General features: G+C 58.1%; 200 protein-coding genes, 3 tRNA genes, 1 pseudogene and 1 riboswitch. Of the genes and pseudogenes, 121 read left to right on the forward strand and 83 right to left on the reverse strand.

Annotated elements, in window-relative coordinates; all coding sequences use genetic code 11:
• From AC1EKG_RS07360 to AC1EKG_RS07375, 4 genes are all read left to right on the forward strand, one after another.
• Nucleotides 1-1,019: MSCRAMM family protein (locus AC1EKG_RS07360; RefSeq protein ID WP_481067796.1), on the forward strand; the 1,019-nt coding region annotated here is incomplete at its 5' end.
• A 189-nt stretch (nt 1,020-1,208) separates the two neighbouring features.
• Nucleotides 1,209-1,814 (forward strand): TetR/AcrR family transcriptional regulator, encoded by a 606-nt coding sequence (locus AC1EKG_RS07365; protein ID WP_481067797.1) that lies wholly within the window; start codon nt 1,209-1,211, stop codon nt 1,812-1,814.
• Nucleotides 1,804-4,119, forward strand: a complete 2,316-nt coding sequence (locus tag AC1EKG_RS07370) for a YhgE/Pip domain-containing protein (protein ID WP_004808195.1) — start codon at nt 1,804-1,806, stop codon at nt 4,117-4,119. Before AC1EKG_RS07365 ends, AC1EKG_RS07370 begins: the two co-directional genes overlap by 11 nt.
• Nucleotides 4,120-4,306: 187 nt before the next feature.
• The gene (locus AC1EKG_RS07375) at nt 4,307-4,567 is read left to right on the forward strand and encodes a hypothetical protein (RefSeq protein WP_004808190.1); all 261 of its coding nucleotides are present in this window, start codon (nt 4,307-4,309) and stop codon (nt 4,565-4,567) included.
• 42 nt (nt 4,568-4,609) lie between these two features.
• Here AC1EKG_RS07375 and xylB read toward each other — a convergent pair whose 3' ends face one another.
• On the reverse strand, nt 4,610-6,016 hold the full coding sequence (xylB, locus tag AC1EKG_RS07380) for a xylulokinase (RefSeq protein ID WP_004808187.1): 1,407 nt from the start codon (nt 6,014-6,016) through the stop codon (nt 4,610-4,612).
• A 241-nt stretch (nt 6,017-6,257) separates the two neighbouring features.
• Here xylB and xylA point away from each other — a divergent pair, with 241 nt between their 5' ends.
• The 6 genes from xylA to fdhD all read left to right on the forward strand — a co-directional run bounded on the left by xylA (nt 6,258) and on the right by fdhD (nt 15,328).
• Entirely contained in the window at nt 6,258-7,604 is a 1,347-nt protein-coding gene (gene xylA, locus AC1EKG_RS07385) for a xylose isomerase (protein WP_048708065.1), read from the forward strand.
• Nucleotides 7,605-7,682: 78 nt separating this feature from the next.
• The gene (locus AC1EKG_RS07390) at nt 7,683-9,035 is read left to right on the forward strand and encodes a sugar porter family MFS transporter (RefSeq protein WP_481067798.1); all 1,353 of its coding nucleotides are present in this window, start codon (nt 7,683-7,685) and stop codon (nt 9,033-9,035) included.
• An 85-nt stretch (nt 9,036-9,120) separates the two neighbouring features.
• Entirely contained in the window at nt 9,121-10,314 is a 1,194-nt protein-coding gene (locus tag AC1EKG_RS07395; RefSeq protein WP_070424957.1) for an ROK family transcriptional regulator, read from the forward strand.
• Between the two features lie 88 nt (nt 10,315-10,402).
• Nucleotides 10,403-11,851 carry an amidohydrolase family protein gene (locus AC1EKG_RS07400; RefSeq protein WP_481067821.1) on the forward strand — a complete coding sequence of 483 codons (1,449 nt, stop codon included), beginning with the start codon at nt 10,403-10,405 and terminating at the stop codon, nt 11,849-11,851.
• 262 nt (nt 11,852-12,113) lie between these two features.
• The gene (locus tag AC1EKG_RS07405; protein WP_083285964.1) at nt 12,114-14,411 is read left to right on the forward strand and encodes an FdhF/YdeP family oxidoreductase; all 2,298 of its coding nucleotides are present in this window, start codon (nt 12,114-12,116) and stop codon (nt 14,409-14,411) included.
• Nucleotides 14,411-15,328, forward strand: coding sequence for a formate dehydrogenase accessory sulfurtransferase FdhD (gene fdhD / locus AC1EKG_RS07410; protein ID WP_070424955.1), 918 nt, complete (start codon nt 14,411-14,413; stop codon nt 15,326-15,328). Before AC1EKG_RS07405 ends, fdhD begins: the two co-directional genes overlap by 1 nt.
• On the opposite strand, the gene AC1EKG_RS07415 is transcribed toward fdhD, so the two are convergent.
• The 5 genes from AC1EKG_RS07415 to AC1EKG_RS07435 all read right to left on the reverse strand — a co-directional run bounded on the left by AC1EKG_RS07415 (nt 15,329) and on the right by AC1EKG_RS07435 (nt 21,260).
• A complete protein-coding gene (locus AC1EKG_RS07415; protein ID WP_048708076.1) occupies nt 15,329-16,270 on the reverse strand; it encodes a 2-hydroxyacid dehydrogenase in 942 nt (313 codons plus the stop codon).
• Between the two features lie 46 nt (nt 16,271-16,316).
• Entirely contained in the window at nt 16,317-17,288 is a 972-nt protein-coding gene (locus AC1EKG_RS07420) for an amidohydrolase family protein (RefSeq protein ID WP_004808169.1), read from the reverse strand.
• Between the two features lie 119 nt (nt 17,289-17,407).
• Nucleotides 17,408-18,850: a mannitol dehydrogenase family protein gene (locus AC1EKG_RS07425; protein WP_278614492.1), complete on the reverse strand. Its 1,443-nt coding sequence runs from the start codon at nt 18,848-18,850 to the stop codon at nt 17,408-17,410.
• 20 nt (nt 18,851-18,870) lie between these two features.
• The gene (locus AC1EKG_RS07430) at nt 18,871-20,157 is read right to left on the reverse strand and encodes an RbtT/DalT/CsbX family MFS transporter (protein WP_481067799.1); all 1,287 of its coding nucleotides are present in this window, start codon (nt 20,155-20,157) and stop codon (nt 18,871-18,873) included.
• A 326-nt stretch (nt 20,158-20,483) separates the two neighbouring features.
• Complete coding sequence (locus AC1EKG_RS07435; RefSeq protein WP_040315415.1) at nt 20,484-21,260, reverse strand: DeoR/GlpR family DNA-binding transcription regulator; 777 nt, start codon at nt 21,258-21,260, stop codon at nt 20,484-20,486.
• Between the two features lie 108 nt (nt 21,261-21,368).
• On the opposite strand from AC1EKG_RS07435, the gene AC1EKG_RS07440 reads away from it, so the two are divergent.
• Entirely contained in the window at nt 21,369-21,911 is a 543-nt protein-coding gene (locus tag AC1EKG_RS07440) for a type II toxin-antitoxin system PemK/MazF family toxin (RefSeq protein WP_004808160.1), read from the forward strand.
• Between the two features lie 165 nt (nt 21,912-22,076).
• On the opposite strand, the gene AC1EKG_RS07445 is transcribed toward AC1EKG_RS07440, so the two are convergent.
• The 3 genes from AC1EKG_RS07445 to AC1EKG_RS07455 form a co-directional block, all read right to left on the reverse strand.
• On the reverse strand, nt 22,077-22,391 hold the full coding sequence (locus AC1EKG_RS07445; RefSeq protein WP_004808158.1) for a hypothetical protein: 315 nt from the start codon (nt 22,389-22,391) through the stop codon (nt 22,077-22,079).
• A 366-nt stretch (nt 22,392-22,757) separates the two neighbouring features.
• Nucleotides 22,758-23,516 carry a hypothetical protein gene (locus AC1EKG_RS07450; RefSeq protein ID WP_004808156.1) on the reverse strand — a complete coding sequence of 253 codons (759 nt, stop codon included), beginning with the start codon at nt 23,514-23,516 and terminating at the stop codon, nt 22,758-22,760.
• A 165-nt stretch (nt 23,517-23,681) separates the two neighbouring features.
• Entirely contained in the window at nt 23,682-23,870 is a 189-nt protein-coding gene (locus AC1EKG_RS07455) for a hypothetical protein (RefSeq protein ID WP_004808154.1), read from the reverse strand.
• 468 nt (nt 23,871-24,338) lie between these two features.
• Here AC1EKG_RS07455 and AC1EKG_RS07460 point away from each other — a divergent pair, with 468 nt between their 5' ends.
• From AC1EKG_RS07460 to AC1EKG_RS07495, 8 genes are read left to right on the forward strand one after another with little or no spacing between them, the layout of a single operon-like run.
• Complete coding sequence (locus AC1EKG_RS07460; protein WP_004808152.1) at nt 24,339-25,484, forward strand: acyl-CoA dehydrogenase family protein; 1,146 nt, start codon at nt 24,339-24,341, stop codon at nt 25,482-25,484.
• Between the two features lie 16 nt (nt 25,485-25,500).
• Entirely contained in the window at nt 25,501-26,970 is a 1,470-nt protein-coding gene (locus tag AC1EKG_RS07465; RefSeq protein WP_004808150.1) for a purine-cytosine permease family protein, read from the forward strand.
• Nucleotides 26,967-28,124: a CaiB/BaiF CoA transferase family protein gene (locus AC1EKG_RS07470; protein ID WP_048708081.1), complete on the forward strand. Its 1,158-nt coding sequence runs from the start codon at nt 26,967-26,969 to the stop codon at nt 28,122-28,124. Before AC1EKG_RS07465 ends, AC1EKG_RS07470 begins: the two co-directional genes overlap by 4 nt.
• A 15-nt stretch (nt 28,125-28,139) precedes the next feature.
• The gene (locus tag AC1EKG_RS07475) at nt 28,140-28,901 is read left to right on the forward strand and encodes an electron transfer flavoprotein subunit beta/FixA family protein (RefSeq protein WP_048708084.1); all 762 of its coding nucleotides are present in this window, start codon (nt 28,140-28,142) and stop codon (nt 28,899-28,901) included.
• A gap of 12 nt (nt 28,902-28,913) precedes the next feature.
• Nucleotides 28,914-29,789, forward strand: a complete 876-nt coding sequence (locus AC1EKG_RS07480) for an electron transfer flavoprotein subunit alpha/FixB family protein (protein ID WP_048708088.1) — start codon at nt 28,914-28,916, stop codon at nt 29,787-29,789.
• Between the two features lie 15 nt (nt 29,790-29,804).
• Entirely contained in the window at nt 29,805-31,097 is a 1,293-nt protein-coding gene (locus tag AC1EKG_RS07485) for an FAD-dependent oxidoreductase (protein ID WP_048708210.1), read from the forward strand.
• A gap of 2 nt (nt 31,098-31,099) precedes the next feature.
• Nucleotides 31,100-31,396: a ferredoxin family protein gene (locus AC1EKG_RS07490; protein WP_048708090.1), complete on the forward strand. Its 297-nt coding sequence runs from the start codon at nt 31,100-31,102 to the stop codon at nt 31,394-31,396.
• A gap of 51 nt (nt 31,397-31,447) precedes the next feature.
• A complete protein-coding gene (locus AC1EKG_RS07495) occupies nt 31,448-32,230 on the forward strand; it encodes an IclR family transcriptional regulator (RefSeq protein WP_048708093.1) in 783 nt (260 codons plus the stop codon).
• 170 nt (nt 32,231-32,400) lie between these two features.
• Here the strand turns inward: AC1EKG_RS07495 and AC1EKG_RS07500 are convergent, their stop codons facing one another.
• From AC1EKG_RS07500 to ald, 3 genes are all read right to left on the reverse strand, one after another.
• Complete coding sequence (locus tag AC1EKG_RS07500; RefSeq protein WP_481067800.1) at nt 32,401-35,883, reverse strand: bifunctional proline dehydrogenase/L-glutamate gamma-semialdehyde dehydrogenase; 3,483 nt, start codon at nt 35,881-35,883, stop codon at nt 32,401-32,403.
• A gap of 66 nt (nt 35,884-35,949) precedes the next feature.
• A complete protein-coding gene (gene putP / locus AC1EKG_RS07505; protein WP_481067801.1) occupies nt 35,950-37,524 on the reverse strand; it encodes a sodium/proline symporter PutP in 1,575 nt (524 codons plus the stop codon).
• Nucleotides 37,525-37,757: 233 nt separating this feature from the next.
• Nucleotides 37,758-38,876 (reverse strand): alanine dehydrogenase, encoded by a 1,119-nt coding sequence (gene ald, locus AC1EKG_RS07510; RefSeq protein WP_004808134.1) that lies wholly within the window; start codon nt 38,874-38,876, stop codon nt 37,758-37,760.
• Between the two features lie 239 nt (nt 38,877-39,115).
• Here ald and AC1EKG_RS07515 point away from each other — a divergent pair, with 239 nt between their 5' ends.
• Nucleotides 39,116-39,952 (forward strand): undecaprenyl-diphosphate phosphatase, encoded by an 837-nt coding sequence (locus AC1EKG_RS07515; RefSeq protein WP_040315484.1) that lies wholly within the window; start codon nt 39,116-39,118, stop codon nt 39,950-39,952.
• Nucleotides 39,953-40,014: 62 nt separating this feature from the next.
• Here the strand turns inward: AC1EKG_RS07515 and AC1EKG_RS07520 are convergent, their stop codons facing one another.
• The 7 genes from AC1EKG_RS07520 to AC1EKG_RS07550 all read right to left on the reverse strand — a co-directional run bounded on the left by AC1EKG_RS07520 (nt 40,015) and on the right by AC1EKG_RS07550 (nt 49,142).
• The gene (locus tag AC1EKG_RS07520) at nt 40,015-41,217 is read right to left on the reverse strand and encodes an amidohydrolase (protein ID WP_004808128.1); all 1,203 of its coding nucleotides are present in this window, start codon (nt 41,215-41,217) and stop codon (nt 40,015-40,017) included.
• Between the two features lie 49 nt (nt 41,218-41,266).
• Nucleotides 41,267-42,055: an HNH endonuclease family protein gene (locus AC1EKG_RS07525; RefSeq protein WP_004808124.1), complete on the reverse strand. Its 789-nt coding sequence runs from the start codon at nt 42,053-42,055 to the stop codon at nt 41,267-41,269.
• Between the two features lie 123 nt (nt 42,056-42,178).
• Nucleotides 42,179-42,862 (reverse strand): SOS response-associated peptidase, encoded by a 684-nt coding sequence (locus AC1EKG_RS07530; protein ID WP_004808122.1) that lies wholly within the window; start codon nt 42,860-42,862, stop codon nt 42,179-42,181.
• On the reverse strand, nt 42,863-43,657 hold the full coding sequence (locus AC1EKG_RS07535; protein WP_004808120.1) for a trimeric intracellular cation channel family protein: 795 nt from the start codon (nt 43,655-43,657) through the stop codon (nt 42,863-42,865).
• Between the two features lie 45 nt (nt 43,658-43,702).
• Nucleotides 43,703-44,476, reverse strand: a complete 774-nt coding sequence (locus AC1EKG_RS07540) for a FadR/GntR family transcriptional regulator (RefSeq protein ID WP_004808119.1) — start codon at nt 44,474-44,476, stop codon at nt 43,703-43,705.
• Nucleotides 44,477-44,575: 99 nt separating this feature from the next.
• Nucleotides 44,576-46,810, reverse strand: a complete 2,235-nt coding sequence (locus AC1EKG_RS07545) for a sialidase family protein (protein ID WP_004808117.1) — start codon at nt 46,808-46,810, stop codon at nt 44,576-44,578.
• A 31-nt stretch (nt 46,811-46,841) separates the two neighbouring features.
• Nucleotides 46,842-49,142: a sialidase family protein gene (locus AC1EKG_RS07550; RefSeq protein WP_231288206.1), complete on the reverse strand. Its 2,301-nt coding sequence runs from the start codon at nt 49,140-49,142 to the stop codon at nt 46,842-46,844.
• Nucleotides 49,143-49,518: 376 nt separating this feature from the next.
• On the opposite strand from AC1EKG_RS07550, the gene AC1EKG_RS07555 reads away from it, so the two are divergent.
• The 7 genes from AC1EKG_RS07555 (at nt 49,519) to AC1EKG_RS07585 (ending at nt 56,637) form a co-directional block, all read left to right on the forward strand.
• Nucleotides 49,519-51,000 carry an MFS transporter gene (locus AC1EKG_RS07555; protein WP_004808113.1) on the forward strand — a complete coding sequence of 494 codons (1,482 nt, stop codon included), beginning with the start codon at nt 49,519-49,521 and terminating at the stop codon, nt 50,998-51,000.
• Nucleotides 51,000-51,899 carry a DUF4862 family protein gene (locus AC1EKG_RS07560; RefSeq protein WP_004808111.1) on the forward strand — a complete coding sequence of 300 codons (900 nt, stop codon included), beginning with the start codon at nt 51,000-51,002 and terminating at the stop codon, nt 51,897-51,899. Before AC1EKG_RS07555 ends, AC1EKG_RS07560 begins: the two co-directional genes overlap by 1 nt.
• Nucleotides 51,896-52,816: a dihydrodipicolinate synthase family protein gene (locus tag AC1EKG_RS07565; protein WP_004808109.1), complete on the forward strand. Its 921-nt coding sequence runs from the start codon at nt 51,896-51,898 to the stop codon at nt 52,814-52,816. Before AC1EKG_RS07560 ends, AC1EKG_RS07565 begins: the two co-directional genes overlap by 4 nt.
• Entirely contained in the window at nt 52,809-53,750 is a 942-nt protein-coding gene (locus AC1EKG_RS07570) for an ROK family protein (protein WP_004808108.1), read from the forward strand. The genes AC1EKG_RS07565 and AC1EKG_RS07570 overlap by 8 nt, the downstream gene beginning before the upstream one ends.
• Nucleotides 53,734-54,414, forward strand: a complete 681-nt coding sequence (locus tag AC1EKG_RS07575; protein ID WP_004808106.1) for an N-acetylmannosamine-6-phosphate 2-epimerase — start codon at nt 53,734-53,736, stop codon at nt 54,412-54,414. Before AC1EKG_RS07570 ends, AC1EKG_RS07575 begins: the two co-directional genes overlap by 17 nt.
• Before the next feature lie 9 nt (nt 54,415-54,423).
• Nucleotides 54,424-55,197, forward strand: coding sequence for a glucosamine-6-phosphate deaminase (locus tag AC1EKG_RS07580; RefSeq protein WP_004808104.1), 774 nt, complete (start codon nt 54,424-54,426; stop codon nt 55,195-55,197).
• A gap of 75 nt (nt 55,198-55,272) precedes the next feature.
• A complete protein-coding gene (locus AC1EKG_RS07585; protein WP_004808102.1) occupies nt 55,273-56,637 on the forward strand; it encodes an MFS transporter in 1,365 nt (454 codons plus the stop codon).
• A 177-nt stretch (nt 56,638-56,814) separates the two neighbouring features.
• On the opposite strand, the gene AC1EKG_RS07590 is transcribed toward AC1EKG_RS07585, so the two are convergent.
• Entirely contained in the window at nt 56,815-57,420 is a 606-nt protein-coding gene (locus AC1EKG_RS07590) for a FadR/GntR family transcriptional regulator (protein WP_004808100.1), read from the reverse strand.
• Nucleotides 57,421-57,662: 242 nt separating this feature from the next.
• On the opposite strand from AC1EKG_RS07590, the pseudogene AC1EKG_RS07595 reads away from it, so the two are divergent.
• Nucleotides 57,663-58,437: pseudogene (locus AC1EKG_RS07595) on the forward strand (dihydrodipicolinate synthase family protein).
• A 246-nt stretch (nt 58,438-58,683) separates the two neighbouring features.
• On the opposite strand, the gene AC1EKG_RS07600 reads toward AC1EKG_RS07595, so the two are convergent.
• On the reverse strand, nt 58,684-59,262 hold the full coding sequence (locus tag AC1EKG_RS07600; protein WP_004808093.1) for a pyroglutamyl-peptidase I family protein: 579 nt from the start codon (nt 59,260-59,262) through the stop codon (nt 58,684-58,686).
• Between the two features lie 84 nt (nt 59,263-59,346).
• Here AC1EKG_RS07600 and AC1EKG_RS07605 point away from each other — a divergent pair, with 84 nt between their 5' ends.
• Nucleotides 59,347-60,102: a rhomboid family intramembrane serine protease gene (locus tag AC1EKG_RS07605; RefSeq protein WP_004808091.1), complete on the forward strand. Its 756-nt coding sequence runs from the start codon at nt 59,347-59,349 to the stop codon at nt 60,100-60,102.
• A gap of 84 nt (nt 60,103-60,186) precedes the next feature.
• Here the strand turns inward: AC1EKG_RS07605 and AC1EKG_RS07610 are convergent, their stop codons facing one another.
• The 3 genes from AC1EKG_RS07610 to AC1EKG_RS07620 form a co-directional block, all read right to left on the reverse strand.
• Complete coding sequence (locus AC1EKG_RS07610; protein ID WP_004808088.1) at nt 60,187-61,239, reverse strand: VIT1/CCC1 transporter family protein; 1,053 nt, start codon at nt 61,237-61,239, stop codon at nt 60,187-60,189.
• Between the two features lie 6 nt (nt 61,240-61,245).
• Nucleotides 61,246-61,557 (reverse strand): hypothetical protein, encoded by a 312-nt coding sequence (locus tag AC1EKG_RS07615; protein ID WP_004808086.1) that lies wholly within the window; start codon nt 61,555-61,557, stop codon nt 61,246-61,248.
• Nucleotides 61,558-61,777: 220 nt separating this feature from the next.
• Nucleotides 61,778-62,800 carry a YeiH family protein gene (locus tag AC1EKG_RS07620; RefSeq protein WP_481067802.1) on the reverse strand — a complete coding sequence of 341 codons (1,023 nt, stop codon included), beginning with the start codon at nt 62,798-62,800 and terminating at the stop codon, nt 61,778-61,780.
• A 71-nt stretch (nt 62,801-62,871) separates the two neighbouring features.
• Between AC1EKG_RS07620 and AC1EKG_RS07625 the strand changes: the two genes are divergently transcribed.
• Entirely contained in the window at nt 62,872-63,780 is a 909-nt protein-coding gene (locus AC1EKG_RS07625; protein ID WP_040315410.1) for a LysR substrate-binding domain-containing protein, read from the forward strand.
• Here the strand turns inward: AC1EKG_RS07625 and AC1EKG_RS07630 are convergent.
• The 3 genes from AC1EKG_RS07630 to AC1EKG_RS07640 form a co-directional block, all read right to left on the reverse strand.
• Nucleotides 63,701-65,068, reverse strand: coding sequence for a YibE/F family protein (locus tag AC1EKG_RS07630; protein ID WP_196793473.1), 1,368 nt, complete (start codon nt 65,066-65,068; stop codon nt 63,701-63,703). The genes AC1EKG_RS07625 and AC1EKG_RS07630 overlap by 80 nt on opposite strands.
• Nucleotides 65,069-65,242: 174 nt before the next feature.
• Entirely contained in the window at nt 65,243-67,606 is a 2,364-nt protein-coding gene (gene metE / locus AC1EKG_RS07635; RefSeq protein WP_004808079.1) for a 5-methyltetrahydropteroyltriglutamate--homocysteine S-methyltransferase, read from the reverse strand.
• A gap of 97 nt (nt 67,607-67,703) precedes the next feature.
• On the reverse strand, nt 67,704-68,753 hold the full coding sequence (locus AC1EKG_RS07640; RefSeq protein WP_070424943.1) for a methylenetetrahydrofolate reductase: 1,050 nt from the start codon (nt 68,751-68,753) through the stop codon (nt 67,704-67,706).
• 6 nt (nt 68,754-68,759) lie between these two features.
• A riboswitch (SAM riboswitch) is annotated at nt 68,760-68,843 on the reverse strand.
• Nucleotides 68,844-69,077: 234 nt separating this feature from the next.
• Between AC1EKG_RS07640 and AC1EKG_RS07645 the strand changes: the two genes are divergently transcribed.
• The 5 genes from AC1EKG_RS07645 to AC1EKG_RS07665 are packed head-to-tail and all read left to right on the forward strand — an operon-like array spanning nt 69,078 to nt 76,111.
• On the forward strand, nt 69,078-69,857 hold the full coding sequence (locus tag AC1EKG_RS07645; protein WP_040315471.1) for an alpha/beta hydrolase: 780 nt from the start codon (nt 69,078-69,080) through the stop codon (nt 69,855-69,857).
• A 16-nt stretch (nt 69,858-69,873) separates the two neighbouring features.
• Nucleotides 69,874-70,203: an antibiotic biosynthesis monooxygenase family protein gene (locus AC1EKG_RS07650; protein WP_048708112.1), complete on the forward strand. Its 330-nt coding sequence runs from the start codon at nt 69,874-69,876 to the stop codon at nt 70,201-70,203.
• A gap of 15 nt (nt 70,204-70,218) precedes the next feature.
• Nucleotides 70,219-74,631, forward strand: a complete 4,413-nt coding sequence (gene hrpA, locus AC1EKG_RS07655) for an ATP-dependent RNA helicase HrpA (RefSeq protein WP_004808069.1) — start codon at nt 70,219-70,221, stop codon at nt 74,629-74,631.
• 48 nt (nt 74,632-74,679) lie between these two features.
• Nucleotides 74,680-75,606 (forward strand): DUF1963 domain-containing protein, encoded by a 927-nt coding sequence (locus AC1EKG_RS07660; RefSeq protein ID WP_004808067.1) that lies wholly within the window; start codon nt 74,680-74,682, stop codon nt 75,604-75,606.
• Nucleotides 75,596-76,111 (forward strand): SprT-like domain-containing protein, encoded by a 516-nt coding sequence (locus AC1EKG_RS07665; protein WP_004808066.1) that lies wholly within the window; start codon nt 75,596-75,598, stop codon nt 76,109-76,111. Before AC1EKG_RS07660 ends, AC1EKG_RS07665 begins: the two co-directional genes overlap by 11 nt.
• On the opposite strand, the gene AC1EKG_RS07670 is transcribed toward AC1EKG_RS07665, so the two are convergent.
• A complete protein-coding gene (locus AC1EKG_RS07670; RefSeq protein ID WP_004808064.1) occupies nt 76,092-76,937 on the reverse strand; it encodes a hypothetical protein in 846 nt (281 codons plus the stop codon). The two genes, AC1EKG_RS07665 and AC1EKG_RS07670, sit on opposite strands and share 20 nt — an antisense overlap.
• A 206-nt stretch (nt 76,938-77,143) precedes the next feature.
• Between AC1EKG_RS07670 and AC1EKG_RS07675 the strand changes: the two genes are divergently transcribed.
• Both AC1EKG_RS07675 and AC1EKG_RS07680 read left to right on the forward strand, forming a co-directional pair.
• Nucleotides 77,144-77,809: a TetR/AcrR family transcriptional regulator gene (locus tag AC1EKG_RS07675; protein WP_004808062.1), complete on the forward strand. Its 666-nt coding sequence runs from the start codon at nt 77,144-77,146 to the stop codon at nt 77,807-77,809.
• Nucleotides 77,810-77,854: 45 nt separating this feature from the next.
• The gene (locus AC1EKG_RS07680) at nt 77,855-78,385 is read left to right on the forward strand and encodes a phosphoribosyltransferase (protein WP_004808061.1); all 531 of its coding nucleotides are present in this window, start codon (nt 77,855-77,857) and stop codon (nt 78,383-78,385) included.
• Here the strand turns inward: AC1EKG_RS07680 and AC1EKG_RS07685 are convergent.
• The 3 genes from AC1EKG_RS07685 to AC1EKG_RS07695 all read right to left on the reverse strand — a co-directional run bounded on the left by AC1EKG_RS07685 (nt 78,382) and on the right by AC1EKG_RS07695 (nt 82,234).
• Nucleotides 78,382-79,368: a ribonuclease HI gene (locus AC1EKG_RS07685; protein WP_004808059.1), complete on the reverse strand. Its 987-nt coding sequence runs from the start codon at nt 79,366-79,368 to the stop codon at nt 78,382-78,384. The genes AC1EKG_RS07680 and AC1EKG_RS07685 overlap by 4 nt on opposite strands.
• Before the next feature lie 60 nt (nt 79,369-79,428).
• On the reverse strand, nt 79,429-80,145 hold the full coding sequence (locus tag AC1EKG_RS07690; protein ID WP_048708123.1) for a hypothetical protein: 717 nt from the start codon (nt 80,143-80,145) through the stop codon (nt 79,429-79,431).
• A 235-nt stretch (nt 80,146-80,380) separates the two neighbouring features.
• The gene (locus tag AC1EKG_RS07695) at nt 80,381-82,234 is read right to left on the reverse strand and encodes a phosphoenolpyruvate carboxykinase (GTP) (protein ID WP_070424941.1); all 1,854 of its coding nucleotides are present in this window, start codon (nt 82,232-82,234) and stop codon (nt 80,381-80,383) included.
• Nucleotides 82,235-82,540: 306 nt separating this feature from the next.
• Here AC1EKG_RS07695 and AC1EKG_RS07700 point away from each other — a divergent pair, with 306 nt between their 5' ends.
• A complete protein-coding gene (locus AC1EKG_RS07700; RefSeq protein WP_239659979.1) occupies nt 82,541-84,010 on the forward strand; it encodes a catalase in 1,470 nt (489 codons plus the stop codon).
• A gap of 248 nt (nt 84,011-84,258) precedes the next feature.
• On the forward strand, nt 84,259-84,960 hold the full coding sequence (locus AC1EKG_RS07705) for a MarR family winged helix-turn-helix transcriptional regulator (RefSeq protein WP_053086216.1): 702 nt from the start codon (nt 84,259-84,261) through the stop codon (nt 84,958-84,960).
• A gap of 103 nt (nt 84,961-85,063) precedes the next feature.
• Here AC1EKG_RS07705 and AC1EKG_RS07710 read toward each other — a convergent pair whose 3' ends face one another.
• The 5 genes from AC1EKG_RS07710 to deoD all read right to left on the reverse strand — a co-directional run bounded on the left by AC1EKG_RS07710 (nt 85,064) and on the right by deoD (nt 91,127).
• Nucleotides 85,064-86,557 carry a peptide MFS transporter gene (locus tag AC1EKG_RS07710; RefSeq protein WP_070424940.1) on the reverse strand — a complete coding sequence of 498 codons (1,494 nt, stop codon included), beginning with the start codon at nt 86,555-86,557 and terminating at the stop codon, nt 85,064-85,066.
• A gap of 154 nt (nt 86,558-86,711) precedes the next feature.
• Nucleotides 86,712-88,352 (reverse strand): phospho-sugar mutase, encoded by a 1,641-nt coding sequence (locus tag AC1EKG_RS07715; RefSeq protein ID WP_070424939.1) that lies wholly within the window; start codon nt 88,350-88,352, stop codon nt 86,712-86,714.
• Nucleotides 88,352-89,002 carry a deoxyribose-phosphate aldolase gene (deoC, locus tag AC1EKG_RS07720; RefSeq protein ID WP_083285962.1) on the reverse strand — a complete coding sequence of 217 codons (651 nt, stop codon included), beginning with the start codon at nt 89,000-89,002 and terminating at the stop codon, nt 88,352-88,354. Before deoC ends, AC1EKG_RS07715 begins: the two co-directional genes overlap by 1 nt.
• Nucleotides 88,999-90,411, reverse strand: coding sequence for an MFS transporter (locus AC1EKG_RS07725; protein ID WP_070424938.1), 1,413 nt, complete (start codon nt 90,409-90,411; stop codon nt 88,999-89,001). Before AC1EKG_RS07725 ends, deoC begins: the two co-directional genes overlap by 4 nt.
• A complete protein-coding gene (gene deoD / locus AC1EKG_RS07730) occupies nt 90,408-91,127 on the reverse strand; it encodes a purine-nucleoside phosphorylase (RefSeq protein WP_070424964.1) in 720 nt (239 codons plus the stop codon). The genes AC1EKG_RS07725 and deoD overlap by 4 nt, the downstream gene beginning before the upstream one ends.
• A 210-nt stretch (nt 91,128-91,337) precedes the next feature.
• Here deoD and AC1EKG_RS07735 point away from each other — a divergent pair, with 210 nt between their 5' ends.
• The 9 genes from AC1EKG_RS07735 to AC1EKG_RS07775 all read left to right on the forward strand — a co-directional run bounded on the left by AC1EKG_RS07735 (nt 91,338) and on the right by AC1EKG_RS07775 (nt 102,121).
• Nucleotides 91,338-92,246 carry an LppM family (lipo)protein gene (locus tag AC1EKG_RS07735; RefSeq protein ID WP_141740496.1) on the forward strand — a complete coding sequence of 303 codons (909 nt, stop codon included), beginning with the start codon at nt 91,338-91,340 and terminating at the stop codon, nt 92,244-92,246.
• Nucleotides 92,247-92,382: 136 nt separating this feature from the next.
• A complete protein-coding gene (locus AC1EKG_RS07740) occupies nt 92,383-93,678 on the forward strand; it encodes an ABC transporter substrate-binding protein (protein ID WP_070424936.1) in 1,296 nt (431 codons plus the stop codon).
• Nucleotides 93,679-93,689: 11 nt separating this feature from the next.
• Nucleotides 93,690-94,754, forward strand: a complete 1,065-nt coding sequence (locus AC1EKG_RS07745) for a carbohydrate ABC transporter permease (protein WP_070424935.1) — start codon at nt 93,690-93,692, stop codon at nt 94,752-94,754.
• Nucleotides 94,751-95,596: a carbohydrate ABC transporter permease gene (locus tag AC1EKG_RS07750; RefSeq protein ID WP_070424934.1), complete on the forward strand. Its 846-nt coding sequence runs from the start codon at nt 94,751-94,753 to the stop codon at nt 95,594-95,596. The genes AC1EKG_RS07745 and AC1EKG_RS07750 overlap by 4 nt, the downstream gene beginning before the upstream one ends.
• Before the next feature lie 18 nt (nt 95,597-95,614).
• Nucleotides 95,615-97,279, forward strand: a complete 1,665-nt coding sequence (locus tag AC1EKG_RS07755) for a glycoside hydrolase family 13 protein (protein WP_481067803.1) — start codon at nt 95,615-95,617, stop codon at nt 97,277-97,279.
• A 20-nt stretch (nt 97,280-97,299) separates the two neighbouring features.
• Nucleotides 97,300-98,313: a LacI family DNA-binding transcriptional regulator gene (locus AC1EKG_RS07760; RefSeq protein WP_004808023.1), complete on the forward strand. Its 1,014-nt coding sequence runs from the start codon at nt 97,300-97,302 to the stop codon at nt 98,311-98,313.
• On the forward strand, nt 98,313-99,533 hold the full coding sequence (locus AC1EKG_RS07765) for an MFS transporter (protein ID WP_065420904.1): 1,221 nt from the start codon (nt 98,313-98,315) through the stop codon (nt 99,531-99,533). Before AC1EKG_RS07760 ends, AC1EKG_RS07765 begins: the two co-directional genes overlap by 1 nt.
• A gap of 127 nt (nt 99,534-99,660) precedes the next feature.
• The gene (locus tag AC1EKG_RS07770; protein WP_101485831.1) at nt 99,661-100,200 is read left to right on the forward strand and encodes a YagU family protein; all 540 of its coding nucleotides are present in this window, start codon (nt 99,661-99,663) and stop codon (nt 100,198-100,200) included.
• Between the two features lie 82 nt (nt 100,201-100,282).
• Nucleotides 100,283-102,121, forward strand: a complete 1,839-nt coding sequence (locus tag AC1EKG_RS07775; RefSeq protein WP_048708145.1) for a helicase HerA-like domain-containing protein — start codon at nt 100,283-100,285, stop codon at nt 102,119-102,121.
• On the opposite strand, the gene AC1EKG_RS07780 is transcribed toward AC1EKG_RS07775, so the two are convergent.
• Nucleotides 102,122-102,337, reverse strand: a complete 216-nt coding sequence (locus tag AC1EKG_RS07780) for a hypothetical protein (RefSeq protein ID WP_048708147.1) — start codon at nt 102,335-102,337, stop codon at nt 102,122-102,124.
• Nucleotides 102,338-102,499: 162 nt separating this feature from the next.
• On the opposite strand from AC1EKG_RS07780, the gene AC1EKG_RS07785 reads away from it, so the two are divergent.
• Nucleotides 102,500-102,802, forward strand: coding sequence for a hypothetical protein (locus tag AC1EKG_RS07785; RefSeq protein WP_048708150.1), 303 nt, complete (start codon nt 102,500-102,502; stop codon nt 102,800-102,802).
• On the opposite strand, the gene AC1EKG_RS07790 is transcribed toward AC1EKG_RS07785, so the two are convergent.
• The 4 genes from AC1EKG_RS07790 to AC1EKG_RS07805 form a co-directional block, all read right to left on the reverse strand.
• Nucleotides 102,803-102,964: a methionine/alanine import family NSS transporter small subunit gene (locus AC1EKG_RS07790; RefSeq protein ID WP_143484509.1), complete on the reverse strand. Its 162-nt coding sequence runs from the start codon at nt 102,962-102,964 to the stop codon at nt 102,803-102,805. It lies immediately after the preceding gene.
• Nucleotides 102,961-104,520: a sodium-dependent transporter gene (locus AC1EKG_RS07795; RefSeq protein WP_048708153.1), complete on the reverse strand. Its 1,560-nt coding sequence runs from the start codon at nt 104,518-104,520 to the stop codon at nt 102,961-102,963. Before AC1EKG_RS07795 ends, AC1EKG_RS07790 begins: the two co-directional genes overlap by 4 nt.
• A gap of 176 nt (nt 104,521-104,696) precedes the next feature.
• Nucleotides 104,697-107,039: a glycoside hydrolase family 31 protein gene (locus AC1EKG_RS07800; RefSeq protein ID WP_239181478.1), complete on the reverse strand. Its 2,343-nt coding sequence runs from the start codon at nt 107,037-107,039 to the stop codon at nt 104,697-104,699.
• A gap of 52 nt (nt 107,040-107,091) precedes the next feature.
• The gene (locus AC1EKG_RS07805) at nt 107,092-107,373 is read right to left on the reverse strand and encodes a hypothetical protein (RefSeq protein WP_239181477.1); all 282 of its coding nucleotides are present in this window, start codon (nt 107,371-107,373) and stop codon (nt 107,092-107,094) included.
• A 599-nt stretch (nt 107,374-107,972) separates the two neighbouring features.
• Here AC1EKG_RS07805 and AC1EKG_RS07810 point away from each other — a divergent pair.
• The 8 genes from AC1EKG_RS07810 (at nt 107,973) to AC1EKG_RS07845 (ending at nt 114,511) form a co-directional block, all read left to right on the forward strand.
• Nucleotides 107,973-108,239: a hypothetical protein gene (locus tag AC1EKG_RS07810; protein ID WP_239181476.1), complete on the forward strand. Its 267-nt coding sequence runs from the start codon at nt 107,973-107,975 to the stop codon at nt 108,237-108,239.
• A 292-nt stretch (nt 108,240-108,531) separates the two neighbouring features.
• Nucleotides 108,532-109,287, forward strand: coding sequence for an amino acid ABC transporter ATP-binding protein (locus AC1EKG_RS07815; RefSeq protein WP_239181475.1), 756 nt, complete (start codon nt 108,532-108,534; stop codon nt 109,285-109,287).
• Nucleotides 109,288-109,325: 38 nt separating this feature from the next.
• Nucleotides 109,326-110,333: a glutamate ABC transporter substrate-binding protein gene (locus AC1EKG_RS07820; RefSeq protein WP_481067804.1), complete on the forward strand. Its 1,008-nt coding sequence runs from the start codon at nt 109,326-109,328 to the stop codon at nt 110,331-110,333.
• A 3-nt stretch (nt 110,334-110,336) separates the two neighbouring features.
• Complete coding sequence (locus tag AC1EKG_RS07825; protein WP_239181473.1) at nt 110,337-111,047, forward strand: amino acid ABC transporter permease; 711 nt, start codon at nt 110,337-110,339, stop codon at nt 111,045-111,047.
• Nucleotides 111,044-111,853: an amino acid ABC transporter permease gene (locus AC1EKG_RS07830; RefSeq protein ID WP_239181472.1), complete on the forward strand. Its 810-nt coding sequence runs from the start codon at nt 111,044-111,046 to the stop codon at nt 111,851-111,853. The genes AC1EKG_RS07825 and AC1EKG_RS07830 overlap by 4 nt, the downstream gene beginning before the upstream one ends.
• 89 nt (nt 111,854-111,942) lie before the next feature.
• Nucleotides 111,943-112,710: a class II glutamine amidotransferase gene (locus AC1EKG_RS07835; RefSeq protein ID WP_239181471.1), complete on the forward strand. Its 768-nt coding sequence runs from the start codon at nt 111,943-111,945 to the stop codon at nt 112,708-112,710.
• Between the two features lie 374 nt (nt 112,711-113,084).
• Nucleotides 113,085-113,774, forward strand: a complete 690-nt coding sequence (locus tag AC1EKG_RS07840; protein WP_481067805.1) for an ATP-binding cassette domain-containing protein — start codon at nt 113,085-113,087, stop codon at nt 113,772-113,774.
• Nucleotides 113,771-114,511, forward strand: a complete 741-nt coding sequence (locus AC1EKG_RS07845; protein WP_239181469.1) for a hypothetical protein — start codon at nt 113,771-113,773, stop codon at nt 114,509-114,511. The genes AC1EKG_RS07840 and AC1EKG_RS07845 overlap by 4 nt, the downstream gene beginning before the upstream one ends.
• Nucleotides 114,512-114,514: 3 nt before the next feature.
• Here AC1EKG_RS07845 and AC1EKG_RS07850 read toward each other — a convergent pair whose 3' ends face one another.
• Nucleotides 114,515-115,003 (reverse strand): CYTH domain-containing protein, encoded by a 489-nt coding sequence (locus AC1EKG_RS07850; protein WP_239181468.1) that lies wholly within the window; start codon nt 115,001-115,003, stop codon nt 114,515-114,517.
• Nucleotides 115,004-115,065: 62 nt separating this feature from the next.
• Here AC1EKG_RS07850 and rlmB point away from each other — a divergent pair, with 62 nt between their 5' ends.
• From rlmB to AC1EKG_RS07870, 4 genes are all read left to right on the forward strand, one after another.
• Nucleotides 115,066-116,052, forward strand: a complete 987-nt coding sequence (gene rlmB / locus AC1EKG_RS07855; protein WP_239181467.1) for a 23S rRNA (guanosine(2251)-2'-O)-methyltransferase RlmB — start codon at nt 115,066-115,068, stop codon at nt 116,050-116,052.
• A 158-nt stretch (nt 116,053-116,210) separates the two neighbouring features.
• Nucleotides 116,211-117,494, forward strand: a complete 1,284-nt coding sequence (locus tag AC1EKG_RS07860; RefSeq protein WP_101485833.1) for an adenylosuccinate synthase — start codon at nt 116,211-116,213, stop codon at nt 117,492-117,494.
• Between the two features lie 519 nt (nt 117,495-118,013).
• A complete protein-coding gene (locus AC1EKG_RS07865) occupies nt 118,014-118,202 on the forward strand; it encodes a hypothetical protein (RefSeq protein ID WP_143484510.1) in 189 nt (62 codons plus the stop codon).
• A 153-nt stretch (nt 118,203-118,355) separates the two neighbouring features.
• Entirely contained in the window at nt 118,356-118,670 is a 315-nt protein-coding gene (locus AC1EKG_RS07870) for a type ISP restriction/modification enzyme (RefSeq protein ID WP_101485835.1), read from the forward strand.
• Nucleotides 118,671-118,700: 30 nt separating this feature from the next.
• Here AC1EKG_RS07870 and AC1EKG_RS07875 read toward each other — a convergent pair whose 3' ends face one another.
• Together AC1EKG_RS07875 and AC1EKG_RS07880 are read right to left on the reverse strand one after the other, a co-directional pair.
• Nucleotides 118,701-119,939 carry an AI-2E family transporter gene (locus AC1EKG_RS07875; RefSeq protein ID WP_239181466.1) on the reverse strand — a complete coding sequence of 413 codons (1,239 nt, stop codon included), beginning with the start codon at nt 119,937-119,939 and terminating at the stop codon, nt 118,701-118,703.
• 90 nt (nt 119,940-120,029) lie between these two features.
• On the reverse strand, nt 120,030-120,932 hold the full coding sequence (locus tag AC1EKG_RS07880; protein WP_101485837.1) for a phosphatase PAP2 family protein: 903 nt from the start codon (nt 120,930-120,932) through the stop codon (nt 120,030-120,032).
• 55 nt (nt 120,933-120,987) lie between these two features.
• On the opposite strand from AC1EKG_RS07880, the gene AC1EKG_RS07885 reads away from it, so the two are divergent.
• Nucleotides 120,988-123,462: a DEAD/DEAH box helicase gene (locus AC1EKG_RS07885; RefSeq protein ID WP_481067806.1), complete on the forward strand. Its 2,475-nt coding sequence runs from the start codon at nt 120,988-120,990 to the stop codon at nt 123,460-123,462.
• Here the strand turns inward: AC1EKG_RS07885 and AC1EKG_RS07890 are convergent.
• The 7 genes from AC1EKG_RS07890 to AC1EKG_RS07920 form a co-directional block, all read right to left on the reverse strand.
• On the reverse strand, nt 123,430-123,819 hold the full coding sequence (locus AC1EKG_RS07890; RefSeq protein WP_481067807.1) for an Rv3654c family TadE-like protein: 390 nt from the start codon (nt 123,817-123,819) through the stop codon (nt 123,430-123,432). The genes AC1EKG_RS07885 and AC1EKG_RS07890 overlap by 33 nt on opposite strands.
• Nucleotides 123,783-124,115, reverse strand: a complete 333-nt coding sequence (locus AC1EKG_RS07895; RefSeq protein ID WP_004807960.1) for a hypothetical protein — start codon at nt 124,113-124,115, stop codon at nt 123,783-123,785. Before AC1EKG_RS07895 ends, AC1EKG_RS07890 begins: the two co-directional genes overlap by 37 nt.
• Nucleotides 124,112-124,243 (reverse strand): DUF4244 domain-containing protein, encoded by a 132-nt coding sequence (locus tag AC1EKG_RS07900; RefSeq protein WP_481067808.1) that lies wholly within the window; start codon nt 124,241-124,243, stop codon nt 124,112-124,114. The genes AC1EKG_RS07895 and AC1EKG_RS07900 overlap by 4 nt, the downstream gene beginning before the upstream one ends.
• Before the next feature lie 220 nt (nt 124,244-124,463).
• Complete coding sequence (locus AC1EKG_RS07905) at nt 124,464-125,381, reverse strand: type II secretion system F family protein (protein ID WP_004807957.1); 918 nt, start codon at nt 125,379-125,381, stop codon at nt 124,464-124,466.
• Entirely contained in the window at nt 125,354-126,475 is a 1,122-nt protein-coding gene (locus tag AC1EKG_RS07910) for a TadA family conjugal transfer-associated ATPase (protein WP_004807956.1), read from the reverse strand. Before AC1EKG_RS07910 ends, AC1EKG_RS07905 begins: the two co-directional genes overlap by 28 nt.
• Complete coding sequence (locus AC1EKG_RS07915; RefSeq protein WP_040315406.1) at nt 126,462-127,211, reverse strand: CpaE/TadZ family protein; 750 nt, start codon at nt 127,209-127,211, stop codon at nt 126,462-126,464. The genes AC1EKG_RS07910 and AC1EKG_RS07915 overlap by 14 nt, the downstream gene beginning before the upstream one ends.
• Before the next feature lie 100 nt (nt 127,212-127,311).
• The gene (locus AC1EKG_RS07920) at nt 127,312-128,160 is read right to left on the reverse strand and encodes a hypothetical protein (RefSeq protein ID WP_004807952.1); all 849 of its coding nucleotides are present in this window, start codon (nt 128,158-128,160) and stop codon (nt 127,312-127,314) included.
• Between the two features lie 63 nt (nt 128,161-128,223).
• Here AC1EKG_RS07920 and AC1EKG_RS07925 point away from each other — a divergent pair, with 63 nt between their 5' ends.
• The 3 genes from AC1EKG_RS07925 (at nt 128,224) to AC1EKG_RS07935 (ending at nt 131,485) form a co-directional block, all read left to right on the forward strand.
• Complete coding sequence (locus AC1EKG_RS07925; RefSeq protein ID WP_048708174.1) at nt 128,224-129,177, forward strand: hypothetical protein; 954 nt, start codon at nt 128,224-128,226, stop codon at nt 129,175-129,177.
• 77 nt (nt 129,178-129,254) lie between these two features.
• Nucleotides 129,255-130,550, forward strand: a complete 1,296-nt coding sequence (locus AC1EKG_RS07930) for an MFS transporter (protein ID WP_070424929.1) — start codon at nt 129,255-129,257, stop codon at nt 130,548-130,550.
• Complete coding sequence (locus AC1EKG_RS07935; protein ID WP_239659968.1) at nt 130,547-131,485, forward strand: alpha/beta fold hydrolase; 939 nt, start codon at nt 130,547-130,549, stop codon at nt 131,483-131,485. Before AC1EKG_RS07930 ends, AC1EKG_RS07935 begins: the two co-directional genes overlap by 4 nt.
• Here the strand turns inward: AC1EKG_RS07935 and nth are convergent.
• The gene (gene nth, locus AC1EKG_RS07940) at nt 131,427-132,083 is read right to left on the reverse strand and encodes an endonuclease III (protein ID WP_070424928.1); all 657 of its coding nucleotides are present in this window, start codon (nt 132,081-132,083) and stop codon (nt 131,427-131,429) included. The genes AC1EKG_RS07935 and nth overlap by 59 nt on opposite strands.
• Nucleotides 132,084-132,194: 111 nt before the next feature.
• Between nth and AC1EKG_RS07945 the strand changes: the two genes are divergently transcribed.
• The gene (locus AC1EKG_RS07945; RefSeq protein WP_004807942.1) at nt 132,195-132,872 is read left to right on the forward strand and encodes a Crp/Fnr family transcriptional regulator; all 678 of its coding nucleotides are present in this window, start codon (nt 132,195-132,197) and stop codon (nt 132,870-132,872) included.
• A gap of 112 nt (nt 132,873-132,984) precedes the next feature.
• On the opposite strand, the gene AC1EKG_RS07950 is transcribed toward AC1EKG_RS07945, so the two are convergent.
• The 3 genes from AC1EKG_RS07950 to AC1EKG_RS07960 form a co-directional block, all read right to left on the reverse strand.
• Entirely contained in the window at nt 132,985-133,449 is a 465-nt protein-coding gene (locus AC1EKG_RS07950; RefSeq protein ID WP_048706667.1) for a RidA family protein, read from the reverse strand.
• Nucleotides 133,446-133,604: a Sp36 family protein gene (gene sp36, locus AC1EKG_RS07955; protein WP_004807936.1), complete on the reverse strand. Its 159-nt coding sequence runs from the start codon at nt 133,602-133,604 to the stop codon at nt 133,446-133,448. The genes AC1EKG_RS07950 and sp36 overlap by 4 nt, the downstream gene beginning before the upstream one ends.
• A gap of 72 nt (nt 133,605-133,676) precedes the next feature.
• Nucleotides 133,677-134,009, reverse strand: coding sequence for a WhiB family transcriptional regulator (locus AC1EKG_RS07960; protein WP_048706668.1), 333 nt, complete (start codon nt 134,007-134,009; stop codon nt 133,677-133,679).
• Nucleotides 134,010-134,193: 184 nt separating this feature from the next.
• On the opposite strand from AC1EKG_RS07960, the gene AC1EKG_RS07965 reads away from it, so the two are divergent.
• Nucleotides 134,194-136,461: a transglycosylase domain-containing protein gene (locus tag AC1EKG_RS07965; RefSeq protein WP_070424927.1), complete on the forward strand. Its 2,268-nt coding sequence runs from the start codon at nt 134,194-134,196 to the stop codon at nt 136,459-136,461.
• Nucleotides 136,458-137,378 (forward strand): metallophosphoesterase, encoded by a 921-nt coding sequence (locus tag AC1EKG_RS07970; RefSeq protein WP_070424926.1) that lies wholly within the window; start codon nt 136,458-136,460, stop codon nt 137,376-137,378. Before AC1EKG_RS07965 ends, AC1EKG_RS07970 begins: the two co-directional genes overlap by 4 nt.
• A gap of 119 nt (nt 137,379-137,497) precedes the next feature.
• Here AC1EKG_RS07970 and AC1EKG_RS07975 read toward each other — a convergent pair whose 3' ends face one another.
• On the reverse strand, nt 137,498-138,763 hold the full coding sequence (locus AC1EKG_RS07975) for a hypothetical protein (protein WP_070424925.1): 1,266 nt from the start codon (nt 138,761-138,763) through the stop codon (nt 137,498-137,500).
• Between the two features lie 995 nt (nt 138,764-139,758).
• Between AC1EKG_RS07975 and AC1EKG_RS07980 the strand changes: the two genes are divergently transcribed.
• Nucleotides 139,759-143,385, forward strand: coding sequence for an FIVAR domain-containing protein (locus tag AC1EKG_RS07980; RefSeq protein ID WP_070424924.1), 3,627 nt, complete (start codon nt 139,759-139,761; stop codon nt 143,383-143,385).
• Between the two features lie 364 nt (nt 143,386-143,749).
• Here the strand turns inward: AC1EKG_RS07980 and AC1EKG_RS07985 are convergent.
• From AC1EKG_RS07985 to AC1EKG_RS07995, 3 genes are all read right to left on the reverse strand, one after another.
• Nucleotides 143,750-143,823: transfer RNA gene (locus AC1EKG_RS07985), tRNA-Pro, on the reverse strand.
• Between the two features lie 67 nt (nt 143,824-143,890).
• On the reverse strand, nt 143,891-144,214 hold the full coding sequence (locus AC1EKG_RS07990) for a branched-chain amino acid transporter permease (protein ID WP_048706674.1): 324 nt from the start codon (nt 144,212-144,214) through the stop codon (nt 143,891-143,893).
• The gene (locus tag AC1EKG_RS07995) at nt 144,211-144,897 is read right to left on the reverse strand and encodes an AzlC family ABC transporter permease (RefSeq protein WP_048706675.1); all 687 of its coding nucleotides are present in this window, start codon (nt 144,895-144,897) and stop codon (nt 144,211-144,213) included. The genes AC1EKG_RS07990 and AC1EKG_RS07995 overlap by 4 nt, the downstream gene beginning before the upstream one ends.
• A gap of 305 nt (nt 144,898-145,202) precedes the next feature.
• On the opposite strand from AC1EKG_RS07995, the gene AC1EKG_RS08000 reads away from it, so the two are divergent.
• On the forward strand, nt 145,203-146,210 hold the full coding sequence (locus AC1EKG_RS08000) for a YwiC-like family protein (RefSeq protein ID WP_070424922.1): 1,008 nt from the start codon (nt 145,203-145,205) through the stop codon (nt 146,208-146,210).
• 4 nt (nt 146,211-146,214) lie between these two features.
• On the opposite strand, the gene AC1EKG_RS08005 is transcribed toward AC1EKG_RS08000, so the two are convergent.
• The 5 genes from AC1EKG_RS08005 to AC1EKG_RS08025 all read right to left on the reverse strand — a co-directional run bounded on the left by AC1EKG_RS08005 (nt 146,215) and on the right by AC1EKG_RS08025 (nt 151,481).
• Nucleotides 146,215-147,801, reverse strand: a complete 1,587-nt coding sequence (locus AC1EKG_RS08005; protein WP_481067809.1) for an alpha/beta hydrolase — start codon at nt 147,799-147,801, stop codon at nt 146,215-146,217.
• Nucleotides 147,801-148,010, reverse strand: a complete 210-nt coding sequence (locus AC1EKG_RS08010) for a hypothetical protein (protein WP_004807913.1) — start codon at nt 148,008-148,010, stop codon at nt 147,801-147,803. The genes AC1EKG_RS08005 and AC1EKG_RS08010 overlap by 1 nt, the downstream gene beginning before the upstream one ends.
• Before the next feature lie 219 nt (nt 148,011-148,229).
• Nucleotides 148,230-149,087, reverse strand: coding sequence for a hydrogen peroxide-dependent heme synthase (hemQ, locus tag AC1EKG_RS08015; protein ID WP_004807912.1), 858 nt, complete (start codon nt 149,085-149,087; stop codon nt 148,230-148,232).
• A 13-nt stretch (nt 149,088-149,100) separates the two neighbouring features.
• Nucleotides 149,101-150,162, reverse strand: coding sequence for a ferrochelatase (gene hemH / locus AC1EKG_RS08020; protein ID WP_004807910.1), 1,062 nt, complete (start codon nt 150,160-150,162; stop codon nt 149,101-149,103).
• Entirely contained in the window at nt 150,159-151,481 is a 1,323-nt protein-coding gene (locus AC1EKG_RS08025; protein ID WP_481067810.1) for a glutamyl-tRNA reductase, read from the reverse strand. The genes hemH and AC1EKG_RS08025 overlap by 4 nt, the downstream gene beginning before the upstream one ends.
• A gap of 204 nt (nt 151,482-151,685) precedes the next feature.
• Between AC1EKG_RS08025 and hemE the strand changes: the two genes are divergently transcribed.
• From hemE to AC1EKG_RS08115, 18 genes are all read left to right on the forward strand, one after another.
• Complete coding sequence (hemE, locus tag AC1EKG_RS08030) at nt 151,686-152,714, forward strand: uroporphyrinogen decarboxylase (RefSeq protein ID WP_274984142.1); 1,029 nt, start codon at nt 151,686-151,688, stop codon at nt 152,712-152,714.
• A 17-nt stretch (nt 152,715-152,731) separates the two neighbouring features.
• On the forward strand, nt 152,732-154,144 hold the full coding sequence (locus AC1EKG_RS08035) for a protoporphyrinogen/coproporphyrinogen oxidase (protein WP_004807905.1): 1,413 nt from the start codon (nt 152,732-152,734) through the stop codon (nt 154,142-154,144).
• The gene (gene hemC / locus AC1EKG_RS08040; protein ID WP_004807903.1) at nt 154,141-155,190 is read left to right on the forward strand and encodes a hydroxymethylbilane synthase; all 1,050 of its coding nucleotides are present in this window, start codon (nt 154,141-154,143) and stop codon (nt 155,188-155,190) included. The genes AC1EKG_RS08035 and hemC overlap by 4 nt, the downstream gene beginning before the upstream one ends.
• Before the next feature lies 1 nt (nt 155,191).
• Nucleotides 155,192-155,878 carry a uroporphyrinogen-III synthase gene (locus AC1EKG_RS08045; RefSeq protein ID WP_004807902.1) on the forward strand — a complete coding sequence of 229 codons (687 nt, stop codon included), beginning with the start codon at nt 155,192-155,194 and terminating at the stop codon, nt 155,876-155,878.
• 37 nt (nt 155,879-155,915) lie between these two features.
• Nucleotides 155,916-156,704 (forward strand): methylated-DNA--[protein]-cysteine S-methyltransferase, encoded by a 789-nt coding sequence (locus AC1EKG_RS08050; protein WP_004807900.1) that lies wholly within the window; start codon nt 155,916-155,918, stop codon nt 156,702-156,704.
• A 50-nt stretch (nt 156,705-156,754) separates the two neighbouring features.
• Complete coding sequence (gene hemB, locus AC1EKG_RS08055; RefSeq protein WP_004807898.1) at nt 156,755-157,732, forward strand: porphobilinogen synthase; 978 nt, start codon at nt 156,755-156,757, stop codon at nt 157,730-157,732.
• A complete protein-coding gene (locus AC1EKG_RS08060) occupies nt 157,729-158,475 on the forward strand; it encodes a class I SAM-dependent methyltransferase (protein ID WP_004807896.1) in 747 nt (248 codons plus the stop codon). The genes hemB and AC1EKG_RS08060 overlap by 4 nt, the downstream gene beginning before the upstream one ends.
• Before the next feature lie 58 nt (nt 158,476-158,533).
• A complete protein-coding gene (locus AC1EKG_RS08065) occupies nt 158,534-159,193 on the forward strand; it encodes a LuxR C-terminal-related transcriptional regulator (RefSeq protein ID WP_481067811.1) in 660 nt (219 codons plus the stop codon).
• Nucleotides 159,180-160,019 (forward strand): hypothetical protein, encoded by an 840-nt coding sequence (locus tag AC1EKG_RS08070; RefSeq protein WP_070424915.1) that lies wholly within the window; start codon nt 159,180-159,182, stop codon nt 160,017-160,019. Before AC1EKG_RS08065 ends, AC1EKG_RS08070 begins: the two co-directional genes overlap by 14 nt.
• 141 nt (nt 160,020-160,160) lie before the next feature.
• The gene (locus tag AC1EKG_RS08075; protein ID WP_141740494.1) at nt 160,161-161,507 is read left to right on the forward strand and encodes an ATP-binding protein; all 1,347 of its coding nucleotides are present in this window, start codon (nt 160,161-160,163) and stop codon (nt 161,505-161,507) included.
• A gap of 83 nt (nt 161,508-161,590) precedes the next feature.
• A complete protein-coding gene (locus AC1EKG_RS08080) occupies nt 161,591-161,908 on the forward strand; it encodes a PspC domain-containing protein (RefSeq protein WP_070424913.1) in 318 nt (105 codons plus the stop codon).
• A gap of 80 nt (nt 161,909-161,988) precedes the next feature.
• Complete coding sequence (gene hemL / locus AC1EKG_RS08085) at nt 161,989-163,383, forward strand: glutamate-1-semialdehyde 2,1-aminomutase (protein ID WP_070424912.1); 1,395 nt, start codon at nt 161,989-161,991, stop codon at nt 163,381-163,383.
• A 182-nt stretch (nt 163,384-163,565) separates the two neighbouring features.
• Nucleotides 163,566-163,889: a PadR family transcriptional regulator gene (locus tag AC1EKG_RS08090; protein WP_048706695.1), complete on the forward strand. Its 324-nt coding sequence runs from the start codon at nt 163,566-163,568 to the stop codon at nt 163,887-163,889.
• Nucleotides 163,886-164,539 carry a DUF5808 domain-containing protein gene (locus AC1EKG_RS08095; protein ID WP_048706697.1) on the forward strand — a complete coding sequence of 218 codons (654 nt, stop codon included), beginning with the start codon at nt 163,886-163,888 and terminating at the stop codon, nt 164,537-164,539. The genes AC1EKG_RS08090 and AC1EKG_RS08095 overlap by 4 nt, the downstream gene beginning before the upstream one ends.
• Nucleotides 164,536-164,889 carry a hypothetical protein gene (locus tag AC1EKG_RS08100; protein ID WP_481067812.1) on the forward strand — a complete coding sequence of 118 codons (354 nt, stop codon included), beginning with the start codon at nt 164,536-164,538 and terminating at the stop codon, nt 164,887-164,889. Before AC1EKG_RS08095 ends, AC1EKG_RS08100 begins: the two co-directional genes overlap by 4 nt.
• On the forward strand, nt 164,886-165,722 hold the full coding sequence (locus AC1EKG_RS08105; protein ID WP_048706700.1) for an ABC transporter ATP-binding protein: 837 nt from the start codon (nt 164,886-164,888) through the stop codon (nt 165,720-165,722). Before AC1EKG_RS08100 ends, AC1EKG_RS08105 begins: the two co-directional genes overlap by 4 nt.
• Entirely contained in the window at nt 165,715-166,533 is an 819-nt protein-coding gene (locus AC1EKG_RS08110; RefSeq protein ID WP_048706704.1) for a hypothetical protein, read from the forward strand. The genes AC1EKG_RS08105 and AC1EKG_RS08110 overlap by 8 nt, the downstream gene beginning before the upstream one ends.
• A gap of 128 nt (nt 166,534-166,661) precedes the next feature.
• A complete protein-coding gene (locus AC1EKG_RS08115; protein WP_141740493.1) occupies nt 166,662-167,123 on the forward strand; it encodes a hypothetical protein in 462 nt (153 codons plus the stop codon).
• A 921-nt stretch (nt 167,124-168,044) separates the two neighbouring features.
• On the opposite strand, the gene AC1EKG_RS08120 is transcribed toward AC1EKG_RS08115, so the two are convergent.
• Nucleotides 168,045-168,722 (reverse strand): hypothetical protein, encoded by a 678-nt coding sequence (locus tag AC1EKG_RS08120; RefSeq protein ID WP_160309216.1) that lies wholly within the window; start codon nt 168,720-168,722, stop codon nt 168,045-168,047.
• A gap of 17 nt (nt 168,723-168,739) precedes the next feature.
• Here AC1EKG_RS08120 and purB point away from each other — a divergent pair, with 17 nt between their 5' ends.
• The 4 genes from purB to AC1EKG_RS08140 all read left to right on the forward strand — a co-directional run bounded on the left by purB (nt 168,740) and on the right by AC1EKG_RS08140 (nt 174,921).
• Nucleotides 168,740-170,200: an adenylosuccinate lyase gene (gene purB, locus AC1EKG_RS08125; RefSeq protein WP_070424911.1), complete on the forward strand. Its 1,461-nt coding sequence runs from the start codon at nt 168,740-168,742 to the stop codon at nt 170,198-170,200.
• A gap of 17 nt (nt 170,201-170,217) precedes the next feature.
• Nucleotides 170,218-170,448 (forward strand): heavy-metal-associated domain-containing protein, encoded by a 231-nt coding sequence (locus AC1EKG_RS08130; RefSeq protein ID WP_070424910.1) that lies wholly within the window; start codon nt 170,218-170,220, stop codon nt 170,446-170,448.
• A 66-nt stretch (nt 170,449-170,514) separates the two neighbouring features.
• A complete protein-coding gene (locus tag AC1EKG_RS08135) occupies nt 170,515-172,911 on the forward strand; it encodes a heavy metal translocating P-type ATPase (protein ID WP_284599132.1) in 2,397 nt (798 codons plus the stop codon).
• 30 nt (nt 172,912-172,941) lie between these two features.
• Nucleotides 172,942-174,921, forward strand: coding sequence for a DUF6541 family protein (locus AC1EKG_RS08140; RefSeq protein WP_048706712.1), 1,980 nt, complete (start codon nt 172,942-172,944; stop codon nt 174,919-174,921).
• A gap of 8 nt (nt 174,922-174,929) precedes the next feature.
• Here the strand turns inward: AC1EKG_RS08140 and AC1EKG_RS08145 are convergent, their stop codons facing one another.
• Entirely contained in the window at nt 174,930-175,589 is a 660-nt protein-coding gene (locus AC1EKG_RS08145; protein ID WP_048706714.1) for a DedA family protein, read from the reverse strand.
• Nucleotides 175,590-175,798: 209 nt separating this feature from the next.
• Between AC1EKG_RS08145 and AC1EKG_RS08150 the strand changes: the two genes are divergently transcribed.
• Genes AC1EKG_RS08150 through trxA form a run of 5 tightly spaced genes read left to right on the forward strand, consistent with a single transcriptional unit; the run spans nt 175,799 to nt 182,992 of the window.
• On the forward strand, nt 175,799-176,305 hold the full coding sequence (locus AC1EKG_RS08150; RefSeq protein ID WP_481067813.1) for an NUDIX hydrolase: 507 nt from the start codon (nt 175,799-175,801) through the stop codon (nt 176,303-176,305).
• 2 nt (nt 176,306-176,307) lie between these two features.
• On the forward strand, nt 176,308-178,344 hold the full coding sequence (locus AC1EKG_RS08155) for a DUF6049 family protein (protein ID WP_004807861.1): 2,037 nt from the start codon (nt 176,308-176,310) through the stop codon (nt 178,342-178,344).
• Nucleotides 178,341-181,676 carry a murein biosynthesis integral membrane protein MurJ gene (gene murJ / locus AC1EKG_RS08160; RefSeq protein WP_481067814.1) on the forward strand — a complete coding sequence of 1,112 codons (3,336 nt, stop codon included), beginning with the start codon at nt 178,341-178,343 and terminating at the stop codon, nt 181,674-181,676. The genes AC1EKG_RS08155 and murJ overlap by 4 nt, the downstream gene beginning before the upstream one ends.
• Before the next feature lie 56 nt (nt 181,677-181,732).
• Nucleotides 181,733-182,662, forward strand: a complete 930-nt coding sequence (gene trxB, locus AC1EKG_RS08165; protein ID WP_004807856.1) for a thioredoxin-disulfide reductase — start codon at nt 181,733-181,735, stop codon at nt 182,660-182,662.
• Between the two features lie 9 nt (nt 182,663-182,671).
• Nucleotides 182,672-182,992, forward strand: coding sequence for a thioredoxin (trxA, locus tag AC1EKG_RS08170; protein WP_285445037.1), 321 nt, complete (start codon nt 182,672-182,674; stop codon nt 182,990-182,992).
• 44 nt (nt 182,993-183,036) lie between these two features.
• Here the strand turns inward: trxA and AC1EKG_RS08175 are convergent, their stop codons facing one another.
• Entirely contained in the window at nt 183,037-184,653 is a 1,617-nt protein-coding gene (locus AC1EKG_RS08175) for an amino acid ABC transporter ATP-binding/permease protein (RefSeq protein ID WP_481067815.1), read from the reverse strand.
• Nucleotides 184,650-186,215 carry an ATP-binding cassette domain-containing protein gene (locus AC1EKG_RS08180; RefSeq protein WP_048706446.1) on the reverse strand — a complete coding sequence of 522 codons (1,566 nt, stop codon included), beginning with the start codon at nt 186,213-186,215 and terminating at the stop codon, nt 184,650-184,652. Before AC1EKG_RS08180 ends, AC1EKG_RS08175 begins: the two co-directional genes overlap by 4 nt.
• A gap of 120 nt (nt 186,216-186,335) precedes the next feature.
• Here AC1EKG_RS08180 and AC1EKG_RS08185 point away from each other — a divergent pair, with 120 nt between their 5' ends.
• Both AC1EKG_RS08185 and AC1EKG_RS08190 read left to right on the forward strand, forming a co-directional pair.
• Nucleotides 186,336-187,613: an aminotransferase-like domain-containing protein gene (locus AC1EKG_RS08185; protein WP_004807848.1), complete on the forward strand. Its 1,278-nt coding sequence runs from the start codon at nt 186,336-186,338 to the stop codon at nt 187,611-187,613.
• Between the two features lie 2 nt (nt 187,614-187,615).
• Nucleotides 187,616-188,626 (forward strand): D-alanine--D-alanine ligase family protein, encoded by a 1,011-nt coding sequence (locus tag AC1EKG_RS08190; RefSeq protein WP_004807844.1) that lies wholly within the window; start codon nt 187,616-187,618, stop codon nt 188,624-188,626.
• Nucleotides 188,627-188,728: 102 nt separating this feature from the next.
• Here the strand turns inward: AC1EKG_RS08190 and AC1EKG_RS08195 are convergent, their stop codons facing one another.
• The 8 genes from AC1EKG_RS08195 to rpmH all read right to left on the reverse strand — a co-directional run bounded on the left by AC1EKG_RS08195 (nt 188,729) and on the right by rpmH (nt 194,416).
• The gene (locus AC1EKG_RS08195) at nt 188,729-189,814 is read right to left on the reverse strand and encodes a ParB/RepB/Spo0J family partition protein (RefSeq protein ID WP_481067816.1); all 1,086 of its coding nucleotides are present in this window, start codon (nt 189,812-189,814) and stop codon (nt 188,729-188,731) included.
• A complete protein-coding gene (locus tag AC1EKG_RS08200) occupies nt 189,811-190,716 on the reverse strand; it encodes a ParA family protein (protein ID WP_004807839.1) in 906 nt (301 codons plus the stop codon). Before AC1EKG_RS08200 ends, AC1EKG_RS08195 begins: the two co-directional genes overlap by 4 nt.
• 154 nt (nt 190,717-190,870) lie before the next feature.
• Entirely contained in the window at nt 190,871-191,545 is a 675-nt protein-coding gene (gene rsmG / locus AC1EKG_RS08205; protein WP_004807837.1) for a 16S rRNA (guanine(527)-N(7))-methyltransferase RsmG, read from the reverse strand.
• On the reverse strand, nt 191,542-192,123 hold the full coding sequence (locus AC1EKG_RS08210; protein WP_004807835.1) for a Jag family protein: 582 nt from the start codon (nt 192,121-192,123) through the stop codon (nt 191,542-191,544). Before AC1EKG_RS08210 ends, rsmG begins: the two co-directional genes overlap by 4 nt.
• A gap of 11 nt (nt 192,124-192,134) precedes the next feature.
• Nucleotides 192,135-193,541, reverse strand: coding sequence for a membrane protein insertase YidC (gene yidC / locus AC1EKG_RS08215; protein ID WP_004807833.1), 1,407 nt, complete (start codon nt 193,539-193,541; stop codon nt 192,135-192,137).
• An 8-nt stretch (nt 193,542-193,549) separates the two neighbouring features.
• Complete coding sequence (gene yidD, locus AC1EKG_RS08220) at nt 193,550-193,933, reverse strand: membrane protein insertion efficiency factor YidD (protein WP_004807831.1); 384 nt, start codon at nt 193,931-193,933, stop codon at nt 193,550-193,552.
• Entirely contained in the window at nt 193,930-194,274 is a 345-nt protein-coding gene (gene rnpA / locus AC1EKG_RS08225) for a ribonuclease P protein component (protein ID WP_040315400.1), read from the reverse strand. The genes yidD and rnpA overlap by 4 nt, the downstream gene beginning before the upstream one ends.
• A 1-nt stretch (nt 194,275) precedes the next feature.
• Nucleotides 194,276-194,416, reverse strand: coding sequence for a 50S ribosomal protein L34 (gene rpmH / locus AC1EKG_RS08230; RefSeq protein ID WP_004807827.1), 141 nt, complete (start codon nt 194,414-194,416; stop codon nt 194,276-194,278).
• 387 nt (nt 194,417-194,803) lie between these two features.
• Between rpmH and dnaA the strand changes: the two genes are divergently transcribed.
• The 11 genes from dnaA (at nt 194,804) to AC1EKG_RS08285 (ending at nt 208,641) form a co-directional block, all read left to right on the forward strand.
• On the forward strand, nt 194,804-196,252 hold the full coding sequence (dnaA, locus tag AC1EKG_RS08235; protein ID WP_004807825.1) for a chromosomal replication initiator protein DnaA: 1,449 nt from the start codon (nt 194,804-194,806) through the stop codon (nt 196,250-196,252).
• Between the two features lie 572 nt (nt 196,253-196,824).
• Nucleotides 196,825-197,955 (forward strand): DNA polymerase III subunit beta, encoded by a 1,131-nt coding sequence (dnaN, locus tag AC1EKG_RS08240; RefSeq protein ID WP_004807824.1) that lies wholly within the window; start codon nt 196,825-196,827, stop codon nt 197,953-197,955.
• Nucleotides 197,956-197,963: 8 nt separating this feature from the next.
• A complete protein-coding gene (gene recF, locus AC1EKG_RS08245) occupies nt 197,964-199,124 on the forward strand; it encodes a DNA replication/repair protein RecF (protein WP_004807822.1) in 1,161 nt (386 codons plus the stop codon).
• On the forward strand, nt 199,105-199,692 hold the full coding sequence (locus AC1EKG_RS08250; RefSeq protein ID WP_160309210.1) for a DciA family protein: 588 nt from the start codon (nt 199,105-199,107) through the stop codon (nt 199,690-199,692). The genes recF and AC1EKG_RS08250 overlap by 20 nt, the downstream gene beginning before the upstream one ends.
• A gap of 195 nt (nt 199,693-199,887) precedes the next feature.
• Nucleotides 199,888-201,915, forward strand: a complete 2,028-nt coding sequence (gene gyrB / locus AC1EKG_RS08255) for a DNA topoisomerase (ATP-hydrolyzing) subunit B (protein ID WP_004807817.1) — start codon at nt 199,888-199,890, stop codon at nt 201,913-201,915.
• A gap of 75 nt (nt 201,916-201,990) precedes the next feature.
• On the forward strand, nt 201,991-204,624 hold the full coding sequence (gyrA, locus tag AC1EKG_RS08260) for a DNA gyrase subunit A (RefSeq protein WP_048706458.1): 2,634 nt from the start codon (nt 201,991-201,993) through the stop codon (nt 204,622-204,624).
• On the forward strand, nt 204,624-205,019 hold the full coding sequence (locus AC1EKG_RS08265; RefSeq protein ID WP_004807813.1) for a DUF3566 domain-containing protein: 396 nt from the start codon (nt 204,624-204,626) through the stop codon (nt 205,017-205,019). Before gyrA ends, AC1EKG_RS08265 begins: the two co-directional genes overlap by 1 nt.
• Nucleotides 205,020-205,183: 164 nt before the next feature.
• A tRNA-Ile gene (locus AC1EKG_RS08270) sits at nt 205,184-205,257 on the forward strand.
• A 28-nt stretch (nt 205,258-205,285) separates the two neighbouring features.
• Nucleotides 205,286-205,358, forward strand: a tRNA-Ala gene (locus AC1EKG_RS08275).
• A gap of 156 nt (nt 205,359-205,514) precedes the next feature.
• Nucleotides 205,515-206,591, forward strand: a complete 1,077-nt coding sequence (locus tag AC1EKG_RS08280) for a LacI family DNA-binding transcriptional regulator (RefSeq protein WP_481067817.1) — start codon at nt 205,515-205,517, stop codon at nt 206,589-206,591.
• Nucleotides 206,592-206,766: 175 nt separating this feature from the next.
• Nucleotides 206,767-208,641, forward strand: coding sequence for a BCCT family transporter (locus AC1EKG_RS08285; protein WP_004807810.1), 1,875 nt, complete (start codon nt 206,767-206,769; stop codon nt 208,639-208,641).
• 18 nt (nt 208,642-208,659) lie between these two features.
• Here the strand turns inward: AC1EKG_RS08285 and AC1EKG_RS08290 are convergent, their stop codons facing one another.
• From AC1EKG_RS08290 to AC1EKG_RS08305, 4 genes are all read right to left on the reverse strand, one after another.
• Nucleotides 208,660-211,038 (reverse strand): ABC transporter permease, encoded by a 2,379-nt coding sequence (locus tag AC1EKG_RS08290; protein ID WP_481067818.1) that lies wholly within the window; start codon nt 211,036-211,038, stop codon nt 208,660-208,662.
• The gene (locus AC1EKG_RS08295; protein ID WP_167568381.1) at nt 211,014-211,673 is read right to left on the reverse strand and encodes an ABC transporter ATP-binding protein; all 660 of its coding nucleotides are present in this window, start codon (nt 211,671-211,673) and stop codon (nt 211,014-211,016) included. The genes AC1EKG_RS08290 and AC1EKG_RS08295 overlap by 25 nt, the downstream gene beginning before the upstream one ends.
• 587 nt (nt 211,674-212,260) lie before the next feature.
• Entirely contained in the window at nt 212,261-214,702 is a 2,442-nt protein-coding gene (locus AC1EKG_RS08300) for a bifunctional lysylphosphatidylglycerol flippase/synthetase MprF (protein ID WP_481067819.1), read from the reverse strand.
• Nucleotides 214,699-215,943, reverse strand: a complete 1,245-nt coding sequence (locus AC1EKG_RS08305) for an alpha/beta hydrolase (RefSeq protein WP_239181452.1) — start codon at nt 215,941-215,943, stop codon at nt 214,699-214,701. The genes AC1EKG_RS08300 and AC1EKG_RS08305 overlap by 4 nt, the downstream gene beginning before the upstream one ends.
• Nucleotides 215,944-216,224: 281 nt before the next feature.
• On the opposite strand from AC1EKG_RS08305, the gene AC1EKG_RS08310 reads away from it, so the two are divergent.
• The 8 genes from AC1EKG_RS08310 (at nt 216,225) to AC1EKG_RS08345 (ending at nt 222,333) form a co-directional block, all read left to right on the forward strand.
• On the forward strand, nt 216,225-218,603 hold the full coding sequence (locus AC1EKG_RS08310) for a transglycosylase domain-containing protein (protein ID WP_239181451.1): 2,379 nt from the start codon (nt 216,225-216,227) through the stop codon (nt 218,601-218,603).
• A gap of 155 nt (nt 218,604-218,758) precedes the next feature.
• On the forward strand, nt 218,759-219,046 hold the full coding sequence (gene rpsF, locus AC1EKG_RS08315; protein WP_004807794.1) for a 30S ribosomal protein S6: 288 nt from the start codon (nt 218,759-218,761) through the stop codon (nt 219,044-219,046).
• Nucleotides 219,047-219,073: 27 nt separating this feature from the next.
• A complete protein-coding gene (locus AC1EKG_RS08320; RefSeq protein ID WP_004807792.1) occupies nt 219,074-219,664 on the forward strand; it encodes a single-stranded DNA-binding protein in 591 nt (196 codons plus the stop codon).
• Nucleotides 219,665-219,748: 84 nt separating this feature from the next.
• Nucleotides 219,749-219,997, forward strand: coding sequence for a 30S ribosomal protein S18 (gene rpsR / locus AC1EKG_RS08325; RefSeq protein ID WP_004807791.1), 249 nt, complete (start codon nt 219,749-219,751; stop codon nt 219,995-219,997).
• Nucleotides 219,998-220,010: 13 nt separating this feature from the next.
• Nucleotides 220,011-220,472 carry a 50S ribosomal protein L9 gene (gene rplI, locus AC1EKG_RS08330; protein ID WP_004807789.1) on the forward strand — a complete coding sequence of 154 codons (462 nt, stop codon included), beginning with the start codon at nt 220,011-220,013 and terminating at the stop codon, nt 220,470-220,472.
• Between the two features lie 262 nt (nt 220,473-220,734).
• Nucleotides 220,735-221,664 carry an ADP-ribosylglycohydrolase family protein gene (locus tag AC1EKG_RS08335; protein WP_004807787.1) on the forward strand — a complete coding sequence of 310 codons (930 nt, stop codon included), beginning with the start codon at nt 220,735-220,737 and terminating at the stop codon, nt 221,662-221,664.
• Nucleotides 221,665-221,905: 241 nt separating this feature from the next.
• Nucleotides 221,906-222,064: a hypothetical protein gene (locus AC1EKG_RS08340; protein ID WP_155855903.1), complete on the forward strand. Its 159-nt coding sequence runs from the start codon at nt 221,906-221,908 to the stop codon at nt 222,062-222,064.
• The gene (locus AC1EKG_RS08345; protein WP_004807784.1) at nt 222,064-222,333 is read left to right on the forward strand and encodes a hypothetical protein; all 270 of its coding nucleotides are present in this window, start codon (nt 222,064-222,066) and stop codon (nt 222,331-222,333) included. The genes AC1EKG_RS08340 and AC1EKG_RS08345 overlap by 1 nt, the downstream gene beginning before the upstream one ends.
• Nucleotides 222,334-222,335: 2 nt before the next feature.
• Here AC1EKG_RS08345 and AC1EKG_RS08350 read toward each other — a convergent pair whose 3' ends face one another.
• Entirely contained in the window at nt 222,336-223,745 is a 1,410-nt protein-coding gene (locus tag AC1EKG_RS08350) for an MATE family efflux transporter (protein ID WP_004807781.1), read from the reverse strand.
• A gap of 252 nt (nt 223,746-223,997) precedes the next feature.
• On the opposite strand from AC1EKG_RS08350, the gene dnaB reads away from it, so the two are divergent.
• The 3 genes from dnaB to AC1EKG_RS08365 all read left to right on the forward strand — a co-directional run bounded on the left by dnaB (nt 223,998) and on the right by AC1EKG_RS08365 (nt 227,010).
• Nucleotides 223,998-225,335: a replicative DNA helicase gene (gene dnaB / locus AC1EKG_RS08355; protein ID WP_004807777.1), complete on the forward strand. Its 1,338-nt coding sequence runs from the start codon at nt 223,998-224,000 to the stop codon at nt 225,333-225,335.
• A gap of 302 nt (nt 225,336-225,637) precedes the next feature.
• Complete coding sequence (locus AC1EKG_RS08360) at nt 225,638-226,696, forward strand: YeeE/YedE family protein (RefSeq protein WP_004807775.1); 1,059 nt, start codon at nt 225,638-225,640, stop codon at nt 226,694-226,696.
• Nucleotides 226,697-226,710: 14 nt separating this feature from the next.
• Entirely contained in the window at nt 226,711-227,010 is a 300-nt protein-coding gene (locus tag AC1EKG_RS08365; protein WP_004807773.1) for a sulfurtransferase TusA family protein, read from the forward strand.
• Nucleotides 227,011-227,071: 61 nt separating this feature from the next.
• Here the strand turns inward: AC1EKG_RS08365 and AC1EKG_RS08370 are convergent, their stop codons facing one another.
• Together AC1EKG_RS08370 and AC1EKG_RS08375 are read right to left on the reverse strand one after the other, a co-directional pair.
• Nucleotides 227,072-228,739: a ribulokinase gene (locus tag AC1EKG_RS08370; protein ID WP_004807772.1), complete on the reverse strand. Its 1,668-nt coding sequence runs from the start codon at nt 228,737-228,739 to the stop codon at nt 227,072-227,074.
• 8 nt (nt 228,740-228,747) lie between these two features.
• Nucleotides 228,748-230,121, reverse strand: a complete 1,374-nt coding sequence (locus AC1EKG_RS08375; protein ID WP_004807770.1) for a sn-glycerol-1-phosphate dehydrogenase — start codon at nt 230,119-230,121, stop codon at nt 228,748-228,750.
• Between the last annotated feature and the right edge of the window lie 565 nt (nt 230,122-230,686).

A 230,686-nucleotide genomic window follows, 5' to 3' on the forward strand; every position in this document is an offset into this window, starting at 1 on the left:
CCGGCACCATCAAAACCAAAACCCAAAACGGCACCTACACCACCAACAACACCAACACCATCACCATGCTCGACAAGCACAAAACACACACCGTGCACTTGTCGAAAAAAGCAGTAAACGGAACCAGTGAACTAGAAGGCGCCAAACTCAAAGTCGTAGAAGGAGAAAACCCCACCGGCAAAACCATCACCGAATGGACCAGCGGTAAAACCACCAAAACCATCCAGGTAACCCCCGGAACCTACACCATGGTCGAAACCACCGCCCCAGCCGGATACGAAATCGCCGAACACATCACCTTCCAAATCGACACAACCGGCACCATCAAAACCAAAACCCAAAACGGCACCTACACCACCAACAACACCAACACCATCACCATGCTCGACAAGGTGAAACCACCGACTACACCACCAAAGCCTCCTACTGACAGGACACCGCCGCCAACCACACCAGCACACCCTGAAATCACAATTTCAAAGAAAACACTCGGAGTAGAAACAGAACTACAAGGCGCGACCCTGCGCCTTGTAGAGGGGAAATCTCCCAGCGGCGCGCAAATCGAAGAATGGGAAACCGGTTTAACTCCCCGTTCCTTCGGGCTTACCCCAGGAACGTACACGCTGATTGAAGTAAAAGCTCCCACGGGATACAAGATTGCTCGCCCAGTCACCTTCTCTGTTGAGGCCGACGGAACCGTAACACTGCAAACACGCAACAGTAGCGCCACCGCAAAACAGAAAAAGGTGACCATGATCGACGAGCCGGAGACGCCAAACACACCACCAGAAACACCAAACACACCACCAGAAACACCAAACACACCACCAGAAACACCAAACACACCACCTGCTTCACCTCGGGTATCGAAAAAGCCCGTTTCTTCGCCCCGTGTGAAGAACCTGGCTGCGGTCGAAAGTCCTTTGGCTAGGACTGGTGCGGCCGGCGGTGTGTTAGCTCTGGCTAGCGCAGCAATGCTAGGAACCGGTCTGGCGCTTCTACGACGCCGCAACCTCTAAACCCCTTATAGAAGCAAGAGCCTCGCAGCGAAATTGCTGCGAGGCTCTTGCTATCTACCGCAATGCAACAAAGTGCTGTAATTACAGGTAATTAGCTCGCACCTCTCGTTGAGGATCACAGCCAGAGTTGCTTAACACCTGTAAAATAATGCTTGCACAACCTCCTTTACACTTGTAAAGTATCTACACGTGGCTACTAAGACGAACAACGATCCACGCACTGAAAAATCCTGTGCTGCGTTACTGGACACAATCGACACGCTGCTAGAAGAAGGCATAAATCCGGACAAAATTTCCGTAACGGAATTGGTCGGCGAGGCCGGCCTCACCCGCCCCACCTTTTACCAGCACTTCCAAACAATCACTGATTTGGTCGGCGCCTCTGTGCTTCGACGCCTAGAAACCATCTTCGCAACTATTTCTAGCGAAGATGAGCTGAAACAGAACGCGACGGAAGAGGTGATTAGGGCGCTCCTCTCCTACCTTTGCAACGACGCTACCTACTGCATTACGGTGTTCAATTCTTCGGCTGCCCAACACTTGCTGAACACCTTGGTTGACTACATCGCGGACCGCCTCTACACCGTGTCGCCTGTTGGCACTAGCATCAAAGCGCTCGAAGGTATTGACACCTGGAAGTATTGCCAGTTCCTGGCTGCGGGCACAATCTGGCAGGTACAAGAATGGCTGCTAACCGAACCCTCCCCTGCCGCGGCGCAAGAAACCTATGTAAAGCAAATATCAACCTCCCTGCTCCTGGCAGGTCAGCTGAAAGAGGTCGAAAATGGCAACTGAAAATAAACTGAGCCCCCGCCGACGCAAAGTATTTACCATTGTCGTCATATTGGGGCTCGCATGCATTCCGCTAATCTATTCGTCGATTCTGACGGGGTCGTATAAGGATCCAATCGACAAACTGAACACGATCCCTGCCGCAGTGGTCAACCAGGACCAGCCCGCCCAAGGCACCTCGGGCACATTGCACGTGGGTGCCGACCTGACGCGGGAACTGTTGGAATCTGACAACGAGCAGAACCTGGGGTGGAAAGAATACTCGGCCCAGGATGCCTCCAAGAAGCTCGAAAAAGGCGACGTGTACGCAATTTTGACGATCCCCAAAGAGCTATCTGCCAACGTTGCCGCGGCGCAGGCCGACCCGAAAAACCTGAAGCCCACCACTATCACTTTCACTTCCAACGACTCGCAAAACTACATCGTGGGCAAGTTCGGCATGGCCGTAGCCGACCAGATCAAGGACAAGCTGGCCCACAAGGTCACATCCGGGTACCTAGAGAAAGTCAACCTGTCCTTCACCAACCTGCATCAGAGCCTAGGTAAGGCTTCCGAGGGCGCCGGCAAACTATCTGACGGCGCCATGAAAGCTAAAGACGGGGCTGGAAAACTAACGCTCGCCCTCGGCAAACTACAAAACGGGGCGGGCACACTAGCCGCTGGTAACCGGGCGCTTGCAAGTGGGGCAGGAACCCTGGACGAGGGCGCCGGCAAACTATCTGACGGCGCCTCTAAGTCTGCCAAGGGGGCAGGCGCGCTTGCCGCTGGTCTGAATAAGCTTGCTGGCAAGACCGGCCAGATCGACGCTGCCGGCAGTCAGCTGAATAAGGGGACTAAAGAGTTGGCCGATAAGTCTGCTCTTTTGTCGCAGAAAATCAGCCAACTAAATGAGGCCAATCAGTCCTTGGCTCAGAATATGAAGAAGCTGGCTGAAGGCTCGCACAAGGCGAGTGATGGGGCTGTTGCTCTGCAGGCAGGGGCAGCGTCCTTGCAGGCAGGGGCAGCCGAATTGAACGCGGGCCTGCAGACTATGGGGGCCAAGCTCGACGAAGCCCCAATCCTCATCCCTAAATCGATGCTGGTAGAAAAGATCGGCCCACTCCTTGACGGGGCTGCCCAGCTTTCCGCGGGTGCGCAGAAGTTAAATGAGGGCGCAACTGCCCTCGTGGGAGACGACACCACTGGTCTTACCGCGCTCGCAGCCGGGGCGGACCAAGCTTCAGCAGGAGCCCAGAAGATCGCGGCTGCCAATTCCAAGTTGGCAGAAGGTGGAGCACAACTTTCAACGGGCGCCAGCAAGGCAGCATCGGGCACTTCTCGCTTCACCAATTCACTTTCCGAGGCAACCACCGCCATCGGCAGTGCGGCAACCGGGGCAAACACGCTGGCAAACGGCACTAATCAGGTTGCCAGTGGTGCAAGCCAACTGTCGGCCAAAACCCCACAGCTAGCCGAGGGCGCTAACCGCGCCGCCGCGGGCGCAAACAAGCTAAGCTCCGGCCTCACCCAGGCAGGAAATGGCGCAACCCAGCTGGAAGACGGGACCTCCGCCCTCGCGCAGGGGAACACGCAGCTGAAGGATTCGCTGGCAAAGGGCGCCAAGAAAGTGCCAACTTACACGGAGGCGCAGGCCCGCACTAGCGCAGAAAATACTGCCGGGCCGGTAACTCTGAGTACGACCAAGACTAACGATGTGGGGCCGTTCGGCTTTGGCGTGGCCCCCTACTTCATGCCTTTGGCAATGTGGGTGGGAGCGATCGCCTTCTATCTAATGATGAGCCCGCTCAACAAGACATTGATGCGCAATAAGAATGTTTCCGCGTTGGGCGTAGGGGTTGGCTCTTTAGGCGCCACCTTGGCCATTTCTGTAGCGCAAGCATTGCTGATGCTTGCAGGAATGCACTTCATAGTTGGCCTTGAACCGGCCAATCGCGCCGCCACAGTTGGGCTGTGCGTCCTCGCCTCGTTTACGTTCGTGGTGATCAACCAGGCGCTGATTGCCGCCCTCGGCCCGTCGGGGCGCTTCATCGCACTGCTACTGATCGTGTTGCAGCTCGGCGCGGCAGGGGGCATCTACCCGGTGCAAACTGCCCCGAAACTGTTCCAGGTTATTCATGGTTGGCTACCCATCACCTACACGGTAGATGCGCTGCGCGCTGCAATCGGCGGCGGGCCCATTCCTATGGGACCGACGGGAGCTGTACTGGGCACCTACATTGCGATCTCCGTAATCGTCGTGCTGGTGGCCGCCTACTTCCGCCGCCGCGGCTACAAGCCCACCATGGAACAGGTGATGGGCCACCGCTAAGGTAAGCCCATGCGCATTATGCTTTTAGAACGTACGCGCGGCATTCTTGGAGTGCTCAGTATCCCCCTGCTCTTCCCCCTACCCCTATTGGCGGCCGTATACGTGACCCGCTGGGTGCTGGGGGGAAGACGGGGCGCTCGTAAGCCCCCTGTGGGCTAGCTACCTCGTATGTGTTTTTCTATTTATATTGCTGCTCATCGTTGGCGGCGCTATCGAAGCTGGTACAAAGAAACTCTATTCACACGAATGGACCGGCCTGGCCGTATCCTTTGTAGTTGAAATACTTATAGCTGCAGCAATCTTGCGCCTAGTGGTGGCACCGCTGCTTGCCGCGGCAATTGCCGGCCTCCTTGGCGTGAGCTTGGAGTTTGCAGTCTTTCGCGGGCTGGCTCCGCTTTGGAAACACTTAGAGGCAGAAGCCGACAAGCACAGCGCCACCAAAAGCTAGCGCATGTCTGCCGGGGGTATGCGCTAGCTTCCCGCCGCTACTTTAGAGAAGATCGCCCATAGCTTTGCGGAAAATTTCCCACGAGGGCGGCGCCTGGCCCGGGCTTACCTGCTTTATTACTTGCGGATCCCACTTGGGGCCTAGCTCAGCACCCGCGGCCAGTGCGGCCTGCCGGGCAGCCCCTTTTGCTACGTACTCGCCCGGGGCTGGTAGCGAAAGTGGGATCTGCATGATGTCAGCCAGGATCTGCAGCAGCACACTAGATTTTGCGCCGCCCCCAACTACCATCGCAGAAGAAATTTCAATTCCTCCGGCACGCACCGCCTCGAGCGTCGCCCTCATGTGGCAGGCCAAAGATTCGAAGGCGAGACGCGCAAAATTTTCCCGCGTCATCGCTTCCGGACGCAGGTTCAAAATGCGCCCTGTGGCATCGGGGAGGTTCGGGGTGCGCTCACCCACAAAGTAGGGAATCATGACCATGCCGCCGCAACCGGGTTCGCCCGCCTGGGCCAGCGCATCCAGTTCCTTATAGTCCGTCCCGAGGATCCGGCAGAAATAGTCCTGCACTAGCGAACCGTTCAGCGTGCAAGCTAGCGGCAGCCACTGCCCAGAAGCATCCATGAACCCGGTAACCCCACCAACCGCGTCGCGCACGGGATGGTCAGACCTAGCGGCCACCACCCCGGAGGTGCCCAGAGAAACCGAGGCCTCCCCGTGGGCAAGATTTAGCCCCAATGTTGCCCCCGCGTTGTCACCGCAGCCGGGCGCTACCTTGCCGCCACCAAACTCTGCACTTGCTTCTCCGACAACCTCGGCGGGGCCGGCGATGCGGGGCAGAATTATCTGGCGGGCTTCGGCCTCGCTAATGCGCAGCGCGTGCGCCAAAATGTCATACCTATAGCTGGCATCATCACAGTCCACATACCCTGTGCCAGAGGCATCCGAGCGGTCCGTCACCAGATCTTCTAGGCGGCCACTGCCCATGATCTTCCAGGTCAGCCAGTCGTGTGGCAGGCAGATCGCAGCGATGCGCCCTACGTTCTGCGGCTCATTGTCTGCAATCCACCGCAGCTTCGACACCGTAAGGGAAGCGACGGGAACAGAGCCTACGGCCTCGGCCCAAAATTCGCGCCCCTTTTCCTCGACCAATGCTGCTGCGGCCGGCGCCGCCTTCGTATCATTCCATAGCTGGGCGGGACGAATCACCTGACCGTCCGCATCAAGCAACACCATGCCGTGCTGCTGTCCCCCAACTGCCAGCGCGGCTACATCTTCCAGCCCACCCGCATCCGTCACGGCGGCCTGGAGGGCGGTAAACCATTCCCCCGGGTCCACTTCGGTTCCGCCTGGATGCGAAGCACGCCCCTGACGGACTACCTGCCCGCTGTCGGTATCGAGCACAAGCACTTTGGTGGATTGAGTAGAAGAATCGATTCCTGCTACGTACATCTTGACTCCCGCTGTTGCGTCAACTTTGGCGCCGTCGTCGTCGACTTTGTTTTATGTAATAACTATAGGCTACAAATAAGACTTTGCTACCGCAATAGCCTAATAGTGGGCATTTTACATACGTCTCTGATCTTGGGCTTTACCCCTTGCCAAGGCTGCGCCCCGCTGCTAACGTTCCTTTTGTAACGCATCATTACAAAGTCGTGAGGCAAGCCCTCCGGCTAAGTACGAGGAGGTACAAATGTCTGACCTTTGGAATTTCGAAAAGATCCCTTACGTAGGCACCGCTGACCCGAAGCAGGGCCTCGGCTTCCACTACTACCAGCCCGACAAAGTTGTAGCCGGAAAGAAGATGTCCGAATGGTGCCGCTTCGCGATTGCCTACTGGCACACGTTCAACCAACGGCTAGTCGATCCCTTCGGCGACGGCACTGCGCAGCGCCCCTACGATAAATATTCTGACCCGATGGAACTGGCGCTCGCCAAAGTAGATTACTCGTTCGAGTTCTACCAGAAGCTAGGCGCAGAGTTCTTCTGCTTCCACGACCGCGACATTGCCCCCGAGGGCGGCACGCTTCGCGAAACCAACAAGAATCTGGACAAGGTTGTTGACCGCATCGAGGCGCGACAGAAAGAAACCGGCATCAAACTGCTGTGGAACACGTGCAACCTGTTCACCAACCCCCGTTTCCAGGCAGGGGCAGCCACTTCGCCCTTCGCAGACATCTATGCTTACGCTGGTGGGCAGCTGAAGCACTCCCTAGAGATCGCGAAGCGCCTGGGCGCAGAAAACTACGTGTTCTGGGGCGGACGCGAAGGCTACGAGACCCTGTGGAACACCGACCTGAAGCGCGAGCAGGACCATATGGCCGCCTTCTTCCACGCAGCCGTAGACTACGCGAAGGAAATCGGCTTGGACGCCCAGTTCCTGATCGAGCCAAAGCCGAAGGAGCCGACCACCCACCAGTACGACTTCGACGCGGCAACCACGATCGCCTTCCTGAAGACTTACGATCTGGACAAGGATTTCAAGCTGAACCTAGAGGGCAACCACGCCAACCTGGCGGGGCACTCCTACCAGCACGAGATCCGAGTGGCACGCTCTGCCGGATTGCTCGGCTCGCTGGACGCAAACCAGGGTGACAAGCTACTGGGTTGGGACCTGGACGAATTCCCTTCCGACCTGTACGAAACCACGTCCGTGATGTGGGAAATCCTGGCCGAGGGCGGAATTGGCGCCAAGGGCGGCCTCAACTTCGATGCCAAGCCTCGCCGCTCCTCCTACACCGAACGCGACCTCTTCGCCGCCCACGTCGTAGGCATGGACTCCTTTGCTGCCGGCCTGCTGGTAGCTGCCAAGCTGCATGAAGATAGCGTAATCGAAGACCTCCTCAAGGAACGCTACGGCAGCTTCGATTCGGGAATTGGCGCCCAGGTGGAAGCCGGCAAGGCATCCCTGGCAGAGCTAGAGGAATACGCCCTCGACAAGAAGCAGTCGGAGCTCATTTCCGCGAACGAACCGGGCAACCTAGAAGCCATTAAGGCAACTATCAACAACTACATTGTCAAAGCGCTAGCTGAAGCATAGGCGCAACGGCCGGGCCTACGGGCCCGGCCACACAACTTACTGTGGCCGCGAGCGCGGCCTGACCATTGGCGGTTTCTAATGCGTAAAATCTCTATGACCTTCGTGTACCTTTTTGGGTCTTTAGGAGGTCTGCTCTTTGGCTATGACACTGGTGTCATCAGCGGAGCCATTTTGTTTATTCAAGACCAGTTGCATCTGGCGTCTTGGGGGCAGGGATGGGTTGTCAGCGCAGTACTGCTGGGAGCTGTTATTGGGGCTGCGGCTATAGGACCGCTCTCTGACAAGTATGGGCGACGCCGCCTGGTACTTCTTGCCTCTGTAATCTTCTTTGTAGGTGCGATCGGTTCAGGGCTAGCCCACTCGGTCGCTGTCCTTATAATTTCCAGGCTGATCTTGGGCCTAGGCGTGGGGACTGCTTCGGCTCTAGTTCCCACTTACCTGTCCGAAATGTCGCCGGTGTCCAAGCGTGGCTTCATCACCGGCCTCTTCCAACTGATGGTTATGACCGGGATCTTGCTGGCCTACATAACCAACTACGCCTTCGCCGGCTTCTACACCGGGTGGCGGTGGATGCTGGGCCTGGCGGCGCTTCCTGCAGCAATTCTGTTCTTCGGTGCACTAGTGCTTCCCGAATCGCCCCGCTATCTGATCAAGATTGGTAAGCGTGGGGCCGCCCACCGCGTCCTCGATTCCATGTACCGCGGGCACGAGGGCGAAATTGAAGCTAAGATTGCCGAAATTGACCAGCAAGCCGCTATTCAGCAGGGCGGGTGGAGCGAACTATTCGGAAAGACTGCCCGCCCGGCACTAATCGCCGCCCTCGGGCTGGCAATATTCCAGCAGATCATGGGCTGCAACACCGTGCTGTACTACGCTCCCACGATCTTCACCGACGTTGGCTTTGGCGTGAACGCCGCACTGCTCGCCCACATCGGGATTGGCATCTTCAACGTGATCGTGACCGTGCTGGGCATTTGGCTGATGGACAAGGTAAACCGCAAATCGATGCTAGTTGGCGGCGCGATCGGGATGGCAGTATCGCTAATCACCATGAGCGTCGGCATGCACTTCTCGGGTCGTAGCCAGCTGGCCGCCTACCTGTGTGCCATAGCACTGACCATTTACATCGCTTTCTTCTCGGCCACTTGGGGACCGGTCATGTGGGTCATGATTGGCGAAATGTTCCCGCTGAATATCTGCGGCCTAGGCAATTCCTTCGGCGCGGTGATTAACTGGGCGGCGAACTCGATCGTGTCTCTGACCTTCCCGTTCCTACTTAGCTTCTTCGGGACCGGCTACCTGTTCTTCGGATACGCGGCAGCCTGCGTGCTGGCCATTATCTTCACCCAGAAGATGGTGTTCGAGACTCGCAACCGCTCCCTTGAAGAGATTGAGGAATCTCTTCGCGCAAACGCGGCAAAAGTCGCATAATCTATCCCGAAGTAGGCCACCACCTAAGGATTTACCATTGATGGTGGCCCACTTTGGGTTTGCAGCGTGAGTAGAAAGGGCGGCAATGATGACGGTCGGGAAGAATTCCCAATCCTTGCGGCAGGAAAACCTTCGCTTGCTGCTGCAAAACATCCTTTCTTCTGGGGAGGCCCTCTCTAGGGCCACCCTGGCCAAGCAGGTAGGTCTTGCTCGTCCAACCGTTTCGAGGTTGGTCGATGAACTGGTGGATCTGGGAATTGTTAGCGAACTGGCGCCCGTCCGCAACACCGTGGGCAGGCCGGCTGCACCATTGGTTGCCCGCGCCGGCGTCCGCTGTTCGGTGGGCGTAGAGGTGAATCTGAATTACCTGGCAGTGGTAGTGCTGGATTTGGCCGGGGCAGAGCTGTTCAAAGTGTGTGATTCCTTTACTTCCCGCACCGCCTCCCCCAAGCAGGTCATAGCGAGGGCGTTCACCCTGCTTAGAGATTTCCTTCCCCCTGCAGGCATGCAGGTCGTGTCCATCTGGCTGGCTGTTCCCGGATTGGTTAGCCTAGACCGCAAAACAGTTGTCACTTCCCCCAACCTGGGATGGGAAAACGTGACCCCCAGCGATTTTGTGGAGGATGGCCCCACGGATTCAGCCGCCGGCATTAGCCCAGCCAACCTAGTCTTGGCGAACGAGGCCGACGCCTCCGCCTACACCTATATTTACTCGGCACCCGGAAGACTAAACCCGGATGCCACCTTCTTATACCTGTCCGCCAAGGTCGGCATTGGCGCCGCAATTGTGCGCGGGGGAAAAATTTTTGGCGGCCAGCATGGATGGGCCGGGGAAATAGGGCACACCTGTGTCGACTCGGCAGGGCCGGCTTGCCGCTGCGGTTCCAACGGATGCTTGGAACAGTACGCGGGCCTCGAAGCGATGGCCCGCCGGGCGGGATTGAAAGAGGACGCCTCAATTGACCAACTACTTACTGCAGCCGAGCAGGGGGACACTAAAGCCGAACACGCCCTGTGCGAGTGTGCGCGCGCCCTCGGGATAGCGGTGGCGAACGTGCTGAATCTGCTGGATTTAGACCTGGTGATCTTGGGAGGCCACCTGGCCGCGCTCCACGACCAAATCAGCAACATGTTCCTGGCAGAACTGCGCCACCGCGTCCTCTCTTCGCGCTGGGCCAGTATTTCAGTGCGCCCTTCAAAATACGGCAGATTCACTGCGGCCCGCGGCGCCGCACTCGCCGGGCTGGAAGCCTTCGTGCGTAACCCTGAGGCCTGGTAGCACCACTCCCGCATTCTCTAGCGGAAGAAAAGCGCTACCAACGCGACCATAATGGAGGGCAGAAAATACGCTTTCGTAGGGAGTTGTGATGACAAGGTTTGTGCCCGCCCCGGCAGCACTGGGACATGTACTTCTGCAGAACGTCACGGTAGTAGATCCGCGTGCCGGCAAGGCCCAGGCTGGCCAGGACGTGCTGGTAAAAGACGGCAAGATCGTAAAGGTCAGCAACCATCCCGCCGATGCCGAGGGCGCCACCATGGTTGACGCAACCGGCCTATTCGCCCTCCCCGGCTACAACGACATGCACTGTCACGCACTAAACATGCCGGACCAGGTAGCCACCCCCAACGCCCTCATGCTTACTGCGGGGGTGACCGGATACCGCTACATGTCCGGCCTGAATAAGATTTTGGATCAGCGTAAAGAGGGCACTCTGCCCACTTCGTTGGGCGCCCCCGAGGTGCTGGCGATTTCCGGGCCACTACTGACTCCTATAAGCGCAGGCAATCCCGACGCGGCCCGCAAAGCAGTGCGCGCCCAGGCTAAGCGCGGCGCCGACTTCATCAAGGTAGGCATGGTTTCGGCCAGCGTTTTCCGCGCCCTGATGGATGAGGCCAACAAGATTGGCATTCCCGTGGCGGGACATCTGCCCGAACACGTTGATCCGCGCGAGGCCGCCGACCTAGGCATGAAATGCATCGAACACATTGGCCCGGGCGCGGTCATGCTGGCGCCAGCTTCCACCGAAGAAGAGAAGGTTCGAAACACCAATTCCCCGAAGGACATCCCAGATCTACCCACGTTCAAATTCCCCTTTAGAGACGAAATTGCAGTGCGGCTGATGGACCCGATCATCACCAATCCGCGCACTATCACCAGCGAGAATGGGGCCAAGGCCATGCTCTTGGCCTACCAGTCTTTCAGCGACGAGCGCGCCGGGCAGCTCGCCGCCTACCTGAAGCAGCGCGGCACCTGGCAGTGCGCCACCCTAATCCGCCTACACACCCAGAATTTCGCCACTGATCCGGTACACGCCCGCGACCCGCGGCGCACCTACCTGCCCCAGTGGCGCCTGAAGAAGTGGGACAAGTCGGGCAAGAAGTTCGACAACTTGGGGCCCAAGATTAAGGACGCGCTGGCAATGAACTGGGAGTGCCAGAAGCGCCTGGCCGGGATTATTGCCGCCGAGGGCGTGCCCATGATCGCGGGCACTGACGCGGTAGGGGCAACCGGGATTATTGCCGGTTTGGGCTTGTTCGACGAGTTCAAGTTGTTGCGCTCTGCCGGAGTGAAGCCGCTAGAAATCCTACGGCAGGCCACCTGTTACCCCGCCGACTTCCTGGATCGGGCCGACTCGATGGGCAAGATCGCGGAAGGCTACGGGGCAAATATGGTGCTGTTGGGCTCCGATCCGCTGGCGGATTGGACCGAGGAGGATTGCGCGCTCCAGGACGTGCAGGCCGTAATGCGGGCGGGAGCCTACTGGGATCGCCCGCGCCTCGACCGAACGCTTCGCAACCTGCAGGCGAACTTCTAGGTAATATCTGTAAAGATTTTTGCGTAAATGTTGGGCCAGCTCGCCCTCGACGCCCCCTTGCCGAGGGCGGCCCCGCATTTAGTATTACCGCCCGCTAGGTATTGCCCACCTGGGTGGACACGGGTGAATAACGGCTTTTTGCTGCCCTTTTTGCGGGCGAGCGCAGCGCGACACCGGTGCTGGTGTTCGCTAGAAACTTACTGTCTTCAAAGCCATAGGATTAAGGGGTGCATTTAAACTAAATGACACTTATCCTATAGGCATGGCTCTGGAAGAAAACAACTTGATCATGGCGGACGCCGACGCCCGCGCTGACGTCGTCGACGACCCGAAAATTAAGAAACCGCACAAATCCGCAGTGGGCATCGAAGGCGCTACCCGCGGCATGTACTTTGGTGTGCGCGAATTTGGCGTCCTGAACCTGTTGGACCTGAACCGCCACAATGGCGTGAAGTGCCCGGGATGCGCGTGGCCGAACCCCAGTGCTGGCAAGGGCGGGTTCGTTGACTTTTGTGAAAATGGCGCTAAGGCTGTTGCTGAAGAATCCACTGCCCGCCGCTGTACCCCTGATTTCTTTGCAGAGCATCCATTCGCGGAACTGCGCGATCGCACCGACTACGAACTGAGCCACGAAGGCCGCCTAACCGCTCCCGTTATTAAACGTCCCGGCTCTGATCACTACGAGCCCATTACTTGGGAGGCAGCCTTCGACGCGATTGGGGACCAGCTGAAGAAGCTTGATCCGAACGAGTGTGCGTTCTACACCTCGGGTCGAACCTGCAACGAAACCGCGTACATGTTCCAGGTGTTGGCAAAGCGGCTGGGCACGAACAACCTGCCTGACTGCTCTAACATGTGTCACGAAGCTTCCGGCAAGGCCCTGATCCCCACCCTGGGGCTCGGCAAAGGGTCTGTCACCCTGGAAGACTTCGCCAACGCCGACCTGGTGATCACCCTGGGGCAGAACCCGGGCACTAACCATCCCCGCCAGCTCGGCTCCTTCGCGGCTTGCAAGGAAAATGGCGGCAAGATCGTAGTTATTAACCCGCTGCCCGAAGCTGGCCTGCGCAAGTTCCGCGACCCGCAGACCGTCAATGGGCTGATCGGCACCGGCACCCCGATCGCCGACGAGTTCTACCAAATCCGCCTAGATGGCGACCTGGCGTTCTTCCAAGCTGTAAACCAGGAGCTCATCAAGCGCGACGCCCTCGACCACGAATTCCTGGACAAGTACACCACCGGCCAGGAAGAAGTAATCGAGCACCTGAAGAACGTGGACCCCGACATGGTTCGCAAGGCCACCGGACTGCCCGACGAATCCATCCAGCGCGTAGCCGACCTGGTCGAAAAGGCCAATGGCGTCATCGTCTGCTGGGCGCTCGGGGCAACCCAGCACAAGAACTCTGTAGAAACCCTGCAGGAAATCGTCAACATGCTGCTACTTACCGGCAACATTGGCAAGCCCGGCGCCGGCACCTGCCCCGTTCGCGGCCACTCCAACGTGCAGGGCGACCGTACCATGGGCGTGTGGGAAGAGCCGCCGGAAAGCCTGTGCGCCGCCCTCGAAAAGGAATTCCAATTCCCCATCCCGCGCGAACACGGCTGGAACGTTGTCGAAACCGGCAAGGCTATTCGCGACGGCCGCTGCAAGTTCTTCATGCAGATGGGCGGTAACTTCTTGCGCGCGGCATCAGACACCGCGGTGCTGGAAAAGCACTTCCCGGAACTAGAAATGACCGTGCACGTGTCCACCAAGCTGAACCGCTCGCACATTTACCCGGGCAAAACTTCGATCATTCTGCCAACGCTGACCCGTTCGGATGCCTTCTACTACGGCAACGAACAGCAGTGCGTGACCACCGAAGACTCGATGGGGTACGTGACCGCTTCCTACGGCAAGCGGCGCGCATTGGATCACCTGCTGTCCGAAACCTACATCCTAGGCGAGATCGGCCACCGCATCGGCGGGGAAAACTGCTGGCGGCAGATGGGCCGCTCCACTAAGGAAATCCGTCGCCGCATCGAAAATACGATCCCCGGTTTCGAAAACTTCGAGCAGCGCCTCACCGAACCGAACGGGCTGATCCTGCCCAATGGGCCGCGTGAACGCAAGTTCACCACCAAGGACGGCAAGGCGCACCTGACCATCAACAACATTGAGCCGCTCGAATGCCCGCCGGGGCACGTGCTGCTGCAGACCCTGCGCTCGCACGACCAGTACAACACCACCATCTATGCGCTCTCTGACCGCTACCGTGGCATCAAGAAGGGCCGCCGCGTGGTACTGATCAACGAAGAAGACATCAAGGAACTGGGCTTCCAGCCCGGCGACGTGGTGGATCTGTACTCGGATTGGGACGGCACCACCCGGTACGCTCCCAACTTCCGCCTGGTCCCCTACAACACTCCGCGTCAGTGCGCCGCCGCGTACATGCCCGAGGCAAACGTGCTGATCGCCCTCGACAATGAATGCAAGGTGTCCCAGACGCCGGTCATGAAGTCCGTGCTGGTGTACATGAAGCCCGCAAAGAACTCCGGCGAAGGCGGCGAAAAGGAATAGTGGGTAAGGTGACTACGCGTGCCCGGCTGGTGCGCGTAGAAGGCCAGGGCGATTTTCGTACAGAAGACACCCTGGCGGTGGAAGAGCCCCTCGAGATCCGCATTGGGGGCAAGCCCTTCACCACCACCATGCGCACGCCCGGGGCCGACTACGAGCTGATTCACGGCTTCCTCTATTCCGAGGGCGTCATCCACACCGCGCAGGACATTGCTTCGATCCGCTCTTGCGATTCTGCGCGCCCGCGATCTGCCGGTCCGGTGGGGATGATGGGCCTGGCGGGTGACCCCGCAAACCGGGAGCGATTCCTGCTGGATTCTATTGGCGGCATTGGCGACCACACCGAGGCCAACTACAACGTCATGAACGTGACCTTAGCGCCCGGAGTTGAACTGCCCGAGGGCGCCTCCAGGCTTACCATGACCAGTTCAGCCTGCGGCATTTGCGGCACCTCGTCGATAGATCGGGTTATGGACAAGTGCGGGGTGGACATTGATCCCATCCGCCTCGATCCGCGCGTCGTTATCTCGCTACCCGACCGGCTGGCCGACTCGCAGCCCACGTTCAAAGCCACTGGCGCTACGCACGGGGCTGGCCTGTTCACCATGAGCGGTGAACTACTGTGCGTGCGCGAGGACGTAGGCCGCCACAACGCCGCCGACAAGGTTATTGGGTGGGCACTACAGCAGGGGCTGCTACCTGGGCGGGACCTGATCTTGGGCTTGTCCTCCAGGGCCTCCTTCGAGTTAGTGCAGAAGGCCATGATGGCCGGAATTCCCGCAGTGGTAGCGGTCTCTTCAGCTACCTCCCTGGCGGTAAATCTTGCCCACGAGGCAGGTATTGCGCTGGCTGGATTTGTGCGCGGCGATCGATTCAACCTTTACGCCGGCCAGCTTATGCCAGCCGGCGTCACTATCTAACTACAGCGGCGTTTCCGCCTTTTCTCCCGACAGTACCGCCAGAATGTTGCGGGCAGTCAGGGCACTCATCTTGTCGCGCGTCTGCCTGGTGGCCGAGCCGATGTGCGGCAGCAGCACCACATTTTCCATCTCTAACAGTTCGGGGCTGATCTTCGGTTCGTCCTCGTAAACGTCCAGGCCCGCGCCCGCGATCTGCCCTTCTTTTAGCGCCCGCACCAGCGCCTGCTCGTCCACGCATGCGCCGCGAGCGGTGTTCACCAGGTAGGCGCTCTGCTTCATCGCCTTCAACGCATCCGCGTCAATCAGGTGGCGCGTTTCTTCGGTCAGCGGGCAGTGCAAGGACACCACGTCCGAAGAAGCAATCAGCTCGTCATTGTCTACCCGGCGCACGTTGCCACCGATTCGGGACGTGTCCTTGTCCGAGTGGGCACTGTACAGAATGTTCATCCCAAAGGCGGCTCCGCGCCGAGCCATGGCCTCGCCAATCTGCCCCAACCCCACGATGCCCAAGGTGTCCCCCTGCAGGCCCATGCCCAGCATGAACGTGTGGTCGTAACGCCAGGACTTTCCCGCGCGAACTAGCCGTTCGGCCTCGCTAGTACGGCGCGTCACCTGCAACAACAACGTGAAGGCAAGGTCTGCTGTGGCCTCGTGCAATACCCCCGGCGTAGTAGTGACCGTTATGCCAGCTTTCTTCGCCGCGGCAACGTCAATGTTGTTGAAACCGGCGGCGCATTGGCCGATCACCTTCAGGTTCTTTGCCTCCTGCAGCAGCTGCGCGTCAAGCGGATCGGAAAGGGAAGACAGCAGCGCATCCGCGTCCCGGATCTGCTCGGACAATTCGGCGCGATCCATAAAATGGTCCCCGCCAACAACCTGGTGGTCTGAAAGTAGCTCTAAACCCGCAGGAAGCTGCGGTGCGGTAACAACAATTTTTCCCATGTACCCACCGTATCGCCCCCGGCGCACTTAGGCAGCGGAGAGCAGATCAGTGCCGGTACAGCTCGCAGGCGTTCTTACTTAGGATCTGTTCGCGCAGCGCCTTCGACAAGCCGCTTTCCTTTATGTAGCTGAAGGCTCGCGTGTACTTCTTCTCTTGGAAATACGGGCAGTCGGATCCGGCCAACAGCTTCTGCGGGTCGTATACCTTTGCAGCCAACTCCAACGAGGGCGCAAAAAAGTTCGCGGCGTCAAACCACATTTTCCGCAAGCTCTGGGCAGGCGATGCGGGGAAAGAGCCCCAGTCTTCGAAATTGTCCTGCAACCGCTGCGCCAAGAACGGCAGGTCGCCTCCCAAGTGCGCAATGTGGAAGCGGATGTTCGGGTATTTGCGCACGTAGTCGGCCTTCAGCAGGTGCAAGGCGGCAATGGCGTCCTCGACGGGAGCGCCGTTCACCCAGGCCAAACCCTGGTTCGCCATGGGGGCGCAGTGGGCGGACATGCCCGTGGGGTGAATGTAAAGAGGGGCGTGGCGCCTGTCCAGCTCGGCAAAAATCGGAGCAAACTGCTCGTCAGTGATCGCCATCTGCGGGTCCGGCAGCAGCGAATTGATCGCAATACCCACAAAGCCCAGTTCGTCCATGCAGTAGCCGATCTGCTGCACCGCCTTCTGTGGGTGCAAGAACGGGATTGCCCCGTAAGCCAGGAAACGGCCCGGATACTTCCTAATCAAGCCGGCATAAATGTCGTTTACCATCCGCGCGGCCTCGTCGGCCTCGTCTGCCTTATCCACCTGCGGTAACTGCGGTGTAGCCGAAAGGACCTGCACATCCACCCCGGCCTGGCCCATCATGCGAATCCGCGCAGCCATCTGCTCGTCCTCGTCGGAAGCATTCATGTCGCGGGCAATCGCCGTAGAATCCGGGTCCACCCCAATCTGTTCAAGAAAATCCAGGTACTTCGCCGGGTATACGTGCGCGTGAGTATCGATTACTTTGCCATCCAAGCTGGATACAGCCATGTTTCCTCCTTGCCTTCCCACGCTACCGCCTAGCAGTTCCGCCCGCCCGCTACCGGCCGAATAGTCGCGTTAAACAAAGAAGAGGGCGGAATAGTTCCGCCCTCTTCTTGCGTGCTTGGTTACAGCGCCCGCATTACCTCGCGCGCTCCCTTCTCGCGCAAGTCGTGCAGGGCCTGCACAAATTCGGCCTTGAACTGCTCATTTTGGGCTAGCTCCCCAAAGACGAACTGGTCCGCAATGAACGCGGTGTCATCGCCCGCGGCCTGCTTCTTGGCCGCCTCTGCCAGCTCTTTGCCATGCTGGTCGTCAATGACTACCTCGGTGCCGTCCTCGGCCTTACCTTCGCACCCCAATGCCCACGCTGCGCACATGGCCGCACCAATCTTGGTCTGGCCGCCATCCTTCAGGTTCTGGCGAACCGAAGGGAGGACGAACTTCGGCATGCGATCGGAAGCATCCTGGGCCAGGCGCGCCAACGTGTCCGCGATTGCCTCGTTGCCGAACCGTTCAAAGAGCTCATCAATGTAGGCATCCAAATCAATCCCCGGAACCGGACGCAGCGTCGGACGTGCCTCCTGCTCCAGGTAGCGGCGAGTAACTTCGGCAATGTCCTCGTCGCGGGCAGAATCGTGACCATAAGTAAGGCCAAGCAGCCGGCCCCAGTGCGCCAGCGACTGGTGGGCAGCATTCAGCAGCCGCAACTTCATCAGCTCGTACGGGACTACGTCCTCCACAAGCTGGGCGCCGACCTCTTCATAGGCAGGACGGCCGAGCGGGAACTTGTCCTCAAGCACCCACTGCACGAAAGGCTCCGCCACTACCGGCCACGCGTCATCCAGATCCAATTCATCCTTCACCATCTGCCGATCCGCATCCGTAGTAACCGGAGTAATGCGATCCACCATGCAGTTCGGGAAAGACACATTCTGGTCGATCCATTCAGCAAATTCAGGATCAGCAAGACGAGCCTGCTCCACCACGGCAGTGCGGGCAATATTGCCATTACCAGGCAGGTTGTCGCAAGACATGACCGTGAACGGGGCCAGTCCCGCCTCCTTGCGGCGGCGTAGCGCAGCCACAATGAAGCCGAAAGTGGTCTGCGGCTCCTCCGGATGTTCGGCGTCGTGTACGGCTCCCTTGGCATCGGTGCGGAACTTACCCGTCTCGTCATCGATGTTGTAGCCGCCCTCGGTAACGGTTAGCGACACGATCTTGGTGTCTTCGCTGGACATGCGCTCTACCACGGCGTTCGGATCGTCCGGAGCAAACAGATAATCGATGATTGAACCGATCACGGCCGGCTCCTTAGTGCCGTCCGGGTTCTTCAAAACCAGTGTGTACAGGTGATCCTGGCCGGCCAGGGCGTCACGCATCTTCTTGTCTCCGGGCATTACGCCCACGCCGCAGATCGCCCAGTCCTTCGCCTTGCCTTCGCGCAGCAGGCGGTCAAGGAACATGGCCTGGTGGGAACGGTGGAAGTTGCCCACCCCGAAGTGCACAATGCCGCAAGTCAGCTCGCTGCGGTCGTAGGTGGGGGCCAAATTCGAATCAGCCAGTTTCATTTTTGCTCCTTTGCTCAAGTCTACTTATTTAGGACTGTTTCGGAATTTTCTGAATTTTTCTGCCTAGACATTTCGCCTTCCGGAAGCTTCAGTCCCAGCAAAATAACGAACGACATTACATACAGGCCAGCGAGCGCGTATGCCACGGCTCCGTATCCCGCGCTGTCTACCAGCAGGGTTACCACAGCCGGACCAACAAAAGCTCCGAGCCCGGCCCCCAGGTTCAATATTGCCGAAGAAGAGGCCTTTTCGGAGCCAGCATGGGCCATGATCAGCGGCGTAGTGGGCACGTGCGCAGACAGGCCAATACCGATGGCCGCCATCCCCAGGGCAATCAACCAAAAGTTCGGACCGGCAACGTTCGGAATCAGATACAGGTAGACCAGCGAGGCCGCAGATAGCGGCGTGGCAATCCACTGGAGGGTGCGGTGCCATCCCAACTTGTCGCCGACGATCCCCCACAGCACGTCACCGGCAATAGCGACTATGCCAAAAATGGTAAATTCCAAGATCGCCTTGCCCGACTCCATGTGGTGCACCCGCTGCACGTACACCAGGTAGAAGGCCTGCATGCCGTACTGGCCGGCAAGATTGATGATCTTGACGATCCCCATAGCCCCCACCTTAGGGCGCCGCCAGGTAATAGAAAGACCCGAAAAAAGCGAGTCGACCACGGAAATATGCTTGCTCGCCCTCGCCGACGGTTGACTGCGCAAGAAATACATGGTGACCCAGCCGCCCAGGGCAGCAAGCGCCAACCCGATCCACAGGGTGGCAACCCCACCTAGGGACGGCACGAACAGGGAAGAAAGATACGACCCGATCGTCTGCATACCCAGCGAGAAGGCGAACCAAAACCAGCCTGAGGCCGACGACTGCCGTTCGGGGGCGGTCACGATCATCATCCAAGTTAGGAACCCGTAGGCCAGCATCGGGTAGCCGAAGCCACGCAGCCCGTAAATGAGCATCAACAAGGGCAGGGATTTGGACGGGATGGCCACTGTTATAAACAAGAAGTCGAACAGCAGGAACGATATGAGCCCGATCAGCATTACCTTTCGCGGACTGATTGCGTCGCACAGGGCACCCGACAGGAAGGCGGCTACCGCCACCACTATGCCGTAGCTGGTGTAGACCAGTGAAGACTGGCTGACTGTAAAACCTAGTTCGCCGTGGAAAAAGTCGGTGATCCAAACGGCTTCAATGCCGTCCCCAATCACAAAGAGGACGACGCCGAGGATCCCCAAAGTCATAGCCGTGGGGAAGTGTATTCGTTGTGCAAACGTTAGCGATTTTGTTGCGGACATCGTTGTCTTTCCATCCAAAACTTAAGCGGTCGCCGGCAACGCTAATAGTGGGGGAGGATTTAAGTCCCGACTATTTAAACATAAGCGTTTGTCATTTTGCGATCGTTTCTATTAGAAGAGGGCGGGCTTGTGCGCGTCATTTTTCATATTTGGCGGATATTTCCCCACTAAGAGCGGAGTGTGGGAGTTACAGCACCCCACCCACATTGATCGTTTTTGTGACGTTATTTGATCGGTAAGTGTTCGCCGCTAAGGCATGCCGCGGACATTGGCCTTCCACGCCTGCGCCCGTTCCTTACGGCTGTATTGGGCCGGCCTCGAAGTGGCTAAACCCGCACTACGGGCGCTCCCGGCACACGCCCGGCATCCACCGGCCGCAATTGCCTACCCGTAATCACTACCTCCACGTCCGAAGTGTTCCCGAAAGTAGCAAACAGACTGTGGCCAAACTTGGAATGGTCGGCAACCAAAATAGCCCTTTTGGCAGCGGTGAGGGCCGCCCTCTTCACCGAGGCTACGGCCGGATCTGGGGTGGACAAACTCCCCTTGCGGCTGATCCCGTTAGTACCAATAAACGCCAGATCGAATGTCATTTGCCCGATCGTCTGCAACGCCCAGTGGTCTACCACCCCACCCGTGATCGAACGCACCCGCCCTCCGGCAATAATCGCGGTGACCCCAGGTAGCAACGCTACTTTTTGGGCCGTGTCCAACGAAGTGGTAACAATCGTAAGATCGCGTGTTTGCAAGAACTGGGGAATTAGTGAAGGCAAAAATCCCTCGTCGATGAAAAGTACCTGAGCCTGGCCTGCGCGAGCAGCCGCCTCCTTCGCGATCGCTGTTTTTTCTGCAACGAAGCTTTCCTGACGATCGGCCCACGAGCGTTCAAAACTGCCCGTCTCGACTGCCCGAGCAGTACCGTAGGCGCGATGGACTTGCCCTTTTTCTTCAAGCAGCCGCAAGTCCCGGCGCACAGTTTGCGGCGACACCCCAAAACGGCCGACTAGGTCGGCAACCGCCTTGGCGCCCTCGTGCTGCAGCAACTTCAGCATTTTCGCCCGCCGCTCTGCCGACACCTGCTGATTGCGCGCAATAGAACTCATGTCCCAAAACTACCCCGACACCCGTGAACGCGATACTTTTGGGGCTGAGCGTTCGCACTCAACTCTTAGAATGGGCAGCAAGAACAAGCCGCAGGAACAGGGGAAACAATGGCAAATATTCCGTGGGGGATGGTTCGCAAGGCTACCCGCCTACTACTACAGGCTATGAACAAAGGCGGCAGTCAGGGTAAAAGCGGGGGCGTAAACAGCGGGTCTACGCAAGGCTCGCCCTCGGGAGCAAAGGCCCGCTACCTGCGTAAAGGGGCGCCACTTCCTAAATTTGACTATGCTCCCGCCCGCGACGGGGATGCCGATCCGGGCGAGGTCGTGTGGACGTGGGTCCCCTACGAAGAGGACGCCTCCCGCGGCAAGGACCGGCCCGTGCTGGTATTGGCGTATTCGGGCGGGAATGTTATCTGCGCGCAGCTGACCAGCAAAGATCACGATCGCGACGCCGCCCAGGAGGCCAGGTGGGGCCGCTACTGGATGGACATTGGCACCGGGAATTGGGATTCTAAGCGCCGCCCGTCCGAGGTGCGCTTAGACCGGCTACTCTCCGTGCCACAGGATGCCGTTCGGCGCGAGGGCGGACGCCTAAACAAGCACACCTACAGCCAAGTTGTAGCCCAAATCCAAAAAGTACAAGGCTAGCGTCCCCGCAGGTTCCAGGCGCGAAGAGCGCCCTGCAACCCTAGGTCGGAAAGTAGGGGCGCTCCCGCGCCTGCGCTTTAAAAGCCACGTTCGCACCAGGAGCACACCCCGTCATTATGCACTTATGGTCTGCACACTATTTCCAGGCACTGATTTCAGTGAAAATTAATCTAACTTCTTTTCTTTACCGGCCGCTTCGGGAGTATTGATATTATTGGCGTCGGCCTGTTTGAGCCGCTGATTCCTCTTGTTGTAGTAAGAGACCGTATACACCCAAATCACGATGGCAACAGCGTCAATTGCAAGTGCCCAAAATCCAATAATTCCGTGTGCAGCGTAGGCAAAGGTAATCGCCGCCAGGCAAAGGCAATTTGCTTTTGTCTGGGGCGTTAGCTTTCGATATCGCACAAGTAGGTAGCCGAGTGAACCAACCCCAACCGAACCGCCCACGATGAGCTCTGCGAGTATTACTCTATTCATAATTCACTTACCTTGTACAAGTCGTATACAGCCTCCGAAACCTAGTAACTCCCATATCCAATCGGCGACAACAGCCCAAGAATTATTCGCAAAAACTTTTTCTTGAGTTTGCCTGCTTCTTTCCACGACTGTGGTACAGATGGGACCGGGCAAACCACCAAAATATCATTATGCCTACCGAACCAACTACCACGAGTACCGGATGTCTCCATTTCAACGGATGGATCACTGCCAGCACCATAAGACACAAACAGTTAAACCTACTAGCCCTCGTAAGCTTCCTACCCACTACGAGCATGTAAACAAGGCACCACAAAGCTAATGATGCGCAAATAAGTACGGTAATTTTTTGAATTAAATCCATAGTTATTCGGCCTTAAAAAGATCTATACAGCTACCAAATCCTAGGAGATTCCAAAATCCTTCAGCTATTAGAGGCCAAGCAGTTTTTAAGAACTTTACATCTGCTGGGTTTTTTGAAACTTGCGGTAGATGCTTGCTCACACCATTCGGTAACTTAGCTTTCAACTGAGCTATGCCCTCTTTGACGGTAGCCTTTACTGCTTTCTCCATTCCACCCATCTTGTCGATAGCCGCAGCTATCTTCTTGGTTTTCCTGAGCTTGTTCAAAAACGATACGAGTTTAGGAACTCTACTGGCTACAGCAGCCCCACCCGTAGCCACTAGAGGCGCAATGTCAACAGCGCACTTTGCCGCCGTCGCAGCCCACCACCCAGCATCTGGATCCAGCGTTAGGGGGTACTTTGCATTCTTTGTATCAACAATCTGCCGAATACTACCGTCTCCGCGAAGCTCATAATGCGTTTTTACTTCATTGCCATCAGCATCTAACGCCCAAGGCTGCTTAACATATCCGACAGCCTGACCATTTGCGTCAGTAATGTTTAGAGCTCCGTTATTGCTCTCAGATACTGCGTATCCTTCAGGCAAATCAAGATCAAAGTCAGCGTAGGATGCGGACTCGTCTTTTAAAATGGTAACCACCTGGGCCGACATATCCTCGCTAAGCAATGAAACACTTGTAGTTTCCCCACCTGGCGAAGTGGTGGTCGCCACACCGTCTCGCACCGAACTCTGGCCGCCGTTGGCTGGCGAAAGCGACATTTTTTGTCCCTCATCTGCATAAAGCCGGACATTACCGGCGGGATCCACCCCTGACAAAGCAACCTGCCGAGGGCCGTCAACCATGTCCAAGGAAATAGAATCAGACACCCCAGTTGTGTCTAGATTGCGATCAATTTTCCCCGCAAGCCTCTCCTCAGCTACACCCTACTTACTAGCCACGAGGCCCCGCGCCGAGTAAGTACCCGCTTCAGCATCGACTTGCCCAACTGCCGTTCCTGCGGAGTCTATGGTTTCCCCATCTGCCATAGCCTGCGGAACAATCCCCAGTACCATAGCCAAAGAAAGGAGAGCTGCTACAACTACTCCTCTGAGTACAAAAACACTGCTTTTCATTACTTCACCTCTTCTTGCCCCATTGCGTAATGCACGATACCGACCCAAGCACGCACTTGCATCCGCAGGGAAAAAGTTTTCCCGCACCATTGCAGTCTTTTAATGCGCGAGCGGTACGGCCCCAGCATTATTTTTCATGAGCTTGGGAAGGTGGTGTGCGCTCTGGGTGCGGACGGGCATTTGCGCGAAGCGCAAGGGCGGGAGCGCACACCACCTTCCCAGGCGGATACACGCATTTACATAACGCACGAAGCGTATCTGCCCCCGCCACCGACCCAGAACGTGAGCGGGGTCTCTATTTTCTAGGACTAAACACCCACAAAAATTCACTAATCCCTATATCGAGACACCGCGTCCCACATTTGACACCGCAGAGCGCCTTATCCCGGAAAGTCCCGGATACCCCTCCAATAGATTTTTGCCGTAATCCAGAACCCACGGCGCGATCAACGCAGATTGGAGATTACGGTGTCATACCAACTCAATTCCGAACAGGAACTACTACGCGACTTCGTCCGCGACTTCGCTAAGACCAAGCTTGAGCCCCTTGCCGCCAAGGCAGACGAGAAGGGCGAATTCGACCAGGAGTCCTACGACGCACTCCTAGAGGCAGGCTTCGCCGCCCCCGGCATCCCCGAAGAGTACGGCGGAGACGGAATCGACTCGGTCTCCATGGCAATCGTCATGGAAGAAATCGCCCGCGTAAACGCTTCGGCCTCGACAATCCTAAGCTCCAACAAGCTGGGCATGATCCCGCTAATGCTGTACGGCACGGAAGAACAGCGCAAGACCTACCTGCCCCCTGTTGCTGCTGGCGAGGCAATGTTCGGCTACGCGCTGAGCGAGTGGAACGCCGGCTCCGATCCGGGCGCTATGACTTGCATGGCCAAGGAAGAGGGCGACGAATACGTAATCAACGGCACCAAGGCTTGGGTGACTTCCGCAGGTATCGCGAAGTACATTGTCCTGTTCGCCGTAACTGACCCCGATGACAAGCGCCACCGCATCACCGCGTTCATGCTGCACGCTGACGACGAGGGCATCTCGCTGGGCGCCCCCGAACACAAGATGGGCATCCGCGGTTCCGTAACCCGCGAAATGGTGCTGAAGGACGTGCGCATCCCCGCCTCCCGCATGTTGGGTAAGCGCGGCCACGGCCTCTCGCTCGCTCTGGGCACCTTGGACCACACCCGCATTTCGATTGCCGCCCAGTCGGTCGGCATCGCGCAGGGCGCCATCGATCAGGCAGCCGAATACGTGACCAAGCGTGAACAGTTCGGTGCTCCCCTAGCCAAGCTGCAGGGCATCCAGTTCATGCTCGCCGACATGGCTATGAAGACTGAGGCCGCCCGCCAGCTGACCTACGCTGCTGCGGACCGTTCCGGCACCCAGGCCGAGGATCTGACCTTCTTCGGCGCCAGCGCCAAGTGCTTTGCTTCCGACACTGCCATGGCAGTCACCACCGATGCTGTTCAGCTGCTAGGCGGTCTGGGCTACTCGAAGGAATCCCCGGTAGAGCGCATGATGCGCGACGCCAAGGTAACCCAGATTTACGAAGGCACCAACCAGATTCAGCGCATCGTCATCGCTCGCCAGCTACTGAAGAACTACTAATCTTCCGGGACCAAACATGGCTACTAAAGAAAGCACCTCGACGGCGCAGAAGTCCGAGAACTCCTCGATGGAGTCTCGCACTATCGAGCCCGTCCCCCGCTCTGAACGCCACGGCAAGGCCTCTAGCCAGTTCACCCTGTGGCTTGGAGCGAACCTACAAATCACCGCGATCGTCAATGGCACGCTCGGCGTCCTAGTGGGGGCAGACCCCATCTGGGCGATCATCGGCATGCTGATCGGCAACGTCCTAGCAGGAGCAGTCACCGCACTGCACTCGGCGCAAGGCCCCAAGCTAGGCCTGCCCCAGATGATATCCTCACGCGCCCAGTTCGGCGTATACGGCGCCATCTTGCCGCTAGTGCTGACCGTACTGATGTACATCGGTTTCGCCGGCACTGGCACGGTCCTGTCCGGGCAAGCTATCAACCGCATGTTCGGCATGAGCATCGAGCAGCCCGTCTTCGGCATCATCGTCTTTGGCGTAATCACCGCGATCATTGCGGTACTCGGCTACAAGTACATTCACAAGCTGGGAAGCCTAGCTTCCTGGGCAGGCCTGATCATGCTGGCCTACCTGGGAGTGCGCATGTTCACCAAGTACGACGTGTTCGCTGCCTTCCAAGGCAACCACTTCCACTTCGTCTCCTTCCTACTGTGCATCGCCCTCGGCGCTGGCTGGCAGTTGACTTTCGGCCCCTACGTGGCCGACTACTCCCGTTACCTGCCCTTCGAAACGTCCTCGTCCTCGGTATTCTGGTGGACCCTAGGCGGACTGGTTTGCGGCGCCCAGATCTCGATGATCTTCGGCGTACTGCTCGCCTCCCTGCCCACCGCTAAAGGCCAGGGCTTCATCACCAACCAGGTGGGCTTCCTAGGCACCCTGGGTGGCGGCGGCTTCATTGCGATCATCATTTACCTGGTGATCACCATTGGCAAGCTAACCGTCAACACGCTGAACGCCTACGGCGGTTGCATGACGATCATGACGACCATGTCCTCGTTTGGCTCTGACAAGCAGAAGGGCTTCAACCAGAAGGTGCGCACCGGCATCATCGTGGCGTTCATCCTGGCCTCGGTCATCTTCGCGCTTGTAGCATCCGCGGACTTCTTGGCATCGTTCAAGTCATTCATTTTGACCCTGCTGATGGCCTTCACCCCGTGGACCGCGATCAACCTGATCGACTACTACCTGATCTCTAAGGAACGAGTCGACATTCCCGCCCTCTACGATCCGAACGGTCGCTACGGCAAGTACAACGTACCCGCCCTGACCGCCTACATCGTGGGCATCCTGGCACAGATCCCGTTCCTAAACTCCGACTTCTACACCGGCCCGATGACGAAGGTGCTAGGCGGAGCTGACATTTCGTGGATCGTCGGCCTGATCGTCCCCGCGATCATCTACTGGGCTTGGGGGCGCACCGCAGTGAGCGTGCCAGAGCACACCATCTACTTCTATGACGACGAAAAGGAACCAGTGAAATGAGCGAAACTAAGGGCGTCCTCGACGGCGTCAAAGTGTTGGATCTGTCCCGCGTGCTAGCAGGCCCGTATTGCGCGGCCCAGCTGGCAGACCTGGGTGCAGACGTAGTGAAAATCGAGTCCCCTCGCGGCGATGACGCGCGCGGCCTTGGCCCGTTCAAGGACAAGGAATCCGTGTACTTCGCGATTCTGAACCGGAACAAACGGTCCGTCACCATGAACTTGAAGGACGAGGGCGACAAGGCGGCTTTCATGGACTTGGTGCGTGAAGCCGACGTCCTGATCGAAAATTACCGGCCGGGCGTAACTTCCCGTCTGGGCATCGACTGGGACACTCTCAAAGAGGTAAACCCGAAGCTGATTTACGCTTCCCTGTCCGGGTTCGGCCAGGACGGCCCGTTCGCCAAGCGCCCTGCCTACGACCTGATCGTGCAGGCCATGACCGGCATCATGGATGCCACCGGGCAAGAGGGCGGCGAGCCGACCCGCGTCGGCGAATCCCTAGGCGACGTGGTGGCCGGCATGTTCATGGGCTGGTCCGTGTGCGCGGCACTGTTCGATCGCACCCGCACCGACCAGGGCAAGCACATCGACGTGTCGATGTTCGATTCAATGCTTGCCTTGCAGGTCACCGCCGCTTCGATGCAGGCCGCAACCGGCAAGCTGCCTGGCCGCATCGGCAACCGCCACCCCGTGTCGGTACCGTTCGACACTTACCCCACCAAGGACGGCATGGTTGCTATTGCCGTTGCTAACGACATCCTGTGGGGCCGCCTGGCCACCGTTATGGGCCACGAGGACCTGGCCGAGAACCCGGATTACCTGGGCGACCAGAACAGGTCGGACAAGCTGGAGGAACTGACCGAGCTGGTCTCCTCCTGGACCAGGACCCTGACCACCGAAGAGGCTTTGCAGGCTACAGAAAAGGGCGGCATTCCCGCAGCCCCGATCTGGAACTTGACGCAGGCCCTGGAGTCGGAGCAGGTGCGCTACCGCAACACCCTGGGCAGCTTCGACCACCCGATCATTGGCTCCACCCAGTACGTGCGTTACCCCGTGCGTTTTGAAACTGAAGAGCCCGATACCGAATTCACCACCGCCCCCAGCCCCGCCCTCGGCGAATCTACCGCCGCGGACGTGCTTGAGAGCTGGAAGTAGCAAGGAGAGGAAAACATGAGCGTAGTTGTTGCATACAAGTTTGCGCCGAACCCGCAGAACGCTTCTGTAAGCGCAGATGGCGCCGTCGACTGGTCGCGCGCCAAAGAGGCAATAAGCGAATACGATCCGGTTGCTATGACCGTTGCCCGCACCATGGCAGATGCCGAGGGCGGCGAACTGGTTGGCATCACCGTCGGCTCCAAGAAGGCCAGCGCAGGCAACGCGGTAAAGACCGCTCTGGCGCGCGGACTTGACCGGGCCCTGTTGGTTTCGGACGACGAGACCGCAGAGTGGACTTCCACCAAGATTGCTTCTGCTCTGGCAGACCTTACCGGCCGCGTCGAGGGCGCGACTGCCCTGGTTACCGGTTCGGCCTCTATCGACGAGGGCGCAGGCCTGGTTCCTGCCCTGGTCGCCGGCTACTTGGGGTGGCAGTGCTTCCTCGAAGTCCGCTCGGCAGAGAAGACTGCCGCGGGCTGGAAGCTGGTCCAGGAAGTTCCCGGGGGCACCCGCACTGTCGAGGTCGAAGGCAACGTCGTGGTCTCTATTGCTGCCAATGCCGTAGAGGCGAAGACCCCGGGCATGCGCGACATCTTGGCTGCTGGCAAGAAGCCTTCTGAGGTTCTTGCCGCCTCCGATGTGAAGGCAACCGATGTTGTTGCCGAAGTTTCTGCCCGTTCCGGTGCCTCCAACCAGGATCGCGCCCACAAGCTGTTCGAGGGCGAGAACGCCGCCAGCGAGCTTGCTGATGCCCTGCGCGCAGCCGGCCTGAAGTAGTTAGGACTAATCATGAGCAACACTTTTGTAATTGCAACTAATCCGCAGGTGGCCGCCGTTTTGGAGGCTGCGGGCAAGACTGGCGACGTGACTGTCGTAGCGGTTGGCACCCCGGCTGATCCCTTCTCGGATGCCGCCAAGGTAGTCAGCGTCGATTTGGGAGAGGGCGTCCCCGCCGAAGCAGCAGCGGCCTCCGTGGCGAAGCTGATTGCCGCTGGCGATCCCGGCCTGGTCTTCGCCTCTGATGCTCCTACAGATCGCGTGCTTGCAGGCGCCGTTGCGGCCGCCCTCGACGCCCCGATCTTCCGTGGCGTCAAGGAGGTTTCCGCAGACTCGGTGACCGTGGCCCGCTTCGGTGGCATCACCGAGGAAACCCTTCCGACCTCACAGAAGCTGGTGCTCCTGCTGGACGGCGGCAAGGACGTAGCCGGAAGCGGGGCCCAGGCAGAAGCGGCGGAAGCCGAGCTGTCCCCCGCCAAGGTAGTGGCTGAAGAAACCGGTGCTGGCACCCAGGTAAATCTGGGCGCAGCAGGCAAGATTGTTGCCTGCGGGCGCGGCTTCAAGAAGGAAGAAGATCTGCAGCTGGCACGCGACCTGGCTGCGGCGGTAGGCGCGGAAGTAGCCTGCTCGCGTCCTCTAGCCGAGGGCGCCGACTGGTTCGATCGCGACCTGTACGTAGGCGTTTCGGGCGCCAAGGTGGCCCCCGACTTCTACTTCGCCCTGGGCATTTCCGGGCAGCTGCAGCACACCGCTGGCATGCAGGATTCGAAGACGGTCGTGGCGATCAACTCTGACGAGAACGCGCCGATCTTCAAACTGGCAGATTACGGCATTGTTGGCGACCTGTACGAGGTGCTGCCCGCACTGACCGAAGCACTCTCTAAGTAAATGGAAGACGGGGTCATGAACGACGTAGATTTTGAAGTAATCGTTGTTGGGGCTGGCATCGCAGGCATGACTTGTGCCTACCTGCTAGCACAGCAGGGACACGAAGTACTGCTGGTAGAACGCGGCACCGAACCGGGCACAAAGAACCTGTCCGGGGGCGTGTTCTACTGCAAGATTATGCAGGAGATTTTCCCTGATTTTCTTGAGCAGGCGCCCTATGAACGCAAGATTGCCCGCAACATCTTGTCGTTCATGACCCCCACTGCCGCCACGAACGTCGACTACTGGGACGGTCGCCTGGGTGAGGATTCGACCGCCGTCACTGTGCTGCGCGCAAAGTTCGACCCGTGGCTGGCCGAGAAGTGTGAAGAGGCCGGCGTGGTAATCATGCCCGGCATCAAGGTTGAAGAGCTGCTGCGCGAGGGCGACAAGATTGTTGGCATTAGCGCTGGCGGTGAAGAGCTGCACGCCCACGTGGTTGTTGCGGCAGACGGGGTCAACTCGTTCCTAGCCCAGAAGGCGGGCATCCGGGAAAAGGAGCCCACCGAGAACCTGGCCGTGGGCGTCAAGTCCGTGATCAAACTTGGCGAGGCCGAAGTGTCCAAACGCTTTGGGGTGCGCGACGGTGACGGCCTCGCCTACGCCATGGTTGGCGACTGCACTCAGGGCGTCGCCGGGGGCGGGTTCTTCTACACGAACACTGACTCGGTGTCTATCGGCGTGGTGTTGCGCCTGGACGACCTGGTAAAGAAGGGCAAGTCGTCCTCTGAAATTCACGACCACTTCCTGACCCACCCGGCCGTAAGCCAGTACCTTGAGGGCGGCGAGCTGATCGAATACGGCTGCCACCTGATCGCCGAGGGCGGCCAGAAGATGCAGCACGACCTAGTGCGCGACGGCCTCGTGATCGTTGGGGACGCAGCCGGTTTCACGCTAAACACGGGCTTCACTGTGCGCGGCATGGATCTGGCGGCCGGATCTGGCAAGGCGGCAGCACAGGCCATCGACAAGGCCCTTGCGGCCGGCAACTTCAGCCAGGAACAGCTGGAAGAATACACGCGCCTGGTAGACGAGTCGTTCGTGGGCAAGGACATGGCCACCTACTCGAATGCCCCGAAGTTCCTTGAAAACCCCGAAATGTACGGCGACATGGGCGAACTGGTCTCGAATGTACTGCACGGCATTTACAACCTTGACCTGTCCCCGCGAAAGAAGCTCTTGCCCACCGCCCTGGGCGCATTCAAGAAGTCGAAAATAGGCGCACTCCGCCTAGCAAAAATCGCTTTCGAAGCAGTGAGGTCCCTATAAAAATGGCAGCACTAAAAATAGGCACAGTTACCGAACGACTAGCCAAGAACTCCTACGAGGTAGACGAGGGCAACTCCCACATTGAGGTCAACCAGGAAGCCGCAAAGCGAACTGGTTTTGGCAAAGTGCTAGAGCGTGTTTGCCCAGCCCACGTGTACACCGCAAATGAAGACGGCAGCGTCGACGTGGAATACGCCGCCTGCCTAGAGTGCGGTACCTGCCTGGCGGTTGCCCCGCGGGAAGTGTTGCACTGGGTCTACCCCGAGGGCGCAATGGGCATCTCTTTCCGCGAAGGTTAGCGGAAAAACTGCAAGAGTAGATACACACCTAAATGTTGGAAGGGGGAGGCCGTGGCAACAAGTAACTCTGCTGCTAATGTGTTGCGCATCCTGAATTCGCTAGCGGGACACATCAAGCCACTGACCGCCGCGTCTTTGGCTCGCGAGCTATCCATGTCGCGGTCTACCACCTACCGCATCCTGGGCACGTTGGTCGAGTTCGGCTACGTGTCCCATGACCACGAGACCGGCCGGTTTTCGCTAGGCGTGCGCGCCTACGAACTAGCCTGGGCATACCAGCGGCAGGAACCGCTCCGCCGGATTGCGCTTACCGTGGTAGAACACATTGTTGACCAGGTCCATCAAAGCGCGCACTTCGCTGTTCTTAGCGGCAAAGACGTCATCTACGTCGTAGAACAACGCGGCTCCATGGGCCTGTCGCTGGTTACCGACGTCGGGGTACGCCTGCCCGCCGAGCTGACCGCGTCCGGGCAGGCCATGCTGGCGCAGCTGAGCGACAAGCAGGTGTCCGCCCTCTACCCTTCTAACCGGTATTTGGCTGACCGCACCGGATCCGGCCCGAAATCCGTGGTCGAGTTACAGGAGATCCTGGCGCAAACCCGTGCCCGCGGGTGGGCCCAGGAAGTAGAGAACATAACTCCCGGGTGGTCTACGGTAGCCGTTGCGGTGTTAGACAATTCCGGCTATCCCATCGGTTCGCTAGCAATGACCTACCATTCGACTGATCTACCTGAAGACAGGTTGCTGCCACTGATCAGCAAGCTAAAGCAGGCCGCTGCCGCCATTGGCTACCGGGCCGGCGCTGAGCACCAGGCTAACTCCCACGGAGCATAGCCATCCCCGCGCCGAGAGCACACCAGTTTGCCCAGGGCACACTGAACAGTTCGCATTTCGGTGTGCTTCCAACAATTCGATGTGCTTTCGACAACCCGATGTGCTTTGACCATTGCATAAAGAGGCCGCGCACCCAACTTGTGACTGCGCGGCCTCTACAACCACTCAAATTAGATTTCTACCCGATCCCCCAGCGGCGTGGGATTGCCGAAGCGGTGGTTGGTAAACGTCACGGCTTGCTCGTGGACGAACGGAAGGAGTTCCACGCGGCCGCTAACCGTAACCGGTTGCGACCAGATAGCCACGTCGGCCACCAATTCCTTGGGCAGGGTGGCAGCCACCTGCGCCGGGTCTCCGCCTAGCAGCCGCAGTCGAGCGTCATAACCGGCTTCCTTTGCCCAGGCGGGCACGCCCTCAAGGAAAGCCTCCTTACTTTCAAGGCCGAAGGGAACATGCTGGCGGCGCAAGTATTCGCGCACCTGCTCAGGGAGCTCTGCCGCCGATACGCTCACCTGCGAGCCCGCCGCCAGTCCGGCCGCGACCACGCCGAGTAGCTGCCAAGGCTCCTCGCCCTCGGCAAGGCGTACGAGGACGGGAACGGCTTCATAGCGCAGCACGTTGCGTTCCACCCCAAGGGCAGATGGGTCGTGGCCGACACCAAATTCCTTTTCGCCCCACTCTTGCGCGGAAACTGCCAGGGCCTGCACGTACTGTTCGCCCTGGTCCAAAGTGGTAGCGCTCTGGTAGGCGTCCGCCAATGCCGGGTTCGTGAGCGAGCGCTCAGTGACCTGGGAGGCGTCAACGTCTGTGCGCTCCCAATTGCCGAGGCCGAACAGGTAGGACGGCCCGCCTGCTTTAGTTCCGGCCCCAACGGCAGAGCGCTTCCACCCGCCGAAGGGCTGGCGGCGCACGATCGCCCCGGTAATTCCCCTGTTCACATACACGTTGCCGGCGCGCACGTGATCCAACCAGTAGTTAATTTCGTCTGCATCCAGGCTGTGGATGCCGGCCGTCAGGCCAAATTCGGTGGCGTTTTGCAGTTTGACCGCCTGCTCCAGGGTGTCGGCACGCATGACGCCCAGGATCGGCCCGAAGTATTCGGTCAGGTGGTATTCGCTGCCCGGCTGCACGTTGGCGCGCACGCCCGGGCTCCACAATTTGCCCGACTCGTCTAGCTGACGCGGGGTAACGGCCCAGTGTTCGCCCTGCCCCAACATGGTGAGGCCGCGCAGCAGCTTGCCGGATGCGGGCGAAACCAGCGGCCCCATCTGCGTGTCTAGCTGCCAGGGGTAGCCGACCTTCAGAGACTCGACCGCGTCGACTAGCTGGTCGTGGAAGCGCCGCGAGCGCCCGACCGACCCGACCAGGATCACGGTCGAGCAAGCGGAACATTTCTGCCCGGCATGCCCGAAGGCGGAGTTGACCACGTCGCGCACCGCCAGGTCCAGGTCGGCGTGCGGGGTAACAATAATGGAGTCCTTGCCGGAGGTTTCGGCTAGCACCTGCAGGCCGGGACGCCAGGACTTGAACAGCCTGGCGGTGTCGATGGAACCGGTCAGAATTACGCGTTCTACCAGCGGGTTTTCGATGAGGGCGCGGCCCAGCTCGCCCTCGGATAGGTCCACTAGTTTCAGCACGTCGCGAGGCACGCCCGCGTCCCACATTGCCTGCGCCAGCATGGCTCCCGTGCGGCGGGCTTCGCGGGCGGGCTTGAAAACAACGCCGGCCCCGGAAGCGAGGGCGGCCATTACGCCGCCGGTGGGGATTGCCATGGGGAAGTTCCAGGGCGGGGTTACCGCAATAACCTTCGCGGGGGTGAACTTCGCGCCGGGCAGGGAATGCAGCGTCTTGGCCTGCTCTGCGTAGTAGTGGGCAAAGTCGGCGGCCTCAGAAACTTCCACGTCGCCCTGGTCGATGGTTTTGCCTGCCTCGGAGCCGGCTACCTCGATCAGTTCGCCGCGGCGCTTAGACAGCAGCACGCCAACCTGGTGCAGGATGTCCACGCGTTCTTGCAGAGGACGGGCTGCCCATTCCTTGCCACCACGGGCCGCTTCTTCGACGACCTTCTGCAGCTGGTCTTCAGAGGTTACTGCTGCTTCCTCGATGACCAGGCATCCCTTTTCGCTATCTTTCATGGAGTCGGCGATCTGCCGGGCCCACTGCAAGTTGGCTGGCAGGGACGGGTCCGAATCTGGCGTGTTCTGGAATTGCCAGTTGCCCGCTTCGTCGGTGACGATCGCCTTGATCTCGGCTTCGCCCTCTTCTAGACGATTCTGTTTGCGGGCAGGGCCTACCGGGTCGTCAAAAGCATGGGAGAGGGCGGCGCTGAAGCGGTCTTGTTCGCGCTGCAGCAGGGCCTCGTTTTGGTCCAGTTCGAAAATGGAAGACATGAAGTTGGACGGCAGCGAGTTCTCTTCTAGCCTGCGCACCAGGTAGGCGATCGCCACATCGTATTCTTCCGGGTTGACGATGGGCACGTAGAAGAGCAGGTGGCCGACGTCCTCGGTTACGGCAGCTGCCTGCTGGGTTGCCATGCCCGCCAGCATTTCGAATTCGATCCCGTCGGTGTGCAAGATGCCGCGCTTCTTGGCCAGCTCGTAGGCAAATCCCACAGTAAACAGGTTCATGCCGGCCACGCCGATAGTCACGTTCTTCGTGTGTTCGGGACGCAGCGCCCAATCGAGGACGCGGATGTAGTTCGCGTCTGTCGTTTCTTTGTTCGGCTGGGTCACCATGTCCCACCCGTGCACGGTTGCTTCTACGCGCTCCATGGAAAGGTTGGCGCCCTTTACGACGCGCACCTTGATTGGCGAGCCACCATTCTGGACTCGCTGCGCCGCCCAAGCCTGCAGATCCTGCATGGCAGGAAGCGAATCCGGCAGGTATGCCTGCAGCACGATCCCAGCCTTCAAGTCCTTGAATTCCTCGCGGTCAAGGATCTTCTTGAACACGTCGATGGTCAGGTGCAGATCGTGGTATTCCTCCATGTCCAAGTTGATGAACTTCTTTGGAGAATAGCTGTTTGCCTTGCGGTATAGCGGCAGCAGAGCTTCAACCGCGTAATCTACGGCCTGCTGGTAGGCCCACGGGTTGTGGGGGCCGATTACGGCGGACACCTTCATGGATACGTAATCCACGTCCTCGCGTTCCAGCAGCCCCATAGTGTCGCGCAACCGCTTTTCAGCTTCCTTGTCGCCAAGGACGGCCTCGCCTAACAGGTTCATGTTCAACCGGGCGCCGCGCGCCTTCAGGCGAGCAATCGACTTTGTCAGCCCAGTACCTTTAGCGTCTAGGACCAGATCACCTACCAGGGCTTCAAATACCTTGCGAGCAGTGGGAACTGCCACCTCGGGAACTAGCGGAGCGAGCTTGCCACCCACAGCCAGTGGCGCCTTCAGATAAGCCGGCAGGAACTGTGGATCCTGGTCCGCCAAGACGCGAATCTGCTGGGCGGCGATCTTTTCGTCCTCGGGCCTGATCACGTTGTCTACGAACCCAACTGTGAAATCCAGCCCCTTCGGGTCGCGCAGCACTTCACTCAGGAGCTGCCCTGCCCGATCAACCGGATATTTCTTGGATCGTTCCAGCCAGGATTTTGCTCGCTTTTTCGCGAGTTCCCCAATTTCGGCGTAGTCAACCTCTACGTTGGACATCTTTGACCTTTCCCGTTGCAACTGCTGGCATCCTTGCCATTTACGAAGCTCTATTAGCCTACCTGTTTAGTCTATCTTTGTCTGGTTATTACCTTCCGTGTTCTGGTAGCTAATTGTGGGTCCAGCGAAGGCGCGACCGCCAAAATATTCCGCCAATTCCTGCTCCGATGCGCTGGCAAGCCGTTCGGCCAGCGCGAACTCTTCATCTATCTGGCTATTGGGCTTGTAAGTCGCCTTCGACACTGCCCAGGCGACCGCCATACAGAGGGCGAAGCCGGGGATAATTTCGTACAGGCCGCCCCACTTGAAAGTCCCCCACAGCCCGACGGTGACGGCGCCGGTAACCATGCCCGCGAGCGCGCCCGCCGTTGTCAGTTTTCGCCAATACAGTGCCAAAATCACGATCGGCCCGAAGGCTGCCCCGAAGCCGGCCCAGGCGAAGGAAACCAGGTTCAAAATCGAGTCCGTGCGCATCCAGGCAAGCCCCGCTGCCAGCAAGGAGACTGCTAGCACTGCGATTCGGCCCAGATTCACCCCGCCCATCGGGGTTAGCTTGCGTTTAGTAAGGCCGTTATAGATGTCCTCGACAATTGCCGAGGACGTGACCAGCAGCTGCGAGGACACTGTGGACATGATTGCCGCCAAGATCGCGGCCAACATAAACCCGGCAACCAGCACGGGGAAAAGATTCTGCCCCATAAGAATGAATACGGATTCGGCATCATTTTGCCCGATCTGGACCCTGCCACGCTGGTGGGCAGCAATGCCGATAATGGCGGTGCCGGACGCCCCCAGTACGGACAGGAACATCCACCCGATCCCAATGCGGCGAGCTTGCTTTGCCTCTTGCGGCGAACGGAGCGCCATAAAGCGAACTACAATGTGTGGCTGCCCAAAGTAGCCGAGCCCCCACGCCAGCGCAGATATGACGCCCACGAAGCTAGCGCCCCCGAAGGGCGAGAGGAAGTCCGGATTGGCCGTGCGCACGCCCTCGGCAACGGCTGCCGGCCCTCCAAGGGCAACGACTCCCACGATGGGCACCGCCACCAGCGCCATCAACATCATTATCCCCTGCACCAGGTCTGTCCACGACACCGCCAGGAAGCCGCCGACCAGCGTGTACAGCACAACCACTGCGGCAACAAGGACCATGCCCAGGTGGTAGTCCATCCCGAAGGCGGATTCGAAGAAGGTGCCCCCGGCGACCATGCCAGAGGACACGTAGAAGGTGAAGAATACGAAAATTATTAGGCCGGCGGCGATGCGAAGCGCGTTCGAGCGATCGTGGAGCCGATTGCCCAGGAAGGACGGTAGCGTAATAGAATTGTTCGCCACCTGCGTGTAGGAACGTAACCGCGGGGCAGTAATTTTCCAGTTCACCCATGCCCCCACTACCAGGCCAACGGCGATCCACCCCTCGACAATGCCGGAAAGATACAGCGCCCCGGGTAGCCCCATTAGTAGCCACCCAGACATGTCGGATGCGCCTGCGCTGAGGGCGGCAACTGCCGGGCCCAGCCCCCGCCCACCTAACATGTAGTCGTCTAAATTCTGCGTTCGTGTGTATGCCCAGATCCCAATGATGATCATGGCCACGAAGTAAATAATCATGGCGATTGCTTGCCCGGACGTTTGCGTCATTGCATTCCCCCATTCAGGTGCCCCATACTGCAATATACTTTACTCAGATTTTTACTTGCGGACAATGGTAGATTACTTTTTTGAAACCCACGCATTACTGTCTAGGATGTACACAGGCATGACATGGCCCCGCATCCGATTAGATGCGGGGCCATGCAGGTTCTTAGAGCCCGCTAGTTAAGGCAAGTGGCTTTACATAGTCGGCTGCAACCGTCCGGGCACCACTTCCGGCACTAGTTTTCGAGCAGCTCTTCGGGATCTACGCATTCGAGGTCGAAAGCTTCGGCTACGCCTGGGTAGGAGATCTTGCCAGCGTGGGCGTTCAGGCCGCGACGCAGGGTTGCATCGTCCTTCAGCGCCTGCTTCCACCCCTTCTTTGCGATAGCGCGAGCGTACGGTAGCGTAGCGTTGGCCAGCGCGGTAGTGGAGGTGTGAGGCACACACCCGGGCATGTTCGCCACGCAGTAGTAGGTGGCGTCGTGCACCGTGAAGATCGGATCATCGTGGGTAGTGGGGTGCGACCCCTCGAAGCAGCCGCCCTGATCAATCGCGATGTCGACCAGTACGGAACCCGGCCGCATCTTGGCTACCATCGCATCGGTTACCAGCTTCGGCGCCTTAGCACCCGGGATAAGTACGGAACCAATGACCAGGTCGGCGTCCGCCACGGCCTCTTCGACAGAGAGCGGGGTGGAGTAGGTAGTGCGGGCCCGGTTGCCCCACTGCCAGTTTGCCCACCGCAGCTTCTCTAGATCATTGTCCAGCACGGTTACGTTCGCACCCATGCCGATAGCGATCTCGGCAGCGTTACGGCCTGCCTGCCCGCAGCCAACAACTACTACGTTGGCGTTGCGCACACCTGCCACGGAGCCCATCAGCACGCCCGGTCCGCCGTGCGGCTTCTCTAGATAGTGCGCGCCAACCTGGGCAGCCAGGCGGCCTGCGACCTCGGACATGGGCACGAGCAGCGGCAGAGTGCCAGCATCGGTGCGCACAGTTTCGTACGCAATAGCGGTGGTACCCGCCTTAATAATGGCGTCGGTACACGCCTTGTCAGCAGCAAGGTGCAGGTAGGTGAACAGGATCAGCCCATCGCGCAGGCGGTGGTATTCCTCTTCGATCGGCTCCTTGACCTTCATGACCATGTCGGCGCTGGCCCACACCTGGTCGGCGTCGTCAATAATCTTTGCGCCAACCTCTTCATAGAGCGAATCGGGATAGGCGGATCCTTCACCGGCCCCCTTCTGGATTAGCACTTCGTGTCCGTCCTGAATCAGGGCGGCAGCACCGGCAGGCGTCACAGACACGCGGTATTCATTGTTTTTAACTTCTGTAGGGACACCAATACGCATAAGGCTCCTTCACCTTCCTTAGACAGAAAACAGCGTTGTTCCAACAAACAAGAATAGTTGTTTACATCACATTCTTCAGTGGTTGAGAGTATTTTCTGCTTCGGTTCCCATATTTGGCACAACTTTTTTGAGGGCGTGGCCTGTTTCGCAGCCGCGAGCGCTCGTGTCTTATGCAGCTTTGCGTATTTGTCACCTAGACTGGTCTGCGTTCGCATTTTTCTACCCTAGGAGTAGCCGTGATTTCTTGGTGGGAGTCCATCATTTTGGGGATCGTCGAGGGCGTAACCGAGTTCCTCCCCGTTTCCTCCACGGGCCATCTGACCATTGTTGAAAACCTACTCGGTCACCCAGTAAATGCTCCTACCGTCACCGCTTACACGGCTATCATCCAGGTCGGCGCCATGCTCGCCTCTATTGTCTACTTCTGGTCGGACATTGTGCGCATCGCGCGCGCCTGGTTCGCTGGTCTGGCCAATAAGCACAAGCGCAAAGCCGACTACCACCTAGGGTGGGCAATCATTGTGGGTGTGGCAGTAACCGCCGTTGTGGGGCTGCTGCTGAAAGACTTGATCGAGGGGCCGCTGCGCTCCATGTGGTTTGTGGCCGCCGGGCTAGTTTTGTGGTCGGTAGCAATGTATGTGGCCGACCGGGTACGCTTCGATCGTGGCGAAGACTCTATTACTTGGAAGGATGGCCTCCTGCTTGGCCTATTCCAGTCGATCGCCCTGATCCCCGGCGTATCGCGTTCCGGCGCAACCATTGCCGGGGCTATGTTCCTGAAGATCGACAGGGTGACGGCCACGCGCATGAGCTTCTTCCTGGGCATTCCCACCCTGATCGCCGCCGGCGGCCTGCAGGCTGTAACCAAGTTTGATCAGATTGGTGCGGCTGGCGGAGTCGGCTGGGGAGCCACCATTATCGGCACCGTAGTGTCCGGCATCGTCGCCTACCTGTCGATTGCGTGGCTGCTGAAGTTCGTTTCGTCGAATAACTTCAACTGGTTCGTGATCTACCGCGTGGCCCTTGGCATCCTGATCGCCCTCGGCCTGGTTTCCGGAGTGATCGCCGGGGTATAGCCGAATAACTCAAAACACTAATCCCGCGCCCGGCGTAACTGCACTAGGCGCGGGATTGTTGTTTACTTGCCCAAATATTCGAGGGCCGCTACCACCTGCGCCTCGGTGCCCACCTGCAAGGAGGGGCTCATGGTGGGAGCAAACTGTGGTGAGTGGTTGCCGGGCGCCGACTCCGGATCGGGGAAGCCCCCAAAGGTCCAGTAGAAGTAAGGCACGTCAAAGGCCTTGGGAATGTAGGTGAAGTCCTCGGAGGCCGTGACCTTTTCCCCGTCTGCATACCGGTCGCCAAAGTAGTCTTTGAACGCCCCGGTGATGCGGTCGAATTGTTCTTCTGGGTTGGCGGTTAGGGGGTAGCGGTTGAAGTATTCAAATTCTGGTTCGCGATCGCTGCCAGAGGCCGCGCATTCCGCCTTCACAATGCGCTCAATGGATTCGGTAACCTTCTTTTGCACCGATTCTTTGTAGGTGCGCACATTCAGTTGCAAGGTTGCCGAATCGGGAATGGTGTTCGCGGAGGCTCCGGCCACAATGGACCCTACCGTAACTACGGCAAAATCCGAGGGCGAAATTTCCCGCGACACAATAGTTTGAAGCCGCAGCACGATCGCGGCGGCCATCACGATGGGGTCAATAGACAGGTGGGGCATAGACCCGTGGGAGCCCTTGCCGTAGACGGTAATTTTCAGGCTAGTTGCGCCAGAAAACGTCGGACCGCAGACGGCATTGACGGTACCCTCTTGGATGCTCACCACGTGTTGGGCAAGGCAAACTTCGGGTTTGGGAACCTGTTCGACCAGCCCGTCCGCTACCATGGATTTCGCGCCTTGGGCCGTTTCTTCACCCGGCTGGAAGAGCGCAATGAAAGTGCCTTGCCACAGGTCTTTTTGTGCCAGCAGGACCTTTACTGCGCCCAGCAGACAGGCAGTGTGCATGTCGTGCCCGCACCCGTGCATAACCGGAGTGTCATTGCCATCGGCATCCTTCTGGGTGCCAGTAGAGGCAAAATCCAATCCCGTCTCCTCTTTTAGGGGAAGCGCATCGAAGTCTGCCCTGGAAAGGATGGTGCTGCCTTCCCCATTTTCGAGGACGGCAACGACTCCCCCGCCGATGCGCTTCGGCTCTACCCCCAGGTCGGTCAGCTCCTGTGTGATCCGCTCCCTAGTCCACTCCTCTTGCATAGATAGTTCGGGATGGGCGTGCAATTCCTTGTACAAGCCCTCTTGCCAGTCCTTCAAGTTGGCTACGATCTTCGCGATGTTGCTCATTATTCCCCCCTTCTTCTACCTATTTATACGGCACATATGCGGGCCCGGCTCAGTGAGCCAGCGCCAGAGTAGGCCCGGCAGGCAATTGTTGGGATGGGCACTCAGAAGCAGTAAGTGCCATAGTGCGCTGTTCGTCGGCTGTAACCGTCAGCCCCCACACCTGTTTTATGCGCACTTGCCGGGCCACGTAGGCGCAACGGTAATCCGCATCGGGGGGAAGCCACCTGTCCGCCGCATACGCGCTCTTCGCTTGGTTAGCTGGGCCGTCCACTGCCAGCAAGTTCAGCGGGTCGTTAGCGAACTTCTGCCGGCGCGGCCCATCCCACTTGTCAGCACCCGAAGCCCACGCATCGGCTAGAGCAACCACGTGATCAATCTGCACCGCCTCGGAAGTACGATTGCCCCGCACAAAGTTGATTACCTTACCCGTATAAGGATCCTGCAACACCCCGGAAAGAACTACGCAATTTCGGGTGCCCGGCTTATAAGTAACCTGGCGCATATCCCGGGCCAAAATGTCGTTGCGAGTGTCGCAGCCATTCCTGTCCTCGTCTGCCCACCGCTGCCCAAACTTACGGCGGTTATAGCGTTCTGCTGGCCTCCCCTGGCGTACGGGCAGATTCTTTACTGTCTGCGCAAACGTAGTGTTTGGGATTTCCTGCAGCACCTTCTGATTAGATTTGAATGCGTCCAAAATAGACCCGGGCCTGTTAGTGCCAGCGACCCCCGCCTTACCAAAGCCACCCAAATCTATGCCCATGGGGGCCACTGCCCACACCAGGACAATGGCAGCGAGGGCCCACGCCACCGCATCGCCGATGCCAAACTTTCGCCTCATGGAAACAACTCTTGCACCTACCCCCGACAAATGGGACGCACGAAAGAGCACCTGTGGATAGTGTGGCGGTCTAAACGAAACTGGGCGCAGCTGTGGACAGCTATCTTCGCCCTCGTTTTGCCATTACGATGCGGCTTCTACCAAGCTGGGATAGTTATTGCGCACGGAGCCGACTTCGCTTCCCACCTTGCGCGGCTGCAACACCGGAGGAGGGATGCGGCCGAGCAGCTCATCAACCTGCTCCCGGTCAGTCAACGCCGGGTTCAGCCACTGCCCCCACAAATCTTCCGGCACGATCACCGGGGTGCGCTCATGAATATGCCCGAGGGCGTCTGGCGCACTTCGGGTGCAAATGGCCGCCGACCCTACCCAACCGGCAGGGCCGCGCCAAGTGTCCGCGATGCCCGCAAACGCTACCAGCGGGTCGCCCTCGCCAGCAGAAAGAAAGTAGGGCTGTTTGCCACCCTCGCTTTGCTGCCACTCGAAATACCCATTGGCGGGGAGCAGCACGCGACGCTTAGACGCTGCAGTCCGGAACGACGGCTTACCAGTCACCGTCTCCGCTCTAGCGTTGATCAACAGGGGCTTATCCGGCCTTTTCACCCAGGAGGGGATCAGCCCCCACCGAAGCCGCCGCAATTCACGCACCAATTCGCCGCCCTCGGCAAACCGTTCCATCACCGCACTCACAGTGTGCGTCGGAGCAATGTTCCAGGATGGGTCGGGGACGCCCTCGATAATCATGTCTACTCCAAAGAGCGCCGCCACGTCCTGGGTGGAACGCCACATCCCGTACCGGCCGCACATTTACTGATCTTCGCCCGTAATCTGAGCGGTGGAACCGGCGTTCTTCTTACGTTCCCGGAACGGCCTGAGTTTGCGGTTGCCACCCAGGATAAACGGCTTTATTTCCGGCTTTACTCCCTTACGCGCTAGCAGTGCTCGCAACTGTTTAGAAGTCATGGTGACCGTCCAGTCGCCAGTTGGCAGCGTCCACCGCCGCCACCCCGAGATGACCGTGCCCAAACCGCCAAAGATGATCGCTACAAGCATTCCGAACACCGGCATGTGGAACTTGTAGAAGATGACCATGATGAGCGAAGCCGCGAGCGCCGGAGTCGCATACAGCGTGTTGCCACCGAAGACGCGGGGAACCATGCCGGAGGCGACATCTCGGATCATGCCGCCGCCCACTGCCGTGACAAGGCCAAGCAGAATGGCTGGGGGAATATTGAACCCTTGGCTGAGTGTTTTGAGAGTACCCGTGGCCGCCCAGCATCCAAGCACCAGGCCGTCCCCAAGGAAAACCATGCGGGTGGCCCAGCGTCCCGAAAGACGCAGCAGAATCGCCACGAACGCCCCGCCGAGGGCGCAAATCAGGTAATACGGATCAGTGAGCGCGACCGGAGGCCCAGCGGGCAACATAATGTCGCGAACGATGCCTCCGCCTAGACCGCTCATGACGGCGAGCACGAAAAAACCCACCGCATCGAAGTTGCGGCGCCGCGCCAACTGCCCGCCAATAATTCCGTTGACAAACACACCAATTAGGTCGATAACACGGAACAGGTCAGGCAGAATCGAATTGAAATTGTCCAGCACGCTCCCAGCTTAGTTGGTAAGTCCGCCATTTTTCGAGGGCGGCAGTTAGTGACGTCCTGCAGCGCTCATTCGATAACGCAATGGTTGGTAGTGATCCTCCACCGCGCGATAGTAAGCACCAATGTCCCCGTCCTCTATGGCTTGGAGCATGGCACCATGAGCTTTTGCAGTGGCTATAAGCCCCGCGGCGTCGGCAGGCAATGACGGAACCACAGCCATATGGATTAGCCACATGGCACTCATCATCTCGTCTAAGAGCTGATTCTGAAGGATCGAAATTAGTCCCCTGTGAAAAGCAATGTCTTCCTGGATATAGGAGCGACCGGTCGTTGACTTAGAAATCATCAGTTTAACCAGGTCCCGCAGCTCTTTGATCTTTTTCAGATCCGTCTGGTCTCGCTTCTCTACCAGATCGTGGCCTACACCAATATCTAGATACTTTCGCATGGAAACCACCTCATCGAGAGTTCCCAATGAGCCATTCCCCATAGACGAACGTAAGACCAGAGTATTGACCAGTGGAGACAATGACATGTTCGAGACAAACGCGCCCTTGCCCTGCTTCGTTGCCACGATGTCCAACGCCTGGAGTTGCTTCATCGCTTCTCGAACCGAGGATCGCGACACTCCCAGGAGCTTACATAGTTCAGCTTCAGTAGGTAGTGGGTCACCTGGCTTCAAGCGTTCCGAAATTATGTACTGCTCTACCGATTCGATCGTGGAATCCGTTCGGGAGGTAAACCTCTGCTCGAGCTTCGTTTGTTCGTAGCCTGTGAGGGTAGGCGGAAGTGATGACAAGATATCTGATGTTTTTTTCATTACAACTTTCCTACCAGCGAAGTTCCCCGCCCAAATTATTACGGATGTGGCACGTATCCGCAGTCATAAGATAACAGATCCGTGCCACATTCTCCCCACTTATGCTCTTACAGCATCGAACCAGGCATGTGGAATTTTCGTAAAGTAAAGTCCCTGCATTTCTCGTTCCCAAAGAAGTCCAAGTTCTCCGTCAGGCATGACCGCCATGCATTGGTACACGTAGTGGGCTGGATTAAATGTCCGGGCAACATCCCAGGTACGTCCACCATCGTCAGACCTGCGCAGGACACCCCGACCTCGATATGGCCTCAACTGCGAAGCGTTTGCGAACACCACCCTCTCGCGATGCTTATCTGTAGGCCACGCAACGGCATTCGGCTGGCAGAAGATCTCGGGAATCTGGTCGACAAAGTAGACCTCACCCCAGGTCTCTCCGCCATCTGCGCTTTCTACAGCCGCTACTTTGCCACTGGGATGCTGGTTGCGCATAAGCATAAGAACAGTCCCGTCTTGTCGCTCTATCACAGTCGCTTCATGAGTAGCTGCAGATTCGGTATCAAGAGTCCGAGAGTCGATTTCCCTTCCATCGAATATGCGTCCGTCATTGGGCGACTTCGCCAATTTCCACGACTTACCTCCATCGTCGGAATAAACCACAGTGGCGGAGAAATTGGTCCTACTTTCGCCGTTGTAGTAAACGGGCATAACCAGTCTCCCCGCATAATCTGAGTTGGCAAGCTGAATACCATTTCCTGGGGCAGTCCCTAAGAATGCCATCCAGTCCTTCTTGACCTGGTGGTTCAGATTTACCGGTCTAGACCAGGTCTCTCCGTCGTCATCCGAGTAGATCATTTGCAAGAAAGAGGTGCGCGCCGTGAGAAGTGTCTGTGCAGGATCGTCGCCATCTTTCAGAAACACGTTGCCGCCGCAGGACTCTTTTCCATCCTGCAACACAGTTACCGTTCCATCCTCGGAAACTGAATACGGCGCAAGTTCCCCATCTTCACCCAACACTGTTCCATCGGCGTTCCACGTGTACCCATTTCCTTCACCGTCAAAAAGGAGATAATTCCCGTTTGTATCTATGCCGATCTCAGCTTGAGCATTGGGCTGGCCCATGCCCCCAGGGAAGTGATCTATCAGCACTATTATGCGTCCAGTGTTCTGATCCTGAACTACACAGGAATCGATTACAGAGGCGCCATTGGCCCCATGCCCCGGATAGCTCAACACGGGCTGCAAATCTCCCCAAGTCTTTCCGCCATCGAATGAGCGGCGGATAACAAAGTTGATTGAATTCGGAGAGTCGTTAGCTATCGTTTCGCGCTGATCAGCCCCTGCAATTACTACCCCAGACTTTGTCGTGAGAAGCGATGGAATGCGATAGCTTATCGAATCCTGAAAGCCGTAATCGAACAGGCATTGCGTGTCTAGAGGCTGCACAGCCGATAGCTTCTTGATTTGCGAATCATTCAGCACCGACGAATATATCGCTGCGTTACGAACCTCTCCGAACAACCTCGATCCGTATATGTCCTGTCCAATAACAACCTCGTCACAGCTCTCAATGCTGCCGAAGAACGCCTGCCCCGGAAGATGGGCTTCCATATACCCGTCGACGTAGATTTGGACTGCGCCATGGCCAACTCTAAGCACAACATCGTGCCAATGTCCCTGGTCCCAACGGCCCTCTGCAACGAAGCGGCGCCAAACATTGCCCTTTCCGAGCACACGGTATTCAACTCCGCGTTCAGTCAGAGCAATATTCAATTTTTCCTGCCCACCTGCAGCAGCTGCGAGCAGCGTACCGTGCTGGCCGGGGCCTCGTACTCGGTACCTAAGGAAAATCGACCCCGAGCGTAACTGTCCTACCTGGGTGGCGTCGTAATCGGACAAATGGGATGCGGCAAACTCAATTAACGGTTCCGGGGCTACGGATTTCGCAAGAAACTCCATAGGCGTAAGTGCCCTGTCAAAAGCTGCCTCGTCAGCTAGTTCCACACCGGTAGTAGGCGCCCAATCAAAACTGCTTGTTTCCCCGCAAGCAATAGGCCTAAGGTCAGCAGTCGCAGAAAAGCATTGGCACCCATCCAAATAGATCTTCGAGCCCTCTGCTGTGGAAGAGATGCCCAATGCATGCCACTGGTTATCGGAAACTTTGAAAGTATCCTCCATGTCGAGCCGAATCTTGGCATTGCTATTACTACCCAGTAACAGCAGGCTACCGTTAGCTATCGAAAGTTCCCAACCGCACTCATTGCCCGTCACATGTGCGATTCTGCCATCGATATTCGCACGAAAATTAGTTGTCCAGCTTTGTCCATTCGTATTCATTTTCTACTCACCCTTCAAGTACAAACTACTTCTAAAAATTTCTTACTGGATATTTAGTTATCCATTCGGCAGGAATTTCTGAATAGTAGATTCCTTGCCATTCACGTTCCCAGAGAAGTCCAATATTGCCGTTAGGCAGTGTCGTCATGGATTGATATACATAGTGTCCTGCTTGGAAGGTTCTGGAAGATTGCCACGTTGATCCACCATCGTTAGAGAATCTGAGCACCCCTTTACCCCTATATGGTTGCGCTGCCGAAGCGTTTGCGAACAGTACGTTTTTGTAGCCACCGGACATACTCCGAGCTGCGGGCAGGCTGAATATATCCGGAGTATCGTCCTTGAACTCCACCCCACTCCAGGTAGCCCCTCCATCTCGAGAGCGAGAAACAGCAACCTTTCGTCCCGGATTAAGATTCCGCATATACATAGTCAGTTCGTTCTCGTCACTCTGAACAACGGCAGACTCATGCAGGGACGCGCTCCCATCGCGCACAGTCTTTGAATCAATAGTTCCCCCTCTAAACTGTCTTCCATCGTTTGGAGACTTAGATCTACTCCAGGTTGTTCCTCCATCATCGGAGTAGACGACTGCGCTGGAATAAACCGTTGCGACAGAATTTGAATAATAGATTGGGACAATTAAGCGCCCATCATATTTACCACCCTTGATCTGCATGGCAGATCCCGGACTAGTCCCAATAAACTTCATCCATTCTGCTTTAACTTGATGGTTAATATGCCTAGGAGAACTCCAGGTAACTCCATCATCATCGGAATGCATTTCAACAAGATAGGAGGTTGGTGCCATGAATAGGCCATCGGGAACGGCTTTAGATTTTTCAGCTGGATCGTATATAGAATTCAGCTCACGACCGCCTTTGCGGACGTTACCTTGACTGTCCACGGAATAATCTGTCTCTCTCCCCTCAGAGTCCAGCACCTTTCCTGATTTGTACTTGAAAGCACGGTTTTCACCGTCTTTCAGTAGCAGAGAGCCATCTTCTGCCATACCAGTCCCAGGGACATTATTAGGCTGTCCAACCCCTCCGGGGTACAGATCTACAAGCAAGGTGATTCTTCCACTCTTCTGATCCTGCACTAAGGAGGAGTCAATTACCGACGCTGCTTTCCTACCCTCTCCAGGCAGGTCGACCAGCTTCTGCAGGGGTTCCCAGGTCTTTCCGTTATCCAAAGACCTACGTACAACTAAGTTAATGTCATTTGGGCTGTCGTATGCGTTGGGCACCCGTTGGTCCGCACTGGCAATTAAAGTTCCATTCTCAGTGCAAATGATCGCAGGAATCCTGTAGTTAGCAGCCCCCTCATACCCAAGATCAAATAGCGCCATTTCTCCCGGATTCTCATATGAGGAAAGCGATTGAATTTGTGCCGTGTTTAACCTCCCTGCGTACACTCTCAGCTCGGCCCCTTCACTCAGGTAGTTATCTATAGACGACAGGGAATGTGAGGGCATCTTCCGGGCAGTCAGGGATGACCCATTAAGGTAAAAATTCGCCTCATCGCCATCAATAGCTACCACAATGGAGTCACCAGACCTAAGGTGTTTGTTCAGCGGTATCTCGAGCTTTTGGCCACCTTGCCTGAAGGCTATAGAAGGCCCGAAGCTAAGTATCTGTACATCGGTGTGTCCTCGCCGCAATCGCGCTTCTTTATTTACCGCTCCGTCGTTTTGCACCCGGTAAACCAGAGTTACTTTTTGCTCCTCAGCAGCATTCCGCACTGCGTCTGGGATCGACGCACTCTTATCTACTGAAAAAACTGGATGGGGGTACTTAGTGGTCGCTCGGATTTGCTGGGCAGACAATGGAGAACTGTAAATGCTCGCATTACTAATAGTTCCTTCGAATCCCCACTGTCTTCCAGAGTTGTCATAGTTGGCTCCAAGTCTTAGAGAATCGATCTGGTTCAATGACGAGAAAAACGCTCTAGCAGCGGTGCTGAACACCTGTTGCCCATCCAGATAAATACGAGTGTTGTCATCCGAAACAGTAACAACAGCCGCGTGTTCCGATCCATCACTCACAGGGCCAGCATCTTCCGCATCTGCCTTTGCAAGCCAACTTTCAGGCGCCAGCTTTTGATCTCTTACTTCCCAGTACAGATGTCCATTCCGCACCGACAAGGTCAGATTCGTAGAAGGATCCTTTGTAGAGGAAGCACTGAACAGCGCGGCAGAGGGAGATTTTTGGGTCGTTTTAAATGTGATTGCAATAGTCCCCGAATGCAACGAACTAACCTTTGGAGCGTACTGCACTAGATCCAGTCCAGGCCCCTGCGCATTTTGACTGTATGGGTTAGTAACTTCCACTAGAGGAGTCGATGACACATCTGCCGCACCCGCATCAGCTATGCACATCGCGCCTCCGCAGGCCAATACCATCGCTAGAAAACATCCTAACAGCGCTCTCCACGATCTATCTCGCCTCGATGCGGTAACCATATTCATCTCTCACTACCACCCTGTAGCTATCAGTTGTCTGACATTATGTTCGACATGCTAGCCTACACTTCAGCTCATGGCAAGCGTCCCCAAAAACAGTGGCTCTAACTGTGCATACGCCACACAAGAGAGGATTCGCCGCAGCCCCTTGCGAAGACTAACTGCTACTGCTATAACTAACTTGTAAGACAACTGATCTATTGGATTCACCTGTTCAAAGACGAATATAAGGAGTAAATCCCTAATGAGTAATACAGCAGGCGCGCAGGCCGCGCGCAAGAAACACTGGTGGGAATACTTAGACAAGGAAGACTGGAAAGCGTTCTTTGCCGCATGGCTGGGAGTGCTGCTAGACGGTTACGATTTCGTACTAATATCCTTTGCACTTCCCGCAATCATCAAAACCTTCGACCTCACATTGGTTCAAGGCGCTTCACTAATTTCTGCAGCGTTCATCAGTCGCTGGATTGGCGGCCTTGTCTTGGGCGCTGTCGGGGACCGCTATGGTCGTAAACCTGCAATGGTTCTGTCAATCTTCATGTTTGCCTTCGGATCAATTGCGTGCGCTCTCGCTCCTAATTACTGGATTCTATTTATCCTCCGTCTCGTAATCGGGTTTGCAATGGCTGGCGAGTATTCATCCTCCGCCACCTACGTAATTGAGTCCTGGCCAGTGCATATGCGTAATAAGGCATCCGGGTTCCTTCTGTCAGGCTACGCATTCGGCGTTATTGCTGCCGCCCAAGTAGATAAGTATTTTGCAACTTGGGTTGATTCTTTACATCCCGGCTGGGGCTGGAGAGCCTTATTCCTCACCGGCGTGGTTCCGATCGGCATAGCCATTTACATGCGCCGGTCGCTTCCAGAAGCAGCCGATTGGAAAGATGCGAAATCTAAGGGACACGTCGACAACAACGACATGCTCGCAGTCCTATTCGGCGGTAACAAGAAGATGCTGAACTACCTAGCAGTAGTCGTAGCATCTGCTGCTCTTCTACTGATCTTCACGTCCATCACCTCTGGCATAGCTGTCACTACTATCCTCGGCGCACTCTGTGCAGTAATTTTCATCTACTTCATAGTTCAGTTCAACAAGAACCGCTGGGTAACAGGCGTGGCAATCATGCTGACGATCTTTGCCTCTTTCATGTACACCTGGCCAATTCAAGGCCTCCTTCCCACCTACCTCCAAGGCGTGGGAATGGATCAGCAGTTAGTAGCAAACGTCGTATCGTTCGCAGGACTCGGCAATGCCTGCGGTTACATTATTGCTGGTTTCGCTGGCGATCATTTTGGCATGCGCCGTTGGTACGCTTTGTCACTCCTACTCTCCCAGATCATCGTTTTCCCGCTGTTCATGCAGAACGGTAAATACGTACTCCTGGTAGCAGCACTCTTGTTCTTCCAACAGATGTTCGGGCAAGGCATCTCCGGACTACTGCCCAAGTGGGTATCGAGTTACTTCCCGGTTGACAAGCGCGCAGCCGGCCTAGGCTTCTGCTATAACGTAGGTGCTCTCGGCGGAGCAGTCGGTCCAGTACTAGGCGCCGCTGTCGCCGCAAAGGTTTCTCTTGGCATGGCACTCGCAATTCTCTCTGCTGGCTTCGCAGCAGTAGTAATGGTTTCAATCGGCGCAAACGTTCCTCGACTTCTTCAGAAAGCCGTGGCACCCGAAGCAGTACGCATTGAAGACGGTGACGACGAAGTCATAAAGGGAGGCAAATAATGTCTAAGTCTTTCATTGTCGGGGCCTACGCATCATTGCCCGACGAAAGAAAGCACAACGATTACTACCAAATCTTGGGGCAGCAAGACTGGATCGATGGAATTGAGATTCCCTATCCGGGAGTTATCAAGGATAATGCGACAGCCTTCGCCAAAGTCCTACCGGAACATTGGACAACTAACACAATCACGGCAATCCCCGGCACCATGCAGAACGTGTGGAAGGAGCCTCACTTTGGCCTCGCCTCTGCTGAGAAATCAGGGAGAGAAGCTGCCCTAGATTTCTGCGAGGGAATTCGCAGATCCGTTGCTGAACTTAATACAGCAACCGGCAGGAATTCAATTAGCGTAATCCAACTACATTCCGCGCCTACCAAATTGGCTGACACTGACGCCTTCAGCACCTCACTGGAGCAGCTCCTTAAGTGGGACTGGGGTGGCGCAGAGATCGTAATCGAACATTGCGACAAATTCATCTCCTCGCAAAAGCCAGAAAAAGGCTTTCTAGCGATCGAGGAGGAAATAAACATTGCGCGACAACTCGGCGTTGGAATCCACATAAATTGGGGACGATCAGTGGTAGAGGGCAGGACTGCGGAAACAGCTTTCGAGCATATCCAACAATGCGCCAAAGCGGGAGTCCTAGCTGGAGTCATCTTCTCGGGAGCAGGCCCGGATGCTACACAGTATGGCTACGAATGGATAGATGGACACTTACCTAGTTCCACCTACGAACCCACCTCGTTACTAACCGGTGAGGAGATCCAGCGTTGTGCAGAAGCCGCTTCTTCCGCCAAATACATAGGAGCTAAAATCTGCGTTCCTGAAAAGGCCTCTCTGCCAGAACGTGTGCAAATGCTTAGAAATATCTACGACTCAGCTAAAGGAATTGAAAAGTGAACAAGTTCAAAGGCGTCATACCACCGGTAGTAACCCCCCTTACCTCGGCGGGTGAACTGGATAAAAACAGTTTCAAACGTTCTATAGACAGAATGATTGAAGCGGGGGTAAATGGACTTTTCATCCTGGGATCGTCCGGTGAGGTAGCTTTCTCGACCGATGCACGTCGCGAAGAAATCCTCCGAGCAGCTAAGGAGATAGTTGGCGACAGGGTTCCGCTTCTAGCCGGATGTATCGACACCGAAACACTACGCGTCATTGAACACGCAAAGGTTGCAGAAAAACTTGGTTACGATGCGATAGTCGCTACGGCGCCTTTCTACGCACTAGGCGGCATCACAGAGATCGAGCGACACTTCCGCAAGATTCACGAGGCTACCTCCCTACCTATTTTCGCCTACGATATTCCAGTTTGTGTGCACGTCAAGCTTCCGGGCGACTTGCTAATCAGACTTGGAAAAGACGGCGTAATCGCTGGCGTCAAGGATTCCTCAGGAGACGATGTGGCATTCCGCTTCCTTGTTGACGACAATAAGGAAGCCGGTCACCCACTCGCGCTATTTACCGGTCAAGAGGTAGTTGTCGACGGCGCCTACATGGCGGGAGCAGATGGGTCAGTGCCAGGTCTCGCTAACGTAGATCCAGTTAGCTATGTAAACCAGTGGCAGGCTTATCAAGCTGGCGACTGGGAAAGCGTTCGCACCACCCAGAACCATCTTTCGGCACTCATGCGCATCACTTCAGTGGTACAGGAAGTTTCTGGTTTTGGAGCGGGAGTCGGAGCTTTCAAGACAGCCTTGAAATTACTCGGCGTGTACGATTCAAACATGATGCCTGAGCCGGTTGCAGCCCTTGAAGGTGAAAATGTGGAGCGCATCCGGAACGTGCTAGTAAAAACTGGGGTCCTAAGTGACTAGGGTAGCCGCAATAGACATAGGCGGCACAAAGATTGGCGCCGGTCTTATTTGCACCGAAAGTGGGGACATCACTCAAATAGCTGATCTTTCTACTCCGGCTAGGGACGGCAGCGGCGCTGTTTGCGCCGCTGCCGCCCAACAGCTCCGCAAGATCCTGGAAATTGGACAAGCGGAAGCAATCGGGATTTCTACCGCGGGGATCGTAGATACAGACAGCGGAGCTATTACATCTGCAACCGATCTAATAAAGAATTGGACGGGGACGGACCTGAAAAACTATTTTCAGAACGAGTATGCCCTCCCCACCTTCCTCCTAAATGATGTACATGCGCACGCGCTTGGTGAAGCCAACTGGGGCGTTGGGAAAAACTACAGAACTATCCTGTCAGTAGCTGTTGGTACAGGTATGGGCGGAGCGTTTATACAAGATGGACATTTACTACAAGGAGCGCACTTTGCATCCGGCCACATTGGCCATATAGTTCACCCTCTAGCCGACGGACTGGAATGCTCTTGCGGCGGGTTTAGCCACATCGAAACAGTCGCTTCCGGAAGCGGCCAGGTTAGTTTTTACAACAAAGAACTTCCCCCTGCGCTATCACCGGTGTCGAGTGGGAAAGAGATATCCACTCGCGCGGCACAGGGTGAGGAATACGCGCAAGAGATACTGGAAGAAACAGCACACGCACTCGGACAGGTTCTGGGTGGATTGTGTAACTGTTTTGATCCCCACGCAATAATCCTGTCCGGCTCGGTAACTAGAAGTGGAAGCAAATGGCTGGCGCAGGTAAAAACCGGTTACTCCGAGTGTGTCCTTCCACCTATGCGCAACACTCCCCTACTGAAAGGAAAACTCGGTTCAGCCGCTCCACTGCTGGGAGCATCATGCTGGGCCGCTTCGAAATTGGAAGAAAACTATGAACAGGGTAATTGAATCTCTTCACGGAGGACTTATTGTTAGCGTCCAAGCCTACCCGGGCGAACCTATGCGGAGCCCTGAAACCATGGCGCAAATAGCACGCGCTGCCGAGCAGGGCGGAGCTGTCGGAATACGCTGCCAAGGTTTAGCAGATATTTCAGCCATAAAAGACCGGGTAGAAATTCCGGTATTGGGAATCTGGAAAGAAGGCCATGAAGGTGTATTCATCACTCCAACACTTCGACACGCCCGCGCATGTTCCATGGCTGGTGCCGACATAGTCGCACTTGACGCGACCAGACGCCCTCGACCCGACGGGCGCACTTACGCGCAAACTGTTTCCGCTCTGCATGACGAAGGAATACTCGTAATGGCTGATTGTGGATCTATTGAAGACGCCCGCCAAGCGGCAGAATCCGAAACCGACATGCTGTCCACCACACTAGCGGGATACACTGGTGAACGTATCAAGACAGATGGGCCAGATTTGGGGCTTCTCACCCAAATGGTTGCGGAGTTTCCGGATATCCCCATCATTTGCGAAGGACGCGTTCACACTCCGGCTCAGGCAGGTGCTGTAATGAAAAAAGGTGCTTGGGCAGCCGTCGTGGGAACAGCAATTACACATCCAACGACTATCACCAGCTGGTTTAGCCAGGCTATAAAAGACGCAGAATAAGGAGCAACGATGCGCATAGGCATTTTCAACACCACACTGGACGCGTGCGACGCAGCCGCGCAGTTCATCATTAATAATTTCCCAAAGGGCGGAAACCTAGGCGTGGCCACCGGTTCCACCCCGCTCCCGTTGTACCTGCGTCTTCGTGCTGCTTATAATCGCGGCGAATTTGACCTTTCGGACGCGCAGGCATTCGCCCTCGACGAATACGTCGAAATTGGTTCCGAGGACCCGCAGCGCTATCGCAACGTGCTCCGCTACGAACTAGTTGGCGACGACAAAACTGGTCTAAGCGAGGACGCTTTGCACACTCCCCTAGCAAATGGGGGCGACCCCGAGCAGGCTGCAGCCGCATACGAAAAGGACATCGCTGACGCGGGTGGCATTGACCTGCAGATCCTCGGGCTAGGGGCCAACGGTCACATTGGCTTCAACGAGCCCGGCGAACCCTTCACCTCACGCACCCACTCTGGCGCCCTTACCGAACAGACCCGCGCTGACAACGCCCGCTTCTTCGGCGACGAACCGGGCTCCGTGCCTACCCACTGCGTGACCCAGGGGCTCGGCACCATTATGGACGCCCGCGTGATCGTGCTGCTGGCCACCGGTCCTGCTAAAGCTGAGGCCGTGCACGCCCTGGTCGAGGGCGAAGTAAGCGAAAACTGCCCCGCCTCAATCCTGCAAAAGCACCCCAATGTGGTGTTGTTCCTAAACAACAATGCTGCGGCCAAGCTCGAAAATAAAGCCGAATACAAACAAGCCTGGCGGGAGGACGCAAAGTAGCCACCGCGCGGTGAAGTTTCGCGCATTTGGTCCCCCACCGTGCAAGTAATGCAAGGTGGGGGACATTATTGGAGAGTGACACAAAAGCCAACCGCAGCCGAGCAGATAGACACTCGCCCACTTACGCGCAACCAGAAATCGCTGATTGGCCTAACTATCGCGGGTAACATTTGCGAATTTTTCGACCTCTTTTTGATCGGCTTCGTTATCGCCTTGCTCATGCGGACGCCCGGGTGGGACCTCACCGGGCTACAGGCGGGTATTATTGCTGCATCTTCGGGGGTGGGCACCGTCCTCGGGTCACTGGTGTGGGGACGCATGGCCGACCACTTTGGTCGTCGCCACGCATTCATGTGGTGCATCGTAGTAATGGTCGCTTTCACGGCAGCAACCCTGACGATTCAACCCGGACAGTGGCACCTGCTGAGCCTCTACCGCGTGGGCGTGTGCGTCGGCGTGGGCGGGCTCAACATCACCTCCTTACCGTTCGTGCAAGAATTCGTCCCCGCCCGCCAACGCGGCCTCCTTGCAGGACTAACATCGGTATTCATCCCGCTGGGACTATTCTTGGGGTCACTGGCAACAAAGCTGTTCGCCGAGCCTTTCGGCTGGAAGGGGCTCATTGCCCTCGGCTGCACCCCCATCGTGATTTTGCTGTGGGGATACTCCGTACCCGAGTCGCCTCGCTTCCTGGCCACGCGAGGGAAGTACGACGCCGCCCGTGACGCGTACGCATGGGCAATGCAGATTCCCCATAAGCAAGTCGGAACAGTCGAAGTACCCCCGGCTAAAGAAAAGACTTCCTACGCGCTTATCGTGCGCAAATACCCGCGCGAGCTGGTCATCATCGCCGCCGCCTCTTTTTGCTTCCTGCTCGGCTGCTTCACCATCCAGTCATGGGGGCAGACTTTACTTGGTGAATCCTTCAATTTCGACACCGGCACCGTCGTGTACATGTTCATGGGCGTATCCGCAGTGGACCTGGCTGGCCGATTGTTGGGAGCGTGGATGTCGGATCGGATTGGGCGGCGACGCACCCTGCTGATCTGGGGATGGCTAGGCGGAACCGGCTGCCTGATCGCTGCCTTCTCTGCGAAAGCCGCAGATTCCGGAATGGTGAGCACTCATGCTGCCGGACTGATTTTCTTCGGCGGCATCCTCCTTGCCATGACCTTCGGGGACGGCTCCTTCGGGTTCCTGAACGCTTTCGGGGCAGAGCAATTCCCCGCCGCCGCACGTTCCACGGGCGTGGGAATGACTTATGGCATTGGTGCCACCGCTAAAATTATGGGCCCCTACTTGGTCGGATGGATGATCGGATCCAGCAAGCTAACCCCGCAGATCGTTTTCATCCCCTTCCTTCTCTTTGGCATCTTGCTGTTCGTTGGCGGATTCCTGTTCACCCGCGCCCGCGAAACAGCAGGCGTGGCGCTGGACTGACATTCAGCACCTAGAGGGCGTCGACCTCGGCAGGGACGGCCGGCGCGTCTAAGCCTTGGTAAAGCTAGGCAGCAACCGCCGACGCGAAACCAGGGGAAGTTTCGCGAGCCTAACCGACCCCCGTAGCCAAATAGTGGGCCGCCTTGCGACCCCCCAAAAAAACAAGCCCGGAGGTTTCTACTTCTTTTCCGCAATACTCATACGGGAGCGCAGCGGCTGGTAGTGGTCTTCGACAGCGCGATTGTACGCCTGCACGTCCCCCTTCTCGATGGCTTCTAGCATCGCCCCATGGGCCCTTGCAGTGGCTACCAACCCGTCTAGATCTGCCGGCAGCGAGGGGACGACCGCCATGTGGATCATCCACATGGCACTCATCGTTTCGTCTAGCAGCTTGTTATCCAGGCAGGCGATGAGCCCCCTATGGAAAGCGATATCTTCCCTGATATATGCCTTTCCTGCCGCCGATTTCTTTACCATCTTTGCCACTAGCTGGCGCAAATGCCCGGTTACAGCGTTTTGCGTCTGATTGACGTGAATCAGCTCTTGGCCCACCCCCAAGTCAAGGTACTTACGCAAAGTTACGACCTCGTCTAACGTCGACAGCGAATCCTTACCCACCGAGGAGCGCGACATACCCAGTAACTTGCACAACTCCGCCTCTGTGGGCAACGGGTCTCCGGGCCCTAATTCTTGAGAAATGATGTACTGCTGAACTGCGTCAATCGCCGAATCGGTGCGCGAAGCAAAACGTTGCTCAAGTTTCGTTTGTTCGTGCCCGGTCAACGATGGGGGCAGCGAGGACAGAACCTCAGGCGTGCTTTTTCATAGGAATATCATTCTCTTTCTTCTTCGCGCGTCACCAGCCCAGCGGTGAAGGCAAGTTCACTCTACCAATTTGTCAGACAACCTACCTATCGAACAGCGGTGTTCGATAGCCGTGCAACATCCCAGGCCGGTAGCTCAGAAACCCTCAGGCGGCACCCCAAGATTTCCCCTGCTACGGGTCCTCGCGTTAGAAGGAACCAATAATGACCAAGTTCAGCGGTGTCATCCCACCGGTAGTTACTCCCCTTACAGAATCCGGCCAGCTTGATACTAAGAGCTTCAAGAAATCAATAGACAGGATGATCGACGCGGGAGTAATGCACACGCAAAAATGGCAAAGGAACTCGGCTACGACGCAATAGTAGCTACCGCACCGTTCTACGCCCTCGGCGGCAAAGCGAGATTGAACGGCATTTCAGGCTAATCCACCAGGCTATCGATCTGCCCATTTTCGCCTACGACATCCCCGTTTGCGTACACGTAAAACTTCCTGGGGACTTTCTAATCAAGCTCGGTAAGGAAGGGGTAATCGCAGGCGTAAAAGACTCTTCGGGCGATGACGTAGCATTCCGCTTCCTGGTTGCTGACAACGACAAGGCGGGGCACCCACTCGCACTGTTTACCGGCCATGAAGTAGTAGTCGACGGGGTATACATGTCCGGGCCAGACGGTTCGGTTCCCGGCTTAGGCAACATTGCCCCGCATGGTTACGTCCGCCAATGACAGGCATACCAACAAGGTGACTGGCAAACGGTCCGGGCAGAACAGGAACGCTTAGCAGAACTCATGCGCATCACTAGCGTCGTCGAAGGAGTATCCGGCTTCGGCGCCGGGGTTAGGGCATTCAAGACAGCCATGAAGTTGCTCGGAGTGTTCACCTCCAACACGATGCCGGACCCGGTCAATGCGCTTGAAGGAAAGAACTTGCAGTTAGTGCGCCAAATTCTGGTCCAGACAGGACTCCTGGATGACTAGGGTAGCCGCCTTAGACATTGGCGGCACCAAAATCGGCGCAGGTCCCGCTAACTGTTTCGGCTTTCCGACATATCGGCTACAGGCCCGGCCTTCCTCTCACGGGAAAGGTCGGGCTTGAACGCTTCGCGCAAGTCGGCGAGCAGCATCCCGGGTGCAAGTATGCGACCGGCTCGATAAGGGAGAAATAAAGTCGGGACTCAGCCTGAGGGGTGCGCATAACCGCCCTAAAGCCCGCCGCAGAAGCTATCACTCGGGGTGGTTGGCTGCCCAAATGACGCGATCGGCCTCGTACAAGGCAATCTCGAGCGCCCGCAGCTGCCCCTCAAACTCGTCCTCGCCAACGCTTGGGAATCGAATCATGCCACCAATGGTGCCCTCGTGGTCGTGAGTGTATTCGAGGGCCGCATAAAGCGCCGCGTTCTGGAATTCGGCCTCCGCGCTCAACGATGCCCGCACTGCATACCCTTCACCAGAAAGCTGGTGCACGATATCGCGCCATGGCAGTGTTGCCAACCGGGCGGTCGGCCCGTCCGCGTCAAGCAACTCGGCGCTCGCGTACTGGTCATCCCCCTGCGCAACGTCAAGCAGGTTTACGCCCAAGCGCTCTACGGCAATCGGCTGCTCAGCGCCAACGAACCCCAAAGTCACAATGATGTCGGGCGCAGTGTTGTCAGCTACCTCTTTCAGTAGGGCTCGCGCGCCCTGTGCCTCCTGCGGCAGAATGAGCGGCACTACCTCGTGGCGCCCATCCAGGGCCTCCACCAACTTCTGCGTAATATTCCCATCGGCTTTGGCATCAAAGCCAGCCAACATGATCCGAGTCATTTCATCCTCATTTCCAAGCGCCGCCGCTTTAGCTTGTAGCTATCTATCACCCTGATTTTAGCGATTTGCCGCTATGGTTTAAACATGCGCATATCTAACTGGGATAACTCGGGCCCGGCAAACTGGGACCCCAAACAAAAAGCCCCAATCGACCCGTTCAACACGGCACGCTTCAACGTGCAACCGGTCGATCAGGCACTTTCTGGGCCGGCCTACCAACAGAATCGGTCCCTGAAACAGGCCGCCGTGCCCGTCCTGGTACTACTCGCGTTCATGTGGGGCATATATATTTTTGAGTCCGTCACGCGAATCGATTTGACCGCCTTACTGGGGATTCATGCCGGCCGCATGTCCTCGCTGTGGAACATTTTCACCTACTCGTTCGAACACCTAAACTTCCCCCACATAATGAATAACACCTGGCCGTTCCTAATCCTAGGAACCCTTATTTCCAAGGAAGGTCAGGCCCGCTACCTGTGGGTATCCCTGGCCGGCACCGTTGTTGGAGGCCTCGGCGTGTGGCTACTTTCGCCACAAAATTCCGTGACCGTGGGTGCTTCCGGTGTCGTGTTCGCCTACTTCGGCTACCTGATCACAGCCGCCATTGTGGAAAAGAACTCCAGCCAGAGGGCGGGCCGCATCGGCGTCGCGGTCGCCGTCGGGATCTTCTACGGATCCTCAATGCTGTTCAGCCTGATCCCCCGCGCCGACGTATCTTGGCAGGGCCACCTGCTAGGGGCCGTAGGCGGGGTCCTGGCCGCCATCATTATCGAGGGCAACGAGGCGCGTCAGCTCAAGGCTGCTCAGAACCAACCCCAGATTTTCCCGCCGCGCCACTAGCGTGCCGGCGGTAGCGGACGCCAATAAATAGGGCGGTGCGACCCCACTTAGGGATCCGCACCGCCTTTGCTATACGTACCGCGCTTAGCTGCCCGTGAGCGCACCAATAACGAACGTCACGGCTGCCGCTCCCAGACCAATTGCCAGCTGCCGCAGTGCTCGCGGTGCCGGCCTTGCCCCCGATAGCAAACCAACTAAACCGCCAGTGATAAGCAGCGCGACCCCTACCAGGCACACAGCCGCCGCCATAGCTGACCCGCGCGAAACCGGCAGCAGGAATGGAATGATTGGGACAATGGCTCCGGCCGAGAAGAATAGGAAGGAAGACAGGGCAGCCTTCCACCCATCCCCGACCTCTTCGAACCCATCAGTCTGAGTTTCTTCCGCCAGCCGAGCAGCCTCAATCTGCGTCACCATCTTGCGGGCCCGCTCTTCGGCCTGGTCAGGTTCCATACCGCGGGCGCGGAAGACGAGGGCGAGCTCGTTACTTTCCAAATCCAGCTCCGGTACCGCCTCAGCCGTGGCGGGAGACGGGTTGGACGCCTCCAGCAGCTCGCGCTGCGAGCGCACGGACACGTACTCGCCAGCACCCATTGACAGCGCGCCGGCTAACAGCCCCGAAAGGCCGGTGATCAAAATTGTGGAACCACTGACCCCGGCGGCGGCAACCCCCAGCAGCAGGGCAAGATTCGACACCAGCCCGTCGTTCATCCCGAACACCGCGGCACGGAAGGTACCCGCCATGCGCATGCGAGAGCGGCCCGCCAGGGCCCGCACTACCTCGGAATGGACGCGTTCGTCCGCACTAATCTGCGCGGGCGTCTCCGGCTCGCTGGCTGCCTGCCTTTCTTCGGCAGACTGGGCCAGGGCTAGCACAAACACGGATCCGAACGTGCGCGCCAAGGCCGCCATGATGCGCGTGCGCAACGGCGGAATAGGCGCCGGGTAGGCGTGCAAGCCCAGTTTGTCCAACCAGTACTGTTCGTGTCGCTGCTCAGCTTTAGCCAGCTTCAACAGCACTTCCCGCTCGACTCCGGAGCGTTTTCCCGCCAAATAAGAATAGGTGGCGGCCTCCTGCCTTTCGCTGGCAAGATGCCGCCGCCACTTCTTTATCTCAGCATTAGTAGGTGATTCCACGTCCGCTTACTTCTGCTCGGAAACTTCTTCGACCTCGACGTCAACGTACTGGGGGGCCTGCCCGCCCTGCTGGGCCGGAGGGGTAAACAGGCGGTCCTTGATGTGATCGGCAACCTTGTCGGTCACCTTCTGCCCCTGCTCAGACACGACCTGGTTGATCTTCCGGGAGGCCTGTTCGGACACTTCGCGCACCTTCGGGTTGTCCGCTACGGCGTGTACGCCACGAGCAACCGGCCCGGACGGATTATTTCGCATCTCGCGGCGAGCAAAGTAGACACCGGCGCCCAAGCCAAGCAGTCCCAAAGTAAACTTCTTCATCTTTCCTCCTATGTCAGCCAAAAACAACCTTACCGGGTGCAAGGAAAACTAGGGAGGGCGAACTTTACTTCTAGGTAACCCGCGAAACACTTTTGCCGCAGGAGAGGGCGTTTTCCGCCCAAATTAGGCTAGTAAAGTGTGATTCAGCCCGCGGAAGACATACAAGCTGGATCGAAGACCGAGGGCGCCGGAAGTGGCTCGCCCTCGGGCAAAATTTAGGTTAGATAATAAGGGATCCGCCCAGTGACACCGTAGATACGACCACGGTTGCGATCAGCCCTAAGAGGACGGGTTTGGGGCCCACTTTGATCAGTTCGGGAACGCGGATGCCTAGGCCAAGCCCGGCCATCGCCATTGTGAGCGCGGCAGTCTGCACCACTTTCGCGCCGGCTAGGACACTGGCTGGCAGGCTGATCACGGACCCTAGGATCACCATGGCCAGGAAGCCGACCACAAACAGGGGCACTAGTGGTGCAGCTTTGTCCGAACCCTGCCCGTTCTTCCGGAACAGGACGCCGAGGACGGCGACGACACCGGCCAGGCAGATCACGCGCGCCAACTTCACCGCAACGGCGGTGGCCAGGGCCTTCTCCCCCATCGCGGCGCCGGCAGCCACCACCTGCGCTACTTCATGGATGGATCCGCCCGCCCAGATGCCTGCCGTCACGGGATCGAGGCCGAACAGCCCCGCCAGTACAGGCAGCACGAGAATGCAGATAGTGCCATATACGACTACGAGGGCGAGCGCGGTAGCGGTTTGATCCTTCGAGGAGCGCACCACATCCTTCGAGCCGGCCACGGCCGCGGCGCCACAAATAGAAAAGCCGCACGCGATGACGCCCACGAGCGGCATCGGCATTCCCATTGCGCGGCCGATCAGCATGGTCGAGGTGACCCCGACCGTCACGATCACGACTACCAAAAGCAGGCGCTTCCAGCCGAGGGCGGCCAGGGTGGCTAGCGAGATTTGCAGGCCCAACAGCACGATTCCCAGGCGCAGCAGGCGCTTTGCCGACAGCGCTATGCCGGGACCGAAGCGTTCGGGCACCGGCCTGGTATTCGCCACGATCACGCCGAGGGCAATGGCTATGAGCAGTGCGCTAGCTAGAGGAACGACCTTATTTATCGCCATGGACGCTAGGGTGATTCCACCGGTAAACGCTAGGCCGGGCAGGAATTCGCGGACGCGATAACGTTTTTTCTTCTTAATTATTTCTTTTGTTTTTGTAGCAACAGCATTCACAACCCTAACTATCGGTCACCGGGGGCGGGGATGGAATACTCATTTTTACACCACTGCCATATAGTTTTGATATGCCTATGCCGAACCTGCAGCTCTTGGACCTGCTAGTGCGAGTTGAACAGCTGGGGAGCCTTTCAAAAGCCGCCACCTCCCTGCAACTGGCCCAACCCAACGCTTCGCGTGCTCTAGCCCGCTTGGAACGCCAGATTGGCCGCCCTCTGCTGGTGCGCTCCTCTTCCGGGTCCAAACTGACCTCGACCGGCACCCTGGTAGCCGGCTGGGCACGCCCTCTTTTGGCCGCCGCCGGCGAATTCGAAGCAGCTATGGCATCGCTAGACCACGCCGTACACAACAAGCTAGGGGTGCTGGCTTCCCAAACTATTGCCGAAAGCTACGCACCCGCCTGGCTCGCCCGCTTCCAAGCCGCATACCCGCAGGTGAGCGTCCACATGGAGGTTGCCAATTCCACCACCATCATGGATCGCATCCTGGCCGGTGACACCCGCCTGGGACTAATCGAATCCGCCACGGTCCGCCCCGGGCTACACACTCAACTAATAGGGCACGACCAGCTAATACTGATCTGCCCTGCCGCTCACCCGTGGGCTCACCGCCGCTCACCCGTATCGCTAAAACAGCTGGCGGGTACCCCACTAGTTGTGCGCGAACAAGGATCAGGCACCCGCCAAGTGCTTGAACTTGCCCTGGCCGATTTCCCAATCACCGCCCCCGCCATGGTGGCTTCCTCAAACGCGGCGGTGATCGGATCAGTCACTGCCGGGGCAGGGCCGTCCGTAATCTCTAAACGCAGCGCCGCGCCCGCCCTCGCACAGGGCACGATCGTGGAAGTCGCAGTGGCACACGCCCACCGGCTGCGGCGCCCGCTGCGCGCAATCTGGGCTAGCGGGAATGCCCCGGTCGGCCCGGCAGCGCACTTTGTGCAGGCAAGTCGGCCCTCTTTACCGCCGCCGCAGCAATAGCCGTAGTAAGAGGTACCGCTATGACCAGCCCTGTCACCGACGCGAGCGTCCGCAACGCCTCGGCGCCAATGTCCTCTGAGGCAAGCAGCGAGGCCAGCGACTGGTTGTAGAACATAACCAGCAGCAGCAGGGTGGAAAGCGCCGCCCCCGCATAGGCAAACACGATCGTGTAAATAGTAGAGGCAATATGGTCGCGGCCAATGCGCATGCCCGCCCGATACAGCGCCCATCGCGAATAGTGCGGTGCCGCCGCGCGTAGCTCCCACACGGCAGAGGCCTGGGTGATAGTCACGTCGTTCAGCACGCCCACCCCGGCCAATACGAGGGCGGCCACCGCCAATTGCCGAAAATCCAGCCCGGGCACGCGCGCAGCCAGTCCCAGTTCCGTTTCGTCGGTGAACCCGGACAGCCGACCGGCGTAAACCGCAATAGCGCCAAGGCCCGTGGAAATGGCGAGCGCTCCGAGCGTTCCCGCCAACGCTGCGCATGTGCGTAACGAGAAACCGTGCGCTATAAACACGACGACGAACATGATGGCAGCCCCGGCGACGAGGCCCACCCACACTCCAGGATTGCCACACACCAACGATGGCAGCATGAACAGCAGGAGGACGGCACCTGCGATCGCCAGCCCTATCAGGGCGAATAGCCCCTTCCAGCGCGCCACTGCCAGGACTACGAGGGCGAATAGGGCTGCGAAGACGCCAATCATGTGGGTGCGGTACACGCCCATGAAGGAATACTGCGGGCCAGCCGGGGTATCGAGTCGCATTACCGACAGACTGTCACCGGGGCTAATACCGGCGCTGGCAGCTGGCCCAGCCAGACGCAGCTGATTGGTTTTCCCCTTATCCTGGCCAGTCAAAACTGTTATGCGGGCCAGTTGGCATTTTGCCGCCGGGGAGGTGGCCACCGAATCTGGCGCGTTCTCCCCGGCAGAAGCTGAAGGAGTGGCCGAAGCTTCGCCCTCGGGCCGTACGGAAGATTCTGCACAACTGCCATCCAGGCCGGCAACTTGCACCGTTTCGAGGGTGGCTGTGGGCGCCAGCAGATAATTCTTCTGTACCTGCCGCAGCGCCTGGGTTTGCGCCCCATTCGGCCACAGCACCACCAAGCCCACCAGGGTCGCAATCGCAATTACGCCCAGTATGGTGAGCAGCATCCATTTTGCCACCGGCGAGGTCGAAGCGTTCGCTCGAGCGGCCGACATATGTGCGTGAGCGTGCAGATGAGAAGCATATTTGTGGGATATTACAGGGGCGCCCTCAGCCCTATGCGAATGAGTCATGGCGCTATGTTACGTCCACGCCGCCCGTCCTCGACATCGCCAAAAGTGAGGGCGATACCGATAGCCAGTCTTGGTGGCAGAGATTCGGCCCGCGAGCCTTCCTGATCGCGGAAGAATCAAATAAGCGGGCGGCATCCTCAGGGAAGGACACCGCCCGCTTGCTACCACAACAACCTACTGGTGGCGCTGACGCACCTGCTTTGCGGCTGCTACCAGGTTTTCAAGAGAAGGAATGGTTTCCGTGTAAGCTCGAGTCTTCAGCCCACAGTCGGGGTTCCCCCACAGCTTTTCGATACCGAGGCCGGACACGGCTGCCTGAAGCAGTCGCACTATTTCCTCAACCTGCGGTACGCGCGGGCTGTGAATGTCCCACACGCCGGGGCCGAGGCCGCGTTCGAAGCCGCGCTCGCGGATGGCGGGCAGGATTTCCATGCGTGAACGCGATGCCTCGATGGAGGTGACATCCGCGTCCAGCCGGTCTACCGCGTCGATGACGGTCTTGAAATCCGAGTAGCACAGGTGGGTGTGCACCTGAGTCTTGGATTGGGCACCGCCGGTGGCCAGGCGGAATGCGCCTACCGACCACTGGAGGTATTCCTCTTCGTTCTCCTTGCGCAGCGGCAGCAATTCGCGGATTGCAGGTTCGTCCACCTGCACCACGGGGATGCCGGCTTCTTCCAGGTCAGCAATTTCGTCACGCAGTGCTAGGCCGATCTGGTCTGCGACCTCACCGGGAGCCTCGTCGTCACGCACAAACGACCAGGCCATGATCGTAACCGGGCCGGTCAGCATGCCCTTCAGCGGCTTGTCGGTAAGCGACTGGGCGTAGGAGGACCACTTTACGGTGATCGGCGCAGGACGCACCACGTCGCCCCACAGGATCGACGGCCTGGTGCACCGGGAACCGTAGGACTGTACCCAGCCGTTCACGGTGGTGGCAAAGCCTTCTAGGTTTTCCGCGAAGTACTGCACCATGTCGTTGCGTTCGGCCTCGCCGTGCACCAGCACGTCCAGCCCAATGCGTTCCTGCACGCGCACTACGTGTTCGATCTCGGCCTTCATTGCCTGCTCGTAGTCGGCTGCAGACAGTTCGCCGCGGCGGTGGGCAGCCCTTGCTTTGCGGATCTCTACCGTCTGGGGGAAGGAACCGATAGTGGTGGTAGGCAGCACCGGCAGGTGCAGTCGTTCAGCCTGCTGGGCGGCACGTTCAGCGTAGGGTGCACGTTCGCGGTCCGCAGCGGTGACGGCAGCGGTACGCTCGCGCACTTCGGCCCGCCGCACCCCCGGGTGGGACTGGCGCGACTCAACGGCCGCATCCGAGGCGGCAAGTTCGGCCTCGATGGCTTCGTCGCCCTCTTCAAGCCCCTTGGCCAGGGCAACTACTTCTTCTACCTTCTGGTCCGCAAACGCCAACCAGGAGGCCACCTGCGGGTCCAGTTTCGTTTCCTTTTCAACATCGATCGGAACGTGCTGCAGCGAGGTCGAAGTAGTCACCGCCAGGTGTACCTGCCCCAGGTTTTCCTTCAATTCGCGCAGCTGGCCGAGGGCGGCACGCAGGTTTGTGCGCCACACGTTCCGGCCAGACACGATGCCGGCAGCAATCGTCCTCCCCGCCCAAGCTTTGTTCCATGCGGCTAGCGTCTGCGCATCCGGGGTCTTGCCCTTGACCAGGTCAATTGCCACAGCCTGCACCTTGGTGGCCGCGAGCGCTTCTACCGCATCGAAGGCATGCCCGTAAGTGAGCGCCACCAGCAGGCTTGCTCCGCGAACGGACAGTCGCTCGTAGGATTCAGTCAGGGCGGCAATGATGCGTTCGCGCGAGTATGCCCAGCGGTCCGAGGTCAGCGCCGGCTCGTCAAATTGCACCCAGGAGGCACCGGCGGAAACCAGGTCGTCGATCAGTGCTTCGTAGACAGAAAGTACCTCGGGCAGGCGAGCCAGAATGTCGTAGTCCTCGCCGGCTTCTTCCGACGGCTTGGATAGCAGCAGGAAGGTGACGGGGCCTACCAGAACCGGGCGGACACCCTCTCCTAGCAGCGCGGCGGCGCGGGAACGGGTAGAGCCGAGCCACTCGAATTTGGTTTCCGGCCCGATTTCAGGAACCAGGTAGTGGTAGTTCGAGTCGAACCACTTAGTCATCTCTAAGGCTGGGCGGGCGCCCTCACCGCGAGCAATGGTAAATAGTGCTTCCAACGCGGCGGTCGTGGAACTGTCGGAGGCATGCCACAGGTCCGGGCCTGCCGCCGCCAATGCCTTGCGTTCCTCGCTAAAGCGGGTCGGTACCGCACCGGTTGCCGCAATAATGTCGAGCACCTGGTCGTAGTAAGAGAAGTCTTCTGGAATGGAACCGGCCTCGGTTAGCCCCAGAGAATGGAGGCGTTCAGTGCGCGAACATCGCAGCTGATTGGCAGTTGCCACCAGCTGCACGCCACTAGTCTTGCCGGACCAAAAATCTTCTAGCACGCGCTTCAGTTCGCGGTGTACCCCGATGCGGGGGTAACCAAGGATGGAGGCGGAGGGGAAGTGCTGTTCAGTCATGGTAATCCTTAGAATTTTTCAGATAATTTTGTCGATTTAACGTAGGTTTGTCGCGATTTTGGGTGTAGTTCACCGCTGCAGGGGGACGCGCGGTGTTTTAGTTGCTGGGCGTTAGCCGATGCAGTGCTAGGTCAACAAGCTCGGTGTCGATCTCACCGCGCTTGGGCATTCGGCCGTTGCGGTAGCCTGAGGCCCGCACATATTCGACAACGTCGAGGGCGGGGCGTGGCCTGTTGAAGGTATACAGGTGCACTCCGGGCGCACCAGCGGCCAAGACCCCGTCTATTAGGTTCAAGGTAGCGCGAAGGGATTTGGCTACGCGTTCGCGCGCATCCGTGATTTGCAGGGTGCGCGATACTTCTTCGGGAACAGTAACGCCCGCAATCTTTTCGAGGGCGTTCAGGCGCTTCAGGTCTGTCAGCGGAATAATGCCGGGCACGATCGGCAGGCGGCCACCGGCAATGGTCAGCTCGCGTACCAGCGAGGCGTATTCGTCCGGGTCGTAGAAAACCTGGGTGATGGCATAGTCGGCGCCGGCTAGTTCCTTTTCCAGCAGGGCGGCAATGTCGTTGCGCCGGTATTCGCCAGAGGAGGCGGGGTATGCCGCAACGGCAATCGACACGTAGTTTTTCGGGTTGGGAGCACTGTCGGCGCCGGCCCCGTTTGGTCCCGCGCCCACGCCGTCTGGGAGCGTGTCCGCCGCAATTTCGCGAATCAGGGCAACCAGTTCGGCTGCTGAAGCCAGCCCTCCCGGTACTACTTCAAATTCGCTCTGCCCTGCTGGCGGGTCCCCGCGCAGCGCCAAGAAATCGCGGATGCCCGCGCGCAAAAGCAGGCGGATGGTCATTGCTAGTTGGCCGCGGGTGGCTCCCACGCAGGTCAAGTGCGATACCGCTGGTAGACCGGGGTGGCGGTCGAGGACGCGAGTCAGTACTCGCACGGAAGTGTCGCGGGTGTCCACTTTGGCACCGGAAGCCCCGTAAGTTACCGAAACGTAGTCGGGGGCGGCTGCAATAAGGCGGTCCACTCCGGCCCAAATGGAGGAAAGTTTCGAGGCTGAGCGCGGGGGGAACAGTTCGAAAGAAACGGTCGGATGCGCTACTTGCTGGCCTGGTTTGTAACCCTTGTAGAGGTGGGCCGTGGTCATTAGTCTCTCCCATCGAAACTGGCATTAGCACCCGCTAAAGGGTTGCTGCGGCGTCAACAAGCCAGATCTCTCGGCCGCTCTGGATGGCTATTTGACTCGTAGCTTAGAGCGCCCGCGGCGGCGTGCGCAACCGAAATTTAGAACCCTTCGCACCTCAGACGGTGTTTTTGCTGGATAATTAGCTCTTCTACACTCCTGTAAAAGTGTCCACATGGCGGTCACCTTTAGGTATTCGGGCCGAGAATGCGGCGAATCCGCTCTCGGCAATACGAATCCTAGGATTTTTTCTTCAACCTTTAAGGTTGCCTTGCTACCGTTATGCCCGTGAGCGAAGTGCAGATTATGACCCCACGTGGGAAGAAGCTGGCAGGCGATTGGGTTGCGCCAGTAGACTCTTGCGACATTTGTGTGGTGCTCGTGCACTCATTTTTGGGCGACCGCCATTCAGCCGGCTGGTTTGATTTCCTGAGCGCTGCTTACCGCGGAGCCGGATACCAAACCATGGCTTTTGATCTTTCTGGATGCGGCCAATCCGACGATGATGTGCTAACTAGCGACAACAGCGCCGAGGATATTCAGTCCGTCTGTAGCTGGCTCCTGGATAACGGGGTGAAGCAGGTTATTGTGCATGCTCACGGGTACGGGGCTACCGCCTCGCTTCGGGCCGTCCCACTGCCGGCAGCAACCATGATCCTAACTGGCCCAATTTCGGGGTCGACGCTGATGGATTGGAGCGCCGTCTTCTCTTCGGATCAGCTTGACCAACTAGAGATTGTTGGCCACACGATCATCCCCGGTTCCGAGGGCGAACGCGACCACTACCTGATTTCTAAGCAAACCCTGGCGGATCTGACCATTGTGGACACGCAAAAGCTGGCCACCGAGGTGACTTGCCCGGTGCTGCTCATTCACGACGGGACTGATCAGGACGAGGGCATGGTAGAATCTACAACTCAGCTGGCGGCCTTGTTGCCTGACGGCTCGCGGCTGGAAGTGATGCGCGAAGCAAATTTCGGAGCTGGACCTTCGGCACCCGAGTCGGGGGCGGCTGCCCTGCGCGCCAAGTGTCTTGACTGGCTTCGCCTGCACGCGCCCGCAAAGTAGGCGCTAAGCTCGTGCCATGAGCATTGTGGTAACGAACGAAATCAGTATTCATCCCGAGGACGCACAGGCCGTCGCCGCCCGCTTCAAGGCGAACGGTTCACGTATGGGGGACCTGGAAGGTTTCGAGGGCTTCGATCTGTTGCAACCCACAGATCCGGCTGATGACCGATGGCTGGTAGTGACCCGGTGGGCCAACGAGAAGTCCTACGAGGCGTGGATTCACTCCCACCACTTCAGCGCTTCGCACGGGCACAAGGCAGATGAAGAGGGCGGGCCCGCCCGCAAGGTGGCCAAGACCCCAGTGGTGCGCCACTACCAGGTGGCTCACTGCCAGGAGGGCAACTGACGTTAGGATTGTTCGGTGACTCAGAAGAAAGCAAAGCCTCATAAAGAACGGCGAGGGCGCAGGCCCGCACGTGGTTTCAAACCGTTTTCGGATCAGTTGCTTTCGGCCCGCCGGGCCTCAGTCCCAACAATTACTTACCCCGCCCAGCTGCCTGTAAGTAGCAGGCGGGACGATATTGCCAAGGCCATATCGGAAAACCAGGTTGTCATACTGTCCGGGCAGACCGGTTCGGGCAAGACAACGCAGCTGCCCAAGATCTGCTTGGAGCTGGGGCGCGGCATTACCGGAATGATTGGCCACACCCAGCCACGGCGGCTCGCTGCCCGCACGGTGGCTGAGCGCATTAGCGACGAACTAGGCACCCCGCTTGGGGAAACAGTCGGTTTCCAAGTCCGTTTTACTGACAAAGTGTCAGATAAGACCTTGATCAAATTGATGACCGACGGCATTTTGCTGGCGGAAATTCAAACTGACCCGATGCTTCGCCGCTACGACACGATCATCGTCGACGAAGCACACGAGCGCTCCCTCAATATCGACTTCATTCTGGGGTATTTGGCTCGGCTCCTGCCTGCCCGCCCGGATCTGAAGGTCATCATCACCTCGGCCACGATCGACTCGGAGCGTTTTGCCGAGGCCTTCGGCACTGACAAGCCCGCCCCCGTCCTGGACGTATCGGGCCGCACCTTCCCCGTGGAGGTGCGCTACCGCCCTCTGGAAATTGAAAACCTAGTCGAAGACGGCGGCGATATTCACGTAGAGGCCGAGCCGATCGACCAGGTGACAGGCATTATAGAGGCAGTAGACGAGCTGCTGGACGAACCGGGCGACTCGGGCCCGCGCGACATCTTGGTGTTCCTGCCAGGTGAACGCGATATTCGCGAAACGCAGGAGGCACTGGAAGATCACCTGAGGCATTTATCCGCCGGCTGCGCGGTCGAAGTGCTACCGCTATTTTCTCGCCTGTCGGCCGCCGAACAGCGCAAAATTTTCGCCCCCCACTCGCGCCGCCGAATCGTGTTGGCCACGAACGTCGCCGAGACCTCCCTTACCGTGCCGGGCATCCGCTACGTGATAGACCCGGGCCTCGCGCGCATTTCCAGGTATTCAAGTCGCACCAAGGTGCAGCGCCTGCCCATCGAACCCGTCTCGCAAGCTAGCGCCAACCAGCGTTCTGGACGATGCGGACGACTGGCGCCGGGGGTAGCCATAAGGCTGTATTCCGAGGAGGACTTCAACGCCCGCCCCGAGTTCACCGAACCCGAAATTTTGCGCACCTCCCTAGCGGCGGTGATCTTGCAGATGGCCTCGCTTGGACTGGGCAAAGTCGAGGATTTTCCGTTCATCGACCCACCCGAGCGCAAGGCAGTGCGCGACGGCACCCAGCTGCTCTACGAAGTTGGGGCCTTTACTCGCGAGGGCACGCTAACCAACATTGGTCGGCGCCTGTCTAGGCTGCCTATAGATCCGCGCCTGGGGCGGATGCTACTGGAAGCTGAACAACGCGGCTGCGCCTCAGAGGTGCTGGTCATCATTGCGGCTCTTTCCATGCAAGACATCCGCGAGCGCCCCGCCGATGCGCAAGAAGCCTCGGATGCAAAGCACCGCCGTCTGGCGGATCGCAAGAGTGACTTCATCACCTACCTGAACATGTGGCGGTATGTGCGCACCCTGTCGCGCGAATTATCTAATTCAGCTTTCCGCCGTAGCGCTCGCAAGGAGTACCTGCACTTCCTGCGCATTCGCGAGTGGCAGGACGTGGTTACCCAGCTACGACAGATGGCTCGCGATATTCACCTGAAGGTCCACAAGCTGGCCATGCCCGACCCGGCAGATCTTGCCGCGTACACCGCCGGCGCTACCCCCGCCAGCCCCGAGTTCAACGATGCGGTAGCAAAGGCGTGCGTCGAGCTGACGGCAGGCCCCACCACTACTGACGCGGACTCGATTCACCAATCCATCCTTACCGGCCTACTGTCCAACTTGGGCATGTGGGTGGCTCCCCACAAGGTGTACGAAGGCGCCCGCGGCACAAAGTTCGTACTGTGGCCTGGTTCCGGCCTTCGCGGCAGCCACCCAGAGTGGGTTATGGCAGCCGAGTTGGTGGAAACTTCCCGGTTGTTCGCGCGCACTGCCGCGGCCATCCGCCCCGAATGGATCGAGCCCGTGGCCACCCACCTTTCCCAATGTAGCTTTGGGGACCCTGTATGGTCTAAATCTGCTGGTAGCGCGGTAGTTACGGAAAAAGTAACGCTTTACGGCATGACCATTGTTGCCGACCGAAAGGTACGTTTAGCAACAGCCGCAAGACAGACTACAGACCCTGCCAAGGCACAACAGATGCTGGCACTGGCGCGGGAAATGTTTATTCGCAAAGCCCTTGTAGAGGGCGAGTGGAACAGCCGGCACCGTTTCGTGCGCGCCAACGCCAGGGTCTTAGACCGCGCCTACGAGGTGGAACGCCGCCGCCGCGAAGTGGGCCTAGTGGCCAGCGACGACGCCCTTGTTTCCTTCTTTGAAGATCGACTCCCCCTAGACGTTACCGACCAGGTCAGCTTCGACAGGTGGTGGAAGGGGGCGCGCCGGCGCCAGAGCGACTACCTAACCTACGGCATGGCAGACGTGTTGCCGCGTGGCGGGCAGGCCGACGAGACCGAGGATGCCCCCGCCCTCGACAAGAATGCCTTCCCCGACAGGTGGCAGCTGGGCGACATTGCCTTGCCACTCACCTACGTGTTTGCTCCGGGTGACCCGGCCGATGGGGTAACCCTGACGGTTCCCCTAGAGGTACTGCCCCGCCTTGAGGAACAAGAATTTCAGTGGCTAGTCCCCGGCTTCTTAGATCAGCTGTGCACCGGCATTGTGCGCTCGCTGCCCAAGGCGGTACGCCGCGAACTAGTGCCCGCCCCGGACGTGGGCGCTGCGGTGGCAAAGTGGATTCGTTCTGACGGCAAGACTTCCAAAGAAGCGGCCTCGACCTTCGCGCAGAAGCAGGCGGCCGCCCTCGACCAATCCATGGCCAGGCTGGCGTCGTGGGCAGGCATCGAGCCCAAGCCGAAGCCCCAGCCACAAAAAGACGCAAAGACCCAGCCGCAAAAAGACGCAAAGACCCAGCCGCAAGAAACCCGCATCAAAGCTGGCGAGGGCGACCTGGCCGTGGCCCTACGCGCCGGGCTGCGTGCAGTAAAGGCTGTAGACGTGCCGGCCACAGACATTGACATGGCGATCGAATCCCTGCCCGACCACCTACGCATGCGCTTCGTTGTCACGCAAAATGGGCAGCAGCTAGCAACCTCTAGGGAGCTGGTCTATCTGCAGCGCACGCTGGATACGAAAGCGTCCGCGGCGGTGCGCTCAGCGGTCTCCGGGGCGGTGGCCCGGGCGATGGCCGAGGCCGGGATGGTCGACCCGCGCGCAAAGAAGAAGGGCAAGAAGAAGCCCAAGCTGCCTGCTCCCAAGGTGGTAAAGGGGCCCAGCATCAAAGAAGAGGAAGGGCTTTCCTCCTGGCCAAGTCAGCACGCCCTCCCCGATTCGGTGGTCACCACGGGAGCAAGTATGACTGTGCGCGCCTACCCCTCGCTGGTCGACCCCTATGCTCCCGTGCGCGAAGACCTGGCTGACACCCCCGGCACCGGGGTGGGCAACACCGCTAAGGGGCAGGTAGCGCTGCGTTTGCTCGCAGAAAATTCCATCCGGGAACGCGAGCATCGCCTTGGCCTCATTCGACTTTACGTGCAGCAGCTGAGCTTGCCTACCAAGCGCATTACCACCAGGTGGCGTGGCAGCGAAGCGGCAGCCCTAGCCCAGTCTCCCTACCTCTCTACCGAGGAGATGGTGGCGGATGCGCAGTGGGCGGCGGTAGCAGCACTGCTGGACGAGGCACCGCAGGCGGGCTCCTTCTCCGAAATGCCGGGCGGCCTGCCGCGCACCAAGGACACATTCGAGCAGGTAGGCACCTGGATGCGCGACAAGTTAGAAGACCGCGTGTACCAGATCATGGGGCAGGTGGCCCGCGCCCTGGCAGCCAACGGGCGGCTGGACAAGGCGATACGCAGCGCCAACCAGCTGTCCATGCTCGATGTGCTAACCGAGGTGAAGGCCCAGCAAAACCAGCTGATATTCCCCGGATTCATCGCCCGCACCCCCACTTTCGCCCTGCCGCATTTGGACCGTTACCTGGCTGCCGCTCACAGGCGGGTAGCCCGACCGGGTGCCGACCAGCGGGCTGCTTGGCAGTTGCAGCAGGTTTCTTTCGAGGTCGAAGACGCCATCGAGGCCGCATCCTCGCTTCCGTGGGATGGCGCCCGGTGGGCCCGACTCGAGCGCGCGCAGTGGATGGTGCAGGAGCTTGCGGTGCAGGTGTACGCGCAGACGCTCGGAACCGCGGTGAAGGTGAGTCCGAAGAGAATCCGCGAATTGCTCTATTGAACCGCGCAATCTTGGCGTTGAGCCGCTTGCTCACGTAATCTTTCAGTCGTGGGATTGTTTCAGCGAATATTAGAGTTCTTTCGGGGCGGTAGTGCGCCCGAATCTGACGTGCCCGAACAGATCCCCCAGCCCGAGCAGCCGAAGCTAATCCCCGCGCGCAAAGTGCCGCCTCCTTACAGCGGCGATCCGCGCCTGCAGCAGGTAGCTCACGCGGTGCGTGAAGAAACGAAGACCGCTGCAATTTATTTGCGGCCGACCTCGGGAAAACCAACGTTAGCCGGCAATAAGTTGGGCGGCATCCCGCTGCTGGATGCGCGCGGCGTACCCCAGGGGCAAGAGGGGCCGCTAGCCTTGCTGTTGCAGCTTGACTTGGAAGAGCTCCCCAAGGTGTTGCCGTGGCTGCCTGATCGCGGCCTGTTGCAGATCTTCGTTGGCACGGACGCTGAATATGGTAGGGGACAAGCCCCGCTGATACGCCTGGCTATCAAGCCCGTTTCTATTGGAATGAACGCGCAAGAGCGCACTCGCGAGGTCTACCAGGCCGAGCTAAAGCATGCGGCTTTCGCAGCTGACGGAGAGGTCAAGGTTCGCGCCGAAGCCGGTTACGAATACATTTCTCCGTCCGAAGCAGGATTCGACGAACTGTATATTCTCCACTTCAACAAGGTATTCCCCGACACTCCCCTAACTTCCCTTACCGACCTGCGCCAATACGGAATTTACGAGGACGTGCTGAACGCCTTCCCCCTAAACACCGCTCCCCGATTGGGTGGGCGAGCCGACTGGTGCAAGGATGAACCGACCGCACGCGGAGAACACGTCCTCTTCGCCTTCGGCGGGGATCAACTGCGCACTGACACTTCGGTAGTAGATCTGCTGGGTAACGACAGGCTAGCTGCAGGGGCAATCACCGCAACAGATACAGCCTCCTTCGCAGACGCCTCTTGGTGGTGGGCGCGCCCCAATGGAAATTGATGCGGCCATTGCGCTCACTCGGCAGATCCTGGCCCAGCGCGGGTTGGACTGGCAAGTAAAAGCAGACCACGCCCACAGGCGCGCCGGAGCCTGCCACCACGCCAAGAAGACGATCACCCTGTCGCGGGTACTGTTACCGCTCTACCCCAAGGAGGCGGTCCGCAACGTCATCCTGCACGAAGTAGCCCACGCACTGGCGGGTGCCAGCGCAGGCCACGGCCCCAAATGGAAAAAGATCGCCGCCCAGTTGGGAGCCTCCCCACGCGCTAGCCTACCCGCCTCTTTGCCCACTGCTCCCGCGCCATGGATTGGCCGCTGCCCTGCCGGCCACGAAAGCCCTCGCTACCGCCGTCCCACGCGGGTGCTAAGCTGCGGCAAATGCTCCCGCCAATTTTGCGGGGACGCCATCTTGAGCTGGTATTTTCACGGCGAAAAAGTGCCCCCGGAACAGTTGGGGAGAAACTACCTAAAGCAGATGCGCACCCTCAGGAAAACCAATACTTGAAATAGGCGTAAAAATTGGCGTTGCCCGCCTGGGCACACTTATCTGAATAGTTGTGCGCTAACGCGTTGTCGTTCGGCTGGTACGGCGTGTAATTGTAGAGGGCGGCAGTGGCAGAATTTCGCAGATACACCGGAGCGGCCCCGCACTTTTTATTCACTGAAAACGGAATGTCTTGTTCGCGTCCGCTTTGGAAGGCATATTCGGCCGGATTAGCCCGATACCGATTGAACTGGCTGGCCGCCCAGTAGATCTGTTTCGAAAACCCTTTAAAGCGCGGGTCGCATTTTGCCCCATCCGGGCACGCGAATCCCATTGCCGAATCATAAGAGGTAGGTTTCAGATTCTTCTCCGAAGCCGTAATAAGGCCCTGTTCTTTTTGCAGAGTAACGAGTATTACCTGCGGGTTCAGGCGGCACGCCTCGGCGACTCGAGCAATGATCGTGGCCGCCGGAAGGTTCTTGCCGCCCTCAACGGGCCGACAATACTCCGTCCATCCCTGGCCTTCTAAGGAAAATCGTGCAGACTTTAGACACTCTATTTTTCCTCCGGGCGTGCACCTCTGCCCCGCTGACTCAATAAAACGTGCGATTGAGCGTTCATCCATGGAAAGCCAGTTCCCAAAATCTTCGTCGGAAATAATATTTCCCGCTTCAAATCCGGAATAATCCAACTTTGGCGTTGCTGCCGCAGAAACAGGCGCTACCGACTCGGGGCGATTGGCTTCACGTATAGCCGCGAGCGCGTATATGACCAAGACAACTATAAATACAACAAATAGGGCAGCAACTATGCGCCTGCGCCTGTATATTGCCTGCTTTTGGGACACGTCGCCACTTTCATTAGAAATCGTTAATATATATGCTTATCAGAAGAGGTGGCGAGCATGCCGCACAATAGTTATCCGCTATAACCACATGTGGCAAACCTACAAATAGGACTTCTTGAAGCTGCTCCACCTCGATAAAGTCATACTCGTATGTACGCGTATTGCATGCACACACCGAAACTACTATACGTAACTAAAGGGCAAAAATGTCTATGTCTGTTGATCTAGCGGCCCCCACTGGATGGGAGCACTCAAAGCGCGAAGCTACCCGCCAGGCACTCCTGGAAGGCGGCCTGCAGCTTGTAATCAAGACTGGTATCCCCGCCATGACCGTGGGAACTATTTCGGAAGCTGCCGGTTTTACCCGGGGCGCTTTCTACTACAATTTCGTAGATAAGTCGGACTTCGTATCCACTCTTATCGGCTGGTACTACCAGCACCTGCGCGTTCACACCGTAGAGGTGTGGGAGGAACTGCAGACTGTCCTCGAAGGTATCGACATGGACGCCCCCGCGCCCAAGCGTGCGGAAACTGCCCTAACTCCGTTCCTGGATGCCATTACCGGCAACCATAGGGCAATAATCGCCCAGGAAATGCGCCTATACGCCTCCCGCGACCAGCACTGCTACGAAATTCTGCAGTCTGCCGAGTTCGAATGGCAGCACGAAATTGAAGAGTACTTCCAGCGCATCATGGACGCCGTGAACATCAAGTGCACCGGTTCCCTGAAGGATCTGGCACTGCTAGCTCGCACCGCCTACACGGTCTTTGACGTCTACCCGGAGGGTTACACCGACCACTACGGCGAAACAGTAGGCGAGACGCCAACGACGCTGTCCACCATTTTCGAGCTAATGATCACTGACAAGTAGGCAATCCGCTTAGGCGTCGCAAAATTTTTGCACTAGGCTATTGACATGGAGAAGGAAAACGACCGCGAAGTTCTAACCTGGCAAGCCTTTGGCGACGGCATGCGCACGCTTGCCGAACACATCTACGAATCGGGATGGATGCCCGACCTGGTAGTGGCAGTAGCCCGTGGCGGCTTGCTCCCCGCAGGCGCCCTGTCCTACGCCCTCGGCACCAAGTCGATCGGCACCCTGAACGTAGAGTTCTACACTGACATTGCTGAAACCCTTCCCGAGCCGGTGGTTCTTCCCCCGCTCATGGACACTTCAGCACTGCGTGGCAAGAAGGTGCTGGTAGTTGACGACGTAGCAGATTCGGGTAAAACCCTGCAGCTAGTTGTCGACCTGGTGTCCAAGCATGGCGTTGTTTCTGCCGACGAAGAAGTAGTTGAAGTCTCTGAGGTTCGCAGCGCGGTCATCTACGAGAAGTCTCGCTCGATCGTCAAGCCAGATTACGTGCTGAAGAAAACCGATAAGTGGATCAATTTCCCCTGGTCCACCTTGCCGCCAGTCACTGACCCCAACAAGGTTGGGGCCTAGAGGGAACGCCTGTAGTTCGCGATCGTCGCACTGGCAACAGTGCGCACGCGAGCCCGCACGTCCTCCCTATTAGCAAGCTGAGGGTCGCTGAGCCGTCGCCGTACTAACACGGCAGCGGTATCGGCGCCCTCATTCATATATTCGGCCAAATTTTGGGGCTTTGCCGCGTGCGAGCGCACCCATTCCAAAGACACTACGCCCACGTGTTTTTCGATTGCCCGGGCAGCCTTATCTGCCAGCGCGGAAGCATCCCGGCTGATCTCTGGCATGTCCACCGGGTCCTTGCCCTGCTCCCGTTCGCGCCTGGCTTGCGGCGAGAGCCGCGCTTCCACCAGATCCACGGACACCTGCGAGTCGGTAATGATCCGCATCCTAGTGTTCGGATGCGAGCGGATCGCCCGGATGATTGCCCACAGCTCGCACTCAACGATGTCGCCCGTATACAGGTCACCGTTGCCTCCCCCAAGCGAATCAATCCACGCCCAGGCTCCCTGCGGGTTTCCTCTTCCTACCGAACCGTCCGTTGCCACTACTACTAGCGGTTTCACGAGGGCGTCCTCGAATTTTTTGCGGGTAGCCTGCGCTTTCGCCAACTCCCGCAGATGGGCCGCATTATCTCCGGCCCACTCAGCGGCCCGCGCGCGCACCTCAGCCCCCAGTTTGCGGGCAATCGGATCGGTGCCGTCGACCAGGGTAATTATTGGGAACGAATCTTCGTAAGATCTGATCTCGTCTGCCACCCGGCACGCCGAAATCCGCACGGCTGCCGGTTGTTTCCAAGCTACGACCTCGGAAAAGCGGCGAAGCACCATCATGGGCAGTTCGTCTTGCAGCGAGACGGGCTCGTCTATGCGCGCCTCGACGGCACCATCTTTTGTAGTGACGGTAATGACCAGCTCGGCGGGGCCCACAGAGGTTTGTACCGAATGTACAGCTATTAGTCGGGTCAGCCTGTTAGACGCTCTAGAGGCTGGCTGGCTCATTAGCTATAAACACCTTTCTGAAGTTAGGGCAGGCGGGGCGCCGGATCGCAGAAGGCCCAGCTACCGCAGGTGCACTCGGTAGGAGGCATCCACGTAACCGCGCTTGTTCCGCAGTTCTTGTACTTCCATAATAGTTTGCGCGTACTCGTGAGCCTTAGACCCGGCCGGCGGCAAGTATTCTACCCACCCGCTGTTGGTTAGCCGCAGCGGCACCGGGGTTGAGGTAGATGCTGGGCGGGCATTGACTGCGTACGGTTGCAGGATCTTTGCCAGTTGGATGTGAGCCGTCTGCTCCGAGACTACGGCAATCGATTCTGCCTGCGGCACTACCACAATACCCCCATCGCCCATGTCTACCTTTGGTAGTAGATCGCGCACGTGCTTTACCGGGAAGCGCCACAGCAGCGCCGAAATAAGGTTCGTCCCATTGTCTATGCGCAGGTAGCGTTCTTCCTTCTGCCCAATCACACGGATTCGCAGTTCAGGGGTGCCGTCTGGGCTAATGCGCAACGATTCAAAATTGGACCAGGCAAGATCCAATAGTTGACCCCTGGTGGATAGGTCCAGCAGGTGCCCAATCATCTTGTTTCTTGTGGTGAGCACATTCAGCTTGCCTGCCTTGCGCAGAGCCAGCCCCACCGACATGTACTTGCCAATACGAGTAATTTCAAAGAGCGGCGCCACCCCTTTTGACATGTGCTCTTCTCGGAACATAACCGTTGGCGCCGTTACTGGCAACAGCTGCGCCAAGGGGGACGTACCGAATGCATTACTCACGCTCTTATTGTTGCCTTTACGCACAGTTTTCGCATGTTGAAAGGTGCATGTTCCCTATGGCTCTACTTTTCAAGCAAAATTCTTGTCTATTTTTCCCGAGGGCGAGCACGCCGCCCCAGCCGGGCGATTATTGCTCCTAGTAGGCGCTCCTTACCGGGGCCTGAGCGGGCATAGAAAGGGGCCGGTAGGTTTCCCTACCGGCCCCTCTTCTAGCTATCTGGAGGAGACTAGCTGGCTACTTCTTAGCGGCGGCGATGCGATCGCGCAGTGCCTGCAGCTCATCGAGGAGGGGCTGCGGAACCTTGTCGCCAAACTGCTCGAAGTACTTTGCAGTATCTTCAGCCTCGGCTTCCCATGCTTCCGGATCGATGGTGTACATCTTGTCCCATTCTTCCTTGCCAAGGCCAGTGCCCTCGAGGTTGAAGTCCTCGAACTTCGGGTACAGGCCGGTGACGCCCTCGATGGCATCTACCTGGCCGGAAGCGCGGCGGACGATCCAGTCCAGGACGCGAGAGTTGTCGCCGTATCCTGGCCAAATGAAGTTGCCGTCTTCGTCCTTGCGGAACCAGTTGACCTGGTACACCTTCGGGAACTTGTCGCCCAGCTTCTGCTGCATCTCGAGCCAGTGGCCCCAGTAGTCGGCCATATTGTAGCCACAGAACGGAAGCATTGCGAACGGGTCGTGACGCAGCGAACCAGCCTTGACGTCAGTTGCCGCAGCGGTGACCTCAGAGGACACGTTTGCGCCAATGAAGACGCCGTGTGCCGGGGTGTACTGCTCTGCAACTAGCGGCACGTTGGTAGCGCGGCGGCCGCCGAACAGGATTGCGTCGATTGGGACACCCTGAGGTGCTTCCCAGTCGGGGCAAATGATCGGGCACTGCGAAGCAGGCACGGTGAAACGGGAGTTCGGGTGTGCGGCCTTCTTGCCAGCCTTTGCGTCCTCGGGCGTGTAGTCGTTGCCCTGCCAGTCGATCAGGTGATCGGGCAGTTCAGTGTCAATGCCCTCCCACCAGACATCGCCATCGTCGGTCAGTGCGACGTTGGTGAAGATCGAGTTGGCGCGAGCGGTGTCCATTGCCATCGGGTTGGTCTTGTAAGAAGTACCGGGGGCAACACCGAAGAAGCCGGCCTCGGGGTTGATGGCGTACAGGCGGCCATCCGGGCCCGGACGCATCCACGCGATGTCGTCGCCAACGGTTTCTACCTTGTAGCCCTCGATGGTGGGCTGCAGCATTGCCAGGTTGGTCTTGCCACATGCCGACGGGAACGCGGCGGTGACGTGGTACTGGTTGCCAGTTGCCTCTTCAGTCAGGCGCAGAACCAGCATGTGCTCTGCCATCCAGCCGTCTCGGCGGCCCATGGTCGACGCAATACGCAGAGCGAAGCACTTCTTGCCCAGCAGTGCGTTTCCGCCGTAACCGGAACCGTAGGACCAAATCTCGTTGGCTTCGGGGAAGTGAGTAATGTACTTCTCGTCATTACATGGCCAAGCAGTGTCTTCCTGGCCCTCTTCCAGAGGAGCACCAACGGAGTGAACTGCGGGAACCCACGGCTTGCCTTCGGCAATCAGATCCAGCGCCTTGGCGCCCATGCGGGTCATGATGCGCATCGAGCAGACTACGTAAGGCGAGTCAGTAATTTCGATGCCAAGCTGAGAGATTGGGCCGCCGAGCGGGCCCATCGAGAAGGGAACCACGTACATGGTGCGGCCCTTCATAGCCCCACGGAAGACACCCTTTTCACCAATCAGGGTTTCCTTCATTTCCTTCGGATCTGCCCAGTGGTTGGTGGGGCCAGCGTCCTCTTCCTTTTCGGAGCAGATAAAGGTGCGCGACTCGACGCGAGCCACGTCGGAGGGCAGCGAACGAGCGAGGAAACAGTTCGGGCGCTTTTCCTCATTGAGCTTGGTGAGCATCCCGGTCTTCACCATCATCGAGGTTAGGCGATCCCATTCTTCCTGGGAACCGTCAGAGAACTCGACAGATTCCGGTGTGGTGATTTCGGCAATCTTTGCAACCCACTGCACTACTTCTTCGGGTGCATTAGCCGGAGCAGCGGCCTGGATGTCCTTTGCGGTAACGGTCATAACTTTGTTCAGCCTCCTGAGCCTTGAAAGGGGCGTCAGCCTCAACGCCCGATGACATGTTCTATCTTTGCAGACGAAAATAACTTTTGCACCGGGCAGAAGTCCCTGATTTTTCTAACGCATCAAAAACTTGCCAACGCCCTTGCATAAACCTCATTGCGCAGGGAAGGGAGAGTTCGCGACCAGCGTTTGCAAAGGTGCAGGCCACAATGTGTTCCACGGCATTGTTCTGCATCACAGGAACATTCTGGATAGTTTAAAATTGTCGCTAAAGGCGAAATTTTAGTAGCAAAAATATTCCACTAAATGAACGGAGTTGCCATGCCCAAGAACCCAGAAAAGAACCCTACAGGGGACTTTGGTGCCCCAGTAGTGTCCGAGGAGCACTCGCTGACCGTGGGCCCGGACGGTCCAATCGTGTTGCACGACGTTCACCTGGTGGAGTCGCTAGCTCACTTCAACCGCGAGAACGTTCCGGAGCGGCGCCCTCACGCTAAAGGGTCAGGGGCGTTTGGCGTTTTCGAGGTAACCGAGGACATTTCGAAGTACACTCACGCAGATTTTCTACAAAAGGGTAAGAAAACTCCGATGCTTGCTCGCTTCTCTACTGTAGCTGGCGAAATGGGATCGCCAGATACGTGGCGTGACGTGCGCGGATTCTCGCTTAAATTCTACACGCAAGAGGGTAACTTCGACATGGTGGGAAACAATACGCCTACATTCTTCATGCGCGACCCACTGAAGTTCCCTCACTTCATCCGATCACAAAAGCGCCTGCCCGACAGGGGCTTGCGCGACAACAACATGCAGTGGGATTTCTGGTCCCTGTCCCCCGAGAGCGCCCATCAGGTGTCCTACCTTATGGGGCCACGCGGCATTCCGAAGTCCTACCGGCACATGAACGGCTACTCTTCCCACACCTACTCGCTGATCAATTCCGAGGGCGAACTGTTCTGGGTGCGCTGGCACTTCCACACCGAGCAGGGCGTGCAGAACTTGACCAACGACGAGGCCGAAAAGTTGGCCGGATCCGACCCCGACTTCCACAGGCAGGACCTATTCGAGGCCATTGACCGGGGCGAATACCCATCGTGGCGCGTGGACTTCCAGATCATGCCTTACGAGGAGGCGAAGACCTACCGCTTCAATCCCTTCGATCTGACGAAGACTATTTCTAAGAAGGATTACCCACTAATCCCGGTTGGCAAGTTCACGCTGAACCAGAACCCGACCAACTTCTTCACCCAGATCGAGCAGGCAGCATTTGCGCCCTCGAACATTGTTCCGGGCACGGGCCTATCCCCAGACAAGATGCTGCTGGGACGCGCATTCGCCTACGCGGACGCCCAACGTAACCGCATTGGCACTAACTACGCACAGCTGCCAGTAAACCGCCCTGTGGTAGACACGAACGCCTACACTTTCGACGGGCAGATGGCATTCGAGGACTCCGGGGATGCTCCGGTATACGCCCCCAATTCGTACGGTCGCGACTGGGGGCAGGCTGGAGGCGTAGACGAGGCCTCTTGGCAGAGCGATGGAGAACTGGTCCGCAGCGCCGCCACCTTGCATTCCGAGGACGACGACTTCAGCCAGGCTCACGATTTGGTGCGTAACATTTACACCGACCAGGAGCGCGCTGACTTGGTAGACACTGTAGTCGGCATGCTGAACGAAGGGCAGGGCAAGGAGCCCGTCCTCACTAACGTGATCAAGTACTGGAAGAACATTGACCAGGAAGTGGGCGCCGCCATCGAGAAGGGCTTGCGCGCCTAGTTCCTTCCCTGCGCACTGGACGGGTAGATACAGTGCACATTTGCCCCTGGGGTGCGGCAGAAGCCGCACCCCAGGGGAAATCCCTTCTAAACGACGATTATTTGTAGGGCAGCGAACCATGCCCGGGATGCGGCTATTCAGGTTTTCGAGGCCACCCAAAAGGCAAGCACTTGACAGTTACTATTTAAGTCCGTATGTTTTATAGCAAGTACTTGATAGTCAAGTGCTTGCCATTTATAGGAGTTCGCATGGTAAACAAAAACAATAGCTCGCCAGAACGTCACTGCCCTGACGTTAACGGCGACAGGAACGACCAGCCCCCCTTCCCCGGATCGGACGAGGAAGATCTGCGCGGTCAGGTAGCTGCAAAGCTCCGCTACATTTCTATGTGGCAGATGCACAAGCGCCGCGGGCGCGGCAGCGGACGCGCTCCTTGGGCTGATCCAAGACACGGTCAGGGCCGCGTCTTGGCCCTTCTGGCAATGAAGGAGACAATGACTCAGAAGGAGCTCACCTACCTGCTAGGAATGTCCAGACAAGGTGCCGCCGAGCTAATCTCGAAGCTGGAATCGAAAGGACTGCTAAAACGCACCCCCTCAGAATCTGATCGGCGCGCAATGGACATATCGTTGACAGAAGAGGGCGCAAAAGCTAGGCAGGAACAAAAAGAGCAGCCTTCTTGCGAAGAACAGATCTTCGACGTGCTGACCGAAGAGGAACTGGCTGACCTAGTTTCCTATCTGGAACGGATTACGCAGAAGATAGAAGATTTAGACCCCAAGTTCGCTAAGCGTGTGCGGTGCGCTCGCACCGATTTCGAGCGCGGCCACGGCCGCTTCGGCCACCCACACATGGGAACTCGCGGTTTTGATGGCCCACATGAGGGGCCGCTAGGCTTCGGCCGCCCAGGCTTTCGGAAGCACCACTGCCGCATGCGACACTGGCACTAAACAAAGTGGGCTCCCCCGTTTGGTCGGGACGTAGACATAAATATTGGCCCTCGACAGGAGCTTTTACCTGTCGAGGGCCAATATTTTCAGTTACCGGAACCGACTATTCCGCGTTTTCGTTCATCCCAGCGTTGATGTGGCGCCCAATCCACGGAGTCAGGCATGCCAGGATCAGGGTGAAGACCAAGGAAACAATGCCGGTGCCAACGAACACGGTGGTGTTCGACAGATTGCCGGTATGCTGCAGTACCTGGGCGGTGATTGCCTGGCCCGAGGCCGAAGATAGGAACCACAGTGCCATCGCCTGGCTCTTGAATGCCCTAGGTGCCAGCAATGTGGTGGCTGCTAGCCCCACAGGCGACAGACACAGCTCGCCAACCGTCTGGATTACGTAGGTGAAGGCGAGTACCCACCAGGGCGATTTTCCGCCGGAATAGACGCTGGCCCATGCACCCAACCAGATGAAGGACAAGGAGGCGAGCGCCAAACCGATCGTGAATTTCACGGCGGTGGGGACGCGGCTACCTACCCTGGTCCAAAGGGCTGCGAACAGGGGCGATAGCAGCACGATGAACATCGGGTTGATGGACTGGTACCACTCGGGGTTGATGGTGATGCCGGCTACTGCCAGGTTGGTGTCGTCTTTGGCGAATGCGGCCATCGAGGACGCAGCCTGTTCGAAGATCATCCAGAACAGCATTGCAGCTACGAACAGTGGGATGAAGGCGGACAGTCGCGAGCGCTCCTCGACAGTAACCTTCTTGGAGCGGAACATCACTACGAAGTAGCAGATAGGTGCGGCCAGAGCCAACAGCGTTAACGAGTCTATCGCATTGACCAACCAGTCTTTGCCGGTCACCAGGTGTACCAGGATCAGTACCAGGGCCAGGCCAGCAATAATGCCTACTACCAGTACCCACATGCGGGAACGTTCACTCTGCGATAGCGGGTTGGGAACGTCATCGACGCTGGGGTTCAGGTACTTGCGTCCCTGAATGTAGAAGACGAGGGCTATGCCCATGCCTACTGCGGCCACCGAGAAGCCTGCGTGGTAGCCACCCCAGTTGCGGGCGGCAGCAACAATGAACGAGGAGATAAAAGAGCCAATGTTGATGCCCATGTAGAAGATCGAGAAGCCGGCCTCACGCTTAGGATCGTCGTCGCGGTACAGGTTTCCGACCATTGCCGAAATGTTCGGCTTTAGCAAGCCGGTGCCCAGGGCCACCAGGATGATGCCTATATAGGACATAGTGGCAATTGGGATGGCCAGGCAGATGTGGCCGCCGATAATGACTAGTCCGCCGTACAGGGTGGACCGTCGCGGCCCCCACACGCGGTCTGCGAACCAACCGCCCAGGACGGACAGTAGGAACACCGAAGCTGAATAGATCTGTGCCAGCGACTGGCCGATCGCGTCGTCAAGGGCCAGCCCACCGTTCGCCAGCGTGTCTACCAGGTAGTAGAGCAGTATGGCTCGCATCGAGTAGTAGCTGAACCGCTCAAATGCTTCGGTGGTAAATAGTGGCATCAGCCCTAGGGGATGCCCGAAAAATCGTTTGCCTGGGGGATTCCACTGTGACTCGGCGACGTTCGCCATGTTACCTCCGCGATTGGGAACAATTTCAGATTTGCCTTACTATACCCACATTTTGGCCATATCTGTACTTTATATTCCGTTGAAAGAGGCTATTTCTATGCAAAACTTTCTTTAAGCTTAGTTAGCATTAGTCACAATTTACCTTTATTTATTGTCACAGTCCGCACGCGGCACTAACCTCGGCACGGACCCGTTCTAGCCGTTGTTTTGCGGCTAAATAGGGCACTTCGTCACCTGCGGGCAACACTACTTCTAGGTAGCACTTGAGCTTAGGTTCGGTTCCCGAGGGGCGGATCACTACCCGGTCGTTTGCTTCAGTTTGCAAAACTAGGACATTTGCGGGCGGCAGCGTGTCAGTACCGTTCGAAAGATCCTCGATCTTACTTATTGCTGCTCCGGCGAGGGCGGTGGGCGGATTTTGGCGGAGGCGCTCCATTGCCCGCTCAATTTCTGGGAGCGAGTCTACGCGGAAGGTCAGCGGTGCGGTTTGGTACAGGCCGAAGCGACGGGCCAGCTCGTCGAGCGCATCTTGCAAAGTATTGCCCGCTTTTTTCTGTTTGGCAGCGAGCTTGGCAATGGCTACCGCTGCGGCAATTCCGTCCTTGTCGCGCACTAGGGCAGGTGCCGGGCAGTGGCCGATGGCTTCTTCGTAACCGTAGAGCAGGTTTGGGGTACGAGCTATCCATTTGAAGCCGGTCAGAGTCTGCACAAAGTCCAGCCCGTTAGCACGCGCTATCTCTCCGAGTAGGCGCGAAGACACGATCGAAGTTGCCAGGGTACCGCTGCCTCCTTGCGCCGCAACGGCGTTTCCCAACAGGGCTCCAGTCTCGTCCCCTGATAGTTGTTTAAACCCCTGGCCAGCGGGTATTGCGACGGCGCAGCGATCCGCATCCGGATCTACCGCTATGACTAGGTCGGCGCCAACCTGGGTTGCGGTTTCGAATGCCAGGTCGAGCGCCCCGACCTCTTCCGGATTGGGGAAGGCGACGGTCGGAAAGTCAGGATCGGGATCCGCCTGCGCAGCCACCAGGGTTACGTCAGCGAAGCCAGCCCGCTGCAGCGCCTTTCGGCACAGGGGGCCGCCCACCCCGTGCATGGGGGTAAGCACGATTTTTAAATCCTGCTGCGGGGAAGGAGCCACCACCGCTCGTAGGTATTCTTCGGCCACGTCCACGGCCACTATCCCCTGCCGCGAGCGCGGCACTTGGTTTGCAGGCTTGGCGGCAACGATGGCCTCCGCGATCTGAGCGTCGGCGGGCGAGATGATCTGCACCCCCTGAGCTGGACCGGTGGCGATTCGGCCACCAAGGTAGACCTTGTAGCCGTTGTCGCGAGCAGGATTGTGGGAGGCGGTCACCATGATTCCCGCGTCGGCACCCAACTTCCGCACGGCGAAGGCGGTGATGGGAGTGGGTTGTGCGGGGGCCAGCTTGAGCGCTTCGCCGCCGGCCGCGCTAACGACCTCGGCAGCTGCTGAGGCAAGTTGGGCAGAGCCGTAGCGCGCATCGCACCCAATTACCACCCTGGGGGTTGCAACTTTGCTGTTCAGCCAGGACATCAGCCCCGCGGTAGCGCGCACCACTACCGCTTCGTTCATGCGCGACTCGCCGGGGCCGAGGGCGCCGCGCAGCCCCGCCGTGCCAAATTGCAAAGGCCCAGAAAATGCGTCCTTCAACTGGCCTTTCGCATCTTTGTCACCAGCCTGGGCGGCCTCTATGAGCCGGAGTAGTTCTTCCTTGGTGGCCGGGTCGGGATCTGCCTGTGCCCACTGTTTTGCCCTGGCTAGTAGCTGCATTAGTCCGCCATTTCCTGCAGGATTTTTGCCGACGCCGATAGACCTAGGCGGGTGGCTCCTGCAGCCACCATTTTCTGTGCCGCTTCGGCCGTGCGAATGCCGCCCGATGCTTTCACCCCGGCCTTGCCGGCCACAGTCTTTGCCATCAGCGCCACGGCGTGTTCGCTAGCACCTCCGGCTGGGTGGAATCCGGTAGAAGTTTTTACGAAATCAGCGCCAGCGGCTACAGCGGCCTCACAGACGGCCACAATCTGCTCGTCGGTTAGGGCTGCTGATTCTATGATCACTTTCAACACCGCGGCGGGGATAGCAGCGCGCACCTGCGCAATTTCGTCCTCGATCTGGGCGTAATTACCTGCCTTGGCGTTGCCCACGTTGATCACCATGTCAACTTCTTCGGCACCATCGCTGACAGCCTGTGCCGCCTCTGCAGCCTTGATCTGCGGCTTTACAGCCCCTGAGGGGAAGCCGCAGACGGTGGCCACGTGCACGCCCTCGGGAACAGAAAGTGGTAGAGCCGAGGGCGAAACGCACACGGAATAGGTGCCCAGCCGGGCGGCCTCCTTGCCTAGAGCCTCAAAGTCCGCGGGGGTTGCTTCAGGCTTCAGCAAGGTGTGATCGATCATGCGAGCTAATTCCGAACGTTTCACTTTTCCTCCTGTAGGGTCCGGCGCTGCCGGTTCCGCTTTTCAATTCGAGCCATGTTTGTATCGGCAACCACATAGATGATGGCACCGACCAGGGCTATCGCAGCCAGGATAAACATGACCGCCGCGTATCCGCCCGTGCCCCCGAGCACCCCGGGAAGCTCCAGGTGCAGGTCGGCCAGCTTCGCGCTGTAGGCAATGCCCAACGGAATCGCAATGTTCACAGTCAAGTTATAGAAACCAACGGCAATGCCAGATTGTTCGCCGGGAATCTTTGCTAGCGCAGACGACAGTAGCGGGGCATACATAAGGGCGTAGCCGCACGCGAACAGCAGCGAGGCCACGACGAACACTGCCGGGGAAGCCTTCATGAAGAAGCCCATGAGCAGCAGCGCAATCACAATAGAGGCGGCCGCAGTGTAGATTGCTTTGCGGGTAGACAGCAGTTGGCCGATCTTACCGGAAGCCACTCCAACCAAGATGGCGCCGACATAACCGGGCGCTAGCAGCAGGGACGCACCCGCAGCCTTGTAACCGTGTACCTGCTGCGCAACGGCGGGGAACAACACGATGAAGCCGAGCTGTACCGAGTAGACGATGAACACAAACACCAGCGCCCAGATATAACGCCCGTTCCGGAAGAAGCGGGGGTGCACTAGCGCCGCGGGCGACTTGGCTACGTGCACGGCAAATAGGACGATGCCTAAAAGGGTTGGCGCCAGCCAGACAATCTTAAATTCCTGCATGAACATGATCAGCGAGGAGGCGAAGATGGCGATCAGCGCCAGTCCGATCCAGTCCACCTTGCCGGTTTGTAGTTCTTCGTCCGCGGGGACGGTACGCAAAATAATTGGAATGGCGAACACCAGGATCAGCGGGATTGCGAACATGGCAGTCCAGGACACGTAGGTGGCCATGAAACCGCTGGCCAACGCCCCGAAGAGGGTGGATGCCTGGAAGGCAGCCGTCGAAAAACCAAGATAGGTTTTCTGCTGGGCCTCACTCAGCTGCTTCGTCACGTAAATGACGTACAGTGTTTCCGCCGCAGCCAGCCCCGCAGTTTGGACGATGCGTCCTAGCAGCACGAGCGGCCACGAAGCCTGCCCTAAGAAGCCCAGGAGGGATCCTACGATAGCCAACGTAATGCCCGCCAACATCAGGGTGCGGACGGGCACGAAGTCTGACAGCGCCGCGTAGACAACCGCCCCGATGCCGATCAGAATGCCCGCCAAGGATGCTTGCAGTGACACCTGGTTCAGACTCAGGTGCAGCGCCTGCCCCATCGAGGAAGTCATGAACTTGAAGCCATTGTCAATGATCAGGCTGAACACGAACGTGAACAGCATGATCGGGACCGCAGCCTCCGGTGAGGGCGACCTCTTTAGTTTTGCGCTCTTAGCTGCGGCAGTCACTTCTGGGCCTCCTTGGCTGCTACGGGCAGGGTCAGTTCGATCATCTTAGTGAAGGCCTCCTGGCGTTCCTGGGCACTGGTGTGCGCGCCCGTGACTATGTTGTCCGAGACGGTAAATATACCGAGGGCGTTAGCTCCGGCCTCGGCGGCTACCGAATACAGGCCGGCAGATTCCATTTCCACGGCGAGTACGCCCATCTTCGCCCACCGCTCATTCACGGTTTGGTCGAAGTTGTAGAACACGTCCGAGGACAAGATATTACCTACGTGAATCGGGGTGTCTTGGCGCAGCGACTCCTGGTATACGCCCTCGAGCAAATCCCAGGAAGCGGTGGGAGCATAGGTTCCCGGCAGGTTGAACTGGTTGATGAAATTTGAATCAGTCGAAGCTGAGGACGCCACCACCACATCGTATAAGTCCAGGTCGGGCTGTAAAGCGCCACAAGAACCTACCCGGATAACATTGCGCACCCCAAAGAAGTGAATCAGTTCGTGGGCATATAGGCTGATGGAGGGGATCCCCATGCCAGAGCCCATCACGGAAACCTGAGTCCCCTCATACGTGCCGGTAAAGCCCAGCATCCCGCGCACCGAGTTGAATTGGACTACGTCACGCAAATAGGTTTCGGCAATAAATTTTGCGCGCAGGGGGTCTCCTGGCATTAGTACCGTGTTCGCTATTGGTCCTGTGGGGTTGATGTGCGGGGTCTGCTGCATAACGATGTACTTCCGAATCGGAGTTATTGCGCCCAAAACTTAGGCTTTCGGTCCGCTTAGAAGACTAAACACTTTCGGCTGCCTTTACACCTTTCCCAGGTAGAGCCACTTTTCTTTGCCTGCCTGGTGCCGACACAAAGTGGGCGCAGGCGAACCCGTGCGCGCCAATTCCATTACCCGCAGGCGCGGAAAATGTGGAACGCTTAGAGCATGAGAACTGCTTCCGCCCGTCGTCGCTTCGGCCTACTCGCGCTATTACTGTGCCTTTGTGCCGTTGTTCTGAGTGGGTGCGAAGCGGATACTTCACTGCATATCTATCCGGATCAGACATACACGATGCACTCCACGCTGGCAGTGCCTGTCGAGGCCGGTAGTCAGCTGACGTGCACTTCGCTAAAGAACCTGCTGCTGCAAGCGGGCGGACAAGGGCAGACGCGCGTGGAAGACAAATCCACCAAACAAGAGATCAACTGCGTCATCGACTTCACCAAGCCGCAGCCGATCGCTAACTCTGGTTCGCCTTTCGTAACCATCAAGCACTACAGCGGCCGCTACCGCGTGTCCTTGCCGGGGGACCCTTCTTACTCCAGCATTGTCGAGGGCGCGCAATTCAAGTTCTCGATCACCTTCCCCGGGCCGGTCACCGACATTTCCGGTTCCTACGGGGCCAAGGCAGACGGCAACACCGTGACCTGGACTAACCCGCGCGTACTTAATACCGGTTTCGCTGTTGAAGGGCGCGACAATGCCGGCTTTTCGCTGTCGCAGGTAGTCATCTGGGCCCTAACCGCGCTTGTGTTACTTTCCGCTCTAGGCACTTCAAGAGCACTTGGCAGGCCCGATTCCTTTAAGAATATTCAGCAGCGGTGGCGCGCATTTTGGATTCCTACCAGACCTAAGATCATCGCCGCCCTCGACAAAGCGAAGGAACTATTGCGCCAAAGTGGCACTAAAGGCAGGCAGGGCGCAACAAAGGTCGGCCGTTCCATGGGGAGAGGCGTGAAGAGGGCGGGCTCTACGACCGCTAAGGCAACTAGAAAAGCCTTCACTTCTACCAGTAAGTTCGCGAAGAAGACGGCGGAGCGCGCTAGCTCGGCAATGAAGAACAAGAAAAAGTAGCCGCAAAGGAAAACTAAGAGGAGATCCCTTTTTAGGCTTTACAACCTCCGCACCCAAAGGGCTACACTGGAATGGTCGACGCGCGTCGAGAAGGCGTACGACACCCCGTCCCGATTAACAAAGGAGTTACGCGGAGATGAAGACAAAAGCGCTCTCACTTGGCGCTTTGGCCGCTTGCGCTGCACTAGCACTTACAGCGTGCGGCGGCAATACGGTAAGTGAAGAAGACATCAAATCAGGAAAGATCGAAGGCCGAGGCCCCATCACATACGTGCAGGGCAAAGACAACTCCGGCAAACTAGCACCGATGCTCGAGGACTGGAATAAGGCCCACCCCAAAGAGCGCGTGACCATGATTGAACTATCCTCCGAAGCGGACCAGCAACGCAATTCGATGGTGCAAAACGCGCAGACCAAGTCCGATTCGTTCTGTGTACTATCTCTAGACAACGTGTGGATGGCGGAATTTGCTGCCTACCGATGGATTCTGCCGCTACCCGAAAACCAATTCCCTAAGGAAAAGATCCTTCCTCCGGTGTGGCAGACCGGCATGTACCGCGGTCAGCTCTTCGCTATGCCGCACGGCTCCGATGGCGGCATCTTGTTCTACCGCAAAGACCTTCTGCAAAAGGCGGGCATTACCAAAGCCCCCAAGACCTGGGATGACATGAAGAAAGGCTGCAATGCAGTCCGGGCTCTTCCGGGCCACAAAGACATTGGCTGCTACGCCGGCCAATTCGCCAAATACGAAGGCCTAACCGTAAATGCGGACGAAGCCATTCACGCCTTCGGCGGCCAGACGGTTGACAAGGACGGCAAAGTCAAGGTCAACTCCCCCGAAGCGAAGAAGGGGCTAAAAGTTATCGCCGACGGTTTCAAGAGCGGCTTCATCCCCAAAGAATCACTAACTTACAAGGAAGAAGAAGGCCGCAACGCCTTTGAATCAGAGCGCGTCCTGTACTACCGCAACTGGCCGTACCAATACGCCCTCAGCAAGGAAAAACTGGGCGACAAGATGGGCGTTGCCCCCATGCCTGGCTTTACCGCAGACAAGCCCGAGGGCGGCACCTCCTCTCTAGGCGGGCACAACGCGGCTATCTCTTCCTACTGCAAGAACAGGGCCACTGCCCTGGACTTCATCAAGTGGTACACCTCGGAGCCCATCCAGAAGCGGCTCCTAACCGAAACCACTTTGGCTCCTATCTACACCTCGCTCTACGACGACCCGAGCCTGATCAAACAATTCCCCTACCTGCCGTCACTGAAGAAATCCATCGAGAGCGCAGTGCCCCGCCCGCAGGTTTACAACTACGGGGATGTTTCCACCACCATTCAGGACGCCGTATTCCCGGTGCTGAAAGGTGAAACCGAAACGGGTCCGGCCCTGGACGGGTTGGCAAAGAAGCTAACCAAAATGACCTCGGGGAAGTAAAGGAAACTGCCATGGCAAAATCTAAATCACTGGCATTGACCGATTCGGGGAAGGCGCAGGCGAAACTAGCCGGATGGCTGGTTTCCCCCACCATCATCGTCATTGCCATCGTCATCTTGTTCCCCACCATTTCCGCCCTCTACCAATCCCTGTGGGGCTTTCGCGGCATTGACCCATCCACGGGCTTCGTCCGCGACAGCGAACCGTTCGTCGGCTTGGAAAACTATGTCAACATCTTCCGCGGCGACACCGGCTCCCGCTTCTGGAACGCTTTCTGGAACACCACTTTCTTCGCCACTGTCACGGTAGCGATCGAAACCGTGTTGGGTGTGGCAATGGCCTTGATCATGCACAAGGCCATGAAGGGACGCGGCCTAGTGCGAGCCGCAATCTTGGTCCCCTGGGCCATTCCTACCGCTGTTTCCGCAGTGCTGTGGAAGTGGATCTTTGACGCGCACGGCGCCGCAAACGCCCTGTTCAACACGCAAATCCTGTGGGCAACTTCGGACTGGCCGGCAAAGTTTGCGATCATCATCGCTGACACCTGGAAGACAGCACCCTTCATCGGGCTGCTAACACTTGCGGGTCTTCAGGTCATCCCCGACGACGTCTACGAGGCCGCCAAGATTGACGGTGCGAGTGCCTGGCGCAGGTTCATGACCATTACGCTGCCGCTAGTGAAACCCGCCCTCGTAGTAGCGGTACTGTTCCGCATGCTCGACGCGCTGCGCATGTTCGACCTTCCCTACATTCTGATCGGTCCGCGCAAAGCTTCGGTAGAAACCCTGTCGATGCTGGTGCAAGACGACGCCTCAAACCTGCGCTACGGCAGTGCAGCGGCCTACGCAGTTGTGCTGTTCATCTACGTATTCATGATCGCCTTCGCCTTCGTCAAGGTACTGGGCGCAGAGCTGGTAGACGAACCAAACTCCGGTTCCAAACTGCGACTATCGCAATTCTTCAAGAGGTCGAAAAAGTCAATCACATCAACCAGGCCAGCCGAAATTAGCGCGGCCCAAAAGGGTAGCAGCGTTACCAGAGTTGCCAACGCTTCTGGGAAGGAGCAGACCCGATGAAGGACTCAAAGCTAAAAGTGGGACTGTCCAACACGTCCTCGTGGATAGGGATCGCCACCATAGTCATCTTCTGTCTGGCGCCCTTCTACTGGATGATCGTCTCGTCGCTTCGCCCCACTAAAGACATCTTCGACACGACCCTGTGGCCGAAGACGCTAAGCATGGAAAACTACACGCAGGTGTTCGACCCGTCGCGCCAATTCGGCAGGTCGCTGCTGAACTCGGTGCTAGTGGCAGGTCTAACCACCGTGCTAGCCCTAATCATCGCGACCGTCACCGCATACGCCCTGGCGCGACTGGAATTTCCTGGAAAATCAATCATCTTGACAATTGTGATCGCCACCTCGATGTTCCCACTAGTGGCAATCGTTGTGCCGCTGCTAAAACTGTTCACCGCATGGGGATGGATCAACACCTACCAGGCTATGATCCTGCCCGACCTATCCTTCGCTTTGCCTCTGGCAGTGTGGAATCTGACCAGCTTCTTCAAGCAGATGCCACGCGAACTAGAGCAGGCCGCAATGGTAGACGGGTGCACCCCCGGGCAGGCATTCCGCAGAGTCATCCTGCCCATTGCCGCCCCAGGCGTGTTCACCACCGCGATCATCGTATTCATCAACACCTGGAATGAATTCCTGATCGCCGTTACGATGATCAACAAGCCCGAGATGCAAACAGCCCCCGTGGCTATCTCTAAATTTGGCGGGGTCAGCGGTTTTGAGACCCCGTTCGGATCACAGATGGCGGCAGGCGTGATAGTCACTATCCCGCTAGTGATCCTTGTACTGCTATTCCAACGCCGAATCGTAGCCGGCCTAGCCGCCGGTGGCGTCAAACAATAGAACCTAGGAGGGGGAATCTTGACCGATACCACTATGCGCCCGGACATGGATCAGTGGTGGCGCAGCGCAGTAATCTACCAGGTCTACCCACGATCCTTCGCGGACTCGGGGGCAGACGGCCTGGGGGATCTGCCTGGCATCATTTCGAAGCTAGACTACCTGGCCAAACTGGGGGTAGATGCGATCTGGGTATCGCCGTTTTACCCCTCGCCGCAGGCAGATGCTGGCTACGACGTTGCGGACTACTTCGACATCAACCCGGACTATGGCACCCTGGCCGACTACGACAAGTTGGTCTCTCGCGCCCACGCCCTGGGCATAAAGGTGATCATCGACGTGGTGCCGAACCATTCGTCCTCGGACCATAAGTGGTTCAAGGAGGCACTAGCTGCCGGGCCGAACTCGCCCGAACGCGACCGCTACATCTTCCGTTACAGCGAAGACGGGGCTCCCAACAACTGGGGTTCCATGTTTGGCGGACCCGCCTGGTCCAAGGTGGACCTGCGCACCGGCAAGGAAGAGGACCGCGGCTGGTGGTACCTGCACCTGTTCGATCCGGAACAGCCGGACTTCAACTGGAAGAACCCGCAGGTACACGAACTATTTAGGAACTACCTCCGGTTCTGGTGCGAAAAGGGTACCGACGGTTTCCGCGTCGACGTGGCCCACGGCCTCGTAAAGGCCGAAGGACTGCCCGACGACACGATCGGACCGGATCGCTGGAATCCGGAAAAAACTAGCGGCAAGAACGTGGAACCCTACTACGACCAGGACGGGGTCCACGAGATCTACCGCGAGTGGCGCAAGGTATTGGACGAATTCGGCCGCGACCGCATGCTGGTGGCCGAAGCGTGGGTGGACCCACTGTCGCGTACCGCTAAGTACGTGCGCGAAGACGAAATGAGCCAGGCATTCAACTTCGCCTACCTGAAGGCTCCGTGGCAGGCGGCAGAACTGCGGCAGGTCATCGACACCACCCGCACCGAATTTGGCAAGGTCGGCGCGCCCGTCACCTGGGTACTGTCCAACCATGACGTAGTCCGGCACGCGACCAGGCTGGGCTACGAGGCGGGCTACGACACCGAGTCGGGCATCAGCGCCTCGGATCCGCAGCCGGATCGCGAACTAGGCCTCCGCCGCGCGCTCGCGGCCACCACGTTCATGATGGGCCTGCCCGGCGGCGCCTACATCTACCAGGGTGAAGAACTGGGTCTTCCCGAGCACACCACCCTGGATGACGATGCCCGCCAGGATCCCACCTGGTTCCGTACCGGCAAGCGCGTTCCCGGCCGCGACGGCTGCCGCATCCCGCTGCCGTGGGTTCACGACGCCAAGAACTACGGTTTCGGCACCGGCACCCCGTGGTTGCCGCAGCCGGAATTGTGGGCAGAGTTGGCAGCCGACCTGCAGGAGCAGGATTCGGCCTCGCCGCTGGCGCACTACCGTCACCTCCTGTCCCAGCGCAGGGCATTTTCCATGGGCACGGGCGACCTGCAGTGGGTCGACTCGCCTAAGGACGTGCTGGCCTTTACCAACGGGCAGGTACTAGTGGCACTGAACCTGGGAGAGGACGCCGCCCTTGACATCGAGGGCGAAGCAGTGGTGGCCACCAAGGGCGCCACTGTCGAAGACGGCAAGGTACACCTGGAGCGCGACAGCGCCATCTGGGTACACCTGAAGTAGCGGAAAAGAGGGCGACACCAATGGTCACCAGGCAGGACGTGGCTCGCGCGGCCGGGGTGTCGCCCTCTACCGTTTCCTACGTACTTTCCGGACGCCGCCCCACCTCGGCGGCCACCCGCGAGCGCGTCCTAGCCACCATCGAGGCGTTAGGGTATGTCCCCAATGCCACTGCCAGTGCGCTGGCGTCGCGGTCTGTGCGCACGATCGGCCTGCACACAATTCCGGCAGTGTATGGGGTGGATTCCATTGCCACCGAATACATGGCGGGAATGCACTCGGAGGTGCAGAAGGTTGGCGCCTCACTGGTACTGCCGTTCCTAACCGGCTCGGACAGTGAAGCCTTTAGGCGATTCCTGCGCTCGCGCGTGGTAGACACAATGATTCTGATGGACGTGTCCACGGATGACTGGCGCGAACAGGTCATGTTGGAAGAGCATTTCCCGGGCGTAATGCTGGGGCTGACGGGACGCCGCGGAGGGTTGCCCTACGTCGAATCTGACTTCGCGGCGGTGGGAAGAATGGCCGTAGCCAAAGGGGCAAAATACGGCCACCGCAACGCCTTGCTACTCACGCGCGACGTGGCCACGGACGGTTCGGTGCCCCGCACCGGCCGCACCATTGCTACTTCCGCCATTGCTGCCTGCCGGGCAAGCGGGATCAGCGTGCGCGAAATGTGCGTCCCCACTCACCCGAGCTACGCCCTGGACGTGGCCGACTGCTTATGCCAGCCGGATGCGCCCACGCTGCTACTTGCCGAAAACGGGGAGTTAGCAGCCGTTGCGGTAACCGTCCTAAAGGATCGCGGCCTTGCCCTAGGGGTTGATTATTCGGTAATCGCTCTGGGCGGCGAGGCCCGATTCCACCCCTATATTCCCCCCATGTTTACCGAGGTGTCCGGGCCTCGAAAGGAAATGGGGGCGCACACTATTCGCCTCGCACTGGCCCCGCACAAGGCGGTGCGCTCAAAAATGTACCCACCTCTTTTGATAGATCGAGGAACCCTCACCAAGGCCAAGAGCGGCCCAGGAGCATAATGCAACAAGTAACAGCACAAACACGACAAGCAAGGGCGGCAGTAACCGCCCTCTTCTTTACCAATGGAGCGCTGATGGCGGGCATGGTACCCCGCTACCCGGCCATAAAAGACGTTTTCGAGCTGAGCGGTTCCACCTACGGGCTCACGGTCGCCCTATTTCCCCTGGGCGGCATGTGCGGGGGAGCCATTACTGCCTGGGCAATTCGCAAATGGGGCTCGGCGCGGGTTGCTGCCTCCGGAACCGCCATTTTAGGGGTCCTGTTCGCTCTAGCCGGGTTCTTAGTGTCATTTAGCGAGGCCGGGTGGCTAGGCATCGGCATAGGGTATGCGGCCTTCGCTGCCAGCTTCTTCGCCTGCGGCTTCTGCGATGCCAACGTGGATGTGGGCCAGAACGCGCACGGGTTACGAGTACAAAAACGGTACGGCCGCTCAATCATCAATTCCTTCCATGCCGCCTGGTCCGGTGGTGTTGTTGCAGGCGGGCTACTGGCATCCGTGGCCATTGCCGTGGGGCTGCCAATCGGGTGGCACATGCTGCTAGCCGGTGGCCTATTCGCGCTGCTAGGACAGGTGGCGCTCAGGTACACCCTTCCCGGACCGGAGGGGCAAAATGCGGAAGAGGAAGCGAACGCAGCGGCAGTGCATACCATCCGCATATCCCCCATCCTGGCCTTGGCCGCACTGATTTTCCTATCAATCGCAGGCGCCCTGGTAGAGGACAACGCCCAGGCCTGGGCCACCCTATACATGCGCGATTTCCTTGGCATTTCCGCCGCGTTGGCAGGGAGCGCATACGTGGCCGCGTTCGCCGCCCAGCTAATTGGCCGCATGGTTGGCGACCGCATGATCGACAACTGGGGGCCGCGCACCGTGATCGGCCTCGGCGGGCTACTAATCACCGTAGGCATGTTCGCGTCCATGCTTTTCCCCTCTGCCTTCACCACGGTTACCGGACTGGCACTGGCAGGTTTCGGATCGGCAACCATAGTGCCGATCGCAATGAACGCGGCAGACGACATTCCCGGCCTGCGTCCAGGTACCGGACTTGCCGTATTAGCTTGGCTAATGCGCGTCGCCTTCCTTGCCTCTCCCCCACTAATCGGCAAAATCGTCGACATCTTCGGCGTCCGAGTAAGCCTGTGGGCCCTTCCCTTCGCCGGATTGGCAGTAATTGCGTCCTCGTTTGTATTAGCTGCCCAAACCAAACAAAGGATATGATCACCTGCGACCCGGCAGTTCGCCGAGCCGCAAGGACTGCAGCGCTGTCGCTCGGGATGCGACGAGCGCTCGCCGCATTTGAAAGTCACTCACTGCGCTCTTGCTCACCAAAATAGAGTGAGGACTAATGATCACCACTAATCCCGCCCAACGCAACTACAAAGTTGCCGCCCTCGTAGGCATCATTGGCGGTTTCTTCTCGGCAATCGTGAAATTCGGCTGGGAGGTTCCCTTCCCTCCGCGCACTCCAGAACGCAATGCGACTAACCCGCCCCAATCCACCCTGGAAATGTTGGGTATGTCCCCCGAAGCGTCGCATACTTCCGTCACTTACAACGGCAATGCGTTGCCCATCTACTCGTTCCTGATTCACTTCTCGTTCGCGATCTTCTTCGCGGTGCTCTACTGCCTGCTAGCAGAAGTGAACACGAAGGTCACCCTGTGGCAGGGCGCAGCCTTCGGCATTGTGGTCTACGTGCTGTTCCACGTTCTACTAATGCCCGCCCTCGGTATTGTTCCCGCGCCTTGGAATCAGCCTTTTGCAGAGCACTTCTCGGAATTCTTCGGACACATTGTCTGGCTGTGGTCCATAGAGATTGTCCGTCGCGATCTGCGCAACCGGATCACCGGAGAACCTGATCCGAGGCCGGAAGTGCGCGCTGCATGACTTTCCGCTCGCCGCTAGCACCCACCCACACGTGTCGGTGCTAGCGGCGATATTAGCCCACAGCCACAGCGTTTTATCCACTATGCTTTCCAGTGTGAGTGCAAATGAAAGCCCCGAGGAACTACAAGCCCAACTAGCCGCCGCCCGCGCAGAAGCCGCAGAGGCAAAAGCCGAAGCAGCTCGCCTCAAAGCTGAGGCCGCCGAAGCCCGCGCAGCCGCCGCCCAAGCAAGCACTTCTCCGGCACCCAAGGAAGATTCGGATCAGTCCCAGACGCCAGCGCCTGAACAGCCCGAATCGGATCAGCCTGAGGCGCCAGCGGAAGCCACCCAAGAATCTTCGGAGCTGGCACAGACCATCAAGGCCGGCTACTCGTTTACGGATGACCTACAGACCATTACTCTGGGCACTCTTCTTGAGGGCGACACCCCCACCCCCGGCGTAACCGCCAAACTGCCGCTTTCGATCATGAACCGTCACCTGCTTGTTGCGGGCGCTACGGGCACGGGCAAGACACGCACGTTGCAGCTGCTGGCCGAAGGGCTCTCTAGCGCCGGCTGCCCCGCCGTATTGGTAGATGTGAAGGGCGATCTTACCGGCCTGGCCGAGGCGGGGCAGGCCTCAGACAAGCTAACGCAGCGCACCAGCGCCAACGGACAAGAGTGGAAGGGCGACGCTTTCCCCGTCCAACTACTTACCCCTTCCGGCGCAGAAGCTCCCGTTCCGGGCGCCTTGGTGCGAACTCGTGTCACCGACTTTGGGCCACTCCTGTTGGCCCGCGCATTGCAGCTGAACACGACGCAGGAGCAAGCCTTACAGCTCATCTTCAGTTGGGCCGACTCCAACGGGTTAGACCTGGTAGACCTGGGCGACCTCCGCTCGGTCATCACGTTCCTAACCTCTAAAGAGGGCAAGGCCGAACTGGCCACCATCGGCGGGGTTGGTCCCGCTACGGCAGGGGTCATCCTGCGCACGCTCAGCGCGTTGGAATCGCAAGGTGGCGACAAGTTCTTTGGCGAGCCCAGCTTTGACACGGCCGACCTGCTGGCCAAGCAGGGCGAACGGGGCGTCATTTCTTTGCTTGAGGTCGGCGACATGTCCACCCGGCCCGCGCTCATCTCCGCCCTCATCATGTGGCTGCTAGCGCAACTATTCCAAACTTTGCCCGAAGTGGGCGACGTCGACAAACCCCACCTGACCTTTGTTTTCGATGAGGCTCACCTGCTATTTACCGACGCCACCAAAGAATTCGTGCGCCAGGTGGTGCACACGGTGCGGCTGATCCGGTCGAAAGGCGTCTCGGTCGTCTTCGTCACCCAGTCTCCCAACGATATTCCAGCGGACGTGCTAGCACAGCTCGGCTCCCGCATCCAGCATGGGCTGAGGGCGGCCACCCCACAAGACCAGAAGGCGCTCAAGCAGACCGTAAAGACTTTCCCAGAAACCAGCCTGGACCTGGCAGAAGTGCTGACCAATCTGGGTACCGGCGAGGCCGTCGTGACCGTCCTCGACCCGAAGGGCAGGCCCACCCCGGTAGCCCCATTTTCGGTATGGGCGCCCGCCTCGGTGATGGGGCAGGCCAGCCCAGAAAAGGTGAAGGAACTAGCGGCCTCTGCACTGGCACAAAAGTACGCGACCGCAATGGACCCGCATTCGGCCACCGAAGAGCTAGCCGAGCGCGCCCAGAAGGCACAGGCGGAAACCGAAGCTAAAGCCCAAAAGGAGGCCGCTGACAAGGAGGCCGAAAAAGCTGCCAAGCAGGCCCAAAAAGATGCTGAACGGGCTCAAAAGGAAGCAGAAAAAGCCCGAGCCAAACGCAGCAAAGACATGGAATCGGTGCTGACGAACGTGCTGCGCTCGGCTGGACGCACTTTGGGCCGCGAAATCACCAGGTCGATTTTCGGCACCCGCAGGCGCAAGTAGTTAGTGTTCCTGGCTGCGCGCTGCCAGCCCAATAATCCAAAAACCGCACGCCACCAGTGAGGCAAAACCGGTGAATTGGGCCCAGCGGCGGGCCAGCCCGCCCACTTTACAGGCAAAGCTACCCGGATCAGCCAACACGTCAGTTATTACGTAGCCGGCTAGAGCGACAACAGTGACCGCTAAAAGGGTCAGTGCGATGCGGCGAAGTAATTGCAATTGGGGCCTCCGCGCATAAGACTAGCGCACTCTTTGCCGCATGGAATAGCCAAAAACATTATATTTTCCTAATGTTTAGGCCCTGAACGGGAACTATAACAATTCAATTTTGTTTTTTCGCCTGTACACTTGCCATATAACTGGCTAACAGAAGAGGTAGGCGTGCAACAAAACCTGGATAAGTGGCTCATCCGACTGGGGATGGTAATCCTGATCGGATGGATCTTAACAGACATGTTCGGCACCTACGTGTCATCGCACATGACCGCCTACTCCGACCCCCTCGACTACTTCGTACAGGGCCTATGGAACTGCGCGATCATGTTTTTCACTTCCTACAACGGCATCGCCATCTTGATGGCCGGCCTCATCATCCGCGAAGTGAGGGCCTCCCGAGCAGACTTTCGGGCCCGCCCCGGAACAGATGTCCAAAGCGAGCCCGAAGGAAGTAGCACACAGCAGTAACTACTGAGGCTTACTTATGCCCGTCGAGGGCGTATTAGCCACTATCTTTTCCGCCCTTTCGTATGGCGTGGACATGTAGTGCAATGCCACTACGGATCCGATTAGTCCACCCCACACGATAAGGATGGTTACCAACATCAGGATGATTGCTGCTCCGGTCACTGCTGGGCCTCCTTAATCCAGTCGACGTCACTCAGGTCGTGTTCGCCCTCGAGCGATTCTTCGTCCCGCCACTTCACCAGCGGGAACACGACGGCAAATACTGCGCACAGTGCCACGCACCCCCAGCCGAAGGCGGCCACGTACCAGGTGGGGTATTCCCCGTAGCCTTCGAGCAGGTAGTCCTTTATGGACAGCATCAGCATGATGCCTAGGAAGAGCGGGATGAACAGGCTGACCATCCAGGTCCACCAGCGTCCCACGTGCACGGTAGACAGCACGTTCAGGTGGTCGCGCAGTGGCTTCAGCTTGGGCCAGACCCACGACACAGCAACGGCCATGAGGATGGTTGCGAAGACGACGCCGACCGAGTTGATGAACGCGTCCACAGTGTCCACGGCGCCCATGCCCGAGGTGGTGCCGTACAGCAACAGCGAGATCACGCCGGCTACGGAGCCAAGCATGATTGCCGCGCGCTTTACGGGCCAGCCGAACTTGTCGGCAAAAGCGCCAGAGACAACCTGTACCAGCGACAGCAGCGAGGTTACGCCCGCCAACGTCAAAGAAACGAAGAACAGGATGCCGAAGAAGGCGCCGCCGGGCATCATTGAAATGATCTTCGGGAAGGTGATGAACGCCAGGGAAATGCCGGACAGGCCTTCCAGGTCAGACACCTGCATGCCCTGCTGGTAAGCCATGAAACCGAGGGCGGAGAACACGCCGATTCCGGCCAGGATTTCGAACGAGGAGTTCGCGAATCCCGCTACAAGGGCGGTGCCCGTCAGGTTCGATTTGCGGCGCAGGTAGGAGGCGTAGGTCAGCATGATGCCGAAGCCCGCCGACATGGAGAAGAAGATTTGTGCGAACGCGGCCATCCACACCTTCGGCTTGGCGATCGCAGACCAGTCGGGAGTGAAGAAGGAGTTTAGCCCTTCCATGGCTCCGGGCAGCAGCAACGAGCGCACTACCAGGGCGGCGAAGACCACTACCAGCAGCGGAATGAAGATCTTGTTTGCGCGCTCGACGCCCTTTTGCACGCCGAGGGCGATGATGCCTACCACTGCCACCCACATGAGTGCCAGCGGGATCATTACGCCCCAGACCGGGGAGCCGATGACGGCGGTCTGGCTGGAGGTTTCCAGGAACTTCGTGAAGAAGAACTTCTGCGGATCGTCGCCCCACGCGTTGGTGACGGCGAAGAAGATGTAGCGGAAGGACCAGGCCAGGATTACGGCGTAGTAGGTCATGATGACGAAGCAAACACCCACGTGCCACCAGCCGATGAATTCGGCCTTTTTGTTGATGCGGCGGAATGCTAGCGGCGGGGTGCCGTGGAAGCGGTGGCCGATCGCGTAGTCAAGTAGCAAGATAGGTAGGCCGATGGCTAGTAGTGCGCACAGGTAGGGAACGATGAACGCTCCGCCGCCGTTTTCGTATGCTACTCCTGGGAATCGCCAAATGTTGCCGAGGCCGATTGCGGACCCGACTGCAGCTAGGATGAAACCCAGTTGCCCGGACCATGCGCCGCGGGCATTAGATTTTGACTTAGTTTCAGCCACGTCTACCTTCTTTTCGAGTTAGATTGGGTGAACTCAGCCTAAGACCAGCGTCCATTTCCTGAACAGCTTGTCCGCATTTTGATCATTTTGCGGCGTTGTCTCTGGTTGCAGGGTTTCGCCCTCGTAATACGCGGGTGCAGAAAATCGAGGGCGACCCCGCCTCCCAGGGGCGTCTTCTAGCGGTTTCGCAGCACCTCCCGCAGCGCCCCTACCAGCGAGGATGGCCCCGCGAGCGCCTCTAACGCCAAGTCGTCACCCATATTAGCGGCCCGTCCCAGATCGGACTTGAGCGGGTAGGAAATTTCGGCCTGGTCGATTAATTCGAACACGCGGCCCTGCCAGTCCAATTCAGTAAGAGGTAGCTCAAGGCGCCTATCTAGGCTTCCCAGGTCCACTTCACCCAGCTCTAGCAGCGATTCGGCATCGCCCGCAGCATCGGCTCCAAGAAGTTGCAGCCGCACCCGCTTGGGGAGGCGGTCGCCCTCGCCTTGTAAGTGAAGACAGAAGTTATTACCTTCCCACTTCCAGGTGGCCCGCAACTTCGCTTGGGCCGGCTCCGGCGAGGGCGAATCCTGACTTCCCGGCGCATCTTCCACGTAGGTGGAGCAGTAGGTTCCCTGGCCGGTGCGCGGCACCGCAAATGCCAGGGTGAGTTCGGTGGGCGCCTGAGACTGATCGACGGGGACGCCGCCCTCAAACAGGTGCTCGGAAAGGGGAATTATTGCGCCGGCATGCACCAGGGCGGGCACGTGCTCCAGCGTGCGCCAGAAATTGCGTCGCCCTCCCCCGCTGTAGTGGGTGCCCAGGAAGAAGTCGACCCATTCGCCCTCGGGAAGGTAGGTGTTGGCCTTGGCAAGGTGGGTGTGCCTGTCTGCGGGCTCGGTGATGGGGGCGATCAGCATGTCGGCTCCGAAGAGGAACGCACCCGAGCTGTGGTAGGCGTCCATTATTTCGGGCTCTTCGTAGTAGAGGGGGCGCGCCAGCGGCACTCCATGCAGGTGGGCCTGCCAGGCGGCCGTGTACAGGTAGGGGATCAACCGGTGGCGCAGGCGCAGGTAGTCCCCTTGGATGCGTTCGCCGACCTGGCCGTAGCGCCACGGCTCCTTTGAATTGAACGGGTCGTTGGTGGAATGCAGCCGCAATATGGGGCTGAAAACCCCTAGCTGTACCCACCGAGTCTCTAGTTCGTTGTCTTTGACCCCGAACATGTGCCCACCAATGTCGTGCGACCAGAAGAAATAGCCAATGTTGGCGGCGGTGGCGGTGAAGTAGGGCTGGAATGCCAGCGAGTCCCAGCTGACCGCCGTGTCCCCCGAAAATCCCACCGGGTAACGGTGCGAGCCCGGCCCCGCATAACGCGAAAACGCTAGAGGGCGACGCGGCTTCCCATCAGCTCGCGTTCGGGCATTGTCCGTGAATGTCAGATGGTTCAGCATCCACAGCGGGTCAAGCCCGGCAATCGAAGTGTGTTTGCCCTGCTGCCAGTCCATCCACCAAAAGTCGACTCCCTGCTCCTCTAAGGGGTGCAGCAACAGGTCCAGGTACGCGCGCAGGTAGTCTTTGGAGGCGCCGTCAAAGGGGATAGGGGCACCGCCTGAAACGCCGAGGGCGGCCGCGAATGCCGGGTAGGCGTCCTCGTGAGCGCGCACGCCATCCGCCGGGTGTTCGTTGAGGCTGACGCGCAGGTTGCGCTCGTGCAGGGCCCGCATGAACCCGGCCGGGTCGGGGAATAGTTCTTTATTGAAGGTGTAACCGGTCCACCCGTTGCCGTATTTGGGCTCGAGCTCGGTCAGGTGCCAGTCCATGTCTAGTACGGCCACGGAGAAGGGGAGTTTTTCGGCGGCGAAGCGGTCCATGAGGGCCAAATATTCCGCATCCGTGTAGCGGTGGTAGCGCGACCACCAGTTGCCCAGCGCCCACCTGGGGATGAGCGGGGTTTTGCCCGACAGGGCGAAGAAGGCGTTCAGCGCATCCTGGTAGGCGTGCCCGTAGCCGAAGTAGTACAGGTCGGCTGCGCCCTCTTCGCGGGCGGTGGGCCAGCCCTGCACTATCGGGGTATCACTGTCGTCAATCACCGCGTACCCGCGTGGGGATATGAGGCCGGGCTCTATTTCTACGGGCCCGTCGGCCTCGTCCAAGGTGCGGGCTGTACCGCCCAGGTTTGCCAGGAAGTCACCTTGAGTAGTCGGCTGCGCGTCCCCGTAGTGCCACACCGTGTTCCAGCCCGTCCCCGTGTGCCCCAGCAGTGAAATAGAAAGGGACGAGGGCGTAAACGGGCCGCCGCTGTAGCGCAGGTGGAACGCTTCGGTAAGGATTTCGATGCCCTCGCCGGAACGGATTACGCGGAATTCGGGGACTGGGAAATCCCGGTTGATAGCCATGAAAGAAGGCTGGTCAGCGAAGACTCCCGAGGGCGAGTACTCCATGCGGACCAGGCGCGAGGTTAGGACCGTGAAACGGTAGGTGTCCCCTTCGACTACGGCGTCGGGGCGGGCAGGAGCTGGCGGGAATAGATTCATGGGCCAATGCTTTCGCATTACGTGCCGAAACGCCAGCGGCCCGCCCGGAAAATTAGTTGTTACTTATACGCTGAGCTGGGCTAGCTACAGTGACAGGCCGGCCGCGGAAAGCCAGCGCACCAAAGGCGCAAATTGTACAGAGCGCGAAGGATCCGAAGCTCCACAGCAGGAAAACCATCCCGCGTTGCAGGTGGTGCACCGCTTCTGCCCCTGCCGCGTCTGTGACCCCTACCAGGTAAACGTTGTTGGCGGCACCGCAGAAAGTCCCAATTGCGATCAACAACAATATGACTGACAGAATGATTCCTACTTTGTTTAGTAAATGTTGTGACATTGTTCTCCTCTAAATTTACCGCCTACACAAAGTCGAGCGCACTGCTTCCCCTTTTTAATTTTTCCCGGTTTTATGGAAGAAGATACTGTACGCCTGGGAGTGCAAGTATATTGAGTTTTTCCCGTCCAAGTTTTATATATGGTACTGCCGTTCCTATTTTTTATCTAGACGTTACACATTAATGTATTGTTAAGTAATTCTTAAATACGCTAACTTATTAAAGAATATGAGCAACTAATTAGTATCCATTAATTATATGCATGCGACTCAGCCCCATACCGTTCCTAGCCGTTACATACGCACCGGTGGGTAGTGCCAATACCACTAGGAAATGCGGCGATCAACCATTATTCGAGCAGTTGCCACGTTAGTCTCAACAACACAACCATTTTCCAGCTGGCCAGTAAATGCGTTTACTGATCGCTCGAATAATGTCGACACCGACCTGGATATTCGCCTACGTTCCAACTGACGTAACCGCTAGACAAGGCGCCCAGGTAGTGGAAGAAACCGCTGCGGTCTGACACCTGCCTGTGGTGTGCTGTAAACGATCGTTTACAGGACCGGAAAGCGTGTGGGCGAACGCTGAGGAGGCTGCAATGGGCGAGTCAGAGTACATCAGCCCGATGATCTATGACGTTACGACAGAGATCGCGAACTTTATTGGCGGGGCTTACATCCACTGGAGAAGGAACGCTGCCACTAAGCGCGAGGCTGATTATTGGGATAAAAAATCGATAGATCTTATGAATGAGGTCATGTCGGTTGATCCTTATGATGACAAGGCTGTACAAGCCAAGGCTGATGAGCTAGCAAAGATTTGGAACTCTCTTCCAAGACAGGCCCCAAAGATAGACTCACTATAAGTACTGAACTTGAGGACGTGCACTCCGGGCGGGCGCGTCCCTCTTCGCTCGAAGAGGCAATAGCGGGGTGCGACAAGCAGCAGACGAGCTTTGGTAAAACTACGCTACGAAATCTTTGAAGACGGCAAAACATGCATGCAGGGGATAGACTTGTGACCACGGCCTAACGCGTTTACAAAGTCGAAACACCTGCGGCAAAAGCGCTCCCACCAGCACTTCCAACAAAGGTGACTTTGCACTCAAAATGCGGGCGGTTGGAACAAAAACACCTCTAGTTTGATTGCATCTTTATATGGACAGCTCTACATCGGCACAGCCACTCGTGCGAATCCGGGACGTGCGCAAAAGCTTCGGAAACTTCGAAGCTCTGCGCGGGGTCGACCTCGACATTTACCCCGGCGAAGTCGTAGCGCTAATAGGCGCCTCCGGCTCCGGCAAATCCACGCTGTGCAGGTGTATCAACAGGCTGGAAACTATCAGCTCCGGCAGCGTCGAAATAGACGGCAAACCATTACCCCAAGAAGGCAAAGACCTAGCTGCCCTACGCGCCGAAATTGGCATGGTATTCCAATCCTTCAACCTGTTCGAACACAAAACCGCGCTGGACAACATCACGCTGGCACCCATCAAAGTGCGCCACGAAAAACCAGCCGAAGCCCGCAAACGCGCTCACCAGCTATTGCAGCGCGTAGGGCTCGCCGACAAGGCAGACTCATTCCCTGCACAACTTTCAGGAGGGCAGCAGCAGCGAGTTGCAATAGCGCGCTGCTTAGCTATGTCCCCAAAAATGATGTTGTTCGACGAACCAACATCCGCCCTCGACCCAGAAATGATCAACGAGGTCCTGGACGTAATCGACGAACTAGCAAAAGGCGGCATGACCATGCTAATCGTCACCCACGAAATGGGATTCGCCCGCCAAGTAGCCGACAGGGTCGCATTCATCGACAACGGAAACATCGTCGAACAGGCCCCGCCCGAAGAATTCTTCACAACCCCAAAAACAGAACGCGCCAAGGCGTTCCTGTCCAAAATACTGAACCACTGATACCGCACGCCGGTACCAGGGAACTGCAAGGAGTAAACATGAAACTTCGCAAACTAGGTGCCATTGCGGCTACCGCCGCAATTAGCGTTTCAGCACTGGCAGCATGCTCAGGCCCCGACAAAGGCCACGCCCCCAACGCCAGCTCTGGCTCCGACAAGACCTCAAGCAAATCAGCATCCGGCCAGCGCGTAACCGTAGCTGACTTCGACAAGCTCATAGCCTCCGGCCCCGTCGCCTCCGACGCCGAAATCGAAAAGAGCCCCTGGGCCAAAGCCATCAAGCAGAAGGGCAAACTCGACTACGGTGGCGTAGGCACCTCCCCCATCTTCGCTCTTACAGACGTCACTACCAACCGGGTAACCGGTTTCGACGCCGGCATTGCCGACCTACTAGCCCACTACATCTTGGGCGGCAGCGAGGCCGACGTGGCAAAGCATTCCTCAATGACCGTGATGACACCCGACACCCGCGAACCGCGCCTAATTGACGGGTCTGTGGACACCGTGGTGGCAACCTACTCGGTAACCCCCGAGCGCCTCGAAAAGGTCAACTTCGCCGGCCCCTACTACTCCTCCGGGGTTTCGGTGTTGGTAAAGAACAGCAACAACGACATCAAATCCATTGACGACCTAAAGGGCAAAAAGATCGCTATCCAGTCCGGATCCACCGCCCTCAAACTCGTTGAATCCAAGATCCCCGACGCCAAGCAGACACTCTTCGACAACAACGAAGCCTGCGTGACCGCAGTCAAGCAGGGCCAGGTGGACGCCTACGTACAAGACGAGGCCATGCTGCTGTCGGCCGTAGCCAAGGCCGATGGCAACATCAAGGTCGTCGGCAAGCCGCTGACCAAGGATCCGTACGGCATCGGCCTGCCCAAAAACAAACAAGACGCTGTTGAGTTCGTAAACGGCTTCCTCAAGAAGATCGAACAGGACGGCACCTGGCAGAAGCTCTGGGACGCAACAGTCGGCCCCTTCAACACCGCCGACGCCCCCAAGCCGCCCACCATTGGCGACTTCGGCGAGGCCGCAAAGAAGAAGTAACAGTTGCACCTGATCGTCGACAATTTTGGCCTGCTGCTAGCCGGGCTCGGCCGCACTTTGGTGTTGGCCGTGCTCGGCTACGCGGGCGCGCTAGTGCTGGGCACCATCATTGCCATCTTTAGGGTTTCCCCTGTGCCCGTGCTACGCGGTTTTGGCACCGTGTACGTGGAATTTTTCCGAAACATTCCACTGCTTACCCTGCTAATTTTGACCGCCTTCGGGCTGCCCGACGCAGGCTTGCAGATCGGCTTCTTCGGTTCTGCCCTGGCCGCAATCGTCATGTCCTCGGCCGCCTTCGTGTGTGAAACCATCCGCTCAGGCATCAACACGGTTTCAGTTGGCCAATCCGAGGCCGCCCGCGCCCTGGGTCTGAACATGTTCCAGCAGCTGCGCCACATTATTTTGCCGCAGGCCTTCACGTCGATGATCCAGCCCCTAGTAAACGTCTTCATTGGGGCGCTTATCGGCACCTCACTTGCAGCTGCCGTAGGCGTACCAGAACTGACCAACATCACCCAGCAGTTGAACATCAAATACGCCGAGGCCGTACTACTATTCCTAGTTTCCGGCATCTGCTACCTAGTAATCGCACTTGGGGCCGGCGCTCTGGGCGGTTATCTGCAACGCCGTGTCGACGCCCGCCACCGCATAGACACGGCCAACGAGGGCGCCGCCGCAGTAGACCGCTTTGAAGTTGAACAGGCGGGACTATGAGCGCCAAAACCCAAAATCCTACCCGCGTCCTCTTTGACGCTCCCGGCCCTCGCGGGCGCCGCCGCATCTGGATCATCTCGGCCGTTTCGATCGTTCTAATAGTTGCGGCAGCAGCAGGCGGCCTCTACCAGCTCTGGTGGAACTACCAGCTCCTGCCCGAAAAATGGTTGCCTTTCACCCGCCCCGAAACCCTCAAATTCTTTGCCCAAGGCGTAGGCGGAACCCTGCTGGCAACTGCCGTTGCCGCCCTCTTCATGTTTCCCATCGCGCTAGCGTTAGCGCTAGGGCGCGAAGCAAAAAATAAAATCCTCTCGAAAGTGTGCGGAGCGTGGGTGGAAGTCTTCCGCTCGCTGCCACTGCTGCTAGTGATCTACGCGTTCATGCTGGCACTGCCGCGCTACGGGATCCGCTTTTCCACCTTCTGGCTGCTAGTGATCCCCATGATCATCTCTTGTTCAGCCACCACTGCCGAAGTGTTCCGGGCAGGAATCCGGGCCGTGCCTGCAGGCCAACGCGAGGCCGCGCTGTCGCTAGGCCTACTGCCCCGGCAGGTAAGCGCCCTCGTTATAATCCCGCAAGCCCTACGGCTAGTTGCCCCCAACCTGCTTACCCAACTAGTGTCCCTGTTAAAGGACTCAACCCTGGGTTACGTCGTCTCGTATTTTGACTTGATGCACCAGGGGCAATTGTTCTCAGCGCAAGCCAACAGCTACATACAAACGTATTTCTTAATTGCCTTAATTTATATCGCGATTAACATTGTCTTAACGCGCGTCGCCGACCGGTGGCGCGAGCGCCGAAAGTAACAACTATCGTGGAAGGACGAAACATGTGCCGCATGCTGGTATAGGTCGGTCCGCGGGCAAAGTCCCCGGCTGACATACTGGGCAATGGTTTGGCTGAACTCGTCGATCTTTCCCACGAAGACTGCCACGGCTGGGGCCAAGCCACCATGGACAGTGCGCCTGGAAAGTTCGCGGTTCGACGCTGCCTGGAGCCGGCATTCATGTGTAACGAATTCGCCCGCGTTAGCCGAATGCCCGGCAAAAACGTGATGCTGCACCTGCGGCAAGCTTCCACCGGAATGGGCCAAGGTTTCGAATCCAGCCATCCCTTTATTGCCGATGGCATGGCATTTTGCCACAACGGGGTATTTAAGCACCCCGACCGTCTACGCAAGTGGCTGGCCTCGGTTGGAGGTCCACTTCCCAAAGGGATTTGCGACTCCGAAGCCTACTTCTGCGCCATCCGCTACTTCGCCCAGAAGATGGATCTACCCCAGGCAATCGCGGCGGCTGCTAACAAGGCCATCGAAGTCTCCGACGATCGCTGGCTGGCACTAAACACCATGGTCCTGACCGACCAGGGCGTGTACGTGTACAACCTTTACAAGGAAGGCACCGCGATCCTGCGGGACTTGCCTGACCGGTACCGGATCCAGGTGCGCGGTGGCGAGGCCGGGCACGGGTTTGTTGCGGGCTCGCAAGACTTCTCTTTGGGACGCCCCGGCGAGCAGCGGTGGATGCGCAACGGGCAGATGCTATTCGCTAGGGCCGGCAACGGCTACGCCATAGACGTCACCCCCACATTAGGGGAAGCCTCGACGGCACCCCACGCCCGCACTGCGGCTAACCAGCAGGTGCGCGCAGGTGTCGGGGCGTAGGCTCCGACGCGTAGAGCCGGCAGCTAAGTCGGACTGACAACGAAAAAGGGGCTTCGCCCTCGCCATGATGGCCTTGGCCAACACGCGCTTGCGAGGGCGGGCCCCCTTTTCGCGCCGAAAGCACATTCTCCGGTCAAAAGCACACCCAATGGCACGCATTTCAATGTGCTTTGAACCATCTGATGTGCTTTGGACGGGACGACGCGCCCTCGCGCCAATGCAGCCGCTTGTTCAGGGTGGCACAGGCATACCATCAGGGACGAACTAGGGGGACAACCAGGGAAAACCCCAATACCTTTTGCCTATCAGGGTTGAAACAATTTTCTTGAGGGCGAAACTCCCTTCGTCCTCCTTAGGAAAGATTGGATCCCCCAATGCATGGCGGCAATTACGTCCTGCGCGCCCAAAATCTATCGGTCAAGTACGGTAGCTACGAGGCGCTGCATCTTGATTCCCTGAAAATCGCTGACACGGCTGGCGTCGTCGGCCTCTTCGGCCCTAACGGCGCTGGCAAAACCACCTTGTTGCGCACCATTGTCGGCGACATTGAAAAGCATGGTGGCACTCTAGAGGGGCCTGGTCGAGCCAAGATTGCCTACCTGCCCGACTCCCCATTCTTGTATGGGTGGTTGAAGGTAAAGCAGTGCGAGCAACTGTTTGCCTCACGGCACCCGGATTTTCGCGCCGACATATTCGACGCATTCCTGGACGGCTCCAAAGTGAAGCCAGATCTAAAAGTCGGCGAACTATCTAAAGGCATGAACGAGCGGTTACACCTGGCACTGATCATGTCGCGTTCACCGCAACTCTACGTCCTAGACGAGCCTCTAGGAGGCGTGGACCCCATTGGCCGCGACCAGCTGTTGCAGCTAATCCAACAGCTAAAAGCACCCAACACTCCGGTGCTTTTTAGCACCCACCTAATCAACAATGTGCAGCACATTTTTAACGAAGTGGTGCTGATTGACTCGGGCCGCCTGGTTGCGCACAGGGGCATCCACTTCCTGCGCGAATTTGGCGAGGGCGACCTGGAGGCTGCCTACAAGAAGCTGGTGCAACAATGACAGATACGAAACTCCTAGCCATCAAACATGGGCGCATCCTAGTGCCACTGATCGCCCTCAAATACTTACTGACTATTGCGGTGCCAGCCATCGACAACATCGCCGTAGCCATGGCATACGAGATTGGCTGCCTAATCTTGGTGGTGGCATTAGCGGTGTACGCCATCCATTCGGTGCTGCGACTGACCGGCATTTGCGACGACCGGTTGGCATTACTGTCGCCCGCTAGTCGGATCACACTGGCGGCAAAGAACATGGCGATCCTTGCCGGCTACCTGATTGTCAGCTACCTGGCCAGCTACATTCCGACTTTCCGCGAGAGCAAACCGGATATGGCGCACTATCTGCTGCCCATTCCGGGCTACTGCATTTCGGTGTTCACGGGGCTGTCACTGATGCTCTTCATCAGCTACCTGCTGAAACCGATCCGCAAGCGCTTCGCCTTGGTAGTGTCCGCGTGGATTAGCTACGCGGCGGTCACGGGCGCGGGTTTGGCCGGGATAGTGCTATCCCTGAGCGGTATGTACGACCATCCGAACTGGCTCGTGGGGGCAGCCCCCGACTCGAAGGGGTTCAACTTTTACTCGGGAATAATTCCCACCTGCATCGTGGGAGTCAATCCCTCGGTCAAGGTCATACTTGCGGTCATGGGCGCAAACCTGGCAGCTGGGATCATCTTCTTCGCGGGCGCCTACCTGTTGCAGCGGAGACGGAACAATTACTTGCAGGTCAAGTAGCGGCTACGCCCTCTCCCAGGTGCTGAAAGGCTTCTTGGAGAGGGCGGCGTTCGTGTACGCGAAGTCCTCGCTGACCTCTTCACCCACCCAGGCGGGCAGGTTAGTGCGGGTTATGTCGCTGACGCGATTCTGGCCCGGTTCGTCCTCAATTTCGAGGACGGAAAGGCCCGCGTTTGCGCCCTCGAATACGTCTACCGTCCAGGCCGCCCCCGGGACGGATAGGTCATAGCGCGTCTTCTCTACTACCCCACTGCACATACGCAGCAGGTCGGCGGCGTCGGTGGCAGGGATCTGGTATTCGAACTCGGGGCGGGCAAACCCCGTCTGCTTTCCCTTGATAGTCAGGTAAGCGCGCTCGCCAAACAGGCGCACCCGCACCACTTTTTGCGGTTCAGCAAGCAGATACCCCTGCTTGATCGGAGCGGACGAGACGACTAAATCCTTCCACTCGGCGCCAGTCACCAAAAACTTACGTTCAACCTCAACACCCATAGAAATAAGCCTAACCGCAAGTGGCTTTCCACCCGGCCCGCATCGCCCGCTAAGATGCTTACATGAGTCAACATGATGGACGGCCAGCAGGATCCAAGCGTCGAGTAGCCAAGAAGGGCCCAACCAAGGGTTCCGGCGGAAAGAATAGGCGCGCCCTCGCAGGAAAGGGCCCCACCCCGAAAGCGGAAAACCGCCCCTACCACGCCGCGTACAAACGCAAGCAATACCGTGAAGTGCGCGAAAAGGCTGCCCAGGCTCAGGCAGCGGCCAAGGCTCGCAAGGCAGTAATCAAGGTGCCCGAAGGCCACGAACTAGTATTCGGCCGCAACTCCGTAGCCGAGGCCGTAGCCGCAGGCATCACGATCACCCGCATGTTCATCGCGGGCGGCGCCGCCAAGGACGACCGCATGGGCCAGGCGTTCCGCGTGGCTACCGCAGCGGGCGCGCCCATCCTGCAGGTAGACCGCGAAGACCTGGACTACGCCACCGACGGAGGCGTCCACCAGGGCGTAGCCATCGAAGTTCCCGAACACAAGTACAGCAAACTATCCGACCTGTTCGACAAGGCGGATGAGGCGGACGCTCCCGGGCTGATCGTCGCCCTCGACCACGTGACCGACCCGCACAATCTTGGGGCCGTACTGCGTTCCGGCGGCGCCTTCGGGGCCAACGGCGTGCTCATCCCCACCCGCAACTCGGCTTCGGTAAACGCCACCGTGTGGAAAGTATCCGCGGGCGCCCTCGGCCGCATTCCTGTAGCGCGCGAGGCAAACCTGGTGCACGCCCTCAAGGAATGTAAGAAGCACGGCTACTTCATTGTGGGCCTGGACGCGGGCGGAAGCGAAACTACGCGCAACCTGACCGTCGCAGACGAACCCATAGTGCTGGTAACCGGCGCCGAAGGATCCGGCCTGTCGCGGCTGGTACGCGAAACCTGCGACGTGATCGCCTCCATCCCGATTAGCGCGGCCGTCGAATCGCTGAACGCGGCGGTAGCCACCGGGATCGCCATCTACGACATTGCGCAGGCTCGCAGCCAAGCAAAGTAACCGCACCGAGGGCGAAAGTAGGGGCGCCCAGGCACGTTCCGTGGGCACAAAGTCGACTCAAAGGTAAAACTAGCCTAAACTCTTGTAGGTAGAACCACCTGTTCTACGCGGGAGGGCTACGGCCACCCGACAGTCGATCCAAATAGGACAAATACGCGATGTCTGCGATTATTGTGGTGGGCGCCCAGTGGGGCGACGAAGGTAAAGGTAAAGTAACTGACCTTATCGGTCAAGACGTTGACTACGTCGTCAAGTTCAACGGCGGCAACAACGCTGGCCACACCGTTGTAGTAGACGGCAAGAAGTATGCTCTGCACCTGCTGCCGGCTGGCATTATCAACCCGAAGGCCACCCCGGTGATTGGCAACGGCGTGGTGATTGACCTGGACGTGCTGTTCCAGGAAATCGACCAGATGGATGCGGAAGGCATCGACACTTCGCGCCTGCGCATCTCCTCGAATGCACACATCATCCCCTCTTACAACAAGATCATGGACAATCTGTCCGAACGCAGCCTGGGCGACCGCCTGATCGGCACCACCGGGCGCGGCATCGGACCGACCTACGCGGACAAGATGAACCGCATCGGCATCCGCATCCAGGATCTGTTCGACGAATCGATCCTGCGCCAGAAGGTAAAGAGCGCGCTGGAGCAGAAGAACTTCACTATGGAGAAGGAATTCGGCCTGGAACCGGTGGACGTGGACCAGGTGGCCGATTCGCTGCTGCAGTACGCAGATCGGATCAAGCCGATGGTCTTCGACTGCTCGCTGGAAGTAAACAAGGCGCTTGACGAGGGCAAGAACGTCCTCTTCGAGGCCGGGCAGGCCACCATGCTCGACATTGACCACGGCACCTACCCGTTCGTTACTTCGTCCTCGCCTACTGCGGGCGGGGCTTGCACCGGGTCGGGCGTGGGACCCACCCGCATCGACCGCGTAGTGGGCATTGCGAAGGCTTACGTAACCCGCGTGGGCGAAGGCCCCTTCCCCACCGAGCTACTAGATCAGACCGGCGAAGACCTGCGCCAGGCCGGCGGCGAATTTGGGGTCACCACCGGGCGGCCACGTCGCTGCGGCTGGTACGACGCCGTGGTAGCCCGCTACGCATCCCGCGTCAACGGCCTCACCGACATCGTGCTAACCAAGCTGGACGTGCTAACCGGCTACAAGCAGATTCCCGTGTGCGTGGCCTACGACGTAGACGGCAAACGCGTCGACGAAATGCCGGCCGATCAAACTAGCTTCCACCACGCCAAGCCCATCTACGAAGAACTACCCGGCTGGGACGAAGACATTACCGGCTGCCGCCGCTTCGAAGAACTGCCTGTAAACGCGCAGGCTTACGTGCGCCGGCTCGAAGAACTATCCGGCTGCCGCATTTCAGTAGTGGGCGTGGGCGCTGGCCGCGAAGCCAGCATCGAACGAACCACACTACTGTAGAGCGCCCCCTACCTACAGTCAGCACCCGACCGAATTGCCCGCGCAGGCGGCACGGTCGGGTGCTTGCTTTTACCGCAGCGGCAAGCTGCTTCGACTAAGAGGCGGGCGCTTTACGCCATCGGATCTGCCGTAGCGGCGCTTCTTTCAGCCTTCTTTTTCATGATTGTCATTGGAAAGTCTGCCGCCTTTTCCTTCTTCGGGAACCCAATATTCATTTTTGGAACCCTGAACGCATTCGTACAGCTAGTTGTTCTAGCAAAACAGGCCAAGCCTAAAGGCGACTAATGGCCCGGCCAGCACTGGCGGCACCCGCCCTAGTAGCGATTCGGTTTACGACAATAAAGGGTTACTAGTCATTTAAAATTAAGAAAAATCCTCCCGTAAAACGTGCGTGGTGTGAGAAACTGTTTACGTCTCTAAGAGGAGACCGCAGCCCAGATTTCAAGGTTGCGTAAACGCTATGCACAGCAATGGCTCAACGAAGGGAATAGAACAATTAAGTTTCGAAACCTTGTAAAAATGACGACTGCCAGCTTATGTGCGCTATGCGTATCACTGTCAGCAGCAGGGGTGGCGTACGCAGAAGATCTTAGTGACGTGCGTTCATCTTCAGCCGTTCCTTCACAGCTAACTCTCCACGCTTCTAATTTCAATACTGCAGGGTGGGACGGCTCACTTACGGAAGCTCAAATTGAGGAATTCGCCTGATGCCACGTACTCTGTGTGAACTGGCGGTCAGCTTACTAACTTTTACACTGGTGGTTGGCCTGCTTTCTTTGTTAGGGCTGATTCTTTTCCCTTTACGTACGGTACTCAGTATCGCTCTTCCATCACTGTTGCTTGGGGCAGCAGTCTTAGGCATTGGGTTTTTCGTTAAAAAAGGAATTGATAAATAACGCCATCATTTTCAACGACTACCTGAACATCACGGGCATTCCTGAAAAGGCCGACGAGTGGAAGATTGGTGGTCGCTCACCCCTGGAATGGGTGCTGGACCGCTACCGGGTAACTACCCACAAGGCATCCGGGATCGTGAACGATCCGAACGACTTTTGCCGGGAAATAAACAACCCGTCTTACATAGTCGATCTGATCCAGTCTCTAGTGACCGTGTCTCTAACCACGCAGGATCTGCTGGCTGAATTGCCCGCCCTCAAAGTAATAGAGAACAACTAGGAACGCCTCCAGCAGGCAGCACAAGGCCTACTAACTGACGGCTTTATCGCTCCCGGGATCGCCCTCCGCAAGCTTAGCGGGGCTAGATCCCGAAGCGGTGGCGCCCTCGTTCAGATCGACTTCGGCGCTAACACCGTCAACGATCTCGCCGACCGCTGCAGCATTGTCCCCACCCGACATGTCGCGGAAAACCTTGAAGGAAGACCAGACGGCCGCCGTGATGGGCACGGCCAGCAACGCTCCGGCCACCCCGCCCTGCTGGGCGCCAACCCCCAAGGCGATAATAATGATGATCCCGTGCAGGCTGAGCGAAGAGCCCATCACCTTAGGCTGCAACACGTAGTGCTCAATCTGGTTCACCACGATCACCACGCACACCAGCACCAGCGACGCCGCGGGACCGCCCGCCACCAACGCAACCAATGCCGCCGCAAGACCAGTGGTCAAAGCGCCCACGATCGGCACGAACGCGCCAAGGAAAATCATGGCTGCCAGCGGAAACGCCAACGGTACTCGCATGATCAGCATGGCAATCAGGTCAACAACGGCAGCGAAGGCCGCGATCAGCACCGTGCCGCGAATGTAGCGTCCCAACACGTGCATCGAGGCCTCCCCTGCAGCGTTTACGCGAACGCGGGCACCTCGAGGCAAGAAGTCAACGATGAAATCCCACATCTTGTCCCCGTCCAACAGGAAGAAGAACAAGAACACGATCATCAGCAACGCCCCGGTCATGATCGAGGTGACTATAGTTACGCCCTCGATCGCACTAGCCCTGGCCGAAGAGGTCTGCGCTAGCTTCCACAGCGAATCCGCGTACTGGGATAGGTGCGAGTGGGCCAGCGGAATGCCCCAGCTGGACAGGATGTCAACCAGTTCAGAAAAGCCCTGCTGCGCCTTGCGGGTAAGTCCGCTCATTTCGTTCACCACGGTCGTGACAATGAACGAGATGGCCCCGGAAAGAATGGCAATAGAGCCAACCAGCGTGATCGCCGCCGCCGCAATGCGGTTCATATACCGACGCAAGAAACGGATGATCGGATGCATAGCCGAGGCAATGATCAGCGCAATCAGCAGCGGCAACGTGACCAGTTTCAGCTGGATAAGAATCTTCGAGACCAGCCAGATGGCGGCAACAAGAATCATGCCTTGCAGTGCACGCACCGTCGCCCGACCCAGGTCGTCGCGCCACAAAGAGGCCACTGCCGAGAGGTTCCGTCCTGCTCCTTCGGTTGTTACCCGAGCTTTCTGTTCGCTGGAATGAGCCATCGCATTTCCTTCTTATGAACTACCTAGTTCCCATTTTAGGTTCGCCGCCCCGCCATGCCATCGCGCATCTACTCTGCGGGCAAGTACGCATTAGCGGGAAGCCAAGCGGTCGACCTCTTCCATAACAAGGAAGGTAACGCCGCAGATCAACGCCATCATACCGAGGGCGAGCCCGCCCCCTACCAGGGATCCTTGCCTGGTGAAATGCACTATTAGCAGCGAGGAGCCAACCCCGCCGCGGAAGGCGCTAGAGAGGGCTACGGCAACGGTGGCCGCGCCCAGGATTGCCACTCCCACGCCGAATAGCGCCCACGAGAGCACCCACCCCCACTGCACGCCCGCGCCCGAGGTGCGCCGCCCGGTCTCTAGCGGGCTCAGCGCAAGCGCCCAAGTGCCGGCTACCAGCACAGAAGCAACCACGTCGGAACCGTGATGCCACCCGTTCACCAGCGTGGATAGGCCCATGACGGAAGTGAAAAGCGCCCCCACCCAAGCAATGGGGGAACGCCACCGGTGCGGCACCACCATGATGAGGGCGACCGTGGCCGCAGCGGCAGCAGCCGTGTGCCCGGAGGGGAAGGAGTTCCCCAACAAGTTTGTGATTCCCAAGGATGGCCGGTACAGCAGGTAGTGTTTCAGCCCTTGCACTGACAGGACCGTGCCCGCCACTACTATGACCGCGCGCAGGCCAAGGACGTACCGGCGCCTGCAGAGGGCGACCACCGCTGCCAGGACCATGATGATGACTACGGATGGGACCGACACGGTTCCCAGTACTGCCTTGTCGTACCCGCCTAGGGTGTCCACCAGTTCGCTCATGGCTTCCATGGCAATGGCGTCTACCAGTTGTCCGATGCGAGTACCGACGAAGAACCACCACATGAAGGCCACCGAAGCGGCACACAGCAGTACTCCTGCAAAGCGCCGGCCATGACCGCGCGTAGCAGTGGTGCGCTGCGCTTTCTTTGAAGGATTAGGGTTACTTGTCGCCACGAGTTAAAGGCTAGCGCGAGTTAACAAGTTTCCGTTTTAGCGTAGGGTGTTTTGTATGTCAGATTGGGTACGCTTTGAGCCAAAGCCAGAAGAGAATATTTGTGACTTGCTGGCCCAGGCGAGCACCAATTTTCCCACGCATGGGGCCGTTCTTCAGCGTCTGGCTTCGCTGGGGAGGATCGACAACCGGCTATTGGCGGCCTTTTGGCGCGCGCCGAAGGAAGAGGTGCGCGCGGATTGGCCCAAGTGGGTCCCACATTCTTTGATCGATGCCTACCGAGGGCGGGGCATTGCGCGTCCGTGGCTGCATCAGGTTCAGGCGGCGGAGGCTATTTGGCGCGGGCAGACCACCGTGGTGGCTACGGGGACTGGGTCGGGTAAGTCCCTTTCGGTGTGGTTGCCGCATCTGTCTGCCGTACTGGCGGCCGACCAGAAGACCAGTTCTAGGATTTCGCAGTTTCATGCCCGCCCTTGCGCTATCTATATGACTCCCACGAAGGCGCTGGCTGCCGACCAGGTGGCGGGGCTGAATGAGCTAATCTCTACCCCTTCGGATCGGCTGCCCATCAGGGTGGGGCCTGCTGATGGCGACACCGAGGCCGACGTGAAGAGTTGGGTGCGCGAGCACGCCGACGTTATTGCCACTAACCCGGACTATGTGCACCATGTGCTGTTGCCTTCGGCGCAACGATGGCGGCGGGTGCTGCGTTCCTTGAATCTGATTGTGGTGGATGAGCTGCATTCCTACCGTGGGATCATGGGGGCTCATGTGGCGTGGACGGTTCGGCGGCTGTTGCGGTTGGCGCGCCGTTTTGGTGCTAACCCAACTGTGGTGTTTCTGTCTGCGACCATGGCGGACCCTGCCCAGGCGGCCGCCCATTTCTTAGGCATTGCCCCAGAAAAAGTGAATGCTATCTGCGAAGATACGACTCCTGCCGGGCGGAAGGCCTTCCTTGTCTGGCGGCCAAAGCAGGTGCATACCGACACCGACGAGGCGGACGAGGAAGAGGGCGTCGATCTGGACGCGCTTCCCCGCCGGTCCACGGTGGTGGAGGCCGGCGAGCTGACCGCCGAACTGGCGCAGGCCGGCCAGCAGACACTCACTTTTGTGCGTTCGCGGGGTGCGGCTGAAACGGTGGCGGCGGTTGCTAGCGATTATCTTTCGACCCGCGATCCCGCGTTGATGAGGGCGATTGCGGCCTATCGGGGCGGCTACCTGCCAGAGGAACGGCGCGCGCTGGAGGCGGCACTGCGCAAGCGGCAGATGCGCGCCTTGGCTACTACTTCCGCCCTCGAATTGGGGATTGACGTGTCGGGCTTGGACGCTACTATCACTACTGGCTGGCCGGGCACGCGCGCCTCACTGCAACAGCAGTTGGGGCGGGCAGGCCGGGCGGGAGCCGATGGGATCGGGATCCTGATTGCCGCCGAAAACCCGCTGGACCAGTATTTTTGCGACAATCCGCAGCAGATATTTGCCGGGGTAGAGGAGTCGATTTTTCCCACTTTGAACCCTTATGTGGTGGGCCCGCACCTGTCCTGTGCGGCAGCGGAGGCACCACTGACCGCGCCCGACTTGGATCAGTTGGGGGTTAGCCAACAGCTGGTAGACCAGCTGACCGCTATAGAGCTGCTGCACAAGCGCGAGGACTCGTGGGTGTGGAACGTGACTCGGCCGGAGCGCCCATGGGATCTGGTGGACATTCGCGGCGGCGGTAAGCCGTTGCAGCTGATAGATGCCAATACTGGCTCGGTTGTTGGTGACGTGGACGAGGCCAGGGCCGATTCGGTAGCCCACCCGGGCGCAATTTACGTGCACCAGGGCCGGGTCTACCGGGTGCTTGGCCGCGAAGAGGACGTGGCACTGGTGGAGCCGGGACCTGCCAAGTTGCGTACGCGCCCCTGGGAGCAGCACAGGGTGCGCATCTTGAACGAAACCAGGCAGGTCGCGGACCCTAATGGCCTGGTGGACTTCTTCGTGGGCGACGTAGAGGTGGGCTCGCAGATAATCAGCTATGACCTGCTGCGTCTTCCTGGGCTACAGTTCATTTCCGAAAACCCCTTGTCGCTGCCTGAACGAATCCTTCCTACCCAAGCGGTTTGGTGGCAACTGAGCGCGGCCGGGATGGCCGAACTTGCCTTGCCGCCCGAAGTACTGGGAGGGGCACTGCATGGGGCCGAGCATGCCTCGATTGGCATCTTGCCGCTGCTAGCCAATTGCGACCGGTGGGACCTGGGCGGACTTTCTACGGTCAGTCACGAACAGTCTGGCAAGCCAACCGTGTTCGTCTACGACGCCCAACGCGGTGGTGCTGGCTTTGCCTCCTACGCCTATTCGATGGCCAGTAGTTGGCTACAGGCCACCCTGGAACGCGTCAGTGGGTGCGAGTGCGAATCTGGCTGCCCCCGCTGCATCGTGTCGCCAAAATGCGGCAACAACAACGATCCGTTGCATAAGCAGGGGGCAATTAGCGTGCTGACCTTGTTAGTTTCTGCCCTAGCCCGCATCGGCGGGGCCGGCGCGCGCTAGCCCGGTTGCTTCTAGCGCCACCCCCATAACGCGCACCCCCAACTTGGTTTGCACTACCGCATCTTGCACCCCACCCTGATCGACCAGGTGGCAGGAGGACACCCGCGCCCCGGCTCGCGCAGCAAAATCTGCTGCTGCAGCACAACCATCCTGCCCATTGATGACGGCCCCGGCAGCCGCGAGCGCGCCGAAGTCTGCAGCATTTTGGGCTTTGGTTTTTGCTACGGCGGCCACTGTGGCTGCCCCTACCAGAGTTAGGCACAGGGCGATGATTGCCACGATGGCTAGCGAGAGCACGGTGCCGGAGCCGCGTTCGGTTTCTACCAGGTAGGTTCTACCGGTGCTTCTGCCGCGCATTTTGCCATGACCCCCATTCCTTGCAGTGGCCCAGGAAGGGCTTTGGTGGCGGTTGCCCGCACCGAGTTACTTCCCCGGCTGACGTGTACCTGCATTCCGGCCGTATCTGGGCGGGCTTGTTCGATGCTGACAGCGCGCGCCACTGAACGGGCTACGTTGCAAGCTTGCACTTGGCTAGCTCCGGCTACCCCGAAGGCAAGCACTATTAGCGCGGTGGCTACTACTGTGGGCAACGCCAGGGCGAGTTCTGCGCTCACCATTCCCTGTTCGCCCACCCTGGCGTTGCCGTTACTCATATGGACAGTGCCTGTTGGATGATCGCGGTGAGGGCGGATTTGATGGCCCCGGATTTGAGCACTGCGATTAGTAGTCCGGCGAACCCGGCCGCGGCAATGGTGCCGATGGCGTATTCGGCGGTGGTCATGCCCTCTTCTTTTTGGCTGGGCAAGGCCAACTGTGTACTTACCTGGTAGAGGCGGTTACGTGCGGCTACCGCCCATTGCTAGCTGTCCCATTTGGACTCCTTCTTGTTGTTGGATTGTTTCGCCCTAGGGGCGTGTTTGTAGATTTCCAAATCTGCCCTGCCCACCCAAGCGACTTTTTTGGCTGCTGTGGATAAGCGGCCGGCGAGTGCCTGTGGAAACTCAAGTAAGCAGCATTTTGGCTTGTGAAAGCACTATTGGCAGCACTCCGGTGCAGACGAAGGCGGGCAGTAGGCACAGGGCTAAGGGAAGTACCAGGCGCACCCCGAGCACGGCCGCCGCCTCCCTGGAGTCGCGGGCCGCCCTTACCCGGGCGGCCTGCGCGGCACGTGCCAGTAGCCGAACGGGCGAAAGCCCTTCATTCCAGCTCGGTTCCAGGGCATCCCACAGCACCAGCCATGAGGCAGAGGTGTTAGCCCGCACCTGTTCCATGTCGGCGCCCAATACCAGCATCCTGCCGGCCATCTGTAGGTCGGCTACCTTGCCCGCCTTGCCGAGGGCGACCAACGCCCCGGGCACGGAGGTGCCTACTTTTATGCAGGCGCGGGCCAGGTCGCACCAGAGTGGCACTGTCAGTCCCCCGGCGCTGGCAACACCGTTTTCCTGGGCTTTTGCCAGTAGTTTGTGAATCCAGTAGAGCCCGCCGCCCTCGAACAGGATGCCGAATGCCAGCAGCACTAGCCCGGCTTTGGAGCCGAACAGTACTTTCCACGGTGGCGATCCGATGGCCCACCCCAGCACCATTCCCAGTAGGGGTAGACAGGCGAGTAGCCGGGCAGACGAGCGCGGGCCGGCCAGCGAGATGCGTCGTTCCGCCTGCGCCTGTTCGTCCGCGCGCAGCGATTCCGCGAGCCGATCCAGTAGCCCGACCAGGGGCACGCCGACCGACAGGGAGACCTCTTGGACTACCTGCAAGCTGAGTGGGGCGCCTTTGGCTGGAACGCAGTTCTCCCATGCCCGCTTTGGGTCTTGTCCCGCCGCCAGGCGCGCAGCCAGTTCCGCCACGATGCCTGCCGCTTCGAGCGGGGCAGGTTTTAGCCGTTCTTTTAGCTTTACATATAGGTTTCGGATTCTTGCCATGGCAGCTGCCCTTCCCTGATTAGTTCTGCGCCGGGAGTGGGCACGTAGAGCACTCGCTGCACCTGCAGCCTGCCGCCGTCGTAGTGGGGCACTCCTATTTCGGACACCCAGCGGCTACCGCGATTACGGCTTAGGTGGATCACTGCTCCAAATGCGGCAGCGGCCTGGGCAGCCACTGCGGCCTCGCTCATCGAGGCCATTGCCCCCAAAGCCAATAGGCGGGCGGGTACTTCGCGCACCCCGTTCGCATGCAAGGTGGCCCATCCGCCCTCGTGGCCCGTGTTCAGGGCTGACATCATTTCGCGCACTTCCTCGCCACGACATTCGCCCACTACTACCCGGTCGGGCCGCATGCGCAAACTGGCTCGCAGCAATGCGGAAAGGCTGATACCGCCTACGCCCTCGACGTTGGGCTTGCGTTCGGTTAGGTGCACTACGTGCGGGTGGCGAGGGCGCAGCTCGCCCACTTCTTCAATGCACACTATGCGTTCACTGTGGTTGACCTGCCCTAGCAGGGCGGACAGCAAGGTGGTTTTGCCCGTGCCCGTTCCGCCACTGATAAGCCCTGATACTTTCGCTTGCACCGCCTGCGCCAGGATGGATGCCAATTCGGCGTTGACGGTGCCAGAATCTACTAGCTCGGCCAGGCTGAAGGAGTGCCGGCGGAAAGTGCGCAAGGAAATGGTGACCTGATCTGCTAGCGGCGGCAGGAGCGCATTCACTCGCGTGCCCGACGGTAACACCCCGTCCAGGATCGGAGCCGCATCGTCTAAGCGTTGCCCGCAGGCGGCTGCCATGCGCACCGCCAATTCCCGCAGTTGCGCCCCGTCCCCTAAGTACATGCGCGCCCGCTGCAACCCCCTGCCCCTGTCTACCCACACGGACTCGGGCCCGTTGATCAGCACGTCGGTCACGTCTTCCTGGCTAAGCAGGCCTTCCAGTTCCGGCGTCAGTCCGCCCTGGAGTGCCTGCGCCTGGCGGTACCGTGCCAACAGTTCGTCTGCCACCGGCGCGTCCTGGCTTACAGCTGCCACTGCGGCGGGCAGCGGCCGGCCTGAGGCTACAAGCTTGCGCAGTAAATTACTTTGCACCATCGCCCCTAACAAGGCCGCTGACTAGGCGGTGGATTCGCCACCCAAGTAGCGGGCCGGCCCGAAATTTTTGGCCGCCGCGTACCTTCGGCCACCGGCCAGAGCCAACCGGCACAATCTGGTCGCAAATACCCTGGATTTCCGCCTCGCACCTGCCGCCTACCCTTCCGGCGTCGATTACTACCAGACCGCCGCGCCCCACCTTCCGGGCAAGTGCGAGGGCGTGCCCGCGCCAATCCGCACCTGCCTGGGCCACCAAAATTCCCTGCCAGGACGCCCCGCCGGCCAACGCCGCCAACCCGGCAACTGTTGTTTCGGCTGCGCCCTGGTTATGGGTAAGCTCCCGATACAGGGAGGGCGGATCCGCGCAATCCAAGATGGCGACCTTGCCCCGGCGGGCTGCAATGCGGGCGATAGCCATGGCCATCGTGGATGCTCCCACGCCGCCGGCACGCCCAAACACAGCGAGCAGCCTGCCGGCCTCCGGATGCAACACCTTATCTAAGGCGGCTAGGAACTCGGCCTCGTCCCCCGGCAGGTCAAGCCCGTGCTCGCCCACCGGCAGCACTCCCGGCCCACCGCGATGCAACCCCTGCGTGTCGATCACCACCGCAGCGGCCTCGCAGAGTGGACCGTGCGAGGTCGGTTCGCAGTCAATCCCCAGCAGCTGCACCAAAGAAGACGCCTGCTGAGCCCTTGCATTGCCCCGCCCACATATTGCCACCCGCTTATTCGTCATGGGCCCATGGTGCCCACTGCGCTAACTACTGACCACCACCTACCCGCATCGGCTGTGGATAACTTGCCCTCGCTAGTCTGTGGAAAGTTTCAAAGTGGCATTATTTAGCCAATTTATGCCCTAACACTTCAACCGCCATGTCGCTGGCACGCTCGGCACCTTCCTGAGCGGCCTGAATTATCCACCCCAACCATTTGGTTACGCCCTGCGGGGTGGCTCGGCGATAGTCGCGCAAACGCGCCCTGTAGCCAAGTCCGTCCCTGCCGCACCGCTCATCTACTAGGGCGATGCCCGTCGGCTCAGCGCCCGCCGACACCATCACCCACCTGGCAGCGGCACGTGCCACTATGCCGGACGGGCCGGCAAAAGCATCCGCCAATTCCGCGTGCACCAACGCCGCCCGCACCCACGCCGACCCGGGAGCGGCAGCCAACGCCAGGGCTCGTTCTACCTTCTGTTTGCCGTCCCAGCCAGCCGGCACACCCACCTGGCTTTGCTCAATAAGCCCCATCTGCACCAATCCCACGCACGCATCCCGGTGCAAACCTGCCAACAGGGAGGGAAAATGCACGGGCGCACGGCGAGCACGGCCCCCGCGCACGTTCAGCGGGGCCATCAGTTCAACCAGGTGCAATTGCGCCGCGAGCGCCCCCACTCCCACCGCCCAGGTGGCATCCGTAATGGGTGCTGCGAGTCCGCCCTCGGCCCCTGCTGCGCCCGCCCGCAGTTCGTCTACGTTTACCCGCGCCCCCTCGCAGAGGGCGGAAGAGCCGGCTAGACGAACGGCCGCTTCAGTGCGCGCTTCGGGCCATCGGTGCCGCAACCCTTCGTGAAATCGAAGCTTCGCCACGGCCTCGTCGGCTGCGCGAATTGCCTGTTGAACACCTTCTTCAGCTGCTAGCACCTGCACGGCGGCACTAATCTGCGCGGACGTATCTTCGGGTTGCATAGGAAAATACTAGGCACCCCTAATGCGGTATTTCTACCAAGGTTTGACTTGTATCATGGATCCATGCCCAAGAACTTCCCCGATGCCAGGCGCGAACGCGCGCTGAATTTGCTGTGCGCCGTGTTGGGGCCGGTGGGCACTGTGCTGCTCGTTATTGGGTCGGGCCAGCAGCTGGCTACGGCTGCGGTTGGCAAGCCCTTCGCGCAACCCCTGGCGCTAGTTTCCATTGTCGTGGGCATCACGGCGTTGCTTGGGTGCGCTTCCTTCACCACCACTCGCTCGCAGGTTGGTCTTACCCTGGGCGGATCCATTGCCTGTCTTGGGGCACTTGCCAGCCCCCTGTTCCCCCTGGATTTTCCGGGCGTGGACATTCTGCTTCCTACCTGGTGGGCGGCATTCTTGCCGTCACTGGCGGGCGTGCTGTTCGGCTCCGCCCTCGCCTGCGAAATCACTAGGCGGCGGGCCAGCTCCCGCCCGGACGAAGACCTGTTGCGCATTGTTGCCTCCGACCAGACATTCCGTGCCCCGCTACCTTTTTCTAGAGGACGCGATAGCGTGCGCTCGTTCTACCTTTCCGCCATTGCTTCTGCCGGGTTGTGGGGACTGTTGCTTATCCGTGCGCACGGGGTAGATGTTACGGGCGGGCCCACCCACATGTTCCTTTATTTGAATTGGGCGTGCGAACTCATCACCTTGATGGGAGTGGTGGTCTTCTCGCTCCTCCTAACTTTTTCGGGCATGTTTTCTTCTTTTGGGCCGCTCTTTTGCGGCACCTTCTTCATTACGCTGCCCGCCTGCGGCGTATCGTTTTTGCAGGTCATTACCGGGTACGGGATAGGTCCTAACTTCCCCACTGCCACGGCTTTCGGCCTCACCGCCGTCCCCCTGTCCGCGATCGGGGCTGCAGCAGTAGCAACGGTGCACGCCGCGCATTGGGCACGCGTGCGGTCCTGTTCCAAAGAAGCAAGCAAACGCGACCTGGATCTGGAAACATACCTTCGAGATATGGAAATTTAGCCCCGCCCGCGCGGGAAAAATGCCTTGCCTCTTCGCTCGGCTATCGTTGGAAGCAACTGTGTACGTAGGAGGCTTCTATGAGCGATAACGCCGACCCCAAAGATATTGTAGGCCGTCGGATCTGGCGGATTTCTGATGACGTTGCCCCAGAGACCGGCACGCAGGGTCTGCCCGTACAGGGCGCCCAAAAAACTGCGGCAATTGTTGGTGAACCCGTAGGCGCAGGGCGCTCCGGATCCACCTCTTACAATTTTGTGTCCGCGGCCCAGGCCAAGCCGAAAAAAGATGCCCCCGAGCAGGGCGAACAAGTAGCCGAACAAGCTGACCAGGCCGAACCGGCCCAGCCCGTCCAAGAGCCGGCGGCCGCCCTCGAAGCGCCTAGCGAAGCAGAAACAGGAGAGGGCACGGACGAAGAAACTACTGAAGAAGCCGAAGTAGCAGACCAGGGCGAAGCACAGGCCGAACCGCTAGCGCAGGCCAACGAAGAAGCCACCGTAGTGGCCGAAACCCGGCCGGCTGCTCCAGCTTTCGCTCCCGTGCACCCCAAGGGCGAAAGCCGCCAGGCCCCGCAGACTGATGCCGACGCGGCCGAGGCCTTCCCCACTCCGAGCGCTCCTATAACTGACACTACGAAACGCACCTCCATCGCCGACCGTTTCCCCGCCGAGGGGCCGCGCGATCCCGAACGCGAAGCCGAAAGCACGCTGATTCGCCGCCAGTCCCTGTTGGCCCCCACCCAGAGCTCACCCGCCAACCAGGAAGAGCCCACCTGGGCCAAACGTGAGGCGCAGGCTTCGTCCTCTTCCGCAGAGGCTTCCGAAGAAGAACTGTTCGAGGGCGCAACCGTCCGCCCATCCACCAAGTCTCGCGGGCTAGCACACTTCGGCGTGCTGGTAGGAACCATTTTGCTGGTTCCGCTCGCCCTGGCCTTATTCATTGCCGGCGTAGCCCAGCCCGAGGGCGCTCAGTACTTCGCGTTGGGCACCAATGCAGGACGCATCCTGCTGGTGCTGCTAGGGGTTGTGGGCGTGTTCCTGGCCGTATTGCTGGCCCGCTGGTCCTCGCTAGGTTCGTTCATCGCAGGCATTTTACTCTTCGGTCTTGGCGTTGCCGGCATCATAATCTCGCCTCTGGTATCCGTGTGGAGCGACAACATCGTCCGCGATCTTACCGGCGGCTCCCTGGCCTCCCGTTTCGTATCTACTTTCGCGCTCATCTGCGCTAACGGCACCCTGGCAATGGCCGGTGCGGTGCTGCTGGCTGTCGGCTTCGTCTCACACGGTGCCCGCCGCAAGGGCCGCGAAGACACTCGTACCCGCGAAAGGGTAGAGGACGCCCTCGAAAATAGGAAAAGAGCCTCGCGCGCCAAGTGAAGATTGAAGATTCCCTTCCCTCTGGGCTGATCCGCCCGGAGGGGCCGTGGATACACCGCAACATCAACGCCAACGGCGCCCGCTTCCACGTGGTGCAGGCTGGCCCTTCCTCCTCGCACGCGGTATTGCTGCTGCACGGCTTCCCCCAATACTGGTGGGCTATGCGCGCCCAACTTGAGGCGCTTGCGGCAGCCGGATACAACGCGGTGGCCATGGATTTGCGCGGCTTTGGCGGTTCTGACCGGCAGCCGAGCGGTTATGACGTAGCCACCTTGACCAAGGACTGCATCGGGGTGTTGACGTCGCTCGGCATTTCTAAAGCCATACTGGTAGGGCAAGGAATTGGCGGCACGCTTGCGTGGGCAGCCCCAGCGGTTGCTCCCCGCCAGGTAGCGGCTATCGTCACCTTAGGGGCTCCTCATCCTCTTGCCACCCGTTCTTTACGAGGGCGAGCCTTTACCGGAGGTGCGGCCCAATACCTGTTCTTGCAGCTACCGTGGCTACCTGAGCGAGCATTGCGAAGCGGCTCGCTAGTGCACGCCCTGATGCGCTCCTGGGCCGCTGCGGAAAATCGTGACCTGGTAAATGACTTGGCAGACCGGTACGCATCCTTATTTACGAATCCTTTTGCGGCCACCGCTGCCCTTGCCTATCTGCGGCAGACGCGGAAGTTAATCGGAGCCCAACGTGACCTGCTCCGCCATCGGGTGAGCGTGCCGGTGCTGTCCCTGCAAGGGCAAGTGGATCCGATCATGCCCGGGCAGGCCTTTGCGCGGGATGCCCACTATGTTGCCGGGCCTTTGACCCAGCGGGCGATTGTCGGTGCCGGCCACTTCCTGTCTGAGGAAGCCCCCGCAGCTGTGAATGCCGCGCTGCTTAGCTTTCTGCAGGAACTGGATTGGCCGACGGGCAGTAGCTTGCAACCGGGCAAATAGTGCACTTGGGAGCACGGGCAGTGCACACCTGGCGGCCATGAAAAATAAGGCGATGACACAGCATCGTCCAGTCGGCGTGTGGCAGTAATGCCCGCAGGTCGCCCTCTACTTTCAGCGGATCTTTTTCGCTAGTGAAGCCTAGGCGGCGGCTGAGGCGGCCGACATGGGTGTCCACAGTAATTTCGGGTTTTCCGAACCAATTTCCCAACACCACGTTTGCGGTTTTCCGTCCGACCCCGGGCAAGGACATCAGTTCCTTTCGAGTGCCGGGCACCTGCCCACCAAAGTCCCTTACTAGCCCTTCGGCAAGGCCTAAGAGCGAGTTCGCCCTCCTGCGAAACATCCCTAAAGGACGCACTACTTGCTGTAGCTCTTCCAGGTCAGCGCCCGCCAAATCCTTTGGCGTAGGCCACGTGGAAAACAGCTGTGGGCTGATCTGATTCACTCGAACGTCAGTAGTTTGGGCACTTAGCACTGTGGCCACCAATAGCTCGAAGGCGTTAGAAAAATCGAGCGCGCAGCCCGCATCAGGGTAGGCTCGTGCCAGGGCGCGCGAGACCTGCACTGCCCGATGGTGTGCGACCAGATCTTGGGGCACATGTACCTCTTTTCACACAACACTAACCGTTGTGATATAAAACGCTTCTGGTAATGATTAAACTAGGCTATACATACCACCATGCCGCTAGTCCCGGCGCGAGGAGGAAACGTGGACGCAACAATTATCCGTCAGGTACCGCTATTCGAAGGACTCGACGAGGCCACCCTGGGCGAGCTGTACCAGAAGATGTCTGAAGTTACGCTTCGCCGCGGCGAGGTACTGTTTGAAGAAAACGACGACGCAGACCAGCTCTACATTGTCACCGAAGGCAAAGTGAAGCTGGGCCACACCACTTCCGATGGCCGCGAGAACCTGCTGGCAATCTTGGGCCCTGGCGAGATCCTGGGCGAATTGACCCTATTCGATCGTGGCACCCGTTCTGGCACGGCTACCGCAATCTCCTCCACCAGGTTGCTGTCGCTGGCACACACCGACCTGATGGCATTCATAGATTCGCATCCGCAGATGGCCAAGCTGATGCTGCGTGACCTGGCGGGCCGCCTACGCCGCACCAATGAGGCGCTCGCGGACATGGTCTTCTCGGACGTGCCGGGCCGCGTCGCTAAGGCGCTGGTCGATTTGGCAGAGCGTTTCGGTTCCCGTACCGACGAGGGCGTGCACGTCCCCCACGACCTGACCCAGGAAGAACTGGCGCAGCTGGTGGGCGCTTCACGCGAGACGGTAAATAAGTCTTTGGCAGAGTTCGGCTCCCGCGGCTGGATCCGCTTGGAAGGACGAGCCGTGATGCTGCTAGACCTGGAACGCCTAGTACGCCGCGCCCGCTAAGTTTTAGCTACGTAAGGTGCCCGAGCCTAGCTCGGGCACCTTAGTTTTTCCCGCTTGTGGGCAGAAAAATCCCCCGGCCAAATGGCCGGGGGTTCGTTTTCTACCGCAAGTGTTACTTGGTGGTGAAGACGACCTCTACCTCGACGGGAGCGCCAAGGGGAAGGGCGGCTACGCCAACAGCCGAGCGTACGTGCGGCTCGTCGAATAGTTCACCGAAGAACAGGGACGCACCGTTGGCGACCTGTGCCTGGTCGGTAAAATCGGGCTTGGAAGACACGAATGCTGTTACGGCCTCGACGCCAGTGATCGCGTCTTCGCTGCCGGCAATCGCAACGGCTGCTGCCAGAGCGTTCAGGGCGCAGGCGCGCGCGGCTTCCTGAGCATCTTCCAGGGCAACTTCGCCCTCGCCGACATGGCCGGTGGCAACTAGCGAGCCGTCGCGCATTGGCAACTGCCCCGACGTGCGGATTTTGCCTTCGCCAATCTTGCGAGCGGGCGTGTATGCGGCTACCGGGGGAACTACTTTGGGCAGTTCGATTCCTTGTTCTTTCAGACGTGCAGAGAGTGCTTCACTCATTCAACTGGCCTCTTCAAATATGCGACTAGGTTGTCCGAACCTGTAGGTCCGGGGATGACGGCAACGAGTTCCCACCCGTCAGCGCCCCACTGATCCAGTATCTGCTTTGTTGCGTGTGTTAGCAACGGAATCGTTGCGTATTCCCATTTAGTCATGCCCTAATCCTAACTGGAGGGGGCGCATATTTTTAGCCCCTTTTTATACGCGGACGTTTGGAAAATTGAACCCTACCTGCGCACACGCGCCAACACGTGGGGGATGCGCGGACTCCGGATTTCTTCTGCCAGTGGTGATGGTGAATTTGCCAACCAGTCAGCCCAGTCGGTGATGTTTGACATTTGCCGAAGCATTGCGCGGCGTTCACGTTCTGTGAGCCCACCCCACACACCAAAGTTGGCTTCCGATTGCAGGGCGTCTGCTAGGCATTCCAACCGCACTTCGCAGTTGTAACAACGGGTCCTAACCTGGCGTTGAGCAGCACCTTGAACAAACAGGGCGTCTGGTTCGTCTTGTGCGCACAGGGCTTTGGCAGCCCAGGTTTGATCTCCGTTCAGATTCATTACGGCTTAAATCCTTACATCCTTGTTGGCTTCTTTGCCTAAGTGTGACGGTACCTACATTTGTTCGTTTTGTCCATGCGGCAACGCACTTTTTGTTCGGCTACTAGCTAACGAGCTAGTAACAATGCCCCCAAAGTGGGTAAGTCTCTTATCATTTGCCAGCCAGATTGTTTAGGCTAATAGCATGTCGAAATCTTCTGGTTCTTCAAAGCTTGCTGCGCTCACCACTGGGGCACGGCCGGTTTCCACGAAGCAGTACCGTCACTTGCTAGTTTCTATGGCCGCAATGGTCGCCCTCTGCGCGATCTTCCTGGCCGGGCTTTCCATTCCCGCCATCGGTATGGCCGGTATGGCAACCACGCAAGGCACTAAGGCGTTCTCGCAAATGCCGGGCGAATTTGAGGCACTGCCGCCATCACAGCAGTCGATTATCGAGGCCTCCGATGGCACCGAGCTGGCCCGCTTCTATGCTGAAGACCGCATTGTCGTACCACTAGAGAAGATGTCTCCCTGGATCCAGAAAGCGGCTGTAGCGATCGAAGATAGGCGCTTCTTTGACCACGGCGGTATTGACGTGATGGGCATGTCGCGCGCCCTGGTAAATAACTTCTTAGGCGGCGACACCGAGGGCGCATCCACCCTCACCCAGCAGTACGTGAAGAACACGCTGATCGAAACGGCACTGCAGAAGAACGACCCCCTTGCCAGGGCGAAGGCAGAAGAGCACTCGGTCTCGCGCAAGCTGCGCGAAGCTAAGTATGCGATCACGCTTGAAAAGAAGATGCCTAAGAAGAAGATTCTGGAAGGCTACCTGAACATTGCCCCGTTCGGCCCGAACGTCTACGGTTCTGAGGCGGCTTCCCGCCACTACTTCTCTAAGGCCGGCAAGGACTTAACCATTGGCGAGGCCGCCCTGCTAGCCGGCATCACCCAGAACCCGATCGGGTTCAACCCACTGCAGCACCCCGAGAAGGCGCAGGATAGGCGCAACCAGGTGCTCTTTACCATGCTGGAAACCAAGGCCATCAACAACGAGCAGTACCAGAAGGCCAAAGCCCAGAACGTGAAGGACATGCTGAAGCCGTCCAACACCCCGCAGGGCTGCGGGGCTGCCGGTAATGCGGCCCACTTCTGTGCCTACGTGGTCCACGAGATCTACCAGAACAATGCTTTCGGCAAGGACATTGCCGAACGACGCAACCTGCTAATGCGTGGCGGCCTGCGCATCCGCACCACTTTGGATAAACGCATGCAGGATGCTGCAGCTAAGGCTGCTACCGATTCTATCCCTGTAAACGATCCCTCGGACGCGCGTATAGCCGTCACTTCGATCCGCCCGGGCACAGGAGAAATCTTAGCCATGGCACAGAACACCAACTTTGGCACTAACACCCAGAAGGATCCCTCCGCGACCGAGCAGGTCTTTGCTGCCGACGAAGCGCACGGCGGCGGCGCCGGCTACCAGACCGGTTCTTCCTTCAAGCCCATGACCCTTGCCGCCTGGTATGAGGCCGGCTACTCCCCATACGCGGTAGTGGGTGGGCGAACCAGCTATTCGGCCTCGGACTGGAACATTGGCGACTGTGACGCGGCAGCCGATGGGTGGGAAGTGCACAACAACGAGAACTCCTCCCCCAGGGCCACCACGGTACTGCAGGGCACGCAGCGGTCGCTGAACACGACCTACGCGGGGATGGCTTCCAGGCTGGACCTGTGCAACATCAAGGACGTGGCGAAGCGAGTACACGCAGTGCCGGGTGACGGTTCGGACCCCACCTTCCGCCCCTCCGACATTCTGGGTTCGGGATCGGTACCTCCGTTGAACATGGCCAACGCGTTCGCCACTTTTGTGAACAAGGGTGAATATTGCAAGCCGCTCGCTATTAGCGCGGTTACTACTTCGGCGGGCAAGAAGCTGAAGGTGCCACAGAAGTCTTGCAAGAAGGCTTTAGAGAAGGGCCCGGCCGAGCAGACCACTTGGACCCTAGAGCGCACCTACAACTCCTACGGTTCCATGGGATATGCCTCGATTGGCCGCCCGGCAATAGCCAAGACCGGTACTACCACCGGCCCGTCCGATGCGTGGATCGTGGGTGCTACCCCGGATGTGTCGACCTCTGTTTGGGTTGGGCACGCTCAGGGTATTGCCCCGCTAGCAGACGTGGTTGTGGGCGGCCGCTACTACGACATCATGTACGGTTCGACCCTGCCCGCGAACACCTGGCAGAACTACATGCGGGTGGCCCACGAGGGCATCCCAGCACGCGGCTTCGATTACAACGATATTGGCACGGGCGTACCGCAGCGGCGGGTGGAACAGACCCCCCAGCAGCAGCGCCAGCCGGAGCAGGCCCCACAGCAGTCTGAGCCGAAGAAGGAAGAACCCGCCCCCAAGCCGTCAGAGGAGCCGTCGACCACGGTCACCGAGACGACCATTATTGAGGAACGTTGATCCGCAAAGCGGCGGCGGGCTTCGGCCTCGCCTGCCTGGCCGGGCTGGTTTGGGGCAGCGTTGAACGGCGTTGCCCCACCGTCACCAGCGCGACCATAAAAGGCCGGCCGGGCACGCCCCGGCTGCGCGTATTGCAGGTGGCCGATGCACACCTGTGGCCCTCCCAACGCTGGGAGGCCAACTTCATCGCTTCCGCAGCTGACATCCCCTATTCGCTGTGCGTCAATACGGGCGACAATTTTTCCGACCCCCACGCGATGGGCATCCTGCGGGCGGCATTTGGGCCGCTGCTGGCCAAGCCGGGCGTTTTCACGTTTGGATCCAACGACTATTTTGGCCCGCATTTTAAGAATCCGTTCCGGTATTTCTTCGGCACTTCTTCGAGTGATACGCGGCCCGAGGTTCCCGACCTACCCCACGACGAGTTGGCCGCATTCTTTACCAAGGGGGGCTGGGCTGACGTGCGCAACCGGGCGGCGGACTTGCGGGTGCGCTCTCTGCCTTCCCAGAACCGTGCCGCTGAGGAAGTTACAGTGTCGGTAATGGGGGTGGACGATCCCCATATTGACCGCGACATACTGCCGGAGCCGCCCTCGGCGTGGAAGGAAGCGGCCCTGCGCGTAGGGGTGGCGCACGCCCCTTACAGGCGGGTATTGGACGCCTTCACCAAGGCCGGAGCGGACCTGATCATCTGCGGGCACACTCACGGCGGGCAGGTACGACTGCCGTTTGTGGGGGCGCTGGTTAATAATTCGGATATTCCTTTGCAATACGCTTCCGGCCTGCACGATTGGCACTTTGCCGGGCGCACGGCCAAGCTGTTCGTCTCAAAGGGGCTCGGCACCTCCAAAACGGCGCCACTGCGGTTTTGGTGTCGGCCCGAGGTAGCTTTTATCGACATCACGCCCGGCCCTTAGGCCTTGGCGGGGATCTTCGCTAACTATGCGGTCAGGTGCGGGGTTTAGTTGGTGGTTTTTACTGGCCCTCTGCGGGAAAGAGTGTGCCCTCGACACCGCGGTGCCGAGGGCGAAACCTTTTAGGCGCGCTTGCGGCGGGTTGCAAGCACACCTGCGCCGGTGGAGAGTCCGGCTACTGATAGCCCTGCCAGCAATCCAGCGGTAGCGCCGGTTGCTACCAGAGTATTGGCGGTATTGGTGTCCGCGGCGGACGTGGCGATCTTAGTTTCGGGCTCGTCCTGATCTGCGAGCATTTCTGCAGCCTCGTCTTCGGAGGGGACTTCTACAGGGGCAGCCTGGGTGTCCTTTTCTGCCTGTTCGGGCTTGGCATCGTCCTTGGCAGGAGCGGCAGTGTCAGGCTGAGCCTCGGCAGCCAGGTCCTTTTCGTAGGCCGTAGCAAGCTCATCTAGCTGGGGCAGGATGTAGGCCATAGCGTGATTTAGGTAGGCCGGGTGTGGGGCGGCGAACCAGTCCGAGAATAGGGCGGCGATGGTCTTTGACTTGAATTCGGCGGGCTGCGCCAGGGTCAGCGCTTCGTTGCGGGCAGCGCTGGTGCGGGCCACTACCCGGTCGTTGATTTGGGTAATGTTTAGCTTACGCGCCTCTTCAATGGCTGCGTGTATAGCCGGCGCGTACTTGCCTAGCTTCATCTGCGCGTTGATGTAGTTGTAGTCGGAGGGTAGTAGTTTGCCGACTATTCTCTTAGCGCAGCTCTCTTGGAAGGAGTTCAAGGTGGCTAGGTCGGCGCGAAGCGCTGCGTGGGCATCGGCCGGCTGATCCTGCAGCACCTTGGTAGCGGCTGCAATGTTTTTCCCGACTATGCCCGAGATTCCGGCGAGTTCGGTAGCGTCTGCAGCTTCCTGGTTTTTCGTTTCCGCGATTTTTGCTTGCACCTGCTGCTTCTGCGACTCGTTCCACTTGCCCCAGACAGTAGCCACGTAGGCGTCTATGTCCTGGGCGCTCTTTAGCCCATCCAGGTCGCTCTCGTTCAGGCCCGGCACGTTGGCTGCCGCATAGATCGCCTTCACTTCGGACTGCGCCTTTGCGGTAGCTTCGTCTACAAGCTTCTGCGCGTCCTTTTCGAGGGCGGACGCCACGCGCGCCTTGCCCGCCGCGTTTGTGGGAATACCCTGGCCCAGCTTCTGGCTAGTTAGCGCTTCGCGTGCCGCAGTTTCCGCACTAGCAGTATCGATGGGTGATTCCGCCGCTGGGGCGGATACTGACACGGTGCAGGCATAGCGCGACAGGTCCGGTGGCGCTGACTCGGCATTCGCGGGGGCAACGATTCCAGCAAAAAGGGTAGCCGCCAGTAGTGGGGCGGCAATAATTACCGGTCTGATTCGCATATTTTCCTCTCCTGTAACGCCCCTTATGTGCAGGCCGGCATGTTCGCATGGTGCGCAGTCAGCCCGTGGGGAACGGCGAAACATCTGGGGCGACGGCGCTGAGATGGGGCGCGCGCCGCGTATTGGCATATACGAAAATACCGTTTATCAGACTCTTGCGGAATAAGCTGTTTCCAATCGATGGGCTGTAATAGTTTCTATTCACTTCTTTGTTTTGCCAATTTTGCCATTTTCATGCACTCACATATTTTTTGCGCGCTAAGGCCGGTCGCGCTATAACGAAAAAAGGAGGGGGAGGAGGAACTGCCTATTGCGGCAGATACACTAGCGCATATACACTAAGCCAGTTTCCGCACTGTTACTCATCTAACTTAGGCAACCCTAAGATTGCATTAACTGGTGCCAGCAAGGCCTGCAGGACTAGCGGCAGTGCCGCGACAATGCAGTGCAAACCGGTTGCATTTACCCAATTGCCACCCTCACAACTACCGGTACGGCGGCCGCCCTGAATCAAACTCCCAAACAGCCATAAATCGCCTACAGCAAACCCCTAGCATTTAACACGTAAGACATTTCAGCCTTCTTGGCATCGATCTGCACGCTGAAGAATGAGGGACGCGGCTCAAAGCCGCGGGGGCGCTTGGCCCGCCTTACGTCTCTAACCCGGTAGACCTCACCAATAACCACGGCCGCTTGCGCAAGACTCCCCAGACGGCTGGATCACCATAGCCCCACCTAGTCGGATACCTTATGTACAAATCGGAACACTCTGTGAGATTTAACTATTTTTCCATCGCTTCCGATTAATAGCGCCAAGATTGCGAAAATGCAGGGGTAATTTTCTTTATTTTTCATACGCAGCTGTCACGCTAACCGAAACCAGAAAATGCTCAACAATACAGATAGGCATAACTATTTCTTCTTGGTAGCATCAGGACCAATTCTGCCCTACATTACTGCGGAATTGTTCGACAATAGTGAATGCGGAAGGGAAAATGAACAATAAACTGCTCACAAATGGCAGCTACGGCAAATCTAAGCATGCGCTTACTGCCCTAGTTGCCGGCGCGCTAGCCTCATCGCTGCTAGCTACGCCTGCTTTTGCTGCGGCAGCCGACGGACCGGCTGCCGCCCCGCAGAGCCCTAATCCTGAACAAGTGATGGAAGAGGTAAAAGACACCGAGGCTGACCTAGCCAAGGCGCTCCAGGACCTCCCCTCGGAAATAAAGAACAATCCCCTGTCCGGGGATGCCTTGCCTGCCGCCGCCGACAAGCTGGACATGAAGCCCGGCGCTGTCAAGGAAGTTTCTGAACTAGGCGGCTGGAACGCCATTGACGGCGGCAAATTCACCGTCCTGAAGGCGCGCGAGGACGGCCTGTATTTAAACTCGTCAGCAGGTACGGCGGTCGACAATTCTGACGAATCTCGCGATCCGAAAACTCAGCTGTACCGCAATGTTCAATACTTCACAAACGAGCAGGCATTAGGTACCCACCCCTACGTGCTTGCGCTTGGCCGCGGATATGACAATTTCTCGCGAATCTCCGGCGAAAAAGCAATAGGAGCCAACGGCAATAAGTTCGTGTCCGGGTATAACGGCATCGAACGCTCATTCAAGGCATACTCGCCTAAGTATGGGACTAATTTGGTCCTTGACTTTGCCACGGGTTCCTTAGCGCAGACTAACAAGCCAGCTGGTTACAGGGTGCGCGTAGTTGCCAATGCCAATGGGGCGGAAAAAGTTCTTTACGATGTAACTTTCAACCCTAAAGAAACGAAAGTTGATAATGAAAAGGGCTATACGGTAACCACTATTGGAGATGGTAGCGGAGAACCCAAACTAGGCAACAAACCTGCAACTGCCGACGAAATTGCCGCTGGAACAGCTATACCGTACGTCCAGGGGGCAGACACCACGGTCAAGTACGCAACCCAGTTCAACAATGGCGACCTGACCGGCGTCAAGTCGGGCGCGGTGGGTAGATTTACTTCGAAGCCGATTCTGCTGGACAAGGGCGTGACCGACTACAAGGTGCAGATCACCCCTGACTTCGAAAATGACACGGGTGTTTTCGATTCAGACCATGGTCAAACTGTAGGCCTACAGCGTAACGTGAAGCACTATACGGTTCCGTTGTTCAACGCGTTCAATGTTGACCAGAAGACCGACGTTACCGCGAAGGAGCTACTAAAGGCTCAGCTCGAGGCTCTGAAGGCCAACCGTGAGAAGCATGTTGCTGATAAGTCGGATCCGTCTATCGCAAATCTAGATGCGGTAATTAAGGAAGTTGAAGCCGCTGTCAACTCTAAAGAGGTAAAGTCAGTCGACGAGTACAAAAAGCTCGGTTCCAAGCTGGACAAGGCTAAAGAAAACCTGATTGACATCAAGGATGCTTTGAAGGCAATCCAGGACGAAAAGGCAAAGAAACTAGCCGAGATTGACAAGGCCCCGGGCGCCCTTGATAAGGACAAAGAAGCGGCTAAGAAAGCGGCTGAAGCTGCCGCAGAACAGGCAACCGCTGCTATTAAGGCTGTTGCCGAAAAGGAAGCTCTTCCCAAGACTCTGGAAGACAACCTTAACAACATCAAGGCCGTTACTGTTTCTAACAAGGAAGCTCTAACCGCTAAGGTTGCTGACGACGAGGCATTCCAGAAGACTCCTCGTTACGTCAACGCAGATGAGCACAACTTTGTGAACGCCGATGGCACCCCCAACACTGAAAAGAACAACAAGGCACCAGAACATGTCGCCGCGTACAAGAAAGCCCTAGAAGAAGCTAAGAAGGTTGCAGACAACCCGACTGCTACTCAGGGCGAGGTTGACAAGGCTCTAGCAGCCCTGAATAAGGCTCGCAAGGACATTGAAGACAACTACGCCACTGACTTGGAGCCCCTAAAAGACTCAGTGAACACCAAGGGCGGAGTTGACAACACAGAGCCCATCTACGTAAACGCCACTCCTGAAGAACAGGAGGCATATGACCAGGCCAAGCAGGCTGCGGCAGATCTACTGAAAGATCCGAACGCAACCCAAACCCAGGTGAACAACGCTAAGAAAGCCTTGGATGATGCCAAGGCTGCACTAGACAAGCACCCGACCGACAAGCAGAAGCTCTCCGCACAGGTCACTACCAGCTTGGACAGTGATGCAGATTCGCCGAGCGTGTTCTACAAGAACGCTAAGGATCCTAACTACCAGGCACCCGAAGGTGTAGACAAAGAGGCCGCTAAGGGTTTCGCTGATGCCTACGACAAGGCTCTAGCAGCAGCGAAGAAAGCTCTAGCAGACCCGAAGGCATCCCAGAAGCAGGTTGATGCGGCACTGGAGGCTCTAAAGGCTGCAGAAAAAGATCTGCACACGCTTTCCTCCGACCCGACGGACCTGGTTAAGGCCCAGAATGACACTCTGGCCGCGAAGGATCTGCCTGCCTACAAGAATCTTGTAGCTAAGGCTGCCAAGGAAGGGCCTGAATCCCAGGCTGCCAAGGATCTAGCTGCATACAACGATTCCCTGAAGAAGGCAACGGACGTGCTGCTGCAGTTCGCTGATCCCAAGGCAGACAAGCACCCGGCTCAGAAGGACGTCGAAGCCGCGAAGGCTGCACTGCAGGCTGCCCGCGATCTAGTCGATCCGTACGCGACCGACACCCGCGCGCTTGAAAGCACCGCTAACCTGGAAAAGGCCATCAAGGCTTCCCCCGCCTACGCCAACGCTGACGCCGCCGCGTACATGGGTAAGGATGGCAAGCCTGACGCAGAAAAGAACAAGCAGGCTAAGGAAGCTAAGGATGCCTACGACAAGGCTCTAGAAAAGGCACTTGAGGTACTCGCCAACACCAAGGCCACCCAGGCTGAGGTAGATGAAGCGACTGCCGCCCTGGCAGATGCTGGCGACGCGCTAGCACCCTTCGCAACTGACGCCTCCAAGCTGGCCGCGCAAGCCGCTGCCGCCACCTCCTTTGAGGAATCCCCGCAGTTCGTCAACGCTCTGGCTGCCAAGAATGGCGATGCTGAAAACGCTGATGTCGCTGCCTATAAGAAGGCTCTGAAGGACGCAAAGGATACTCTGTCTAACCCGAAGGCCACCCAGGCTGAGGTAGACAAGGCCCTGGCTGCTCTGAAGGCTGCTGAAGATAAGATCGTGAAGGACTACCCAACCGATCCGTCCAAGCTGGAGAAGGAAGCAGATGCTGCCGCAGATCTTCAGAAGGGTGCCGATTTCCAGGCTGTCCTGAAGAACGCTGCCACCCAGGACGCCGCCAAGGCATACCAGAATGCCCTGAAGGATGCGAAGGCCGTACTGGCTGACAAGAACGCCACTCAGGCTGATGTAGACAAGGCCCTGGCCACGTTGAAGGCTGCGGGTGAGGCCCTAAAGAAGGCCGAAGATGCTGCCGCATCCAAGCAGGGTGGCGCTGCTGCCGGCAAGGATGACACCGGCAAGAATGATTCCGGTAAGGGTGGCGCTGCTGCATCCGAATCGCAGCGTGTTGTCCGTACTGTCAAGACCAATACTGGCAACCTACCTGTAACCGGTAGCGCAGGAGCTTTGCTCCTGATCGTGTCTTGTGCCCTTATTGGTGCAGGTACCCTTGCGATCCGTCGCAAGAAGGGTAACTAGTTAGGTACAGATAACTAGATAAGGAAGGCCCGCGTGACGCTTTGGACGCCACGCGGGCCTTTCGCTATCTTCAGCAAACAACCAAGGCCATCAGGCCCGGGCTTCCGGAGCTTTCGCGAACCATGGTGTTGAACCGCGAAACCAGGTCGAAGTCGCCAACCAAGGCGTTGTGGACCAAGGTCCGCGAGCCAAGAAACACCCCCAGCCCCAACCCCGCCACCCACTACGCAAAAAGGGCAAGAACTTTCGTTCTTGCCCTACTCCAGCGGGTCGGGGTATTCGGTCGCTACGCTCCCTACGACCCCATCCTCGCTCGGCGCAAAAAGGGCAAGAACTTTCGTCCTTGCCCTTTTGACCTTACTCGTCGGGGTGACAGGATTTGAACCTGCGACCTCTTCGTCCCGAACGAAGCGCGCTACCAAGCTGCGCCACACCCCGTGGCTCACAAAAGCATATCCTACAAAACTCCAAAGCCGAAAATTAATCCGGAGTCAAACACGCCACACTATGCCAGCACCTGCCCTAACACCCAGAAAGCACCAACCCCAACCACAATCGACACCAACGCATTCGCCCACCGCCAATGCACCAAAGCAGTAGCAACAATGCCTCCCAAAGCAGGCAACCATGATGCCAACACCCCAAACTTCACACCCGAAACCGTGAAAGTCACCAGAATTACCATCACCCCCAGCGGCATAGTCTGCGCAACAATGCGCATTAGCTCCGAATCACGCACCCTACGCAACGCCACAAAAGGTACGCCGCGCAGAGAATAGGTCACCCCGAAAATTACCGCCAGAGCCGCGGCCACATACCCATAATTCACTTCGCCCTCCGCAACCTAAACCACGCATTAGCCAAAATAAGCACCGTGAATAAGCCCAGCGCAACCACTAGCATCTGCTCCCGCGCAAACAGGACCCCAGCTATGGCGCACCCAAACGCAGCAATCCCGATCCCCCACTGGCGGTTTTGCTTGTACGCATCTACCGCCAACGTCACAAACAGGGCCGTCAGAGCAAAACCCAAAAAATTAGTATCGAAAGAAAGCAGGTTACCCACCAGGGCGCCAGCCGCCACACCCATCACCCAATACGCCTGGCAGAGTGCTTCCGTAGTAACCACCTGCACGCCACTGAGCGTGCCTGCAGGACGCGACGCAAGCAACGCGTACGCCTCATCGGTGAGCGCATGCACCCCATAAAGCCTTCCCGCCAAAGAACGAACCCTATGTAACGGAAACGAAAGACCATAAAACAGGTGCCTGAAGTTCACAAAGAAAGTTGTAACAGCAATCTGCGGTAGCGACACCCCCGTAAGGATTAGCCCCACTGCAGTAAACTCCATCGAACCGGCATAAATCACAATCGAGGAGACAATAGACAGCCACACCGGGAATCCCTGCGTAACCGCAAACACGCCAAACGCAAACCCCAGTGGCACATACCCGAGCCCCACCACATAAGTGTCCCGTAAAGCCTTCTTGGCCTCTACAACAGATCCCTTCATGAGCCAACACTAAACGAGCCGAATGCACTAGCGCAGCAAAAACCATGATTCGGCAACAGGAAATCGTTACATAACTGGAACTATTTTGCCAGCTTCTTGTTACCCCACTTTATGGATGCTCCGCTAAAGTGGACACAATGACAGACAATCCGCAAGCCCCAAAGAGACGTTCACTTAGCGAACGGCAAGCTGAGCTGGGCAGCCACTCCAGCCGCGGAATAGCCTCTCAAGAAAACGGGAGCAGTGGCGGAGGAGTAACCTCCACACCGTACACTGGACAGATCCCCAAAATTACCAACGAGCACATGAACCCTCAAGTAAAAGAGGGATTAGGGGTTGCTACCACCGGCATGATGCGGGCAATCAAGCCCACCACGTCCGTGCCTGCCAAAGCACAAAAACCCACCCCCATTCCGGCCACCCCAAAACGCACTAATAGCACCCGCCAACTACCCGAGGACCAGCTGGGCGAAAGCCGACTAAAACCGACGGGATGGCTGCCTGACCATTACGCCGCCTTCTCGCTCGCACTAATCCCATTCGTAGTGGGCATGCTGCTAGCACAGCCCAGTTGGGAACACATTCCCCTATTGGCGCTGTGGATCGTGTCATTCATGTGCTTCAACGCGATCGGCCTGTGGCTGCGCTCCAACCTAGACCACAGCTACTGGGCACCCGCACGCACTTACTCAGCAATAAGCGCGGTACTTGCAGTAGTGAACCTGATCGTCAGCCCATACCTGACCGAATGGACGGTAGTCTTCCTTCCTTTTGCCGTCACAGCAGCATGGCAATGCTTCACCCATAATTGGCGCACCCCTCTTACCAGGCTGTGCACCGTTTGCGCCTCCTCGCTAATGACATTGGTGGCCTATGACGTAGGCACCGGATTTTCCCGCCCAGAATGGGTGCCAGACTGGTTGCAGCATTCTAGTGGCCCCATTCCCGGCCAGGGCGCTACTGACCCACAGGTTACTGCCTGCTGGGGTTGGGCGGGCGTGTGCGCGATAACAATGGCCGCAGCATCATTTGCGACCATCACCTACCTGCGCACGCTCGGCCGCAAAGGTCTGACCCTGAAATACTTCGTGCCCGCAGCAGTAATTCACGGCCTACTGGTTCTTGGGGCAGCGCTCGGATGGGGCTTAGGCAGCTTTAACCTAATCACATTGGCTATCAGTTTGGCCTACGGCATTCGCCTGGCCTGCGTTCCGTTAATCCTAAAGAAGTTGACCAAGCCTACTGGAGTCATGCTAGTGGTTTCTGTAGAGACCGCACTATTAGCCCTACTTGGTGCCTCCCTAGTGTGGTAACCGCCTAGCCACCCACCTGCGGCGGCATCCTTTCAGCAAAAAACTCGTAGGCCCTAGTTTCGGTATCACTATCTAACCCGAGGGCATTATTACGTCTTTGCGTCCACTGCTCCAAGTAGGGCACCCCCCGTTTTTGAGCTTGAACCAAAATATTGCGGTAATTATCCATCCCATGCGGATTACGGGCCGGAGCATCCGTAGTGTCAGCCACGAGCGACGGCAGCTGCGGATCCACTGAATGTTCATCCAATCCTGGCACCGCATCGGAAGTATCGCGCACAAACAACACGTCCACCCCGTTAGATGCTGCCCTTCTGGCCGTATCCGCCCTGGTTGGCCCCGCTACCGCCAGAACTGACTTGACATTGTATTTGCGAGTAAAAACAGGGTCTGCAGCGAGCGAGGTCGCAACGGCACTGCCCTGGGAATGGCCAACCAACTCAACAGGTTCGCCGCGAGCGCCAGCCTGAGCCAACGCGGACTCGACAATGCGCTGCTGATCAGTTTCCATTCCCGCCACAGCTTGCAGGTTAGTTTGCATGCCCAGGGGGTTACTTCCGCCAGAGGCGAAGGTTTCCATGCCTCGAATATTCACAGTCCACGACACGTTTCCGACCTTGTTCACATGCTTTAGTACCTCGACATGCGCCCCAGGTGAGTCCGGCCCACAATTCTTGATCTTACTGAGCCGGTCAGCCATAGTGGATGCGGTCAAGGCAGTGGGAACTGACGGCAAGGCCCCGTTTACTTCTACAGCACAGGTGGGTGACGGGAGTGCAGGCTTTTTCCCGAATAGATGGTTAATAGTTTGTCCCTTGCTACCCAGTTCAATTAGGTTGGCGCCAGCTAGCAGCGTGGCTGCCCCCAGCACTAGGCCCGGCGACCGAGAGGTGTCGATTAGGGCACCTTCCGCGTCTACCCGTGAAACTGCTAACTGACGGACTGGGGATGTTGCCCCCACGTATCGGATTTGCCCATCGGGGCCGACAATCCTGATCCTTCTTTTCCCGAAAGCTGGGTTTGCTACAAACCCCGCCAATGCTGCGGCGGGCATTGCCGCACTCTGTGCCGGGCTCTTCCCTCGAAGGCTGCCCAAATAAGCAGTTGTTGGAAACATCCAGATAGAGGTTAGGTTCATCCCCCTGGCCGCCAATTCCCCTTCGACCCCTACCGGCCTACTTACTCCAAAGATGGGCAACAGTGCAACCCCGGCTGTTACCGGGCCGGCGAAGGGTTGCGGAACTAGCTGCAATGCTGCTACCACTAGCCGCCCCAGCGGATTCCTGTGCGCCCGCGCTAGGTTCTTCTGTTCTGCCCTGTCATATTTTTGTGCCGCAACCTGAATCCTGGTAGCAAAATCTGCAACCTGGGTTCTTACGTGATCCGTCTGAATGCGAAGATGGCGCAGCTGCCCTACATAATAAGCGCCCCGCATGCCAAAGACTGTTTGTTCGGTTCGCAACATGGCCTCAGCGGTAACTGTTAGCCCCTGAGCCAACAGGAGCCTGCCAAGGAGTAACCGTAGAAGTGTTACAACGGATCGCAGCTGGCTAGTGTCGACCCGCGCAGTGCCGGTTGTCCAAATGTCCATTACGCCCCCAGCGCTACCACTTGCCCGTGCAGTTCGCGCGCGCAGGCTACCAACGCTACAAGTTGACCACAGATCACCTCAGCCTGGCTGCGAGCCGCAGCAGCAGCCGCGCCCTGCCATATTCCAAAATCGGGGGTGTAGTCGCCAAGTATTGCTTCCAATTCATCTTGTAATAGAGCTAGTTGCAGCCCCGCTAGACCAGTTTTCATGTTTGCCTCCTGCCAGCAGGATAGGAGGAGCCGAAATCCAAGATGTTTTGTCCACACACCGTAGCCACTCAAATAGCTCAATCATCCCTGTGGAAACAGCATCCGCTCTAAGTCAGACAGAGACTTTTCAGGCAAGGCTTGCGGGCCCTTAAATAAATTCACTTCGGCCGCCCCCAGCGCCGCGCACGGCGGGGGGCGAACCGAAGTGAACAAAAATCGCTATTTAGCCTCGGGAGACTTGCCTTCGATCTCTACATCTTGCTTGTGTCCGTGACCGCCGCAGCCACAACCACCTTCACCGCAAGCGCAACCGCCCTCGCTAAAGTGAGGTTGACGGGCAGCCCACTCAACCAATTCCACACGCGGGCCAGTAAAGAACGGCGTATCTTCACGCACAAACAGGCGCGCTTCCGCATCTCGCTGCACGCGCAGCACGCCCATAATGCGCGACAGATCGTCATGCTCCAGAGCGATAGTCCACTCGTAGTCACCCAAGGCGAATGCCGCCAGCGTCGACACCTTCACGTCCAGGTAGTCGCGGGCGTTCATGCCGTGTTCCTTCAGGATCGCACTGCGGCGAGCCTTAGGCAGGTAGTACCAATCCCAGCTACGCACAAACGGGTAAACCGCCACATACTTGCGAGGCACCACGCCACCGAAGCAGGCAGGCAAGTGCCGGGTATTGAATTCTGCCGGTTTGTGGGCTGACATTGCAGACCAAACCGGCTCCAGCATCTGCCCCAGGTCAGAACGCACCAACGCATGGTATGCGGCCTGCAGTTTGTCTGCACTGTCCGAAAGCGCCCACAGCATCAGGTCGGCATCCGCGCGGAAGCCGCCCACGTCATACCAGCCGCGAATCTCGACACCAGTGGCCTTTACGGCCTCTTCCATGCCCTTTGCCAGGTCTTCGACCTCGTCTGCAGGGAAGGCAATTCCGGTACGGAAAACGCACTGCAACGAGTAATTGTCGCGGGCGTTGACCTCGTCCGGATCGACGTGCGCAGCATCGCGCGGGTCATATTCGTAAGCGGGCTTGTCCGCATTCGGGTGAGCAATGGAATCTGGGTGTGCCATTGGCATTCCTTCCTTATTTACTTTCCAGGCAGGCGGGCAGTTTTTCGTAGTCCGCTACCGGTTTGCAGGATTCGGGGTGGGCCAGGGCAGGCCAGGTTGGGCCGATCGGGTCGACGCCCTCGGTTTTTTCGGGGGCCAGCCGCTCGCAGATCACGTCAGCGAGGGCGGCGATGAAAGCCGGGTGCGTCCCCGCGGTTGCGGCACGGCGGTAACCTAGGCCCAATTCGGCTGCAGTCTGCTTGGCTTCGGTGTCCAGGTCGTAGACGACTTCCATATGGTCGGTGATGAACCCTATGGGCGCTACAACCACGTTCTTCACCCCTTCGTCTGCCAGCTGCTTCAGCCTGTCATTAATATCTGGCTCTAACCATTTTGCCATTGGCGGGCCCGAACGGGAACAGAAGGCTAGGTCTACCTCGACGTTCCTGTCGAGGGCGGCGGATACCCGCCGGCAGATTTCCGCGCCTAGGTCCTGGTGCTGCCGCAGGTAGCTCGGCTGGGACGGGTCGCCCGGCAACCCCGAGTTTTCGTTCATAGCTACCGGAATCGAATGGGTTACCAGCGTCAGGTGCGCCTGCTCTAGTTCGCTCATCGCCGCTACGATCGCGTCTACGTTCGCCGCCACAAACCCCTCGGTGGTGTAGTAGGGGCGCACCTTGTCCAGCTGAAATTCAGTGCCTAGCTCTGCCTGCGCAGCAGCCAGATCCTCGCGGTATTGGCGGCACCCAGAGTAGGAGGCAAACGCGGAGGTGAACAGGCAGAGCACCCGGTTGCGTCCCTGCGCATCTAGCTCGGCCATCGTCTCGGTAAAGAACGGATGCCAGTTGCGGTTGCCGATCACCAGCGGCACCTTCACGTCCCGCCGGTCGAGTTCGGCCTGCAACGCCCTCATAATCTCTTCATTTCGGGCATTGATGGGGCTTACCCCACCAAAAAGCTTGTAGTGCCCGCCAACCTGGATCAGCCTGGCATCTGGAATGCCCCGCCCCCTGGTGGCGTTGCGTAAGAAAGGCAGCACGTCGTCGGGCCCATTAGGTCCGCCATAGCTGCAGACCATGATCGCATCTGCGCTCACGCAGTTTCCTCCCTGAGATCGGCCAACGGACAGTAGCTGGCCATTTTCCTTGGTTTCACGTCGGCTTCTACCGCGGCTTCCGCCAGGTCAATCCCCATTACCGCGTGCAGAGCCCGCACGTATTCGTAGTCAGAACCGCGCGCCGCTGCCAGCCGAGCATTGACCGACGGCACGTGGGCCAGCCGCGAAGCAAAGTGGTGGAGCGCCGAGGCGGCGTCTTCGCGCGTCATCTGTTCCCGGTGCGGTAGGCGCGCAATCTCTTCATCCAAAATGTGCCAGATGTGTTCCCGAAGAGCGACTACCACCGGGTCCATGCGGCGCGCCTCAATTTCGGTAAAAGTATCGTTGACTGCCTGCGCAACTAGTGCATGCGCCTTCTGCAGATGCGTAGTTGCCGCCGACGGGATCTGTTCTTGCACGTCCTGCAACGACACGACGCGCACGTTAGGCACCTCCCTAGTGTCCTGGGCAACGTCGCCAGTAAGAGCCATGTCAAGAATGGTTTGTGCCCGCTGGCGCTTGGCCATCGCCTGACCCACTAGCTGCGCGTTTAGTACGGGAGCGCCCAGTCCGCGGCAGGAAATGACCAGGTCTGCCTTCGCGAGGGCGTCCACCAGCTGATCTGCGGCGATCGGGGTAACGTCGTGCCCCTGGGCGAAACGTTCGGCTCGTCCCGAGGACGAATAACACGCAATATCCTCGATCTGCCGCCCTCGCAGTTGGGCCACGGTAGCCCCAGCGTAGGAGCCGGTTCCAATAATTAGCGCGCGCACGGCCCCCGGATCCACCTGCCACACGTCCTGGACCATGGTGAGGGCGACGGCCACCACCGAGCGGCCCGTACCTGCCAGCCCGGTTAGGCGGGCCACGTTTCGCGAGGCGTGCAGGGAAGCTTCCACTGCCCTTGCCAGATCGGTAGAGGTGGTGCGCTCGCGGGTTGCTACGACGTGGGCTCTGCGTAGCTGACCAGAGATCTCGCGTTCCCCTACGACCATGGAATCCAGGCCGGAGGCAACTTCAAACATGTGGGTCAACGCGCCCTTGTCTACCAGCACTTGGGCCCGCGAGTTTGCGGGACATTCATCCGAGCCTACGGTGTCTGCAGGGAAGAGCGCATTTACTACCACCAGTGCCACGTTGCCGGGGTTGGCAGTGTTTTCTGTGTCCAGGTAGATCTCGACGCGGTTGCAGGTAGAGAGCACCATCGCCCCGCGCACGTCCGGACGGGATGTGAGTCTTTGGGCTAACCCTTCACAGTGCCTCGCTGCTTCGCCTACTCGATCTAGCCCGTGCACGCTGTGGTGCACCGATATACTCATCAAACCCACGCGTTAGATTGAACCAGAAAAAAGAACTTTTTGTGACACATCGCTTCTTCCAGTCGCAAAGAGGGCGTGTCTCACACCCCGAAACCCCTGGTTGCCTGTGCAGATACCACTTTAGGTAAACTTGGGGCACAATGGAGCTCTGAAGAACTGAGAGCGTAATTTAACAACAGGTTAAGTATCGAAATTAGGAGCATCATGGCTGACGCATCCCCCTTTTTGCAGGCCTTGGAGGGTAAGCGTCCCGCGCGCACCCCGGTGTGGTTCATGCGGCAGGCTGGCAGGTCGCTCCCTGAGTATAGGCGGCTTCGCGCCGGAAAAAACATGTTGGACAGCTGCCTAAACCCCGAACTGGCAGCGGAAATTACTGCCCAACCAGTACGTCGACACGGCGTAGACGCGGCCGTCTTCTTTTCGGACATCATGGTGCCGCTCAAGCTGGCAGGCGTTGCCGTAGATATCAAGCCTGGCGTCGGCCCGGTAATGGGCAAGCCCTACCGCAATGCTTCTGACATTTGGGAGCTGGTCAGCCACGCCCCCGGCTACGCCACCGTAATCACGGAAGCGGTCCGCCTTGCTGCAAAAAAGGTGGACGTGCCCGTCCTGGCTTTCGCAGGCGCCCCCTTCACCCTGGCCGCCTACCTGGTTGAGGGCGGCCCCTCGCGCGACCACCTGGCTGCCCGCGCCCTGATGCATTCTGCTCCCCAGTCCTGGCGGATGTTGGCAAACTGGTGTGCCGAACTGTCGCTCCAGTTCGCGAAGGCTCAGATCGCCGGCGGCGCCAAGGCTTTCCAACTATTCGATTCGTGGGCCGGTTCCCTGTCCCGCGGCGACTACTTGCGATACTGCGCCCCCTATTCGCGCAAAGTTCTAGAGGGCGTGCGCGCCCTTCGCATCCCCACCATTCACTTTGGGGTGGGCACCGGCCCCCTCCTGACCGATTTTGCCGAGGGCGCCACCTGCGTGGGCGTGGACTATCGCACCGACTTGGCGGATGCCATTACCACCCTGCGCAAGCACGGCTCGCCCTCGCCGCTAGTGGTGCAGGGCAACATTGATCCGGCAATGCTGGCCTGCGGGCCGCGCCTATTGGACGCACACGTGGACACCATCTTGGACGCGGGCAAGGCCGCCGATTCGCACATCTTGAACCTGGGCCACGGGGTGCCCAGGCAAACTGATCCACACGTGCTCACGCGCCTAGTGCAAAGGGTGCATAGACTGTAGGAAATACAGGAGGGCACGTGGAAACGTTTGAAGCAGTAGTTCTTGGTGGCGGCATTGCCGGTCTTAGCGCGGCATATCAACTAACGAAGCAGGATATTCGCCCCTTGGTAGTAGAGCAGCGCGGCAGCTGTGGGGGGTTACTGGTAGGAGCCGATTTCGAGGGCGTTCGCGTGGATCTAGGTGCCGAATCCTTTGCCGCTCGGGCCACCGAGGTGCGCGAGCTGTGCCAGGAGTTGGGCCTAAAAGAGGTCGCCCCCACCGGGTCGTCGTGGATCTTCGCCCCTGACGGGCAGGGTCAGGCCACTCGCATTGCCCACGGCGTGCTAGGGATTCCCGCCAACCTGGAAGATCCGGCACTGGAGGCGTTGACTGCCGACGAGCGGGCGCGGTTGGAATTAGACCTCACCATGCCTGCCGAAGTGGGCGCGGATGCGAAGACGTTGGACATCCTGGTGGCCACTCGCATGGGTGAAGCCGCACTAGAGAAACTGGTTGCCCCGGTTGCGGGCGGTATCCATTCAGCCCCACTGAATCAGTTAGCCGTGGACACGGTTGCTCCCGGCCTGCGCAAGGCACTGTTAGAGACCGGATCTTTGGTAAAAGCCGCTGCCAAGCTGCGCGGCGAAAAGCCCGGCAAGCCCGCCGTCTATTCCATCGAGGGCGGCATGTTCCGCCTTCCCGAAACGCTGCTGGCCAAGCTCACCGAAGCGGGAGCGCAGGTAGCCACCCACACGCGTGCCCAGGCAATCGCCCAGGTAGAGGGCGGATTTGCGGTAACTGTACACGACACCAAGTCCGGCAAGACCGGCCCCGAAGATGCGGGAAATGAGCGCACTATTTTGGCGAAACGCCTGGTAGTGGCCGTCGATTCGGAGCCCGCACTGAAACTGCTAGCCGGCATCGAACCGTTGACGCAGATTGTAGAAGGGTGGCAGGTTCCGCGCGGGGCGGATATGTGCGGGGTTACCCTGTGCGTGCGCGATGAGCGTCTGGATCAGGCCCCACGCGGATCGGGCATGCTGGTGGCCGCCCCCACCACCGATAACCCTGTCACCTGGGCGAAGGCGCTGACCCATTACAGCTGCAAGTGGCAGTGGGCCGGTAGCGAACTGGCCGAAAAGGTTGGCGCACACACCCACATCTTGCGGCTGAGCTACGGCCGCCGCGGCGAGCAGCCGCGTTCGCATAGCGTCCAGGAGGCAGTGGCCGACGCCGCGATCCTGCTTGGCTTTGAACCTGCCGAAGTGATCGACGGGAAAGTCATCCACTGGGGGCAGGCGATCGTGCCGCACACCCCGGAACACCGCGAGCGCGCCGCCGCCCTCAAGAAAGCTGTCGCCGACGTGCAGTCGCTGCAGGTAGTGGGCGCTTGGGTGGCGGGCACCGGCCTGGCCGCTGTTGTTCCCGACGCGCTGAAAGGTGAAGAATGATTCGGTTAGGAACGCGTGGCTCGCAGCTGGCTCGCACCCAATCTGAGGCGGTGGCGCAGATGCTGCGCGCGGTCGGCTTGGAAGTGGAACTAACCATTATCCGTACTGACGGGGATCGGATGGCGGGGTCTTTAGCTCGCCTTGGTGGGGTGGGCGTGTTCGCTGCCGCTTTGCGCACGGCGCTATTAGAGGGCGAATGCGACCTGGCAGTGCATTCTTTCAAGGATCTACCTACCGCCCCCGTAGAGGGCTTGGCCATTGGGGCGGTTCCGAAGAGGGCGCCCCTGGCGGACGTGTTCTGCGGTCCTTCCACCCTGGCGCAGCTACCTGAAGGGGCCACTGTGGGCACGGGGTCACCGCGCCGGGCCGCTCAGGTACGTGCGTTGCGCCCCGACTTGAAGGTAGTAGACATTCGCGGCAATGTGGGCACGCGCCTGGCCCGCCGCAAGCAGCAGGGCGGAGACCTGGACGGGGTTGTCTTGGCAAAGGCTGGCCTGCAGCGGCTAGACAGGCTAGATGCGGTGAGCGAAGAATTTTCGCCCGAGCAGATGGCCCCTGCTCCCAGCCAAGGCGCTCTGGCGGTCGAGTGCAGGACGGCCGACGCGCCATGGACCGGGTCGTCGCCGCTGGCGGTTGCGCTGGGCATGATCGACGATCAGGCCTGCCGCAGTGCCGCTTTTGCCGAGCGGGCCGTGCTGGAAGGGTTGCAAGCCGGCTGCGCGGCTCCGGTAGGGGCATACGCGCAGGTGAGCGACGTCAGCGAGGGGAAGATGCACCTGAGCGGTGCCGTAATTTCGCTAGACGGCACCCAGAAGCTAACTGCCCAGCACACCTTTTCTGCCAGTCTACAGACGGTGCCCGAACGCGACCGGGTGGCCCGCCAGGCCGGCTTAGATGTGGCCTCACAGCTGCTAGAAAAGGGCGCGGCGCGGATTACCGATCTGCATGCCACTAAAGACCATCGCAGCCCCACCCACGACGAGCAGGCGCTGTGGGCTCCGGGAATCTCTGGTCCCGACGATCCGAACGCGGACGTATCCGCCTAGCATGCTTGCCGTCCTTACCGCGAGCAGCGACCGCGCCCTTGCCAGGGACCTGGCCCGCTTAGCCCCCTGCGAAGTGGCAGCAGCGCCGCTAACCGAGCAGGTCGGCCTTCCTTTCCGCCTGCCCGAACGGGACTTCGACTGGATTTTCTTCACTTCGGCCCGCACTCTGCAGTTCCTTGGCGAGGACGGGCGTGCCTCTGTGCGCAATTCTTCCGCCCGCATCGCCTCGGTAGGACCGGCGACCACGCGGGCACTGCACCGCGAAGGCTTGACTGCGGATTTGGAGCCGGCAAATCACAGTGCTGCAGGACTAGTAGCTTCGCTCATGCTGCTGTCCCGCCCAGGACAGAACGCCTGGTTGCCCGGCTCTGCCAAGGCGAAACCGACGTTGGCTACGGGACTTTCCAATCTCGGGATCACCCCCACCCGCACCGCGGTTTACGACACGATCCCCGTAGGCGAATTGCCAACCGAATATGAATGTGCGGACGTGGTGGCAATTACCTCCGCGAGCGCAGCATCCGCCCTAGCCGATCTGATGGTGCCAGCCCCGCCGGTGGTAACCATTGGGGCACCATCTAGAAAAGCCGCACTTGATGCGGGATTGACAGTGCTGGATTCTGCTACCGAACCCACAGCAGCAGGGCTCGCACAAAGTCTTGAAAGAGTCTCAAAAAAGTTTCATTAACTTTCATTAAAGCTGTGGTCCGGGATACCTTGTTCACATGCGTATGCGATTCCTTTCTACCGACTACCCCTCCCCTTTTGGAAAACTCACCTGCTATGCCGGGCAGAAAGGGCTTGCTGCAATCTACTTGGAAGGCCAAGAACCTCCACTTGAGCTTGGCCTATCTACTCCGATCACCCTGGAACACACGGCCACCCCGGCACGCCAGGCGCTAGAAGCGGCAAAGGTCCATTTCGCAGAGTATTTTGCTGGAAAACGCACCCGCTTCGACCTGCCCCTAGATCCCTCTGGCACCTACTACGAACGCAAAGTGTGGAAATCCATCAGCGCCATCGCACCGGGCCAATACAAGCGCGAAAGCGACATCTTGAAAGAAATCCCGATGACGGACGCAGCCTTGGCCGTATCGCACGCGGTGGAACGCTGCCCACTGCCCTTCGTCATCCCCACTCACATGGTGCGCACCAGCAATCCCCGCAAAACCATTTTTTCCCACGGCCGCGCATTGGCAAGCACGCTGCGGGCCGGAGAAACCTTCGTCGAGGCGATCCGCACCCTGCAGCAGAAATACCAGGTGCAGGCCGCCCCCGCCGACCGCGCGAGCGTGTGCGATAGCCGCCCAGTAGAGGAACTACTCTTCGCCCTCGGCGTGAAAAAGAGCACCGTGCGCACCAAATTTTCCACCCTGCTGGCCTACCTAGACCTCTCTGAAGAAGAATGGGGCCAGGCAAAATCCCTGGTAGAACACTACTTTGCCGACTATGCACAGAACCTGGGCGCCGGCCCGCTAGCGCACCTGGGCGTTACCATCGCCCCCCGCTCGTAGCGCCTACCGGGCGCGCTACCATGGCAGGGAAACAAACTGAAGGAGTCTAAATGTCACCGTTCATTCGCCCTCGTCGCCTGCGCACCACTCCCGCCATGCGGGCAATGGTTGCAGAAACACGAGTCGCCCCAGCCCAGCTGATGATGCCCGTCTTCGTGCGCGAAGGCATCAGCGAGCCGGTCGAAATCAAGGCAATGCCGAGCCAGTACCAGCACACCACGGACTCCATCAAGAAGCTGGCCGCCGAACTGGCAGAGGCCGGCGTGGGCGGCATCGACCTGTTCGGCGTGCCCGCAGATGAACAGAAGGACGAAACCGGCTCCATCGCGTGGGATCCAGAAGGCATCCTGAACCGCGGCATTGCCGCAGTGCGGGAAGAGGTAGGCGACGCCCTCGTAGTATGCGCCGACACCTGCCTGGACGAATTCACCTCGCACGGGCACTGCGGCGTTCTTACCGAGGACGGCAGGGTAGACAACGACCCCACTTTGGACCTGTACGCCAAAATGGCACTGTCGCAGGCCAGGGCCGGGGCGCACATGGTTTCGCCCTCGGGCATGATGGACGGGCAGGTAGAGGTCATCCGCCAGGCGCTGGACGAAGGCGGCTACCAGGACGTGTCGATCATGGCCTACTCCGCCAAGTACGCCTCCGCCTTCTTCGGCCCCTTCCGCGAGGCCGTCAGCTGCAACCTGAAAGGTGACCGCAAGACCTACCAGCAGGATCCGGCAAACCGCATTGAAGGGTTGCGCGAAGCGCTGCTAGACATTTCCGAGGGCGCCGACATAGTAATGGTCAAGCCCGCCTCCCACTACCTAGACGTCCTGGCCGACGTTGCCGGCGCAGTCGACGTGCCCGTCGCCGCCTACCAGGTTTCCGGCGAATACGCGATGGTCGAGGCCGCAGCCGCCAACGGGTGGATCGATCGCGAACGCGCCATCGACGAATCCATCGTCTCGATTGCCCGCGCCGGCGCAAACATAATCCTCACCTACTGGGCGCTGGAATACGCCCGCAGGGGCAAGTGAGCTGGTCTAAGGCTGGGGCGAATCCTTTCACAAAGGTGCTGCCGGGATACACGGCAGCCCGCCCCACCTACCCGGAGACTGCCCTGGCCGCCCTATTGCAGCACCACCCCCAGCAGGTGGTGGAACTGGGCGCTGGTTCGGGATCGCTAACACGGTTGCTGCTAAAACACGGCGTGCACGTTGCCGCAGTTGAAGCCTCCGAACCAATGTGCAAACAACTACGCCAGGACACTCCGGACGAATTCTTTACGACTGGTGCACTTAGCGTGCACTGCACCGACGCGCACCACACTGGGCTACCCGAAAAGAGCGCCGACCTAGTGGTCGCTGCCCAAACCTGGCACTGGCTTGACCACCAGAGCGCCTGCGCAGAAGCTGACCGGCTACTGCGCCCAAAGGGGCGCCTAGCCATCTTGTACAACCAGTTAGACGTGAGCGTGCCGTGGGTGTACCGACTGACTCGAATAATGAGGTCAGGGGATGTTCGCCGCGGCGACCCACCCCCACTTGCTGCCCCCTTTACCACTCCCACGCGCACCCAGATCAAATGGAACCGCACCGTCCACGCAGAGGACGTGATCGCCCTCGGGCGCACCCACGCCTCCTATCTGAATGCCAGCGAAAACTACCGAGCTAAGATGCAGAAAAATTTACTCTGGTATGTCTATCAACACATGGGACACTCGGCGGGAGCGACCATCACCCTGCCCTATCTGACAGACGTTTGGGTTACCAGCCGGTAACTACTCACTTCCCCTCCGACCAGGCAATATACGGCTCCAGAAGGAAAGGGAGGGGAATGTGAAGAAACTGTGCACCGTCGCTCTGGTGGAAGATCACCCACTCATGCGGCTTGGCGTAGAACAGATGCTAACCAGCGTCGAAGAAATTGTTTTTCTTGGTGGCTACCCCACACTTCCTAGCCTGCTCAACGACGTGCAACCAGACATAGTGCTGCTAAACCTTAGGTTGAACGACGATTCGACACCTAGCGACAATGTTGTTGCCGCCCGCGCCGCAGGCTGCCAGGTACTCATCTACACCTCGGCCGACGATCCCTACCTGGTGCGCACCGCATGCCAGGCCGGGGCGGTGGGCGTAGTGCGCAAATCTGACTCTCAAGACGAACTAGTACAGGCACTCCTGGCACTTGCCAACGGCTCTGAGGTGGCGGGACTAGACTGGGCCGCCGCCATAGACTCAGACGAACACTTCATCACCTCGGTGCTTACCGAAACTGAACGCGACGTATTAGCCGAGTACGCCTGCGGACTGACCTCACAGCAGGTGGCCACCAAACTGTCTCTCTCCCTGCACACAGTGAACACGTACGTGCGCAACATTCGCATCAAATACCAGCAGGCAGGCAGACATGCGGATTCGCGAGTCGACCTATACCTGCGCGCCGTAGAAGATTCGGTCGTGCCAGCAACGGCTTGGCAACACCATGATCAATCCTGAGGCACACGCCAGCGAAATCCACCTGAAACGCCTGTTACTGCTGATTGTTGGCATCTCCGGCCTCTATTTCACCCTAGTTTCAGTACCGCTTGTGGGCGGGCAGATTGACGGATCCGATCGGGCTATGTCGCGCCTACTGGTCACAGTCATCGACGTACCCATGCTTATGTGCCTAGTGGCCGCCTGCGCGGCCATGATTACCGATAAGCTGCACCCAGAGTCGAAAACGATTCCCGTCTGGCAGAGGATAATGGATGCCAGCGCGCGCATCTCCGCATTCTCTACCAGTATCGCCTGCGTGGCCGCCCTCATCTACGGGATCAACCCAGAAAACGATCTGTTCTCGATGAGGCAAACCTCTAATCCCCTCCCCTTCATCCTGCACGGGGCTGCCCTGAGCTTGATGTACACAATGCTTACCCTTCGCAAGTGGGTGCTCCCACTGGTAGGGGCGCAAGCATTCCTGGCCTTCTGCGTGCTGGAACGGTACACCGCAACCCCGGCCAGCCTAGCGCTGATCTTCGTCATCTACGGGGCCCTAATCGCTAGCCCCTACCTTCTGGCCGAATGGGTGGTGGTCCGGGGAATAGCACTGCACACCAAGACGCTAGACGACACCCTGGCCCGCCGCGCCAAGGTAGCGCACCACGAAGATCTAGCCGCCACCAACGCCCGCATCAACGCCCTAGTACACGACTATGTGATCGCGGTTGCGGTGACCGTCGGGCGCGGCATCAAGGGCGAGGGCGAAAAGGTAGCGCAGGCAGCAAAGCGCGCTTTAGAGGTGATCTACTCAATTGCCCCGGCAGACCAAGAAACGGTATAAAGTGACAGCTCCCGAGCCATTTTGAACCTGCCCGAAAGGTTGGACGCGAACCACCTTTTCTGGATCCTTTCAAACGAAGCTATTTCGCGCGGATTCACCTTTCACATCGCCTCCCTACTGCCCACCTTCTTTACTGGACAATTGACCTTACTAACGCGCCGAGTTTTTCGCCGCCCCATCATGTTCAACGGTTCCGCCAGCGCCGATCTGATCCTGGCAGTGCGCGAAGCAATGCGCAACGTAGAAAAGCACACACGGGCCACCAAACGGCAGCTGATTTTGCGCGCCCACCCGTGGCGGAATTCCCAGTTCTCAATCACCATCCAGGACAACGGGCCCGGATTCGATCCTGCCAAAGCGGGGATGGGCATATTCACCTCGATAGTCTCGCGCATCGAGCGGATCGGCGGCAAAGTACAAATAGAGACGGGACATGGCAGAGGCACCGCGGTACACCTATTCCTTTCTTACGGGAATATGGCTGCCTCCGGTTCCACCCGCACCCTGCGACTCGAAGGCTCTACCCCCACCTTCACCAAGGTGCTGCAAGCCTTCACCACCCACCTCCTTCTACTTCCAATCCCCGTGGTGGCAGCCGTAGCCGGCTACCTATTCTCTAAGCCCGACACCAACCCGTTTTTGCAGGCACTAGCCACTACGTGCGTTATCATCCCACTCCTAGCCATTGCGCTTTCACCTGCCCAATTCCCCAAAAAGTGGCTGCTTTCCCTGTTCGTCCCCTGCTACGTGGGCGCTCCATTGCTAACCGTGTTAGCGGGTTCTACCTATCACCACACGGGGGCAGGCATATACCCCTACACGGTGATGATCGTACCCACCATGTGGTTGGTAATCCGCGACCGCAAACTGATGGCCTGCATTCTGTCCGCACTAGGGTGTATATGCACCATCATCCCGTACGCCTACCTGGGATATTTCACGCACGCGCTACTGTGGGCGCTGGTTCACACCGGTGGCATGTTTATCTTCTTCCTGCTGACGAAGTACTCCATTGACGGAGTATTCATTTCCATTCAGGCGCACGAAGAAACCCAAGCCCTATTGAAGAAACGCGGCACAAACGCCCTCGAGATCATCCAGTTGCGTCGCCGCCGCTTTGAAGCCGTACGCACCGAAGTGGGCAGCTTCCTTTCTAGGCTCGCCGAGGGCGAAGACCCAACACTACTACAGGACCAAGCGCGAGTAGTGGAAAATCAGCTGCGCGATTCTATTCGCGCAGCCGGACTGATGGTACCGCCACTGGTGGGAACCGTGCGAGCCGCCCGCATGCGTGGGGCACACATTCGCCTAATGGACGACTCGGCAGGTAGAAGCGATCTTAGCGAGTTGATCAAGATCGCGAATGACCAGATCAGTAAGACCGGCCCGGACGACACAGTAACGGTGCGCGCACTACCGCCTGGACGCTCTTACACCGGCACGGTCGTGGTAAACGGAAACGTAATGCAGGCTGGCGGGCACAGCTGAGCACCTAGGCAAGGGCAAAGACCCGGGGGAAATCAGGGTTCTCCCCGGTAGCAGCCTATTTCCCGTTCTGACACCATTGCATTATGAGCGAGAACTTCGACCATAATCAGCCAAATCAGAATCTAGGCGGTGCGGGTCAGGGCTTCAACAACGGCCCGGGCTTTCCCGGTTCCGGCGGCCCCTACTACGGCCAGCAGCAGAATCCAGGCCGAAGCAAGCGGCCTTTCCTTTGGCGCAGCCCTACAAACAAGTGGGCCGGAGGGGTGTGTGGCGGTCTAGCCGAAAAGACCGGCATTGATTCAGGACTAATACGCCTAGGCTTCCTGGTTCTGTGTTTATCATGGGGCTCCGGTATCATCCTCTACATAGCTGGTTTAGCCCTTCCCGAACGGGACTGGTAGTAACAGAAAAGCGGGCCTGCCCCCGGTGGGAAACCGTCTGCGCAACCTGCGGGCGCGGGGGTAAGTGAGACAATAAGGTCATGACTACTTCAAAAGACGCATTTACAAGGGCCCAAGTAGCAATCCCCGGCGGGGTCAACTCGCCCGTCCGCGCCTTCGGCGCCGTAGGCGGAACACCCCGTTTCATCCGGAAAGCACAGGGCCCATACGTGTGGGACGACGAGGGCAACAAATACGTCGACCTGGTGTGCACCTGGGGACCGTCACTACTAGGACACGCCCACCCCGAAGTAATCGAGTCCGTCCGGGAAGCCGCAAAAAACGGCCTCAGTTTTGGCGCCCCCACCGACACTGAAACGGCATTAGCCAACGCCATTACTGCGCGCGTACCCGCAGCCGAGAAGGTACGCATGGTATCCACTGGCACCGAAGCCACCATGACCGCTATCCGCTTAGCCCGCGGATACACGGGCCGCGACATGATCGTAAAGTTCGCAGGCTGTTACCACGGACATTCAGATGGGCTGCTAGCAGCAGCCGGGTCAGGCGTTGCCACGCAGGGACTTCCCGGGAGCGCGGGCGTTCCCGCCGGCACCACCGCCGACACCATTGTGCTGCCCTACAACGACGCGGATGCTCTTCGCGAAGCGTTCACAAAATACGGGGACAATATCGCCTGCGTGATCACCGAATCCTCTCCCGCCAACATGGGCATCGTGCCGCCAGTTGCCGATTTCAATCAGGTGATCCGCGAAGTTACTGCGAACGCGGGCGCGCTGATGATCATGGACGAGGTACTTACCGGCTTCCGCGTTTCTGGTGCCGGATTCTGGGGTTGGGAGGCCGGTTACAAGCCTGCCCTGCCCGCAACTCTTCCCGAGGCTGCACTTGAGGGCGCGGATGCGCGCGGGCAGTGGGTGGAAGAGCAGTTGAAGGGAGCAAGCTACAGCCCCGACATCTTCACCTTCGGCAAGGTAGTCGGCGGCGGCATGCCGCTGGCCGCACTTGGCGCGAGGGCGGAAGTGATGGATTACTTGGCTCCGCTCGGCCCCGTCTACCAGGCGGGTACGCTGTCGGGTAACCCGTTGGCCACCGCTGCCGGGCTCAAGACTTTGCAGCTTGCTGACCAGGGAGTTTACGACCATGTGGACAAGGTTTCTGCCCAGCTGCAGCAGGCGTTGCGGGACTCCTTAGAAGCCGAGGGCGTGCCTTATACGCTCAACTCCGTAGGTAACCTATTCAGCCTTTTCATGGGACAAAATGTGGCTGCGGGGGTGCGCAACTATGACGAGTCTAAGTCGCAGGACGAAGCGCGCTACACCGCGTTCTTCCACGCGATGCTCGATGCCGGAGTGGCGTTGCCGCCCTCGTGCTACGAAGCTTGGTTCCTTTCCGCTGCACATGACGAAGAGGCCATGAACGTCATTTTCGACGCAATCCCCGGCGCAGTCCGGGCAGCTGCCCAGGCCAAGTAAGTAACCGCGTTTCTACCCCTACCTTTCGCTGCCAGCACCCATTTGCTCCTAGCACTTTTTTAGAAGGCTAAAGCATCCCCGGTGCTGGCAGCGTTTTGCATTTTGCCAAAAATAAGGCCTGTGCACTCGCAAATCTGTGGTACCTTGTTAAGCAAGGTAGTTGGTACTGCAAGGGAGTGGACGTGGCTGAATCACAACTGCGTAGAGGAATCGTGGAACTAGCCGTCATGGGAACGCTAAGAAACCATCCCACTTACGGCGGCGCACTTATCACGCTACTGAAGGAACAAGCTGGACTGGAAGTCTCAGAAGGGACGCTCTACCCGCTCCTGACCCGCATGCGCAAAGCAGGTCTAGTCAAAACCAAGTGGGAACCATCCCCAGCCGGCCCGCCACGCAAAATCTACTCCTTGACAGCAAAGGGAGGCAGTCGCCTCGACCAACTGTTTAACGAATGGCAGGACCTGGCCCACGCAATCAGCCTGATCATGAAAGTACAAAAATGAGCATCCAAAAACAGACTGAATTCTTAGGCATCCCGCTCAGCACTACCCTAGACGACGAAGCATTTCTGCGAACCTTCGAGCCCGAAAACCCCGCCCTCTTCGTGCGGAAAACCCTAGGGGTTGGGTGGGACTTAAACGTCGGAGCCCTGGCAGTAAAACTGGGCCTCATCCGCCCCGACGATTCACTGGGCGACCTCCGGGAATATATTTCGCCGCAGGTAGCTAAACTGCTTTCTGCCGCACCAATCGCGGCTGCCGCAGCTATATGCGTCACCGCCACATCTCTTTCGCGAGGGCGACACCTTGCCGCCAGGTGGGACTGGCGGGGAAGGCCACGCGGTTTCACCCGCGGGGTACGAGCCACCCTCCCCCACGCGGTCGTAGCGATCGCAACTGCAGCAGCGGCACTTCGCGCGAAAGACGAGGGCGCAGATGTGACGGCAAATGCCCGCGCGCTAGGAATCCAAACCATGACCGCATTGCTACTCTGGGCAGCCGCCACTTCCAAGGCGGGCAAGACCAATCCGACAGTATTCGCGGCATTAGCAGCCTATCCACTAGTAAGCGCAGGAGTACTAGTTACCACCGTCCAGCACGCACTAAAACGCGTACGCCAGTCCCTCAGCGAAAATGAGGAGGTAGGTAAATGAATGGAATCCACAAACTGCAGACCCTGCCCACAGAAATGCAGATAATCCTAGTCATCCTTGCGCTGGTGCAAATCGCACTGATAATCAGCGCGCTAATAGTACTGGCGCGCGCAGACGGCCCGATAAAGGGAGTACCGCGCGGGATTTGGCTGATTGTAATTTTACTAGGACAACTACTTGGCGCCCCTCTCTTCCTTATCCTTGCCCACCTTGACAAAAAGGCTCAGAACGAAAGAGCGCGGAACGAACTGGCTGCAACAGCCCCCTCAGGCAAGACAAAATCTACGGGCAACAATCAGAATGCAGACGTCGCTACCGCTATTAACCACCTATACGGAGATAAGTCATGAACGGGCTTGCCATCAAAACTGTAGAGTTAAGCAAGTCCTACGGCGATAAACAGATCCTAAAAGGCATAAACCTGGCGGTGCCCAAAGGTGCCTGCTACGGGTTTATCGGCGCAAACGGGGCAGGAAAAACAACCACCATACGCATCCTCCTAGGACTCGCCTCTGCAACCGGCGGGCAGGTGGAAGTCTTAGGCCAGTCGCGCGGACACCTTCCCGCGCGACCCATAGCTGGCCTTTCCTACCTACCGGACGTGCCCCAACTAAGCCCCTGGTTAGGCCCGAAAGATGCGCTAATTATGCTGGCACAACTTTCCGACCTCGAACGCGAGCAAGCAGCAGAGCAAGCAAATGACCTATTGGACCTGGTTGGGTTAAGAGCCGCCCGCGGCAAGATCGGCAATTTTTCGCGCGGCATGAAGCAGCGCCTCGGCATTGCAGCTGCCCTGGTGGGCGCACCAAAATTGCTGATTCTGGATGAGCCCGCGAGCGCCCTCGACCCTATGGGCCGGGCCGACGTGCTGGCAATTTTGCGGCAGCTGAAGGGGCGGGCCACTGTACTGTTTTCGTCGCATCAGCTCTCTGACGTGCAGGGCATATGCACGCACGTGGGCATTTTGCATGGCGGCAGGCTGCGAGCGCAAGGACGCTTGGCAGATCTGTTAGAGGAGGCCGCCGGCAACGGGCAACGCACTTTTTCGGTGCGTATTGCAGCCGAGCAGGTCGAACGCTTCAAGCAGCGGATGCAGCAAGATTTTCCCACCGCGCAAATAGGCGCGGGCGAAGAAGCGCTCCAGAATACCTACGAATATTTCACGGGAACTACCAATGAGTGAACAATCTAAAACCACCCAGTTGACCGGGTTTCCTGCCATGACCAGAGTTGAGGTCGGCAGGCTGGTACATTCACCTAGTTTGTGGCTACTTTGCGGCGTGGGCATTTTCATGGCACTACTGTCACCCCTAACAGCCAAATATGCGCCCCAAATTTTAGACGCGCTGGTAGGTTCCTCTGCCAAAGGCGGAGCGTCAGGTATTCCTTTGCCAGATCCCTCCTGGCAGCAGGCGGGCGCGCAATGGATGAAGAACCTGGGGCAGGTTTTTAGTTTCGTGCTCATTCTTGCCTCTGCGATGTTCATCTCTGGCGGGCAGGGCAACTGGCCATTCTTTCTGTCGCGACGGGTAGGTAGAGCCGGGTTGCGTCTGGGGACACTTTTGAGTTTGTTGCTTGGCACAGCGGTGTCGTTCGCGTTTGCTACCGGGATTTTCGTTTTACTAACGAGGGCGATCTGGAAGCAGACCCGGATATCAGCTCTGCTAGGCGGAAGCTGCGTTTGGGCAGTGTTCGCATTCATCCTGTTGGCTGCCGTATTTTTTGGGGCTAACGTGAGCACAAGCAGGTCTGGCGGCACCGGGATTGGGGCCGGCATTGGCAGTGGGTTTGCAGCATACCTACTGCTCACTTTGGGCGGATTCTGGCCGTGGGGAGCTAAACATACGCTGCTCGGAATATCCGATCTAGCGGGAAAGGTAACTGCACATAGCGCCCACGCCGCCCTTACTTGGCCACTTCTCAGCGGCATAGTAGTCGCCCTCTTGCTAATCGGCATGGGAACTGTTTGTTTCTGCCGCAAAGAGTTGGACTGATCGGAAAAGTGCGGGACTCGGGAGGCGAACTGGACCGGTTGTTGACACTTTGCCATATACGCTTTTCGGCATCATTAAGCCATTTTAACGTTGCATAGTCGAGTGCGGAACACTATCGTGGCTACCGCATGGCAGCAACTGACAGGCTCATAGACAAGACACCTACACGTAAATTCAGCAGTAGGGGACTTGCAATGAAACATTTCCGCCAGACTAGCCTCCCGATCATAGCCGCAATCGCTATGGCCCTAACATTTGCTGGTATAGCAAATGCAACTAGCGCGATTGATGAGGTTCGTGACAATGCCCATCACATCGCTATAAGTGAAGACAATGTCTTTACAAGCGAAAATCCTCTGCATGAAGGACTTTCATTTATAGAATCGACGCCTAATTCCGCACTCAAGGACGATGCTGCATTCGAACTATGGAAACAGAAGAATCTTTTTCTTGGAAGCGATCATTTGTCACCAAAGTCGAGCATTGGAGCATGTGCCTGGGGAATATCAAAAGCTGTTGCGTCTAACGTGTTCGTCTTTTCAAGAGCGAGGTGGTTGAAGCCAGTGGAGGTGAACAAGCAGTATCGCTAATGCTGGAACTGTTCAGCTTAGATGGCGTAGTAAGCGGATGTTTCTTATAGATTGGATGGTGCTAAATGGTAGAAAATAGCCAGCATTACGATTCTTCGCGTCCTGGCCAGCCGCCGGAACCCAAGAAGGAATCGAGTAAGCCATAAGAAGGTTATTTTACCCTTGGACTGATCACCATCTGCGCAATGACTGTCCTGGGGTGGCTGCCTTGGCCGTGGTGCCTACTTGCGGCGATACCAACGATCGCGGCCTTCTACTTTGGGATCAAGTACTTTCTATCAGTACGAAAGTATGTAAAAAATACGGCCAATCCCAAAAAAGAATAAATACTCAAGCAGCACACAACCTGATAGTGAAGAATCGGCGTTAGCAGTATCCCAGGCCGGCCTGACTACGGCTTGTCGAAACTTCAACACGGCTCCCCAGCACTACCATGCTGGTGGGCCGTGTGTAATCTAGCTAGCCATAACCGCAAAATTGGTTGGTTCATTGGGGTCTTATAGAGTCAATCTTATTGAGGTCTTTATAGTCGAACGTTAAGCAAGTCCTATCAGCAAAATACTCCATCCCCAAGCGAAGCCCACATGCTGCCGATCTCTGTTCCATAGCCAGCACTTTCATCACATAAACAGGCCACTGCAACACCCTAGCGGCTCTCTGCCAACCAATTACTACCTGAAATACTGACAATATTTAGCGGTATAGCGACAGCGTGTTTTTTCATTTTGTCGTTATAGATTTATTTTGCGTCGGCTATTATCTCTTTTCCGTAAGCCAAGCGACAAGCCAACCTCGCGCCTATATGGCTATGCCGCACATTTTACAATGAAAAGAGCTATTTTATCATCGAGGATTAGTTATGAATTCTGCATATGCAGACCACTCCATGCCCCCCTCGGCATATGGAAACAAGCAGCCAGATTAGGCGCCGCCAGCTATAACCGCCACGCCCTCGCGCCAACCCTCCCTGGAAATCGCAGCAAAATCCTCCTCCACAGGGCCGGTAACAACAATGGCCGGCCAAGCGCGACCGCCCTCGCCGGCAAGCCGCAACCCCGTCACCTGCACAAGCGCGCCTTCGCCCGCCGCAACCCGCACACGCTCGGCTAGGTCTGCGCCAACCTGCCCGCCCAACTCTGGCTCCTCCACAACCTCGTCGGCGGCAACAGCCTTCAACGCTGCCGGCACAAACTGCCCGGCCGCGAGCGCCCGCACGTCCTCTAACTGGTCAGGCTCTACCGTAAGTTCGGTGCCCAAGCTCGGATCAATGCGCAACCCCACCCCTTCTGGAAAATCGCGCACCCCAACCCGCACAAACTCGCCGGGCCCAAACACGGCTCGCGCACGTAACGGCGTGCAAAACGCGCGCACAAAACGCAGCGAATCGGCCTCGTCAAAATCAGTGAATCCGGGCGCCACCCACAATTCTGCCTCCGCTAATACCCGCTGGTAAGGAGCCATCTGCCCGGAAGCAACCGCAATGTAACGCGCTCTATCAAGTGGGACGGGGTCTTCCTTGCGCAGCTTCTTCATTGCTTTCTCGCGCACCGCGCGCGGATCCTTTTTAAAAATGGCCATAGTCCATTCTGACACCGCCATAGCGTAAAGTTTTTGCTATGAACACCTGTGACAAGACTTTTGATCTTCCCAACGGCAAAGACCTATCCGCTGCAACCCCGCAGATTGCGCTCGGGCCACTTGATGGACGCTACCGCAAGGCCACGGCCCCACTCGTAAACTTCCTATCTGAGGCTGCGCTCAACCGGGCACGCGTACACGTAGAGGTCGAATGGCTGATCTACCTGACCGACAACGGTTTCTTGCCGGGTGCTCCCAAACTGACCGAGGCCGAACGCGACTACCTGCGCGCGGTCGTTACCGACTTCGACTCGGACACCGTTGCCGAGCTAAAGAAAACCGAAAACGTTACCAAGCATGACGTAAAAGCCGTCGAATACCTACTAAAGGACCGCCTGGACAAAGCACCGCAGGTCCTGGGCGAAACCAGCTTGGACAAGATGCACGAAATTGTGCACATCTTCTGCACTTCCGAGGACGTAAACAACCTTTCCTACGCCCTGACCATTCGCGCCGCCATCCAGCGGGTGTGGTTGCCCGCCGCACAAAAGCTGGTGGAACAGCTAAAGCAGATGGCCCTACAGGCAGCGGACGTGCCCATGCTGGCACACACTCACGGCCAGCCGGCCACTCCGGTAACCCTAGGCAAGGAATTAGCCGTGTTCGTTCACCGCATTTCCCGCCAGCTAAGCCGCATTGAAAAACAGGAATACATGGGCAAAATCAACGGCGCCACGGGCACCTGGGCAGCACACCGCATCTCTGTGCCCGAAGTAGACTGGCCGGCAGCAGCCAAGGGCTTCGTCGAGCACCTGGGGCTCACCTACAACCCAATCACCACCCAGATTGAAAGCCACGACTGGGATGCAGAACTATTCGCCGACGTTGCCCGCGCCGGCCGCATCCTGCACAACCTAGCCACCGACGTGTGGACCTACATTTCCATGGGCTACTTCCACCAAAACCTGGCCGCCCAGGGCTCCACCGGCTCCTCCACCATGCCGCACAAAGTAAACCCGATCCGCTTCGAAAACGCCGAAGCCAACCTGGAAATCAGCGCCGCCCTACTCGATTCGCTAGGGGCCACCCTGGTCACCTCGCGCATGCAGCGCGACCTGACCGACTCCACCACCCAACGCAACATTGGCGTCGCACTCGGCCACTCGCTGCTCGCCCTCGACAACCTAAGCCAAGGCCTAGCCGGACTAGATGTTTCCGCAGAAACTATGGCGGCCGACCTCGACAACAACTGGGAAGTACTGGGCGAAGCCATACAGCAAAGTATGAGGGCCGCCTCAATTTCAGGTGCTTCGGGAATGGAAAACCCCTACGAGCGGTTAAAAGAGTTAACTCGCGGTCACAAGGTGACAGAATCCGAAATGCGCGCATTCATCAAAACACTGGGAATGCCGCAGGAAGTCGAGGCGCGGCTACTGCAGCTAAGCCCGGCAACGTACATCGGTTACGCCCGCGAGCTAGCCGAAGACATTTGCAAATAACTTAGGAAGGAACGTCAATGCAGACAACCAAACTCAAAGTTAAGGGAATGACCTGCGAACACTGCGTAAAGCATGTGCAGGAGGAGGTCACCAAGATCCAGGGCGTCACCGCCGTGGACGTAGAACTGAATCCGCAGGGCACCTCGGTCGTAACCGTCACCTCCGACGCGGTTCTAAGCGAGGATTCCCTACGCGAAGCCATCGACGAAGCCGGCTACGAGCTTGAAGGCATCGACGACATTCACTAAGACCCACAAATAAAAATGGTCCCGGCCTGCCCGCCGGGACCTGAGCCATGAGTCTTAGGAGTTCACATGTCTCTGCACGAAAATATACCAGAATCCCCCGCAAAGTCGGCCTCTAGTAGCCCCTCAGCCGAGGGCGCCGACGGGCAGGCCCGCAGAGCCGCAATGATGAAGCGCCGCTTCTTCGTAGCACTAATTTTCGCCATCCCCGTAATGGCGCTTTCAATGGTTCCGGCCCTGCAATTTCCGGGCTGGCAGTGGGTCGTAACCGCACTCGCCGCCCCCGTAGTCACCTGGTGTGCCTGGCCCTTCCACAAGGCAGCATTCAGAGCTGCCCGCCACGGCGCCTCCACAATGGACACCCTAGTTTCCCTAGGCGTCATTGCCGCCACCGGCTGGTCGCTATTCGCCCTCTTCTTTGGGGGCGCAGGCCACATTGGCATGAAGATGGACATGACGTTGCTGCCCCGCAACGCCCACGGCGCCATACACCTTTACTTTGAGGCAGCCACCATGGTCACCACCTTTCTACTTGGCGGTCGCTGGGCAGAAGCGAGGGCGCGCCACAACGCGGGCGACGCGCTGCGCTCCATCTTGACTATGGGCGCCAAAGAAGCCACCCTCATCTGCATTTCCGATTCGGGGGCACGCACTACAAAACAGGTGCCCGCCTCCGTCCTTTCCGAGGGCGACCTGTTCCTGGTACGCCCGGGCGAAAAAGTGGCCACTGACGGCATCGTCCAAGATGGGCAAAGCGCCATTGACGCTTCCCTACTAACCGGCGAATCTGTTCCCGTTGATGTGGGGCCGGGAGACGCGGTTACCGGGGCAACCATCAACACCTTCGGAGCCCTGACCGTGCAGGCAACCCGCGTCGGCGAGGACACCACCCTGTCCCAGATCGCCCGCCTGGTCACCCAGGCGCAGGCCGGCAAAGCCCCGGTACAGCGACTGGCAGACAAGATTTCCTCAGTATTCGTGCCTACGGTACTCGGTATTTCCGCCCTCACTCTGCTCGGGTGGCTACTGGTTACCGGTAACGTGGGCGCCGCTTTCACCGCCGCAGTGGCGGTACTGGTGATCGCCTGCCCATGCGCGTTGGGGCTGGCCACGCCCACCGCCCTGCTAGTAGGTTCGGGGCGAGCTGCAAAGCTCGGCATCGTGATCAAAGGCCCCGAGATTCTAGAATCCACGCGCACTGTCGACACGATGGTGTTAGACAAGACCGGCACCATCACGCGCGGCAAAATGCACGTAGAGGACGTGCTAGGTTCCGCCCCGCAAAAAGTGCTAGCCCTGGGCGCCGCCGCCGAGGCCGGATCCGAACACCCCGTAGCCCGCGCCATCGTTGCCGCTGCCCCAACCAATCTAGGAAGAGCAGAAGGATTCACCTCCGTTGCCGGCAATGGCGTGATCAGTCAGGTAGACGGCCAAATCATCGCCGCGGGCAAGCCCTCCTGGCTGCAAGAGCTAGGGGCGCGCATACCATCCCAATTGCGCGCAGACTTCACAGCCGCTGAAGCCACAGGGGCCACCGCCATCATGGTCGCCACCCGCGAAGCGAGCACGGACGCCCTCGTAGAACACACATCCGTAGCCAAAGTTGAAGAGGACGGGCTGTCCCAAATCGAACTGGCCGTCTCAGGCATGTCCTGCGCAGCCTGCGTGAACAGGGTACAAAAGAAACTCAACAAGGTACCCGGCGCCACCGCCACGGTGAACCTGGCTACCGAATCAGCTCACATCGAAGCAGCACCCGAAGTGGCAACTGACGATCTGCTAGCAGCGGTCGAAAAAGCCGGCTACACCGCCACCCTGACTTCCCGGCGCGGCGGCGAAACCACCCACCCCACTGCCAAGACGGCAACCACCGTATCCGCCCAGGCGGTCGCGGGCGCGCAAGCCGTAGGGGTCATAGTCCTGCGCGACGAAATGCGCCCCTCTTCCAAAAAGGCGCTGCAACAAATCCGCGACCTGGGCATAGAGCCGATCCTGCTGACCGGTGACAACGAGCGCGCAGCCTCCCACGCCGCGCAGCAAGTCGGCATCGACACGGTGATCGCCGGCGTACAGCCGCAGGACAAACAAGCACACGTGGCAGACCTGCAACGCCGTGGCCGCACGGTGGCAATGGTGGGCGACGGAGTCAACGACGCTGCCGCCCTCGCACAAGCATCCACACAGGGTCTAGGTATGGCCATGGGCTCTGGCACCGACGCTGCCATCGCGGCCTCGGACATCACGCTGGTGCGCTCTGACCTGCTGGCCGCCGCCCAGTCAATCCGCATCTCGCGAGCCACCCTTCGCATCATCAAGCAGAACCTGTTCTGGGCCTTCGCTTACAACGTGGCAGCAATCCCACTGGCCATCTTTGGCCTGCTGAACCCCATGATTGCTGGCGCGGCAATGGCGTGCTCTTCTGTGATCGTCGTTTCTAACTCGCTTCGCCTGCGCAGCGCGAAGTAAGCAGGCCCGCCCGGCATTTACAATAGGCGCATGAGTTATGCACCGGATGCCGGGTGGGCTTTCTTCGCCCTACTCATCTTCTTCCTTGCACTTGCACCCGGCTACATCCTTGCCCGGGTCTTCCGCGTACACGGCTTACAGGCCATCGCCGCTGCGCCCTCCCTTACTTTCGGCATGGTTGGCGCCGCCTCAATCGTGGCCGGCTGGTTGCATATACGCTGGGGCACGCTTACCGCGCTGGGCTTGATCCTTACCCAACTCCTAGTGCTCTTCACTGCCAGGCAGCTGGTGCGCAGATACGGCAAAAGGTCAATTCCCACGGCTCACGCACGCGATAGTGAAGCCTTGCCGAAGCCGGCCAAAATCGCCCTCCCGATTACAAGTGTTCTGGCGGTGGGCCTTGTGCTTTCCCAATTCAGCCGCGGCTTAGCCAGACCCACCGACCCGTCACAGTTCTGGGACGGCATGTTCCACCTGAACGCCCTGAAGGTCATAGAACTGCACGGCAACGCCTCCCCACTTGGCGGTCTGAAACCGATCAGCCTAGACGGCAAGGTCAATTTCTACCCGACCCTGTACCACGCCCTCGTCACCATAGCGACAACCAAGTCAACCCCATTGGGTCTGGCTATTTCGGCATCGGCCGCGGCGCTGGTAGCTCTGGGCGTGATCACCTTGACCGGGCTAACTCACTCGCTACTCACCTATTCGGCGCACACGCCCGCCAAGCAACTAACGATCGTCTTAACACCGCTACTTGCAGCCGGATCGCTATGCCTAACCCAATTGGCCACCGTGCTTTCCACCCTCCCCTACCTGGCCGCCATGACCGCCATTCCGGGAGCACTGGGCGCGCTCAACATTGCAGCCACCCGCGGCACGCACTGGGGATTCCGCGTAATGGCGGTGCTCGGTTGCATGGGCGTTTTCATCTCGCACCCCATCGGCGGGTTTTCGCTGATCTTGCTCGCGCTACCGCTCATCTTCGGCAAGGCGCTTCCGCTTCTACGCAGACGCAAGAACGTTTTCTCGCCCGGCCAGTACAGGCTGATCTGGGCTGGGCTTGCTGGAATCCTAATTGCTGGCCTTGCCGCCTTCGTCGGCCCCATGTTCCGGGTGGTCAGCTACTACCGTGAAGCAACCCCCGCAACCAAACTTCTCCTCTCCCTTGTCTCTGACTGGCCAACAATGCGCCGGGCGATCGGAGGCGCGTCCCTATATTCCGTCACCATTGCACTGGCTCTGATCGGCTGCACGTGGCTTGTAGTAAACCGAATCAACCACTGGATCGTCGCCTCTACAGCCCTGACCTGCGGTTTCTATTTCCTGTGTTCGCAGGGCACCGGTCCTCTCCGCCGGCTCGCCTCGCCCTGGTATATGCAGCCTGAACGCTTACAAGTAGCCTTCTCCATAGCACTAGTTGCCACCGCCGCAATAGGAATCTACGCCATAGCCACCTGGGCCTGCCATCGCGGGGCCGCCAGCAAGATGATGCTGAGCCTAGCCATCTTCTGCGTCGCCCTCACCCCCTTCTCGAGGGCGGGTGACCGCGCCGAACTCGTGTCACTTTCCTACGACCCAATGCGGATCGGCTGGGGCACCTTCGCAACCCGCACCGAAATGGCCTCGTTCCCCCAAATAAAGAGGATCACCCGTGACGACGTAATCATCTCCATCCCCGACTCCGGGCTCGGCTACGGCTACGCCCTGGCCAACGTGAACTCCTACTACCGGCAGGCCTACTCCATTGGCCAAACAGAATTCGAACTGTTCCGACACCTCCGCAAGCTGGACGCAGAATCGTGCAAGTTCCTGCGCGAGCGGCACATCAAGTACTACTACCGAGACACGGACCGCACCGCCTCAGGCGCCACCCACGGAGCAAAGCACTCCAAGAAAGGCGCCCGCCTAGACCGGGTACCCATCAATCGGATGACCCTAGTGTGGAAAGCCGCGTCGGCTCCTTCGGGAGAAGGACCCCGGCTATACCGAATCGACGCCTGCTACTGAGCCGCCTACTACTTAGACGACTTCTTCTGCGCCCTCTTGCGCAAGAAACCGATAATAATCGGAATCACCGAAATTAGTACGACCAGCACGGCCATGATCTCGATGTTGTTGCGCACCGCCGGGATCTGACCCAGCCACACACCCAAAATGCACATGCCGCCACCCCAAGCGATGCCACCTATGACGTTCCACCGGAAGAAGTGCGGGTAGTGCATCCGCGCCATCCCCGCAGTAACGGGAATAAAAGTGCGGACAATGGGTACGAAACGACCCAGGGTCAGCGCGGGGCCGCCCCACTTGTCAAAGAATGCTTCGGCCTCTTCCAAATACTCGGTCTTCAGCACCCGCGCATTAGGTTTGAATAGCTTTCGGCCAAATTCGCGGCCAATCCAATAGCCTGCCTGGTCCCCACCGACAGCAGCCACGATCACTACGGAGATTAGGAGCCAGAAGTTGAGGCCCAGCTGGGAATGCAACAGCCCGGCGGTAAACAACAAAGAATCGCCCGGCAGGAACGGGAACAGCAACCCCGATTCAATAAAGACGATAACTGCTACTCCGATCAGCACGTACGGCCCTAGGGCTAGCAGCAATTCCTCCGGATCGCGTAAGTAATCGATCAGGCCAGTTGATAGTCCCGCCGCAGCGGTAGTAAAAGTTTGTAGCATTTTTCCTCCGGGCGCTATCCTATGGGGCCGCCTTCAACTAAGACACAGCCTACCCGGCGATGTTGCTCACCTAGCGCCCAATTGCGCCACGGGCGAAGTCCCGGCAAAGGGCCAGAAAGCGGGAAAATGCACAAATCAACCAGTGTGATTTTTACTCATTTGCCCATTTGTTTCCACTGATTTCCTCGGTAGGCAATACCATTATGAATATGTCTGCCCACAGCTCACGAACTTATTCGCGCACCGCCCGGGTGCGCCGGCGGCGCCGTCGCGCGCTGCCCCTGGTCGAAGAGACTTCGGCCGGCGGAGTTGTGGTTGACGTGGTTAACCACCGCCCATACGTGGCACTAATTGCCCGCGAAAACAGATTCCGCCGCATCGAATGGTGCCTGCCCAAAGGGCATATCGAAGGCACCGAAACCGCCGCCCAGACCGCCGAGCGCGAAGTATGGGAAGAAACAGGCATCGACGGGCGGGTCCTAGCTCACCTAGCTTCAATCGACTACACCTTCGCCTCGCCACACAACAGAATCCACAAGGTAGTTCACCATTTCCTTTTGGAAGCAGTGGGCGGGGAACTAACCGTAGATGGCGATCCTGATCACGAAGCACTGGATGCGGCTTGGATTCCACTGAACACTTCCCTTACACTGCTGGCCTATTCAAATGAGCGCCGAGTCGCGCATAAGGCACGTGAACTTTTACAGGTTAGGTAGTGATGCGCAAACAAATCTTGTTGTGTGCGTTGGCCATGGCCTTGTTCGTATGTTCGCTTCCGCCACTGGCCCACGCCGAGGACGCACCGACGGTAACCATCACCGCCCTCACTTCTACCCTGAACCCGCAAACCAAGCAGGTAAAAGCCCACTTGGAAGTGCATAATCCTACCGCCAAGCCTCTAACCGGGTTGAATGCCAACATCGACGTGTCTAACGCGTCCACCCTTGACGCGAACGAGCTGTGCGACTGGTTGCACGGGGGCGAGGACAATCAAAAGCGGACCGCTGTGTGGTCCGGGGCAGTGCCCACGGTTCCAGCCCACGGCAAAGTCGGCGTCGATGCCGCATTTGAATCTACCGCTATTCCTGCTCTTACCGAACAGTGGGGCCCTAGAGGAATTACGGCCACGGTAGGGCAGGCATCCGATCGCTCGATTCTATTGGTAGGCGCCCCCTTCCAAGTTGAGCGCACCAAGTTACTACTGCAGGTGCCAGTGCGGGGGCTGCGCGACGAGGTGCAGGCTGCTACCGGCTCCGCTTCCATAGGGAAAACGGCCATTGGGCCAGCTTCCGGACTGGCCAAAACCGAAGAGGCCGAGGGCGAAGACTTATCCAACGGCGTCACCGTTGCGGATACGCCCTCGACTAAGAAACTGCAGGTCCTGGCCAAAGAGGCCCGCCCCGGAGTAGTTTACTTAATTGACCCTGCTGTCATAGATTCCGGCTCTCCAATCGTCCGCGGCAAGACAGTTGGGCTGGACCAACCTACAAAGGCTCCCATTCCCTCCGCGAGCACACTGGCAGCCCTAAAAACGATCACGAACAAGGGCGGCAAGATCCTACTGACTCCCTGGGGATTCCCGCAGGCCCGCCCTACGGGAGCTACCCGGGAGCTCTCGCTCATAGCGGATAAGCGCACTACAGAAACTGCCCGCGCACTGGCAGAACGCGGCGTGCAGACAACGTCCAACTTTGCCGCTTTCAGCCAGGCCCCCGCCATTTCCCAGCTAGAGGAAGTGCCCGAAGACTGGCCCATAATTGCCCCGCAAAAAGCGGCGGAGACGACCTCGAACCTTTCTTATACGCCCTCGGCGCGCACAAACCTTTACGCCCAGGGGAACCACCCCACGATCCTGAATTCGCAGGTACTTTCTAGGATCCTGTCCGCTTCCGCTTCCGGCTCCGTCACCGAATTCGACCTTTCCCAGCTGGCACTGTCAGCCGTTGCCATTATGGATCACGAGCGGCCCTTCGACCCGCGCATCATCAGTGCGGAACTACCCGCCAATGCCAACGCGGCGCAGGTAAAGCGGGCACGCGCCCTCTACACGTCCACGTGGACCGACCCGATCACCCTTGACGAAGCCCTTTCTGAATCGGCGCGAGCAGACGAATTCCTGCCCGTAGACAGCAACGCCTCCCAGGGCCTGTCTGCCACCAAGACGATCTCCCACGTCTCTACCACCACCGACCTGTTATCCCTGGTGGGCAAGGATCCCGAGCGGATAACCTACGCGCTGCAATCGCAACTACTGCTGGCGGCAGGCAACACTCTGCCGCAAAACCTACGCTCCCGGGCGTTAAGAAATTTGGACGCAGACTCGCGCGCCCTGCGCAGCGCCATCGCCGCTCAGCCTTCCTCGACGATCAACCTGATCTCTACGGAAGCGATGCTCCCCGTGCGCATCTCAAACGGCCTCGCCATACCCGTGAACGTGCAGGCTCGCGCCCGCACATCCGACCCCCGCCTACAGGTGGGAAAACCGCAAAACGTGCAGGTGCCAGCCCGTTCGGCGGCAACCGCAAACATTCCCCTAAAAGCCGTAGGTAACGGTAACATCCAGGTGCGAGTAGGCATTGCCACAAACACCGGACAAGTCATTTCCCAAGCCAATCCGCTCCACATCCGGGTTCGCCCGGGCCTCGAAGACAAGGCAATCTGGGGCGCAGCAGCCATAGCTGTGGCTGTCTTCGTGTTTGGCCTTATCAGAACATTCCGTCGAGGGCGCAAGATGCCAGTTGAGGAACTTCCATGAGCCGCAAGAGCCGAAAAGTAGGCCTAGAAAAAATTAACGTCGCCCGTGCCACCGGGATTATGGCTGCCGGAACAGCCGTGTCCAGGGTGCTCGGGTTCATTCGCGCTGCCCTACTGATAGCAATCATTGGTGAAGTGGGCGCCAACGACGCCTTCCAGGCTGCGAACACGCTACCGAACACCGTCTACAACCTGATTGCCTCCTCGGTACTGTCAGCGGTGCTGGTGCCGCAGATCGTGCGCGCCCTCTCCAAGGGCGGGGACGAGGCCGAAGAGTACATCAACCGGCTCCTCACCTTCTTCACCGTCGGCTTGGCGCTGATCACCGTCGTCGCCGTTGCTGCCGCTCCCTTCCTGGTGAAGCTGTACGCCTACAAGTTCGCCCACGACTGGTACAAGATCGCCGTAGCCTTCGCCTTCTGGTGCCTGCCGCAAGTTTTCTTCTACGGCATGTACGCCCTCTGGGGACAACTACTAAACGCCATGGGCAAATTCGGCCCATACATGTGGTCTCCAGTGGTCAACAACGTTGTCGGAATCTCGGGCATGGGCGTGTTCTTGTGGGTAATGGGAGACAAGGACTGGGCAACGGACCCCTCCCTCTGGTCTTCTAAGGCAATCGCACTGCTAGGCGGCATCACCACCCTAGGCATCGTGGCGCAAGCACTGATCTTGCTGCCACCGCTATACCGCACCGGCTTTAGACTCCGGCCCGTCTGGGGCTTCCGCGGGCACGGGCTCGGCCAGGTTTCCAAGACCGCATTCTGGGCCTTCGCCGCACTAATGGCCGGACAGGGATCCTACCTGGTAGTCTCCAACGTGGCCGCCGCAGGCAACGGAGTTGCCGCAAAGACCGGCGAATTCGTGGCATCCACCACCGCCTACAACACCGCGTTCATGATCTACCAGATCCCCATCGCGCTCGTTGTCGTCTCGCTTATTACAGCCCTCTTCACGAAGATGTCGCAGATGATGGCCACAGGTGACCTAGCTGGAGCGCGACGTACCTACAACCAAACCATCATTGGCATAGGTTCCGTCACCGTGTTCTGTGCCGCCGCCCTCGCAATGGCAGCAGTACCGGTAATGCAGGTAATCATGCCCCGCTTCGATGCGGCCGCCATCAGCGGATACGCGGGCGTCGTGGCCGTCATGGCGTTCAACATTCCCTTCCTAGCGATCTGGTCGACCTCGCAGTCGCTGCTACTAAGCCAGGAAGACACTAAGACTTCCTTCTTCGTGCAGGCGCCCATGGCGATCGTCGTTGCGATAGTTGCCGGCAGCTCCTACTTCCTACTGAACCCAACCCACTGGGTGCAAGGCGCGGCCGCCGGCGAACTGTGCGGGTGGATCTTCGCCGCCATCGTGGGCTGCATCGTGGTAGACCGGCGCCTGCCCGGAGCTAACCCCGGCGCAATCGTTCGTGAATACGCTAAGTACCTGGGCGCTATTGCCCCAGCCGTATTGGTCGGGTGGGTGATACTGCATTTCATGGGCGCCATGTCGGGCAGTGCGGATTCGTCCACGACAGCGCGTTTTGCTGGGGCACTAGCACGCGTTACCATTGTCGGCTTCGTCATGCTAGGCATCTACCTGGCTGGCCTGTTTCTGCTGCGTAGCGAGGGAGTCAAGATCATCTCTGGCCCCCTTGCTGCACGGCTGCATCTGGGTCGGTCTGCTAATGGCGCGAAGGCCGAAAATAGTGAGAAACTAGAAGACATGACATCTAAGCCGGAGGAAGCCGTGGCTACCGAAGATCACGAAGAACCCATCATTTCGGGCCGAGACGCCCACTTTGTTCTTCTGCCTGCAGCAACAGCCGAACAGGCGCCCGAAGCACAAACCCCCCTTGCCGCCACCGCGACGCAGGACGAACCTCCGGTGCCCGCTCCTGCACAGAAGGGTGCTAGTGCTACCGCTGCCGGGGCCGCTTCTTTCCCGCCGCCCCCGCCGGGCGAGGGCGAAGCCGAAGCACAAGAGGAACACGGCGAATCTTCCGCACAGGAACAAGACCAACTCGGCGAGTCCGTGGCAGAAGAAACGACCGACCAGGAAGACGCTCACCCCGCGAGCAACACCCCCGAAGCCATGGCGTCACTGTCGCCACAGCGCTGGGATTCACTAAAGTCGGCGCTGCTAGGAAAGGCCTCGGCCTCCCAAAGCCAGACTCCCGCCTCGCCTTCGCAGGAGCAGGGCCAGGAAGGTTCTTTCCCGCCGCCCCCGCCGGGCGAGGGCGAAGCCGAAGCACAAACCGGGTCAACGGCCCTTGCGAGCACCCCGGAGAATCAGGATTCGGCAGCCGCCCCTGCCTCGACTTCGGCAGCCGGAAGCTCGCCGGTTCCTGCGGCCCAGGCACAACCGCAGGAAGAAGGGTCTGCAGAAGAGGCTTCGCCCTCGAAGGCAGCAGACCAGGAAGCCGAAGGCGGCGAAACTGAGGGCGAGGAAACCGTCCACGTCACCCAGAACGCCTCTCCGCGCAAGGTAAGCGGCGTTCCCCTAGTTGGCACTAAGAACGCAATCATTCCGCCGGCCGCTGATGCCGAGAAGGACATTGAGGCCAATACCGCTTCCTTCGAAGCCATCCTGATGGGCCAGGAGCCCGCCAATTCGGACACTAGTACCCGGCAACTGCCCATGTTCGGCGCCGCCCCGAAGCCGGTGCCGCCACGAACCGCCCCGAAGGTGCAGCGTCGTGACGAAGAGGACGATTCTCCGCTCATCAATCCCGTCCGTCGCACCATGATCGGTGCGGCAGCCGGCGCGGGCGTCGCCCTCCTCCTCGGACTCATCCTGGTGGTGCCGCCGCTGCTGTCCTCGCCCTCGGCAAAGGAGGCCGCGCCCAAGACTTCCGCCTCCCAATCCCAGCAGGGTGGGGCCACTAAGAAGCCCTCGGCGCCCACTGCGAAGAAGCCCGAGATTGCCGCAGTGGCCTCCCTCGATCCCGAGGGCGACCAAAATGAACACCCCGAAGATCAAGACAAGATGGTGGACGGCGACCCGCAGTCCGTATGGATGTCGCGCTACTACCAGAATCCGAAGTTCGGCTTTAAGTCCGGCATCGGCGTCTCAATCTTGCTGAAAGACAAGGCAAAGGTTAGCCAGGTCACCGTGGCCACTCCCGCCACCGGGGGCACTATCGAACTGCGCTCAACTTCGGCTGACAAGCCGCACGAGGGCGAACCACTCGCCACTGGCGAATTCGCCCAACCCACCACCACTTTGAAGCTAAAGAAACCGGTGGAAGCTGACTCGCTTGTGCTTTGGATTTCCGAGCTGCCCCGTGACGGCGAAGGGCGAAACCGCGCAGTTATTAGCGAAATCACCGTCAAATAGGAATATTGCGCCCTGCCAAGCTTGTTACAAGGACGCACGCTAAATAAGGAGTACGCATGGCAGAAACTGTCCACGACGTAATCATTGTGGGCTCCGGCCCGGCCGGGTACACGGCGGCCATTTACACGGCTCGCGCGGGGCTGAACCCCGTCATGATCGCTGGTTCCGTCACCGCTGGTGGCGCCCTCATGCAGACCACTGATGTGGAAAACTATCCCGGTTTCCGCGACGGCATACTGGGGCCGGATCTAATGGAGCAGATGCGTGCCCAGGCGGAACGCTTCGGCGCCGACATTCGTCTTGAGGACGCCGAGGAGCTAGTGCTGAGCGGCGACGTCAAGAAGGTCGTCACCGACGAGGGCGAATACTTGGCTAAGACCGTAATCGTTTCTACCGGCTCTGAATACCGCAAGTTGGGCGTGCCCGGAGAAGAGGAATTTTCTGGCCGCGGCGTTAGCTACTGCGCCACTTGTGACGGGTTCTTCTTCAAGGACAAGCCGATCGTCGTTGTGGGCGGCGGCGACTCCGCCATGGAAGAGGCAACCTTCCTAGCGAAGTTCGGTTCGTCAGTGACCGTCGTTCACCGCCGCGACCAGCTGCGCGCCTCTCAGGCCATGCAGGATCGGGCCAAGGCCAACGACAAGATTGACTTCGTGTGGAACAGCGTGGTGACCCAGGTGAATGGCCAGCAGGGGGCCACCTCCGTGACACTGCACAACCGCGAAACTGGCGAAGATTCTGAGCTGGAAGCTGCAGGCATCTTCGTGGCGATTGGCCAGATCCCGCGCACCGAACTGGTCGACGGGCAGTTGGAGCTAGGTCCGGAGGGCTACATTAATGTTGCTTCGCCCTCGCAGGCCACCAACATTCCAGGCGTTTTTGCTTGCGGCGACGTTGCTGACCCCCGTTACCAGCAGGCGGTAACTGCTGCCGGTTCTGGCTGTAGGGCAGCCCTGGACGTAGAACACTATCTGGAGCAACTTTAGGAAGTAGATATGGCAACTGTTGAAGTAACCGATCACGATTTCATCGACAAAGTAATCAAGTCTGACAAGCCCGTGCTGGTTGATTTCTGGGCCACCTGGTGTGGACCGTGCCGGCAGATGGGTCCGGTTGTGGACGAAATTGCTACCGAACGCGACGACGTGGTTATTGCAAAGCTGGATATTGATAAGAACCCGGCTACCGCAGCTAAGTATGGCGTCGTATCGATTCCTACGTTCGCAATTTTCAAGGACGAGGACTTGGTGCGGACCCTGGTGGGTTCGCGTCCGAAGAAGGATCTGCTCGCGGCCCTCGATGAGGTCACTAAGTAGCAATACTTTTTCTGTAGGGGCAGGCCGTGTGCCTGCCCCTTTCTTTATGCCTTGAGTGCTCCTTCTTCGAGTTCTACGTGACGCACCGTAGTATCCACGCGATGCGTTATTTCTAGCACCGTCTTTTGCTGCAATGCGTCGCGCAGATTCGCTCTGACTGTCTGCAGGGTGGCTTCGTCCAGGTGTGAAGTGACTTCGTCCAGCACGTAGGCGTCCGCGTTCATTAGGAGCCCTCGTGCCAGTAGCAGTCTCTGCTTCTGCCCCCCAGACAACTGGTTTGGGCGAAGGTGGGCCTGCAGTCCCCCGAGGGCGGCTACGTCTTCTTCCAGCGCAACTACCTTCAATACTTTTTCGAGTGCGTCTCCTGGCACCTCCTTGCCAAGTTTCAGGTTATCGGCGACCGTGCCATCAATCAGGCTGCCGTCCTGACTGATTACGCAAATCCGTTGGCGCACCGCCTGCGGCGATATCCGGTTTAGGTAAACCCCGTCAACTATGATTCCGCCCTTATCCGGATCCCAGGCGCGGGCCAGCAATGCGCCGATAGTGGATTTCCCCGACCCCGAAGGACCGGACAGGCAGGTGTACTGCCCAGGGTGCAGCGTCAGCGTCAATCCTTCCAGGCCGCGTTCGGTCTTCGGATACTTGAAGTAGACCTGATCGAACACGATCTGCGGCGCTACCCCAACCTGCCAGTCGTCTCCATCGAGCTGCTCGCCTGCGTTGTCGATCATCGCAAAGAGTCTGCGTGCGGATTCCTTCGCAGCCACTCGGCCCTCCCCACCTTCGCGCAACGCGGTAGCGCTAGCTAGGGAACCAACCGCAAGTCCCAGGGCTGCCAAAGTTTGCGGCAGGCTTTGCTGCATTGAAGCGACCATGCCGGCCACGGTAATTAGAAGAAACGCATCCCAGCACAGTCCTACTGCCCCGCGCACACCTTTCCACCGCTCAGCCTTCTCGAGTGCTCGGCCTATCTGCTCCCCGTTGTTGGTGATTCTAGTTAGCGCCTCGTCCTGCTTCTGATTCGACAGGAGTTCTGCCAGTGCGATGCGACTGCGGGTTAGCTCCCTAGACAGCTCACTTCGCACCTCTAGTTCACCCTGTTTGGCTCTAGCTATCTGGCCCTCGGTTAGGGCCGTAAGTGCAAAGGCGCTAGCCCATAGACCTACGCACAAAATCAATCCTGCAGTAAACCCCGTCAACTGCATTACCGCTGCTCCCGCGAGCACCGGAACTACTACCGCCGCTATCCGAGGCACGATCGTGTGGGCATAGAAAGCCTCGACCCGATCGATGTCTCGCACAGCCGAGGGCAGCACGTCTGCAACGTCCATTTCGCTAATGCTCGCCGGCGCCCTCTTCGCCAGAGCTACATACAGCCGCACCCGCAGTCCGGCCAGCATGGTGAAGGCAACCAGGTGCCCGGAGTAATGCTCTAGGTAGGAACACCCCGCCCTCACAAGGCCGGTAATAACCAGGGCGACTCCCAGCTGTAGGCGTGGGGCTTTCCCGGCAACGGCACAGCCGACTAGCACGAAGCCAAGAGCGAAGATCGCCATCCGCGCGCACGCACCGACAATTCTTGCTAGCGCCGACACAATCAGGGGGCGGCGAGTTCCTTTCGCCTCTCGAAGCAGTCGCCTTGTTACGGATCGTTTCATCGTGCCTCAACTCTTACTACTCGCTGCGCTGCCGCAATCGCTTCGGCGCGATGCGCTATGTGCAAGATCGTTCTTTTCCCTGTCTGCTCTGCCAACGTCTTCAAGATGAGTTTCTGGCTCTGCTCGTCGATTGAGGCGGTGGGCTCATCCAGAAGTAACAGCTCCTTGTCGCTCGCCAACGCGATCGCGATGGCTATTCTGGCCCGCTGTCCACCAGAGAGATTCTTTCCACCTTCTATAAGAGGCAAATCTAAACCTCCGTTTGCTCGGAGCCAGCTGCCGATCTGCGCATCTTCAAGCGCCTGCCAAATTGCGGTTTCCGTTCTACTACCGAAGCACTGCCTTACTGTGTCGCCCAGCAGGTACGGATTCTGCGGCACGTATGCCACGCAAGAAGCAGCAGGATACCGGGCGCTGGAGTCAACCCCGTCAATGGCAACCTTTCCGGAAAGTACCGGAACAAAACCTTCTAACACCCCGGCGATGGTACTTTTCCCCGCGCCGGTTGCCCCGACCAGGGCAACGTGTTCCCCTTTGCGAACACTCAAAAAGAAATTGCGTAAAACCGGCTTATCCTGCGCATATCCTGCCGTTACGTCAACTAGGTCAACTATATTGTGTGGGTTAGGCTGCCCATAGACGGCTGATTCTGACCTTTTCAGCGAATGCTCAAATCCGCTCAGCGCCGTCTGCGCGCCCCGCCCTCCCATTGCCGAAACAAAGTAGAGTCCTGCGCGGTCTACTGGACGCAACGCGATTACCAAACTGGCGCAAGCTGCCACGGCCATCCCGGAATAGGGTGCTTCTACGCTCAAGACAAGAGCAGAAGCGGTGAAGGCAACCGCAAAGGCGGCCATATGGATCACGAACAACACCGACTGGTTTACCGCTAAAAGGGACATGGTTCGCTGTCTTTGCACTTCTGCTGATTCCTCAACACGCTCGGTCAAGAAGTCCTGCCCATTCAAATAGGAAGCCGCTCCAAGAGCTCGCAGCGACTGTAGGTATGATTCGCTGAGACGGGCTTCGGCGCGTCTATTCGCCACCGAGGACTTGCGAATCTTCTTCAGGAAAAGGCGAACCAGAACGTAAGCCAGCCCCGAGGTGGCGCTCAGCGTCAGAGCTGATCTCCACATCCCCCATAGCGCCCAAACGACGCTTACACAGAACGGTGAGTAGAGCATGGCCAACAGTTCCGGTAGGACTTTCGTTTTGGCGCCCGCTACCCGCTCTACGATTCCGGTAGTAATGGCAGTAATCCGCCCTGCCGAGGGCGCTCCCACCGGCCCGGCTGCATATACCTTATTTAATATGCGCGATCGCAAGTCGCCCTCGAGCCGCCCTGCTGCTTTGCCTCCGCCAAGTCGACACGCCAAGGAGCAAGAAGCGGCTACGGCTACAAGCAGTAGCGGTAGCAGCAAAGTCCGCCGCGGTGCAGCCTGCCCGGACAAGACGGCTTGCAGATAAGGAGCGGCTGCCAGGGCGGCGTCTGTCAGTAGTAGCGGTACTAACACTGCCGCTAGCACGTTGGGTAGCAGAGGTGGTTTCGACAAAGTTCGCACAACACAAGCCTAGTCGACCCAACCCGACATAAACATTCGGTAATGTTGATCTTCTGTATGGCAAACCTTTAGAAAATAGTGGCACTATAGATTGCATAGTTGCCAATAGAGGAGGCACATGTGACCGCTAAGAAGGCGCGCAGCTCTAAAGCGTCTAACCTGGACCAATGGGACGACATTTATTCCGAAAAGGCTCGCAATCTTCGCCAAAGCGAGATTAGGGCACTATTTTCAGTTGTGTCACGTCCCGAGGTCGTTTCCCTTGCCGGCGGAATGCCCAATATCAAGGATCTTCCGCTCGACCGACTAGCTGAATCAGCCAAGCAACTAATTGCTAGGCACGGTGCACAGGCTATGCAGTACGGTGGCGGTCAGGGATATTTAGAACTGCGCGAACAAATAAGCCAGGTTATGACTTACGACGGTTACGCCCCTAACCCCGACAACATTGTCATTACTACGGGCTCTCAACAGGCCCTGGACTACGTCACGCAGATCTTTATTGATCCAGGCGACGTCATTGTGGCCGAGTCTCCCTCTTACGTCGGTGCGCTAGGTGTATTCGAGGCCTACAGAGCCGACGTGCGTCACGTCCCCCTCGATGACGACGGTGTTATCCCCGAGGCGCTGGACGAAATCCTCACGCAGCTGGAAAAGGCCGGCACCCCCGCGAAGATGTTTTATACGGTCCCGAATTATCACAACCCGGCCGGGGTGACTCTCTCAGCTGAGCGACGCCCTCGGGTAGTAGAGATTTGCCGCAAGCATCACGTGCTCATCTTGGAAGATAATCCGTATGGCCTGCTCGGATTCCATTCTGACCCGATCCCTTCGCTACATTCCTACGATCCCGATTCGGTGGTCTATCTAGGTTCCTTCTCGAAGATGTTTGCCCCCGGTTTCCGCATTGGCTGGGCCGCTGCTCCTCCGGCTATCCGACAGAAGCTGGTTCTTGCCTCTGAATCGGCAGTGCTCTCGCCTTCGATGGTTGGGCAGATGGCAATCAGCGGCTACCTGCGCGATTACGACTGGTATTCCCAGGTCAAGGTTTTCCGAGCCATGTACGAGGAACGTTGCAACGCAATGCTTTCGGCGCTCGAAGAATTCCTGCCTTACTGTACTTGGACAAAGCCGCAGGGCGGTTTCTACACCTGGCTAACTGTGCCCGAGGGCATCGATACCAAGGACATGCTACCTCGCGCCGTGACTGAACTGGTCGCTTACACTCCCGGCACTGCATTCTTTGCCGACGGCTCTGGGCACCGAAATATTCGACTTTCGTACTGCTACCCCGAGCCCGAAGAAATTCGCGAGGGCGTACGCAGGCTTTCCGTTGTAATGGATCACGAACTGGAGCTACTGAAGTTGTTCGGTGGCCCAAAGGCTAAGGAGGACTAACAATGGCTAATGAAGAACAGGCTCCTATGCCTCAGGAGCTCCCTAGGTCCGTCGCCGTGGTTGCCGGCGGAATCACTCAAGAGCGGGACGTTTCCCTTGCGTCGGGCACCCGCGTAACCAATCGGTTAGTTCGAGCCGGATTTGACGCCCACCTTGTGGAATTTGGTCCCCACCTTTTAGAGAACCTAAATAGGATGCAGCCCGATGTAGTATTTCCGCTGGTACACGGGTCTTTCGGCGAGGACGGAACACTGCAGGCGCTGCTGAAGCTAGCTGGTTTCCCCTTTGTTGGATCCGGCCCGCAGGCCTGCAAGCTCTCTTCGGCTAAACCGGTAGCCAAATCCGTCGTGGCCAAGAACGGCCTTACTACTCCCCCGGCTGTGTCGCTGCCACAGGAAGTTTTTAGGCAGCTGGACTCCGATCAGATCCTGGATCTGCTAGAAAACAAGCTCGGTCTGCCCATGATGGTAAAGCCTGCTTCCGGAGGATCCGCCCTCGGGGTAACCTACGTGAACGATCGGGCGGATCTAGCGCGCGCTATGATTTCAGCTTTTTCCTACGACGAAGAGGTGCTGGTAGAGCAATACGTTTCAGGTCGGGAGCTGGCAGTCTCGATAATCGATTCTGAGGACGGCCCGGTGGCACTTCCGGTTGTCGAGATCATGCCGGAAGACGGGCGTTACGATTACGATGCTCGATACGAGGTCGGCCGCTCCGCCTTCTCTGTTCCTGCAGAGTTGGACCAGAAAGCACTGGAAGCTGTCCATGATCTAGCACTTGGCTGTCATCGCGTATTGGAACTATCCCACCTGAGCCGCATAGACGTCATCCTGGACGAACAAGGCACCCCCTGGTTTATCGATGCCAACGTTGCTCCGGGTATGACGGACACCTCCCTCTTTCCCCAGGCAGCAGAAGCAGCAGAGGGATCCAGTTTTCAGCAGATTCTGCAGGACCTAGTTATTCGGGCCTACCAGCAGGGCTCTCGCGAGGTTACCGATGTAGCAGATTAGAACTGCATAGTTAACCAAAAGTGGCGGCTACCAATCAGGTAGCCGCCACTTTGTTTCACGTGAAACAATTGCTGCAGAAAAAGAACCGCGTACCTAGCGCGATTACTTCAGCAATCCAGCAATACGCTGGAAGTCCTCCGCATCGGCATATTCGATGACAATCTTTCCCTTTTTCTTACCCGGCTTCACGATCACCCGGGTATCCAGTTTGTTGCCAAGGTTATCTTGGAAGGACTGTTCCGCCGCACTGATAGCAGTCACGCTCCGGCCAACCTTCTTGCTTGGGGTAGTTGGCTCCGAGCTGAGGAATAACGCGATCTGTTCCTCTGTCGATCGCACCGACCAACCTTCGGCCACAATACGTGTCGCGAACCGCTCCATGTCCTCCGGTTCGGAAAGACTCAGAAGGGCACGAGCGTGCCCGGCGGACAGCACGCCGGCTGCAACCCGTCGTTGTACGGGAGCCGGAAGCTTCAGCAACCGAACAGTGTTTGCGATCTGCGGACGGGAGCGCTTGATCCGCACCGCGAGCTCGGACTGCGTGCACTTGAAATCGTCCATTAGCTGCTGGTAGGCCGCAGCCTCTTCCAGCGGATTCAAATTAGACCTGTGCAAGTTTTCCAGCAACGCATCGCGCAGCAGGTCTTGCTCTTCGGTCTTGCGCACAATTGCCGGAATAGTTACTTTCCCCGCCTGTTTCGAGGCCCGCCACCGGCGCTCGCCCATAATCAGCTCGTAGTGCTCCCCCTTGGGGCCAAGCTCGTGCAACGGTCGCACCACGATCGGTTGCAGTACTCCTACCTCGCCAATGGACTCCGCTAACTCTTCAAGCTCCTGCTGATCGAAGTTCTGCCTGGGCTGCTTCGTATTCGGAATTATGTCGGCAATAGCTACATCGCCAAAGGAAGCCCCCGGCACCTTCACCAGATTTGTTTCACGTGAAACATTCTTCTGCGGCTCAGTTACCTTAGTTTCTACCTTGCGCTTAACGTGGGCCTTTTTCCCGTATTTCTTTTCCCGCTTGCGAGGTGTCAGCAGATCCGAGGCCGACCCACCGGTTGGGTGACTTACGGAATCTGGGAAGAAAATATCAACAGGCTTGCCCTTTTTAGTAGCAGGCTCACGTTGCTCCGACGGGATTAGAGCACCCAGCCCACGGCCGAGCCCGCCTGCACGACGTGCGTTCACTCGAAGCTCCTCTTGTTAAGTTCGTAAGCGGCTTCTTTGTAGGCCAACGCCCCCAAGCCCTTACGGTCGTAGCTAATAACTGTCTGCGAATAGCTCGGTGCCTCCGAAACCGTGATGTTCCTTGGAATGGCGGTCTGCAGCACCTGATCAGAAAAGTGCTCGCGCACTTCCCTTTCCACGTCCTTTCCCAGACGCGTGCGGCGATCCAGCATAGTCATCAAGATGGCAGAAATATGAAGCTTCTCATTGAAAGCCTCGCTAATGCCGTTTATAGAACGCTGTAGCTGCGACAGACCTTCAAGAGCGTAGTATTCTGCCTGCATCGGAATTAAGACTTCTTCTGCCGCTACGCAGGCGTTCAAAGTAAGCAGTCCAAGCGAGGGCGGACAGTCAATAAATACGTAGTGCGGATGGTGCTTCTCGACGTACTCTTCTAGCGCATCCCGTAGCAGGTATTCTCTGCGCTCGGCGTCGGGCAATTCCATTTCCGCTCCGGCAAGATCGATTGTGGCCGGTACAACCTTCAGCGACGGAAATTCTGGGTTGGTAACCACTGCGTCTTCAATACTGGTTTCGCCAAGGAGTACCGTGTAAGTATCAGCGGTCCCAATTCCGTGGGGCGCACCCAGGGCCGTGGAGGCATTCCCCTGGGGGTCAGAGTCGATGACCAGCACCTCTAGACCATTGTCCGCTAGCGCGGCTGCTAGATTCACGACGGAGGTAGTCTTACCTACGCCACCCTTCTGGTTAGCAACTGCGATGATGCGCGTACCCTGAGGCTTTTTAAACTTCAACTTCTTCAGCTGGCGAGCCTTTTCGTTCCTGGCTGTCAGCTTGTCTGCAAAAGACTTGGTGCGTGGGCTCACGTGCAATCCTCCATTAATCTTGTACCTATCTATCATAGATGCCAGCTCTGGCTAATGGCGCATTGTTTTACGGTTGCAAGCTATAGAAACATCACACAGCATTTCCAACACCCCGCCACATAAGGGCATAAAGAAAGGGAGTGTTTCACGTGAAACACTCCCCGTCCTCGACCCAAAGTAGGGTCACAAGCTAGATCCGCAAGGCCTCCACAATCCGCGTAATCTCTTCCGGATCGTCAGGCGCTGCAGGCGAAGGCATCTCGTGTACCTTGACCTTAATCAGCTTCGCCTTGCGAAGCACATGTCGCGCTTCTTCGACCTCTTCCTTTGCCTTGCGCCCCTTCAGGGCAAGCAGCTTTCCCTCCACGTAAAGCAAAGGAGAAACCATCGGGGCAAGCTTCATCATGTTCGCCACTGCCCTGGCGGTAACGAAGTGGAATTTCTTGGCACTCTTGCGCTGCATGGCTTCTTGGGCTCGCCCGTGAATCAGCGTGACGTTATCCAAACCCATTTCATTGATTACATCGTCAAGCCATTCAATGCGACGCTCCATGGGCTCGATCAACGTAACGTCGATGTCCGGGCGCATAGCCGCCAACACGATACCCGGAAAACCAGCTCCCGAACCGATGTCAGCCAGCCTCAGGGGCAACTCAGCGTCCAAATCCTCGGGGGGCAAAAATTCCGCGACCTGCGCAGAATTGACGATGTGCCTAGTCCACAACCGGGGCAACTCGCGCGGCCCAATTAGTCCGCGCAGTTCGCCCTCGTCGCGCAGCATGAAGGAAAAGTGCTCTAGCGGGCCGAAGGAATACCCCAGGTAATCCTTTACAGTCTGCGAGGGAACTTCCAGTTCGCCGCTCATTCGTCACCTTCGGGGGCAAGCACAACGACGTAGCGCTTCGGCTCGCTACCCTCGGATTCAGAGGTCAGTCCAGCTTCGGCAACCACATCGTGGCAAACCTTCCGCTCGAACGGATTCATAGGCTTCAGCTCTACGTCATCGCCGCTTTCGCGCACCTCGGCAATAGCCTTCTCGGCAATCTTCCGCAGTGCCGCCTTGCGGTCTGCACGGTAACCGGCCACGTCGAGCATCAGCCTGGACCGCTGTCCCGTACGCGCCTGTACGGCGAGTCTGGTCAGTTCCTGCAACGATTCCAGCACGTGCCCATCCTTACCGGCAAGGCGCTTCAGGTCGCGCAGGTCCTCGCCCTCGGCAATAATTTCGACGCTGGCGCGGTCATTTTCCACGTCAATGTCGATGTCGCCACCGAGGTCGGCAATGTCGAGCAGTTCTTCCAGATAGTCGGCGGCAATGTCGCCTTCTTCCTCGAGCTGTTCCAGCCGCTCGTCTGCGCCAGGAGTGGTCTCTTGGTCCTCGCCAATTACTTCGATGGCGTTGTCATCGGTCACCAGACCGTTGTCAGTTAGGCTCTTCTGCATCTTTTTGGCCCTTACTTCCGTTTCTGGTTTTTCTTCTTACGTTTTGCCCTTGCAGCGCGCTGCCTTTCGACACGGCGCCTTTGGATTTCCTCGTCGCTTAGTTTACCTTTACCCGGCTCGGTAGTGTTCTTTACCGCGTTGCGACGACGCTTTGCTTCAGCTGCGCGCTCGGCCTTCGACATGTTTCGAGAGGGCTGGTAGCGCTGCTGGCCACGCTGAGTGCCGGAAACACGCTGGGCCTGCTGGGCCAGCTGGTTCTGTTCTTCGGCCTTCTTCATGACCTTTTCCATGAAGGTTTCTTTGGTGCGCGGCTTGGGCTTTTCGTTTTCAAGCTGCAGCTTCACGCGGCGCTGGCGCAGTTCTTCCTGCATCTGCGCGCGAGCTTCCACGCCCTTCCGAAGCGCATCCGCGTTGGGGTGGCCTTCGAGGGCGGATTCTGGGTCCTCGTCGCCCTTTGCGGCAGCCTTCGAAATCTTTGTGGCGGCGGACTTTACTTCGTCGTCGCTAACACCGAGGCCGGCCAGGTGGTTCTGATATTGGCCTTCGCGCTCGCTGCGGTAGGTGGCGTATTTGCCCTTGTTCTTCTCGATCAGGCGGTCGTGTGCGGGCGAACCGGGCGTAGGCATGCGCCAGAGGACGAAGGCCTGCTGGAAGGTGGTGAAAATGTTGGTGGTCCCCCAGTAAATCAGCACGCCGATAGGTAGTGCCCAACCCGAGAAAGCCATGATCAGGGGCATCGTGTACATCATGGACTTGTTCATGCGTGCCATTGGGTTGTCTCCGGACAGTGCAGAGGCCGGCATATTCTTCATGGTCAGCTGGCGCATGGTCAGGAACTGGGTGACCATCATGAAGATGATCAGCGCGAGGGCGACAATCTTGGTGCCCCAGTCGTTGGAGTTGACCATGGATGTGGACAGCGGTGCCCCAATGAAGGTGGAGTGCTGAATCTGGTTTGCTAGCGTGGCATCGATCGGCCCGATGGCAGGCTTTGCGTAGGTGCCGTTAGCTACTGCACCCAGTGCCCACAGCAGGCGGAACAGTGCCGCGAAGATGGGTAGCTGCACCAGCATCGGCCAGCAGGAGGCCATGGGCGAAACGCCGTACTTTTTGTACAGGGCCATGGTTTCCTGACTCATCTGCTGCTGCGAGACCTGGTCCTTGCGGCCTTTGTACTTTTCGCGGATCTTCATCATCTCGGGCTGCACAACCTGCATGGAGCGCGAGGACTTGATCTGCTTTAGGTACAGCGGCCAGATGGCGCCTCGGATGATGATGGTCAGGCCAACGATTGCCAAAACCCATGCGGGGCCCGCACCGTTACTAAAGCCTAAGAAGGTCAAGCCTTCGTGAACCCCATACATGATCCAGGCGATTAGCCACTTGATGGGGAAGAGAATTGTGTCGTACCAACCCATTAGGTGTCCTAACTGTGTTGCGGGCCAGCGCCGGCTTCTGCCTTCCGTTTTGCCAGCGCAGTTTCCACGATGTGCATTGCTTTACCGCTTCGGCCGGCGTCAAGCGCCTGCCAGTAGGCGGTGAGTTCTTGTTCTGTGAGCCGCTCAGATGGGCCCGGTTTCCACTGTCCTTTTAGAGGAACGTAGTCGAGTCCGCCTTTGCTCCAGGGGTTGCAGCGCGCTAGGCGCCACGCAGCTAGTATGCTGCCTTTTATTGCCCCGTGTATGTTTATCGCGCTAAGAGCGTAGGCCGAACATGTGGGGTAATACTTACAGCGCGGTCCCGATAGGGGCGAGATCCATCGTTGGTAGCCCCTGATCAGGCCTTTTAATACAGCTTTGGCAGGATTCATTTAGCCTCCGCCTTTTTGGCGGCTTTCCCGAGGGCGGTATCTAGCGCCTGCCCTAGCTGTTGGTAGTTGGCTTCGCGCACGCCAGGCAGTACCCGGATTGCTATTTTTCTTCCCTGAATTTGCTCTAGCCGAGTTGCCATTAGGTGCCGCAGCCTACGGCGTACGAGGTTGCGGTCTGTGGCGTGTGGGAGCACTTTTTTGGGCACAATGAAGCCGACCAGAGTGCCACTGTCACTCTGGTCGCTCATGTGTACCACCAAGTATTTGGATCCCCCGCGCACCCCTTTTATTGCGGTGGTGAAATCCGCGGGATTTGCCATCCGGTGCTCCCGGGGAAGCACCTTAGGCGCTCAGGGACTTGCGGCCCTTGGAGCGACGCCTTGCGATGATTGCGCGGCCGGAACGGGTACGCATGCGAGCGCGGAAGCCGTGCTTGTTAGAGCGGCGACGGTTGCTGGGCTGGTAAGTGCGCTTTGTACTCATAACTTCTCCTGTTGTTTAGGGGGATTCCCCTCAAGTCTCGTGGTGGCCCTAAAGAGGGCACAAACAAACATCAAGGGTACGTACCCCGCGAACCTATTTCAACAAGCCATGGCCAGGTGTGACGCATTTAGCGAACTTTGCTTGCTGGAGCCCATTTTTGCACAGGCTGTGAGTAGTTGTGAATAACAACGATGTAGTTATCCACAATGTTTTCCCCAGGTGTGGATAACAAGTGGGGGTGTTTGCACAGATCACTTCGAAATCACACCTTTGTAATTAGCGGGGTATTACATCGACGTAGTTTATCCCCAGCTGTGGAAAAACCTGTGGAATATGATTTATTAAGGGTAATCTCGTATCTACGTGTCTCAACTGAACGGAGAAGTAATGGACCAAGACGCCCTCGTTACGGCGTGGAAGCAGATCGTGGAATCTTTTGCTAACGATCCCACGCTCGGCAAAGCACAAGTCGGCTTCTTGGATATGACCGAACCATTAGGCATTTTGTCCGATACAGTTCTACTTTCCGTACCGAATGAGTACACCAAAGGGGTCATCGAGGGCGGGCTCGCGGGCACAGTCGAAGAGGCTCTTTCGCACGCTTTTGGGCGCCCTCTTTCCATCGCTATTTCAGTTAAACCTATAGAGACAACTATCGGTTCGAAGCCGGTGGAAAACCCACAGCCCCCTACCCCTGCTGTGGAAAAGTCTGATTCTGCGCAGGATAGTCAGCAAAAACCGGTCCCGGATCCCTCGGAGCCGCCAAAATTGGGCCTTGTTCCCAATCCCAACGCCGACTTCGACACCCACCTAAACGCCAAGTACACCTTCGAGACCTTCGTTATTGGTTCGTCGAACCGGTTTGCGCACGCCGCTGCGAATGCCGCCGCAGAAACTCCCGCTCGTGCCTACAACCCGCTGTTTATTTATGGCGGCTCCGGCCTGGGCAAAACCCACTTGTTGCACGCGATCGGGCACTACGCACTGAACCTTTATCCGGCTATCAAGGTCCTTTACGTCAACTCGGAAGAGTTCACCAACGACTTTATTAACTCTATTTCCGCTGGTAGAGCCGAAGATTTCCAGCGGCGTTACCGCGATATCGACATCCTTCTGATTGACGACATCCAGTTCTTGCAGGGTAAAGAGCAGACAGTGGAAGAGTTTTTCCACACTTTTAATACGCTCTACAACGCGGACAAGCAGGTAGTGATTACTTCGGATGTGGCCCCCAAGGAGCTGGGCGGCTTCGAAGAGCGCATGCGTTCTCGTTTCGAGATGGGCTTGATGACGGACGTGCAGCCGCCGGATCTGGAAACCCGTATCGCTATTTTGCGAAAGAAAGCGCAGGCGGAAGGCCTAGAGGTTGATGACGACACTCTCTCTTACATTGCCTCTAGGTTCGCCACGAATATTCGCGAACTCGAGGGCGCATTGTTGCGTGTCACCGCTTTTGCCTCACTGTCGGACACGAAGGTTTCGCGCTCGCTGGCCGAGATGGTGTTGAAGGATATTGTCTCTGATCCCGAGGATCCTGAGGTCACGCCGGCGCTGATAAAGGTGCAGACCGCAGAGTATTTCGGAGTCACTTTGGATCAGCTGTGCTCGGCCGATCGTTCGCGCGCGCTGTCGGAGGCTCGCCAGATCGCCATGTACCTGTGCCGCGAGCTGACTACTTTATCTTTGCCAAAGATTGGCCAGGAATTTGGCGGACGCGACCACACCACGGTGATGCACGCCCAGCGCAAGATAACCGAGCAGATGGCGAAGAAACCGCAGACTTTTAACCATGTTACGGAGCTAACTAACCGCATCAAGCAGAAGGCGCGCGGGTAACCGGCAGGTTAATTGGGTGCGGAACCGAATTTTAACGCACTATTCCGGGATTTTATCCCCATCTGTGGATAAGTCTGTGGATGACTGTGGAATTACAAGTCTTATCTGTTCACAAGTTTGCTCATTCTGGGGACGAAGCAGAGGGCGAATTACAAGAATTCCACAACACTCCCAGTTTTCTCACAGCCTTCTCCACTTTTTTGTCCCAAGTGTTTTCCCTGCGTTAGCAACGAAAGAGTAGTTTTTCCACGAAATCCACAGTACCTATGACGACTATGAAACTAAGTTAATGGGATTTTTCTGTGGATCGATACCAAAGGGCTGACGCGGACGATCACGGTGGCCCGGCAAGTAGAAAAATCTTCCGAATGATTCACGTTTTGGGGCGATTTTTGGTCCGCTCGGACAGTTAACCCGAAGTTTCCTTGCAATAGTCGCTACCGCTCACTGGCGGCTACGCAGATGTTTTGTCAGACTCGCTTGCACTGCACTAAAGTGTGAGTAGCTTGCGTCAAGTAGACGCGCGGGCAAATTACAATTTGCTCGAAGTTTTCTAGAGAAGGGAAAGCGGCGTGAAGTTCCGTGTAGACCGCGATGTACTGGCCGATGCCGTAACTTGGACGGCCCGAACTTTGCCGCAGCGACCCGCGGTTCCTGTATTGGCTGGCGTTCGCCTCACTACCGAGGGTTCGATTGTTGTTCTTTCTTCCTTCGACTACGAAACTTCTGCTCGCTCTACTATCGAAGCGCAAGTTGACGAGGACGGAGAGGTACTCGTTTCCGGCAGGCTCCTTGCTGACATCTGCAAGGCTTTGCCCGCTAAGCCTGTGGACGTAGTTCTGGATGGGCCGAAGGTTCGCATCCAGTGTGGTTCTTCAAAGTTTTCGCTGCTCACCATGCCTTTGGATGATTATCCAGCACTGCCTGCGGTCCCCCCGGTTGTCGGTACTATCGATTCGGCAGATTTTTCGCAGGCTGTTTCTCAGGTGGCAGTTGCCGCATCGCGCGACGACACTTTGCCGTTGCTAACCACTATCAACTGCGAAATTAATGGCGACACTTTGACCATGCTTGCCACTGACCGTTACCGGTTGGCCCAGCGCGACATCAAGTGGAATCCTTCCGAAGGTTCGCTGCAGGTAGGCGCTCTGGTGCGGTCGAAGATGCTGACCGATATGACCAAGTCGCTCTCGGGTGGCGGTGAAGTAAAGATCTCGCTATCTACCGAATCCGGTTCTGCTGCAATTTTGGCTATGGAGCAGGGTGGCCGGCGCATGACCAGTCAGCTCACTGATGGCGACTACCCGCAAGTGCGCCGCCTCTTTCCCGAAAATACTTCTATTCATGCTGTAGTCGACCGGGTTGAATTGCAATCCGCCCTCAAGCGTGTGTCGCTTGTGGCTGAACGCAATACTGCGGTGCGACTAACTTTGGAACCTGGCCAACTCACTCTAGAGGCAGGTCAGGGCGAAGATGCACAGGCTCGTGAAGATGTGCCGCTTCACCTAGATGGCGAACCGATCGTTACGGCTTTCAACCCCCACTACCTGTTGGATGGGCTAAACGCCATTGACGATCCGTACGTGAAGATGTCCTTCAATCACCCGTCCAAGCCTGCTGTACTAACGGGACAGGAAGAGCCGGGCGCCGGTGAAGATACTTCCTATCGCTACCTGCTGATGCCTATTCGCTACGGCATATAAGGACCAGGGTGCACCTAACCGACCTTGCGTTAGACGATTTTCGATCCTACCGGCATGTTGTTACACGCCTTTCCGGTGGGATCAACGTCTTTTTGGGCAAGAATGGGCAGGGCAAAACTAACTTGGTCGAGGCCGTAGCCTACCTTTCTACGTTTTCGTCCCACCGGGTGGCAGCCGATACGGCGCTGGTTCGCATTGCCAGCGCGGGTGAGCCGACGCCCTCGGCAGGGGTGATCCGGGCCCGCGCTGTGGAAGATGGCCACGAGAAGCTCCTGGAAGTGGAAATTGTGCGCGGTAAGGCCAATAGGGCTCGGCTGAATAGGGGTTCTATCAGGCCTAAAGAGCTGTTGGGTATTGTGCGCACGGTGGTATTTGCCCCCGAGGATCTGCAGATTGTTCGCGGTGACCCTGCAGGTAGACGCCGGTTTGTGGATGACTTGGTGGTGCAACTACAGCCCATGATGGCGCCCGTGTACACGGAGCATGACAAGATTTTGCGGCAGCGTTCTGCCCTGTTGCGGACCGCTGGGAAGAAGCCTGCTTCGCTTTCGACTTTAGATGTGTGGGACGCTCATTTGGCGCAGGTAGCGGCCAAGATTATTGCCGCTCGGGCCCGAGTGGTGCAGTCTTTGGCACCGTTATTGGTGGGCGCCCACGCGGCCATTGCCGAGGACGCGCGCGATCTGAACATTTCCTACCAAAGTTCGTTGGCGGGCAAGATCGCTTTTGCCGAGGCGGACTTGTTGGATCCAGAAATAATGGAAGAAAAGATGGGTCAGGCGCTAGCACTGTTGCGGCCACGCGAATTGGAGCGAGGGGTCAACCTGGTGGGGGCGCACCGCGACGACATTTTCTTGGCGCTTGAGCAGATGCCGATCAAGGGGTACGCCTCGCACGGGGAAACATGGTCTACCGCACTAGCACTGCGGCTGGCGGCGTTTGCGCTGCTCAAGGACGATGGAACTGAGCCAATACTCATATTGGACGATGTTTTTGCGGAACTCGATGCGCACAGGCGGGCCTCTTTGGCAAAGGTCATGCAAGCTTCTGAACAGGTGATTGTGACAGCAGCTGTGGGCGAGGACTTGCCCGAGATTGCAGAAGCGACATATTTTGATGTCACTTTTGATTCGGATGAGGGAACCCAGATTGAGCGACGCGATGGATGAAAAGCTGCGGTATGCTCGCGCTGCATTGCGGAAGGCGCAGCAGGATGCGTGGGAGAAGGGGCAGGCGCGGCTAAGCGCGAAGCAACTGGCGCATGTGCGTTCCCCGAAAGAACGCAGTGAGGACGAACCCGCCCTCGAAGTGCCCAGTTCTGAACAGGTGTGGCAGGCTCCCCCGGGCATTGCGCGTGGGGGTACCGGGCCGAGGCCGTCGCGGCGCGATCCGAAGAAAGTTTCTGTTGTTGCGTCGTTTCTTACCCGCAAGAACGGGTGGAACAAGCAGCTACGCTCGGCTTCCATTGAGGCTAAGTGGCCCGAGATTTTGGGGCCAAAACTGCTTGAGCATGCTCAGATTGAAACGATTCAGGCCCCGAAACTGGTGATTCGGGCTTCTTCTACCCCCTGGGCTAATGCGCTGCGAATGCAGATCCCTACCCTGCTTAACCGTATTGACCAGAAAATCGGTGCCGGCTTTATCACCGAGGTTACGATTTTGGCGCCCGCAGCACCGAAGTGGACGCACGGCCGGTTGCGAGTGAAAGGAAGGGGCCCGCGCGACACTTACGGGTAGTATTTTTTGCCGACCTACTTAGCGGGAAACCAAGCAAAGTCACGCTTGCTTTCAAATATGGGCCCTAGAAGCGTTTGAAGGCCCGGTTCTGTACCCCTGGCCCTATCAAGTTCGGCAACCGCGCAAAAGCGCGATAGAATAGTTTAAGGATTTGACGCACTTCCTAGCTGTTTTAAAGAAAAAGAGGGGTTGTAGGTGAGCGAACCACAACACAACCAGGGCGAATATGGCGCCTCGGATATTACTGTTCTTGAAGGACTCGAAGCGGTCCGAAAGCGTCCGGGCATGTACATCGGTTCAACCGGCGAACGCGGGTTGCATCACCTGGTATACGAAGTGGTGGACAACGCTGTAGACGAAGCTTTGGCTGGCTACTGCGACCACATTGAAGTAACCATCCAGAAGGATGGGGGCATTCGGGTTGATGACAATGGCCGTGGTATTCCGGTCGATATGCACCCAACCGAGAAGCGGCCCACGGTTGAAGTAGTAATGACTATCTTGCACGCTGGCGGCAAGTTCGGTGGCGGCGGGTACGCTGTTTCTGGCGGTCTGCACGGCGTGGGTATTTCGGTAGTTAACGCGCTGTCTAAGCGCGTGGACACGGAAGTACGTAGGCAGGGTTTTGTGTGGCGGCAGAAGTTCGCTAACGGCGGGCACCCGGTAGGTAGCTTGGAGAAGGGCGAACCTACTGATCAGACGGGTACTTCGCAAACTTTCTACCCCGATCCGGATATTTTCGAGACGGTGCGTTTTGATTTCGAAACTTTGCGCATGCGTTTCCAGCAGATGGCGTTCTTGAACAAGGGGCTGCGTATTACCCTTACTGATTTGCGCGAGGGCGTAACGGTCGAGGGCGACGAGATTGCGGGCCAGGACGCTGACGGCGACGGTGTTGACGATGCTGAACAGCCGAAGGTCAAGCGCGTCAGCTACTGCTACCAGAATGGGTTGCGAGACTACGTGGAGTTCTTGAACACGCGTAAGAAGACTGACGTGATCAATTCGCAGATTATCGATTTCGAGGCCGAAGACGCGCAGGCGGGCATGAGTGTCGAGATTGCGCTGCAGTGGACTACGGCCTACAACGTGTCGATCCATACTTTTGCGAACACGATCAATACGACCGAGGGTGGCACTCACGAAGAGGGCTTCCGTACTTCGCTTACTACGATCCTGAATAAGTATGCCCGCGACAAGGGGCTGCTGAAGGAAAAGGATTCGAATCTTACTGGCGATGACGTGCGGGAAGGCCTCACTGCGGTCATCTCTATCAAGCTTACTGAGCCGCAGTTCGAGGGGCAGACCAAGACCAAGTTGGGTAATACGGCTGCGCGCACGTTCGTGTACTCGAACATGTACCAGCGTCTTGGCGATTGGCTCGATGAGCATCCGTCGGAGGCAAAGGCGATTGTGCATAAGGCCCAGTCGGCGGCTAACGCGCGGGTGGCGGCCCGCAAGGCCCGTGAGGCAACTCGTCGCAAGGGTGTGCTTGAGGGCGCCTCGATGCCGGGCAAGTTGCGCGATTGTTCCTCTAGGGACGCCTCGATTTCAGAGATTTTCATAGTCGAGGGCGACTCGGCAGGCGGCAGTGCGGTGATGGGGCGTAACCCGGAAACGCAGGCAATTTTGCCGTTGCGCGGCAAGATTTTGAATGTGGAAAAGGCGCGTGTGGATCGAGCCATGTCTTCCGAGACGATCCAAAGCTTGATCACTGCCTTGGGCACTGGGGTTAGCGAAGATTTTGACATCGAGAAGTTGCGCTACCACACGATCGTGCTGATGGCAGATGCGGATGTTGACGGCCAGCACATTACTACCCTGCTGCTCACGTTCCTGTACCGCTACATGCGTCCTCTGATCGAGCAGGGGCACGTGTACTTGGCTACCCCGCCGCTGTATCGCATCAAGTGGTCGAATGCTGCACACGATTTTGTGTATTCGGACAAGGAACGCGACGAAAAGGTTAGGGCTGGCCTGGCTGGTGGCCACCGTCTTCCCAAGGAGGGCGGCATTCAGCGCTACAAGGGTCTAGGCGAGATGAGTGACCAAGAACTATGGGAAACCACCATGGACCCGGCAGGGCGAATCCTGAAGAAAGTCGAGATGCAGGAGGCCGCTCGTGCCGACGAGGTCTTCTCAATGCTCATGGGCGAGGACGTAGAGTCCCGTCGTGCTTTCATTCAGCGCAACGCTTCTGACGTACGCTTCCTGGATATCTAAAGGGGAAAATAAGTGTCTGACGAAAAGAACGATCCAAAACGCTATGCCCCGGAGGATGCCACTGATGCTTTCGGCATGTCTACGGGTGACGATGTTGCTTCAGCGGAGTTGATCCAGACCGAGGCCGGCGGCCGACTGATGCAGGTCGACCTCGAAAACGAAATGCAGAAGTCCTATTTGGACTATGCAATGTCGGTCATTGTTGGGCGTGCGTTGCCTGACGTGCGCGATGGTTTTAAGCCGGTGCACCGTCGCATTTTGTACACGATGTATGACGGCGGCTACCGGCCTAATGCTGGTTTTTCGAAGTGTATGCGCGTCGTTGGCGACGTCATGGGTAACTTCCACCCTCACGGTGACGCTGCAGTGTATGACGCCTTGGCCCGCCTGGTGCAGCCGTGGTCGATGCGCTACCCGCTGGTTGCTGGCCAGGGTAACTTCGGCTCCCCCGGCAACTTGGGGCCGGCGGCACCGCGTTACACAGAGTGCAAGATGGCTCCGATGGCCATGGAGATGGTGCGCGACATTGACGAGGACACCGTTGACTTCATGGACAACTACGATGGTCGTTCCCGCGAGCCCGTCGTGTTGCCGTCGCGTTTCCCCGCCCTGTTGGCTAACGGCTCTGAAGGCATTGCGGTGGGCATGGCCACCCGCATTCCGCCGCACAATCTGCGCGAGCTAAATGATGGTATTCAGTGGTACTTGCAGAACCCGGAGGTTTCTCGCGAAGAATTGCTGGAAGGCCTGATGGCGCGCATCAAGGGTCCGGACTTCCCCACCGGGGCAACGATTCTGGGCCGCTCGGGGATCGAGAAGGCGTACCGTACTGGGCGCGGTTCCATCGTGCAGCGCGCGGTGGTAAATGTCGAGGAAATTCATGGTCGGCAGTGCCTGGTAGTTACCGAACTGCCCTACCAGGTAAACCCGGACAACTTGGCAGAAAAGATCGCCCAGCTGGTAAAGGATGGGCAGATCAGCGGCATTGCTGACATTCGCGACGAAACTTCCGGTAGGTCGGGCCAGCGCCTGGTCATCATTTTGAAGCGGGACGCCGTTGCGAAGGTTGTGCTCAACAACCTGTACAAGCGCACTCAGCTGCAGGATTCATTCCCGGCCAACATGCTGGCTCTGGTAGATGGCGTGCCACGCACCCTGTCTTTGGACGGCTTCATCAAGCACTGGGTGGACCATCAGATCGAAGTGATTCGCAGGCGCACTCAGTTCCGGTTGAACAAGGCTTTGGAACGCCTGCACATCTTGGAGGGCTACTTGAAGGCCCTCGACATGTTGGACGAAGTGATTGCGCTGATCCGCCGCTCGCCCACTGTCGATGAGGCTCGCGAAGGTTTGATGGACCTGCTAGATGTCGATCAGATTCAAGCCGATGCGATCTTGGCCTTGCAGCTGCGGCGACTGGCCGCCCTCGAAAGGCAGAAGATTATCGACGAGCACAGTGAACTGAAGGCTCGCTGTGATGACTACCGCGACATTTTGGCTTCGGATGCCCGCCAGCGTTCCATTGTCGGCGAGGAACTGGGCCAGATTGTCGAAAAGTATGGCGACGAGCGTCGTACCCAGATCTTGCCCTTCGATGGCGAGATGAGCATGGAAGACCTGATTCCTGAAGAGGACGTGGTGGTCACCATTACTCGTTCGGGTTACGCCAAGCGTACGCGCATGGACCAGTACCGGTCTCAGCGGCGCGGCGGCAAGGGCGTGCGCGGGGCTCACCTTCGTTCGGACGATGTGGTGGAACACTTCTTCACCACGACCACGCACGATTGGCTGCTCTTCTTCACTAACTTTGGACGCGTCTACCGCGTGAAGGGTTACGAATTGCCCGAGGGCGGTCGCGACGCCAAGGGACAGCACGTCGCTAACCTGTTGGCCTTCCAACCGGACGAACATATTTCGCAGGTACTGCAGATCAAAGATTACGAGCAGGCGGATTACCTGGTGCTTGCCACTAAGCGTGGCCTCGTGAAGAAGACGCGGCTGAGCGAATACGATTCGAATCGTTCTGGCGGCATCATCGCGATCAATCTTCGCGAGGACGCCGAGGGCGTGTCTGATCAACTAGTGTCGGCGGTGCTGGCAAACGCGCAAGACGACCTGATTATGGTGTCGCGAAAGGGCCAGTCGCTGCGCTTTACCGCGTCGGATGAGGCGCTGCGTCCAACCGGGCGTGCCACTTCGGGGGTAACAGGTATGCGCTTCCGCGACGACGATGAGCTGCTGGCTATGCGCCGCGTGGAAGATGACGCGGACTTGTTCGTCCTCACCGAGGGCGGCTACGGCAAGCGCACCTCGCTAAGCGAATATCGCGTACAGGGCCGTGGCGGCCTTGGTATTAAGGTGGCAAACCTTGTTGAAGCACGCGGTGACCTGGTGGGCGCCCTAGTTGTTGGCGAAGGCGACGAAGTGATGGTCATGATGCACGGCGGCAAGGTGGTTCGCTCTAGAGTTGACGAGGTTTCGCGCACTGGCCGTAACACGCAGGGCGTGATCTTCTCTAGGCCTGACAAGCGCGATTACGTGATCGGTATGACGCTCAACTCCGAAACTATCGAGGAAGAGGACGAGGCGGAAGCCGAAGCAACTGATAACAAAACAGAAACTGATTCCGCACAAACCGGCCCTGCCCGGCGCGAAGCTGACGAAAAGCTGGCAGAATCGGAAAACGAATCCGAAGATGAGGAGAACTAATGAGCACCGACGTGGAACAGCCGGCCACTGACGGGCCCCGTCAGGTAGACCTGGTCGTATCGCGCATTGATCCGTGGACCATTATGAAACTGACATTTCTGCTGTCGGTTGCTTTTGGCGTAGCCATGATTTTGGCGGCCCTGGTTATTTGGCTGCTTCTGAATGGCTTGCAAGTGTTTAGCTCTGTGCGCAACTTCGTCGAATCGATTGATTCCGAGAACACGTTGGGATCGCTAATCGAAATGATGAAGCTGCCGCGCGTGTTGGGACTAACTACCGTGTTTGCGGTTTGCAATGCCGTACTACTAACTGCGCTGGCCACCATTTCGGCCTTCCTCTACAACATCGCAGCCACTTTGGTTGGTGGCGTGAAGCTGACGTTGATGGACGAATAAGCTGCTAAAAGTAAGGGACCCGCACAGTTAACTGTGCGGGTCTTTTACATGGTGGGCGTCACCAAGAAGGCGGCACTATGTGATACCCATAACTGAATGCGAAATCAGTTTGTCTTTGGTGCCTTTAGTGGTTTATAGTCTAACGGTGTCGCAGTTGCGACGGCGGGCTTATAGCTCAGTTGGTTAGAGCGCTTCCCTGATAAGGAAGAGGTCGCTGGTTCGAGTCCAGCTAAGCCCACAGGCCGCGAAAGCGGCTTTTCTTATGAGGGGCTATGGCGCAGCTGGTAGCGCATCTGCTTTGCAAGCAGAGGGTCGCGGGTTCGAGTCCCGCTAGCTCCACCCAGTAACTCGCGGTTAGGTATTCCTTTCCGCGAGCTTTTTATATCCAGGTGCATTAGTCGGGTGGGCACCGCAATAGCATTAAAAAATTACAGAATCTCTAATCTTTTCCTCATTTTGTCTACAATAGGGTTATGTCGACTAGGAGGTGTGACCATGGGCGATGCTAGAAATGACGGATTTAATAGGATCCTTGGCGGTAGGCCGGAAATTGCACTACGAAAAAAGAAGACCGGGGGAGCCCGCAAAGCGGTAACCATCAATGATGTGGCCCGTGAAGCTGGAGTTGCGCCCTCGACAGTGTCTAGGACGTTTTCTAGGCCCGGTCGCGTAAATGCGGAAACGGCCGAAAGGGTACGTGAGGCGGCCAAACGACTGGGCTATCGTACCGGTCCCATTTCGAGGGCGGTTTTCACCCCCGTAAATAAGATGCTCGCAATAGTCGTCCAGGACATCTCTAATCCGTTGTTAGCGGAGGCTGTGCGCGGCTTTATGGCTAGGGCCGCGAAGCTGGGTTACATGGTAATGATCGTGGATTCCCTAGAGGATAGTCCGAAGCAGCGCACTTCCATGGAGCGGGTACTAGCTATGGCCGACGGGGTGGCGCTTACGTCGTCGCGCATGTCGGATTCGGCAATTAGGCAACTGATCAAGGTGAAGCCGGTTGTGACGATCAACAGGGCGGTGCAGTCTATTCCGTCGATTGTCACTGACACACGAGCGGGTATGCGCTATGCCGTGGAGCATCTGGCCTCGCTGGGGCACAGGCGGCTGTCCTACCTTGCTGGGCCCGAAAACGACTGGGCGGACGGAGTGCGGTGGAGAGCGCTCCTGAAGGCTTGTGAAGCTTTGGGCATCCGTGGTCGGCGTACCAGTCCGCAACCGCCCACGGTCGAGGGCGGGTATGCGGCAGGCAAGGAATTGCTGCATTCGGAAGCTACCGGGGTTATTGGTTATAACGATGTGATGTCTGCGGGTTTGATTCGGTTCTTGCGCGAGAACGGCAAGTCGGTGCCGGAGGATGTTTCTGTGGTGGGTGTTGGCAACACCATTGCGGCTACCCTATCTGTACCGCCGCTGACGGCCGTGGCTTCGTCTGCCTACACCATGGGGGTAACCGGTGCGTCGATGCTGATCGGGCAGATTCGGAAGCATGGGGCCGCGCAGGTACCGGCCATGGTGTTACCTATGAAGCTGATAGAGCGTGCCTCTACAGGCCCTGTAAAGGCGTAGCAGCAATACCAGTAGCACCCTTTAACTACCTTCGTTTTCGCTGCTAATTTTCCACCAACCGTGCATTAAGAAGTGGTGAGAGGTGGTACAAAGTGAGATTCTTGCAGTTAAAGCTCGAGATCTTCGAAATACATGAGAAGATTAAATAGCTTTAACAAAAAAGATAGGATCCATAGTGAATTCGGAGAAGAAGACCGGCAGTCGTCCTCAAATTGTCACAGAGGCACTGCGCATAGCGCGCAAACCGATTATCTCGATTCACCCAGGCCTGATCCCCGGAATTGACGTTGCCGATACCGGCCGAAAATTCCCCACAAATAAGACCGTGTTTGCGGTGGCACTCGCGTTCATCGTAGGCATCGTCGGGTGGGCCGGCGTTGCCCCAGAAAATCTGAAGACGGTAGGCACCACCGTGCAGTCCTGGCTCATTGGAAATTTTGGTTGGTTGCTGAGCACGCTCATGGTGGTGTGCATAATCTTCATGTTGGTGATCGGTTTTGGACCAACGGGTAAGATCCGTTTAGGAGCCGACGACTCTGAACCCGAATACTCCACCACCTCCTGGATTTCGATGCTTTTCGCCGCAGGGCTGGGCATTGGCCTGGTCTTTTATGGCCCAATGGAACCGTTGCAGCATTTCTTGACCCCGCCTCCGGGAACCCCGGATGGGCAGGGCTCGGAAGCGGTTTACACGGCAATAGCGCAGGCACTTCTACACCAGGCGTCGTTGGCTTGGGGCGTTTACGCCATGGTTGGTGGCGCCATTGCCTATTCGGCATACCGGCGAGGCCGACTTCCCCTTATTTCGGCCCTATTCGAACCAGTATTCCCTGATGGATCCAATCGCGTCCTAGGCAAGATTATCGATATTTTGGCTGTGTTGGTGACCATATTGGGAACCGCGACTTCGTTGGGTATTGGAGCCCTGCAGATTCGCACGGGCACTTCCTTCCTTACCGGAAAGTCACTTGAAGGCAACACCTTTGTCGTGGTGATCATGGTTCTTTTGACGATCCTGTTCACCTTCTCGGCCGTCAGTGGCATCAAGCGCGGCATTCGGTTCCTATCCAATTCGAACATGGTGCTGGTAGTTGTATTGGCCCTGTTTGTGCTGATCTCCGGTCCTACCGTGTTCTTGCTCGATGCGATTCCAGCTTCCCTCTATTCGTTTGTTGACAGCTTCTGCCGCATGTTGGCGTTGAACGCTTCCCAGGGCCAGGATGCGAAGGAGTTCGTGACCACCTGGACCATGATGTACTGGGCATGGTGGATTTCCTGGTCGCCGTTTGTTGGCACGTTTATCGCCAAGATTTCTAAGTCGCGCACGTTGCGCGAGTTCGTTTCGGTAGTCATTTTTGTTCCGGCCGGGATCTCAGCTATCTGGTATGTGCTGTTGGGGGGTACCGCAATTCGCATGAATATGAATGGCACTGGCCTGCAAATCAAGGGGTCAGGAGAAAACGTCATGTTCGATCTGCTGGAGCGGTTGCCACTCAGTACGATTACCGAAATTGTGGTTCTGCTTGCAGTGGTCATCTTCTTCGTCACTGCCGCTGATTCTGCAACCAACGTGGTCGCATCCATGTCTCAGACTGGTCGGCCTAACCCAGCTACCGTAGTGACCGTGGTGTGGGGCGTCGCCCTCGGAGCGGTAGCAATCGCACTGCTGCTTGCCGGTGGGCAGGATGCCCTGTCCGGTTTACAAGCAATGATGGTTACTTTCTCGCTGCCATTCGCCGTGGTACTACTGGGCGTCATGATTGCCTGGGCGAAGGATCTACGCAATGACCCGTACATGATTCGCAGAGCCTACGCCCGGCACGCGATCGCGAAGGGCGTACACTCCGGCATTGAAGAATACGGAGACGATTTCGTGTTCGGAACTTCTGAGGTGCCTTCTGGCGAGGGCGCGGGGGCTTCTACAGACTACGACAGTGCCGACCCGTCTTTATCCGAGTGGTACACCGAGGTAGATAGCAAAGGGGCAGTCAGCTCCGGGGGTACGGACACGCCAGAAGGACAGAACCAAAATGAGGGTGAAAATAGGTGAAATATTAGCTGATGGTTCCTACTCCTCTAAGGAATGTAACGTGTGTCGATTCTTCGGTAGGCGAATGGCCTCAGCTAGGAAGATTACGATCAGGAGTACAGGGGGGACTAGCCAGAAGTATCCGGCGCTGATCTGGTGTGGGGTGGGCCCGCGTCCCGCCACTGCCGGAGTAGACATTAGCCTGCCAATTATCGTTGCAACTACGATGGAGCAAAGATAGGGGCTCAACTCCCGCAATCTGAGATTACGCAACAGGGCATCCCCTCCACCATAGTTGTTCACCACGAACCGGAGGGCAGTGTCGCGTTTACGCGCCAAAGCAAGACCCGTCCCTATTAATACGACACTAAGAATGAAGCCCACAGCTAAAACTGCCAAAGATAATTTATGCAATGAAGAGGTGTTCACACTAGTGGGTTCGGTTATTGCTATTGACGGGGAAACCGCACTCGCCGCTCTTCTGAATATAGTCTGTCTGGATAGAGATTTTCTCGCGAAATCTGGAATGTATACCCATCGATCAGGTCCAGGTAAGATACCGGCATTTTTCAAGCGTGGATTATCAGGATCGGCTATCCAGTCGGGCAGATTAGCTTGACCAATTCTGTAATTTATTTTATCTCCGATATTTGTTTGAGTTAGAATATTAGCTTTATCTGAAAAATTGTCGAAACCTAGAATATAAAAATCACTATCGCCCTGACTCTGACGTAGTTCAGGTGAACTATCGCCGACTTGGACGAGGGTACTGCGTTGAGTGTTCAAGAAACTTAAAATACCAATGAAACCGCGGCAGTCAGTTAATGACTTACCTTGATTGTTGCATTTAGTGTATTTTTCAGAAGCTATACGGACGAGCTTTTGGGACTCATCGGGAAGCACAAAAACAACGGCATTTCTCATGATGTCAGGAAATTGTTTTTGTAGATAAGCGACATGGGCGGGACTGACATGTTCAATAGTCATGTAGTCGTCCCCATCTGGTTTGCCGTAGTCTAAGGCATTGGCATGCCCCTGAAAAGAGATTGCTACCAGGGTAGTGATTGCAATAGCTATGGCAACCATAGGGGCAAGAGTAATAGTGGCAGCCGAGGTGACCATACCTGCCTCCCGCAATGGTTTGCCGATACTAACCCATGATAAAGCATACGCGAGTAGGGCGGCGCCCGTTACCGCCATAATGATCGATGGGAAATACAGGATTGATGTATGTGTGACGGCAAACCAGATTGCAACAGCAGCGATTGCAAGAAGCGCAACACCGAACACCACAATGGTCTTCAGAGAGCTATTTTCAACTCTTACTAGCGGCTTGTGGCGCCTCCTGTTACGCCATTTATGGTAGACGAATAATATTACGGACGAAATAAGTATGGTTGCAAAAACTCGGATGTAACAGGCGTATACACTACTTGGCTCGTAGGCTGTCCAAAGCTGATCGAAACTTTGGCCTATGTAACCGCATGGGAGCCACATACCTAGATGAGCAAACAGGCCCCCAAGCGTGACACTACAGATTAGTAAGAAAGAGATCATTCCGGCAGATAACAGCCATGACTGGCGCCTTTCCAAGCCTATGGAGCAAAGCGCTTGGATGGTTGTAGTAGCCGCGCGGTTAGCGGTATTGATACCTGCTACAAGAAGTGTAATAGTGGCTAGCAATAATACTGCCGATAGTACCTGCCAACTATTCAAAAGTGCACTCTTTTCACCCCGGAGTAGGTAATCTACAGCTCCTTCTACTGAGTTCACACGAATTAATCCTAAGCGTGTATCAGAGAGAAGATTTTCATTTAGCTCAGGATCGACATTGGTTAGCCACGTAGTAGCGTCCTGTTGCTCCTCTTCACTCATCTCTTGAACAGCAAATTGTTCACTTATGTGTGCGGGGAGAAGTGCAATACCTACTACATCGAAAGTATTATTATTAATCCGTATCCTATCGCCGACCTCAGCCTGTAATGCTTTTGCAGTTGCGCTTGAGAGTACTATTTGTCGGTTACGTCTCTGTCTGCGTCCGTCGATTAATATCCCGTATGCAAAGTTGTCGCCGGCATGTATAACGGTAGCGCTCGTGGAACGCGTACCTCTTTCGAAAATCTCACTCGTGCGAGTGACGGGTAGTAATTCTTTCTTATTGACATTTTGGAGTAAACGGGCTCTGGATGTAGAATTTGTAGTTCCAATCCGATACTGTTTACCACCGTAAGTTGCATAGACGTCTTTTTCAATAGTATTGACAAAATTACTGTGTAACATACCAGAAAGGGATGCGCATAGAGACAGAAATAATAACGCTAGACAAAGTGTCGTAGCTATTCGGAAATGTTGCTGAATAAAGCCCACCGCAACTTTTACCTGCAGGTTTCGAGCTATTTTTTTTCGATTAGTTTGCATTCTGACACTTCCAACACTCTGTCAGCAACATCAGCTACCGCTGGGTCGTGGGTGACAGTGATTATGCATACGTCGAGTTCATGTGCTAATTCGCCGAGTAATTCAGCTATGGCGTTCGAAGAGTCCTTGTCTAAGGCGCCTGTCGGTTCGTCAGCTAGGATGACCTTTGGTTTGTTCGCTAAAGCTCTAGCAATTGCGACTCTCTGCGCCTCGCCTCCAGAGAGCTGATCGGCGCGTGAGTCGGCTATATTCCCTAGCCCCAGACGCTGCAATAATTCGGCTGCAGTATCAGGGTTGTGGTCGAGCGTACCCGCAACTTGCTGCGCCAGCCGAATGTTGTCGCAGGCGCTGAGGTAGGGAATTAGCCGGTAGTCCTGGAATACGCGAGCCAGTACCTTCCCACGGAGGTCTTTTAGTGCGAAGTCGGAAACCGGTTTTCCCGCTATCTTCACGACTCCTTTTTCGGGATTTAAGGAGCCGTCCAGCAGATTCAGCAACGTAGTCTTCCCCGACCCGGAAGGGCCCATAACCACGTGAAATAAGCCGGATGCGAATTCGGCATCCATATTCGCGAAGATTGTTCGAAGTCGCTGAGCGTCGGGAAAATGGAACGATATTCCAGAACACGTAATCATGAATTATCCGCAGGGCTATCGGTGGGCTTGGTCAGTACGGGCGTATCTGGCCTGCCATGAACCCCACTTTGCCGCCCAACTGGTGCTGTGTTTCCGGCCAGTGTCATAGAACCATCCAGAAGTGTAGTCGGGCCTGACAGGGATGACCATAACAACTTGGACCTTAGTGTCCCTAGCGATAGAAGAGCAGACTCCCTCCGCTTGCTGAGATCCTCCATTCGTGTTTAACCAAGCTTTACAACTTGATCCTAATGCTGACGCGTCGATAGTGGATGCAGCAGCAAATCCGCCTGCCAACACAGCTGTGCCAGCAAGAGTGGTTGCGAGCTTACGACCTATTGTCGATCTCATTTCAAACTCCTTTGTTCTTTTGGTTAGGTGCAAGGGCATCTTCCTGCAAATCCGGCGGAGTGAGCTCCCTTGTATTGCGAGAATAGCGAGGTGGATTCATCCTCGCATAACGTTAAAAGACTCTAATGCGGCAGAATTTCCCGCACGGTCTTCTACCTAGTCGATGGCAGCACCCGACATAGCTGGTAACAGGAAAAATGTCGGGTGCTGATAGAGGCGCGATCTTTGGGGTAGGGTCAGACTCCCAGTTTCGCCCTCAACCAGCGGGCCCCCATCATGGAAGCATCCGTTACCCCAAAATCGGGTAGGTAGGCGCGCCCGATGGCAAACCCGACCGCGGGGAGCTCAGCAACATCCGGCACCAGTAGATACATGGGTTCGTATGCGGGCTGAAACTTTGCTTTAAACCTCGCTAACGACCTGAACCCATAGACCGGCTCCAGCATGCGCCCAACCCGGTCTAAAGAATCGGACAGGAATGCGCGTTCTTGAATCTCGCTCTGTTCTGCGCTTGCCGGCGCTGGAGCCAATGGCGCCCCCGACAAAGACACGAACTCCAGGCCGGCCTCTTGGCAAGCAATAGCCTGTTCGACCAGCAGTAATTCGATGACCTGCTTAAAGCCGCCCTCACGTCTACGCATCACGTCCAAGGTGCGCCCCACCAACACTCCGTCGCGATATACGGGTAGCCACGAAGTCACTCCATGAATGGTGCGATCGTCATCGACAGCGATCAGCAAAGACACTGCCGGATCCTCCAACTCGGCTACCCCACCCAGAGTGAAATGCATTTCCGGCAAAGCTTTACCTTCGACCCACTGTGCGCAAATTGCCCGTATCTGGTCGCGTCCGCCCTCGGGAAGATCCGCCCACGTAACCTCTTCGACATGAACGCCCTCGCGCGCAGCCCTGTTCTTTGCGGTACGCAAATCCTGATACTTCTTGCCCACTAAAGTAAACGATTCCATGGGTACCACAGCCTCTTCAGCCACGCGCACCGCCGTCCACCCCAGGTCTTGGGCTGCTTTCGCTACTTTCGCATGGGTGGAATAGAGGGCGGGAATCCACCCATTCTTTTGTGCAAATGCCCCAAACTCGTGCACAATTCGAGCCGTGTCTACCACCTTGCCTACGGGGTCTGCGGTGGCCAGCGCTACGCCCTCGACCACTCGGTAGCCCCATCCGGCCTCACCCATCCGGTCGATCCACGGCTGGTTGCCCGCCCACGTCGACATCCACGAAAGGGAACCGCCGCCCTCGGTGACTAGGCGACGCAGGTGAGCACCCGCATCCTGTTCTTCTGGACGCACGAAGAAGCGCTCTGAAGGCACCACCTGGCCGGTTGCTGCAAAGGTGCGCCACAGCAAAATAGTAAGTGCGATTGCCAACAGCTGGGCGGGCGCCCCCGCGATGAGCTGCACGAAGCTTTGCGGGGCTGACCAGGCGCGCGGTTCCAGGGCGTACAGCAAAGTCAGTACGATCAGCCCGGTAACAATGATGAGCGCCGCCCGTTTGGCAGCCAACTGGTAGGTGCCGGTTCTGGCGCGCACTTGGAAGGAACGGTGCGTGCATAGAAGCAGGATTAGCGCGCACACACTGATCCCGATCTGGAAGTACAGGGGAGGCAGGGCGGAAAGGATGTGGTGGGACGGGAAAACGACGTCAGCGGGCACAAGGTGTACCCACACCAGGCCGCGCACAATGGCGAACAATTGTGTAAAGACCGCAATAAACCAGGCCGCCCGGCGTGAACGGGACAGGCCATCCGCCAGCGCAATAAATAGTAGGAAAAGGGCGACGTGGTGCAAGATAGGCGAGATGGCCCCACCGCTGGCGCGCGCCAGTTCCACCGCGCAGGACGGGTCGGCTATGCGAGTGGTGATAGAAGAAAAACCGTTCGGGAAACAGTGGTTCGCCAACGAAATGGGTCGTAGGCGCGACACAAAAATTAGTCGTTCGATCTGCGCCATAGGGCCGGCCGGGTGTCGAAAAATGGCGCTGATTAGGCCGGATGTTCCTAGCGCGGCGATGATGATGGCAATGTTTGCGGGAATGTCTGCCCGCGCCCCCATGGGCTTACCGCGGCGACCGCCCGCGGCGGGGGTGTAGCCGAAAGCCAAGCCGGCTAGTGCCGCCCCGATTCTTACGACCTCGACTAGGTTCCCGACTATCAGGCAGAGCACGGTCAGGGTCACGAAAGTGGCAACGCGAATGCGGCGGGAGCCGACGCGGTCCACGCGCCAGATAGTTGCCATAAGGATGGCGATTACCCACGGGGACATGGAGATGACTGTTTCATCCACTAGGACCGCGGATTTGGTGAGCCCTACGGCAAAGAGGGCGAATACCACTGCGGCACCAAAGATGATGCCGCATAGTTGGCCGCCAACGGCGATTAGAGCAAGTCGCCACGATCCAAGCCGCGGCTCGGCCCATGCGCCCACCGCCAGTGCAAATGAGGTGGCCAGGAGCAGAGCTAATCCATCAGAGGTGGTAAAAACTGCCACCAACGGGCGGGACCAGCCGGGGATGTGAGTTACCTGGGCTAGTGGGCCGCCGGTTGAGGCGGCCGGGCCTATCCCAAGACCCACGGCCAACCCCACGTTGGCGATCCACCCAATAGCCACCAAGGTGAGGGTGGCGGGACAGTGACGCAGAGCGTTTAAGATCTTGCTCATCGCTGTTCCTTTTCTAGTTCTAGTTGTTGCATCATCCATGGCCACTGCGATTTCAGCAGCGTTCGCCACACGGCCCACGAGTGCCGCCCGGAAGTGTAAACAATGTTGCCTACGGCTATCTTTTTCTTCTTTGCTAAGGCGTGTATGCGCCTAGTTTTTGGCCCCGAGAAATCATCTTTCACTCCGAGGCCGAAACGCCCACTTAGCTGCGGGTAGGACCGCTGAGCCAACAGTGGTTCAATCTGGTAGCGAGCCCACTGGTCCGTGTTGGAAGCGAACGCGTTTTTAATGGTGTAGGCGCGCGTGAAGAGTTTTTGTTCCGCTTCGCCAGACATGTCGAAGAAATGTCTGTAGGCGGTTGGATCTTGCAGTGCGAACTGCACGGCGCAAGTACCCCCGAAGCTGACTCCCACCACCATCCACTGCTGGGGGCTGTCCGCTGCGGGCAGATTTTTCTTTACCCAGGCAGGAATATCTTTCGTGGCGTAGGTAGACGCGTTGCCCCGAACCGAATCGGCACACAGGGTGTTGAAGGTGGTCGCGCGGGTTACATCAGCCAACACCAGGATGGGAGCCACGCCGCCGTGGGTGGCGGCGTACTGTTCCGCTATTTGCGGGCCGGTTCCCAGCCTCACCCAATCATTCGGAGTACCCGGAATTCCAGGCAGCATGACCACTACCGGCAGCTTTGGGGGGTTTGACCCCAACGCGGCGGGTGGCAGGTAAATGTTCGCCGCCCTCGCTTTGAATCCGGAGCGTGCCCCCGGAATGCGCACCTGGGTAAGGATTCCGTGCCCGGAAGCGATGGCTCTTGCGGCACTTGCTTTACCCTTGCCCGGTTTTAGGTGCAGATCGGTCCACTTGACTGTCTGGATGGAGCCCCGCCCCAGGAAAGCGGAAAGGGTGGGGTAGGCCTGGTAAACCTCATTTGTGCCTAGACTCGCGCCCACCGCAAACAGCGCCACCGCAACAATTGCACCGAGGATGCGTGTCGCCCTCCAGGCGGGTCTTCCTTTTCGCACGAGGGCGAAACCCAGTAACACAAGGTCAGTTCCAGCCAGAAAGATCCAGGCGTAGACATGCCAATCTAGGCCATCTGGAAACGGCACCCACACGTAGTCCATTGCGATCCAGGTGCCGGTGGTAGCGAGCGCGCCCACGGCCAATGCCCAAAGTAGAGCTTTGCCGAGGCGACGCAGTGGAGCTGCAAGAAACAGGGCAAAAAGTGTTGCCAGAGCCAACAAAAGCCAGGCTAGCCAAAGCGCGCCGGAACAAAGCAGATTAGCGTCCCGCACCTTATCTCCTATTCGTTGGGGGGCTCCCGCCCGGCAATTCAAAACATCTAAAACTAGTCGCTATTATCTGTGTGAATCCTGAGGATTTACTATTATTTCTGAAGAAAAGTGCGTTTTGTGGTCTTTATCGACCTCGAATCGAGCTGAATGCAGGGAAGGTAAAGGTTGCTGCCCTAGCTCAAGCTGTAGGGTAAGAAGTGCTCAGCGAGCACGTAGAAGGGGGAAACGTGGCGGATCCAAAAAAGGATGGGCCAGGCAAACTGACGCGCCGCGAGTTGCGCCTGCAACGGCAGAGCCGCAACACAGCCGCTTCCAAGTCGGGGAGTGGCCCCGAGTCGACCCCTAGAACTGGCAATCCCACTGGCGCGGCGTCCCGCCCTAGCAGGACTACGTCCTCGAAAAGCACGTCTTCGCGGCTGTCGCATCCGAAACGGTCGGGTGCGCACACGCCGCCTCCCTCGTACCAGCCGAAGCAAAAAGGCACTTCTACCCGTTCCGACAAGTCGGTGCAAAAGCGCAACAAAAAAACCACTAGGTCGTGGCCGAAACGGCTTGGCATCGGGCTCCTTGGCGCTTTCCTATTAGGCATCATTGCTGCTGGCACTACATTCCTGGTCGCGTACGTAACCATGGATATTCCGGGGCCAGACAAGTTGGCCCGGGCCCAAACCTCTACCGTTTACTTTGCCGACGGCAAGACTGAAATGGGCAAGTTCCAAACCCAGAATCGGCAAATCATCGACGCCAGTAAGCTGCCGGATTATATTGGGCACTCCGTCGTCGCTTCGGAAGACTCCACTTTCTTTGAAAACAACGGCATCGACGTTAAGGGCATCGCAAGAGCCCTGGTAAACAACGTCATGGGCAAGCCGCGGCAGGGTGCTTCAACCCTTTCCCAGCAGTACGTCGAAAACTACTACACCGGTTCCACGAACAACGTACACGGCCTGCGCGCCTACCTGGCGAAGTTCAAAGAGACCATCTTGGCGTTGAAGATCAACCGGGAACAGTCCAAGGACGAAATCCTGGGCAACTACCTAAATACCATCTATTGGGGTCGCGGCGCCTACGGGATCGAGGCAGCATCTCACGCGTACTTCAACAAACCCGCTGCTGAGCTGACCCCATCCGAGGCGGCACTTCTAGCTGGGATCATTCCCGCACCCTCTTCCTGGGATCCCGCAATCGACCCAGAGATGGCCCGCCAGCGGTGGGATCGGGTCGTGGATCGACTAGTTGAAGGTAACTGGATTCGGGCCGAAGAAGCCAAAAAGATGGCCTTCCCGAATGTGGCTCCCCCGCATCAGGTACAGCCATCCCTTACCGGCACCAATGGTTACCTGTTAGCTCACGTGCGTTCCGAAATGCGTCAGAAGGCCGGCTACACGGACGAGCAAATCGACACTATGGGCTTACAGATCGTCACCACCATCCAACCAGACCGGCAAAAAGCCGCCGTTGACGCGGTGAACAACCTTCCGGCGGATCGGCCGAAGCAGCTTCGCACAGGCCTGGTGTCGGTAGACCCAGAAACTGGCGGGATCGTTGCTGAATACGGCGGTGCCGACTTCCAGAAAGTACAGAGGTCGGCTGCCTTCCAGGACAATGCCATGGCCGGTTCTACTTTCAAGCCCTTCGCGCTGATCGCCGCGCTGCAGGGCGGCGATTCAATCTATTCCACAGTGGACGGGTCTTCCCCCATGGCATTAGGGGCCGCCAATGTTTCCAACTATGCTTCCATCTCCTTTGGACCGGTCACCTACAAGAAGGCCACCCAATATTCGATCAACACCGCATACGTGCGCATCAACCAAAAGGTTGGGCCAGCCACCACCAAGCAAGTAGCAATCGATGCGGGCTACCCGGAAAACACCCCGGGCCTAGACGAATCACCCACCAACGTGCTGGGCTCGTCCTCGCCGCACACAGTGGACATTGCCACCGCATATTCCACCATCGCCTCGCGCGGCGTGCGCCGTGACGCGCACATCGTTGACCAGGTCAAAGACAAGGCAAACGACGTGTTGTACAAGGCCGACACTGCTGGAAAACGGGTGTTTGACGAAGACATAATGGATCAAACCACCGAGGCGCTGCAAGCCGTAGTACGCGGCGGCTCCGGCGACAAAGCCCAAGCCCTGGGCCGTCCCGCAGCAGCCAAGACTGGCTCCTCTGAGGAAAACCGCTCTGCCCAATTCGCCGGTTTTGTGCCCCAGCTAGTCACTGTCGTGTCTATGTACCAGGTGGGCGAGGACGGATCCGAACAATCCATCACCCCATTCGGTGGGGTGGGGGAAGTAACCGGCTCAACCTGGCCGGCGCAAGTGTGGACCTGGTACATGCAGGACGCGCTAGCGGACACTCCCGTCCAGCAATTCGAAGGATGGGCGCCGGCTTCTAGTAGCAGGCAGGCTCCCGCCCCCGCCCCGGCTCCTGCGCCCAGTCAGCAGGAACAGCGGTCTGAAAGCCCCAGCCCTTCGCCCTCGGAAGAGGTCACTGAAAGCACCATCGAAGAAGAGCCTGACCAGCAACACGAAGAAGAACATAAGCAGCAAGGCCGCCAGTCCAGCCCTTCGCCCTCGCAAAGCGGCGGACGGCGCCAATAATGTGGCAGGCTCCGCCCAAAAAAGGGGTAGTAAGTCGGCGGCGAAGCCGTTAGACTAAACACTTGGCTGTACTTTGCACCCGCAAAGAAGGCCAACGCAGACCCTCCTGTCACGGAAGGACCGTGACCGTTTAGACCAAAGGAGGTGGGTTATCAATGCGTGAGTATGAACTCATGGTCATCCTGGACCCGCAGCTCGACGAGCGTGCGGTCCCCGCATCCATGGAAAAGATCACCAAGTTTGTAACCAACAATGGTGGTTCCGCGGAAGTTGACGTTTGGGGCAAGCGCCGCTTGGCCTACGAAATTCTGAAGCACTCCGAAGGCATCTACGTGGTCATCAAGCTGAAGACCACCCCCGCCGACGCTAAGGAACTCGACCGTCAGCTCACTCTGAACGAAACCGTTCTTCGCACCAAGCTGATGCGTTTGGACAACAAGTAGTAACCCGATAGAACCAACGGAGGAATCATGGCCGGAGACACCGTAATAACGGTAGTAGGAAACCTAACCGCTGACCCGGAACTCAGGTTCACGGCATCTGGCGCGCCCGTCGCGTCGTTCACGATCGCCTCCACTCCCCGCCGGTACAACCGTCAGTCAGGGCAGTGGGAAGATGGCGAAGCCCTCTTCATGCGCTGCTCCCTGTGGCGGCAGGCAGCAGAAAATGCTGCTGACTCGCTACAAAAAGGTATGCGCGTCATTGCGCAGGGGCGGTTGCAGCAGCGCTCTTATGAAACCCGCGAGGGTGAGAAGCGTACTGTCGTCGAAATGCAAGTAGACGAAATCGGCCCCTCACTAGCCTTCGCCACCGCAAGGGTGGAACGCTCCCAGCGGGGCGGATCCGGCTTTGGTGGCGGCCAAGGCGGCTACGGTGGCGGCCAGCAGAACCAGGGCGGCTACGGTGGTGGCCAGCCCCAAAACTATGGGCAGCCAAACCAGGGTCAGGGATTCGGTTCTAACGCAAGCTACAATGCGCCAACCGGCGGTTCGCCCGAAGATCCGTGGAGCACCGGCGGAGCACAAGCCGGCTCCAGCTTCGACGACGCACCCCCGTTCTAAAGCGCAAAGGGCACACAGCCCAATTTCCAGGATTCCGCCCTCGTTAGAGGGCTGCCGCAAGGCAACAGACCATAAGGAGAAGGCATGGCAAGGCAGCAAAAGGCTCGCACTGTTAAGCCAATTAAGAAGAAGGCGAACCCGTTCCGGGGCGTCGAAAATGTAGTAATCGATTACAAGGACACCGCTCTGCTGCGCAAGTTCATTTCGGACCGCGGCAAGATCCGCGCCCGTCGCGTGACCGGTGTTTCCGTACAGCAGCAGCGTCTAATCGCCAAGGCCGTCAAGAACGCCCGCGAGGTCGCACTGCTTCCGTACTCGTCGTCCGGCCGCTGATAGGAGGGGAACAATGGCAGCACAGACAAAAGTCGTACTAAACGTTGACGTCCCGAACCTAGGCGTTACTGGTGACGTTGTAACCGTTCGCGCAGGCTACGCACGTAACCTGCTGTTCCCGCGTAACTTGGCCTCCAAGTGGACCCCGGGTGCACAGCGTCAGATCGATCAGATGCAGGCAGCTCGCCGCAAGCGCGAAATCGCCTCGATCGACGATGCTCGCGCAATCCGCGATGCACTGCAGGGCTCCGAGGGCGTTGTCATCTCTAAGAAGGCAACCGACACCGGCCGTCTGTTCGCGTCCGTGTCCACTGCCGAGATCGCTGCTGCGGTCAAGGAACAGCTGGGCCAGACCATCGATCGTCGTGGCGTCTCTTGGGAAGCCCCGATCAAGAGCACTGGTTCTTACAAGGTGAACGTTTCCCTTCACCCCGAGGTCGACGCGACCTTGGCAGTAAAGGTTGACGGCGAATAGTTTTTATTCAGCATTACGGCCCGTGAGCGTTTAGGCGCCCGGGCCGTTTTGCTATCCCGGTGGCGCGTTTGTTTACTCCGCGAAAGCACATCTAATTGCCTAGAGCACTTGGATTGGTTGAAAGCACATGGAAATGCGTACCGGGAGGCATGCTTTCGACGTGTTGGTGTGCTTTTGGCGCAGACCAGCCAGGAAGCTCCAGCTTTATAACGCAAAATTGCGTCCCGGATCTAGGGGGCGTCGGTCCCGGTAGGGTAAGAGTATGGATCAGACGGTAATTGACCGGGCGCGCGGCGCCCTTCTTGGGCAACTCGTCGGCGACGCATTTGGCGCCCAAATGGAGTTCATGAGTCCCGAAGAAGTCAAGGATCAGTTCGCAAATCATACCGTCATGGGGCCATCTGCCGTCCACGGGACCATAGCGGGTCAGATCACTGACGATTCTGAGATGGCGCTCTGCCTGGCTCGCTCGATCATTGCCGAGGGCGAATATTCTTCGGCTGCAGCTTTTGCGGCGTATCGGGAATGGGGGAATTCGCAGCCCTTCAGCATGGGCATGGCCACCCGTTCCGCACTGGCAGGCAGACGCTCAAAGGAGACCCAGGCCAATGGCGCTCTCATGCGTATTAGCCCGCTTGGCATTTACGGCTGGCACGCGCCGTTGCACAAGGTGGGCACGTGGGCCGCCACCGACGCCGCACTAACCCACCCGCACGCGGTAACGCGCGCAGCCAACTCGCTCTACGCCATGGCAATCGCACTTGGCGTACGCGGCCGCAACGCGGCGGAAATCTACCGAATGACACTCACCTGGGCGAAGGAAATGCGCGTGCCTGATCCGGTCCTAACCGCCCTGGTCCGGGCACAAGACAGCCTTCCCGAAGACTTTGTGACCCACCAGGGGTGGGTGCTGATCGCCCTGCAGAATGCGTTCTACCAGCTGCTGCACGCCCCCTCGGGGCAGCGATCCGTACGCGACTCCGTATTGCAAGGGGGCGACACGGACACGAACGCCGCCATTGCTGGAGCGTTAGCCGGCGCCGCCGGAGCAAGCTTTCCGGGGGAATGGGTCGATACCGTCCTAGATGCCAGGCCCACCGGACAGGTGAAGTATCCGCGCCCGCAGACCTTGTGGGCAGCAGATGCGCTCCAAATTGCCGATCAGCTGGCCCACCTAGGAGCAGCCCTGTAACATCCTGAAGGTCCAAGCTAGCAGAGTTCAGAGTCATTACAGGTAGAGAAGCAAGTAGATGCTGACAATACTCGTCATGGAAGTAAGGTATGAAGGCAGTTATGCGTAATTAGGGGGATAAGTACTCCTTGTGGAGGTAACTAGCAGCACGCCTCCGTCGAGCAGAGTCGGTACTGAATGTAGTCAATTTGCTGAAGCTGCGATAGCTGATTACGTTTTTTCAGACCAGAAGCCCACAGCTGTGATTGACCGTGAGCTAGCTAAGATTATTGAAAAAGATTATGCGGCGATCAAGCGCGAAAGCGAGCAAAGACAGTTGCGAGAGGATGACGTTGCACTTATGGCACGAATGGGAAATGCTTCCCGCGGAGCAAATAAGTACTGTAGAGAGAAGAAATAATGGCCAACAAAGACGCGGGCCGGTTCAGCCCTTCGGCGGCATCGACGCTGCTAGTGAAGATCGGTATCGGCATTTACATTTTTTCGCTGATCATGCGCACACTCGGCTCGTATCTAATTAACTGGGGCGACGGTCAGGTTGGATCCGCAAAGCCACTGGGAGCCGTGGTCAGCTTCTTAGTGGGGGAGCTGCAGGCACTCTCGCTGCCAACGGTTGCCACGGTCTGCATTATTGCGGCGATCGTCATCCGCCACTGCTCGCACCGGTAGGCTTACCCTTCGGCGTTACGCATCCACTTGCTGCCACGCGCCCTCAATGCCAGGACCACAGCGCGCGCCCCGAACATGATAGCCGCATATCCGATCCAAACCCATACCAGATTAGTTCCGGCGTGGTTGCCGCTAAGGATCCACCCGTAAGAGGGCGCCGTCGCGGGTAAGGACTGCCCGCCCGCCAAAGCTGCCGACCAGGCGTTGCCAAAGTGGGCGATTGTTAGGGCGGCGGGAGCGTACACCGCCAACACCACCACGTAAGAGGCGGCCATGTACTTGGAATCATTCGCCCCGATTAGTACTCCGTCAAGCATGTAAACCACTCCGGCCAGCGGTTGCATCAGCCCGGCCACGATCAGTCCAATTGCGGTAGCCATCAGCACCTGCTGGTCAGAGGAATAAATGCGGCCGATTACAGGCGAGCCCACAATGATTATGGCCCCCAGTAGAACACCTACGCCCGCACCCCACGCTAGACAACGGGCAAGCACCGCCTTCACCCGGTCGAAGTTACCAGTACCTAAAGCGTGGCCTGTTAGTGCCTGCGCGGCGATCGCCAGAGCGTCCAGGCTGAAAGAGGACAACGCCCAAATAGAGTTGATCACCTGGTGCGAAGCTAGGGTCAGGTCGCCTAGGCGGGTGGCTGCGCTAACGGTTAGCACGCCACACAACTGCAGTGCGAGGGACCGAATCAGTAGTGGTAGCCCAGAAAAACCAGATTTTCTAATACCCTCAATCGATGGGCGGACAGACACGCCCTCGCGCCTGGCCCCCCGGTAAACAATCAGGCACAGGGCGACGGCCATACCAGTTTGTGCTAGTGCCGTACCGATGCCGGCACCCCGGATACCAAGGTCAACCCCGTAAATTAGGGTGGCGTTCAAACAAACGTTTGCCAGGGCGCCTAGTGTGGCCACAACGAACGGCGTGCGAGTGTTGAGCATGCCGCGCAGGGTGCCGGTGGCAGCCATGACCGTAAGCATGGAAATGAGGCCGGGTGCTGCCGCCCGCAAGTAGATGCCGGCGTACTCGGAAGCAGCGGGGGAGGCACCAAAGAGGGAAGCCAGTTGGGGAGCGGCGGCCAATAGCACCAGTGCGAGCAGCAAGCCGATGCCAGCTGCAAGCCACATCCCGTCGATGCCGCCGCGCAGTGCGCCTTTCTTGTCCCCAGCTCCCAGGCGCCGCGAAGTCAGTGCCGTGGTGGTGTAGGCCAGGAAAATGCACATGCCGACGAACAGGTTCAAGATGATGGTGCCCACCGCCATGCCGGCTAACTGCTCCGTACCTAGGTGGCCGACCATGGCCGAATCAGCCATGGTCATAAGTGGTTCTGCTACCAGTGCGCCGAGGGCGGGTATCGCCAGTTCTAGGATTTGTCGGTTCAGGGTGCTCTGGCGCGGCTTGTCCACTTTTCCTCCGAAATTGGTTATCCACAGCCTGTGTATAAAGCTGTGGACTTTTTAGCCGGTGAAAGCCGGTTTACCTGCTTTACTGTGGTTCTATCAGCAGTTTTTGTCCACACGCTTTCCACAGGGTGGGAGATTTTATCCCCAAGAACTCCACAATAGTGGCCAGCTTATCCACATGCCAGCCGGAAGCAGCTTGGTTTTTTCCGTCCTCTTGTTCGATACTTAGAGCAAAGTGTCTTCCAGGGGGTATACATGGCTGAAGAGTCCGCTTACGATCGCGTTCCGCCTCACGACAATGATGCGGAGCAGTCCGTATTGGGCGCCATGTTGCTGTCTAAGGATGCAATCGCGGATGTTACCGAGCAGATGCGCGGTTCGGACTACTACGCCCCGAAACACGAGATCATTCACAACGCGATCATTGACCTGTACGGCCGGGAGGAACCCGCTGATGCCGTTACCGTTGCGGCGGAGCTAGAGCGTAAAGGCGACCTGAATCGCGTAGGTGGCGCCCCTTACCTGCACACTCTGACTACGGTCGTTCCTACCGCCGCCAACGCAAACTACTACGCCCGTATCGTTCGCGAGAAGGCGCAGCTGCGGTCGCTGGTAGATGTGGGTACCCGTATCGTGCAGCTGGGTTACAGTGCCGAGGGCGGCGATCCAGCCGAGATTATCAACACCGCGCAAAGCGAGATCTATGCGGTCACGTCGAACCGAACTGCCGAAGATTATGTTCCCATCTCGGACGCCATCGAACCACTGGTTGAGGAACTGGAGGCAATCGAGAACAACAAGGGCGAAGCCCAGGGGGTACCCACGGGATTCCACGATCTCGATCGCCTCTTGGGTGGCCTGCATGAAGGGCAGATGATCATTGTTGCTGCCCGTCCCGCAATGGGTAAGTCCACCCTGGCACTAGACTTTTGCCGGTCCGCTTCCATTCATCACGGGGTAGCTTCGGTTATCTTCAGCTTGGAAATGTCGCGCGGCGAGATCGCTATGCGTATGCTCTCTGCCGAAGCGCGCGTGCCCATGTCGAAGATGCGGCGAGGCGAGATGGAGAGGCAGGACTGGGTGAAGATTGCCGAGGTAATTGGCAAGACCGATGAAGCCCCCCTCTTTATTGACGATTCCCCAAACATGTCTATGACCGAGATTAGGGCAAAGTGTCGGCGGCTAAAGCAGCAGCATAATCTGGGGCTGATTGTGGTTGACTACCTGCAGCTGATGACTTCGGGCCGCGCCGTGGAATCGCGCCAGCAGGAAGTGTCTGACTTCTCGCGTTCGCTGAAATTGTTGGCAAAGGAATTGGGAGTGCCGGTTATTGCGGTAGCGCAGCTGAACCGTGGCCCCGAACAGCGCACCGATCACAAGCCGATGATGGCGGACTTGCGTGAATCCGGCTCGCTAGAACAGGACGCTGACGTAATCATGTTGCTGCATCGTCCCGAAGCGTACGAAGAGGATAACCGTCCGGGCGAGGCAGACATTATTGTGGCCAAGCATCGTAATGGTTCTACGGGCACTATTGCCGTGTCTTTCTTGGGACACTATGCTTCTTTTGCCTCACTAGGCCCAGAGGCTTAATCTCAAATAGTAAATACTTTATTGCGCGGCATTTTTTGGTAGTGGTATAAAAATATCATCCTATTTTATCTATCTAAAGGGATGTTATGCGCACTGAATTCGCTGCTTTGTCACACACCGCCACAGCTTCTTTCCAAGCTGTCGCGATGATGTGCGTTTCAGCTGCGCATATGTGTTTGATGCGCCCTTCGCGCTAAACTTTTCAGCCTTCGCCCAGGCATAATTAGGGCTACCCTCCACTCCGATTTTATTTAGCGGAGCTATATCCATTTTCTCTTTCTTTCCCAATTCAGGAGATTACTATGCTCATTTCTGGATTAATTCTAGGATTAATTCTAGGTTTCATATTCCAGCGAGGCCGATTTTGTGTCACCGGCGCTTTTCGTGACGTGTGGCTATCGCGTTCTACCAGGTGGTTTAACGCCTTCTTGCTAGCAATTGCGCTGCAATCTGTAATAGTCGTTGCGCTTGCGGGCCTTGGCATAGTGAGCCCTGAAGTCGATAAGTTTGCGCCCTTTGCGGTGTCGATCGGCTCCCTCCTATTTGGCGTCGGCATTGTCTTATCCGGCGGTTGCGCCACCGGCACCTACTACCGCGCTGGCGAGGGCCTCGTCGGCTCTTGGATCGCCCTGGTGCTGTACGCACTATCGTCGTCGGTGCTCAAGTTTGGCCTAGGGGCGGGGCTAACTAAGAAACTGCGCGGCGCCACCGTCAACGCAACCACGGTCTACGACACCCTAGGCGTGCCCTGGTGGGCGCTTTCGCTTCTTCTGGCAGTAGGGGTGGCATACCTGGTTATCCGCGAGCTTGCTGCCACTCCGAAGGTGGCAGCACTGCCGGCAAAGAAGACGGGCGTAGCACACTTTCTATTCGAAAAGAAGTGGCACCCTTACTTCACTGCCACCCTTGTTGGCCTGCTCGCTGCAGTAGCCTTCCCCCTGTCCAGCGCCACCGGGCGCAATGCCGGCCTCGGCATTACCACCCCCTCCGCCAAGCTGATCCAATTCCTGACCACCGCTGACATCAGCAACGTCGACTGGGGAGTGCTGTTAATTCTGGGGCTAATCCCGGGCTCTTACCTGGCAGCCAAGCTCTCGGGCGAATTCCGTGTTCGCGTCCCCGATGCGAGGACGGCGGTGCGGGCAGTGTGGGGCGGCCTGCTAATGGGCGTCGGTGCCGTGTGGGCAGGCGGATGCACTATCGGTAACTCGCTGGTAGACACGGCCCTGTTCGGCTGGCAGGGGTGGACCGCCTTCCTGTTCACCTTCCTAGGTGTGGGATTGGGCGCCCGCCTGTTCATCCAAAACCACACCCGCGCAGGGGCCGCCCTGCAGCCTCAGCCCGTTCTAGAAAACGCTTAAAGTAAAGGAAAAACATGAGCTTTTTAGGAATAAAATTCCCCACCAAAGAAAACAAGAAGACTCCCGCCCCGGTTCTTACGGGTTCGGAAAAGAGCTACCGCCTAGACGCTGTGGGCCAGGTGTGTCCTTTCCCGCTAGTAGAGGCTAAGAAGGCTATTGCCCAGATCAACAGCGGCGATTCCCTGCAAATAGATTTCGATTGCACGCAGGCCACGGATTCAATTCCCGCATGGGCTGCAGCGCAGGGCCACGAGGTGCTGGACTTCAAGCAGCTCGGAGAGGCTATTTGGACTATCACCTTGCGCAAAGCGTAGGTGTTGCGAAAAAGTGAGTGGCCAGGATCCGGGGGGAACCTGGCCACTCACCATTATTTAGCTACTTGGAGCGCGCTTCGTTGCGGATCTTCCGCAACCTATGCATGATGTCGGTATTTTCGCGACCGAAGTAGTCGTGCAGTTCCCGGTAAGTCTCGTACAGAGGTCGGTAGGCCTCAACGTTTTCGGGAATCGGCTTGTACTTGGCCTCGATCTTCTTGCCCATTGCAGCGGCAGCCTCGTACACGTCCTCGTAGGCACCGGCCGCAACCGCGGCGAAAATGGCCGAGCCCAACGCGCCCGCCTGCTCCGTTGCGGAAATAGAAATCGGCAGCCCGGTCACGTCTGCGTAACCCTGCGTGTAAATCGGGTTCTTCAGCAGCCCACCGGCAATGACGACCTCCTTGATCTCAACCCCGTGCTCCACGAAGTTGTCAATGATCGTCTTGCCGCCAAAGATGGACGCCTCGATCAGGGCGCGGTAGATGTCCTCGGGCTGGGTGGACAGTGTCTTGCCCAGCACCATGCCAGCCAACCTGGGGTCAGACAGGATCGAACGGTTGCCGTTGTGCCAGTCCAATGCCACTAGGCCGTGCTCGCCGATATTCTGCTCCATCGCCTTCTGCGTAAGCAAGTCGTGTACGTTGATGCCCTTTTCGTCGGCCTCTTCGTAGTAGCGCAGGGGCACGAAGGTGTCCTTGAACCACCCAAAGATGTCCCCAACGGCCGTCTGTCCGGCCTCGTACCCCCATTTGCCTGGGCAAATACCGCCATCGACGGTGCCGAAAACGCCCGGCACAAAGTGGAAGTCCTTATCCGAAACGAGCAGCACCGAAGACGTGCCGGCGATGATGGTCATGACGCCGTCTTCAATCGCATTCACACCGAGGGCGTGCGCGTGCGCATCGATGGAACCAGCCACGACGGTGGTTCCCACCTTCAGCCCGGTCCACTCTGCGGCCTCTTCACTTAGGCCGGCAACAGGCTCTGCCAGCTGCACGATCGGGGCGGACATCTTCTGTTCGTACACATCGCCGAAACCTTCTGCCAGGGCCTCCAAGTATTCGGTGGAGGGGTATTCGCCGTCCTGGTAGATGCGCTTGTAACCGGAAGGTCCAGCCGACTGCTTGTGCACGCCGGTAAGACGCCAGTTGATCCAGTCCATCGCGTCGGTAATCGCGCCTGTGGCCTTGTAGACCTCGGGCGCCTTCTCGAATACTTCCAGCGCCTTCGGTAGCAGTAGTTCGGAGGAGATGATCCCGCCGTAGCGGGCCAGCCACTTCTCCTGCCTCTCAGCAGCTAGCGACTGGATGCGGTCCGCCTGCTCCGCCGCCCCGTGATGCTTCCACAACTTCACGTACGCGTGCGGGTTGTTGCGGAATTGCTCAATCTCGCTCATCGGGGTGCCGTCCTCGGCAGCGAAGACGACTGAGGCAGAAGTGGTATCAACGCCAAGGGCGATCACTTCGGAGGCACTGACTCCGGCCTCCTGCAACGCGGCGGGCACAGTTTCCTTGATCGCCCTGATGTAGTCGCTCGCATTCTGCAAAGCGAAATCGGCGGGCAATTCCTGCCCATCGGCGCAGCTCAGAGTCTTATCCATGACAGCGGACTCGTATGCGTGCACGGCGGTACCTAACGTTTTGCCGTCCGAAACACGCACCACTGCGGCACGCGCGGATAGAGTGCCGAAGTCTATCCCGATTGTGTAGGAATGTTCCTTATCCATTTCCATCCTTAGTTGTCTTCATTGACAGGGTGACGGTGCTGCCCCCAGAATCCTTCAGGGCTGAACAGGTGCTCGATAACCGAATCCAGGGCACCCAGATCCACCAGCACGTCAAACACGGTGTAACGAGGACGGATCATCTGCGCCTGAATATGGGTCTTCCGGAAGCGATCCCAGTCGATCTTGATTTGCTCGGGGTGGTAGGGAGCGCCCGCTGCCTTCAGATCTTCAATTGCCTGTTCAGGCGAAATAATCTGCTTCGAGCAGGACTCACGAATATCTGCCCAGTTGTCCTTTAGCGTCTGCAAGCGCTCGCGGAGTGCGTCGCCCTCTAGGTACTTGCTAAGGGTGTGCTTTACAGCCACGTCTTCGATCTTGTCGATGATGTATTCGCGGACGCGCGCTTCGACCTCTTCCTTGGGGCGGGTGGCGGCAACAACCTTCTCGATGTCCAGGTTGTCGATATCCATGGCCAAAAATTCCTGCCACAGGGCCAGCGAGGCAACGGTGCCGATGCCTACCTTCATGCCGTGAGAAAGTGGCGGCTCCCAATCTAGTCCGTGTCCTTCCATCTCCCAGGTGTGGCTGAACTGGTGGCCTGCGCCGGAGGCGGGGCGCGAAGAGGAAAGAGCCTGCATGGCTAGACCGGACATGATGTTGCCCTTTGCAAGTCCCGCAATAGCGGCGGGGTTACCCGATCCAAGTTCGGCCGGATTGGACAGTGCCTCGCGCAGCGGCCCCTGCACTAGGGACCAGGTGTAGTCGTCAATCGCCTCTACGCCCAGGCGGTCGGCAAGGATCCAGTCAGCGCCGGCAGGAATCTTTTCTAGCAGGTCGCCGTAGCCGGTAGCGGTAAGACGCGCCGGAGCGTTGGCAATAACTTTCAGGTCGGCAATAAGGCCGGCGGGAGCGGGGCATTCGCGGGTGATCTTGAAACCGTCGCGAGTGATGGCAGCCCCGTATGCGGCGTAGCCGTCCACCGAGGCGGCGGTGCACACGTTCATGTACGGGCGTTTCAGTTCGCCGCTGGCCAGTTTCGAAATGTCGTTCAGAGTGCCCGAAGCGATGGAGCAGATGACCGTGTCATCTAGACCCTTGAGGTGTTCACGTACCTTCGAAACATTGTCGTAATCGGCGTAGACAGTGGGTTTGCCGGGGAAGATCATGCGGTCGATGATCTGCACGCCAGCTTCTTCCAGCGAGGCAACTACTTCTTCGCCGGCAGCACCGAAAGTGTTTTCGTCGGCTACCAGTAGGGCCTTTTTGTCACCGAAGAGGTCCTTGAACATCTTCCCGGTCTGATCCAGGACGTCCTCGCCAATAACTATGGCCTTGGTGTCCTTGGCGGTAGACAGAGCTTTTTGAATCAGGTCTTCTGCCATCTTGTTCAGTCTCCTTTGTCTAAACGGGTCAGTGAGTTGTCCGTCTCATTCATAATCGTACCTACTGTTAAAAATAACAATATCCGTGCGCATAGTGTCAGGACTATGCGACCGAGCGCACCTTTGTGCATGGGTGAATCCAGGAAATAGGAGGGCGAGCCTGCCCCCTTCGCGCGACGTGCCGCCCAATCGCGCGGTTGCAGCGGATATAGCGCGGCAAGGGCAAAGCTTCTTATTTCTATGGTGAGAAATATGACTATTGCGACCAGAATGCCGAATGTAGAGGCGTGTAGGCGCATATCTAGCTACGAGGGCCGCAAGTAGACATGGTTGTCTGTGACGTAATACCTGGGTCATAAGTCCTATTCGGCGCAAAAATAAATATAACACCGCAGGTGGCAGGCTAGATGGTGGAAGGTGTTGCCGCCACGCCTTGCTCTCTTACTTATTTCGCTGCTGGAAATAACGGACCCACTAATTACCGGGACGAAAAGAAGGGTGCGCAATCTGCGGTTAGACCAGCTTTAAAGTGCACTCCTGATTTTTATTGAAAAAACTGCGCGAA

This window comes from Winkia sp. C0117E2 (assembly GCF_056590455.1).

Coding starts and splice junctions, on each gene's coding strand:
- AC1EKG_RS07560 (WP_004808111.1), top strand. CDS start 51,000: ATGTCTAAGTCTTTCATTGTCGGGGCCTACGCATCATTGCCCGACGAA.
- AC1EKG_RS07465 (WP_004808150.1), top strand. CDS start 25,501: ATGGCTACTAAAGAAAGCACCTCGACGGCGCAGAAGTCCGAGAACTCC.
- AC1EKG_RS08045 (WP_004807902.1), top strand. CDS start 155,192: ATGCTTGCCGTCCTTACCGCGAGCAGCGACCGCGCCCTTGCCAGGGAC.
- AC1EKG_RS07960 (WP_048706668.1), bottom strand. CDS start 134,009: ATGAATCTGAACGGAGATCAAACCTGGGCTGCCAAAGCCCTGTGCGCA.
- AC1EKG_RS07910 (WP_004807956.1), bottom strand. CDS start 126,475: ATGGTGCAAAGTAATTTACTGCGCAAGCTTGTAGCCTCAGGCCGGCCG.
- AC1EKG_RS07760 (WP_004808023.1), top strand. CDS start 97,300: ATGGTCACCAGGCAGGACGTGGCTCGCGCGGCCGGGGTGTCGCCCTCT.
- AC1EKG_RS08025 (WP_481067810.1), bottom strand. CDS start 151,481: ATGAGTATATCGGTGCACCACAGCGTGCACGGGCTAGATCGAGTAGGC.
- AC1EKG_RS07695 (WP_070424941.1), bottom strand. CDS start 82,234: ATGACCGTTACCGCAAAGGACATCCAGGCCGCTGCTCCGGCTAATGCA.
- AC1EKG_RS08145 (WP_048706714.1), bottom strand. CDS start 175,589: ATGCTACAAACTTTTACTACCGCTGCGGCGGGACTATCAACTGGCCTG.
- AC1EKG_RS07975 (WP_070424925.1), bottom strand. CDS start 138,763: ATGCGAATCAGACCGGTAATTATTGCCGCCCCACTACTGGCGGCTACC.
- AC1EKG_RS08370 (WP_004807772.1), bottom strand. CDS start 228,739: ATGGATAAGGAACATTCCTACACAATCGGGATAGACTTCGGCACTCTA.
- rsmG (WP_004807837.1), bottom strand. CDS start 191,545: ATGAGCGGCGAACTGGAAGTTCCCTCGCAGACTGTAAAGGATTACCTG.
- dnaB (WP_004807777.1), top strand. CDS start 223,998: ATGGCTGAAGAGTCCGCTTACGATCGCGTTCCGCCTCACGACAATGAT.
- dnaA (WP_004807825.1), top strand. CDS start 194,804: ATGGACCAAGACGCCCTCGTTACGGCGTGGAAGCAGATCGTGGAATCT.
- AC1EKG_RS07470 (WP_048708081.1), top strand. CDS start 26,967: ATGAGCGAAACTAAGGGCGTCCTCGACGGCGTCAAAGTGTTGGATCTG.
- AC1EKG_RS08200 (WP_004807839.1), bottom strand. CDS start 190,716: ATGATAGATAGGTACAAGATTAATGGAGGATTGCACGTGAGCCCACGC.
- AC1EKG_RS07965 (WP_070424927.1), top strand. CDS start 134,194: ATGTCGAAATCTTCTGGTTCTTCAAAGCTTGCTGCGCTCACCACTGGG.
- AC1EKG_RS07520 (WP_004808128.1), bottom strand. CDS start 41,217: ATGAGCAACATCGCGAAGATCGTAGCCAACTTGAAGGACTGGCAAGAG.
- AC1EKG_RS08155 (WP_004807861.1), top strand. CDS start 176,308: ATGCGCAAACAAATCTTGTTGTGTGCGTTGGCCATGGCCTTGTTCGTA.
- rpmH (WP_004807827.1), bottom strand. CDS start 194,416: ATGAGTACAAAGCGCACTTACCAGCCCAGCAACCGTCGCCGCTCTAAC.
- trxB (WP_004807856.1), top strand. CDS start 181,733: ATGGCAGAAACTGTCCACGACGTAATCATTGTGGGCTCCGGCCCGGCC.
- AC1EKG_RS08050 (WP_004807900.1), top strand. CDS start 155,916: ATGCGTATGCGATTCCTTTCTACCGACTACCCCTCCCCTTTTGGAAAA.
- AC1EKG_RS07805 (WP_239181477.1), bottom strand. CDS start 107,373: ATGTCACAACATTTACTAAACAAAGTAGGAATCATTCTGTCAGTCATA.
- hemC (WP_004807903.1), top strand. CDS start 154,141: ATGATTCGGTTAGGAACGCGTGGCTCGCAGCTGGCTCGCACCCAATCT.
- putP (WP_481067801.1), bottom strand. CDS start 37,524: ATGACGCAAACGTCCGGGCAAGCAATCGCCATGATTATTTACTTCGTG.
- AC1EKG_RS07925 (WP_048708174.1), top strand. CDS start 128,224: ATGCCCAAGAACTTCCCCGATGCCAGGCGCGAACGCGCGCTGAATTTG.
- hemE (WP_274984142.1), top strand. CDS start 151,686: ATGGCTGACGCATCCCCCTTTTTGCAGGCCTTGGAGGGTAAGCGTCCC.
- AC1EKG_RS07890 (WP_481067807.1), bottom strand. CDS start 123,819: ATGCGCGGCAGAAGCACCGGTAGAACCTACCTGGTAGAAACCGAACGC.
- AC1EKG_RS07400 (WP_481067821.1), top strand. CDS start 10,403: ATGACAAGGTTTGTGCCCGCCCCGGCAGCACTGGGACATGTACTTCTG.
- AC1EKG_RS07435 (WP_040315415.1), bottom strand. CDS start 21,260: ATGAGTTCTATTGCGCGCAATCAGCAGGTGTCGGCAGAGCGGCGGGCG.
- AC1EKG_RS07735 (WP_141740496.1), top strand. CDS start 91,338: ATGAGAACTGCTTCCGCCCGTCGTCGCTTCGGCCTACTCGCGCTATTA.
- AC1EKG_RS07405 (WP_083285964.1), top strand. CDS start 12,114: ATGGCTCTGGAAGAAAACAACTTGATCATGGCGGACGCCGACGCCCGC.
- AC1EKG_RS08365 (WP_004807773.1), top strand. CDS start 226,711: ATGAGCTTTTTAGGAATAAAATTCCCCACCAAAGAAAACAAGAAGACT.
- AC1EKG_RS08070 (WP_070424915.1), top strand. CDS start 159,180: ATGATCAATCCTGAGGCACACGCCAGCGAAATCCACCTGAAACGCCTG.
- deoD (WP_070424964.1), bottom strand. CDS start 91,127: ATGCAGCAGACCCCGCACATCAACCCCACAGGACCAATAGCGAACACG.
- AC1EKG_RS07370 (WP_004808195.1), top strand. CDS start 1,804: ATGGCAACTGAAAATAAACTGAGCCCCCGCCGACGCAAAGTATTTACC.
- AC1EKG_RS07815 (WP_239181475.1), top strand. CDS start 108,532: ATGGACAGCTCTACATCGGCACAGCCACTCGTGCGAATCCGGGACGTG.
- AC1EKG_RS07685 (WP_004808059.1), bottom strand. CDS start 79,368: ATGAGCCAGCCAGCCTCTAGAGCGTCTAACAGGCTGACCCGACTAATA.
- AC1EKG_RS07500 (WP_481067800.1), bottom strand. CDS start 35,883: ATGTCCAACGTAGAGGTTGACTACGCCGAAATTGGGGAACTCGCGAAA.
- AC1EKG_RS08000 (WP_070424922.1), top strand. CDS start 145,203: ATGAACCCTCAAGTAAAAGAGGGATTAGGGGTTGCTACCACCGGCATG.
- AC1EKG_RS07740 (WP_070424936.1), top strand. CDS start 92,383: ATGAAGACAAAAGCGCTCTCACTTGGCGCTTTGGCCGCTTGCGCTGCA.
- AC1EKG_RS08335 (WP_004807787.1), top strand. CDS start 220,735: ATGGATCAGACGGTAATTGACCGGGCGCGCGGCGCCCTTCTTGGGCAA.
- AC1EKG_RS07640 (WP_070424943.1), bottom strand. CDS start 68,753: ATGACCACGGCCCACCTCTACAAGGGTTACAAACCAGGCCAGCAAGTA.
- AC1EKG_RS07530 (WP_004808122.1), bottom strand. CDS start 42,862: ATGTGCGGCCGGTACGGGATGTGGCGTTCCACCCAGGACGTGGCGGCG.
- AC1EKG_RS07420 (WP_004808169.1), bottom strand. CDS start 17,288: ATGGCTGTATCCAGCTTGGATGGCAAAGTAATCGATACTCACGCGCAC.
- AC1EKG_RS08140 (WP_048706712.1), top strand. CDS start 172,942: ATGAGTTATGCACCGGATGCCGGGTGGGCTTTCTTCGCCCTACTCATC.
- AC1EKG_RS07625 (WP_040315410.1), top strand. CDS start 62,872: ATGCCTATGCCGAACCTGCAGCTCTTGGACCTGCTAGTGCGAGTTGAA.
- sp36 (WP_004807936.1), bottom strand. CDS start 133,604: ATGACTAAATGGGAATACGCAACGATTCCGTTGCTAACACACGCAACA.
- hemB (WP_004807898.1), top strand. CDS start 156,755: ATGTCACCGTTCATTCGCCCTCGTCGCCTGCGCACCACTCCCGCCATG.
- AC1EKG_RS07995 (WP_048706675.1), bottom strand. CDS start 144,897: ATGAAGGGATCTGTTGTAGAGGCCAAGAAGGCTTTACGGGACACTTAT.
- AC1EKG_RS07545 (WP_004808117.1), bottom strand. CDS start 46,810: ATGAATACGAATGGACAAAGCTGGACAACTAATTTTCGTGCGAATATC.
- AC1EKG_RS07810 (WP_239181476.1), top strand. CDS start 107,973: ATGGGCGAGTCAGAGTACATCAGCCCGATGATCTATGACGTTACGACA.
- AC1EKG_RS08130 (WP_070424910.1), top strand. CDS start 170,218: ATGCAGACAACCAAACTCAAAGTTAAGGGAATGACCTGCGAACACTGC.
- AC1EKG_RS07450 (WP_004808156.1), bottom strand. CDS start 23,516: ATGTCGCTTTCGCCAGCCAACGGCGGCCAGAGTTCGGTGCGAGACGGT.
- AC1EKG_RS07455 (WP_004808154.1), bottom strand. CDS start 23,870: ATGAAAAGCAGTGTTTTTGTACTCAGAGGAGTAGTTGTAGCAGCTCTC.
- AC1EKG_RS07485 (WP_048708210.1), top strand. CDS start 29,805: ATGAACGACGTAGATTTTGAAGTAATCGTTGTTGGGGCTGGCATCGCA.
- AC1EKG_RS07445 (WP_004808158.1), bottom strand. CDS start 22,391: ATGAATAGAGTAATACTCGCAGAGCTCATCGTGGGCGGTTCGGTTGGG.
- AC1EKG_RS07980 (WP_070424924.1), top strand. CDS start 139,759: ATGAACAATAAACTGCTCACAAATGGCAGCTACGGCAAATCTAAGCAT.
- AC1EKG_RS07525 (WP_004808124.1), bottom strand. CDS start 42,055: ATGAGGCGAAAGTTTGGCATCGGCGATGCGGTGGCGTGGGCCCTCGCT.
- hemL (WP_070424912.1), top strand. CDS start 161,989: ATGACTACTTCAAAAGACGCATTTACAAGGGCCCAAGTAGCAATCCCC.
- AC1EKG_RS07425 (WP_278614492.1), bottom strand. CDS start 18,850: ATGAAACTGGCTGATTCGAATTTGGCCCCCACCTACGACCGCAGCGAG.
- gyrA (WP_048706458.1), top strand. CDS start 201,991: ATGTCTACGGGTGACGATGTTGCTTCAGCGGAGTTGATCCAGACCGAG.
- yidC (WP_004807833.1), bottom strand. CDS start 193,541: ATGGGTTGGTACGACACAATTCTCTTCCCCATCAAGTGGCTAATCGCC.
- AC1EKG_RS07775 (WP_048708145.1), top strand. CDS start 100,283: ATGCTTTCCAGTGTGAGTGCAAATGAAAGCCCCGAGGAACTACAAGCC.
- AC1EKG_RS07885 (WP_481067806.1), top strand. CDS start 120,988: ATGTCAGATTGGGTACGCTTTGAGCCAAAGCCAGAAGAGAATATTTGT.
- AC1EKG_RS08210 (WP_004807835.1), bottom strand. CDS start 192,123: ATGCAGAAGAGCCTAACTGACAACGGTCTGGTGACCGATGACAACGCC.
- AC1EKG_RS07705 (WP_053086216.1), top strand. CDS start 84,259: ATGGTAAACAAAAACAATAGCTCGCCAGAACGTCACTGCCCTGACGTT.
- AC1EKG_RS07390 (WP_481067798.1), top strand. CDS start 7,683: ATGCGTAAAATCTCTATGACCTTCGTGTACCTTTTTGGGTCTTTAGGA.
- AC1EKG_RS07395 (WP_070424957.1), top strand. CDS start 9,121: ATGATGACGGTCGGGAAGAATTCCCAATCCTTGCGGCAGGAAAACCTT.
- xylA (WP_048708065.1), top strand. CDS start 6,258: ATGTCTGACCTTTGGAATTTCGAAAAGATCCCTTACGTAGGCACCGCT.
- AC1EKG_RS08265 (WP_004807813.1), top strand. CDS start 204,624: ATGAGCACCGACGTGGAACAGCCGGCCACTGACGGGCCCCGTCAGGTA.
- AC1EKG_RS07930 (WP_070424929.1), top strand. CDS start 129,255: ATGAGCGATAACGCCGACCCCAAAGATATTGTAGGCCGTCGGATCTGG.
- AC1EKG_RS07710 (WP_070424940.1), bottom strand. CDS start 86,557: ATGGCGAACGTCGCCGAGTCACAGTGGAATCCCCCAGGCAAACGATTT.
- AC1EKG_RS08095 (WP_048706697.1), top strand. CDS start 163,886: ATGAGCATCCAAAAACAGACTGAATTCTTAGGCATCCCGCTCAGCACT.
- AC1EKG_RS07915 (WP_040315406.1), bottom strand. CDS start 127,211: ATGACGAATAAGCGGGTGGCAATATGTGGGCGGGGCAATGCAAGGGCT.
- AC1EKG_RS08150 (WP_481067813.1), top strand. CDS start 175,799: ATGTCTGCCCACAGCTCACGAACTTATTCGCGCACCGCCCGGGTGCGC.
- AC1EKG_RS07480 (WP_048708088.1), top strand. CDS start 28,914: ATGAGCAACACTTTTGTAATTGCAACTAATCCGCAGGTGGCCGCCGTT.
- murJ (WP_481067814.1), top strand. CDS start 178,341: ATGAGCCGCAAGAGCCGAAAAGTAGGCCTAGAAAAAATTAACGTCGCC.
- AC1EKG_RS07770 (WP_101485831.1), top strand. CDS start 99,661: ATGATCACCACTAATCCCGCCCAACGCAACTACAAAGTTGCCGCCCTC.
- AC1EKG_RS07580 (WP_004808104.1), top strand. CDS start 54,424: ATGCGCATAGGCATTTTCAACACCACACTGGACGCGTGCGACGCAGCC.
- AC1EKG_RS07680 (WP_004808061.1), top strand. CDS start 77,855: ATGGAGAAGGAAAACGACCGCGAAGTTCTAACCTGGCAAGCCTTTGGC.
- AC1EKG_RS07830 (WP_239181472.1), top strand. CDS start 111,044: ATGAGCGCCAAAACCCAAAATCCTACCCGCGTCCTCTTTGACGCTCCC.
- AC1EKG_RS07765 (WP_065420904.1), top strand. CDS start 98,313: ATGCAACAAGTAACAGCACAAACACGACAAGCAAGGGCGGCAGTAACC.
- AC1EKG_RS08300 (WP_481067819.1), bottom strand. CDS start 214,702: ATGAGCAAGATCTTAAACGCTCTGCGTCACTGTCCCGCCACCCTCACC.
- AC1EKG_RS07555 (WP_004808113.1), top strand. CDS start 49,519: ATGAGTAATACAGCAGGCGCGCAGGCCGCGCGCAAGAAACACTGGTGG.
- AC1EKG_RS08120 (WP_160309216.1), bottom strand. CDS start 168,722: ATGGCGGTGTCAGAATGGACTATGGCCATTTTTAAAAAGGATCCGCGC.
- AC1EKG_RS07950 (WP_048706667.1), bottom strand. CDS start 133,449: ATGAGTGAAGCACTCTCTGCACGTCTGAAAGAACAAGGAATCGAACTG.
- AC1EKG_RS07900 (WP_481067808.1), bottom strand. CDS start 124,243: ATGACCACCGCCGAATACGCCATCGGCACCATTGCCGCGGCCGGGTTC.
- xylB (WP_004808187.1), bottom strand. CDS start 6,016: ATGTACGTAGCAGGAATCGATTCTTCTACTCAATCCACCAAAGTGCTT.
- AC1EKG_RS07440 (WP_004808160.1), top strand. CDS start 21,369: ATGGCAAATATTCCGTGGGGGATGGTTCGCAAGGCTACCCGCCTACTA.
- rpsF (WP_004807794.1), top strand. CDS start 218,759: ATGCGTGAGTATGAACTCATGGTCATCCTGGACCCGCAGCTCGACGAG.
- AC1EKG_RS08290 (WP_481067818.1), bottom strand. CDS start 211,038: ATGCAAACTAATCGAAAAAAAATAGCTCGAAACCTGCAGGTAAAAGTT.
- AC1EKG_RS08345 (WP_004807784.1), top strand. CDS start 222,064: ATGGCCAACAAAGACGCGGGCCGGTTCAGCCCTTCGGCGGCATCGACG.
- AC1EKG_RS07475 (WP_048708084.1), top strand. CDS start 28,140: ATGAGCGTAGTTGTTGCATACAAGTTTGCGCCGAACCCGCAGAACGCT.
- AC1EKG_RS07600 (WP_004808093.1), bottom strand. CDS start 59,262: ATGACTCGGATCATGTTGGCTGGCTTTGATGCCAAAGCCGATGGGAAT.
- AC1EKG_RS07415 (WP_048708076.1), bottom strand. CDS start 16,270: ATGGGAAAAATTGTTGTTACCGCACCGCAGCTTCCTGCGGGTTTAGAG.
- rpsR (WP_004807791.1), top strand. CDS start 219,749: ATGGCAAGGCAGCAAAAGGCTCGCACTGTTAAGCCAATTAAGAAGAAG.
- AC1EKG_RS07745 (WP_070424935.1), top strand. CDS start 93,690: ATGGCAAAATCTAAATCACTGGCATTGACCGATTCGGGGAAGGCGCAG.
- AC1EKG_RS08190 (WP_004807844.1), top strand. CDS start 187,616: ATGGCTAATGAAGAACAGGCTCCTATGCCTCAGGAGCTCCCTAGGTCC.
- AC1EKG_RS08100 (WP_481067812.1), top strand. CDS start 164,536: ATGAATGGAATCCACAAACTGCAGACCCTGCCCACAGAAATGCAGATA.
- AC1EKG_RS07430 (WP_481067799.1), bottom strand. CDS start 20,157: ATGTCCGCAACAAAATCGCTAACGTTTGCACAACGAATACACTTCCCC.
- AC1EKG_RS08110 (WP_048706704.1), top strand. CDS start 165,715: ATGAGTGAACAATCTAAAACCACCCAGTTGACCGGGTTTCCTGCCATG.
- yidD (WP_004807831.1), bottom strand. CDS start 193,933: ATGAATCCTGCCAAAGCTGTATTAAAAGGCCTGATCAGGGGCTACCAA.
- AC1EKG_RS07575 (WP_004808106.1), top strand. CDS start 53,734: ATGAACAGGGTAATTGAATCTCTTCACGGAGGACTTATTGTTAGCGTC.
- AC1EKG_RS07715 (WP_070424939.1), bottom strand. CDS start 88,352: ATGCAGCTACTAGCCAGGGCAAAACAGTGGGCACAGGCAGATCCCGAC.
- AC1EKG_RS07700 (WP_239659979.1), top strand. CDS start 82,541: ATGAACGGAGTTGCCATGCCCAAGAACCCAGAAAAGAACCCTACAGGG.
- AC1EKG_RS07665 (WP_004808066.1), top strand. CDS start 75,596: ATGGAAATTGATGCGGCCATTGCGCTCACTCGGCAGATCCTGGCCCAG.
- AC1EKG_RS08175 (WP_481067815.1), bottom strand. CDS start 184,653: ATGAAACGATCCGTAACAAGGCGACTGCTTCGAGAGGCGAAAGGAACT.
- AC1EKG_RS08115 (WP_141740493.1), top strand. CDS start 166,662: ATGGCAGCAACTGACAGGCTCATAGACAAGACACCTACACGTAAATTC.
- AC1EKG_RS07615 (WP_004808086.1), bottom strand. CDS start 61,557: ATGAAGAAGTTTACTTTGGGACTGCTTGGCTTGGGCGCCGGTGTCTAC.
- trxA (WP_285445037.1), top strand. CDS start 182,672: ATGGCAACTGTTGAAGTAACCGATCACGATTTCATCGACAAAGTAATC.
- metE (WP_004808079.1), bottom strand. CDS start 67,606: ATGACTGAACAGCACTTCCCCTCCGCCTCCATCCTTGGTTACCCCCGC.
- AC1EKG_RS07820 (WP_481067804.1), top strand. CDS start 109,326: ATGAAACTTCGCAAACTAGGTGCCATTGCGGCTACCGCCGCAATTAGC.
- AC1EKG_RS08005 (WP_481067809.1), bottom strand. CDS start 147,801: ATGGACATTTGGACAACCGGCACTGCGCGGGTCGACACTAGCCAGCTG.
- AC1EKG_RS08360 (WP_004807775.1), top strand. CDS start 225,638: ATGCTCATTTCTGGATTAATTCTAGGATTAATTCTAGGTTTCATATTC.
- AC1EKG_RS07850 (WP_239181468.1), bottom strand. CDS start 115,003: ATGGGTGTTGAGGTTGAACGTAAGTTTTTGGTGACTGGCGCCGAGTGG.
- AC1EKG_RS07875 (WP_239181466.1), bottom strand. CDS start 119,939: ATGGCTCATTCCAGCGAACAGAAAGCTCGGGTAACAACCGAAGGAGCA.
- AC1EKG_RS07920 (WP_004807952.1), bottom strand. CDS start 128,160: ATGCAACCCGAAGATACGTCCGCGCAGATTAGTGCCGCCGTGCAGGTG.
- AC1EKG_RS07865 (WP_143484510.1), top strand. CDS start 118,014: ATGACGACTGCCAGCTTATGTGCGCTATGCGTATCACTGTCAGCAGCA.
- hemQ (WP_004807912.1), bottom strand. CDS start 149,087: ATGGCACACCCAGATTCCATTGCTCACCCGAATGCGGACAAGCCCGCT.
- AC1EKG_RS07905 (WP_004807957.1), bottom strand. CDS start 125,381: ATGGCAAGAATCCGAAACCTATATGTAAAGCTAAAAGAACGGCTAAAA.
- AC1EKG_RS07895 (WP_004807960.1), bottom strand. CDS start 124,115: ATGAGTAACGGCAACGCCAGGGTGGGCGAACAGGGAATGGTGAGCGCA.
- AC1EKG_RS08375 (WP_004807770.1), bottom strand. CDS start 230,121: ATGGCAGAAGACCTGATTCAAAAAGCTCTGTCTACCGCCAAGGACACC.
- AC1EKG_RS07605 (WP_004808091.1), top strand. CDS start 59,347: ATGCGCATATCTAACTGGGATAACTCGGGCCCGGCAAACTGGGACCCC.
- rplI (WP_004807789.1), top strand. CDS start 220,011: ATGGCAGCACAGACAAAAGTCGTACTAAACGTTGACGTCCCGAACCTA.
- AC1EKG_RS07840 (WP_481067805.1), top strand. CDS start 113,085: ATGCATGGCGGCAATTACGTCCTGCGCGCCCAAAATCTATCGGTCAAG.
- rlmB (WP_239181467.1), top strand. CDS start 115,066: ATGAGTCAACATGATGGACGGCCAGCAGGATCCAAGCGTCGAGTAGCC.
- AC1EKG_RS07650 (WP_048708112.1), top strand. CDS start 69,874: ATGAGCATTGTGGTAACGAACGAAATCAGTATTCATCCCGAGGACGCA.
- AC1EKG_RS07675 (WP_004808062.1), top strand. CDS start 77,144: ATGTCTATGTCTGTTGATCTAGCGGCCCCCACTGGATGGGAGCACTCA.
- AC1EKG_RS07800 (WP_239181478.1), bottom strand. CDS start 107,039: ATGAATCTATTCCCGCCAGCTCCTGCCCGCCCCGACGCCGTAGTCGAA.
- AC1EKG_RS08280 (WP_481067817.1), top strand. CDS start 205,515: ATGGGCGATGCTAGAAATGACGGATTTAATAGGATCCTTGGCGGTAGG.
- ald (WP_004808134.1), bottom strand. CDS start 38,876: ATGCGTATTGGTGTCCCTACAGAAGTTAAAAACAATGAATACCGCGTG.
- AC1EKG_RS07630 (WP_196793473.1), bottom strand. CDS start 65,068: ATGACTCATTCGCATAGGGCTGAGGGCGCCCCTGTAATATCCCACAAA.
- AC1EKG_RS08295 (WP_167568381.1), bottom strand. CDS start 211,673: ATGATTACGTGTTCTGGAATATCGTTCCATTTTCCCGACGCTCAGCGA.
- AC1EKG_RS07845 (WP_239181469.1), top strand. CDS start 113,771: ATGACAGATACGAAACTCCTAGCCATCAAACATGGGCGCATCCTAGTG.
- AC1EKG_RS08080 (WP_070424913.1), top strand. CDS start 161,591: ATGAGCGAGAACTTCGACCATAATCAGCCAAATCAGAATCTAGGCGGT.
- AC1EKG_RS08135 (WP_284599132.1), top strand. CDS start 170,515: ATGTCTCTGCACGAAAATATACCAGAATCCCCCGCAAAGTCGGCCTCT.
- AC1EKG_RS08010 (WP_004807913.1), bottom strand. CDS start 148,010: ATGAAAACTGGTCTAGCGGGGCTGCAACTAGCTCTATTACAAGATGAA.
- AC1EKG_RS08105 (WP_048706700.1), top strand. CDS start 164,886: ATGAACGGGCTTGCCATCAAAACTGTAGAGTTAAGCAAGTCCTACGGC.
- AC1EKG_RS07750 (WP_070424934.1), top strand. CDS start 94,751: ATGAAGGACTCAAAGCTAAAAGTGGGACTGTCCAACACGTCCTCGTGG.
- purB (WP_070424911.1), top strand. CDS start 168,740: ATGAACACCTGTGACAAGACTTTTGATCTTCCCAACGGCAAAGACCTA.
- AC1EKG_RS08320 (WP_004807792.1), top strand. CDS start 219,074: ATGGCCGGAGACACCGTAATAACGGTAGTAGGAAACCTAACCGCTGAC.
- AC1EKG_RS07860 (WP_101485833.1), top strand. CDS start 116,211: ATGTCTGCGATTATTGTGGTGGGCGCCCAGTGGGGCGACGAAGGTAAA.
- AC1EKG_RS07540 (WP_004808119.1), bottom strand. CDS start 44,476: ATGAAAAAAACATCAGATATCTTGTCATCACTTCCGCCTACCCTCACA.
- AC1EKG_RS07490 (WP_048708090.1), top strand. CDS start 31,100: ATGGCAGCACTAAAAATAGGCACAGTTACCGAACGACTAGCCAAGAAC.